The sequence below is a fragment of the Klebsiella sp. GB_Kp047 genome (assembly GCF_040065235.1).
Classification (GTDB): domain Bacteria; phylum Pseudomonadota; class Gammaproteobacteria; order Enterobacterales; family Enterobacteriaceae; genus Klebsiella; species Klebsiella quasipneumoniae.
In genome coordinates, this window is sequence record NZ_JBEAJG010000006.1 from 1 (window position 1) to 171317 (window position 171317).

151 protein-coding genes and 2 pseudogenes are annotated in these 171317 nt (G+C 57.4%); 51 read left to right on the forward strand and 102 right to left on the reverse strand.

Annotation, left to right across the window (positions count from 1 at the left end):
* Positions 1 to 101: 101 nt before the first annotated feature.
* A complete protein-coding gene (locus tag ABLV76_RS04380) occupies positions 102 to 1028 on the reverse strand; it encodes a LysR family transcriptional regulator (RefSeq protein ID WP_004202013.1) in 927 nt (308 codons plus the stop codon).
* Positions 1029 to 1116: 88 nt separating this feature from the next.
* Between ABLV76_RS04380 and ABLV76_RS04385 the strand changes: the two genes are divergently transcribed.
* Positions 1117 to 2115 (forward strand): bile acid:sodium symporter family protein, encoded by a 999-nt coding sequence (locus tag ABLV76_RS04385; protein WP_004202009.1) that lies wholly within the window; start codon positions 1117 to 1119, stop codon positions 2113 to 2115.
* On the opposite strand, the gene ABLV76_RS04390 is transcribed toward ABLV76_RS04385, so the two are convergent.
* From ABLV76_RS04390 to zipA, 3 genes are all read right to left on the reverse strand, one after another.
* Positions 2112 to 2330, reverse strand: coding sequence for a DUF3820 family protein (locus tag ABLV76_RS04390; RefSeq protein ID WP_004202007.1), 219 nt, complete (start codon positions 2328 to 2330; stop codon positions 2112 to 2114). The two genes, ABLV76_RS04385 and ABLV76_RS04390, sit on opposite strands and share 4 nt — an antisense overlap.
* 1 nt (position 2331) lies before the next feature.
* Positions 2332 to 4347, reverse strand: coding sequence for an NAD-dependent DNA ligase LigA (ligA, locus tag ABLV76_RS04395; RefSeq protein WP_348878197.1), 2016 nt, complete (start codon positions 4345 to 4347; stop codon positions 2332 to 2334).
* Between the two features lie 69 nt (positions 4348 to 4416).
* The gene (zipA, locus tag ABLV76_RS04400; RefSeq protein ID WP_004202003.1) at positions 4417 to 5478 is read right to left on the reverse strand and encodes a cell division protein ZipA; all 1062 of its coding nucleotides are present in this window, start codon (positions 5476 to 5478) and stop codon (positions 4417 to 4419) included.
* 230 nt (positions 5479 to 5708) lie between these two features.
* On the opposite strand from zipA, the gene cysZ reads away from it, so the two are divergent.
* The 5 genes from cysZ to crr all read left to right on the forward strand — a co-directional run bounded on the left by cysZ (position 5709) and on the right by crr (position 10580).
* Entirely contained in the window at positions 5709 to 6470 is a 762-nt protein-coding gene (cysZ, locus tag ABLV76_RS04405) for a sulfate transporter CysZ (RefSeq protein WP_119620845.1), read from the forward strand.
* 176 nt (positions 6471 to 6646) lie between these two features.
* The gene (cysK, locus tag ABLV76_RS04410) at positions 6647 to 7618 is read left to right on the forward strand and encodes a cysteine synthase A (protein WP_004202001.1); all 972 of its coding nucleotides are present in this window, start codon (positions 6647 to 6649) and stop codon (positions 7616 to 7618) included.
* A gap of 380 nt (positions 7619 to 7998) precedes the next feature.
* Complete coding sequence (ptsH, locus tag ABLV76_RS04415; protein WP_002913505.1) at positions 7999 to 8256, forward strand: phosphocarrier protein Hpr; 258 nt, start codon at positions 7999 to 8001, stop codon at positions 8254 to 8256.
* A 44-nt stretch (positions 8257 to 8300) separates the two neighbouring features.
* Positions 8301 to 10028: a phosphoenolpyruvate-protein phosphotransferase PtsI gene (gene ptsI / locus ABLV76_RS04420; RefSeq protein ID WP_004201998.1), complete on the forward strand. Its 1728-nt coding sequence runs from the start codon at positions 8301 to 8303 to the stop codon at positions 10026 to 10028.
* Between the two features lie 42 nt (positions 10029 to 10070).
* On the forward strand, positions 10071 to 10580 hold the full coding sequence (gene crr / locus ABLV76_RS04425; RefSeq protein ID WP_000522253.1) for a PTS glucose transporter subunit IIA: 510 nt from the start codon (positions 10071 to 10073) through the stop codon (positions 10578 to 10580).
* 40 nt (positions 10581 to 10620) lie between these two features.
* Here the strand turns inward: crr and ABLV76_RS04430 are convergent, their stop codons facing one another.
* Together ABLV76_RS04430 and pdxK are read right to left on the reverse strand one after the other, a co-directional pair.
* The gene (locus tag ABLV76_RS04430) at positions 10621 to 10860 is read right to left on the reverse strand and encodes a hypothetical protein (RefSeq protein ID WP_017900460.1); all 240 of its coding nucleotides are present in this window, start codon (positions 10858 to 10860) and stop codon (positions 10621 to 10623) included.
* Entirely contained in the window at positions 10857 to 11723 is an 867-nt protein-coding gene (gene pdxK, locus ABLV76_RS04435; protein WP_004201995.1) for a pyridoxine/pyridoxal/pyridoxamine kinase, read from the reverse strand. The genes ABLV76_RS04430 and pdxK overlap by 4 nt, the downstream gene beginning before the upstream one ends.
* An 82-nt stretch (positions 11724 to 11805) precedes the next feature.
* Between pdxK and ptsJ the strand changes: the two genes are divergently transcribed.
* Together ptsJ and ABLV76_RS04445 are read left to right on the forward strand one after the other, a co-directional pair.
* Positions 11806 to 13104: a transcriptional regulator PtsJ gene (ptsJ, locus tag ABLV76_RS04440; RefSeq protein WP_160124982.1), complete on the forward strand. Its 1299-nt coding sequence runs from the start codon at positions 11806 to 11808 to the stop codon at positions 13102 to 13104.
* Between the two features lie 163 nt (positions 13105 to 13267).
* The gene (locus tag ABLV76_RS04445) at positions 13268 to 13663 is read left to right on the forward strand and encodes a nuclear transport factor 2 family protein (protein ID WP_004201993.1); all 396 of its coding nucleotides are present in this window, start codon (positions 13268 to 13270) and stop codon (positions 13661 to 13663) included.
* On the opposite strand, the gene cysM is transcribed toward ABLV76_RS04445, so the two are convergent.
* The 5 genes from cysM to cysP all read right to left on the reverse strand — a co-directional run bounded on the left by cysM (position 13660) and on the right by cysP (position 18498).
* Positions 13660 to 14571: a cysteine synthase CysM gene (cysM, locus tag ABLV76_RS04450; protein ID WP_004201992.1), complete on the reverse strand. Its 912-nt coding sequence runs from the start codon at positions 14569 to 14571 to the stop codon at positions 13660 to 13662. The two genes, ABLV76_RS04445 and cysM, sit on opposite strands and share 4 nt — an antisense overlap.
* Before the next feature lie 118 nt (positions 14572 to 14689).
* Positions 14690 to 15784, reverse strand: a complete 1095-nt coding sequence (gene cysA / locus ABLV76_RS04455; protein WP_004201991.1) for a sulfate/thiosulfate ABC transporter ATP-binding protein CysA — start codon at positions 15782 to 15784, stop codon at positions 14690 to 14692.
* Entirely contained in the window at positions 15774 to 16649 is an 876-nt protein-coding gene (gene cysW / locus ABLV76_RS04460) for a sulfate/thiosulfate ABC transporter permease CysW (RefSeq protein ID WP_004201990.1), read from the reverse strand. Before cysW ends, cysA begins: the two co-directional genes overlap by 11 nt.
* On the reverse strand, positions 16649 to 17482 hold the full coding sequence (cysT, locus tag ABLV76_RS04465) for a sulfate/thiosulfate ABC transporter permease CysT (RefSeq protein ID WP_002913626.1): 834 nt from the start codon (positions 17480 to 17482) through the stop codon (positions 16649 to 16651). The genes cysW and cysT overlap by 1 nt, the downstream gene beginning before the upstream one ends.
* Complete coding sequence (cysP, locus tag ABLV76_RS04470; RefSeq protein ID WP_160124984.1) at positions 17482 to 18498, reverse strand: thiosulfate/sulfate ABC transporter substrate-binding protein CysP; 1017 nt, start codon at positions 18496 to 18498, stop codon at positions 17482 to 17484. The genes cysT and cysP overlap by 1 nt, the downstream gene beginning before the upstream one ends.
* A 200-nt stretch (positions 18499 to 18698) precedes the next feature.
* Here cysP and ABLV76_RS04475 point away from each other — a divergent pair, with 200 nt between their 5' ends.
* Positions 18699 to 19061 carry a DUF559 domain-containing protein gene (locus tag ABLV76_RS04475; RefSeq protein WP_072071552.1) on the forward strand — a complete coding sequence of 121 codons (363 nt, stop codon included), beginning with the start codon at positions 18699 to 18701 and terminating at the stop codon, positions 19059 to 19061.
* Between the two features lie 161 nt (positions 19062 to 19222).
* Here ABLV76_RS04475 and ABLV76_RS04480 read toward each other — a convergent pair whose 3' ends face one another.
* The 4 genes from ABLV76_RS04480 to ABLV76_RS04495 all read right to left on the reverse strand — a co-directional run bounded on the left by ABLV76_RS04480 (position 19223) and on the right by ABLV76_RS04495 (position 21715).
* Positions 19223 to 20122: a Dyp-type peroxidase gene (locus ABLV76_RS04480; protein WP_160124985.1), complete on the reverse strand. Its 900-nt coding sequence runs from the start codon at positions 20120 to 20122 to the stop codon at positions 19223 to 19225.
* A 94-nt stretch (positions 20123 to 20216) separates the two neighbouring features.
* Positions 20217 to 20792: an RpoE-regulated lipoprotein gene (locus tag ABLV76_RS04485; RefSeq protein ID WP_017900454.1), complete on the reverse strand. Its 576-nt coding sequence runs from the start codon at positions 20790 to 20792 to the stop codon at positions 20217 to 20219.
* 61 nt (positions 20793 to 20853) lie between these two features.
* Entirely contained in the window at positions 20854 to 21303 is a 450-nt protein-coding gene (locus tag ABLV76_RS04490) for a DUF2919 domain-containing protein (protein ID WP_114506368.1), read from the reverse strand.
* A complete protein-coding gene (locus tag ABLV76_RS04495; RefSeq protein WP_002913637.1) occupies positions 21290 to 21715 on the reverse strand; it encodes a GNAT family acetyltransferase in 426 nt (141 codons plus the stop codon). Before ABLV76_RS04495 ends, ABLV76_RS04490 begins: the two co-directional genes overlap by 14 nt.
* Positions 21716 to 21926: 211 nt before the next feature.
* On the opposite strand from ABLV76_RS04495, the gene amiA reads away from it, so the two are divergent.
* Together amiA and hemF are read left to right on the forward strand one after the other, a co-directional pair.
* Complete coding sequence (gene amiA / locus ABLV76_RS04500; RefSeq protein WP_004201984.1) at positions 21927 to 22799, forward strand: N-acetylmuramoyl-L-alanine amidase AmiA; 873 nt, start codon at positions 21927 to 21929, stop codon at positions 22797 to 22799.
* The gene (gene hemF / locus ABLV76_RS04505) at positions 22799 to 23698 is read left to right on the forward strand and encodes an oxygen-dependent coproporphyrinogen oxidase (protein ID WP_023318852.1); all 900 of its coding nucleotides are present in this window, start codon (positions 22799 to 22801) and stop codon (positions 23696 to 23698) included. Before amiA ends, hemF begins: the two co-directional genes overlap by 1 nt.
* Before the next feature lie 53 nt (positions 23699 to 23751).
* On the opposite strand, the gene maeB is transcribed toward hemF, so the two are convergent.
* On the reverse strand, positions 23752 to 26031 hold the full coding sequence (maeB, locus tag ABLV76_RS04510) for an NADP-dependent oxaloacetate-decarboxylating malate dehydrogenase (RefSeq protein WP_004201966.1): 2280 nt from the start codon (positions 26029 to 26031) through the stop codon (positions 23752 to 23754).
* Between the two features lie 294 nt (positions 26032 to 26325).
* Here maeB and tal point away from each other — a divergent pair, with 294 nt between their 5' ends.
* Positions 26326 to 27282: a transaldolase gene (tal, locus tag ABLV76_RS04515; protein ID WP_004201965.1), complete on the forward strand. Its 957-nt coding sequence runs from the start codon at positions 26326 to 26328 to the stop codon at positions 27280 to 27282.
* Between the two features lie 16 nt (positions 27283 to 27298).
* Positions 27299 to 29293 carry a transketolase gene (gene tkt, locus ABLV76_RS04520; protein WP_017900451.1) on the forward strand — a complete coding sequence of 665 codons (1995 nt, stop codon included), beginning with the start codon at positions 27299 to 27301 and terminating at the stop codon, positions 29291 to 29293.
* Here tkt and ABLV76_RS04525 read toward each other — a convergent pair.
* The 3 genes from ABLV76_RS04525 to aegA form a co-directional block, all read right to left on the reverse strand.
* A complete protein-coding gene (locus ABLV76_RS04525) occupies positions 29283 to 30329 on the reverse strand; it encodes a DUF1176 domain-containing protein (RefSeq protein WP_004201962.1) in 1047 nt (348 codons plus the stop codon). The two genes, tkt and ABLV76_RS04525, sit on opposite strands and share 11 nt — an antisense overlap.
* 63 nt (positions 30330 to 30392) lie before the next feature.
* The gene (nudK, locus tag ABLV76_RS04530) at positions 30393 to 30989 is read right to left on the reverse strand and encodes a GDP-mannose pyrophosphatase NudK (protein WP_002913754.1); all 597 of its coding nucleotides are present in this window, start codon (positions 30987 to 30989) and stop codon (positions 30393 to 30395) included.
* A 58-nt stretch (positions 30990 to 31047) separates the two neighbouring features.
* Positions 31048 to 33030: a formate-dependent uric acid utilization protein AegA gene (aegA, locus tag ABLV76_RS04535; RefSeq protein WP_004201961.1), complete on the reverse strand. Its 1983-nt coding sequence runs from the start codon at positions 33028 to 33030 to the stop codon at positions 31048 to 31050.
* A gap of 376 nt (positions 33031 to 33406) precedes the next feature.
* Here aegA and acrD point away from each other — a divergent pair, with 376 nt between their 5' ends.
* On the forward strand, positions 33407 to 36520 hold the full coding sequence (gene acrD / locus ABLV76_RS04540) for a multidrug efflux RND transporter permease AcrD (protein WP_017900450.1): 3114 nt from the start codon (positions 33407 to 33409) through the stop codon (positions 36518 to 36520).
* A 127-nt stretch (positions 36521 to 36647) separates the two neighbouring features.
* On the opposite strand, the gene ypfM is transcribed toward acrD, so the two are convergent.
* Positions 36648 to 36707: a protein YpfM gene (gene ypfM / locus ABLV76_RS04545; protein WP_100181659.1), complete on the reverse strand. Its 60-nt coding sequence runs from the start codon at positions 36705 to 36707 to the stop codon at positions 36648 to 36650.
* Positions 36708 to 37073: 366 nt separating this feature from the next.
* Between ypfM and ABLV76_RS04550 the strand changes: the two genes are divergently transcribed.
* From ABLV76_RS04550 to ABLV76_RS04560, 3 genes are read left to right on the forward strand one after another with little or no spacing between them, the layout of a single operon-like run.
* Positions 37074 to 37427 carry an ArsC family reductase gene (locus ABLV76_RS04550; protein WP_023290610.1) on the forward strand — a complete coding sequence of 118 codons (354 nt, stop codon included), beginning with the start codon at positions 37074 to 37076 and terminating at the stop codon, positions 37425 to 37427.
* A 3-nt stretch (positions 37428 to 37430) separates the two neighbouring features.
* The gene (gene dapE, locus ABLV76_RS04555) at positions 37431 to 38558 is read left to right on the forward strand and encodes a succinyl-diaminopimelate desuccinylase (RefSeq protein WP_004201953.1); all 1128 of its coding nucleotides are present in this window, start codon (positions 37431 to 37433) and stop codon (positions 38556 to 38558) included.
* 26 nt (positions 38559 to 38584) lie between these two features.
* Entirely contained in the window at positions 38585 to 38788 is a 204-nt protein-coding gene (locus tag ABLV76_RS04560; protein ID WP_002913768.1) for a YpfN family protein, read from the forward strand.
* Between the two features lie 48 nt (positions 38789 to 38836).
* Here ABLV76_RS04560 and ypfH read toward each other — a convergent pair whose 3' ends face one another.
* From ypfH to dapA, 6 genes are all read right to left on the reverse strand, one after another.
* Positions 38837 to 39532, reverse strand: coding sequence for an esterase (ypfH, locus tag ABLV76_RS04565; RefSeq protein ID WP_004201952.1), 696 nt, complete (start codon positions 39530 to 39532; stop codon positions 38837 to 38839).
* A gap of 76 nt (positions 39533 to 39608) precedes the next feature.
* Positions 39609 to 41612: a GNAT family N-acetyltransferase gene (locus ABLV76_RS04570; protein WP_348878198.1), complete on the reverse strand. Its 2004-nt coding sequence runs from the start codon at positions 41610 to 41612 to the stop codon at positions 39609 to 39611.
* Between the two features lie 9 nt (positions 41613 to 41621).
* Positions 41622 to 42497: a neutral zinc metallopeptidase gene (locus ABLV76_RS04575; protein WP_004201945.1), complete on the reverse strand. Its 876-nt coding sequence runs from the start codon at positions 42495 to 42497 to the stop codon at positions 41622 to 41624.
* A 119-nt stretch (positions 42498 to 42616) separates the two neighbouring features.
* Positions 42617 to 43330, reverse strand: coding sequence for a phosphoribosylaminoimidazolesuccinocarboxamide synthase (gene purC / locus ABLV76_RS04580; RefSeq protein ID WP_002913801.1), 714 nt, complete (start codon positions 43328 to 43330; stop codon positions 42617 to 42619).
* A 228-nt stretch (positions 43331 to 43558) separates the two neighbouring features.
* Complete coding sequence (gene bamC / locus ABLV76_RS04585; RefSeq protein WP_004201942.1) at positions 43559 to 44593, reverse strand: outer membrane protein assembly factor BamC; 1035 nt, start codon at positions 44591 to 44593, stop codon at positions 43559 to 43561.
* A gap of 16 nt (positions 44594 to 44609) precedes the next feature.
* On the reverse strand, positions 44610 to 45488 hold the full coding sequence (gene dapA, locus ABLV76_RS04590) for a 4-hydroxy-tetrahydrodipicolinate synthase (RefSeq protein WP_017900447.1): 879 nt from the start codon (positions 45486 to 45488) through the stop codon (positions 44610 to 44612).
* A 153-nt stretch (positions 45489 to 45641) separates the two neighbouring features.
* On the opposite strand from dapA, the gene ABLV76_RS04595 reads away from it, so the two are divergent.
* Both ABLV76_RS04595 and bcp read left to right on the forward strand, forming a co-directional pair.
* The gene (locus tag ABLV76_RS04595) at positions 45642 to 46208 is read left to right on the forward strand and encodes a glycine cleavage system transcriptional repressor (protein WP_002913804.1); all 567 of its coding nucleotides are present in this window, start codon (positions 45642 to 45644) and stop codon (positions 46206 to 46208) included.
* A 3-nt stretch (positions 46209 to 46211) separates the two neighbouring features.
* Positions 46212 to 46682 carry a thioredoxin-dependent thiol peroxidase gene (gene bcp / locus ABLV76_RS04600; RefSeq protein WP_004201935.1) on the forward strand — a complete coding sequence of 157 codons (471 nt, stop codon included), beginning with the start codon at positions 46212 to 46214 and terminating at the stop codon, positions 46680 to 46682.
* A gap of 60 nt (positions 46683 to 46742) precedes the next feature.
* Here bcp and ABLV76_RS04605 read toward each other — a convergent pair whose 3' ends face one another.
* Together ABLV76_RS04605 and ABLV76_RS04610 are read right to left on the reverse strand one after the other, a co-directional pair.
* Positions 46743 to 47807, reverse strand: a complete 1065-nt coding sequence (locus tag ABLV76_RS04605) for an AI-2E family transporter (RefSeq protein ID WP_004201933.1) — start codon at positions 47805 to 47807, stop codon at positions 46743 to 46745.
* A 54-nt stretch (positions 47808 to 47861) separates the two neighbouring features.
* Positions 47862 to 47978, reverse strand: a complete 117-nt coding sequence (locus ABLV76_RS04610; RefSeq protein WP_032425793.1) for a hypothetical protein — start codon at positions 47976 to 47978, stop codon at positions 47862 to 47864.
* A 51-nt stretch (positions 47979 to 48029) separates the two neighbouring features.
* Between ABLV76_RS04610 and bepA the strand changes: the two genes are divergently transcribed.
* From bepA to ABLV76_RS04625, 3 genes are all read left to right on the forward strand, one after another.
* Complete coding sequence (gene bepA / locus ABLV76_RS04615; protein ID WP_004201932.1) at positions 48030 to 49493, forward strand: beta-barrel assembly-enhancing protease; 1464 nt, start codon at positions 48030 to 48032, stop codon at positions 49491 to 49493.
* Positions 49494 to 49502: 9 nt separating this feature from the next.
* Entirely contained in the window at positions 49503 to 49862 is a 360-nt protein-coding gene (gene arsC, locus ABLV76_RS04620; protein ID WP_064150931.1) for an arsenate reductase (glutaredoxin), read from the forward strand.
* Between the two features lie 126 nt (positions 49863 to 49988).
* Complete coding sequence (locus ABLV76_RS04625) at positions 49989 to 50900, forward strand: Rpn family recombination-promoting nuclease/putative transposase (RefSeq protein WP_226549425.1); 912 nt, start codon at positions 49989 to 49991, stop codon at positions 50898 to 50900.
* On the opposite strand, the gene ABLV76_RS04630 is transcribed toward ABLV76_RS04625, so the two are convergent.
* From ABLV76_RS04630 to bglK, 5 genes are all read right to left on the reverse strand, one after another.
* On the reverse strand, positions 50897 to 51598 hold the full coding sequence (locus tag ABLV76_RS04630; protein ID WP_020947395.1) for a DnaA inactivator Hda: 702 nt from the start codon (positions 51596 to 51598) through the stop codon (positions 50897 to 50899). The genes ABLV76_RS04625 and ABLV76_RS04630 overlap by 4 nt on opposite strands.
* Positions 51599 to 51696: 98 nt before the next feature.
* Complete coding sequence (uraA, locus tag ABLV76_RS04635; RefSeq protein ID WP_017900445.1) at positions 51697 to 52983, reverse strand: uracil permease; 1287 nt, start codon at positions 52981 to 52983, stop codon at positions 51697 to 51699.
* Between the two features lie 86 nt (positions 52984 to 53069).
* Entirely contained in the window at positions 53070 to 53696 is a 627-nt protein-coding gene (gene upp, locus ABLV76_RS04640; RefSeq protein WP_004201927.1) for a uracil phosphoribosyltransferase, read from the reverse strand.
* Positions 53697 to 53922: 226 nt separating this feature from the next.
* Entirely contained in the window at positions 53923 to 55353 is a 1431-nt protein-coding gene (locus ABLV76_RS04645; protein WP_043520157.1) for a 6-phospho-beta-glucosidase, read from the reverse strand.
* A gap of 9 nt (positions 55354 to 55362) precedes the next feature.
* Positions 55363 to 56256, reverse strand: a complete 894-nt coding sequence (gene bglK / locus ABLV76_RS04650; protein ID WP_064187546.1) for a beta-glucoside kinase BglK — start codon at positions 56254 to 56256, stop codon at positions 55363 to 55365.
* Positions 56257 to 56519: 263 nt separating this feature from the next.
* On the opposite strand from bglK, the gene purM reads away from it, so the two are divergent.
* Positions 56520 to 57557: a phosphoribosylformylglycinamidine cyclo-ligase gene (gene purM / locus ABLV76_RS04655; RefSeq protein WP_004201922.1), complete on the forward strand. Its 1038-nt coding sequence runs from the start codon at positions 56520 to 56522 to the stop codon at positions 57555 to 57557.
* The gene (gene purN, locus ABLV76_RS04660; protein WP_109938247.1) at positions 57554 to 58195 is read left to right on the forward strand and encodes a phosphoribosylglycinamide formyltransferase; all 642 of its coding nucleotides are present in this window, start codon (positions 57554 to 57556) and stop codon (positions 58193 to 58195) included. The genes purM and purN overlap by 4 nt, the downstream gene beginning before the upstream one ends.
* A 50-nt stretch (positions 58196 to 58245) precedes the next feature.
* On the opposite strand, the gene ABLV76_RS04665 is transcribed toward purN, so the two are convergent.
* The gene (locus tag ABLV76_RS04665) at positions 58246 to 59586 is read right to left on the reverse strand and encodes a glycosyl hydrolase family 28 protein (protein WP_004201919.1); all 1341 of its coding nucleotides are present in this window, start codon (positions 59584 to 59586) and stop codon (positions 58246 to 58248) included.
* Positions 59587 to 60006: 420 nt separating this feature from the next.
* Here ABLV76_RS04665 and ABLV76_RS04670 point away from each other — a divergent pair, with 420 nt between their 5' ends.
* Together ABLV76_RS04670 and ABLV76_RS04675 are read left to right on the forward strand one after the other, a co-directional pair.
* Positions 60007 to 61455 (forward strand): MFS transporter, encoded by a 1449-nt coding sequence (locus tag ABLV76_RS04670; RefSeq protein WP_049116073.1) that lies wholly within the window; start codon positions 60007 to 60009, stop codon positions 61453 to 61455.
* Positions 61430 to 62527 carry a glycoside hydrolase family 88 protein gene (locus ABLV76_RS04675; RefSeq protein WP_023318864.1) on the forward strand — a complete coding sequence of 366 codons (1098 nt, stop codon included), beginning with the start codon at positions 61430 to 61432 and terminating at the stop codon, positions 62525 to 62527. The genes ABLV76_RS04670 and ABLV76_RS04675 overlap by 26 nt, the downstream gene beginning before the upstream one ends.
* 5 nt (positions 62528 to 62532) lie before the next feature.
* Here the strand turns inward: ABLV76_RS04675 and ABLV76_RS04680 are convergent, their stop codons facing one another.
* Positions 62533 to 64200, reverse strand: a complete 1668-nt coding sequence (locus tag ABLV76_RS04680; RefSeq protein ID WP_087771356.1) for a hypothetical protein — start codon at positions 64198 to 64200, stop codon at positions 62533 to 62535.
* A gap of 177 nt (positions 64201 to 64377) precedes the next feature.
* Between ABLV76_RS04680 and ppk1 the strand changes: the two genes are divergently transcribed.
* Entirely contained in the window at positions 64378 to 66438 is a 2061-nt protein-coding gene (ppk1, locus tag ABLV76_RS04685; protein ID WP_002913838.1) for a polyphosphate kinase 1, read from the forward strand.
* A gap of 3 nt (positions 66439 to 66441) precedes the next feature.
* Positions 66442 to 67974, forward strand: coding sequence for an exopolyphosphatase (ppx, locus tag ABLV76_RS04690; RefSeq protein ID WP_004201914.1), 1533 nt, complete (start codon positions 66442 to 66444; stop codon positions 67972 to 67974).
* A 55-nt stretch (positions 67975 to 68029) separates the two neighbouring features.
* Here the strand turns inward: ppx and ABLV76_RS04695 are convergent, their stop codons facing one another.
* The gene (locus ABLV76_RS04695) at positions 68030 to 70258 is read right to left on the reverse strand and encodes an EAL domain-containing protein (RefSeq protein WP_348878199.1); all 2229 of its coding nucleotides are present in this window, start codon (positions 70256 to 70258) and stop codon (positions 68030 to 68032) included.
* 370 nt (positions 70259 to 70628) lie between these two features.
* Between ABLV76_RS04695 and ABLV76_RS04700 the strand changes: the two genes are divergently transcribed.
* Positions 70629 to 70802, forward strand: coding sequence for a YfgG family protein (locus ABLV76_RS04700; RefSeq protein ID WP_017900441.1), 174 nt, complete (start codon positions 70629 to 70631; stop codon positions 70800 to 70802).
* 97 nt (positions 70803 to 70899) lie between these two features.
* On the opposite strand, the pseudogene ABLV76_RS04705 reads toward ABLV76_RS04700, so the two are convergent.
* A pseudogene (locus ABLV76_RS04705) lies at positions 70900 to 71812 on the reverse strand (LysR family transcriptional regulator).
* A 73-nt stretch (positions 71813 to 71885) separates the two neighbouring features.
* Between ABLV76_RS04705 and ABLV76_RS04710 the strand changes: the two are divergent.
* Positions 71886 to 73106, forward strand: coding sequence for an MFS transporter (locus tag ABLV76_RS04710; protein ID WP_114508346.1), 1221 nt, complete (start codon positions 71886 to 71888; stop codon positions 73104 to 73106).
* Positions 73107 to 73422: 316 nt separating this feature from the next.
* Here the strand turns inward: ABLV76_RS04710 and ABLV76_RS04715 are convergent, their stop codons facing one another.
* The 11 genes from ABLV76_RS04715 to ABLV76_RS04765 all read right to left on the reverse strand — a co-directional run bounded on the left by ABLV76_RS04715 (position 73423) and on the right by ABLV76_RS04765 (position 86992).
* On the reverse strand, positions 73423 to 76872 hold the full coding sequence (locus tag ABLV76_RS04715) for a P-loop NTPase fold protein (protein ID WP_348878200.1): 3450 nt from the start codon (positions 76870 to 76872) through the stop codon (positions 73423 to 73425).
* Between the two features lie 569 nt (positions 76873 to 77441).
* Positions 77442 to 79172, reverse strand: coding sequence for a hypothetical protein (locus ABLV76_RS04720; protein WP_135683418.1), 1731 nt, complete (start codon positions 79170 to 79172; stop codon positions 77442 to 77444).
* Positions 79169 to 80995 carry a hypothetical protein gene (locus tag ABLV76_RS04725; RefSeq protein ID WP_348878201.1) on the reverse strand — a complete coding sequence of 609 codons (1827 nt, stop codon included), beginning with the start codon at positions 80993 to 80995 and terminating at the stop codon, positions 79169 to 79171. Before ABLV76_RS04725 ends, ABLV76_RS04720 begins: the two co-directional genes overlap by 4 nt.
* A gap of 202 nt (positions 80996 to 81197) precedes the next feature.
* Positions 81198 to 81746 carry a HigA family addiction module antitoxin gene (locus tag ABLV76_RS04730; RefSeq protein WP_227667262.1) on the reverse strand — a complete coding sequence of 183 codons (549 nt, stop codon included), beginning with the start codon at positions 81744 to 81746 and terminating at the stop codon, positions 81198 to 81200.
* Positions 81700 to 83046 carry a P-type conjugative transfer protein TrbL gene (gene trbL, locus ABLV76_RS04735; protein ID WP_135683419.1) on the reverse strand — a complete coding sequence of 449 codons (1347 nt, stop codon included), beginning with the start codon at positions 83044 to 83046 and terminating at the stop codon, positions 81700 to 81702. Before trbL ends, ABLV76_RS04730 begins: the two co-directional genes overlap by 47 nt.
* A 2-nt stretch (positions 83047 to 83048) precedes the next feature.
* Positions 83049 to 83222, reverse strand: a complete 174-nt coding sequence (locus tag ABLV76_RS04740) for a hypothetical protein (RefSeq protein WP_182014541.1) — start codon at positions 83220 to 83222, stop codon at positions 83049 to 83051.
* An 11-nt stretch (positions 83223 to 83233) separates the two neighbouring features.
* Entirely contained in the window at positions 83234 to 84028 is a 795-nt protein-coding gene (trbJ, locus tag ABLV76_RS04745) for a P-type conjugative transfer protein TrbJ (protein ID WP_135683420.1), read from the reverse strand.
* 81 nt (positions 84029 to 84109) lie between these two features.
* A complete protein-coding gene (traJ, locus tag ABLV76_RS04750) occupies positions 84110 to 84463 on the reverse strand; it encodes a conjugal transfer transcriptional regulator TraJ (protein ID WP_001588179.1) in 354 nt (117 codons plus the stop codon).
* Between the two features lie 687 nt (positions 84464 to 85150).
* Positions 85151 to 85912 (reverse strand): ABC transporter ATPase, encoded by a 762-nt coding sequence (locus tag ABLV76_RS04755; RefSeq protein ID WP_135683421.1) that lies wholly within the window; start codon positions 85910 to 85912, stop codon positions 85151 to 85153.
* Positions 85899 to 86756 carry a helicase RepA family protein gene (locus tag ABLV76_RS04760; RefSeq protein WP_135683422.1) on the reverse strand — a complete coding sequence of 286 codons (858 nt, stop codon included), beginning with the start codon at positions 86754 to 86756 and terminating at the stop codon, positions 85899 to 85901. Before ABLV76_RS04760 ends, ABLV76_RS04755 begins: the two co-directional genes overlap by 14 nt.
* Before the next feature lie 5 nt (positions 86757 to 86761).
* Positions 86762 to 86992, reverse strand: coding sequence for an AlpA family phage regulatory protein (locus tag ABLV76_RS04765; protein ID WP_023308174.1), 231 nt, complete (start codon positions 86990 to 86992; stop codon positions 86762 to 86764).
* Positions 86993 to 87078: 86 nt separating this feature from the next.
* Between ABLV76_RS04765 and ABLV76_RS04770 the strand changes: the two genes are divergently transcribed.
* Positions 87079 to 88041, forward strand: coding sequence for a LuxR family transcriptional regulator (locus ABLV76_RS04770; protein WP_348878202.1), 963 nt, complete (start codon positions 87079 to 87081; stop codon positions 88039 to 88041).
* A 233-nt stretch (positions 88042 to 88274) separates the two neighbouring features.
* On the opposite strand, the gene ABLV76_RS04775 is transcribed toward ABLV76_RS04770, so the two are convergent.
* From ABLV76_RS04775 to guaB, 4 genes are all read right to left on the reverse strand, one after another.
* Entirely contained in the window at positions 88275 to 89657 is a 1383-nt protein-coding gene (locus ABLV76_RS04775; RefSeq protein WP_135683423.1) for a Shedu immune nuclease family protein, read from the reverse strand.
* Between the two features lie 146 nt (positions 89658 to 89803).
* Positions 89804 to 90997 (reverse strand): site-specific integrase, encoded by a 1194-nt coding sequence (locus tag ABLV76_RS04780; protein ID WP_117029194.1) that lies wholly within the window; start codon positions 90995 to 90997, stop codon positions 89804 to 89806.
* 307 nt (positions 90998 to 91304) lie between these two features.
* Entirely contained in the window at positions 91305 to 92882 is a 1578-nt protein-coding gene (guaA, locus tag ABLV76_RS04785) for a glutamine-hydrolyzing GMP synthase (RefSeq protein ID WP_004201905.1), read from the reverse strand.
* 67 nt (positions 92883 to 92949) lie between these two features.
* The gene (guaB, locus tag ABLV76_RS04790) at positions 92950 to 94416 is read right to left on the reverse strand and encodes an IMP dehydrogenase (RefSeq protein ID WP_004151980.1); all 1467 of its coding nucleotides are present in this window, start codon (positions 94414 to 94416) and stop codon (positions 92950 to 92952) included.
* 158 nt (positions 94417 to 94574) lie between these two features.
* Between guaB and xseA the strand changes: the two genes are divergently transcribed.
* Entirely contained in the window at positions 94575 to 95966 is a 1392-nt protein-coding gene (gene xseA / locus ABLV76_RS04795) for an exodeoxyribonuclease VII large subunit (protein WP_135683425.1), read from the forward strand.
* Here the strand turns inward: xseA and ABLV76_RS04800 are convergent.
* The 12 genes and pseudogenes from ABLV76_RS04800 to ABLV76_RS04855 all read right to left on the reverse strand — a co-directional run bounded on the left by ABLV76_RS04800 (position 95950) and on the right by ABLV76_RS04855 (position 113251).
* Positions 95950 to 96168 carry a zinc ribbon domain-containing protein gene (locus ABLV76_RS04800; protein ID WP_004201901.1) on the reverse strand — a complete coding sequence of 73 codons (219 nt, stop codon included), beginning with the start codon at positions 96166 to 96168 and terminating at the stop codon, positions 95950 to 95952. The two genes, xseA and ABLV76_RS04800, sit on opposite strands and share 17 nt — an antisense overlap.
* Before the next feature lie 49 nt (positions 96169 to 96217).
* Positions 96218 to 96394 (reverse strand): annotated as a pseudogene (locus ABLV76_RS04805) (oxidoreductase); the annotation flags it as partial.
* 246 nt (positions 96395 to 96640) lie between these two features.
* Positions 96641 to 98119 (reverse strand): ribosome biogenesis GTPase Der, encoded by a 1479-nt coding sequence (der, locus tag ABLV76_RS04810; RefSeq protein ID WP_004144309.1) that lies wholly within the window; start codon positions 98117 to 98119, stop codon positions 96641 to 96643.
* Between the two features lie 113 nt (positions 98120 to 98232).
* Positions 98233 to 99411: an outer membrane protein assembly factor BamB gene (gene bamB / locus ABLV76_RS04815; protein WP_004201895.1), complete on the reverse strand. Its 1179-nt coding sequence runs from the start codon at positions 99409 to 99411 to the stop codon at positions 98233 to 98235.
* Between the two features lie 10 nt (positions 99412 to 99421).
* Positions 99422 to 100042: a YfgM family protein gene (locus tag ABLV76_RS04820; RefSeq protein ID WP_004201892.1), complete on the reverse strand. Its 621-nt coding sequence runs from the start codon at positions 100040 to 100042 to the stop codon at positions 99422 to 99424.
* Positions 100043 to 100076: 34 nt separating this feature from the next.
* Entirely contained in the window at positions 100077 to 101351 is a 1275-nt protein-coding gene (hisS, locus tag ABLV76_RS04825) for a histidine--tRNA ligase (RefSeq protein ID WP_004201891.1), read from the reverse strand.
* Positions 101352 to 101442: 91 nt separating this feature from the next.
* Positions 101443 to 102564 (reverse strand): flavodoxin-dependent (E)-4-hydroxy-3-methylbut-2-enyl-diphosphate synthase, encoded by a 1122-nt coding sequence (ispG, locus tag ABLV76_RS04830; RefSeq protein ID WP_094334416.1) that lies wholly within the window; start codon positions 102562 to 102564, stop codon positions 101443 to 101445.
* A gap of 26 nt (positions 102565 to 102590) precedes the next feature.
* Positions 102591 to 103583 (reverse strand): cytoskeleton protein RodZ, encoded by a 993-nt coding sequence (rodZ, locus tag ABLV76_RS04835; RefSeq protein ID WP_004201889.1) that lies wholly within the window; start codon positions 103581 to 103583, stop codon positions 102591 to 102593.
* A 276-nt stretch (positions 103584 to 103859) separates the two neighbouring features.
* On the reverse strand, positions 103860 to 105026 hold the full coding sequence (locus ABLV76_RS04840; protein WP_002913894.1) for a bifunctional tRNA (adenosine(37)-C2)-methyltransferase TrmG/ribosomal RNA large subunit methyltransferase RlmN: 1167 nt from the start codon (positions 105024 to 105026) through the stop codon (positions 103860 to 103862).
* Positions 105027 to 105384: 358 nt separating this feature from the next.
* Positions 105385 to 105816 (reverse strand): nucleoside-diphosphate kinase, encoded by a 432-nt coding sequence (gene ndk / locus ABLV76_RS04845; RefSeq protein WP_004144312.1) that lies wholly within the window; start codon positions 105814 to 105816, stop codon positions 105385 to 105387.
* Between the two features lie 160 nt (positions 105817 to 105976).
* Entirely contained in the window at positions 105977 to 108301 is a 2325-nt protein-coding gene (gene pbpC / locus ABLV76_RS04850) for a peptidoglycan glycosyltransferase PbpC (RefSeq protein ID WP_080847649.1), read from the reverse strand.
* Positions 108302 to 113251 carry an alpha-2-macroglobulin gene (locus ABLV76_RS04855; RefSeq protein ID WP_348878203.1) on the reverse strand — a complete coding sequence of 1650 codons (4950 nt, stop codon included), beginning with the start codon at positions 113249 to 113251 and terminating at the stop codon, positions 108302 to 108304. It abuts the gene before it with no gap.
* A gap of 206 nt (positions 113252 to 113457) precedes the next feature.
* Here ABLV76_RS04855 and sseA point away from each other — a divergent pair, with 206 nt between their 5' ends.
* From sseA to ABLV76_RS04870, 3 genes are all read left to right on the forward strand, one after another.
* On the forward strand, positions 113458 to 114315 hold the full coding sequence (sseA, locus tag ABLV76_RS04860; protein ID WP_004201882.1) for a 3-mercaptopyruvate sulfurtransferase: 858 nt from the start codon (positions 113458 to 113460) through the stop codon (positions 114313 to 114315).
* Positions 114316 to 114479: 164 nt separating this feature from the next.
* Entirely contained in the window at positions 114480 to 115130 is a 651-nt protein-coding gene (locus tag ABLV76_RS04865; protein WP_348878208.1) for a DUF5066 family protein, read from the forward strand.
* Between the two features lie 101 nt (positions 115131 to 115231).
* The gene (locus ABLV76_RS04870; RefSeq protein ID WP_348878204.1) at positions 115232 to 116074 is read left to right on the forward strand and encodes a hypothetical protein; all 843 of its coding nucleotides are present in this window, start codon (positions 115232 to 115234) and stop codon (positions 116072 to 116074) included.
* Positions 116075 to 116140: 66 nt separating this feature from the next.
* On the opposite strand, the gene sseB is transcribed toward ABLV76_RS04870, so the two are convergent.
* The 11 genes from sseB to trmJ all read right to left on the reverse strand — a co-directional run bounded on the left by sseB (position 116141) and on the right by trmJ (position 125028).
* Entirely contained in the window at positions 116141 to 116917 is a 777-nt protein-coding gene (sseB, locus tag ABLV76_RS04875) for an enhanced serine sensitivity protein SseB (RefSeq protein ID WP_004201877.1), read from the reverse strand.
* Between the two features lie 96 nt (positions 116918 to 117013).
* On the reverse strand, positions 117014 to 118300 hold the full coding sequence (pepB, locus tag ABLV76_RS04880) for an aminopeptidase PepB (protein ID WP_004201874.1): 1287 nt from the start codon (positions 118298 to 118300) through the stop codon (positions 117014 to 117016).
* Between the two features lie 107 nt (positions 118301 to 118407).
* A complete protein-coding gene (gene iscX, locus ABLV76_RS04885; RefSeq protein ID WP_002913954.1) occupies positions 118408 to 118608 on the reverse strand; it encodes a Fe-S cluster assembly protein IscX in 201 nt (66 codons plus the stop codon).
* 1 nt (position 118609) lies between these two features.
* Positions 118610 to 118945 carry an ISC system 2Fe-2S type ferredoxin gene (gene fdx, locus ABLV76_RS04890; protein ID WP_004201872.1) on the reverse strand — a complete coding sequence of 112 codons (336 nt, stop codon included), beginning with the start codon at positions 118943 to 118945 and terminating at the stop codon, positions 118610 to 118612.
* 1 nt (position 118946) lies between these two features.
* Positions 118947 to 120797, reverse strand: a complete 1851-nt coding sequence (gene hscA / locus ABLV76_RS04895; protein WP_004201870.1) for a Fe-S protein assembly chaperone HscA — start codon at positions 120795 to 120797, stop codon at positions 118947 to 118949.
* Positions 120798 to 120812: 15 nt separating this feature from the next.
* The gene (gene hscB, locus ABLV76_RS04900) at positions 120813 to 121328 is read right to left on the reverse strand and encodes a co-chaperone HscB (protein WP_004201868.1); all 516 of its coding nucleotides are present in this window, start codon (positions 121326 to 121328) and stop codon (positions 120813 to 120815) included.
* Positions 121329 to 121402: 74 nt separating this feature from the next.
* Positions 121403 to 121726 carry an iron-sulfur cluster assembly protein IscA gene (gene iscA / locus ABLV76_RS04905; RefSeq protein ID WP_002913979.1) on the reverse strand — a complete coding sequence of 108 codons (324 nt, stop codon included), beginning with the start codon at positions 121724 to 121726 and terminating at the stop codon, positions 121403 to 121405.
* A 17-nt stretch (positions 121727 to 121743) separates the two neighbouring features.
* Positions 121744 to 122130 carry a Fe-S cluster assembly scaffold IscU gene (iscU, locus tag ABLV76_RS04910; RefSeq protein ID WP_002913991.1) on the reverse strand — a complete coding sequence of 129 codons (387 nt, stop codon included), beginning with the start codon at positions 122128 to 122130 and terminating at the stop codon, positions 121744 to 121746.
* 26 nt (positions 122131 to 122156) lie between these two features.
* Positions 122157 to 123371: a cysteine desulfurase gene (gene iscS, locus ABLV76_RS04915; RefSeq protein WP_017900428.1), complete on the reverse strand. Its 1215-nt coding sequence runs from the start codon at positions 123369 to 123371 to the stop codon at positions 122157 to 122159.
* 178 nt (positions 123372 to 123549) lie between these two features.
* Positions 123550 to 124041, reverse strand: coding sequence for a Fe-S cluster assembly transcriptional regulator IscR (gene iscR, locus ABLV76_RS04920; protein WP_002913993.1), 492 nt, complete (start codon positions 124039 to 124041; stop codon positions 123550 to 123552).
* A gap of 252 nt (positions 124042 to 124293) precedes the next feature.
* Positions 124294 to 125028 carry a tRNA (cytosine(32)/uridine(32)-2'-O)-methyltransferase TrmJ gene (gene trmJ, locus ABLV76_RS04925; RefSeq protein ID WP_017900427.1) on the reverse strand — a complete coding sequence of 245 codons (735 nt, stop codon included), beginning with the start codon at positions 125026 to 125028 and terminating at the stop codon, positions 124294 to 124296.
* 120 nt (positions 125029 to 125148) lie between these two features.
* Between trmJ and suhB the strand changes: the two genes are divergently transcribed.
* A complete protein-coding gene (gene suhB, locus ABLV76_RS04930; protein ID WP_002913995.1) occupies positions 125149 to 125952 on the forward strand; it encodes an inositol-1-monophosphatase in 804 nt (267 codons plus the stop codon).
* A 46-nt stretch (positions 125953 to 125998) separates the two neighbouring features.
* On the opposite strand, the gene ABLV76_RS04935 is transcribed toward suhB, so the two are convergent.
* From ABLV76_RS04935 to ABLV76_RS04945, 3 genes are all read right to left on the reverse strand, one after another.
* Positions 125999 to 126835 carry a hypothetical protein gene (locus ABLV76_RS04935; RefSeq protein ID WP_348878205.1) on the reverse strand — a complete coding sequence of 279 codons (837 nt, stop codon included), beginning with the start codon at positions 126833 to 126835 and terminating at the stop codon, positions 125999 to 126001.
* A 99-nt stretch (positions 126836 to 126934) separates the two neighbouring features.
* Positions 126935 to 127915, reverse strand: coding sequence for a nickel/cobalt transporter (locus tag ABLV76_RS04940; RefSeq protein WP_004201862.1), 981 nt, complete (start codon positions 127913 to 127915; stop codon positions 126935 to 126937).
* The gene (locus ABLV76_RS04945) at positions 127906 to 128544 is read right to left on the reverse strand and encodes a DUF1007 family protein (RefSeq protein ID WP_004201860.1); all 639 of its coding nucleotides are present in this window, start codon (positions 128542 to 128544) and stop codon (positions 127906 to 127908) included. Before ABLV76_RS04945 ends, ABLV76_RS04940 begins: the two co-directional genes overlap by 10 nt.
* Positions 128545 to 128668: 124 nt before the next feature.
* Between ABLV76_RS04945 and csiE the strand changes: the two genes are divergently transcribed.
* Positions 128669 to 129946, forward strand: a complete 1278-nt coding sequence (gene csiE, locus ABLV76_RS04950) for a stationary phase inducible protein CsiE (protein WP_017900424.1) — start codon at positions 128669 to 128671, stop codon at positions 129944 to 129946.
* Here csiE and ABLV76_RS04955 read toward each other — a convergent pair.
* The gene (locus ABLV76_RS04955) at positions 129943 to 131079 is read right to left on the reverse strand and encodes a 3-phenylpropionate MFS transporter (protein WP_017900423.1); all 1137 of its coding nucleotides are present in this window, start codon (positions 131077 to 131079) and stop codon (positions 129943 to 129945) included. The two genes, csiE and ABLV76_RS04955, sit on opposite strands and share 4 nt — an antisense overlap.
* 300 nt (positions 131080 to 131379) lie before the next feature.
* Between ABLV76_RS04955 and ABLV76_RS04960 the strand changes: the two genes are divergently transcribed.
* Complete coding sequence (locus tag ABLV76_RS04960) at positions 131380 to 131802, forward strand: DoxX family protein (RefSeq protein WP_048326434.1); 423 nt, start codon at positions 131380 to 131382, stop codon at positions 131800 to 131802.
* Positions 131803 to 131857: 55 nt separating this feature from the next.
* On the opposite strand, the gene glyA is transcribed toward ABLV76_RS04960, so the two are convergent.
* Positions 131858 to 133111 (reverse strand): serine hydroxymethyltransferase, encoded by a 1254-nt coding sequence (glyA, locus tag ABLV76_RS04965; protein ID WP_002914027.1) that lies wholly within the window; start codon positions 133109 to 133111, stop codon positions 131858 to 131860.
* Between the two features lie 325 nt (positions 133112 to 133436).
* On the opposite strand from glyA, the gene hmpA reads away from it, so the two are divergent.
* Positions 133437 to 134627: an NO-inducible flavohemoprotein gene (gene hmpA / locus ABLV76_RS04970; RefSeq protein WP_348878206.1), complete on the forward strand. Its 1191-nt coding sequence runs from the start codon at positions 133437 to 133439 to the stop codon at positions 134625 to 134627.
* 74 nt (positions 134628 to 134701) lie between these two features.
* Here the strand turns inward: hmpA and glnB are convergent, their stop codons facing one another.
* The 5 genes from glnB to purL all read right to left on the reverse strand — a co-directional run bounded on the left by glnB (position 134702) and on the right by purL (position 143046).
* A complete protein-coding gene (gene glnB, locus ABLV76_RS04975; RefSeq protein WP_002914032.1) occupies positions 134702 to 135040 on the reverse strand; it encodes a nitrogen regulatory protein P-II in 339 nt (112 codons plus the stop codon).
* A gap of 65 nt (positions 135041 to 135105) precedes the next feature.
* A complete protein-coding gene (glrR, locus tag ABLV76_RS04980) occupies positions 135106 to 136443 on the reverse strand; it encodes a two-component system response regulator GlrR (RefSeq protein ID WP_004201849.1) in 1338 nt (445 codons plus the stop codon).
* The gene (qseG, locus tag ABLV76_RS04985; RefSeq protein ID WP_048295292.1) at positions 136430 to 137116 is read right to left on the reverse strand and encodes a two-component system QseEF-associated lipoprotein QseG; all 687 of its coding nucleotides are present in this window, start codon (positions 137114 to 137116) and stop codon (positions 136430 to 136432) included. The genes glrR and qseG overlap by 14 nt, the downstream gene beginning before the upstream one ends.
* 29 nt (positions 137117 to 137145) lie before the next feature.
* Complete coding sequence (locus ABLV76_RS04990) at positions 137146 to 138567, reverse strand: HAMP domain-containing sensor histidine kinase (protein WP_004201845.1); 1422 nt, start codon at positions 138565 to 138567, stop codon at positions 137146 to 137148.
* Positions 138568 to 139158: 591 nt separating this feature from the next.
* Positions 139159 to 143046 carry a phosphoribosylformylglycinamidine synthase gene (gene purL, locus ABLV76_RS04995; protein ID WP_114508352.1) on the reverse strand — a complete coding sequence of 1296 codons (3888 nt, stop codon included), beginning with the start codon at positions 143044 to 143046 and terminating at the stop codon, positions 139159 to 139161.
* Between the two features lie 174 nt (positions 143047 to 143220).
* Here purL and mltF point away from each other — a divergent pair, with 174 nt between their 5' ends.
* The gene (gene mltF, locus ABLV76_RS05000) at positions 143221 to 144837 is read left to right on the forward strand and encodes a membrane-bound lytic murein transglycosylase MltF (protein ID WP_004201842.1); all 1617 of its coding nucleotides are present in this window, start codon (positions 143221 to 143223) and stop codon (positions 144835 to 144837) included.
* Here mltF and tadA read toward each other — a convergent pair.
* Both tadA and yfhb read right to left on the reverse strand, forming a co-directional pair.
* Positions 144834 to 145343, reverse strand: a complete 510-nt coding sequence (tadA, locus tag ABLV76_RS05005) for a tRNA adenosine(34) deaminase TadA (RefSeq protein ID WP_023318886.1) — start codon at positions 145341 to 145343, stop codon at positions 144834 to 144836. The genes mltF and tadA overlap by 4 nt on opposite strands.
* A gap of 62 nt (positions 145344 to 145405) precedes the next feature.
* A complete protein-coding gene (yfhb, locus tag ABLV76_RS05010; RefSeq protein WP_017900418.1) occupies positions 145406 to 146041 on the reverse strand; it encodes a phosphatidylglycerophosphatase C in 636 nt (211 codons plus the stop codon).
* A 211-nt stretch (positions 146042 to 146252) separates the two neighbouring features.
* On the opposite strand from yfhb, the gene ABLV76_RS05015 reads away from it, so the two are divergent.
* Positions 146253 to 147101, forward strand: coding sequence for a MurR/RpiR family transcriptional regulator (locus ABLV76_RS05015; protein ID WP_048325378.1), 849 nt, complete (start codon positions 146253 to 146255; stop codon positions 147099 to 147101).
* A gap of 56 nt (positions 147102 to 147157) precedes the next feature.
* Positions 147158 to 147418, forward strand: a complete 261-nt coding sequence (locus ABLV76_RS05020) for a YfhL family 4Fe-4S dicluster ferredoxin (protein ID WP_004144350.1) — start codon at positions 147158 to 147160, stop codon at positions 147416 to 147418.
* Between the two features lie 12 nt (positions 147419 to 147430).
* Here the strand turns inward: ABLV76_RS05020 and acpS are convergent, their stop codons facing one another.
* From acpS to rpoE, 11 genes are all read right to left on the reverse strand, one after another.
* Positions 147431 to 147811 carry a holo-ACP synthase gene (gene acpS / locus ABLV76_RS05025; RefSeq protein ID WP_004201835.1) on the reverse strand — a complete coding sequence of 127 codons (381 nt, stop codon included), beginning with the start codon at positions 147809 to 147811 and terminating at the stop codon, positions 147431 to 147433.
* Entirely contained in the window at positions 147811 to 148542 is a 732-nt protein-coding gene (pdxJ, locus tag ABLV76_RS05030; protein ID WP_017900416.1) for a pyridoxine 5'-phosphate synthase, read from the reverse strand. Before pdxJ ends, acpS begins: the two co-directional genes overlap by 1 nt.
* Before the next feature lie 11 nt (positions 148543 to 148553).
* On the reverse strand, positions 148554 to 149291 hold the full coding sequence (gene recO, locus ABLV76_RS05035) for a DNA repair protein RecO (RefSeq protein WP_004201833.1): 738 nt from the start codon (positions 149289 to 149291) through the stop codon (positions 148554 to 148556).
* Positions 149292 to 149302: 11 nt separating this feature from the next.
* Positions 149303 to 150208: a GTPase Era gene (era, locus tag ABLV76_RS05040; RefSeq protein ID WP_017900415.1), complete on the reverse strand. Its 906-nt coding sequence runs from the start codon at positions 150206 to 150208 to the stop codon at positions 149303 to 149305.
* Positions 150205 to 150885, reverse strand: coding sequence for a ribonuclease III (rnc, locus tag ABLV76_RS05045; RefSeq protein WP_002914065.1), 681 nt, complete (start codon positions 150883 to 150885; stop codon positions 150205 to 150207). The genes era and rnc overlap by 4 nt, the downstream gene beginning before the upstream one ends.
* A 249-nt stretch (positions 150886 to 151134) precedes the next feature.
* The gene (gene lepB / locus ABLV76_RS05050) at positions 151135 to 152109 is read right to left on the reverse strand and encodes a signal peptidase I (protein ID WP_004201827.1); all 975 of its coding nucleotides are present in this window, start codon (positions 152107 to 152109) and stop codon (positions 151135 to 151137) included.
* 15 nt (positions 152110 to 152124) lie between these two features.
* Positions 152125 to 153924, reverse strand: coding sequence for a translation elongation factor 4 (gene lepA, locus ABLV76_RS05055; RefSeq protein WP_004201823.1), 1800 nt, complete (start codon positions 153922 to 153924; stop codon positions 152125 to 152127).
* A gap of 185 nt (positions 153925 to 154109) precedes the next feature.
* Positions 154110 to 154589 (reverse strand): SoxR-reducing system protein RseC, encoded by a 480-nt coding sequence (rseC, locus tag ABLV76_RS05060; protein ID WP_004201822.1) that lies wholly within the window; start codon positions 154587 to 154589, stop codon positions 154110 to 154112.
* Positions 154586 to 155542 (reverse strand): sigma-E factor regulatory protein RseB, encoded by a 957-nt coding sequence (gene rseB, locus ABLV76_RS05065; protein WP_004201821.1) that lies wholly within the window; start codon positions 155540 to 155542, stop codon positions 154586 to 154588. The genes rseC and rseB overlap by 4 nt, the downstream gene beginning before the upstream one ends.
* Positions 155542 to 156192, reverse strand: coding sequence for an anti-sigma-E factor RseA (gene rseA / locus ABLV76_RS05070; RefSeq protein ID WP_004201820.1), 651 nt, complete (start codon positions 156190 to 156192; stop codon positions 155542 to 155544). Before rseA ends, rseB begins: the two co-directional genes overlap by 1 nt.
* Before the next feature lie 32 nt (positions 156193 to 156224).
* Positions 156225 to 156800 (reverse strand): RNA polymerase sigma factor RpoE, encoded by a 576-nt coding sequence (rpoE, locus tag ABLV76_RS05075; RefSeq protein ID WP_002914074.1) that lies wholly within the window; start codon positions 156798 to 156800, stop codon positions 156225 to 156227.
* Positions 156801 to 157220: 420 nt separating this feature from the next.
* Between rpoE and nadB the strand changes: the two genes are divergently transcribed.
* Positions 157221 to 158840, forward strand: coding sequence for an L-aspartate oxidase (gene nadB, locus ABLV76_RS05080; protein WP_348878207.1), 1620 nt, complete (start codon positions 157221 to 157223; stop codon positions 158838 to 158840).
* Here the strand turns inward: nadB and ABLV76_RS05085 are convergent.
* Positions 158825 to 159562, reverse strand: a complete 738-nt coding sequence (locus ABLV76_RS05085; protein ID WP_053810078.1) for a tRNA1(Val) (adenine(37)-N6)-methyltransferase — start codon at positions 159560 to 159562, stop codon at positions 158825 to 158827. The genes nadB and ABLV76_RS05085 overlap by 16 nt on opposite strands.
* A 131-nt stretch (positions 159563 to 159693) precedes the next feature.
* On the opposite strand from ABLV76_RS05085, the gene srmB reads away from it, so the two are divergent.
* The gene (gene srmB / locus ABLV76_RS05090) at positions 159694 to 161025 is read left to right on the forward strand and encodes an ATP-dependent RNA helicase SrmB (RefSeq protein ID WP_004201817.1); all 1332 of its coding nucleotides are present in this window, start codon (positions 159694 to 159696) and stop codon (positions 161023 to 161025) included.
* A 45-nt stretch (positions 161026 to 161070) separates the two neighbouring features.
* Here srmB and grcA read toward each other — a convergent pair whose 3' ends face one another.
* Positions 161071 to 161454 carry an autonomous glycyl radical cofactor GrcA gene (grcA, locus tag ABLV76_RS05095; RefSeq protein WP_002914084.1) on the reverse strand — a complete coding sequence of 128 codons (384 nt, stop codon included), beginning with the start codon at positions 161452 to 161454 and terminating at the stop codon, positions 161071 to 161073.
* Positions 161455 to 161765: 311 nt separating this feature from the next.
* Between grcA and ung the strand changes: the two genes are divergently transcribed.
* On the forward strand, positions 161766 to 162455 hold the full coding sequence (ung, locus tag ABLV76_RS05100) for a uracil-DNA glycosylase (protein ID WP_004201816.1): 690 nt from the start codon (positions 161766 to 161768) through the stop codon (positions 162453 to 162455).
* Positions 162456 to 162510: 55 nt separating this feature from the next.
* On the opposite strand, the gene ABLV76_RS05105 is transcribed toward ung, so the two are convergent.
* A complete protein-coding gene (locus ABLV76_RS05105; RefSeq protein ID WP_004201815.1) occupies positions 162511 to 163581 on the reverse strand; it encodes a tRNA/rRNA methyltransferase in 1071 nt (356 codons plus the stop codon).
* A 203-nt stretch (positions 163582 to 163784) separates the two neighbouring features.
* Here ABLV76_RS05105 and trxC point away from each other — a divergent pair, with 203 nt between their 5' ends.
* The 5 genes from trxC to ABLV76_RS05130 all read left to right on the forward strand — a co-directional run bounded on the left by trxC (position 163785) and on the right by ABLV76_RS05130 (position 169505).
* The gene (gene trxC, locus ABLV76_RS05110; protein WP_002914091.1) at positions 163785 to 164210 is read left to right on the forward strand and encodes a thioredoxin TrxC; all 426 of its coding nucleotides are present in this window, start codon (positions 163785 to 163787) and stop codon (positions 164208 to 164210) included.
* A 69-nt stretch (positions 164211 to 164279) separates the two neighbouring features.
* A complete protein-coding gene (gene tapT, locus ABLV76_RS05115) occupies positions 164280 to 164978 on the forward strand; it encodes a tRNA-uridine aminocarboxypropyltransferase (protein ID WP_032456473.1) in 699 nt (232 codons plus the stop codon).
* 34 nt (positions 164979 to 165012) lie between these two features.
* Complete coding sequence (gene pat / locus ABLV76_RS05120; RefSeq protein ID WP_100051107.1) at positions 165013 to 167664, forward strand: protein lysine acetyltransferase; 2652 nt, start codon at positions 165013 to 165015, stop codon at positions 167662 to 167664.
* A gap of 120 nt (positions 167665 to 167784) precedes the next feature.
* A complete protein-coding gene (gene pssA / locus ABLV76_RS05125; protein WP_004201812.1) occupies positions 167785 to 169140 on the forward strand; it encodes a CDP-diacylglycerol--serine O-phosphatidyltransferase in 1356 nt (451 codons plus the stop codon).
* Between the two features lie 41 nt (positions 169141 to 169181).
* Entirely contained in the window at positions 169182 to 169505 is a 324-nt protein-coding gene (locus ABLV76_RS05130) for a YfiM family lipoprotein (RefSeq protein WP_004201811.1), read from the forward strand.
* Between the two features lie 3 nt (positions 169506 to 169508).
* Here ABLV76_RS05130 and ABLV76_RS05135 read toward each other — a convergent pair whose 3' ends face one another.
* Positions 169509 to 170807 (reverse strand): MFS transporter, encoded by a 1299-nt coding sequence (locus ABLV76_RS05135; RefSeq protein WP_004201810.1) that lies wholly within the window; start codon positions 170805 to 170807, stop codon positions 169509 to 169511.
* A gap of 203 nt (positions 170808 to 171010) precedes the next feature.
* Between ABLV76_RS05135 and ABLV76_RS05140 the strand changes: the two genes are divergently transcribed.
* The gene (locus ABLV76_RS05140) at positions 171011 to 171142 is read left to right on the forward strand and encodes a hypothetical protein (protein WP_254911806.1); all 132 of its coding nucleotides are present in this window, start codon (positions 171011 to 171013) and stop codon (positions 171140 to 171142) included.
* The last annotated feature ends 175 nt before the right edge of the window (positions 171143 to 171317 follow it).

Genomic DNA, 171317 nt, shown 5'->3' on the forward strand with positions numbered 1-171317 from the left:
CTGCACGACCCACCAATGTAAAAAGGCGCCCTAAAGGCGCCTTTTTGCTATGCGTGGAACACAGCCCCGGCCACGAGCTTCCCCGTGGCGATAAAACGCAATCAACGCTGATACAGCGGATCTTCAACCCTGGCGGCGGTGAGATTGCCCCCTTCTTCTCGCACGATTTCCCATAACGCCTGGGCGGCGGTCGACAGCGAGCGGTTTTTCCGGCATGCCAGCATCAGCTGCCGCTCCATTACCGGGGTCAGTCGCTTCACCGCCAGATGGCTTCCCTGCGGTAACGGCAGCGCCAGCGCCGGCAGTACGCTGATGCCAATTCCCGATTCCACCATCGGAAACAACGTTGCCGGATGGCCAATCTCCTGCACAATGTTCGCCCGGACAGCCAGCCTGCTGAGCGCCGCATCAATCAGCGGACGGCTGCCGGAAGCATAGTCCTGCAGGATCAGTCTCTCATTCTGTAGCGCCTGCCACGGCACTTCAGTCAGGCTGGCAAAAGGATGATCCTCCCGGCAGAGCAGCAAAAAAGGTTCCGCCAGGACCACCTCGCACTGCAGATCGGCCGCCGGGCCCGGATCAATCACGATGCCAAAATCCACTTCTCCCTGGCGAATACTCTCCAGGACCCACTGCTGGGGCCGGTCGTGCAGCACAAAATCGATATCAGGATAACGTCGATTACTGTGAGCAATACACTGCGGAATAAGGTGGGCGGAAATCGTCTGGCTGGCGGCGACCTTAACGGTGCCACTCAGCTGCTGGCCTACCCGACCGGCATCGCGCAGCGTCACCGCAAGCTCATCGAGCAAACGCTCCAGCCTGCCTGCCAGCTGCTGACCCGCCTCGGTGAGGACCACCTCCCGGGTGGTACGGTCAAGAAGACGGACTCCGGTCTGATGCTCCAGCTCCTTGACGCTGTGGCTGACGGCCGACTGGCTTAAGCCAATCATCTCCCCCGCCCGGCTAAAGCTCCTGGCGCGGGCAACGGTAACGAATACTTTTAACTGACGCAGAGAGTAATTCATCTTTTTAATTCATGAATAGATGCAATAAATCAATTTTATTTCTCAAATCAAAAAAAGCACAATAGCGCATCTCTTTTCAGGAGCGTTTATGAAACTTTTCCGCATTCTCGATCCGTTTACGGCAACCCTGGTCACCGTTGTCCTGTTAGCCTCATTCTTCCCGGCCCGTGGCGCTTTCGTCCCCTTCTTTGAACATCTCACCACCGCCGCCATCGCCCTGCTGTTCTTTATGCATGGCGCCAAACTCTCCCGGGAGGCAATTATCGCCGGCGGCAGCCACTGGCGTTTGCATCTGTGGGTGATGTGCAGCACCTTTATCCTCTTCCCGGTGCTGGGGGTTCTGTTTGCCTGGTGGGCGCCGGTGAAGGTCGATCCGATGCTCTACAGCGGCTTTATTTATTTGTGCATTCTGCCGGCCACCGTGCAATCCGCCATCGCCTTCACCTCGCTGGCCGGAGGCAACGTCGCGGCGGCGGTCTGCTCAGCTTCGGCCTCCAGCCTGTTGGGCATCTTTGTTTCACCACTGCTGGTGGGGGTCCTGATGAACCTTCACGGCGCAGGCGGTAGCCTCGAGCAGGTCGGAAAGATCATGCTGCAGCTGCTGTTGCCTTTCGTGCTCGGCCATTTATCGCGGCCGTGGATCGGCAACTGGGTGGCGAAGCATAAGAAGTGGATTGGTAAGACCGACCAGACCTCGATTCTGCTGGTGGTCTACTCCGCCTTTAGCGAGGCGGTGGTGAACGGGATCTGGCATAAAGTGGGCCTGGGATCGCTGCTGTTTATCGTGGTAGTCAGCCTGGTGCTGCTGGCCATCGTCATCGCGGTCAACGTGTTCGTCGCCCGCCGCTGCGGCTTTAACAAAGCTGATGAAATTACCATCGTCTTCTGCGGTTCGAAAAAGAGCCTGGCCAACGGCATCCCGATGGCCAATATTCTCTTCCCGACCTCCATCCTCGGCATCATGGTGCTGCCGCTGATGATCTTCCATCAAATCCAGCTGATGGTCTGCGCGGTGCTGGCGCGGCGCTATAAACGGCAAACCGATGCGCGTCTCGCTCAGGAAAAAACTAACGCCGCCAAAGCCTAACGCGCTTTCTTCAGGGGCTGGACCAGATCGCTCAGCCCCTCGCTTTTAATCAGCAGGGTCAGCGCCATCAGCTCGCCGAGATGGCCGGCAGGGAATTGATCCTTGCGCGCGAACCACAATAAATACTCTTCCGGGACATCGATTAAACGACGCCCCTTGTATTTACCGAACGGCATCTCGGTATTGGCGATCTCGACCAGCTGCGCTTTATCCACGTTATTCTCCCAACAGGCGCATCATTTCGGCTTCGTCAATCACCTCGATGCCGAGCTCCTGCGCTTTCGCCAGCTTAGAACCCGCCGCTTCGCCTGCAATCACCAGATCGGTTTTCTTCGACACGCTGCCCGCCACCTTCGCCCCCAGCGCCACCAGACGCGCTTTGGCATCATCCCGCGACAACTGACTGAGGCTGCCGGTCAGGACGACGGTTTTGCCTGCAAACGGGCTGTCAATCTCTTCCGCCTTCACCACCACCGGCGCCGGCCAGTGAACCCCTTCCGCCAGCAGCTGCGCGATGACATCGCGGTTGCTCTCTTCGGCAAAGAAGTTGAAAGTATGGGTGGCGACGACGATGCCGACATCAGGGACCTTCTGCAGCTCCTCAATGGAAGCCTGCTCCAGGGCTTCGAGGGTGCCAAAATGCGCCGCCAGGCCTGCCGCCGTGGCTTCTCCTACCTCGCGAATGCCCAAGGCGTAGAGGAAACGCGCGAAGGTTGTCTCTTTGGCTTTCTCGAGAGCGTTGACCACGTTTTGCGCGGACTTCGGCCCCATCCTATCCAGCCCGGTCAGTTTCCCTGCGGTCAGCCGGAACAGATCCGCCGGGGTATGGACGTACTCTTTCTCCACCAGCTGGTCGATGATCTTATCGCCCATACCGTCAACGTCCAGCGCGCGACGGGAGACAAAGTGCTTGAGCGACTCTTTGCGCTGCGCGCCGCAGATCAGGCCGCCGGTACAGCGGGCTACCGCCTCGCCTTCCACTCGCTCAACGTCGGACTGACAGACCGGGCAGTGGGTCGGGAATTCAACATCCCGGGCATCTGCCGGACGTTCGGAAAGCACCACGTTGACCACCTGCGGGATCACATCGCCTGCCCGGCGAATCACCACCTTGTCGCCGATTTTCAAGCCTAAGCGTTCAATCTCATCGGCGTTATGCAAAGTGGCATTACTCACCAGCACGCCGGCGACATGGACCGGCTCCAGGCGCGCCACCGGCGTAATCGCCCCGGTGCGGCCCACCTGGAACTCCACGTCCCGGACGAAAGTCATCTGCTCCTGGGCCGGGAACTTAAAGGCCACGGCCCAGCGCGGCGCGCGGGCGACGAAACCCAGCTGTTCCTGCAGCGCCAGCGAATCGACTTTGATCACCACGCCATCAATGTCAAAGCCCAGATGGGGACGATCTTCTTCGACTTTACGATAGTAAGTGAGCACTTCCTCGGGGGTATGGCAAAGAGTGACGCGATCGCTCACCGGTAATCCCCATGCTTTGAACTGCTGTAAACGGGCCGAGTGGCTGGCCGGCAGCTCACCGCCCTCCAGCACCCCAACGCCGTAGCAGAAGAAAGTAAGCGGTCGCTTCGCGGTGATGCGCGGGTCCAGCTGGCGCAACGAGCCCGCCGCCGCATTGCGCGGGTTAGCAAACACTTTTCCGCCGGTGCGGCGAGCTTCTTCATTGATTTTTTCGAACCCGGCCTGCGGGAGGAACACTTCCCCGCGCACCTCCAGGCGTGCGGGGATATTATCGCCATGCAGCCTGAGCGGGATGGTGCGGATGGTTCGCACGTTAGAGGTAATATTCTCGCCGGTGGTGCCGTCGCCGCGGGTCGCCGCCTGCACCAGCACGCCGTTTTCGTAGAGAATGCTCACCGCGAGACCGTCGAGCTTCAGCTCGCAGCAGTAGATGAGCGGGTCAGTGCTTTTCAGGCGATCCAGCACCCGCTTGTTGAAGGCCAGAAAGCTCTCTTCGTCAAACACGTTGTCCAGCGACAGCATCGGCACTTCATGGCGGATCTGGCTGAAGGCGGTCAGTGGCGCCGCCCCCACGCGCTGAGTCGGCGAATCCGGGGTAATCAGCTCCGGATGCTGGCTCTCCAGCTCGCGCAGCTCGCGCATCAGCCGGTCATACTCCGCATCGGGCACTTCCGGCGCGTCCATAACGTGGTACAGGTATTCATGATGGCGAAGCGTGGTTCGCAGTTCAGTCAGTTGTTGTTCGATCGGTTCCATATCACACCATCAATGATAAAAAACCCCCGACAGGCGGGGGTTGAGAAGGAGTTGAGATAACGCGGGACGTCAGGCGTTCGCGTCTTTCACTTCGCGAATACGATCCTGGTATTCACGCAGTTTTTGCGGCGTCATCATGCGACGCTGATCGTCAAGCACCACGCCGCCCACTTCATCGGCGATATACTGCGCAGACTGCAGCATCAGCTTGAAGTTCTGCAGTTCATCACCGTAGGAAGGGACCTGCATAAAGATAGTCACCCCAGGGGTCATCATATCCGCCATGCTGTCCGGATTGAAGGTCCCCGGCTTCACCATGTTGGCCAGGCTGAACAGCACCGGGCCGCTGCCGTCCGGGCTCAGATGGCGGTGGAAAATATTCATTTCACCAAACTTGAAGCCGGCCTGCTGGATGCTATTGATAAGCACCTCGCCGTTAAGCTGCGCGCCATGGTGCGCGGCGACGTTCATCACGATGACCGTCTCTTTACGCTCTTTCGGCTGCGGCGCTGCAGGCTGCTGCGGCTCTGTCGGCTGCGGTTCAGCCACCGCGGGCTGCGGCGCGGCAACAGGCTGTGGCGCAGGCTGCTGCGGAGCGGCCGGCTGCGGCTGGGCGACGGTCGGGGTCACCGGCTGCGGCGCGACAGGCTGTTGCACAACAGGCTGCGGCTGGTGTTGCGGTTGCACGGGCGGCTGCGCGGGTTGCGGCTGTTGCCAGCCCGGCTGCGGAGCGGCATGCGGCGCAGACGGTTGTCCCTGCGGTTGTACCGGGGCCTGGCGCGGCGGCGGCGCCTGACGAACCGGTTCCTCAGGACGCACAGGCTGCTGCATCTGGCGCTCGTAAGGCGGCTGGTACTGGTGCTGCGGCGCCTGACGAGGGGCTTCATGCTCCCCATGCGCGCCGTGCGGAGCGTGAGTCACCGGATGAACGCGGACTTCACCTACGCCTTCAACATTATCATCAAAGTCGTCGTTTTCCGACTCATCGTCGCGCGACTTCATACGTTTCAGTGGGCGATCGCGAAACATCGAAGAACGTTCTTTACGGCTGGTCCAGAAACCATGTACCAGTAAAGCGATTATGGCGATCGCGCCAACAATGATTAATATCAGACGCAAATCCTGCATCATTATATTCTCTGTTGTTCTAACACCTTGCCACCACGGCAAACATTTACTCACTAAGAGTATTTGCCGATTACCTCAAGTGCAAGTGCGTCGGTCGCTTTCACCACATAAAGATGAACTAAATCGTGCTTTTTGCTGTTTTTTCGAACATTTCCTAACTGGTTATTGTCTGACGACCCGATAAAATAAGCGAGCATTCACACTGGATGTTAAAAAAGGAGCAATGCCTGGCTATGGTTTCATCATCCGCACCGACCCCGCGTAGCGGCGTACACTATTTTTCGCAGGGCTGGAAACTCATCGGGCTGCCGGGCATACGTCGTTATGTCTTCCTGCCTTTACTGGTTAACGTGCTGCTGATGGGCGGTGCTTTTTGGTGGCTGTTTACCCGTCTCGACAGCTGGATCCCTTCGCTGATGAGCCATGTACCTGACTGGCTGCAGTGGCTGAACTACCTGCTGTGGCCGGTGGTGGTGCTGTCGATCCTGCTGGTGTTTGGCTACTTCTTTTCTACTATTGCCAACTGGATTGCCGCCCCGTTCAGCGGCCTGCTGGCGGAACAGCTGGAAGCGCGTCTGACTGGCGCCACCCCGCCGGACGTCGGCGTCTTTGGCATCATGAAGGATATTCCACGCATCATGAAGCGTGAGTGGCAGAAGCTGGCATGGTACCTGCCCCGCGCCATCGTGCTGTTGCTGCTCTACTTTATACCCGGCGTTGGCCAGACGGTGGCTCCGGTACTCTGGTACCTGTTCAGCGCATGGATGCTGGCGATTCAATACTGCGATTACCCCTTCGATAACCACAAGGTTCCCTTCAGGACCATGCGCGAAGCGCTGCGCAGCCGCAAGGTGATGAATATGCAGTTTGGCGCGCTCACCAGCCTGTTCACCATGATCCCGGTGTTAAACCTGGTGATCCTCCCGGTGGCTATCTGCGGCGCCACCGCCATGTGGGTCGATTGCTATCGCGACAGACACGCCAGCTGGAAGTAGTCGTCACACCTCCCCCGGGGAGCGGCGAGCGCCGCTCCTTATATCTCCGCTTATTCCTTCTTGCTCATCATTATTTCCCTTACGCATATAGATATGCTAAATCCTTACTTCCGCATATTCTTTAAGCGGGTATGCTGATGCCGTACCCCCAAATTTCATACAGTTAAGGACGGGCCATGAGTAAGATTTTTGAAGACAACTCCCTGACTATCGGTCATACGCCGCTGGTACGACTGAACCGAATTGGTAACGGTCGTATCCTGGCAAAGGTAGAATCTCGTAACCCGAGCTTTAGCGTAAAATGCCGTATCGGCGCCAATATGATCTGGGATGCTGAAAAGCGCGGCGTGCTGAAACCTGGCGTGGAACTGGTCGAACCGACCAGCGGCAACACCGGTATCGCCCTCGCCTACGTGGCGGCGGCACGCGGCTACAAGCTAACGCTAACCATGCCGGAAACCATGAGCATTGAGCGTCGTAAGCTTCTGAAAGCGCTGGGCGCCAACCTGGTGCTGACCGAAGGCGCCAAAGGCATGAAAGGCGCCATTCAGAAAGCGGAAGAGATTGTCGCCAGCAACCCGGAAAAATTCCTGCTGCTGCAGCAGTTCAGCAACCCGGCTAACCCGGAAATCCACGAAAAGACCACCGGTCCGGAAATCTGGGAAGACACCGACGGTCAGGTGGATGTCTTCATCTCCGGCGTCGGTACCGGCGGTACGCTGACCGGCGTCAGCCGCTACATTAAAAACACCAAGGGCAAAAAAGATCTGATCACCGTCGCGGTTGAACCGACCGATTCGCCGGTCATTTCCCAGGCGCTGGCGGGTGAAGAGCTCAAGCCGGGCCCGCACAAAATTCAGGGCATCGGCGCCGGCTTCATTCCTGGCAACCTGGATCTGAAGCTGGTGGACAAAGTAATCGGCATCACCAATGATGAAGCGATCTCCACCGCACGCCGCCTGATGGAAGAAGAAGGCATCCTGGCGGGTATCTCTTCCGGGGCCGCCGTTGCCGCGGCGCTGAAGCTGCAGGAAGATGAGGCCTTTACCAATAAGAATATTGTGGTTATCCTGCCTTCCTCGGGTGAGCGTTATTTAAGCACCGCGCTGTTTGCCGATCTCTTCACCGAGAAAGAACTGCAACAGTAGTGCCAGCTTGTAAATAATGTGTAAAAAAGCACCTTTTCAGGTGCTTTTTTGTGGCATACGTCAAAGTTTTACCCCTCCTGGCATTGATTCACCTCGTAGGGTCTGGTATTTAACCAGCACATTTATTTTGATGCGCGAAATTATTCAGAAGAGGATTTCCGCCAGCTGAATCGATTTTATGATTTGGTTCAAGTCTTCCTTTCGCGGCATAATGTTTAATGACGTGCTAGACGTCAATGGCCCGCAGGTCTTCGCAGCGCCAGGCGCTGCCGACGCCAAGGCCGGAAACGTAACGCCGGCGCTAACAATACAGGCTAAAGTCGAGTCGTTAGACTAGACTTTAGGTCCACAACACTAAACCTATAAGTTGGGGAAATATAATGTTCCAGCAAGAAGTTACCATTACCGCTCCGAACGGTCTGCACACCCGCCCTGCTGCTCAGTTTGTTAAAGAAGCTAAAGGCTTCACTTCTGAGATCACTGTAACCTCCAACGGCAAAAGCGCCAGCGCCAAAAGCCTGTTCAAACTGCAGACTCTGGGCCTGACCCAGGGCACCGTAGTGACCCTCTCCGCGGAAGGCGAAGATGAGCAGAAAGCTGTTGAGCATCTGGTTAAACTGATGGCTGAACTCGAGTAAGTTCACGGGTTCTTTTTCATATCAGTCACAAGTAAGGTAGGGTTATGATTTCAGGCATTTTAGCATCCCCGGGTATCGCCTTCGGCAAAGCACTGCTGCTGAAGGAAGATGAAATTGTCATCGACCGGAAGAAAATTTCTGCCGATAAGGTTGATCAGGAAGTCGAACGTTTCCTGAGCGGCCGCGCCAAGGCCTCCGCCCAGCTGGAGGTCATCAAAACCAAAGCTGGTGAAACTTTCGGTGAAGAAAAAGAAGCCATCTTCGAAGGGCATATTATGCTGCTGGAAGATGAGGAGCTTGAGCAGGAAATCATAGCCCTGATTAAAGATAAGCACATGACTGCCGACGCGGCAGCCAATGAAGTTATCGACGGTCAGGCCACTGCCCTGGAAGAGCTGGACGATGAATACCTGAAAGAACGTGCGGCTGACGTACGTGATATCGGTAAGCGCCTGCTGCGCAACATCCTTGGTCTGGCTATCATCGATCTGAGCGCGATTCAGGATGAAGTCATCCTCGTCGCCGCCGATCTGACCCCGTCTGAAACCGCACAGCTGAACCTGAAAAAAGTGCTGGGTTTCATCACCGACGCGGGCGGCCGTACCTCCCACACCTCCATCATGGCGCGTTCCCTGGAACTGCCGGCCATCGTGGGCACCGGCAGCATCACGGCGCAGGTGAAAAACGGCGACTATCTGATTCTCGACGCGGTGAACAACCAGGTTCTGATCAACCCGTCTAACGAGCAAATTGAAGCGCTGCGTAATCTGCAGGCTCAGGTTGCGGAAGAAAAAGCCGAACTGGCGAAACTGAAAGATCTGCCGGCGATTACTCTCGACGGCCATCAGGTTGAAGTTTGCGCCAACATCGGTACCGTTCGCGACGTCGAAGGTGCTGAGCGCAACGGCGCCGAAGGCGTAGGCCTGTATCGTACTGAATTCCTGTTCATGGATCGCGACGCGCTGCCAACCGAAGAAGAGCAGTTTGCGGCTTATAAAGCGGTGGCTGAAGCCTGTGGCTCTCAGGCCGTTATCGTGCGTACCATGGACATCGGCGGCGACAAAGAGCTGCCGTACATGAACTTCCCGAAAGAAGAGAACCCGTTCCTCGGCTGGCGTGCCGTGCGTATCGCCATGGATCGTAAAGAGATCCTCCGCGATCAGGTTCGCGCCATCCTGCGTGCCTCCGCTTTCGGTAAGCTGCGCATTATGTTCCCGATGATCATCTCTGTTGAAGAAGTGCGTGCGCTGAAGAAAGAGATCGAAATCTACAAACAGGAACTGCGTGACGAAGGTAAAGCATTTGACGAATCCATTGAGATCGGCGTGATGGTGGAAACACCGGCTGCGGCGACCATTGCTCGTCATCTGGCCAAAGAAGTTGATTTCTTTAGTATCGGCACCAATGATTTAACGCAATATACTCTGGCAGTTGACCGTGGTAATGATATGATTTCACATCTTTACCAGCCGATGTCACCGTCTGTACTGAATCTGATTAAGCAAGTTATTGATGCTTCTCACGCTGAAGGTAAATGGACTGGCATGTGCGGTGAGCTTGCGGGCGATGAACGTGCTACACTTCTGTTGCTGGGTATGGGGCTGGACGAATTCTCTATGAGCGCCATTTCCATCCCGCGCATCAAGAAGATTATTCGTAACACGAACTTCGAAGATGCGAAAGTATTAGCAGAGCAGGCTCTTGCTCAACCGACAACGGACGAGTTAATGACGCTGGTTAACAAGTTCATTGAAGAAAAAACAATCTGCTAATCCACGAGATGCGCGGCCCAAATTACTGCTTAGGAGAAGATCATGGGTTTGTTTGATAAATTGAAATCTCTGGTTTCTGATGACAAGAAAGACACCGGAACTATTGAGATTGTTGCTCCCCTCTCCGGTGAGATCGTCAACATTGAAGACGTGCCGGATGTGGTTTTTGCGGAAAAAATTGTGGGCGATGGGATTGCCATCAAACCGACCGGCAACAAAATGGTCGCGCCGGTAGACGGTACCATTGGTAAAATTTTCGAAACCAACCATGCGTTCTCTATTGAATCTGATAGCGGCATCGAGCTGTTCGTTCACTTCGGTATTGATACCGTTGAACTGAAAGGCGAAGGCTTCAAGCGTATCGCTGAAGAAGGCCAGCGCGTGAAAGTCGGCGACCCGGTTATCGAATTCGATCTGCCGCTGCTGGAAGAGAAAGCCAAGTCTACCCTGACTCCGGTGGTTATCTCCAACATGGACGAGATCAAAGAGCTGATCAAACTGTCCGGTAGCGTGACCGTGGGTGAAACCCCGGTAATCCGCATTAAGAAGTAATGATTGCTGCATAGAAATGGCGCCGAAAGGCGCCATTTTTTTATATCGCGTGGGTCACCGGCTGATAGCATTTTTCGCGAGATAAGAGACGCAATCCTTCCGGGGTGCTCTCCAGAATGCGCCGCTCGCCGTCAGAGACCAGCAGTTCGCACTGATATCCTCCGGCCAGGCCGAACAGCGACCGCGCCACGCAGGCATCCTCCAGCGCCGCCTCCCCTGTGGTATCAAAATGACCAACAATGCGTCCCTGCTGACGGATCACTAACCGATAGCTTTTCATCTCTGTTGCTCCAGCGGCGGCAGGATCAGTTCGTCACACCCCTGCGCGGCAGTCCAGTTCATCACCTCCAGCACGCGCTGGGCGGCTGCTTCCGTCGCTGCCCCCAGCGCCAGGCCCGAAAGCAACCCGCTCACCAGCTCAGCGCAAAACAGATCGCCGGTACCCTTCAAGTCCGTCTCCACCCGCGGGTGAACCACCACCTGCACTGCATCGGCCGTCACCACCAGCACATTGATTGTCGAAGCGGCCTCTCCTGGCGCGCTGGTGATCACCACCCACTTGAGACTGTCCGACAGCAGGCTTCGCGCCGCGGCGACCGCCTCCTGCTGATTGCGACAGCGCCGGCCGCTCAGCGTCTCCAGCTCAAACAGATTAGGGGTGATCCCTTGCGCCAGCGGCAGCAGGTGCTGACGATAGGCGTCCGGGATCTCGGCCTTGACGTAGATGCCGCTGTCGACATCGCCAATCACCGGATCCACCAGAATACAGAGATCGGGATGGCGGTCGCGGACCCGCGTTAGCCACTGCGCCAGGCGTTCAATTTGCACGGCGTTGCCCATATAGCCGGTGGTCACCGCACGCAGTTCGCGCAACGCGTCGCGCTCCTCAAGCGCCTGCAGGTACCCGACAAACCACTCCTCCGGGATAATGCCGCCATAGAACGTCTCATAATGGGGCGTATTGCTGAACAGCACCGTCGGCACCGCCAGCACGCGCAAACCGTGCTGTTTAATCGCCGGTACCGCGATGCTGTTGCCGACGCTGCCGTAAACTACCTGCGACTGCACGGCGACGATATCGACTTCCGACGCCCGGCTTTTGTCGTGAAAGAGCACTGATTGTATGTCATCTTGCTGGCCCATCTTTTCTCCCCCCGCTGGACAGCGGGTCACGCTCTGATTATGATTCGTCCTATGCTAAATTTCATTTTGTCATAGGTCAATAATGTTTGCCGGAAAAACCGCCAGCGATATCTTCGATCATATCCGCCATCTGGTGCAGAGCGGTGGCTTGCAGCCCGGAGAAGTTCTGCCGCCGGTACGCGAGCTCGCCAGCCAGCTGGCGGTGAATCGCAATACCGTCGCCGCCGCCTATAAACGGCTGGTGACATCTGGTCTGGCCGTGAGCCAGGGACGAAACGGCACGGCCATCAAAGCACGGGATCCGCTGCCGGCGCTGGAGGGCGGTGACCCCACGACGCCGCTGAACGATCTCTCCAGCGGCAATCCGGACCCCGCCAGACTGCCTGATTTAGCACGCTATCTGGGCCAAATTGCCCGCACGCCCCACCTGTATGGCGATGCCCCCATCGAGCCGCAGCTTGGCGAATGGGCTGAGGCATGGTTTGCCGGGGAGATAACCGTTCCCTTTGCCCTGAACCTCGCCAGCGGGGCGATTGACGCGCTGGAGCGTCTGCTCTGCGCCTTGCTGCTCCCCGGCGACGGCGTGGTGGTTGAAGATCCTTGTTTTCTTAGCAGCATCAATATGGTGCGTTACGCTGGCTTTACCCCCTGCCCGGTGGCGGTGGATGCCGAGGGGATGGATCCTGTCGGGCTGGAGGAGGCGTTACGCAACGGCGCGCGGGCGGTGATCTTAACCCCGCGCGCGCACAATCCTACCGGCTGTAGCCTGACGGAAACCCGGGCGCATGCCCTGCGGGAGGTGCTGGTCCGTTATCCGCAGGTGCTGGCGATCGTCGATGACCATTTTGCCCTGCTGTCGGCTACGCCCTGGTTTTCTCCTCTGCCCGCGAGCACCCAGCGCTGGGCGGTGGTGCGTTCGATGTCAAAAACCCTCGGGCCAGACCTGCGGCTGGCCTTTATCGCCAGCGATATCGACACCTCCTCGGCGCTGCGCCTGCGGCTTAACGCCGGCAGCCAGTGGGTCAGTCATCTGCTGCAGGATCTGACGCTGGCCTGTCTCACCGATGAGGCGTTTATCGCCTCGATGACGGAAACCCGCCGTCACTATCGCCAGCAGAATGAGAAACTGGCGGCAGCGCTGGCCCGGCACGGCTACAGCCATGCTACGCCTGGCGACGGCCTTAATTTCTGGCTGCCGCTGCCAACGGCGAGCCAGCCCTACGCCTTACGCCTGGCCCGCGCCGGCTGGCTGGTCCGCGAGGGGGGGGTGTTTGGCATTCGTACGCCCTCCCACGGGCTACGCCTGTCGCTGGGCCGCCTGAATGACAATGAGATTGCCCGCCTGGCGGCCGATATAGCCCAGGTCTTAGACGCTCCCTGACGCAGGCAGTGCGTCGAACGCATCGGGGAGTGGTAGCTACTGCCGACAAGTTACTGTAAAAATAAACGAAAACAGGCGTAGTCTTACCTGCATGCCCGGATCGTCGAAACGGATGAAACGCTCACGGTGGCGGACACATCGCTCACAATAAGGAGCACCAGAGATGCATCACATTGACCTGACCCTAAAAGCAGTCATCGAAGCCTGCGACCGCGCTATCTCGCAGGAAGATTACGATACCCTGATGGGCTATTACGCGGAAGACGCCGCGCTGGTCGTCAAACCGGGCATGGTGGTCAGAGGGAAAGAGAATATCCGCAAAGCGTTTATCGCCATTGCCGACTATTTCCAGCACCGGCTGATAGTGACCCAGGGGAAAATGGAGGTCATTGAGGGCGGCGGCAATGCGCTGGTGATTATGGAGACCCGGCTGGATATCCCGACGGCACAGGGAATAACACAGGTTACGCGACGCGCAACCTATGTCTTTCAGAAGCAGGGGGAGCGCTGGTTGTGCACGGTCGATAACTCCTACGGCACCGACCTGCTCGATGATTAAATACCCGCTCCCTGGCTAAAGTGTTCCTCGCCGAACACGCCGGTGGAGAGGTAGCGATCGCCGCGATCGCAGACGATCGCCACCACCACCGCTCCTGGATTTTCGCGGGCGATACGTAACGCCCCGGCTACCGCGCCGCCAGAGCTGACGCCGCAGAAAATGCCTTCCCGCACCGCCAGCTGACGCATGGTGTTCTCGGCATCCTGCTGATGAATATCCAGCACCGCATCCACCAGCGAAGCGTTAAAGATCCCCGGCATATACTCTGCCGGCCAGCGGCGGATCCCGGGAATACTGCTGCCCTCCTCCGGCTGCAGGCCGACGATGGTCACCGGTTTACTCTGTTCGCGCAGAAATCGTGACACGCCGGTAATGGTGCCGGTGGTCCCCATACTGGAGACAAAGTGGGTGATACGCCCTGCGGTCTGCTGCCAGATTTCCGGCCCGGTGGTGGTGTAGTGGGCGTAGGGGTTGTCCGGGTTGTTAAACTGATCGAGCAGTTTGCCCTCCCCGCGCTGAGCCATCTCGAGGGCCAGGTCGCGAGCCCCCTCCATCCCCTGCTCTTTGGTGACCAGGATCAGCTCGGCGCCGTAGGCGCGCATCGCGGCCCGGCGCTCCTGGCTCATGTTGTCGGGCATCAGCAGCTTCATCCGGTAGCCTTTCAGCGCGGCGATCATCGCCAGCGCGATACCGGTGTTGCCGCTGGTCGCTTCGATCAGCACGTCGCCGGGCTGAATTTCGCCGCGCTTTTCCGCTTCGACGATCATCGACAGCGCAGCGCGATCTTTCACCGAACCGGCCGGATTATTGCCTTCGAGTTTGACCCAGATTTCGCTGCCGTTGTCCGGTCCGAGACGCTGAAGTTTGACCAGAGGGGTATTGCCGATGGTGTGTTCGAGTGTATTCACGATGTTTACTCAATAAAAAAGCCGGGCGGCGCTTCGCTTACCCGGCCTACCAGACGCGTGATAATTTCAGACCGGGTAAGCACAACCTCACCCGGCAAAAGCACATGGATTTAAGCTATCAGGCCGACTGCGCCAGAGCAAGCTCGCCGCGTGGCTCGATACGCTCGGTACCGTTGTACAGGCGCGCGTTTTGCAGCCCGACGAACAGCCGTTCGCCGCGGGACGGCGCCTCATCGCCCGTTAACACCACGCTCAGCGGTTCGTCATACCACCCCAGAGGCTGGACGACTAATTGGGTGTAGTGTCCTTTCGGACTGGCCTCCAGGACCTGCACCGGCAGCGGCGAATCCAGGCTGGTTCGGCGGCTGATGTCCACTTCCCACGGACGCAGGAACAGATCCACCGGCCCCTGGTATGCCGGGGTATAGCCTAACGGCCAGCGGTGGGCGCCAACGTGGAACTGTCCGCCGCGGATAACCCCCTGCAGACGATTCACTTCCCCCATGAACTCCAGCACGAAGCGGGTGGACGGCTCACGCCACACGCGTTCAGGCGCATCGGCCTGTTCGATGTTGCCCTGGCTCATCACCACCACCCGGTCGGCAACTTCCATCGCCTCTTCCTGATCGTGGGTGACGAACACGCTGGTAAATTTTAGCTCTTCATGCAGCTGACGCAGCCAGCGGCGCAGCTCTTTACGCACCTGCGCATCCAGCGCGCCGAAAGGTTCATCCAGCAGCAGAATTTGCGGCTCTACCGCCAGGGCGCGCGCCAGCGCCACGCGCTGCTTCTGACCACCGGACAGCTGCGCCGGATAGCGATCCGCCAGGTGAGCCAGCTGCACCATCTCCAGCAGTTTGGTCACTTTGGCTTTAATCGCCGCCGCATTGGGTCGTTCACGGCGCGGCAGCACGGTCAGGCCAAAAGCGATGTTATCGAACACCGTCATATGGCGGAACAGCGCATAGTGCTGGAAGACGAAGCCCACTTTACGGTCGCGGGCGTGCATCCGGCTGACGTCGGTGCCGTGGAAGCGGATATGACCGCTGGTCTGATGCTCCAGCCCGGCGATAATCCGCAGCAGGGTAGTTTTCCCGGAGCCGGAAGGCCCCAGCAGCGCGACCATTTGTCCGGAAGGGATATCCAGCGAGATATCATTCAGCACCTGGGTGCGACCAAACGATTTCTTAATATTGGCAATCTCAATGCTCATGATTTCCCTCCTGTTGCGCGCGTTTTTCCTGATTGGCCAGACGCCATTGCAACATACTCTTTAAAAACAGGGTCAGAATAGCCATTAACGTCAGCAGGGCCGCGGCGGTAAACGAGCCGACGGTGTTGTAATCCTGCTCCAGTAATTCAATTTGCAGCGGCAGCGACAGCGTTTCTCCGCGGATCGAACCGGAGACCACCGACACCGCGCCGAATTCGCCGATGGCGCGGGCGTTGGTCAACACCACGCCGTACAGCAGCGCCCAGCGAATATTGGGCAACGTCACCCGGCGGAACATCTGCCATCCGGAAGCCCCCAGCAATACCGCCGCCTCATCTTCATGGCTGCCCTGACTCATCATCACCGGCACCAGCTCACGCACCACAAACGGACAGGTGACAAAGATCGTCGCCAGCACCATGCCCGGCCAGGCGAACATGATTTGCAGATTATGTGCATCAAGCCAGCCGCCCAGCGGACCGTTAGAGCCGTAGAACAGCAGATAAACCAGACCCGCGACCACTGGCGAGACGGCGAACGGGATATCCAGCATCGTCAACAGCAGCTGGCGTCCCGGGAACGTAAAGCGTGTGACCAGCCAGGCCAGCAAGGTCCCGAACACCAGATTCACCGGCACGGTAATCAAGGCGATCATCACCGTCAGCCAGATGGCGTGCAGCATGTCCGGGTTCGCCAGGTTTTCCAGTACCGGCATTAACCCTTTGCTGAAGGCCTGAATGAAGATGTAGAGCATCGGCACCACAAGGATGAAGGCGGAAACCAGCATCCCGACGCCAATCAGAAACCATTTGCCCCAGTTGATGCGGGGCGCGTCGTAGCGTTTCAATTGAGTAACTTCCGCCATTAGTGACCTACCACGCGTCGACCAAAGCGACTCTGCAGGGTATTGATGGAAAACAACAGCAGCAGCGAGGCGGCCAGGATCACTGAGGCGATGGCGCTCGCCGCCGGATAGTCAAACTCCTGCAGACGAATAAAGATCATCAGCGACGTCACTTCCGTCTTCCACGCGATGTTGCCGGCGATAAAAATCACCGCGCCGAATTCGCCGAGGCTGCGGGTAAACGACAGAGCGATGCCCGCCAGCAGCGCCGGCGACAGCTCCGGCAGGACCACCTTGCGGAAACTCTGCCAGCGCGTGGCGCCCAGCGTTTCCGCTGCCTCTTCATATTCCGGTCCCAGCTCTTCCAGCACCGGCTGCACGGTACGCACCACGAACGGGATGCTGGTGAAAGCCATCGCCACGGCGATACCGAGCCAGGTATAGGTCACTTTAATATCGAACTTCGCCAGCCATTCCCCGTAAATGCCGTTTACCGAAAACAGCGAGGCCAGGGTCAGGCCGGCTACCGCCGTCGGCAGCGCAAACGGCAGGTCCATTAAGGCATCCAGCAGCGTGCGGCCAGGAAAACGATAGCGGGTAAGGATCCACGCCATCAGCAGACCGAAGACGCCGTTAAAAATCGAGGCCACGAACGCCGACAGCAGGGTCACCTTATAGGCCGCCACCACCTGCGGGTTGGTGATCACATCCCAGTACTGCGCCCAGCTCATCTGCGCCAGCTGCATCACCAGCGCGCTGAGCGGTAATAACAGAATCAGACAGACAAACAGCAGGCTGGTGCCGAGGCTCAGGGTAAAGCCCGGCAGCACGCGCTTGGACGACACAGCAAACATTACTTACGCCCCGCCGCCAGCAGTTTGTCCAGTTCGCCGCCGCTGGCGAAGTGGGTTTTCATCACCTCAGGCCAGGAGCCAAACTTGTCCTCCACGCGGAACAGTTCGGTCTGCGGGAATTTATCCTTCAGCGAATCCATCACTTTCGGGTTGTTTACCCGATAGTAGTAGTCGGTAATGATGGTCTGCGCCTGCGGGCTGTAGAGCCAGTTCAGATAGGCTTTCGCCGCCTTTTCCGTGCCGTTGGCTTTGACGTTTTTATCCACCCAGGCCACCGGGAACTCCGCCAGAATGTTGGTTTTCGGGATCACCACTTCAAATCCCTGCGCCTCATACTGCTTGCGAATATTGTTCACTTCCGACTCGAAACTGATCAGCACATCGCCCAGGCCGCGCTCGGCGAAGGTAGTGGTCGCCCCGCGTCCGCCGGTGTCGAAGACTTCGACGTTCTTCAGGAACTGGGTCATAAACTGTTCGGTTTTGGCTTTATCGCCACCGTCGGCTTTATCCGCCGCGCCCCAGGCCGCCAGGTAGGTGTACCGCGCGTTGCCCGAGGTTTTCGGGTTCGGGAAGATCAGCTTAACGTCAGAGCGGACCAGGTCGTTCCAGTCATGAATGTTTTTCGGGTTGCCTTTGCGCACCAGGAAGCCCATCGTCGAATAGAACGGCGAGCTGTTGTTTGGCAGGCGGCTTTGCCAGTCGGCCGGGATCAGGTTGCCTTTGTCATGCAGGATCTGCACGTCCGTCACCTGGTTGTAGGTCACCACGTCCGCCTTCAGGCCCTGCAGGATCGCCAGCGCCTGCTTGGAAGAACCGGCGTGCGACTGCTTGATGGTCAGCTTGTCTCCACCATTGTCCCTCGCCCACTGCTGCTCAAAAGGCGGGTTAAGGGCGGCAAACAGCTCGCGGGAGACATCATAGGAGCTGTTCAGCAGCTCCGTCGCCTGCGCCTGCGCCACCAGCAGCAGGGAAGCCGCCAGCGCCAGATATCCTTTTTTCAGTGATTTAACGGCCATTGCGCACCCTTATCAAAAATGATCATTTACTGATGATCATCATATTTATAACGGGTACGAAAGGAGTAACGGTTTTATATACCGTTTGGCGATTTGGAAGTCGAAAAGGGAATAAGCACCTGGCAAAGCTTAGCTGAAAGCGGCTCGCAGGTTAGACGTGTCATTGTGACAAACGGCAGCCAGGCGCGCACTGTGTTTATATGAAAAACACACAGATATTTGCTCGTCAGCTCAGACGTAGCTTAACGCCAACAGAACGTCGACTATGGTACTTACTGCGCAACCGCCGTTTTGCTTGCTATAAGTTTCGCCGCCAGCATCCCGTTGGCCCCTATATTCTCGATTTTGCCTGCTGCGCAACACGGCTGGCGATTGAACTTGACGGCGGTCAACACGATCAGAGACGCGTCTACGATGTTCGCCGTACCCGCTGGCTACAGAGTCAGGGATGGCGGGTTTTACGCTTCTGGAATAATGAGTTTGAAGAGTATGAAGAGGCGGTGATGGAGAGGATACTTGAAGCGCTTGAGTCGCCAATGCCCTCACCCCGCCCCTCTCCCTGAGGGAGAGGGAGAAAGAGAGTCCGCACGCAGATTCCATAACCGCACCGAACGGTTCCCTCTCCCTCAACGAGAGGGAGAAAGAGAGTCCACACGCAGATTCCATAACCGCACCGTACCGTCCCCTCTCCCCTTTGGGGAGAGGGTTAGGGTGAGGGGACAAATTACAGCGCCTGAATACGCTCCAGGGAGGGCGCGAAGTAATAGCCGCCGGTCACTGGTTTGGTGAAGCGCAGCATCGCGTCGCGTTTGCCGTCGGTATCGCCGAACATGCTCAGCAGCTGCTGCTCGATGTTGTACAGACGCGCGCAGTAAGCGCAAAAATAGAGGCCATGGGTACCGCTGGCGGTGCCATACGGCAGGCTCTGGCGAACAATTTTCAGCCCTTTGCCATCTTCTTTTAAGTCAACGCGGCTCAGGTGCGACGTGACCGGACGTTCGTCGCCATCGATCTCTTCATTGGCTTCCTTGGTGCGGCCGATCATCATCTCCTGATCCGGCACGCTCATGCGGTTCAGCTGTTTGAGATTATGCTCCCAGCGCTGGACGAACACGTAGCTGCCGCCCGCGTCCACGCCGTCTTTGATCACCGCCACTTCACGACGGGTTTCTTCCCCCGCCGGGTTTTCGGTGCCGTCGACGAAGCCGCTGAGGTCACGCTCTTCCACCCAGCGGAAGCCGTGGATCTCTTCTTTCACCTCGATAGCGTCGCTAAAGGCGGCCAGCGCGGCCTGCGCTACCGAGAAGTTCACTTCATGGCGGGCGGATAAAATATGAATCAGCAGGTCATACTGGGTGGACGGCGCCAGCCCTTTGCCGTAGACCGGAAAATCTTTTAACTCTTCCGCCCCTTCGCCGCCGCTCAGCTGACGCCAGACGTTATTGCCGAACGCCACCACGGCACCGAGTTTGGCGTCAGGGAATTTAGCCTGAAAGGTGGCCACTTTATCGACAAAAATTTTGCTCGCTTCGCGCAGGGCGTTAACGTCCCCTTTGACATTGGCTTCAATCCAAATCGCCGCGCGGCAATGTTCCGGCAAAATGCCGCTCTGAACCTGAGACATCGCTCCTCCTGAAATGATGCAACCACAACGCTGTCGCGTTGCTAACGCGCCATTGTAACCGTTTTTCAGGGCCGTCGTGTCTCTTCAGATCAATTTAGCGACGCCAGATAATTTTGCTGACCTTCCAGTTTTTCAGCGTATCATCGGAGGGCATCAGTTCGTCCGGGCCGCTCCAGTGGCCGGTGAAGGCGTAACTGATATGCTGGCTCCCCTCGGCCTGACACTCGACGACCGCCCCGTTGTCATTGCTGCCTTTCTGGCAGTTGCCGAAGGCTTTGCTGTACAGATCGCTGAACGGTGTGCCGATTTTCACGCCGCTGGCGGTTTTGATTTCGGCATCACGCACGTCAATCCGGCTGATGGCGCCGTTGTCGCCATTGATGGTCAGCGCCACACTGTTGTCTTTCAGCGCTTCAAAGTAGTGGACGATATTGCCCTTATCGGTCTTCATTCCGCTGCGCAAACGATAGTCGCCCCCCAGGGCATCGCTAATGGCCTGTTCGTTGAGCGGCGTGGACGCCGTCAGTTTACCCACCCCCTGCTCGGTCACCTCGGTGGAAGAACCAAACCAGTTCCACGGATAGGCCGCCGACCAGTTGACCGCGCTCATCGTTGAGCAGCCGGTGAGCGCCAGCGGAAGCGCGCAGAGCATTACACGTAGCGATTTCATTTCACAATCCTTTCTGAGTCATTCAACGCATGTTGGAGTTCACGATCGGCAAAAAGTGCCATTAAAAGCTAGTCTGGCGAAAACAGGCGCCGAGGCGACGGCTGGTTGCCAGCCACCACAGGGCATAGCCATCCGCGACCAGAAGCGCAATGGTCAGCGATGAGGGCGATTCGCCGCTCAGCCATAGCATCGGCTGCCAGAACAACAGCAGCACTTGCGATAGCACCAGCAGCCAGCGCATCGCCCGCCACAGGCGCGGCAGGCGCTGACGATAGCCGCTAAGCAGAAAGGCCAGCACCGCCGGCACGCCGGGAAGTAAACCGAGCCAGAAGCGGTCGTGATCGGGATAGAACAGATTCAGAATCGCGTCGCCCTGCTGGCGCGACGCGCCGGCCATCAAGAACAGCACCCACGTGCGGGCCTGTAACAACAGTACGCACCAGAAAAGAAAAGGCAGGCGCAGACGGCCATGGGCATCAAAATCGGCGGGGATAAACTCAGTATTCTTCATCTTCAATCAGGCGTTTGCCCAGGGTCAGAACGTCGGCGTACTCATAGCCCAGCCGCTCATACATCCCCTGCACCACGTCGTTGTCCTCGCGGACCATAATATTGATTTTCGGGCAGCCGCGAGCAATCAGCTTTTTCTCCAGACGGTTGAGCAACGCGTTCGCGATACCCCGGCCGCGATATTCCGGATGGACCCCCAGATAGTAGGCCGACCCGCGATGGCCGTCATATCCGCCCATCACCGTACCGACGACTTCGCCGTTCACTTCCGCCACCAGGAACAGGCTGACATCGTGATTCAGCTTGCGCTCAATATCCATCTCCGGATCGTTCCAGGGACGCAGCAGATCGCAACGCTCCCACAGCGTCACAACCTCTTCGAAATCCTGCTGGCGAAAAACGCGAATCTCCATGGTATTCCCCACCATTGACGGTTAAAAACAGTGATTATGGCGCGAATATGACTGATAGCCAATATCAGGCGAAATCAGCGACAAAAAATGGCATAATATGACTTTGTCATGTATTGAAATGAAAAGTAAAACAATTCTTATTTTGAATGGTCGTAACGGCAAACGCGATACGATATAACATTGGACATCACTTGTTTACAATTCAGGCCGAATGAGCACTTTTAAACCCTTAAAAATACTTGCTTCGCGCCGTCAGGTGCTGAAAGCCGGGCTGGCTGCCATGACGCTGAGCGGCGTCACTGCACAGGTCAGCGCAAAAGAGCAGCCACTGAAAACATCAAATGGACACAGCAAACCCGCCGCCAAAAAGGCCGGCGCCCGCCGCATTGTGATGCTCGACCCGGGCCACGGCGGCATCGACACCGGGGCTATCGGCCATAATGGCTCGAAAGAGAAGCATGTGGTGCTGGCGATCGCTAAGAACGTGCGCAGCATCTTGCGCAGCAACGGCATTGACGCCCGCTTGACCCGCACCGGCGATACCTTTATCCCGCTGTATGACCGCGTGGAGATTGCCCATCAGCACGGCGCCGATCTGTTTATGTCGATCCACGCCGACGGCTTCACCAACCCGAGCGCCGCCGGCGCCTCGGTGTTCGCCCTGTCAAACCGCGGGGCGAGTAGCGCCATGGCGAAATACCTCTCCGATCGCGAAAACCGCGCCGACGAGGTCGCCGGTAAGAAAGCGACGGATAAAGACCATCTGCTGCAGCAGGTGCTGTTCGATCTGGTGCAGACCGACACCATTAAAAACAGCCTGACGCTGGGCTCGCATATCCTCAAAAAGATCAAGCCGGTGCATAAGCTACACAGCCGCAATACCGAACAGGCGGCGTTCGTGGTGCTGAAGTCGCCGTCCATACCGTCCGTGCTGGTGGAAACCTCGTTCATTACTAACCCGAACGAGGAGAAACTGCTCGGCACCACCGCCTTCCGGCAGAAAATCGCCACCGCGATTGCCAACGGCATTATCAGCTATTTCCACTGGTTCGATAACCAGAAAGCCCATTCGAAGAGACGTTAATGAAACCCGATGCCGCGCAGGTTAAAACTTTTCTGCTCCAGCTGCAGGACAGCCTCTGTCAGCAGCTGAGCGCCGTAGATGGCGCGCCGTTTATTGAAGACGCCTGGCAGCGGGAAGGCGGCGGCGGCGGACGCAGCCGGGTGCTGCGCGAGGGCAATGTGTTCGAACAGGCCGGGGTCAACTTCTCCCACGTCCATGGCGACGCCATGCCTGCCTCCGCCACGGCCCACCGCCCGGAGCTGGCCGGACGCAGCTTTGAAGCCATGGGCGTCTCGCTGGTGGTTCATCCGCTGAACCCCTATGTGCCCACCAGCCATGCCAACGTGCGGTTCTTTATTGCCGAGAAGCCCGGCGCCGACCCGGTGTGGTGGTTCGGCGGCGGCTTTGATTTAACCCCTTACTATGGCTTTGAAGAGGATGCCGTCCACTGGCATCGTACCGCCCGCGATCTGTGTCTGCCGTTCGGCGAGGAAGTCTATCCGCGCTATAAAAAATGGTGCGATGAGTACTTCTATCTCAAGCACCGCCAGGAGCAGCGCGGCATCGGCGGTCTGTTCTTTGACGACCTGAACACCCCGGATTTTGACCACTGCTTCGCCTTTATGCAGGCGGTCGGGAACGGCTATGCTGACGCCTATTTACCCATCGTCGAACGCCGGAAAGCCACGCCGTACGGCGAGCGCGAGCGCCACTTTCAGCTCTATCGCCGCGGCCGCTACGTCGAGTTCAATCTGGTCTGGGACCGCGGCACCCTGTTCGGTCTGCAGACCGGCGGTAGGACGGAATCGATTCTGATGTCGATGCCGCCGCTGGTACGCTGGGAATATGATTACCAGCCGGAGGCCGGCAGCCCCGAAGCGGCGCTGAGCGAGTTTATTAAAGTGAAAGCTTGGATCTAAACGAAGCCAATTCAGACCAAAAGCCCCGGAGTACCGGGGCTTTTTTATGACGTTTACAGCGGTTCGGTTTGCGCTTCGACAACCGCCAGCGCCACCATATTCACGATGCGACGCACGGAGGCGATCGGCGTCAGAATATGCACCGGCTTCGCGACTCCCATCAGCACCGGCCCGACGGTTACCCCTTCCGAACTGGAGACGCGCAGCAGGTTATAGCTGATCCGGGCGGCTTCCATATTCGGCATCACCAGAATATTGGCCGACCCTTTCAGCGGGCTGTCCGGCATGCGATCGTTGCGGATGCTTTCCACCAGCGCGGCGTCGCCATGCATTTCACCATCGATCATCAGCTCCGGGGCGCGGGCCTTCACCAGCTCCAGGGTTTTACGCATCTTGCTGGCTGACGGGCAGTCGGCAGAGCCAAAGTTGGAGTGCGACAGCAACGCCACCCGCGGCTCAATACCAAAGCGACGCACGCTTTCCGCCGCCATCAGGGTGATCTCCGCCAGCTCTTCCGGCGAGGGATCGTGATTGACATAGGTATCGGCGATAAAGGTGTTACCGCTCGGCAGCAGCAGCGCATTCATCGCCCCGGCGGTGCTGACGCCGTCGCGATAGCCGAACAGCGGCTGCACCACGCGGTAGTGGTCATGATATTCGCCGATAGTCCCGCAGATCATCGCATCCGCTTCGCCACGGTGAACCATGATGGCGCCAATCACTGTGGTGTTGCTAATCACCGCCCGCTGCGCCTGCTCCTGGGTAATGCCGCGGCGCTTCATCAGCTGATAGTACTCGCTCCAGTACTCTTTAAACCGCGGGTCGGATTCATTATTGACGATCTCGAAGTCAACGCCGGCCTTGATCTGCAGGCCCAGCTTCTGGATGCGCATTTCAATCACGCTTGGGCGGCCCACCAGAATCGGTTTGGCCAGCCCCAGCGACACCAGCTCCTGGGTGGCGTGCAGCACCCGGGTCTCCTCCCCTTCCGCCAGCACCACACGCTTCGGCTCTTTGCGCGCCTGAGAGAAGATAGGCTTCATAAACAGGTTGGTCTTATAGACGAACTCGCTCAGCTTCTCGATATAGGCGTCAAAATCAGCGATCGGGCGCGTCGCCACGCCGGAGTCCATCGCCGCCTTCGCCACCGCGGGGGCGATCTTGACGATCAGCCGCGGGTCGAACGGTTTCGGAATGATGTAGTCCGGGCCAAAGCTTAAATCCTGATCGCCGTAGGCGGAGGCCACCACTTCGCTCTGCTCAGCGTGGGCCAGCTCGGCAATGGCATGCACCGCCGCCAGCTTCATCTCTTCGTTGATCGCCGTCGCGCCGACGTCCAGCGCGCCGCGGAAGATGAACGGGAAGCAGAGCACGTTGTTGACCTGGTTAGGATAGTCGGAGCGGCCGGTGCAGATGATGGCATCATCGCGGACCTGCTTCGCCAGCGGCGGCAGAATTTCCGGCTCCGGATTGGCCAGGGCGAGGATCAGCGGCGCGCGCGCCATCTTCTTCACCATCTCCGGGGTCAGCACTTTCGGACCGGAGCAGCCGAGGAAAATGTCCGCGCCGTCGATCACGTCATCGAGGGTGCGTTTGCCGTCGTCTTCCACTGCATAGGCCGCTTTGGTTTCCGCCATGTTCGGCTCACGATCCTTATAGATAACGCCTTTCGAATCGCAGACCACGATGTTGTGCTTTTGCATCCCCAGCGCCACCAGCAGGTTCATGCAGGCAATTGCCGCCGCCCCGGCGCCGGAGACCACCATCCGCACGTCGGACAGATTCTTCTCAACGACGCGCAGGCCGTTGAGGATCGCCGCGGTGCTGATGATCGCCGTGCCGTGCTGATCGTCGTGGAAAACCGGAATATTCATCCGCTCGCGCAGCTGCTGCTCAATGTAGAAACACTCAGGCGCTTTAATATCTTCGAGGTTGATACCGCCGAAGGTCGGCTCGAGGGCGGCGACGACGTTAATGAATTTATCCGGGTCCAGCTCATCGACTTCGATATCAAACACATCGATGCCGGCGAATTTCTTAAACAGGACGCCTTTGCCCTCCATCACCGGCTTGCCGGCCAGCGCGCCGATGTTACCGAGTCCCAGCACCGCGGTGCCGTTGGAGACCACCGCCACCAGGTTGCCGCGGGCGGTATATTTGTAGGCCGCCAGCGGATCTTTTTCAATTTCCAGACAGGGGGCCGCGACGCCCGGCGAGTAGGCCAGCGCCAGATCGCGCTGGGTGGCGAGAGGTTTGGTCGGCGAGACCTGGATTTTTCCGGGAACCGGAAATTCGTGGAAGTCGAGGGCGCTCTGTTTTAACTGCTCATCCATTTTATATTCCTTTCTTTCACGTATCGTTCGTAGGGAAAAAGCGTGATGACCATCCTGTCGTTCACCTTTCAGTGGCAGACAGTATCCCTCCTGGCGGGGCGATAAACTTTGAACACCGCCAAACTCTGGCCATCGCTATGATCTGGTTGTTATCAATTTATAGCGGTTATGTTACCCGGATTCGCCGCCAATAATAGCCCCGTCTGCTATGCTTTTTGGTTATGTACCTCATCAATATTTATACCGCATACCGGCAAGCACTCATGTAACACCTTGTTCCAGGAGGACTTATCTATGAATCAGCTAGACAGTATCAAGCAGTTCACCACCGTGGTCGCCGACAGCGGCGACATCGAATCCATCCGCCACTACCATCCGGAAGATGCCACCACTAACCCCTCCCTGCTGCTGAAGGCCGCCGGCCTGGCGTCCTATAGCGGACTCATTGACGACGCGATCGCCTGGGCGAAAAAGCAAGGAGGCGGCCGTGAAGCGCAGGTGACTCACGCCTGCGATAAGCTGGCGGTCAATTTTGGCGCGGAGATCCTCAAAAGCATTCCTGGCCGGGTCTCCACCGAGGTGGACGCCCGGCTCTCCTTCAACCGGGAGAAGAGCATCGAGAAAGCGCGCCATCTGGTGGCGCTGTATCAGGAGATGGGCATTGATAAGTCGCGGATCCTGATCAAGCTGGCCTCCACCTGGGAGGGGATCCGCGCCGCCGAGACCCTGGAAAAAGAGGGGATCCACTGCAACCTGACGCTGCTGTTTTCCTTCGCCCAGGCCCGGGCCTGCGCCGAGGCCGGGGTCTATCTGATCTCCCCTTTCGTCGGACGTATTTATGACTGGTATCAGGCGCGCAAACCGCTGGATCCTTACGTGGTTGAGGAAGATCCCGGGGTGAAATCCGTGCGCAATATCTATGACTACTTCAAACAGCATAAATACAACACCATCGTGATGGGCGCCAGCTTCCGCCGCACCGAGCAGATCCTCGCCCTGGTCGGCTGCGACCGGCTGACCATCGCCCCGCCCCTGTTAAAAGAGCTGCAGGCCAGCGACGCCCCGGTGGTGCGCAAACTGATCCCTGCCAGCCAGATCCTGCCGCGCCCGGTGCCGCTCAGCGAGGCGGAGTTCCGCTGGGAACATAATCAGGATCCGATGGCGGTCGAAAAGCTGGCGGAGGGTATCCGCCTGTTCGCCGTCGATCAACGCAAACTGGAAGATCTGCTTGCCGCCAAACTGTCACTTTAGTCTCACGGAGAAAACTATGTCCCGAAGAGAGCTTGCCAACGCCATCCGCGCCCTGAGCATGGACGCGGTGCAGAAAGCCAATTCCGGCCACCCCGGTGCGCCAATGGGGATGGCAGACATTGCCGAAGTGCTGTGGAACGATTTTCTCAAGCACAATCCGCAGAACCCTGGCTGGGTGGACCGCGACCGTTTTATTCTGTCCAACGGCCACGCGTCGATGCTGCTCTACAGTCTGCTGCACCTGTCCGGCTACGATCTGCCGCTGTCAGAGCTGAAGCAGTTCCGCCAGCTGCACTCTAAAACGCCGGGTCACCCGGAGCATGGCTATACCCCCGGGGTGGAGACCACCACCGGCCCGCTGGGCCAGGGGCTGGCGAACGCCGTCGGTATGGCCATCGCCGAACGCACCCTGGCGGCGCAGTTTAACCGCCCCGGTCATGAGATTATCGACCATCACACCTGGGTTTTCATGGGCGATGGTTGTCTGATGGAGGGGATCTCCCATGAGGCCTGTTCGCTGGCAGGCACGCTCGGACTGGGCAAGCTGATCGGTTTTTACGACCACAACGGCATCTCCATCGACGGCAAAACCGACGGCTGGTTTACCGATGATACGGCAGAACGTTTCCGCGCCTACCACTGGCACGTGATCGGCGACATTGACGGCCACGATCCGCAGGCCATCAAACAGGCCATTACGGAAGCGCAGGCGGTGAAAGATAAGCCGTCGCTGATCATTTGTCGGACCATCATCGGCTTCGGTTCGCCCAACAAAGCCGGCTCAGAGGAGTCGCACGGCGCGGCGCTGGGTGAAAAAGAGGTGGCCCTGGCCCGCCAGCAGCTGGGCTGGAAACATCCCCCCTTTGAGATCCCGAAAGAGATCTATCAGGGCTGGGATGCGCGTCCACGCGGCGAAAAAGCCGAGCACGACTGGAACGAGAAATTCGCCGCCTACCGGCAGCAGTTCCCGGAGCTGGCCGCTGAGCTGACCCGCCGCATGGATGGCGCCCTGCCGGAGGATTTTGCCGCGACCGCCCGCGACTACGTGGCGAAGCTGCAGGCCGAGCCGGCGAAGATCGCCAGCCGGAAAGCCTCGCAGAACGCGCTGAACGCGTATGGCCCGCACCTCCCGGAGCTGCTGGGCGGTTCGGCGGATCTGGCGCCGAGTAACCTGACCATATGGTCTGGCTCGACATCGATTAAAGAGGATGCCGCGGGCAACTATATTCACTACGGCGTGCGCGAATTCGGCATGACCGCGGTGGCCAACGGCATCGCCCTACACGGGGGATTCATCCCCTATACCTCGACCTTCCTGATGTTTGTGGAATACGCCCGCAACGCCGCGCGCATGGCGGCGCTGATGAAGGCCCGGCAGATCATGGTCTATACCCATGACTCCATCGGTCTGGGGGAAGACGGTCCGACCCACCAGGCGGTGGAACAGCTGGCCAGTCTGCGGCTGACGCCCAACTTCAGCACCTGGCGCCCATGCGACCAGGTGGAGACCGCTGTCGCCTGGCAGGCGGCCATCGCGCGTCAGGGCGGACCGACGGCGCTGATCCTGTCGCGACAAAACCTGGCGCAGATGCCGCGCACCCCGCAACAGGTGCAGGATATCGCCCGGGGCGGCTACGTGCTGAAGGATGCCGGAGGCAAACCCGACCTGATCCTCATCGCCACCGGCTCGGAAGTGGAGATCACCGTCCTGGCGGCGGAAAAATTGTTGGCCAACGGGGTGAATGTGCGAGTGGTTTCGCTCCCCTCCACCGATGTATTTGACGCTCAGGACGAGGCCTGGCGCGAGTCGGTGCTGCCGTCGGACGTCAGCTCCCGGGTGGCAGTCGAGGCCGGGATAGCGGACTACTGGTATAAATATGTCGGCTTAAAAGGCAAGATTGTCGGCATGACCGGCTACGGTGAATCCGCCCCGGCGGAGCAGCTGTTCCCGTTCTTTGGCTTTACGGTCGACCATATCGTCGCCACCGCCGAACAGGTGCTTAACGGGTGATCCACAACGTGGGCCAGGCGTCTGGCCCCTGCCAGTTGTCGCACGTCGGCTGCTGCGCGTAGCGGGAGAGGCTGAACCGCTGGCCGTCAAAACGCCAGCGGGTCTGGATCCCGCAATCGCCAGACGCGCGCCCCTTGTCCAGGGTCACCAGCTCATGGCGGCGGTCATCATAGCTGGCGTTAATTAGCTCTATCTCCCGCGGCGCCTCGCCCGGCGGCTGAAATGGCAGCGTTAGCCGCACCTGGCGGGCGACATACGGGCGCTGGCGGGAGACCAGCCAGGCCAGCCAGACGGTGTTGTACGCCCCGGATTCGCAGCTGGTCATTAGCAGCACTTTGTCATCCGTCAGGGCAGTGACGCGAATTTCGCGGCGGAACGGATCGAGGGAGCAGTTACTGTTGCTCATCCGCTCATTGCCATAGTCCATCAGATCGTTGAGCTCATCACGCCCCAGCGGCGACTGCGCCATGTCTGCGCTCGCCACCGCGCGCAGCGCCGGCGCCGGCGGTACGCTGAGCGGCGGCTCCTCCCCTTTGCCAACCCAGGCCGTTTCGCTGCCCACCCGCTTTTGCCGGGCGTCGATAAAAAACAGGGCCGCTTTCAGCCCCTGCAGGGAGATAGTCTGCAGGCCGTTGGCCAACGAGAGGGTTTTTCCCTCCTGTACCCGCTGGAGGAACGCATCGATCGTCACGCTGTCGTCAGTTTTAATGAGTTTATCTTCAATGCGCCAGCGCTTGTCGGTCAGGGACAGCGGTTTACCATCCAGCAGCAGGCGCGGCGCTATCGGCGCGAGCGTCGCCACCGGATTGCCGGTGCCGCCCAGTTCGATACGCAGGCTGGCATCAGTAGCCGCCCCGGCGCTGCGGCTGAGGGTCATCACCAGACCATAATGCAGCCCCACGTTGCGGGTGACGCAGAAGTTTTGGTTATTACAGGTGACCTGCCAGTCGTTGAAGCGCTGCTGCGCCGGTGCCGACCATGCCTGTGAGCAAGGCAGCACCGCCAGAAAGAGGAAAAAAATGATGCGAAAAAGCATGAACCGCCCGACCCCAGATAAACCCAACCACGGCGCCTATCCTGGACAACGGCAGCCGCTGACTCAATCGGATTTGTCAGAGTTCCCCGACATCAGGCCAGAGGTTTGCAAATACTGCAGCAGAATGACCGCTTTCCCGTCGCGGATCTCCCCGTCAGCGACCATCTGCAGCGCCTGGCTAAAGGGCAGCTCCAGCACCTCGATGGCTTCGTCATCCACCCCGCCGCCGCTGGTCGTTCGCTGCGCGTCGCTGTACTCAGCGATAAAGAAATGCACCACTTCGGTGACGCCCCCTGGCGACATAAACAGCTCAAACAGCTTTCGCACCTCGCCCACTTCATAGCCGGTCTCTTCCACTGCCTCTTTACGAATGCAGGCCTCCGGCTCGTCGTTGTCCAGCAGCCCGGCGCAGGTTTCAATCAGCATGCCGTCATGATTGCCATTGACCCAGGTGGCGACCCGAAACTGACGCACCAGGACCACCGTCTGCTTATGGCGGTTATAGAGCAGCACGGTGGCGCCATTGCCGCGATCGTAGACCTCGCGCTTGTGGCGCACCACGCTGCCGTCCGCCCGCGTCAGCTCATAGGTCATGTTGCGTAGTACGAACCAGTTCTCAGAGAGGATTTTATCTTTAATGACGTGAATATTGAGTGACATACCGACCCCACAGCGTAAAAGGACGCCCTCATACTACGCTGCGGAGCCGGATTTGTCGTCAGTGAAGCGGCGTCGTTTTCAGCCCCAGGTAGTCAAGGATCCCCTGCGCCGCGTGACGGCCTTCCGCCATCGCCGTCACCACCAGGTCGGCGCCGCGCACGGCATCGCCGCCGGCAAAAATCTTCTCCTGGCTGGTCTGATAACGGTAACGGCTCTCCACTCCGGCTTTAATACGCCCCTGGCTGTCCAGTGCCACCCCCGCAGCTTCCAGCCAGGGCATGCGGTGCGGGTGGAAGCCAAAGGCCATGATCACCGCATCTGCCGGCATAACAAACTCGCTGCCGGGGATCGGCGTCGGGCGGCGTCTTCCCCCGGCGTCCGGAGCACCCAGCTCGGTGCGCAAAAAGCGAACCCCGTTCACCCGCCCGTTCTCGTCCAGCTCAAGCGTCACCGGCTGGACGTTAAACTCAAAAAGCGCTCCCTCTTCGCGGGCGTTTTTGACCTCTTTTTTCGAGCCCGGCATGTTGGCTTCATCCCGCCGATAGGCGCAGGTCACCTGGCGGGCGCCATGGCGCAGCGCGGTACGCACGCAGTCCATTGCCGTATCGCCGCCCCCCAGCACCACTACGTTCAGCCCGGCGGTGTTGACATAAGGCTCCTGCGCCGATTCCGCCAGCCCCATCACCTGTTTGGTGTTGGCGATAAGAAACGGCAGCGCATCGTAGACCCCGGGGGCCTCTTCATTCGGCAGGCCGGCCTTCATGGAGCGATAGGTTCCGGCGCCGACGAACACCGCGTCATACTCGGCCAGCAGCGTCGCCAGAGGGATATCTTTCCCCACCTCGCAGTTGAGCTCAAAGCGGACGCCCATCTCGCTGAAAATCGCCCGCCGCCGGGTCAGCAGCGACTTATCCAGCTTGAACGCCGGAATGCCGAAGGTCAGCAGACCGCCGATCTCCGGATGACGGTCAAAGACCACCGGCTGCACGCCGTGGCGCACCAGCACATCGGCGCAGGCCAGACCGGCCGGCCCGGCGCCGATAATCGCCACCCGTTTACCGTTCAGCTTAATCTGCGAGAGGTCCGGACGCCAGCCACTGGCCAGCGCCTGGTCGGATATAAATCGCTCAATATTGCCGATGGTGACCGCACCGCTTTCCTCGCGCAGGGTGCAGGCGCCCTCACACAGCCGGTCCTGGGGGCAGACGCGGCCGGTGATCTCCGGCAGACAGTTGGTCTGATGGGACAGGGCGACCGCGGCGGCGATATCCCCTGCCTTCACCAACTCGACCCACTGCGGAATAGTGTTATGTAGCGGGCAGGTCCATTCACAGATGCTGTGTTCTCCACATTTCAGGCAGCGGGCGGCCTGCTGCCGGGCCTGGGTCGGGCTGAACGGCTGATAGATCTCCTCAAAGTGGTTCTTGCGCACCTCCGCCGGCAGCTTATCCGGCTCTCCGCGCGGCGGCGTCATCGCCATCTGCCTGACCTTCTCGCCGGCGTCGGGCTGTCTGGCGGGGGCCGCGCCGCGCTGCCACGGCTGCGCCTCCTGGCAGGCCGAACGCAGACGCCGCTGCCTGGCCATCGTGGTCAATGTCTCATCGTCGGCGAGGGTCAGCGCCTGCGCCGGACAGTTTTCCACACAGGCCGGTCCCGCCTCGCGGCCCGCGCACAGATCGCATTTCTGCGCGCTGGCTTTCACCTGGCCTGCGGCCTGCGGCGTCACCACCACCTCCATCACCCCGAACGGGCAGGCCACCATGCAGGATTTACAGCCAATGCATTTCTCCTGACAGACCTGAACGCTGTCGCCAGTCTGGGCGATGGCGCCGTTGGGGCAGCTGCGGAGGCAGGGGGCGTCTTCGCAGTGGCGGCAGGTGATGGCGTTACGCTGCCCCTCTGCTTTAATCACGGTGATACGTGGCAAAAAGCGCTGCGGGGTCAGCGCATGTTGCTCCTCGTTATGCGCCATTACGCAGGCCACTTCGCAGGCCTGGCAACCGATACATTTTCGGCTATCGCTCAATATAAAGTGGTTCATGGCTTCCTTTTGTCTTATTGGTGAATAACCCCTTAATGCACATGCCTATTTATTACCCGACAAGACGAGGCCGGAACAATGTTCATTTGCCCAGGATACCCTTTTTCTGGAAAGAATCCGTTTTGGATCAATTTTTTTGACTTATATGAAATCAGGTTTCACACCGGCAAGGGATAATGCGTCCCCGGGTGCGGCGGGCGAAGCGGTGTGGCCGACCTGGCGGCACGAAAGGTCGATGTTTCTTTACGATACGGCAAAAGCAACATGATAAATTACACTATCTCCTTAATTTCTCCACGATTGCCGGAGGCGCTGGCGCTAAAGTGGCACAGGCTGTGCAATAACAAGAACATGTGCATATGAGGTTTTCATTCTGATGGCGAATTTCTTTATCGATCGCCCCATTTTTGCGTGGGTGCTGGCAATCCTGTTATGCCTGACGGGCACCCTTGCCATTTTGTCGCTGCCAGTTGAACAGTATCCCGATCTGGCCCCGCCGAATGTACGGGTTACAGCCAACTATCCTGGCGCCTCCGCACAAACCCTGGAGAATACCGTCACCCAGGTTATCGAACAGAATATGACCGGCCTCGATAACCTGATGTATATGTCATCCCAGAGCAGCGCCACCGGCCAGGCGACCATCACCCTCAGTTTTACCGCCGGTACCGACCCGGACGAAGCGGTACAGCAGGTGCAAAACCAGCTGCAGTCGGCGATGCGTAAACTGCCGCAGGCGGTGCAAAACCAGGGGGTTACGGTACGCAAGACCGGCGATACCAATATCCTGACCCTCGCCTTCGTCTCCACCGACGGCAGTATGGATAAACAGGATATCGCCGACTACGTCGCCAGTAACATTCAGGACCCGCTCAGTCGCGTCAACGGCGTGGGGGATATCGACGCCTACGGCTCGCAATACTCAATGCGCATCTGGCTCGATCCGGCAAAGCTCAATAGCTTCCAGCTGACCACCAAGGATGTTACCGACGCTATTAGTTCGCAGAACGCCCAGATTGCCGTCGGCCAGCTCGGCGGCACGCCTTCCGTGGATAAGCAGGCGCTGAACGCCACCATCAACGCGCAATCTCTGCTGCAAACCCCGGAACAGTTCCGCAATATCACCCTGCGCGTCAATCAGGATGGCTCAGAGGTGACCCTCGGCGATGTCGCTACCGTGGAGATGGGGGCGGAGAAGTATGACTATCTTAGCCGCTACAATCGCCAGGCCGCCTCTGGCCTGGGAATTAAGCTCGCCTCCGGCGCCAACGAAATGGCCACCGCGGAGCGCGTGATCGCTCGCCTCAATGAGCTCTCGCAGTATTTCCCGCACGGGCTGGAATATAAAGTCGCCTACGAGACCACCTCCTTCGTGAAGGCTTCTATTACCGACGTGGTGAAAACCCTGCTGGAGGCGATCCTGCTGGTTTTCCTCGTGATGTATCTTTTCCTGCAGAACTTCCGCGCCACTCTGATCCCGACCATCGCCGTACCGGTGGTGCTGATGGGCACCTTCGCGGTGCTCTATGCCTGTGGTTACAGCATCAACACCCTGACGATGTTCGCGATGGTGCTGGCGATCGGCCTGCTGGTGGATGACGCCATCGTGGTGGTGGAGAACGTTGAGCGCATCATGAGCGAGGAAGGACTGTCGCCGCGGGAAGCCACCCGCAAATCGATGGGACAAATTCAGGGCGCGCTGGTGGGGATCGCGATGGTGCTGTCGGCGGTGTTTGTGCCGATGGCCTTCTTCGGCGGCACCACCGGCGCTATCTATCGCCAGTTCTCTATTACGATTGTCGCGGCGATGGTCCTCTCGGTGCTGGTGGCCATGATCCTCACCCCGGCCCTTTGCGCTACCCTGCTCAAGCCGATTAAACCAGGTGAATCCCATGAGCGAAAAGGCTTCTTCGGCTGGTTCAACCGCACCTTTAACCGCAGCGCCAGCCGCTATGAAACTTTCGTCGGCAAGATCCTTCACCGCTCGCTGCGCTGGATGCTGATCTACATCGTCCTGCTCGGCGGGATGGTGTTCTTGTTCCTGCATCTGCCCACTTCGTTCCTGCCGCTGGAGGATCGGGGGATGTTCACCACCTCGGTACAGTTGCCGAGCGGCAGCACCCAACAGCAGACGCTGAAAGTGGTACAGAAAGCGGAAGATTACTTCCTCAATAACGAGAAGCAGAACGTCGAGTCAGTGTTTGCTACCGTTGGCTCCGGCCCCGGCGGCAACGGGCAGAACGTAGCCCGCATGTTTGTGCGCCTCAAAGACTGGGACCAGCGCGATCCGCAAACCGGCTCCTCCTTTGCCATTATTGAACGCGCCACCAAAGCGTTTAATCAGATCAACGAAGCCCGGGTCATCGCCAGCAGCCCGCCGGCAATCAGCGGCCTCGGCAGTTCGGCAGGCTTCGACATGGAGCTGGAAGATCACGCCGGTAAGGGGCACGATGCGCTGATGGCGGCGCGCGATACGCTGCTTGAGCTGGCGGCTAAAAACCCGCTGTTGACCCGCGTCCGGCATAACGGGCTCGACGACAGCCCGCAGCTGCAGGTCGATATCGATCAGCGTAAAGCTCAGGCGCTGGGCGTCTCCATTGATGACATCAACGATACGCTGCAAACCGCCTGGGGGTCGAGCTACGTCAACGACTTTATGGATCGCGGGAGGGTGAAGAAAGTCTACGTCCAGGCGGCGGCGAAATATCGGATGCTGCCTGACGATATCAATCTCTGGTACGTCCGCAACAGCAGCGGCACGATGGTGCCGTTCTCGGCCTTCGCCACCTCGCACTGGGAGACCGGTTCGCCGCGCCTGGAGCGCTACAATGGCTACTCGGCGGTGGAGATCGTCGGTGAAGCGGCGCCGGGCATCAGTACCGGTACCGCGATGGACATGATGGAGAAGCTGGCCGCGCAGCTGCCGACCGGCTTTGGCCTCGAATGGACCGCCATGTCCTATCAGGAACGCCTCTCCGGCGCTCAGGCGCCGGCCCTGTACGCGATTTCCCTGCTGGTGGTGTTCCTGTGCCTGGCGGCGCTGTACGAGAGCTGGTCGGTGCCGTTCTCGGTGATGCTGGTGGTTCCGCTCGGGGTGATTGGCGCTCTGCTGGCGACCTGGATGCGCGGCCTGGAGAATGACGTTTATTTTCAGGTGGGCCTGTTGACGGTGATCGGCCTGTCGGCGAAAAACGCCATTCTGATCGTCGAGTTCGCCAATGAGCTTAACGAGAAAGGCCAGGATCTGCTCAGCGCCACGCTGTCGGCCTGCCGTCAGCGCCTGCGCCCTATCCTGATGACCTCGCTGGCGTTTATCTTCGGCGTGCTGCCGATGGCCACCAGCACCGGCGCCGGTTCCGGCAGCCAGCATGCGGTCGGCACCGGGGTGATGGGCGGGATGATCTCCGCCACCGTGCTGGCCATCTTTTTCGTACCGCTGTTCTTTGTGCTGGTGCGTCGCCGCTTTCCGCTGAAGGAGCGTCCGCAATAAACCCTCGGACGTGGGCGGCGAGCCGTAATAACAGAAAAGGCGACCTGGATGGTCGCCTTCTTTATGTGTTCAGAACTATGACGCGCTTATTTACGTCGCGTTATTCCCCTGCTCACATTGCGGAAATTTATTTACGAAGCATGCCTTCAATAAAATCTTTCCAGTTCCCCAGTTCATGTTCAATCATAATAGCCTCTCTTATTATTATGGTCGATTCTATATAACTTCATTGCTGATGGGAAGTTGTGCTCCCCTATTGCTCTGATTGTCTTGTGGACCGCTGACAGAGATAAAACCTCTGGTTGCCGCCACTATGCCGTCTCGTATGTAAAAATTATGTGATGCAGAGCACCATCAAGCAACATTTTCGTAATATTGTTAATGCCCTCACATCATGCCCGCGGCTGGGCGAATTTTAATCACCCTAACGCATTGCATGAATTGCCTGGTAAAAAGTTATATTTATTCATCTGAATCACGTATTATTTCAATAAGGCTTATATATTCGGAAATATCTGAGTTAACCGCTTAATTGAATGTTAAAGGTTTATCTATGCTCACCATGTACGGAATTAAAAACTGCGATACCATTAAAAAAGCCCGCCGCTGGCTGGAAGCACATCAGATTGACTATCGCTTCCATGACTACCGCGCCGATGGCCTCGACCGCGCGCAACTGGATACCTTTATTGCCGAACTGGGCTGGCAGGCGCTGCTGAACACCCGCGGCACCACCTGGCGCAAACTGGACGAATCGCTGCGCAACAGCATCGATAATGCCGATGCCGCCGCCGCATTGATGCTGGAAATGCCGGCGATCATCAAACGCCCATTGCTCTGCGCGCCCGGTCGTCCTATGCTGCTGGGTTTTAGTGAAGCAAGTTATCAGCAGTTTAACGAGGTATAGTCTATGTCTTGCCCGGTCATTGAGCTGGCTCAGCAGCTTATTCGCCGCCCTTCCCTTAGCCCCGATGATGCGGGATGCCAGGCGTTAATGATTGAACGCCTGCGTGCGATCGGCTTTACCGTTGAACCGATGGATTTCGGCGATACGCAGAACTTCTGGGCCTGGCGCGGCCACGGCGAGACGCTGGCCTTCGCCGGCCACACCGACGTGGTCCCGGCAGGCGACGCCGACCGCTGGATCAACCCCCCGTTCGAACCCACCATCCGCGACGGGATGCTGTTTGGCCGCGGGGCGGCGGATATGAAAGGCTCGCTGGCGGCGATGGTGGTTGCCGCAGAGCGTTTTGTCGCGCAGTACCCGAACCACCGGGGCCGACTGGCGTTTTTGATCACCTCTGATGAAGAGGCCAGCGCGAAAAACGGCACCGTCAAAGTGGTGGAGACGCTGATGGCGCGTAACGAGCGTCTGGACTACTGTCTGGTCGGCGAACCCTCCAGTACCGAAGTGGTCGGCGATGTGGTGAAAAACGGCCGCCGCGGCTCGCTGACCTGCAACCTGACCATTCACGGCGTACAGGGCCATGTCGCCTATCCGCACCTTGCCGATAACCCCGTCCATCGCGCCGCGCCGATGCTGGCGGAGCTGGTCAATATCGAGTGGGATAAAGGCAATGAATACTTCCCGCCGACCAGCATGCAGATTGCCAACGTGCAGTCCGGTACCGGCAGCAACAACGTGATCCCTGGCGATATGTTCGTCCAGTTCAACTTCCGCTTCAGTACGGAACTGACTGACGAGACGATCAAAGCCCGGGTGGTCGCCCTGCTGGAAAAATACCAGCTGCGTTACAGCGTGGAGTGGTGGCTCTCCGGACAGCCGTTCCTTACCGGACGGGGCAAGCTGGTGGATGCGGTCGTCAATGCCATTGAGCACTATAATGAGATCAAACCGCAGCTGTTAACCAACGGCGGCACCTCAGACGGACGGTTTATCGCGCGCATGGGGGCGCAGGTGGTTGAGCTGGGCCCCGTGAACGCCACGATTCACAAAATTAATGAATGTGTGAACGCCGCCGACCTGCAGCTGCTGGCGCGGATGTATCAACGCGTAATGGAACAGCTGGTCGCCTGACGTACTGACGTAAAGAGGAAGCGCGCATGGAATGGCTTATTAAACACTGGTGGATTCTGGTGCTGGTCTTTTTGGTGGGGGTAATTATCAACGTGATTAAAGATCTAAACCGCGTTGACCACAAAAAATTCCTCAACAACAAACCCGATCTGCCGCCGCACCGTGATTTTAACGATAAATGGGACGATGACGACGACTGGCCGAAGCACGACCAGTCGAAGAAACCGTAAGTTTGCCGTTATCGCGGTAGCGCCCGCCTGTAACCCCGCCCGCCGGGGTTACAGCATTTCGATGATATCGTCCCCTTTCGGCGTACTGCCGCTCAGCGCCTCATCAAAATAGTGCTTCGGCACGGTGTAGCGCAGTCGCTCGATCGCGAACTGCATGCTGCGATCGTCAATGGCATGCCCCAGATCGTCCACAATATCTAAGGTCACGTCGCCCCCCGCCTGCAACAGCGCCTCCTGTGCCGACACCGCCCACGCCAGATCGATAACCCGATCGTCACCACCGTGGATCAGGTGAATGGTGGTGGCCGTCGTTGCGGTAACCGGCAGCGTCGCATAGCGGCCATTAAAGGCGATCACCCGCGAAGCCAGATCCGGCGCTGCTTTGATGCTCTCCAGCGACATGATCGCCCCCTGAGAGAAGCCGATCAGCGCGGTGGCCAGTGGGCTGATGCCGCTCTTTTCCTGCCAGTAGCGCACAATTTCAATAAAGGTCGGCATAATGGCGTCGATACGCTGCTGACGATTTTCTTCCGTCACTCCCTGCACCGAAAACCACTGCCGACCGTCAGGACCGCAAGGCTCCACCCCGCCAATGCTCACGATCAGCGCATCAGGAAACTGCGGCGCGAACCAGCTGCCAATTTGCCCCATGGAGACCGGGTTATCCCCCACGCCATGAAACAGCAGCAACAGCTGTTGCGCAGGCGTCGCAGGGCTTTGAACAATAAAATGATCGTGTTTCATGGCTGTCTCCTTAGTGTATGCGGGCAGTGTACGCCGCTCGCCAGATATGACCATGCCATTTAACTGAATGAGTTAGTTAAAAAAATTGCAGGTTCGCCACCTGCTGATGCAGCGCCTCGGCGCGCGCTGCATCGAGGAAGCGCAAGGCGTCAGCGGCCTCCTGACGCCATCTCGCCAGCAGGGCTTTACGCCCTGTTAGCTGCAGCGCGGCGCAGAGTTCGGCCTCTTCTTCCCCCTGCAGACGCCCGCGCAGGGCCGGCAACGGGATGTCGACCTGCAACAGCAGGCGATTGAGGCAACCCAGCGCCGCGGCCAGCGGGCGATGGGCGAAGGCAAAGCTCGCCGCTTCCAGCCAGTCCTCATCACTAAGCATAGCCCCTGAAACGGCCGGCAGCGGCGCGGACGCTTGCCGCCACGGGCGCAGCCAGTATTCATCACGCTGTAGCCGCTGTGCCTCCCGTTGCGCGAGCTGATGCCCCGCTGCAGTCAGCGGGAACAGAGCCATCGCGGTATAGCACCCGCTGCTGGCCTCGCGATGGGTGCCCAGCCGCACGAGAATAAACCCACAGCGTTGCCAGAAGCGCCACAGCTCAGGGGTATAGCCAAAGCTGACGGAGAGATAATCATAACCTGCGGCATCGGCGGCGATATCGGCAATCATCTGTTGCCCCAGCCCTTCGCGCTGGCGGGCGGGGTGGACGGCGATCCGACTGACCCGCAGCCCGCGCAGCGTCGCCGCCAGGGGACTGCCGCCATGCGCCGCCAGCGACTGGGCGACCAGGTTCCCCCGCGGCCGGCGAAAACCCGCCCACACCGCCCGGCTGAGTTCGGGAGAAAGTCCCCCTTCGGCCACCAGCCACAGGGCGCCCGCCACCGCACCGCCGGCGCGAGCGCAGCGGAAAGCCTGGCCTGGAGCGTCCATCATGCGCCGCAGATCGAGAGGAGAAGTGCGGTAATGCGCCCCGGATAACAGCTGGTACATCGCTTCCGGCAGCGCCGGCTGCGTTTGCCAGCTGGACTGATTGACCGCCTCCAGGACTACCTCCCCCGTCGGCGCGTCGCGAAATGCCTCATCGCTGAAGATCAGCAGCTGGCTGATGGCCGACTCCAGCGGGCAGCCTGCGGCCCAGCGGATCGGCGCGCTCAGGCTGAACAATTGCAGATAGGGCAGGCTGGCGCAAAATTTCAGCAGGAACCCGCGACCGGTGCCCTCATAACCCTGCACCGTCGTGGTAAGTAGCGTGCGGGGAAAACGACTAACCAGCTGCCGGAGAAGCGGAGCCGGTATAGCCGCGGCCTCATCGACAATCAGCCAGGACGCCTTTTCCTTCGACGACAGCAACGCATCAGGAGCCATAAAGCGAAACGCCTCGCCGGCAAAGCTCGCCAGCACGTCGACGGCGCTGCGGGTCGGGGCGGTAACAATGGCCTCGCCCGCGAGCTGGCGCAGCAGCATGCCCGCGAGGGCGGATTTGCCTCGCCCTCGTTCAGCCGTCACTGCTGCGATACCAGGCGGTAGACGCAATAATTGCCCAAGGATCGCCGCCTGTTCGGCCAGCGGGTGACCATCGGCGGGATGCCAGTCAGGGCGCCGGACGGCCAGCGGGAGCCGCGGCGAGTCCGACTGCCGCCAGAGCAGCACCTCGGGGTCGGCGATAAACTGCCGACAGCAGCGGAGAACAAAGTTGGGGGTAGAGATCGGGTCGGGCGTATCGCTCCAGCGCAGGGAGTCCTCATCCACCCGGGACGGCCAGTCGGCGAAAAAGGGCGTCAGCAGCACCAGCCAGCTTCCCGCCCGCAGCGTACCGCTCAGGGCCGCCAGGGCGGCCACATCAAACCCGCGCCGGGCATCGAAAAAGGCGTGCATCACTTCCCGCCCCAGCAGCGTCTTCAGGGCGCCAGGCGCCACGCCGGGCGCAGAAACCGGCTCGGAGCCCACCCACAGGCCATCGCCGCCGAGCCGCTCCCGCAGCGCCTGCGCCTGCTGCAGCGTCCAGGCCTCGTCGCCGCTGAGCACCAGCAGGCGGCGAATCCCCTCCCGCGCCATCTGCGCGGTGAGGTCAAGCAGCGCGTCCATCATCAGGGGCGATTACAGCGCGCTGCCGAAGGTGTTGCACTGCGCCGGGTCGCCGCTGTCGAAACCGCGTTTGAACCAGGTGTAGCGCTGTTTTGACGTTCCGTGGGTAAAGCTGTCCGGTACCACCCGCCCCTGGCTCTGCTGCTGCAGACGGTCGTCGCCGATGGCCTCGGCGGCGTTTAACGCCTCCTGCAGATCGCCGGTTTCCAGAATATCCTGCTGCTGCATATTATGCCCCCAGACGCCGGCGAAGCAGTCTGCCTGTAGCTCCATCTTAACCGACAGCCGGTTGGCTTCGGCCTCGGTGGCATGCTGCTGTTGCTGGCGAACCTTCGGCTCAATGCCCAGCAGTTTTTGTACGTGATGACCCACTTCATGGGCAATGACGTACCCCTGGGCAAAGTCGCCATCGGCGCCCAGTTTATTTTTCATCTCATCGTAGAATGACAGGTCGATATAGACCGTACTGTCGGCAGGACAGTAGAACGGCCCCATCACCGACTGGCCGGTACCGCAGCCGGTACGGGTCGCGCCGCGGTAGAGCACCAGCTTTGGCTGAGGGTACTGGCGGCCCATCTTTTCAAAAATCGGTCCCCAGGTATCTTCGGTGGTGGCCAGAATGACGGAAGTAAACTTCGCCGCTTCATCGTCTTTCGGACTGATGGAGCGCTGCGTGGAGGTCTGCTGCTGCGGCATCGGTTCGCCGGTCAACATGCCGGTCAAATCCACGCCGTAGTAGCCCGCCACCAGCACAATAATCAGCAGTACAATGCCGCCCTTCCCGCTCGGCAGACGGAAGCCGCCGCCCCCGCCGCCGCCAAACGGCGAGCCTGATTGTCCACGTCGATCTTCAACATTGTCGCTTTCGCGACGCCCTTGCCAGCGCATAAGCACCTCATTCCCTGTTATGTATCAATAGCAGAGATCGTAGGCGGTTCAGCACAGGATTACCACAGGAAACAGCAACAGACGCCAGAAGATGAGGCCATCTTCTGGCGGCGGGCGGGTTAGTCGAGCTTAACGCCCAGGCGGTGAGCCACTTCTTCGTAGGCTTCGATCAGGCCGCCAAGGCTCTGGCGGAAGCGGTCTTTGTCCATTTTATCGAGGGTGTTTTTGTCCCACAGGCGGCTGCCGTCCGGCGAAAACTCATCGCCCAGGACCACTTCGCCTTTGAACAGACCAAACTCCAGCTTAAAGTCCACCAGAATCAGACCGGCGTCATCGAACAGCTTTTTCAGCACGTCGTTGGCTTTGTAGGTCAGCTCGCGCATCCGCGCCAGATTCTCTTTGCTCACCCAGCCGAAGGTTTCGCAATAGGAGTCGTTGACCATCGGATCGTGCATGGCATCGTTTTTCAGGAACAGATCGAACAGCGGCGGATTCAGCTCGATTCCTTCTTCAATGCCTAAACGTTTTACCAGCGAGCCTGCCGCACGGTTACGCACCACGCACTCCACCGGCACCATATCCAGTTTTTTTACCAGGCATTCGGTATCGGAGAGCAGCGCTTCCATCTGGGTAGGGATGCCCGCTTCTGCCAGTTTGCTCATAATGAAGTGGTTGAACTTGTTATTCACCATGCCTTTACGATCGAACTGCTCGATGCGCGCGCCATCACCTGCTGACGTATCGTTACGGAATTCCAGTACCAGCAGGTCCGGATTATCGGTGCTGTATACTGTCTTCGCCTTACCACGATACAACTCAGCTTGCTTTTTCATCTTTCACTACTCCAGTGATATTGAGCCTAAAAATACGTTTCCACCTATACACAAAATCATTCAAAGTGCATCGAGGCGGCAACTGAGCGAATCCCCAGGAGCTTACAAAAGTAAGTGACTGGGGTGAACGAAGGCGGCCAACAAAGAGGCAATTTGAAGGATGATGTGCATACGCACACGTTTGCGTCACTATATATTAAAAGGGCCGGATTGCTCCAGCCCTTTCGTTTACTTGTTAAATGCGGCCTGGAATACGGCTACCAGGGCGTCATTTTGCGACTGCGTCAGGGTGTGGCCTTTCGGGTCGATGAACTGCAGGCTACTGCGGTTATCGAGGTCGCCGACCTGAAGTTTGTAGTCACCGGAGGCCAGCTGCGGGTCGCGTGCGCCCAGCTCCTGCCAGCTGCTGTCAGACAGCGGCTTGTAGGTCAGCGCCATGCTGCCCTGAGAGCGCGTGCTGTCGGTCACTTTCATCCCCACTTTCTCGAGGGCGCCAGGCAGACGCTGCCACACCATGTTAAACGGCGCGCGAACAACGAGCATCGGCAGACCCGTATCGTCGGCAGCGCTCTGCACGTCGAAGGTGGCGCCCGCGCTGCGCTGGGCGGCGTTCTGGGCGCTGGTGGCGTTCATGTCCAGGCCTTCCGAAATGACGTTCAGCATGGCGGTGCTGTAGCGCTGCAGTGACGCCGGATCGGCAACCGGTTTACCCGCCTGCTCCAGATTCACCAGCTTGACCACCACCGCTTGCTGATAGCCCTGCGGTTTGACGGAGATTTGATAACGACCGCGATACTGCTGATCTTCATCAAGACGGTTCCACTCAACCCAGTCGGTGTTCAGCGTCTGGCTCGCATCATCGCGCTTGGCGATAACGTAGTTCTTCGACTGAAGAATGCTGGTAACCTGCGCCCACAGCGAACCGCTGCGGCCGTTCTCGACCATCAGCGTCGCGGTATCGCCGTTGAACTGGGTGCGGGCGCCGCTAACCAATGCCAGCGGCTGCGCCGGCGGGCGAATGTCCAGCGCCTTGCCAACCGCGCCGGTGCTGTTGGCCACCGGAATGTTGTAATCACCCACCTGAATCGGCAGGATCATCCCCGCCGGCGCGTGAAGTTCGCTCAACGGTGACGCCTGTAAATAGGCCTCATCACCGCTCACCTGACGCTTATAGCGCGAGTCGGAACTACAGGCCGCGAGGAGTAGAACCAGCGAAACACCCGCAACCTTCGCCAGGCGCGACTTCTGTACTGAGTAAGCCATCAAATCTCCCTAAACTTTACAGCAAACCGGCATGCTTCAGCGCGGCGGTAACGGCTTCACGACCCTGGTCGGTGATAGGCGTCATCGGCAAGCGCAGCGTATCGGTCGCCACAAGACCCAACGCCTTGCATCCCCATTTCACCGGGATAGGATTGGGTTCGACAAATAATTTTGTATGCAATGGCATCAGACGCTGGTTAATCGCCCGGGCTTCGGCAAATTGACCCGCCAGCGCCAGACGGCACATGTCGGCCATTTCGCGCGCCGCCACGTTGGCGGTGACGGAAATCACGCCCACGCCGCCGAGCTGCATGAAGTCCATACCGGTCGCATCGTCACCGCTCAGCAGAATAAAGTCGTCTGAAACCAGCTCTTTGATCTGGTGAACGCGACTTAAGTTCCCTGTAGCTTCCTTAATACCGACAATATTTTTAATTTCCGCCAGACGGCCAACGGTTTCCGGCAGCATATCGCAACCGGTACGGGACGGCACATTATACAGAATTTGCGGCAGGTCAGTATGTTCGGCGATAGCTTTAAAGTGCTGGAACAGGCCTTCCTGGGTAGGACGGTTATAATAAGGAGTGACCGTCAGGCAGCCGACAACGCCGCTGTCGTTAAAACGCTTGGTCAGGCTAATCGCCTCTGCGGTTGCATTGGCTCCCGTTCCAGCGATCACCGGGATACGCCCGTCAGCCAGTTCCAGCGTCATCATCACCACGTCGCCGTGCTCTTCATGGCTCAGCGTTGCGGATTCACCGGTAGTCCCTACCGAAACGATCGCCGAGGTTCCGTTGGCGACATGGTAATCAATCAGTTTTTTCAGGCTTGTCCGGCAGACATTACCGTTTTCATCCATCGGCGTGACAAGCGCTACAATACTTCCCGTGAACATGGGCCATCCTCAGAGCAGAAGTGCGACAAGATTCTCAATGTTACGTTTGGAGCTGCAATAAAAGCAAGAGACCCGACGCCATCAGGGATGTTGTATGGCGGTTTTTTTTATGCTTTCCTAATGTTACCTCACCTTTTTAAAGGAAGAACAGGTTTGACAGCCTCATTACAACACTATCTGGTTATTACCGCCCTGGGGGCTGACCGTCCCGGCATCGTGAATACGATCACTCGCCACGTCAGCAGCTGCGGTTGTAATATCGAAGACAGCCGGCTGGCCATGCTCGGTGATGAGTTTACGTTTATCATGCTGCTTTCCGGGTCGTGGAATGCGATTAACCTGATCGAATCAACCCTGCCGCTGAAAGGCGCGGAGCTGGAGCTGTTGATCGTGATGAAACGCACCACCGCGCGCCCCCCGCAGGCCATGCCAAACACCGTCTGGGTCCAGGTTGAGGTGCCGGACTCACCGCATATCATCGAGCGCTTCACTGCCCTGTGCGATACATGGAATATGAATATCGCGGAACTGGTTTCCCGCACGCAGCCGGGAGACGGTGATTCCGCGCAGCTTTTTATTCAGATAACTGCCCACAGTCCTGCGACGCAAAATGCAGCAAATATCGAACAAGCGTTCAAAGCCCTATGTACAGAACTCAACGCACAAGGCAGTATTAACATCGTTAATTATTCACAGCATGATGAACAGGATGGAGTTTAACCCATGACCCCACTGAAAGCCGGTGATCTTGCACCGAAATTTAGCTTACCGGACCAGGACGGCGAGGAAGTAAATTTAACCGACTTCCAGGGACAGCGTGTCCTGGTTTATTTTTACCCGAAGGCCATGACCCCGGGCTGCACCGTCCAGGCGTGCGGCTTGCGCGACAACATGGACGACCTGAAGAAAGCCGGTGTGGAAGTGCTGGGCATCAGCACCGATAAACCGGAAAAGCTCTCCCGCTTCGCCGAAAAAGAGCTGCTGAACTTTACGCTGCTGTCTGATGAAAACCATCAGGTTTGCGAGCAGTTTGGCGTCTGGGGCGAAAAATCCTTTATGGGGAAAACCTACGACGGGATCCACCGTATCAGCTTCCTCGTCGATGCCGATGGCAAAATCGAACACGTCTTTGATGACTTCAAAACCAGCAATCACCACGACGTGGTGCTGAACTGGCTGAAAGAAAACGCCTGATGCAAAGCAAGACGCCGGGTGAGAGAACCTCGCCCGGCGTCTTTTTTTATCCTCAATGCCTTAGTCGTCGTCGACCACCAGGCCATCCGGCCAGGCATGCACCACCGCTTTAATCAACGTGGCCAGCGGAATGGCGAAGAAGACGCCCCAGAACCCCCACAAACCGCCAAAGATCACCACCGACAGGATAATCACCAGCGGGTGCAGATTCACCGCTTCCGAGAACAGCACCGGGACCAGCAGATTGCCGTCAAGCCCCTGAATAATCAGATAGACCGCGAACAGACTCCAGAACTCGGTGCCCGCGCCAAACTGAAACAGCGCCACCCCCACCACCGGAATGGTCACCACAAATGCGCCGATATAGGGGATCAGCACCGAGAAGCCCACCAGCACCGCCAACAGCAGCGAGTAGTTGAGGCCGAAAAGGATGAAGCCTATCCAGGTGGCGACGCTGACGACAATCATCTCCAGCACCTTACCGCGAATGTAGTTGGTGATTTGCTGGTTCATCTCCTTCCATACCTGCCCGGCCAGGCCGCGGTTGCGCGGCAGCACGCGGCGTACCGCGTTGAGCATCTGCTCTTTATCCTTCAGCAGGAAGAAGACCATCAGCGGCACCAGCACCAGATACACCGCCAGCGTAAGCAGCCCCACCAGCGAGGCGAGAGAATACTTGACCACCGAGTCGCCCACCGTCAGCATCCGGGTGCGCATATTTTCCGCCATCGCATCGATGATGCCGGCATCCATTAACGCCGGATAGCGCCGCGGCAGCGTGGCGGCAAAATCAGAGAGCTTGTTGAGCATGCCCGGCATATCGCGGATAAGGTAGATCCCCTGCTGCCAGGCCACCGGCAGCACCACGAAGGCCAGCAACAGCAGGATGCCCACAAAGAGGATCAGCACCAGCGAGGTCGCCCAGGTGCGCGACAGACCGATGCGCTCCAGGCGCACGGTCGGCCACTCCAGCAAATAGGCCAGCACGATAGCCACCAGTAACGGGGCCAGCAGGCCGCTGAAAAAGAACATGATGCCGAAACCGGCAAGCAAAATAACCAGCAGCGCTATCGCCTCAGGGTCGCTGAATCGACGGCGGTACCACTGCATTAACATCTCGAGCATAAAACCTTCCCTGAAGCGCAAAGCGGCGACAAACGGAGGAATTGTATCGAAATGTCACAAAAAAGACTTCGCTTTTTGATGCGCAGCAGACAAACCCGTCTCCGCCGTGAAGAACCTATTTTCAATGTGTCTAACGCCAGCTAAACTCGCTGGGATGCGGCCAGGGAACATTGCGTCGCACAATCGGTCAAACTGGCACACCCACATTACAGGACAGAGGTTATGTTCAGGCAGTTGAAGAAAACGCTGGTGGCGACCGTGATCGCGTCGCTGACGCTGGGTTCGTTAGGCCCTGCTTTTGCTGACTCCGCAGATACCCTGCCGGACATGGGGACCTCCGCAGGAAGCACGCTGTCGATTGGTCAGGAAATGCAGATGGGGGATTACTACGTCCGCCAGCTGCGCGGCAGCGCGCCGCTGATCAACGACCCTCTGCTGGTGCAATACATCAACGGGCTGGGCATGCGTCTGGTCTCGCATGCGAATTCGGTGCGCACCCCGTTCCACTTCTATTTGATTAATAACGACCAAATCAACGCCTTCGCCTTCTTCGGCGGCAATGTGGTCCTCCACTCGGCCCTGTTCCGCTATTCCGATAATGAGAGCGAACTGGCCTCTGTCATGGCGCACGAAATTTCCCACGTTACGCAGCGGCATCTTGCCCGCGCAATGGAAGATCAGAAGCGCAATGCGCCGCTGACCTGGGTCGGCGCGCTGGGTTCAATTCTGCTGGCGATGGCCAGCCCGCAGGCCGGGATGGCGGCGCTGACCGGGACGCTGGCCGGCACCCAACAGGGCATGATCAGCTTCACCCGTCAGAACGAAGAAGAGGCCGACCGGATCGGTATTCAGGTTCTGCAACGCTCAGGATTCGACCCGCAGGCCATGCCGATGTTTATGGGTAAACTGCTTGATGAGTCGCGTTACTCAACGCGGCCGCCGGAAATGCTGCTCACCCACCCCCTGCCGGAAAGCCGGCTTGCCGATGCCCGTAACCGCGCCAACCAGATGCGCCCGGTTGTCGTACAGTCCTCAGCGGACTTCTATCTGGCGAAGGCGCGTACTCTCGGAATGTACACCAACGGCGACAATAAGCTAGGCACCGATCTGCTCAACGCCTGGGATAAAGGCAATATCCGCCAGCAGCATGCCGCGCAGTATGGCCGCGCCCTGCTGGCGATGGAAAGCAACAACTTTGACCAGGCGCGCAAAACGCTGCAGCCGCTGCTCAGCGCCGATCCGCAAAATCCCTGGTATCTCGATCTGGCCACCGATATCGACCTCGGGCAGAAGAAAACCGGCGACGCCATCAACCGTCTTAAAAACGCTCGTGAACTGCGCACCAATCCGGTGCTGCAGTTGAACCTGGCCAACGCCCTCCTGCAGGGCGGACAGCCCGGGGAAGCGGCGACCATCCTGAATCGTTATACCTTTACCTATAAAGAGGATGGCAACGGCTGGGACCTGCTGGCTCAGGCGGAAGGCGCCCTGGGCAATCGCGACCAGGAGCTGGCGGCGCGGGCAGAAAGCATGGCGCTGGTCGGCCAGCTGGAACAGGCGATTTCCCTGCTCAGCAGCGCCAGCTCGCAAGTGAAACTCGGTAGTCTGCAGCAGGCCCGCTACGATGCCCGCATCGACCAGCTACGTGAGCTACAGGCCCGCTTCCGCCCCTACCAAAAAATGTAAGGAGACCCCATGACCGACGCGGTAAAAATTTACCATAACCCACGCTGCTCGAAGAGCCGCGAAACGCTGAGCCTGTTGAAGAGCCACGGCATCGATCCTGAGGTGGTGCTTTATCTTGAGACGCCACCGGATGCCGGGACGCTGCGTCAACTGCTGCAGCTGCTGGATATGGAGAGCCCCCGCGAGCTCATGCGCCAGAAAGAGGATCTGTATAAATCGCTCAATCTTGCCGACCCGGCGCTCAGCGACGCGGCGCTGATACAGGCGATGGTCGCCAATCCTAAGCTTATCGAACGCCCCATTGTCGTTAGCCGCGGCCAGGCGCGTATTGGCCGACCGCCGGAGCAGGTCCTCGAGATCGTAAGCTAACCCACCCGCGCCGCGCTATCGCGGCGCTTTTTTACGTAGCCGATTCCAGATCTTCCACGCCAATCCCTCCCGCCCGCCTTGCAGTGCTACTGTTCATCTATCGCTCAATCCACTGGACGGATGAACATGAAAAAACCAACCTCAACGCCTCATGATGCCGTATTTAAGAGCTATCTCTCCCATCCTGATACCGCCCGCGATTTTCTGCGGCTGTACCTGCCCGAGACGCTGCTTAAGGTGTGCGATCTGCGTACGCTGCATCTCGAGTCCGGGCATTTTGTCGAAGACGATCTGCGTCCCTTTTACGCCGACATTCTGTATTCCCTGAAAACCACGGCGGGAGACGGCTATATTTATGCGCTTATCGAACACCAGAGCACGCCCGATCGGCATATGGCCTTTCGTCTGATGCGCTACGCCATCGCCGCCATGCAGCGCCACCTTGATGCCGGCCACGATCGGCTGCCGCTGGTGATCCCTGTTCTCTTCTACCACGGTCTGGTGAGCCCCTACCCGTTCTCGCTGCGCTGGCTCGATGAATTCGTCGCTCCGGAGCTGGCCGGCCACCTTTATCACGGGGCGTTTCCGCTGGCGGACATTACCGTCATTCCGGATGACGACATTGCCACCCATCAGCGCATGGCGACGCTGGAGTTACTGCAAAAACATATTCGACAACGCGATCTGGTGCAGCTCCTCGACAAGCTGAGCGAATTATTATTGACTGGTCTGGCGACGGAATCGCAGGTACAAGCCCTGATGCACTATCTGGTGCAGGCAGGCAACGCGCGAGAGCCGATCAAGTTCATTCGCGAGCTGGCGTTACGTACGCCGCAGCACAAGGAGACGTTGATGACAATTGCGGAATATCTGGAACAACAGGGCCTGGAGCGGGGCCTGGCGCAGGGCCGTCAGGAAGGCCGGAAGGAAGAGGCGCAGCGTATCGCCGCCGCTATGCTACACAGTGGCCTGGCGCGCGATCTGGTCGCCCGGTTGACCGGGCTGACGGAGGAGGAACTGACTCCGCAGGCGGACTAGAGTTTAAGGATCTCTTTCACGAAGGGGATCGTCAGCTTGCGCTGAGCGGTAATCGAGGCATGATCCAGCTGATCGAGGGTCATAAACAGCGAGCGCATTTCGCGATCCAGCCGCTTCAGCAGGAAGCGGCAAACGTCCTCCGGCATCTCGAAGCCGCGCAGTCTGGCGCGCAGCTGCAGGGCCTGCAGCTTGTCTTCATCCGACAGCGGCTGCAGCTTATAGATCTGCCCCCAGTCAAGCCGCGAGGCGAGATCCGGCAGACCAAGATTCAGTTGCCGCGGCGGCCGGTCCCCGGTGATCAGCAGACGGGTTTTACCTGATTCCAGGATCCGGTTGTAGAGATTAAAGATGGCCATTTCCCAGGGCTCATCCCCGGCGACGCACTCGATGTTATCGATGCAGACCAGCGCCAGCTGTTCCATCCCCTCCAGCACCTCCGGCACAAACCAGGTGCGTTTATCCAGCGGCACGTAGCCCACGGCATCCCCGCGCTGGGAAAGCTCGGCGCAGGCGGCATGTAACAGGTGGCTGCGACCCGCCCCTTCACGTGACCAGATATAAATATACCCGCTGTGTTCCTGGCGCAGTACGTTCTGGAGGGCAGCAAGTAGGGAAGGATTATCACCCGGCCAGAAACTCGCGAAGGTTTCGTCGTCAGGAAGATACAGTGGCAAAGAGAGCTGTGCCGGTGCGTTCAGATGGACCTCAACATAGGCTTACAGAAAAACGCGAAGAGTTTATCACAGATTTAGGTCCGGAGAGAACCGGGCGGGATCGCCGCCCGGTCAGACGATCGTTATTTAACCTCTTCGCTATCCGCGGCGTCGAGAACCACCTCTTCCGGACGCAGGACGCTGATAAGCTTGAAAATCAGGCTGAGTGCGATACCGACGATGGTGGCCAGCGCCATCCCTTTCAGCTCAGCGGCACCGATGTGCACTTTGGCACCGCTGACGCCGATGATCAGGATCACGGAGGTGAGAATCAGATTCTGCGCCTTGCTGTAATCCACCTTCGATTCAATCAGTACGCGGATCCCTGAGGCGCCGATTACCCCGTACAGCAGCAGCGACACGCCGCCCATCACCGGCACCGGGATGATCTGGATCGCCGCCGCCAGTTTGCCGACGCAGGAGAGCAGAATCGCAATGATCGCCGCGCCACCGATAACCCAGGTACTGTAGACGCGGGTAATCGCCATCACGCCGATATTTTCCCCGTAGGTGGTGTTAGGCGTCGAGCCGAAGAAGCCGGAAACGATCGTCGACAGGCCATTGGCAAACATCGAACGATGCAGGCCCGGGTCGCGGATCAGATCGCGTTTGACGATATTAGCCGTCACCACCAGGTGACCGACGTGCTCGGCAATCACCACCAGCGCAGCGGGCAGAATGGTGAAGATGGCGAACCATTCAAAACGCGGCGTGTAGAAGGTTGGCAGCGCGAACCAGTGCGCTTCGGCGATCGGGGTGGTATCGACCACGCCCATCACAAACGACAGCGCATAGCCCACCAGAACGCCAATCAGGATCGGGATAATCGCCAGGAAGCCGCGGAACAAGACCGAACCAAACACCGTCACCGCCAGGGTCACCATCGAGATAATAATGGTTTTACTGTCCGGCGACTGGCCGTCGGCCGGCAGCAGCCCGGCCATGTTGGCCGCCACGCCCGCTAGCTCCAGACCGATAACCGCCACGATGGCCCCCATCGCCGCCGGGGGGAACATCACATCCAGCCAGCCGGTACCGGCTTTTTTGACAATAAAGGAGACGAGGCAGAACAGCACGCCGCACATAATGAAACCGCCCAGCGCCACTTCATAGCCCAGCGGCAGCAGGAGCAGCACCGGAGAGATAAAGGCGAAACTCGATCCCAGATACGCCGGGATTTTGCCTTTACAGATAAAGAGGTACAGCAGCGTACCAATACCGTTGAACAGCAGCACGGTGGCCGGGTTGATGTGGAACAGGATTGGCACCAGCACCGTTGCGCCAAACATGGCAAACAGGTGCTGCAAACTAAGCGGGATAGTCTGTAAAAGCGGCGGTCTTTCACTCACCCCGATAGCACGGCGCGTCATAGTGTTTTCCTCTGAGATGGTTAGTTATGTGTGTTTTATTCAAAAAAAAGCCGACTCTCAAAGTCGGCTTATTTATCGTTATGCGATTATTTCGTACCAAAGATCTTGTCGCCGGCATCGCCGAGACCGGGAATGATGTACCCGTGCTCGTTCAGTCCCTTATCGACAGAGGCGGTGTACAGCTCAACGTCCGGGTGCGCTTTCTCCAGCGCGGCAATTCCTTCCGGTGCCGCCACTAGTACCAGCACCTTGATGCTGGTGCAGCCGGCGTTTTTCAGCAGATCGATAGTGGCGATCATCGACCCACCGGTGGCCAGCATCGGGTCAACCACCAGCGCCATACGCTCATCGATGTTGGACACCAGCTTCTGGAAGTAAGGTACCGGCTCGAGGGTCTCTTCATTGCGATAAATACCCACCACGCTGATACGCGCGCTCGGCACGTGCTCAAGTACCCCTTCCATCATGCCGAGGCCTGCGCGCAGGATTGGCACGACGGTAATTTTCTTGCCCTTGATCTGCTCAACTTCCACCGGGCCGTTCCAGCCTTCGATGGTCACTTTCTCGGTCGCCAGATCGGCGGTGGCTTCATAAGTCAGTAAGCTGCCCACTTCAGAGGCGAGTTCACGGAAGCGTTTGGTGCTGATGTCGTGCTCGCGCATCAGGCCCAGCTTGTGTTTGACGAGTGGGTGTTTGACTTCCACAATCTTCATTCTCTTTCTCCTCTGAGGGGCAGCCACAAAAAAAATCGCGGGATTATACCGCTTTTTTCGGATTAGGCCATACCCATCTTGCTTGACGTATATCAAGCAAAGTGATTTAGAGACAAAAAAACCGGAGGCGAGGCTCCGGTTTTAGCGCGGGGTTCTGCCGGGCGGCGCTAACGCTTACCCGGACCGCAAACCCCGCAGGCCCGATAAGCGCAGCGCCACGGGGGAATTATAGCTGCTCCCCGTTGCTGGCAATCACCTTCTTATACCAGTCGAACGACTTCTTCTTACTGCGCTCCATCGTGCCGTTGCCTTCATTATCTTTATCCACGTAGATAAAGCCGTAGCGTTTTTTCATCTCCCCCGTTCCGGCGGAAACCAGATCGATACAGCCCCACGGGGTATAACCCATCAGATCGACGCCATCCTCGACCACCGCCTTTTTCATCTCCGCTATATGCGCGGAGAGATAATCGATACGGTACTGGTCATCCACGCTGCCGTCCGCTTCACGAACATCGATCGCGCCAAAACCGTTTTCGACAATAAACAGCGGTAGCTGATAGTGATCCCAGAACCAGTTCAGAGAATAGCGCAGGCCGACCGGGTCAATCTGCCAGCCCCAGTCCGACTTTTTCACGTACGGGTTGGAGACCAGGCTGGTGGTTTCATCATAATCGAGCAAGGGGTTGTCTTCGGTGGCTTTGGTGGCGAAGGACATATAGTAGCTAAAGCCGATGTAGTCGACACAGCCTTCGGTTAACGCCTGACGATCGGCTTCGGTGATGTCCAGGCTAAAGCCGCGGCGGGCAAAATAGTTGAGCAGATGCTGCGGATAGCGGCCGCGCACGTGGACATCGGTGAACCAGTACCGACGGTGCATGGCGTTCATCGCCATCATCATATCGTCCGGCGCGCAGGTCAGCGGATAGATAGGGCACATGGCGATCATGCAGCCTATCTGCAGAGCAGGGTTGATCTCGCGCGCCGCTTTCACCGCCAGGGCGCTGGCCACCAGCTCATAATGTGCGGCCTGGTACATTACCGGTTCCCGATCTTCACCCGGTAAATACTTCAGACCGGAGTTGGTGAAAGGGGCAAAGTCCTCATGGTAGTTAGCCTGGTTGTTGATCTCGTTGAAGGTCATCCAGTACTTCACTTTATGCTGATAGCGGGTGAAGACGACCCTGGCGAAGCGCACGAAAAAGTCGATCAGCTTGCGGTTACGCCAGCCGCCGTACTCGGTGACCAGGTGATAGGGCATTTCAAAATGCGACAGCGTAATGACCGGTTCAATACCGTGTTTCAGACATTCGTCGAACAGATCGTCATAAAACTGCAGGCCAGCCTCGTTCGGCTCCTGTTCATCGCCCTGCGGGAAAATACGCGTCCAGGCAATCGAGGTGCGGAAACATTTGAAGCCCATTTCGGCAAACAGCGCCAGGTCCTGCGGGTAGCGATGATAAAAATCGATCGCCTCATGGTTCGGGTAGTTTTTTCCCGCCACCACGCCGTCGGTGATTTCCCGCGGCACGCCGTGGGCGCCGGCGGTCATCACATCCGCCACGCTGACCCCCTTGCCCCCCTCCTGCCAGCCGCCCTCTAACTGATGCGCCGCCACCGCGCCGCCCCACAGAAAACCTTCTTTAAATCCGGACATAGTCTCTCCCTAAGGTCGATCGTCGCCAGGCGAACGATAGTGCTGATTGAAATGGTAAACCGCGCCAATCAGGCCGGCATCGTTGCCGTGACTGACGGTATCGAGATAGTCGGCAATGCCGAACCAGGCCAGATGCTGGCGCAGCAGCGTCAGAAATCCAGGACGTTCCACAACGCCGCCGCCGATAAAAATGGTCTGCGGATCGAAGATATTGACGAGGTTATAAAGGCCATGGCCCAGGCCATTGAAGAACTCGGCGACCAGACGCTGGCAAACCGGGTCGCCGGCGTCATAGCGGTCAAAAATCATTTCGCCAGTGACGCTATCCAGCGGCGCGCCAATATGTTCTGCATAGCGATAGCGCAGCACCCGCAGGGTGCAGTTTTCATTCATCGAGTAGCGACGGGGATCGCGTCCGCCGGGACGATCGGTAAGCATATAGCCGAACTCGCCGGCGCGAAAACGCGCCCCGTGGATCAGCTGATGTTGGCAAAAAATCGCTCCACCGATGCCAGTGCCGATAGTGAGCACCAGAAAATTGGCCATCTCCGCCGCTTTACCCTGCCAGCGCTCGGCAAGCAGCACACAGTTGGCGTCGTTTTCCACCGAGACCGGCAGCCCGGTTTGCGTCTCGAGCCATGATTTCATGGCGAAGTTATCAAAGCGACGGATAGCGCCGCCCATGGTGATAAATCCGCTGTGCGGATCGACATAGCCCGGCGCGCTGATGGCAATGCCTTCGCATGACGGGTGGGCCGCCAGCCACGACAGCATGGTCTGTAAGATATGATCGCCATCGCTGTCATTGATTGACTGCTTCGCGGTTTCCAGCAGCCTTCCGTCGCGGGTCATGACGCCCATCTTTAACGCGGTGCCACCGATATCAAATGCCGCAATCTTCATTCATCCCTCCCCTGTCGAACATAAATCACCGGTAATCCATACGGCGATCAATCACAGAAACCGGTTTCAGTAATATGATGGGGATTACCTGACACTGAGGCAAGCACAAGGCTGTACCCGGTTTCATTTTCGTGAGCAGTATCAAATTTGACCATCCGCCAACGGTTTTAAGCCGACTGTAAAGCAGGCTCGCAAACGTTTGCTTTCCCTGTTAGAATTGCGCCGATTTTTCTTGCTTACCGCAAACGCGTGGAGACTTCGCAGTGACCGACAAAACCTCTCTCAGCTATAAAGATGCCGGCGTGGATATTGATGCAGGCAACGCTCTCGTCGACCGTATTAAGGGCGTGGTGAAGAAAACCCGTCGCCCGGAAGTGATGGGTGGACTGGGCGGATTCGGCGCGCTGTGCGCACTGCCGCAGAAATACCGCGAGCCGGTACTGGTCTCCGGCACCGACGGCGTCGGTACCAAGCTGCGTCTGGCAATGGATCTGAAGCGTCACGACACCATCGGCATCGACCTGGTCGCCATGTGCGTGAACGACCTGGTGGTTCAGGGCGCTGAACCGCTGTTTTTCCTTGATTACTACGCCACCGGTAAACTGGACGTCGATACCGCAGCCAGCGTCATCAACGGCATCGCCGAAGGCTGCCTGCAGTCCGGTTGCGCGCTGGTGGGCGGTGAGACCGCAGAGATGCCGGGGATGTACCACGGCGAAGATTACGACGTGGCGGGTTTTTGCGTCGGGGTGGTGGAAAAATCAGAAATCATCGACGGCAGCAAAGTCGCTGACGGCGATGTGCTGGTGGCGCTGGCCTCCAGCGGCCCGCACTCTAACGGCTATTCGCTGGTGCGTAAGATTATTGAAGTTAGCGGCGTTGACCCACAGACCACCGACCTTGACGGCAAACCGCTGGCCGACCATTTGCTGGCGCCGACCCGCATCTATGTGAAATCGGTTCTCGACCTGATTGCCAGCGTTGACGTCCACGCCATCGCCCATCTGACCGGCGGCGGCTTCTGGGAAAACATCCCGCGCGTACTGCCGGACAACACCCAGGCGGTGATTGATGAGTCTTCCTGGCAGTGGCCGTCCGTTTTCAACTGGCTGCAAACCGCCGGTAACGTCAGCCAGCATGAGATGTACCGTACCTTTAACTGCGGCGTGGGGATGGTTATCGCCCTGCCGGCAGCAGAAGCAGACAAGGCCATTGCCCTGCTGAACGAGAAAGGTGAAAACGCGTGGAAAATCGGGTATATCAAAGCCTCCGATTCCGAACAGCGTGTGGTCATTGCATGAAAAACATTGTGGTGCTGATTTCCGGTAGCGGCAGTAATTTGCAGGCGATCATCGACGCCTGTGGCCGGAAACAGATAAACGGCACCCTGCGTGCGGTATTCAGTAACAAGGCCGATGCGTTCGGCCTTGAGCGCGCGCGCGCGGCCGGGATCCCGGCCCACGCGCTGGCGCAAAGTCAGTTTGCCGACCGGGAAGCGTTCGATCGTCAGCTGATGCATGAAATTGACGCCTACGCCCCGGATCTGGTGGTGCTGGCGGGCTATATGCGTATCCTTAGCCCGGCCTTTGTCAGCCACTATCAGGGACGACTGCTGAACATCCACCCTTCGTTACTGCCGAAGTATCCTGGCCTGCATACCCATCGCCAGGTGCTGGAAAACGGTGACGAGGAGCATGGGACCTCGGTGCACTTCGTCACCGATGAGCTGGATGGCGGTCCGGTTATCCTGCAGGCCAAAGTGCCGGTCTTTGCTGGCGACAGCGAGGAAGAGGTCACGTCGCGGGTACAGACCCAGGAACATGCCATTTATCCGCTGGTGATCAGCTGGTTCGTCGAGGGGCGTCTGCGCATGGTGGGCAACCACGCCTGGCTGGATGAACGACAGCTTCCCCCCCAGGGCTATGCCGCTGAAGAATAAGCACGTCTCGCCCCGGTCATTGCCGGGGCTACTTTCTCACTTCTCCCCGGTTATTTATCTGTGTTTTCCAGGCAAAGTGCGTTGTGGTTCCACCCCGCAGGCAATGGCGTCGGCCGCTGGTAATCAAACTCACGTAGCGTCAGGTCAGTCACGCCGTTGGCATACATCACCGGCAGCCCTCCCGGGTAAGGCTCAACCCCCCAGGCACGGCCGCTGTGCGGATTCAGACACCAGGCATTATCCATGCCCATGCCGGTTGGCGACTGCGGGTTACACGGCGGACGCACATCATAAAGCCCCTGCTCCGCCTGTGGATTAAGCTTCTGGTGGAGCTGGATGCCGTCAAAAAGAATGCGCTGGATCAGGCCCGCTGGTTCACTATGCAAATTAATCGCCCCTTCACACTCCCCGACCAGACCGCGAAACTGGATCCGAGTGATGGCGCCGGGGGCGATAGCCGGATCGCGATGGCGTGCGGAAAGAAAAACCGGATCCGCCTCCCCCCAATGACAGGCTGGCGCGCTCACGCAAGCAAACGCTATGTTGCTGAAGATCATCCGCCGCAGCTGGCCGCCGTCGCGGGATAGCAAGCCGATCCCGCGATTGGAATCAAAGATGGTGCAGTTGCTGACCAGCACATCTTCAATATCCTGCCAGGTTTCCGTACCGACTTTTAAGGCGCAGCTTTTCGACCGCAGCGTACAGTTCACGATCGTAACCTGACGCAGCGGACGCTGAATATGCGCAGGCTTGGCCGTGGTTTTCAGACAGATAGCGTCATCGGCGGCGCTGAAATAGCAGTTGGCGATATGCACCTGCTGGCAGCTGTCGATATCCAGCGCGTCGGTATTGGCCATCGTCAAATCGTTATCCACGGTAATCCCGTTAATCGTCACGCCGATACACGAGACCAGATGTATGGTCCACATCGGCGCATGGCGCACGGTAATATTTTCCAGTCGCACGCCGCGGCAGTTCTCCAGCAAAATGATGCGCGGCCGCCGCTCGACGGGCTGGCGGTACCCCATGGCATCGACATCCCGGGAAAACCAGCCGTCGGCGCTACCGTAGATTTCACCGCCGCCACAGATACTCACATTTTGCGCATCGAGAGCATAAAGAAAGGCCCGGTGGGAGCACTCTGCCTGGCTCAGCGCGACCGCTTGGGTAAAATCATCGCCGTTTTCGCTGACGATCAGCTTGGCGCCCGGCGACAGCCACAGGCAGGTATTTGACCCTATCCGCAAGCCGCCGAGCGCGTACCTGCCGTGATCGACCACCAGCGTACCTCCTCCGGCCTCCGCCAGCTCGTCCAGCGCCTGTTGAAAGAGAGCGGTATCGGGAGTGACGCCATCCGCGTGGGGATGGCGCTGAGAAAGATGAATATTCATAGCGTATCCTGAAAATCAAACAGGCAGCTATCACACCATCTCCTGCCCGACCAGCGTAGGGGAGAAACTGCCCGCGGGGCAATATCTGCGCAGCATTTCACATTCACCAGGTCCGTCCGGGATAAAATGTGATGGATAACGCAAATCCTGCGCGGCCAACCGCGAAAAGCGTACTCTCCGCACAGTTCCCGCCCGCGGCCATCGCGTCAGCCGTGAGCCATATCACGGGATTTATTTCATTTCATCGCCATTTGGCAGGCTGCTCGCAGAACGGCGCAAAATCCCCGTATCCGGCATTTTCGCCCCCGCCCCCCCTCTTTTACTGTGCAACCTCGCTTTCCTTACCAAAGAGATACGCTTATGACGAGGACAGTAACCCCAACGCGAGAAGTCAAAACCCGCAATATCCTCTGCTGGGGGATGGGTGATATTTTCGGTAGCGGCGCGATGACCATTACCGGCCTGTGGCTGCTCTACTTCTATATTGAGGTCGCCGGGCTCTCCCCCGCCGCCGCCGCCTCCATTTTCGCCATCGCCAAAATCTGGGATGGGATCACCGATCCGGTGATGGGCTACATCACTGACAACATCCGCACCCGCTGGGGACGCCGGCGGATTTTCTTTATTCTCGGCGCGCCGATGTCGCTCTGTTTCGCCCTGATGTGGGTGAGCGGTTTCGGTTACGCCTGGTACCTCGGCACTTATTTACTTTTCAGCACCGTGTTTACGCTACTGATGGTGCCTTACGATACACTGCCGGCAGAAATGACCTCGCGCTACGATCTGCGCTCTAAGATGTCGGGCGCGAGGATGCTGTTCGCGCAGGCGACGGCCTTTCTCGCCGCGCTGATCCCCGGGCAAATCATGGCTCACGTCGCCGACCAATCGCAGGCATTTCTCTATATCGGCATCGTCTTCGCCCTGCTCTTCGCCCTGCCGTGGATTTTTGTCTGGCGCGGCACCTGGGAGCGCGACGCTCTTCCGCCACCGCAGGCCCGCCAGGGGTTGCTTAAAACCCTGGGGTCGTTATACCGGGAGATGGCTTCAACGTTTCATCTGCGCACTTTCCGCATTCATATCATGATGTACGTCGGCGGCGCGGTGGCGTTGGATATTTTCGGCTCGCTGTTTATGCATTACATGACCTATGTATTGCGCGTCGGGACCCCCCTGGCATCGCAGGCGATGAGCCTGATGACGCTGTTTCAGTTCTTCGCCATCCCGTTCTTCACCTGGCTGTGCATTCGCGTTGGCAACGGCAATGCCTATAAGCTGGCCATTGCGCTGATCCTCTGCGCTTTGCTGTGGTTCAGCCAGCTTAGCGCCGGCTTTAGCCATCTCTCCTGGCTGCTGCTCGGCGGTGCGGTGGTAATGGGCGTCGCCCGCGGGGGAACCTATCTCATTCCGTGGAACGTCTATAACTTTCTGCCGGATGTCGATGAGGCCTATACCGGCGTGCGCCGCGAGGGAATTTACGCCGGCGTGATGATGCTGACGCGCAAGTTCTCCCAGGCGCTGGCGCTGTTTATCGTCGGACTGGCGCTGGAGGCGTTTGGCTTCACCAAGGGCGCTGAAGCGCAGAACGCCGCCGCCCTTAACGGCATCTGGTGGGTTTTCCTGGTGGGCCCCGGCCTGCTGGCGATCCTGGCCATGTATGGCGCATTTCGTTTCCGCTTAAGCCAGCCGCGCCATCAAATTCTGATTAACGAGCTGGAGCGCCTGCGCGCTGGCGGCCATCCGCAGGATGCCAGCCCGCAGACGCGAGAAACTATTGAACTACTAACCGGTCATCCGCACCGCAATGCCCGCTGGCAACACGCCGTCTTACCGCAAGGGAGTGATTATGTCGCAGAAAAGCAACCGTCCTGAACTCCTTCAGCGTATTGAAGCGCTGATCGATAACCTAACCGCCATTAACGATAAGAGCGGCCAGTATCTGCAGCGGCTGGCCGATGGCCGGGTCATTGATACGAAAGGCTGGGAGGGCTGGGAATGGACGCACGGCATCGGTCTGTTTGGACTGTTTCGCTATCAGCAGTTGACCGGTTCCCCCCGCGCCCGTCAGCTGATTGACGACTGGTTCAGCGCCCGCTTCGCCGAGGGAACGCCGGAGAAAAACATCAATACGGCTTGTCCGTTCTTAACGCTGGCGCTGCGCTACCAGCAGGCGCCGCGCAGCGACTGGCGCGCCTACCTCGACTGCTGGGGCGAAGCCATCTATCGCCAGATGCCACGCACCGATGAAGGCTGTCTGCAGCATGTCACCTATGAGAGCGCGCATCAGCAACAAATCTGGGACGATACGCTGATGATGGCGGTATTGCCTCTGGCCATACTGGGCAAAATGTTTGATAAACCGCGCTGGGTGGAAGAGGCCATCTACCAGTTTTTACAGCATCTGCACTATCTCAGCGACCGCCAGAGCGGCCTGTGGTATCACGGCTGGCATTTCGCCGGCCGACACCACTTCGCCGGCGCTCTGTGGGCCCGAGGCAACAGCTGGATAACCCTGGCGATCCCGGAGCTGCTGGAGATGCTCGATCTCGACGAGCATGATGCTGTTTACCGGCAATTGCAAAATACCCTGCAGATACAGGTCGCCGCGCTTGCCCGCTGCCAGAGTGACAACGGTTTGTGGCCAACGCTGCTCAACGACCCCGACAGCTATCTGGAAGCCTCGGCGACCGCCGGGTTTGCCGCCGGCATCTTCAAAGCGATACGCCTCGGCTATCTGGAAGCGGATTATCTGCCGGTGGCCGAGCGCGCGTGCGAGGGAATTATCGACCATATTTCACCACAGGGTGAACTGTTGCAGGTGTCGTTCGGCACCGCGATGGGCCACGACCTTGATCACTATCGTCACATCCCGCTCACCGCCATGCCCTATGGCCAGGCGATGGCGATGCTGTGCCTGGTGGAAGCCCTGCATCGCACGCTGTAAAAGCGTTACCTGAGCGCCGTCAGTTCGGTGCTCAGGCTATCCGCCAGGCTACGCACCCGTCCGGGATCGAACATGACGTAGAACGCCGGCGAGGCGTCGCTCATCTGCTGGCAGAGCGTTTCCATCTCAGACGCGCAACGGTACAGCGCCTGCACATTGATATGGCAGATCTCCCGCATGCTCCAGCTGTTCTCCACCTCGCGGGCGAAATGCAGCGTAAAAAAGGCCTTTTGCGCATGGGTAAACAGCTGGCAATAGAGCGCCAGCCCCTGCCACTCTTCACGCCACTGCCGCTCCAGCGCGGCAGGAAACTCCGCCGTGTGGGCAAACGCCAACGCCTCTTCCCCCAGGCGCTGCGCGCCGCTGGCCACCTCATCCTTTTCCTGCGCGATTTGCGTCAGATTGCTCATCGACTTCTGCGGGTCGTCGCGGGTGAAATGAATATCCTGCGCCGACCCCGGCAGCCAGTGGCTACGCGCCAGCTGACCGTACAGGCTCCACACCGCCTGCCCGTAGCTTTCCGGCAGCTGGCTGTGGCGATGGAAGACGTGGTCGCGCACGTAGATCGCCTGGTAGAGCGTTTGCGCTCCCTGCTCGAGAAGCTGCCGGAACTGCTGCGCCACGTCGTCAGGCGGACACCAGCCGTAGCGCTGCGCCAGCCACTGGTCGAGCAACTGCTGCTGGTTTTTCGCCATCCCGTCCCCCAGCAGCTGGCTGCAGGCGAACAGGTTGCATTCGCTTAAGGTATCGGGGATCCAGTGGTTATCAATACTTTCCCAGCTGGCTTTACAGATAGCGCCGGTGATACGCGGATTCCGGCTTTGGCACCACAGCAGCCGCCCCTGCAGTTCATCGATACGCAGAAACGGCATAACTCCCCAACCAACTTCCTCCCCGGCCAGATCGATATCAACCCACACATCCCGCGTCTGCACCGCCAGCAGCGCCGGGTTATTGGGAAAGGCTGGCCAAAAGCGTTCCGGGGTCAGTTTAATCGATACCGATACCGTCGGCGGCAGCGGTTCAATAGCGTCCAGCACGGTACTGAGATCGTCGTTGCTTGCCGGGAAGACGCGTATTACCAGATGTTTGTTTTGCGCCGCGACGGCCTGGCTCAAGGCGCCAAAACAGCGGCGATACAGCACGAAGCTCTGCGCCGGCTGGCGCCCTTCCCCCGCCTCGCGACGCTGCCTATCCCACTGCGGGCGGGAGATCGGCAACAAGCCGTCAGTGCTGGAAAGGGCGATAATCAAGCCGCTGAGCGCCGGTACGCCCTCGCAGACGGCGCGGACTTTGTCGGTCAACCAACGGCTCCAGAAATCCACATCAAAACGCACACCGCCCGGGTTATCCAGCAGTTCCGGATGCGCTAACAACAGCTCCGTCGGGAAACTGAGCTCTTTCGCCTGCAGATAAAAGCGCAGCCCCAGTTCCCGACAGCGCAGCGCCAGGCGGTTGAGATAGATACAGCGCGCTCGCTGCTGGCTCGACAACCGGTCGTTATAGTCAAACGGCGTGTAGCCCTGCGGCGATACCAGCTTGCCGAACAGCTCCGCCTGGCCGATCACCACGGTATTAAAACCATGTTTTATGGCATATTCCATTAAGCGACAAGCTGACGGCCAGTGCCAGATATCCTGATTATTGAGCTCCAGCGCCCGCGTTTCCCACATCGTTTCGCCCCCCATTTACTCATGATTGAACATAACGTAAGCAAACAAACGCGTCCGCTTTTTCCCGACATCAGGTTGAAAGAAAACTGTCATATTGCTTTGACATAGTTGGACATTCAATGGCAATGCTCGCCATAATGAAACAAGCGACATCAATGATCCGGAGTGTGAGTTGTAATGGGCCAGGAAAAGCTATACATCGAAAAAGAACTCAGCTGGTTATCTTTTAACGAACGCGTGCTGCAGGAAGCGGCGGACAAAAGTAACCCGCTGATTGAGCGCATGCGCTTCTTAGGGATCTACTCCAACAACCTTGATGAGTTTTACAAAGTGCGCTTCGCTGAGCTTAAGCGCCGGATTATTATCAGTGAAGAACAAGGCAGTACCGCCCATTCTCGCCACCTGTTAGGCAAAATCCAGGCCCGCGTTCTGAAGGCCGATCAGGAATTCGATAGTCTGTATAACGAACTGCTGCTGGAGATGGCGCGCAACCAGATCTTCCTGATCAACGAGCGCCAGCTGTCCGTCAATCAGCAGGCCTGGCTGCGCAACTACTTTAAACAGTATTTGCGGCAGCATATCTCGCCGATCCTGATTAACCGCGAAACGGACCTCGTGCAGTTCCTGAAAGATGATTACACCTATCTGGCGGTGGAGATTATCCGCGGGGAGAACATCAACTATGCCCTGCTGGAAATTCCGTCGGATAAGGTCCCGCGCTTCGTAAACCTGCCGCCGGAAGCGCCTCGCCGCCGTAAACCAATGATCCTGCTGGATAACATTCTGCGCTATTGCCTGGACGACATCTTTAAAGGCTTCTTTGATTACGATGCGCTGAACGCCTACTCGATGAAAATGACCCGTGACGCCGAGTACGATCTGGTGCATGAGATGGAGTCGAGCCTGATGGAGCTGATGTCCTCCAGCCTGAAACAGCGCCTGACCGCCGAGCCGGTTCGCTTCGTCTACCAGCGCGATATGCCGGACGCGATGGTCGAAATGCTGCGCGATAAGCTCTCCATCTCCAACTATGACTCAATGCTGCCGGGCGGGCGCTATCACAACTTCAAAGACTTTATCGGCTTCCCGAACGTGGGTAAGGCCAATCTGGTCAATAAACCTATGCCGCGCCTGCGTCATCTGTGGTTTGATAAATTCCGCAACGGCTTCGACGCCATTCGCGAACGCGATGTGCTGCTCTACTACCCCTATCATACTTTTGAGCATGTGCTGGAGCTGCTGCGTCAGGCCTCGTTCGACCCCAGCGTACTGGCGATCAAAATCAACATCTACCGCGTGGCCAAGGATTCGCGCATCATCGACGCGATGATCCACGCCGCCCACAACGGTAAAAAAGTCACCGTAGTGGTGGAGCTGCAGGCGCGTTTTGACGAAGAGGCCAACATTCACTGGGCGAAACGCCTGACGGAAGCGGGCGTCCACGTTATCTTCTCCGCGCCGGGCCTGAAAATCCACGCCAAGCTGTTCCTGATCTCGCGTAAAGAAGGCGATGAGGTCGTGCGCTACGCCCACATCGGCACCGGTAACTTCAACGAGAAGACCGCGCGGATCTATACCGACTATTCGCTGTTAACCGCCGATGCGCGCATTACCAATGAAGTTCGCCGGGTGTTTAACTTTATTGAAAACCCCTACCGCCCGGTCAGCTTCGATTACCTGCTGGTGTCGCCGCAGAACTCGCGTCGTCTGCTGTATGAGATGATCGACCGCGAGATCGCCAATGCGCAGAACGGGCAACCGTCCGGTATTACCCTGAAGCTGAACAACCTGGTGGATAAAGGACTGGTAGACAGACTGTATGCCGCCTCCAGCTCCGGCGTGCCGGTCAACCTGTTAATCCGCGGCATGTGCTCGCTGATCCCCGGTCTGGAAGGCATCAGCGAAAATATTCGCGTCATCAGCATTGTGGACCGCTTCCTCGAGCATGACCGGGTCTATTGTTTTGAAAACGGTGGCGATAAGCAGGTCTGGCTCTCCTCTGCCGACTGGATGACGCGTAATATCGATTATCGCATCGAAGTTGCCGCCCCGCTGCTCGACCCGCGCCTGAAACAGCGGGTGCTGGATATTTTTGATATCTTGTTCAACGATACGGTAAAAGCGCGCTATCTTGATAAAGAACTGAGTAATCGCTATGTGCCGCGCGGCAATCGCCGTAAAGTGCGCGCTCAGATGGCGATTTACGATTATCTCAAATCACTCGAACAACCCGACTAACCTATGCCAATAAACGAAAAAACCCCTCGGCCGCAGGAGTTCGCTGCGGTTGACCTTGGTTCGAACAGTTTTCATATGGTGATCGCCCGTGTCGTCGACGGCGCCATGCAGATCATCGGACGCCTGAAACAGCGCGTACATCTGGCCGATGGCCTCGATGAAAACTCGGTGTTGAGCGAAGAAGCCATGACCCGCGGGCTGAACTGCCTGTCGCTGTTTGCCGAACGCCTGCAGGGGTTCTCCCCTTCCAGCGTCTGCATCGTCGGGACGCATACGCTGCGCCAGGCGACCAATGCGGCAGAGTTTCTTAAACGCGCGGAAAAAGTGATCCCCTACCCGATCGAGATCATCTCCGGTAATGAAGAAGCGCGCCTGATTTTTATGGGCGTGGAGCACACGCAGCCGGAGCGCGGCCGTAAGCTGGTGATTGATATCGGCGGCGGTTCGACCGAGCTGGTCATCGGTGAAGATTTTGAGCCCCGGCTGGTGGAAAGCCGTCGCATGGGCTGCGTGAGTTTCTCCCAGGCCTACTTCCCCGGCGGGACCATCAATAAAGAAAATTTCCAGCGCGCTCGCCTGGCGGCGGTGCAAAAACTGGAAACCCTGGCCTGGCAGTTCCGTATTCAGGGCTGGACCGTGGCGCTGGGCGCCTCCGGTACCATTAAGGCCGCCCAGGAAGTGCTGGTGGCTATGGGCGAGAAGGACGGGTTTATTACGCCGGAGCGCCTCGAAATGCTGGTCAGTGAACTGCTGAAGCATAAAAACTTCGACGCGCTCAGCCTGCCCGGCCTCTCGGAAGATCGTAAAGCGGTCTTTGCCCCGGGTCTGGCCATTCTGTGCGGCGTATTTGACGCGCTAGCCATTAAAGAGCTTCGTCTGTCTGATGGCGCGCTGCGTGAAGGCGTGCTGTACGAAATGGAAGGCCGCTTCCGCCACCAGGATATTCGTAGCCGTACGGCGCAGAGTCTGGCGAATCAGTACAACATCGATCGCGAACAGGCGCGCCGGGTGCTGGAAACCACCACCCTTATGCTGGAGCAGTGGCAGGAGCAGAATCCCAAGCTGGCCAATCCGCACCTGGCGGCGCTGTTGAAGTGGGCGGTGATGCTCCATGAGGTGGGCCTGAATATTAACCACAGCGGCATGCACCGCCACTCGGCCTATATTCTGCAGAACAGCGACCTGCCGGGCTTCAACCAGGAGCAGCAGATGCTGATGGCCACCCTGGTGCGCTATCATCGCAAAGCGATAAAACTCGACGATCTGCCGCGCTTTACGCTGTTCAGGAAAAAGCAGTTTCTGCCGCTGATCCAGCTGCTGCGCCTCGGCGTGCTGCTGAACAACCAGCGTCAGGCCACCACCACGCCGCCGACGCTACGGCTGCAGACGGAAGCTCACCACTGGACGCTGACCTTCCCGCACAACTGGTTTAGCCAGAATGCGCTGGTGCTGCTGGATCTGGAAAAAGAGCAGCAGTACTGGGAAGGTGTGCCGGAGTGGCTGCTGAAAATTGCGGAAGAAGAGCCAGACGCCTGATCGCCTCTATGGATATCATGCGAGCCGGGCCATCGCGCCCGGCTTTTTTACGGCTTCAGGCGCTCATCCCCTCCGCCAGCTGCGTCAGAGGCACCGGGACGCCAATATCATAGCCCTGCATATAATCGATCCCCAGCGCGATGACCGCCTGGCGTATCTCCGGCGATTCAACATATTCGGCCACCACCTGCATGTTCTTCATCCGCGCCAGACGACAGATTGAATCCACCACCTGGTAATCAAGACTGCTGGCGAGCAGATTGCGAATAAAGCTGCCGTCGATTTTAAGAATATCGACGTTCATCGTTTTTAACCGCGCATAGCTGGCGTAGCCGGTACCAAAATCATCGATCGCCACCCGGCAGCCCAGCGCCCGCAGACGCTCTAATGTCTGGCAAACCAGCTCGGGGTTGCTGAGCGCATAGTTTTCGGTCAGCTCGAAAATAATCTGCCATGGCTCAATGTTGTAGGCCTGCAGCAGGTTTTCGACCTCCTCGGGAAACTGACTGCGGCTCAACGAGACCGGAGAGAGGTTGATCGCCAGCCGCAGACCGGGCAGCGCCCGCCGGTTGGCATCCATAAAGGCCAGGGTATGCTCAATGACCCACTGATCCACGCGCGTGGACAGCCCAAACTCGTGCGCCACCGGCAGGAACTCGTTGGGCCCCGTCAGTTCGCCCGACTCGCCTTTCATCCTCAACAACACTTCATGGTAATTGTCGCCGCGAATGCCCTGGATAGGCTGCGCCATCAGGACAAAATAGTCTTGCTCCAGCGCCTTGAGGATGCGGTTCATCATCGCCACTTTGTCTTTCAGATCCTGCTGGACATGCCCGGCGCCGCGGCGCTGCAAATTCTCCGGATGGCCACTGGCCAGCGACATGTCGGCAATCGTGTTCAGCTCGCCAAGCAGCAAATACAGATGCTTCACCGGCGAGCGGACGTTGCAATAGCTCATGCCGATCCGCGGCTGCAGGGGGACCCCGTCCCAGTGAAAACGGAACTGTCGCAAGGAGCGCTCAATTAAGTGAATGCGCGCCTGGTGCCCTTCGCTGTTGAGACGAAACACTAAATCGTGACCGGCAAGATGATATACCGCTTCGTTCGGCTCCAGCAGCGCACGCAGGTGATTCGCCAGCATTTGCTTATACTGAATACGCAACAGCACCCCGTAGTGGCGGCCCAGCAGTTCAAGCTCAGGAATACGCAAAAAACAGAGCGTCGACCAGCTCGCGCCGTTCAGCGCCCGGCTCAGCGCCCGCAGATTCGGCATATGTACTACCGGGTCGAGGAAGGCCATCTGTCGGATGCGGGCGTAGATCAGCCGCTGCTGTGTTGCCAGCATCGCCGTATAGGCGACAATAAACGAGAACACCAGATAGCTTGACGAGGTGATCGCCAGCTGAGTGTTATAACTTGGATAAATAGGTAAATAACGGTAATGAAAATGGATCACGGCGATCAGTACCGGCGTCCATATCAGCGAGATAAAGCGATAGCCAAAACGCATCGCCCCCCACAGCATCACCGGCATCAATAAGGATAATGTATAATTTGTACTAAATATGGTGCTGGTATCATTAAGCGGCATCAATAATAGCCCCAGCAACAGGGTTAATATCGCCGCCCAACTGATAATTTCAATTTTCTTTATTTTTGGATCAATTTGTAAGCGAACCTGAGAAATATACCCGCGCAAATAAAAAGGGTTACGAATTACCCGCAGCAGTAAATAACATAACGGTACGCCGGTCAGGCACCCCACCATCAGCGCCTGAAAGGTGATTAACGACCGTAAACTAAACGGCGAGACGCCGGCCATATCCGTTGTGCGCGGATGTAGCCCCAGATACTCGGCGATCTGCGACAAAATCAGAAAAATGACCGAAGGGAGCAGCATTTGCCAGAACAGACGATGCGGCATCAGCCTGACGTTACCGTGCGATACCTGCTGCCGTTGGGGAACAAAGATGCGATATCCGCCCCAGCAGAGCACGCAGGGGATCAGAAAATGGAACAGTACGCCAACGGCCTGCTCCGGCGTCATGCCCCGGGCCAGCGTTAGCAGCAGACCAACGATAATACCAGGGATCGCCGCCCAGCCGAAAAACATCATCAGGCTGAGCACCAGCGCCAGGGGAAGATAATAAAGATAAACCATGTGCCCATTCAGCATGGTATATGTATTCATCCCTCTGGCAAGGGGTAATAATAACACAGGCAGGAGAAGCGGTAAGGCCCACCATTTGTCGCGATATTGTTGATAGTATTTTAATAAATTCATAGGTGCTCTACAGAGAGCCTCTGCTCCTGCGAGGCATATTCAGGCAGGCATCCAACCACCCCATGCTGACCGCATAAGTAATAACGATACGGTAACGTCCGCTGATTTTAGTGGTGAAGAGAATGAGGCTGTTGATGTAAATCAACAAATGCTGACACCAACATTAATAAAACTTATTTTTTCAGCTTTTCGCGGCTAATAAAGAGAGCATGTAAATACGAGTATTATCTTATATAACATTAATTAATGTTTTCACTGCCGCACTTTTACATCTGCATCAATTGACCCCACCACGTTCCTGTGCCTTAATACCCCCATCGCCCATCTTCGGGTATACTTCAAGGAACCTTTTGTGAGTCAGGCACCCAGTATGCGTAAACGACATCGATTTAACCGTCGCATGACCCGTATCGTACTGCTTATCAGCTTTCTCTTCTTCTTTGGACGCTTTGTCTACTCCTCCATCGGCGCCTGGTATCATCACCAGGATAAAAAAGCGTCGCAGGAGTCAACGCTCACCGTCGAGCCCTCCGCCCGCGAGTAACCCGTTGATCCTGATGCCGGATACGCCTCTATCCGCAGGCAGAGACGCCCGTTTCCAAGGCACTATCCCTGACGAGGCATGTTTTGCCGCTGACGATTTATAAGCGCACGGCCTGCAGCAGACGCAGCATTTCCGCCATTCCTTTGGTAATCACTTTATCCTGACGCATGACAACCGCCAGCTGACGGTACAGCGACGGGGCCAGAGAATGTACCGTTAAGCCATAGCGATCCTCCGCCTGCTCTACCGCCATGCGGGGCACAATACTGTAGCCCAGCCCGGCCCGCACCATGCGTTTGATCGCCTCGATGCTCCCCAGCTGCATCACCGGCGTGACCGCCAGGCCCGCCGAACGGAACCAGCGGTCAATCAGATCCCGCGTGCCGCTGCCCGCCTCGAAGGCAATGAGCGGCAGCGCCTGCAGCTCCTCAGGGGTACACACCGCCGGGATCCCCGCCTCGTGGCTGGGATGGATGACCACGAACTCCTCGTCCACCACGGCGGTCACCGCCAGACTGCGTCCCTGAACGGGCAGCGTGACCAGCCCAAGATCGAGCCGGTTTTCCTCCACCGCCCGGACGACATCCAGCGTGTTGCCGGTGGTCACCCCCACCGTCAGCAGTGGGTGCTGCTGACGAAGATGCTGCAGCAGCGGCGGAAGAAGATGAATGCAGGCCGTCGCGCCGGTCCCCAGAGTCAGTGAGCCATTAACTTCCTGACTAAATGCACTGACCGACTGCACCGCGCTATTCACCGCCCGATCGATCTGCTCGCTGTGGGCCAGCAGCGCCATTCCCGCCGCCGTCGCCTTGATCCCGCGCCCGGTGCGCTCCAGCAGTCGGGTCTGTAAAAATTGCTCCAGCTGACGCACCTGCAGGCTGACGGCAGGCTGGGAGATCCCCAGCGCGTCGGCGGCGGCTGAGAAGCTGCCGCGCTGTACGACCAGCCGGAAGGTCGCCAGGTTTCCCAGGTTCAGTGTTGTCATGCAAAGTTTCTCTTATACCGCGCATAAGGTGGCCGCTCTGCCAGAACAATAGCCTGCCGGGTATGCTCAGGACAACTCTCTTAACGGAATGAAAAACCATGGGAACACCGGCTATTCCCCGACGCCTAGCCTTCACCGCGGGCGCTCAGCAACTGATCAACTGGGGTATCTCTTTTTATATGCCCGGCACCTTTGCCGGAGCTATCGCCGCCGACAAGGGATGGAGCTCGCCGCAGATCTATCTTGGCCTGACGCTTGCGATGCTGATCATGGCCGCGGTCTCCCCGCTGGTCGCCGGGTTGCTGGCTCGCTTTGGCGGACGACTGGTGGTCACCAGCGGAACCTTACTGATAGCCGCCAGTTGCGCGATGATGGCCTGGAGCCCTTCGCTGGTCGGCTGGTACGGCGCCTGGCTGCTGACCGGCGTCGGCATGCGGCTGTCGTTGTATGATGCCCTGTTCGCCGCGGTAGTGAACCTTTACGGCCAGCAGGCGCGGAAAACCATCTCTCAAATCACCCTCGTCGGCGGTCTGGCCTCTGCCCTCTTCTGGCCGCTGGGGGAGACTTTACTCTCCGTGATGTCCTGGCAGGATGCCCTGCGGGTCTATGCGCTGTTTGGCCTGCTGAGCGCATGGCTGAGTTATCAGCTGCCTCGTCAGCGGCTCGGCTCATCGACGAAAGCGAAAGCCCCAACAGCGGATGGCGATCGGCGTAACGGCATACGTTATGCGATCTTTATTGCGCTGATCACCTTCATCTCCACCGGCACCTCCACCCATCTGCCGGAGTTTATCAGCCACTTTGGCCTGCCGGTTGCCATCGGAATGCTGTGGGGATTTGGCCAGACCGGCGCCCGGCTGGGGGAAGTGCTGGCCGGTCGACGCATCACCCCGCTCGCGCTGACGCGTTTTACCGCGCTCGCCATGCCGCTCTGTTTTCTCCTTGGTGTCAGCAGCACGGCGTATGCCGGGTGCGCAGCCGGGTTTGTGCTCGGCTATGGCGCGATAAATGGGCTGGTGACGATTGTGAAAGCGACGCTGCCGCTGGCGCTGTTTAGCGCAGAAAGCTATGCCAGCCGCACGGGTCTCCTGCTGATCCCCGGGCAACTGATGGCGGCGGCCGCCCCCTTTACCTATGCATGGCTGAACCATCGGCTGGGTATCGTGGGTGGAATGTGGATTTCCACCGGGTTAACGCTGATCGTTGCCGGACTGGCGCTGGCGATGGCGCGCTCGGTGGGTAAAACAGAGCCGGACAAGCGTCCAGCCCTCTGCCCGGGGGCAAAACGTGGGCCGGCTGAACATCTGCCGGAACCATAACCGGGTACATTCACCGGGGACACAGGAACCCCCCCAGTGATGGATAGCGGTGAGGGATGACGGGATTGAGGCTGGGCATAAATTAAAAAACCCTCTGTAACAACAGAGGGTTTCATTTTATTCAACTAACGCCGGGGATTATTCCCACTCGATTATCAATATCCAACCTAAGAACATGAATTAATGATAATTTTAACCCCTTCGCGTCAGGCCATACCATGCGCGATACCATACTCAGATGATCAATCTCTCACCGGGCAACAGCGGACATATTTCTTGATTTGTCACGCACGTCGCCTCACAGTGAGCGTCTTAATCAGACTATAGAGCGCGTCTCGAACGTAAAACGGCTAACTAGCGGGATCCAGTTCGTCAGCAAGGTGGCATCCTTCGGGAATCCGGCCTCCATGAAGATGTACTTGATTCGCTCCATCAGCCGCTTGCGGGCGTCCGCAGTGGCAGTACGTATGAAGGCCTCCTCCGGGGAATTACGCTGCCCCTGCTCGGCCATAAGGTCAGCGAACCAAGCCGTCGCCGTCGAGGCATCACAGATCTGTATGGCTAGTAAAAGCAACGGAATCTGGAACTGGCCTGGCTCTGTCTCAGTGCCCTCAAACGCCTGCAGCTGGGCACCTCCGACGCTCGCCTTCAGCACGCGATAGACATTGACCAAGCGCTTAGCAGCTCGTGGGGAGGGGATCAACGGGTAAAGGCTCGCGGCGAAAGATTCCTCCCAGCTATGAATGACCAGTGCGCGCTCCTCGACCGCTGCTGATTCTGGTGCCAGTGCCGACTGCGGTGCGGTCACGTTTGCGTCAGAAGTGAGCGTGGATCCAATCGCGGCGGATGCGGGAGTAGACGGCTTCACGTCTACCGGACCGGACGGGGTAAGTAGCTGCGTCACAGGCATGCGCTGGCCGCCCGCTGTGAGCTCTCTCACTAGCTTGCCGTAGCCCTCCGCACTCATCGGACGTAGCGAATACGGAATCTGGAAAATCTTTTCGAGATAGTGCTGGGGGCTAGCAGCTGCCTCAGGCGCTTCGGTGAACGCCGCGCCGAGTTCTTTGTAGTGCATGGAGAGTGAATTAGTAAGCCAACGCGAATCGACGCCGACCACGACGACGAATAGCGGGTACGCGAGCAGCAGGTGCACGGCCTGCAGTACGTTGACAACCTGCGAGGCCGGGCAGCGGTCCAAATCGTCGATGTACAGGACGATGCGTTCAACTTTGCGCCCGCCATCAGCCGCCGTTCCGTGCTCCCGAATCCGCTCCGAAAGCGCTTCGAAATCTTGACGCACGAGGGACACGAGGCCCAAGTGTTTGCGATAATCTGCCGAATCGTGGCGGTCGGCAATGAAGCGGGCTAGATCGCGGCTTTCCTCCAGTTCGCGCAGGCGTTCTTCGGTGGCGGCCACGCGTGCAGCAGCGTCGGCCACGCGGCGTCGCGCATCCTGCTCCTTCACCTTTAATACCTCGACGTTGGCCGCGAGTGCCAGTTCGGCATCCGCAGGCTTCTTCCGGATCTTCTCAAGTTCCGCGTCAGCCTTTTTCCTTGCTTCCATGACGGGTTCCAAGATTACGTTAACCTCTTTCATGCCGCGTCGGACGATCTCAATGCCCGCGGTCGCGAACGTCGCGATGCCCGCGAACATGGTTCCGAGCGTCGTGAACAGCTTGTTGTCGGGCGAGAGCCAGTTATAGAAAGCATAACCAGCGGCGGGCACCGCCAGCGCCGCGACGAACAACGCCAGATACAGCGGACTGCGTCCCTTGGCCGACAACACCGTGAGCAATGCAACGGTTTGGCTTGATAGCTTGCCTGCGTCCGCCACAGCGTGCTTGAAATCATCAACTCGGTCGAGCACTACAGGCAGCCCTAGTTGTTCAAATGCCTGTTCGGCCTGTTTTTTCAGAGTGCTGTCCTCGAGCAAGTCGATCAAGTAGGTCGGGTTGAACTTCGCGAGCTTCTGTTCCTCGGCCAGTCTCTTCTTGCGCAGCTCGTCAAGCCGGGCTTCCTCTTCCTTCAACTGCTCGCTGGCGCGTCTCTCTTCCGCACGAACCTCTTCTGTAACCGCCTTAGCACTTGCAAGTTCGGCGATCAGCTGGGCCTGCTGACGTTCAGTAGGCGTGCCTCCGAAAATGTGGATGGCAAGCTTTTCGAAAATAGCGCTGACCAGGCTGGCCCACAAATTGGTCTCGGCGTAATGCCACGCATTGAAAGTGATTTGAACGACACTAGAACAATACGGTGACGCGCCCTGCTGCTGCGGACGTTGAGCGAGCGTCTTCACTGTCTTGCGCATCTGCGACATGAAAAAGCTCTTACCGGAGCCCCATTCACCGAACAGACCTATCGCGAGCGGGGGCGTTACATCTCGCGCCATCATGATCGCGGCGAGCGTTTGCACCTCGGTCTGTATACCCAGCTGGTCGTGCTGTTCATCGATCGTATCGGCAGCGAAGCCTGGAAGATGGTAGGGTTTCTCTGCCATGGCGGATACCGAGTCCATGCCTTCCAGCAAGCGTTGCGCTACTGCGCGAACTTGGGGGTTTCTGGAACGCTCGTTCAGGATAGCAAGGGAGCGTGTCGCATCGAGCGTTGTGAGGAACCATGAGAAATTGCGCACGACCGAGTGGTTTGCATCGTATGCAGCTTCGATGATTCGATCAACGACTACATCGATTCCGGGCGTTTCGGCAAGTAGTGGTGCCGCGAGGGCAGCAGCCCTGGGGGTGGCTAGCGCACAGAATACATCGTACATCGGCACTTCCGCCCGGTTGTGGTCAGCCGCGAGTAAGCAGACATCACTGATGACTTCGGGAACGTGGACAATCCGCAAGGCACGCAGCACACCGCGAGTTATCCAATGATCATCATTGCGCAACGCAGCTCTAAAAAGTGGCGACACTTTGGGAGAATTCGGATTCAACATCGCAACACCAGCAAAACTGACGCTAGTGGTCGGATCCACTGCAGCCTTTTCAGCAAGGGCGGGGAGATACGACGCATTCGCTTGTTGCGCTGCCGCAAGACTCCAGAATCTTGCGAATTCTGCTGGCTCGGCATCCGGCATTATGTCACGCAGGGCGATATCGCGCGTCTGCGGACTCTCGGGATCACATTGGATTAGGGCCACACGCAGCCAGCTGCGTGCTTCAGCATCCGAGTCGGAAGGCGACTCATTTGGAGACAATAATCTTGGCCCGTTGGATCCACGACGCGCCAGCTCTTTCCGTAACCCGGCCGAGATCGGCTCGCGCTTGCTCTTGGCTCGATCAATAAGCCTATTGAGCGCCACCTGTCTGCGATTGTCGGGGCCGGAGATCAGCACGCCGATCTCCGTATTGATGTCCGGATCATACTGGTCCGACACCTCGAGTATCGATGGCAAAAGCTTTTCAAGCGGCTCTAGATCTCCCATTCGCAAGTCGAGCCATTTAAAATTAATAAACAACCCCTGCGCCATGTTGTGGTCACCGGGACTGGCATCGCCGATGAGGACAGGGAAAACGGGTTTGTTCAATTTTAGCGCCCGCTCGACAAGCCGTAGGTGGTTCTTACCCCAGCCCTCGCTACCGAGAAATGCAATCACTGTTGCGGCATCGTCTAGGTTTCCGGTGTCGTCGACAGGCTCCCCATACTGCGTATCGCGCGCAAAGAAATGTGTCTGCACCCTATGGTTGGTGAGCCATTGTGCGACTGGTTCTACAATTGCCTTCTCTCGCTCGTTATAAGCGAGAAAGGCATCGATAGCTCGATGCATATTCGGTCCGCCAAAAATTTGAAACTTAATGCTAAACGACGCAGAAAAGAAAATACATGCAGTAAGTTAGCTTTTCCGCACTGTGGAACAGCCCGAGGCGACGGGTCGTCCGCAACATGTTGAGATACGCGCCCACTGTACTACGCGCTTTGTGCACTTTTATCCCATCATCATGCGTTATACGGACAGCGTGCGCATTCAGATAGATTTACCATACGCTGGTAGAAATCCTGACCTATGTTCTGAGTGCAGACGAATGGTGACGCACTAAATTCAATTAACCCCAAGGCAAACATCTTAGATTGCTCAATCATGTAAAAAAGCTCGCCGAAGCGAGATTTTTTAAACCACAAAGCAGAGCTTCCAGCAGCAGGCCTCACTCCTACTCCATTGCAAATAAACCATTAAAAACCATTTAATTCAATAAAATAAAAACAAACAAATTGGGAGTATCATGATCAGAATCCGCCATTATGTGCTGCGGAATCAACTACCTTCACCACTGATTTTGTTGGAACTGACTTGCGACGAAGCTGTCCATATCCAAGGGTACTATCATCTTGCGACTTCTATATCTCAGCATCCGGTGTTGCTTGATCGGAAGCGGTGCTGTCTGGTGGTGCACTCTTCTGACCTTGCCATATATGAGGTGGTACAGGCATGCGATAGTGGCGGCAGGCCATAAGAAAAATTGGCGTCAGGTGATTTCGAACGGCACTTATTCGCTCATCCAGCGGATGCTCTTTCATCACACGGTTCAATAGGCTAAAAACTGCATCTAGCGAATCGTTGAGTGGCAAGCCAGGCACCGACAATCCGTGGTCCCGATCCCCCCCCCAGAAAACGTCATCCGTTCGTCCGTCTGGAATCCAAATTTGGTGAGTCATGTGTGGAGCGTGCTCTAACAACGTGCGGCGCAAATGCTCTGCTCGCTCCTGATCGCCTATCATAGCCAGCCAAGCAAGCACGAAGGTGTAAAGAATCCCCGCACGCGTATGCTCTTCGAAGTATGCATCGCTGCGGTCCCTCGGATGGGAGAGGACATCACGATATTCTGTCGTCGGAGTCGGATAATGACACCGAGCACTCAACCCATAACAGAGATGGTCGGACATGCTGCGGATATAGTCAGCGACATTAGATAGGCGGCCACGCAAAGTTGCGAGACGCATAAAAAGAGCTAGTTCGATCGTGAAATCGTCACGAACGGGAACGGCAAGCGCCGGATTCGCATTCAGCATACCAATCGCTATGTTGAGCACCTTGTCCGCCCTTTCATTCATTGCTTGTGCGAATGACTCCTCCTGCCCGCCACCCATAGCGTCCAGCCAAAGCCCATGAAGTGACAATCTCCCTAATATCTCGAATAGCGAGATGTTAATATCTACTGCGTTGCGTGAATTTACGGCCATTGAAAGCGCATAGAGCTTATCGGCGAAAGGGCCAATCTTCTCGACAAGTAGAAGGTGAGCGATGATAAAGTGCAGCTTCAAAACTTGATCAAAATGAGCTAGCCGCTCGTGTTGCGTCGTTCCCTTACGCAGACGGGCCATATCACAGTAAGGCCAACTACGTAGAAGTACTAGTTCTGATGCTCGATATGCGGCCTCAAGATTATCTGCATCGCGAGCCCAGACAAAAAGTATCCAAAGGCACAGGTAGGCCTTGCGTAGCTGACGCGTACGCTCTGTCTGATTCTTCGTCTCAGTGAAAATGACATTGAGTAAGTGACGGAAATGCCGATAAGCGACCTCGGGCTGATCAAGCATCGCTAGCGCTTTATGAAATAGCCCTCGATTCTCGCTCTCAATTAACTCAGCACGCAACATACCGCTTAGGATCAGATCTGAGAGACGATCCCCGTTCCATTCGGCAAAGTGAATGTTGGCTTTCTCGTTCACTCGACAGTAACCGCTCCACTGGGCCCGGACATCCTCACGCATCTCGCCGCCCATGCAAACGCATATAATGATGGGCAGATCCGCAAAATGGGGCGGGATGCGGTTCGGGATATAGTCATCCAAAACCTCATTCAGCGACGGACGCACGGCCTGCTGGCCGGTATCCCAATGCTCTCGTGTTAAATCCCCGGACTTGATCGTGAATAGGAACAGACTCCGAGTACCATCACGATCACGATCAGGGCCGACTGCCGCTACGTCGACACCAGCTTGCCTTGTGCCACGACGAGGACGAGTTAAAACTTCGAAACCATTCTCAGCCAAAAGATCAGGAAGAATAGCGTCAAGTTCGTCACGCTCGCGTAGCGAGCGCAGATAGTGCATAACGACGAGTTTCATCTCTTTCCTCGCTGCTCAAGCTTGAAGTGGAGGAGCATATGCTCAAGTCCAACTGGGTCAACAATATCGAGTATGGGGTACTCTGATGAGATCGAAAATGAATGCATCGCAGTCTCGGTGAGATGTGTGCCCCCCTGTCCGGTGTGGATCGGCGTCAATGACGATCTGCCATACAGGATGTATTGTTTGGGGAAGATGTCCTCAAAAACAGATTTCCGGCGCCCTTGCTCAATGCCCCGTTCCATCTGCTCGTGCCATTGGATATGTGCCGTCTCACGCTGCATTTCACTAGGGTGCAACTCGACTAAACGCTCAATACCTTCCATCGCATCCTGAAATGCTAACTTTCGTGTGAGTAATCCAGCAAGGTCCGGAATGCTTTCGGCGTAACACTCAAGGTAGTCCTTCAACTTGCCCCCATAGCTCACGAGCAAGGGGTGATAGATCAGATCGAGGACATCATTTTTGATATCTGACGACCCGTCGCGAAGCACTGCTAACGGTATGACCGCTGCAACCACTGGATCAATGAAGAACCACCCGACGGCCTTGCGACAAAGGTATAGTTGCTCCGATGGCTCCACTGGAAGGGATGACGCGGAGATTGAGAAGGGAGGATCGTCATTCCCGACACCGCAAACTTCGCTAGCCACGCATTTGTGGGTATGCATGCTCCCGTTCAGTAGCCAGTACACAACAGCGTTCCCCAATACCTCAGAGCCGGCATTTTGCAACGCGTGGTAGGTGCCCTCGAACGCGTCTAACGTAATCCGACCTCCTGAGCGTTCAAATAACTCAGTAAGCAGACAAATCACTTTTTCAGCATGCCCATCACTCACGAGTTGATATGCTGCATGGCTGAGATGTGAAATCGTTCCTACATTATCTGAGTCAACATCCGCAGCGGCATCAAGGCATAGATTTATAGCATTTTCTGTGAGACCAACCCGGTGAAGCCACAACAGGTCCACTGCCAAGTGGATCGAGAAGGGACTCCTCGTCTGAAGGATCCGGTCAAGTTGTTCATCAAAACCGACCGGTGCAACTATTTTTCGCTGTGCAGCAGCCCGATAGCCCGCTTCCAAGGACCTGAGTGCGATGTCTTCATCATCGCTGGACGCTGCCTGGAGCAGGATGTCGAGCACCTCACCGTAGCGTTCACCAAGTTCCATGGCCCCCAAAGCCGAGAGGGCTGCAAGCTTAGCCTCCCGCTCCTGAGCCTGCGCAAAGATGATGCCTTTTTCTATTTCGGCGTTCATTACGAGAACCGTGAATAGTTGACGCAGAGCTAAGTTATCGCCAGCATGCACCGCTTCGTAGACCTTGGAAGATCTGATTGGATTCTTTTTCGTCCATTCCCCAAATGCAGTACTCGGGGCCCCTGCCGCCAGATCATTACCACCTGCATCAAGCAGACGCGTGATAAAATCAAGGAGAACATCCTGATCTAGGTTCAAATGGGGTATCAGATCGCATAGAAAATGCTGGACAAGGAAGAAACGTGGTCCCTTCAACTCCGACAGCGCTTCTTCGATATGAAGGTCAATCGGTGGCGCATCAGTAGCGTTCAATATAGTTGCAAGCGTCTCGATCAATGCAGAATGGCTCTCATCCAAGCGCCGATACCCTCCGTCCGCAACTGTCTGAACTAAGCCGCGAGTGCGGAGCTGCGTAGCCAGTTTTACTTTATCTATCGGTATCTCCTTTGTTGCCATTAGTATGCCTTTTGAATTCGTTATTCCGGAAGCTTTTGCAAAATTCTTAAAGTTGATGAAATTGACGGGCACACCCCAGCCTATTACCAATAACAAAAAAAATTCCATTAAATTCAATTCATTGCTGATTTATCTCTAATGAGCACCATCAAAATGCCATATCCTCCAAACTACTTGAAATAGCATTTTTTGTACTTGATCCCGCTCCCACTGTGACACGGTTCATTTCACGCAAGATTCATTCGTCTACTTTCATGACACCTGAGGGGCTGCAGATATAATGGCATATGAGTTATTATTTCTGTCGTCGTTAATTCGAATCTTGCAATATCTGCAGATTGTTCCAAAAATCCTCATCAGTACCAAATATGTCAGCAAGAACGCGGGCTTCATCACCGCTAAGACGACGCATACCGCAGATAATATCTTTAACATCTTGTCGAGAAATACCCATAGCTTCCGCTAATTCATCACCAGACATGTTCAGCGGTTTTAAAAATTCCTCTGTCAGAATTTCTCCCACTGTCACAGGCCCGGCGGTATCTGCTTTTGTGTAGTATGCAAGAATCTCTGAACGCCCCTGCTCATATGTCAGCTCACCTAAAATAATACGTGCTTTAACGGACTCGTAGAGCGGCGTGCCAGTGGGGTCCTTTCCTTCAAGCCTCAGGGAAGCCTCTGCTTTGCGGAAGCCCTCAATGCGTAACCGTGAATCGGGAGTCCTGGACATAGTTTTTCCTTTGAGTTGCAGAAGTAAAGTTCGCTCAGTGAAAGCGTCAGCTCGCGCTCCCCCGTAAACTGACGCGTTTGATTCAAGATTTATTATTGCCGGATAAGTTATCTCCGGCAAAATCATCATGTTCGCGGTTATCCCGACGAGTAGCCGTTTGTTTACGTATCTGAGTCGCCAACTCTCCTCCAAAAGTCTGTTGGGCTCGGGAAGAATTACTACTTCGCTTCATTCTCTGGTACTCAGCAGCTCCGTTAGACATACTGCTTCCCATATGGCTTGCCATGCGGCCAGCACGCGAGAAGGATGCAGCAAAACCTTCGCTTCCCCCACTGGAGCTACCTTTACCGGATGGTTGCTCTCGCGACGTGTCTACAGAACCGGTATCTTCACCACCACCAATTACGCCCCCGGAACCCGCCTCTTCGGCCATGGCAGCTTCTGCAGACTCGAACGCTGCCTTTAATGCAGAGGCTCCGCCCCTGACCTGAGCTGATGCCCCCATTGCCATTGCTCCAGCACCGCTGATGGCAGTAGCGGCAGCGCCGGTAATCATACCCGCCCCAAACCCACCAATCCCTTGTAAAGAAGCCCCTCCAACAACACCTGATAACAACAGTGGTAGCTTATTCGTTAATACTAATAGGATAATTGACGCCAGAAGCAAAACGATAAGACTATTAAGATCAGGAACATCATCTTTAATAAGAGAAAAATATTGATCTATAAATGATTGTCCAATCCCAATAATTAATGTCATCGTGAATAATTGAATGCCAATCGATAAAACAGTTCGTAAGTAATTAACTGCTATATCAGAGGTCCATCTCGAACCACCAAATCCAAGCAAAATAACTCCTGCAAAACATAATACCCATGCAGAAACCAATATGATTAGCATATTTATCGCTATAAGGGACATCACTACCAAAACGATTATCGCGACTGTTATCATAATGGTGGAGATCATTGGCGACCAAACTGATGCGGCTGAACTGACTTTTGTTAATATCGCAAACGCCATATCAACTATGCTTGAGGGTGAAATACCAGTACTTATTCCTAAAGCGTTTGCTGCAAGTTGTCTCATTGAGTTAATTATTGATTGCGATATGGCTGGGCCGTTGATTAAAAGATAATAAAAAAAACCAATGACAGCCAAAAAGCGAACTATTTCTGCAAGTACGCCTGTCAATCCTTCCCCTTGCATCGCCATCATTCCAAATGTCCAAACCATACTTATTAATGCCAGTGCCCAGAAGAGCCAATTTGCATAGTCTGCAATTACTGTTGTCCATGTACTGGCTACTTGTTGAAACTTATCTAATAAAGAATCAAGTAACCCGCTACTATCTAATTGACCAGCATAGGCATTTACAGAAAAGAAAACTATGACACCTAAAAAAGTGAGCTTGCTTAGTATTTTCATAATTACCATTCTCGTTTGGGGCTTGGGTTGTTATTACTACGTAGAGCACATTTGTCGTATTTATGTTCATCAAATTTATTATTTGGCGTTGATAAACAATCTTTATCATTTTTATCGCAAGAACATAGGGCCAATAAACTGATTAAAATAAATACAATCAGAGGATTATGTTTCATTATGCTTTTCCTCACCAAATTCGCTTCGGGCTTGGTGTGTTCTGTCCAGCTAATACTTTCTCATCAGCAGCTATTTGTTGAGCTTCTTTATCGGCTTGAGCCTGCGCCAGTGTTGCCGCAGCGTTTTGTTGAGCTACCAGAAGCGAGCGGATCTGCAGCAACTGGTTCGTTTGAGCACTGGCAAGCTGGTTAGCGGCCTGAATAGCCTCCATTTGCCCTTGTGCGCCGCTTGCCTGAGTTTGTAATTCAGCAAGATTATCAGCATCGCTCTGCAGGGTGTTCTGCTGTTCGTCAATTACCTTAAATACTGCGTCATTGGCCTTTTTCCGCGCCCCAGAGCTGTTCTGTTCAGCTTCACGCAGTGCACTAATTTCAGACGCGGTACATTCAACATTGCTGTTAAAGCAAGGTGATGTCCTGTAGTAGTTAACATCCTGATATCGTTTCAGGTACGCATCGAGACTCCCGGCCTGATTCTTGTAGTAATTAAGGGTATCCTGCACCTGCAACAATTTATTAATTGTTGAATTTGCCTGGTCCCAGATATAGGCCGCAGGAGCTACGGTGTTCTGCAGCATGTTTTCATACTGCTGCAGCTGCGTCTGGTACTGCTGGATTTGTTTAGTCACAGCCTGAACGTTGTTAACTGCGCTGATTGTGGTCTGAACCACATTAGTGCCATCAATAACGGGAATCCCGGCCTTCACCGGTAATGCCATGACGGACGCCACGAAAGGAACTATTAAAGCTTTTTTAGCGGCTAAAATCCCTCTTTGTAATGAAACCACTCGGAACATTAAATTCATTTTCTCACCTCTTTTTCATCAGTTCAGTAATATTTAACACACTTTCTGTTAACAGACGCAGGTATATAGGAAACCACACATTTATTTATCCAAGATTTTATCCATAATGTTCCTTAGTTCTTGCCGAGTTGATTCTATTTTCGCAAGCAAGGTTCTTATCAGTGTGGGTGAAAAATCAACTGTTCGAGGATCATTTGCGAGCCATAATTTAAGTAATCCGCCAAGTCTTCCAAGATCAGCATTTACTCGGCTAAGTTCATTAACCTGTTTTATATCTACGATAGAATCAACCTGATAACCCATTGCAACTCTACGGACAAAACAGGCAACACTTAATCCAGATGCTTCTGCATTTTCTTGGATGAGAATTTTTTCTTCGGGTAAACAATAAACTTTTATTGGCGTACTATTTTTTCTAGTCTGAGTAACTTTCATATAGCTCTCCATACAGGCGGTAGCCTGTCAGCCTCGCAGAGCAGGACGCCCTTGAGCCGCGATGCGGCGAACAGGAAGCGGTAAAGTTGGAACACCGTAGCGGTGGGCCTACTTTACATGTCCTGCCCTGCAGTTGCCGTTGTATATCTGTGCACGACAATGTGTATTTCAGTGTACAGGATGTGTTTTCTTAGCGTATTAATATAGGATTACTCGTGTAAAGATCTGCAGCAAATGTGTTTTTTGCAAGGAAACTATATTTCTCCCTTTTGAAAATGACCTTTAGTATTTATAAATAGGCGTCCACCAACTGTATTTATGTTTCGATATATTGTAAGAAGTCTTTTATTTTCTCATGCACTTTTTTACTTACCTTGTCAGAGCATGTGCATTGCAGATTTTAGCGGCTAAAATCTGCCTCCCTATGCCTAAAGCTAGGGGCGTACCTCATATGTCATAAAATCTACCTCAAGTGTCAATATACCAAACGTGTAAGTAATCTCTTCTTCTGGCGTACAACCATCGGCCTTTGGCCGATTGTAGATTTGAAAGCGCCTGCTCAGGCAGGTGATTTCAAAGCCTAGATATACTGATTGATCCTGAATAACCTGCAAAGGAGTTAAAAAATCAGGCCTCTGTAGCACACTGGCGGGCCGTTACAGCACATCGCCGGGCCGTAACGACACGCTACCGGGCCGTTGTAGCTCGTTTTATCCTAGAATTTTGTATCTCAATGCCAATCGCTAGAAATTGTTTGCTATCTTCTTTTAATCTCCGCCGATAGTTACGTAATGTCATATTATTAGTACCTTCACCACTGACAGCTAAAATTAATGTATCAATATGCCAGCCGCCTTTAGGATCGTGCTTATGTGTTAATATATGACGTGCAACTGCTTGGCTAATACCATGCTGGAGACGAGCAATAGGACCAGGATCATGATGAAAATGCAAATCTAGCTTCAACAACATTACCAATGCAACACCCAAACGTACTCTCCATAGGTTACGTTCACCACCAGTTAGAGGATTACGCCTAGTCATTGGTGAGGGTACGACATGGTCAATTAAACCGCCTAGAATGCAATAACCGTTTTTTTCTAAATCTGGTGTTACTATTTCAACAGTTGCCACACGTAGATCAACGAGTAGTTTTTTAATTCGATCATAACTGTATTGTGCATCGGATAGAGTTCGGCGTACTTTCGCTGGATCTACTAATAACTCGATTCCTCCATCAGAAATTTCTCGACGTTTCTCGGCCACATAGAGCATTGTTTCCACAATATCCGCATGACGTTGTCCTAGTCTTCCGGTAACTCGACAACGACCAAAACTAGTCTCCATCCACTGCCCCTTCAGCGCCAAGGGACGTTGACTTGGTTGGTACAGAATGACTCTAGACTGCAGAGCTGTACTAGTAGGTGTAACTTTATTACCAGTTATCATTTTCTGCACCACTCAATGAAGACATACATTCTTTTGCTATTTGTTTTTTATTCTTCGATTTGAGTTGCGTTATCCTTAATACTCCCCCCTCATGTCTCTGTAACCAACGATCTGGCGTACGTTCTCCATAATTTGCTTTATTAATTCCAAATCTAACAAATTGACCTCGAACATCATCAGAAATACCATGCGTCTTCGCTTCTAAGGCGGTCATGCCCGCCAGATAAGATTGCCACCGTATATTATCAACCAGGACGCTACTACCCCTGCTTGCTTGCTGTATATCACCAACACCCATCGTGGCAGCGCCTTTGTTTGAATGGTGTAGAAATATAATCGAACATCCTGTATCAGCAGCAATACCTTCTAACTTTCCAATGACTTTGGACATTGCTGCGCTATTATTCTCATCCTCCTGGTGGAAACGGCGAAGAGTATCCAAAATTATTAAACGTCTACCTTTTGAAACTTCATTGATCAAGTTGCTCCAATCCGGCAAGAAAATATTTGGACACTTCCCTACCAAAGGTTCGACCAGTAGCTTATCAGCTACAATCTGCTGCTGACGTGCTGTTAGATATTTTCCCAAAGCATATAAACGATGGTGAACGATGGTTTCAGAGTCCTCCACAGGTAAATATGCCACCAACCCAGTCGGATATTCACCAAAGTTTAAAAGATCTACACCACAAGTAATCTGCACAGCCAATTGTAATGCCAGCATTGACTTTCCAACGCCTCCCGGAGAAACAATCGCTCCGATAGTACCAATAGCCAAATTAGGCAAGACGTAATCAATTGGTTGCGGCTTAGCTTCAAATGCTTCAATTATGTTCAATGACATTGCTGTTACCTACCTAAAACAACACCGGGTCTGGCCGCTTTAAACATTGCTGATTTACGATCCGCAATCCACTGTTCTACTTCGGATAACTGCCATGCAACATTTCGGCTAGTAAGTGCTATACGGCGAGGAAACTCGCCTCGCTGTTCAAGGTTATAAATAGTTCGGGCTGACAATGGGATCATTTCCAGAAGTGTTTTTCTGTTAATGAGCGTGCTATGTGCCTTTGTTTGCATCTGCCTTCCTCCTGTTTCCAATCAGGCCTATACAATGCCAAGCATTACCACTTGCTAAAACCTATTCATTGGCTAAAATGGTTGACATGAAAATTACTATTTGGGAAGGCTGTGACCTCACAGTTGCAGCTGCAATTAAATTATTTGTAGAGCATAGTTCTCCGTACTCCATATTTTCACGGAGGTATCCAATACTGCGTCTCATACAGGAAGTTATTGATCCAGCAGTAACTGCTTATGTAAATTCCCTGCCACCAAGTCATAAAGACTACATTTCTGGAGCAAATCTAGGTTTTAGTGAAGTACTTAAAAAAGTGGGTTTAAACGTCGTAGTACAGGCACAAAGACTTCTTTTGCGTAATTTCGTTCTGACTTTAGATCAACAAACTTCTCTTGATAAATGCTTTACCGCTACGATTGAGTCTCTTATTGAATTAGTCAGTGAGTGCGCATCCAAGCGGCCGAAGAAATCCTCTCCTGCAAAAGGAGTAACTATAAATTCACAGCGTAAACTCGGTTTTTGCGAGTTCTGCGATAACCAGACTGAATACTCTCACTTTATTAGTGAAATATCAGAATATGCTGCTAGCGATATTGAGTTTACCGATCATGAAAAATTGGTCCTTAGCCATCGATATTGCTCGAACCATAGGCCTAGACTGACCGATAGTCAATGGAATCCCAAGTACAGACAAGGAAAGCGTTCTTCCGAACAGTTTAATAAAGAACTAATAAGGCTGAGACGGCAATGCGCTAAACCATGCAAGACTAACGCCAATTCCGGAGATATGTTAATTGATTACTACTTTTCTCATTGGATGCTTAGTCAAACTTTTACCCCAGCAGATATTTCAGAAATCCGTAATATTGCACGACGTATGACTGATTCTAAGCTCTCTGATATTAAGAAAAAGATCCTCGCTTTAAAACATCAGGGACTTAATCAATCTGAAATTGCAGATATTCTCACAAAGATTCATCGCATACCTATGACACGCCAAGCAGTATCCAAGGCTTTAGTATCTGTTCGTGAAGAATTTTATATTTAAAATTCCTAATGGATTAATTTATACTCAAAAAACAATCTCAAGTAGAAATATATTTTTGAATTTACTTTCAACCAATACAAAGGCGGCCGATAACTTATTTATCACATCCATCTAATTAACATTGCATCGAATTACATTCAATTTATTTTAATAAAAACTCCAAAAAAAACACCATACACGAGTAACCAACAATCGTAATCGATGAATATTCATCATCGAATGGGATATAATTTTTAACTTGGAGAAAGCGCCTTTCTTATTTCAATTAAGCGTTGAAGAAGCTCATCAAAAGTAATGACCACGACTTCAGAAAATGCGTTCCGAACCAATTCAAATGATTTCTTATGCTCATTTTCAGTGGGTGATGCGCCAGCTATAATTATACAGCGTATAGCAAAGCCATGGATATTATTCAGATTAGCATCCATTTTCAGGACAGGAAGTGTCATCTGTAGTTTAAATCGCTGATCGAGTAATTGAGTAAGTGCTCCACTCAACTCTCCGGAAGCAGCATAGACATCACCACCTCGATAGGGTTTCTTACTCAAAAGCTCCGTTTCAGGTCTTTTAATTTCTACCAGAGCAAGGTTACCCGAGGCAGCTGACGCATAAACAAAATCGGTATATTTTCCCTCGCGCCCATTCAACTTTTTTCCTCCAGCATATGCTTGTCCTTGGACCAAAAAAACTGGAATAGCAAAGGCAAGGCTCAGAATAAATGGATTGTCCATAAAAAAGTTTTGCCATTTACTTTCAGTAAGCTTACAACCAAGCATTTCACTGTAACGAGCTATCAGCTGGTCGAGAGTGACAAGCTCAATATCACTTCTCAGTGCTAGCAAAGAGCGAGATTCAGTTTTAGCTAAGGCCTTAACATTATCTTTCACCAGTTGAACAACGGCACGTCTATCTTGAGGCCCTAGTGCTGTATTATCACGTCCACCATTTGTTTTCTCAGCGATAGTACCTGACCGTAACTTCTTTATTAATGCAGGATATTGCTCGGGATCTGCCGCATGTAAAATGGATTGATAAGTTTGGAATTTTTTTTCACTTCTCGCATCTCTCTGGTATCGGGAAGTAATGGAGTTGAGTTCCCTTCGAAGACGATTAAAACGTTTAATGCCAAGCAAGAAAAATGGTGGGTCTATGATAGCCTTATCACCCCCCTGTATAATCAGAACACTTACATCATCTCTGCTTGTTACAGCATCACAAATGTGCCGATATTCCCAGAGAAGGCCTAAGCCAAATCGATAATCTTTTGCAAAACCATCGGGTAGCTGTTCCAGAAGGCCGACTACGTCATCCTCTGATTCGGGTAAAGGATAAGGCTCAACTATAGATCGGGTGATAACAATGCGTTCAAGTCTGTCATATTTTGGAGAGAGGTACTCATCAGTGTCCTGGCGAACATTAATCGGCCAAATTGTCATTTTATCAGGGCAGATGTTCATTAACAGAGCAATCAGAGAATCAGAGGAGAATTGTTCTGGAGGTACATCTGTAAAAAAAACATCAACCCCCTCTTCCGACTCAGCAGACTGAATAATTAGAAAAGGGCCACCATCTTCACGGTCGCGCTGATTATATGCAGAGGGTCGCAGAGAGGCCAAATCAAACTCCTTAGTTGTATAGAAGGTTACGAATTAATCAGGCAACAATAGTCGTAGGTAATCTGTTGCTCAACAGCAAATTTTAGCGGCTAAAATCATCTTCTGATGTCAGATTAGGCAACCTCCCACATTTAACCAATTGATTTTTAATTAGTTAGCACCCATTCATCAATCATATTCGCCCAATCTTGCAGCATCTCTGATCTCTGCTCGCGGTACTCGGCCTTGTTGTAAACAGCCCGTACCCCTTTCTGTTCATGTGCAAGACACTTCTCAATCCAGTCAGTATTGTACCCGGCCTCATGTAGTAAGGTACTGGCTGTACGCCGTAAGTCATGGGGACCAAACTTATGCAACAACTCCCCTTCTTTCTGAGCCAGGCGATACGTCAGTGTCAACACCCGGTTTAAAGTAGCGCTACTCATTGGCGCATCGGAATCGTACCGCGAAGGAAGGATAAAATCAGAGCTACCGGAAAAGGTTTTGAGAGCAATCATAATATCCATTGCCTGTCTGGAAAGAAAAACCAAATGTGGATTACGTCGTTTCATCCTCTCCTTTGGTATCGTCCATAATGCCTCACTAAAATTGATCTCGTTCCAGGTTGCGTTAGTAAGCTCACTTTTACGTACCATCGTTAACAGCAAAAGTTTAACCGCTGCTCTGATTGATGGCGTCGTTCCTACCCGTTCCATGTAACGATACATCAGACCAATTTCAACTGGCGTCAATGCCCTCTCACGAGGCTCAAATTTCGCTATGCTTGCAGGCCGTACCAGATCAGCGGGATTCTCAACCTTCTGACCGCGCTCAATAGCCCAGCGATAGACTTGCAATACAATCTCTCTGGCGTGCACAGCTGTCGCCGGTGCCCCTCTCTCGACAATGTTATCGGTTAATGCGCGTAAGTCTTCATGTGTAATCTCGGTCAATTTCTGCTGCGCAAATTTTGACTTCAACTCCCTTTGATATACCGAACGCCGCATATCACGCGTCGATTCAGCCATTTGATAGCCGCGTAACCATTTTTCAGCCCATGCACCAAAAGTCTCCGCATCTTTGATACGCGCTTTATCTCTAGCTTTTTCCCTCGCTGGCGATCTTCCACCGGCAACCATTTTTTTAGCTTCATTGAGCCGTTCACGCGCTTCTGCAAGCGTGATCCCTCCCACACCATAGCGGCCAAAAGTAACGGTCTCCTGTCTTCCGTTTATTGAATAGTTATAACGAAATGAGATCGTTCCAGCCGGAGTGACCGCAACATACAGACCATCACGGTCATTAACTTTATAGAGTTTCTCCTTCGGCTTAAGGTGACGCAGCCTGGTGTCAGTCAACATGGTTTATTGTTTTCCTTTATCAAAAAATACCATGTTGTAAAAAATTCAGAAAAGTTATTTAACTATCTGTTTTTAATCGCGTTATAAAAAACAAATACCATAACTCAACCGAAATTTATCACATGGTACTTTTTCAAACCTGAATTCATAACCAGAGAGTACCATCAAAAATTCCATTGAAAAAACCGTGCTTCCCGTTGCTAACAGCTGCCAGAAAGTGCCAGACACAAAAACAAAAAAGCCCGCAGTTACGCGGGCTTAGAGGTACTTTACTGCTTATACGTGCAGGCTGTTGCCAGACGCTAAATCATTCCCACTCGATCGTTGCTGGCGGCTTACCGCTGATGTCATACACCACGCGGGAGATACCGTTCACTTCATTGATAATGCGGTTAGAGACGCGGCCGAGGAAATCATACGGCAGGTGCGCCCAGTGCGCGGTCATGAAGTCGATGGTTTCCACCGCACGCAGGGAAACCACCCAGTCGTATTTACGGCCATCGCCCATCACGCCGACGGAGCGAACCGGCAGGAATACAGTGAACGCCTGGCTCACTTTGTTGTACAGGTCAGCTTTGTGCAGCTCTTCGATGAAGATAGCGTCCGCGCGACGCAGCAGGTCGCAGTACTCTTTCTTCACTTCGCCCAGCACGCGCACGCCGAGGCCCGGGCCCGGGAACGGATGACGGTAGAGCATATCGTACGGCAGACCCAGCTCCAGACCGATCTTGCGCACTTCGTCTTTGAACAGCTCACGCAGCGGCTCAACCAGCCCCATCTTCATCTCTTTCGGCAGGCCGCCCACGTTGTGGTGAGATTTGATGACGTGCGCTTTACCGGTGGCGGAAGCGGCAGATTCGATAACGTCAGGATAGATGGTGCCCTGCGCCAGCCATTTGACGTCGTCCAGCTTCAGCGCTTCTTCGTCGAACACTTCCACGAAGACGCGGCCGATGATCTTACGTTTCGCTTCCGGATCGCTTTCACCTGCCAGCGCGTCGAGGAAGCGCTGCTCGCCTTCCACGTGAACGATGTTCAGGCCAAAGTGGTCGCCAAACATCTCCATCACCTGCTGGGCTTCGTTCAGACGCAGGAGACCGTTATCCACGAATACGCAGGTCAGGTTTTTGCCGATGGCGCGGTGCAGCAGCATCGCGGTCACCGAAGAGTCCACGCCGCCGGAGAGGCCGAGGATTACTTTGTCATCGCCAACCTGCTGGCGAATACGCTCAACGGCGTCGTCGATGATTTTCGCCGGGGTCCACAGCGCTTCGCACTGGCAGATGTCGCGCACGAAGCGCTCCAGCATACGCATACCCTGACGGGTGTGGGTCACTTCCGGGTGGAACTGCACGCCATAGAAGCGTTTTTCTTCGTTGGCCATAATGGCGAAAGGGCAGTTGTCGGTGCTGGCGACGGTGACGAAGTCAGACGGGATGGCGGTGACTTTGTCGCCGTGGCTCATCCACACGTCCAGCAACGGTTTGCCGTCCGCGGTCAGGGAGTCTTCGATACCGCGCACCAGCGCGCTGTCGTTAACCACTTCAACCTGCGCGTAGCCAAACTCACGCTCGTTAGAGCCTTCGACATGGCCGCCCAACTGCATCGCCATGGTCTGCATGCCGTAGCAGACGCCAAATACCGGCACGCCGGCTTCAAACACATACTGCGGCGCGCGCGGGCTGTTCTCTTCGGTGGTGCTTTCCGGGCCGCCGGAAAGAATGATGCCGCTTGGATTAAATTCGCGGATCTGTGCTTCCGTGACATCCCATGCCCACAGCTCACAGTAGACGCCCAGTTCACGCACGCGACGCGCCACCAGCTGAGTATACTGTGACCCGAAGTCGAGAATGAGAATGCGATGTTTATGAATGTTTTCCGTCATTGACGCTAATTCCGAGGCAAGTGAAACAGAGTAAATAAATCGCCCGACGCAAGGTCGGGCGAAGAAATCAGGAGCCCAGGCGGTAGTTCGGGGACTCTTTGGTGATGGTCACGTCGTGAACGTGGCTTTCCTGGATGCCCGCACCGCTGATGCGTACGAATTCAGCTTTGGTACGCAGCAGGTCAATGGTACCACAGCCGGTCAGACCCATACAGGAGCGCAGGCCGCCCATCTGCTGGTGAATGATCTCTTTCAGGCGGCCTTTATAGGCCACGCGGCCTTCGATACCTTCCGGCACCAGTTTGTCAGCGGCGTTATCGCTCTGGAAGTAGCGGTCAGAGGAGCCTTTCGACATCGCGCCGAGGGAACCCATCCCGCGATAGGATTTGTAAGAGCGCCCCTGATAGAGTTCGATTTCGCCCGGGGATTCTTCGGTACCGGCCAGCATGGAGCCGACCATCACTGCCGCCGCACCGGCCGCGATCGCTTTGGCGATGTCGCCGGAGAAACGGATACCGCCGTCGGCGATAACCGGAATTCCGGTGCCTTCCAGCGCTTCCACCGCGTCGGAAACGGCGGTGATCTGCGGTACGCCTACGCCGGTCACGATACGGGTAGTACAGATGGAGCCCGGGCCGATGCCTACTTTCACCGCACTGCAGCCGGCTTCTGCCAGCGCGCGCGCGCCTGCGCCAGTGGCGACGTTGCCGCCGATGATCTGCAGGTCTGGGTATTTCGCACGTGTTTCACGAATACGTTGCAGAACGCCTTCGGAGTGGCCGTGAGAGGAGTCAATCAGCAGGACGTCAACGCCCGCTGCCACCAGCGCGTCAACGCGCTCTTCGTTGCCCGCGCCGGCACCAACCGCAGCGCCTACGCGCAGACGACCCTGTTCATCTTTACAGGCGTTCGGTTTACGTTCCGCTTTCTGGAAGTCTTTTACGGTGATCATCCCGCGCAGGTGGAAGCTCTCATCCACAACCAGCGCTTTCTCAACGCGTTTTTCGTGCATCTTAGCGAAGACCACTTCACGGCTTTCGCCTTCACGCACGGTGACCAGACGCTCTTTCGGGGTCATATAGACGCTGACCGGCTGGTTCAGATCGGTAACGAAACGCACGTCGCGGCCGGTGATGATGCCGACCAGCTCGTTCTCTTCGGTAACCACCGGGTAGCCGGCGAAGCCGTTACGCTCGGTCAGCTCTTTCACTTCACGCAGGGTGGTGGTCGGCAGAACGGTTTGCGGGTCGGTGACCACGCCGGACTCATGTTTCTTCACGCGGCGAACTTCTTCCGCCTGGCGCTCGATGGACATGTTTTTGTGAATAAAGCCGATGCCGCCTTCCTGTGCCAGGGCAATAGCCAGACGCGCTTCCGTTACGGTATCCATGGCTGCGGAGAGCATAGGAATATTCAGACGAATGGTTTTCGTCAGCTGAGTGCTGAGATCGGCTGTATTCGGCAGAACGGTAGAATGAGCGGGAACGAGGAGGACGTCGTCAAACGTCAGGGCTTCTTTAGCGATACGTAGCATGGGCAATATCTCGACCAGGGTGGATAAATATTGCCGTGGCATTATACAGAGCGTAACCGATTGCATCTACCCTTTTTTGCAAATAATACTTGCCATCCCCTCTGAGCGCGTTACTATCGACTGAATAACCTGCTGATTTAAAGTTTGATCTTGCTCACATGTTACCCTCTCAATCCCCCGCAATTTTTACCGTAAGCCGCCTCAATCAGACGGTGCGTCTGCTGCTTGAGCGCGAAATGGGCCAGGTTTGGATCAGCGGCGAGATCTCTAACTTCAGCCAGCCTTCTTCCGGCCACTGGTACTTCACCTTAAAAGACGATAACGCCCAGGTGCGCTGCGCGATGTTCCGCAACAGCAACCGCCGGGTCACGTTCCGCCCGCAGCACGGGCAGCAGGTGCTGGTTCGCGCCAACATCACCCTGTATGAGCCGCGCGGCGACTACCAGATTATCGTTGAAAGCATGCAGCCCGCCGGCGAAGGGTTGCTGCAGCAGAAGTATGAGCAGCTGAAAACGCAGTTAACCGCGGAAGGGCTGTTCGATCAAAAACATAAGCAGGCGCTCCCCTCCCCCGCCCGCTGCGTCGGGGTCATCACCTCGAAAACCGGTGCCGCGTTGCACGATATTCTCCATGTCCTCAGGCGCCGTGACCCCGGGCTGCCGGTGATCGTCTACCCGACCGCGGTCCAGGGTGACGATGCTCCCGGGCAGATTGTGCGCGCCATCGCGCTGGCGAACGCGCGCCGGGAGTGTGACGTGCTGATTGTCGGACGCGGCGGCGGTTCGCTGGAGGATCTGTGGAGTTTTAACGATGAGCGGGTGGCGCGAGCTATCTTCGCCAGCCAGATCCCTATCGTCAGCGCCGTTGGCCATGAAACCGACGTCACTATCGCTGATTTTGTTGCCGACCTGCGCGCGCCGACCCCTTCTGCCGCCGCAGAGATCGTCAGCCGCAATCAGCAGGAGCTGCTGCGCCAGCTGCAGGCCGGGCAGCAGCGGCTGGAGATGGCAATGGACTATTTCCTCGCCAGTCGCCAGCGCCGATTTACCCAGTTGTTCCATCGTCTGCAGCAGCAGCACCCGCAGCTGCGGCTGGCCCGCCAGCAGACCGCTCTGGAACGCCTGCGCCAGCGGATGCGCATCGCCGTGGAATCGCAGTTGAAACGCGCCGATCAGCGGCAAAAGCGTACTGTTCAGCGCCTGAATCACTACAACCCGCAGCCGCGCATCCACCGGGCGCAATCGCGCCTCCAGCAGCTGGAATACCGGCTGGCGGAAACGATGCGTGGCCGCCTCAGCGAGCGACGTGAACGGTTTGGTCACGCGGTGACCCATCTGGAGGCGGTGAGTCCCTTAGCCACCCTGGCGCGCGGCTATAGCGTCACTTCGGTGAGCGACGGCACGGTACTGAAGCAGACAAAACAGGTCAAAACCGGCGATCTGCTCACCACCCGCCTGAAAGACGGCTGGGTCGAAAGCGAAGTGAGGCAGATTGCGCCGGTGAAAAAAACGCGGGCCAGAAAGCCATCGCCGCCTAAACCAGAGGAATAAACTCCACCCGTTTTTTCGAGATCAGGCCATGCCCGTGCTGGCAAAAGTAATCCACCGCGCCGCACGCTTTCAGCACCTCCAGCGGCTGGTGGCATTCCGGGCAGCGCGCCTCAAGGGCAAATACCCTTTCGCACTGAGCGCAATGCGCGCTGCTGCCTTTGACATCTAACGGCGCGTGGCACAGAGGGCAATCAAGTTCCATAACCATTCCTTTCAACGTTTATCTGCATCTATTTTACCATGTTCCGGGTTTAATGAGGGCCGCGTAATTGCTGCTGTAACCTGAGCAGCCACTCCACTTCCTCAAGCCGACGCCGCGTCAGCCCGGCCACGCTTTCGGGCGCCCGGGTAAACACATTCTCCGCGCCAAGGATCTGCTCATCGAGACAGTGCGCATAGATCGCTCCGGGCCGGGTCCAGCGCTGGATCCCCGGCAGCGCTCTGCTGCTATCCAGATCATAGCCCTGGCAGCTATCAATACGGTATCCCAGGCGGCGCAGCGCCGGTAAAAAGGCAGTTTCCACCACCGCGCCAAGGCCGATAAAACCAATCTGCATAACAAGTCCACTTTTGAGCCGGTCTGTTCCCGGCGAAGTATCGCGGGATTATGGCGGAAAGTTTTGACTTTTACCGGCGCGGCGGCCACAAAAAACCCGCCGAAGCGGGTTTAATGATTATTTGCTTTTCTTGATGTGCTTGATCAGGCGCTTACGTTTACGCATCTGGTTCGGCGTCAGGGTGTTGCGCTTGTTGGCGAACGGGTTTTCCCCTTCCTTGAACTGGATACGGATTGGCGTGCCCATCACGTCCAGGGATTTACGGAAATAGTTCATCAGGTAGCGCTTGTAGGAATCCGGCAGATCCTTCACCTGGTTACCGTGGATCACCACGATAGGCGGGTTGTAGCCCCCGGCGTGAGCATATTTCAGCTTCACGCGTCGGCCACGAACCAGCGGTGGCTGATGATCTTCCGCCGCCATGTTCATGATCCGGGTCAGCATCGCGGTGCTTACGCGGCGGGTAGCGCTATCGTAGGCTTCACGTACCGATTCAAACAGGTTGCCGACGCCGCTGCCGTGCAGGGCGGAGATGAAGTGCACCCGGGCAAAGTCGATAAAGCCCAGACGATAGTCGAGGGTCTCTTTCACCTGCTCCTTCACTTCCTGGCTCAGACCGTCCCATTTGTTGACGACGATCACCAGGGAGCGACCGCTGTTGAGGATAAAGCCCAGCAGCGACAGATCCTGATCGGAGATGCCTTCACGGGCATCAATCACCAGCAGCACGACGTTGGCGTCTTCAATCGCCTGCAGGGTCTTGATGACCGAGAATTTCTCCACCACGTCAGTAATTTTGCCGCGCTTGCGCACCCCGGCGGTATCGATGAGCACGTATTCGCGCTCGTCACGCTGCATCGGGATGTAAATGCTGTCGCGGGTAGTGCCCGGCATATCGTAAACTACCACGCGATCTTCGCCGAGGATGCGGTTGGTGAGCGTCGATTTACCGACGTTGGGACGTCCGACAATCGCCAGTTTGATCGGCAGATCCTGAGGATTGAAGTCATCTTCAGGCTCTTCTTCCGCTTCACCGTTCTGCTCAGCTTCGAATTTTGCCCAGTATTCGGCGTCTTCATCCACCTCTTCCTGCGGATTAACCTCATCTACCCATGGCAGCAGGGCCTGCTCCAGCAGGCTGGTCACGCCGCGGCCGTGCGAAGCGGCAATAGGATAAATATCGCCCAGGCCAAGCGACCAGAAGTCCGCCATCGCCTGGTCGACGTCGATGCCGTCGGTTTTGTTAGCCACCAGGAAGGTGGGCTTTTCACGAGAGCGCAGGTGTTTAGCGATCGCGATGTCCGCCGGCATCAGGCCCGCGCGCGCATCGACCATAAACAGCACTACATCGGCCTCTTCGATTGCCAGCAGCGACTGCTCCGCCATCCGGGTTTCCACGCCCTCTTCCGTACCATCAATACCACCGGTATCGATACAGATGAATTCGCGGCCTTCGACTTCGGCCCGACCGTACTTACGGTCACGAGTCAGCCCCGGGAAATCCGCAACCAGCGCATCACGAGTGCGCGTCAGGCGGTTAAAGAGCGTGGATTTTCCAACGTTAGGGCGCCCGACAAGCGCGACCACAGGTATCATGTTAAATGCCTCATACAATCACTAAGCAACATCGTCATAACGACGTTTTTAAAAAAGTCAAAACGGCCCCTGTCTGCCAGGGGCCGTTTCTTAATCACTCACGACAGCGGTAATTAACGCGTAATCGCGTACAGCGTACCGTCTTTCGCCTGGATCAGCAGTCGACCATCGGCCACAACCGGGTCGGTCAGGAAGCCGGAGCTGTCCACTTTCTGCTGCGCCACAAAATGGCCATCTTCCGGGTTCACCCAGTGCATATAGCCTTCGCTATCGCCGACCACCAGATTGCCATTATACAACACCGGCGCGGTCAGCAAACGGTGCAGCAGATCGCTTTGTGTCCACAGGGTCACGCCGCCATCGGTAGTCAGCGCCAGCAGGCGGTCATTCTGGTCAACCAGATAGATACGGTTGCCATCGACGATGAAATCATTCACCGAACCCAGCTCGCGTTTCCACATAATCTGGCCGCTACGCAGATCCAGCGCGGTCAGGTTACCGTTATAAGCCAGCGCATAGACAACGCCGTTGACGATAATCGGCGTGGTGTCGACGTCGCTCAGACGGTCGATTTCCGTCGGCCCGGTGGCCGTGGAAATACGCTGCTGCCAAATCATCTGCCCCTGCTGCATCAATACCGCGCTGACGCGGCCATTGTCGCCGCCCACGATCGCCGCGCCGTAGGCGGTGGCCGGAGCGGATTCGCCGCGCAGGGAGAGCGCAGGCATATCCAGGTTCACCGTCCATTTCACGGCGCCATCGGTCTCATTCAGCGCCTGCAGCTGGCCGTTACTGGTGTGGACCAGCACCATGCCATCGCTCACCACCGGGCGCGACAGCGCTTCGCCGGCGACGCGGGTTTGCCAGGCCACGGTACCATCGCTGGTATTCAGCGCATACAGCTGCGCTTTTTCACTGCCGATATAAACATGGCCGCCCGAGACGGTCACACCGCCGGAAAGCAGCGCCGGGGTACGCGAGAACCAGCCATCTTTCTCCGCCAGATTCACCGACCATACCTCTTTACCGTCGTCGGCATTCAGCGCTTTGACGGTGCCTTTACGGTCAGCGGCATAAACCACGCCGTCGGCGAAGGCCGGATGAAGGTTAGAGTAAAATTCGCCGATACCATCGCCAACCGAGGTGCTCCAGGACGTGGACGGCGTAAACTGGTTTTCTACCGTCGGCAGCGGTGACATTTTCACCACATCTTCTTCGCTATTAAACAGCGAACACCCGCTCAGCAAGGTAACGGAAAGCAGCCCTGGCAACAGTAATTTACGCAATTGCATCGAGTCCCTCTCAGATGGACAAATTATTCATTTTCATACGCATCATTTCGCTGAGCGCAGGAGAAGCATCGCTTTTCACGCCAGCTTCCCACGCCGCACGGGCCCCTTGCTTATCGCCTTTGCTCAACAGAATTTCGCCGCGCAAATCAGCCACAATAGCGGTCCAGCCTTCACCTTTAATGCTGTCGAGGGTTTTCAGCGCCGCATCAGCCTGCTTCATCTGCAGTTGAACGCGGGCAAGACGCATACTGATAACCGATTTCAGATTATCATCAGACGCGGCAGCCAGCCCCTGCTGAAGCTGCTTTTCGGCGTTCGGCAGATCGTTCTGTTCAACAAAATGCTGTGCCAGCTCGAGAGAAGCGAAGGCGCCGTAGGTATTTTTATTGTCAGCCGCGAACTTCTCCGCCCCTGACAGCACTTCTGGCGTATTTGATTTCAGCGCGGAAGTCGCCTGTTCGTAAGCCAGCGACGCGTCTCTGGCGGTATCCTGCTGATGGGAGGTCCAGTAGCGCCAGCCAACCAGCGCGCCAATCCCTAAAATCACCCCGACCGCCAGCGCTTTGCCGTTTTCGGCAAAGAAGCGCTTCAGCGCATCGACCTGATCGTTCTCGTTGTTAAAAGTTTCCACGCAGTCCTTCTCCTGACTAATAATTCCCGGGAGATTAACCCAGAAGTGTGCGCAAATGCGCGGCAACGCTCTCCTGCGTTACGGTAGTTTGCTCACCTGAGCGTAAATCCTTCACTACCACGTTTCCGTCAGCGATCTCTGACTCACCCAGCACCAGCGCGACGCGTGCGCCCCACTTATCAGCGCGGGCGAACTGCTTCTTAAAGTTGCCGCCGCCGTGGTTGGTCATCAGTTTCACGCCCGGTAGCGCATCGCGAACCTGCTCAGCCAGACGCATGGCGGCGGACTGAGTATCGGTTCCGGAGGCTACCAGGTATATATCGACAACAGGATCGGCTTTAAATTCCGGATTCACTGCCTGGACCAGTAAAACAAGACGTTCCAGACCCATGGCGAAGCCCACGCCCGGGGTGGCACGACCGCCAAGCTGCTCAACCAGACCGTCGTAACGGCCGCCGGCGCAGACGGTGCCCTGGGAACCGAGACTGGTGGTCACCCACTCAAACACGGTGCGGTTATAGTAGTCGAGACCGCGCACCAGGCGCTGGTTGACGGTATAGCGGATCCCGGCATCGTCAAGCAACGCGCACAGGCCGGCAAAGTGGGCTTTCGACTCTTCGTCGAGATAATCGCCGAGCGCCGGCGCGTCGTTCAGCAGCGCCTGCACGTCCGGGTTTTTGGAGTCCAGCACCCGCAGCGGGTTGGTATACATCCGGCGTTTGCTGTCTTCATCAAGCTTATCGGTAAACTGCTCGAGATAAGCCACCAGCGCGTCGCGGTAGTTGGCGCGGGCTTCCAGCGAACCGATGGAGTTCAGCTCAAGGCTGACGTGATCGGAGATGCCCAGCTCACGCCACCAGCGCGCGGTCAGCATGATCAGCTCCGCATCGATGTCCGGCCCCTGCAGGCCGAAAACTTCGGCGCCGATCTGATGGAACTGGCGGTAACGGCCTTTCTGCGGACGCTCGTGGCGGAACATCGGCCCGACGTACCACAGGCGCTGTTCTTGATTGTACAGCAGACCATGTTCGATGCCGGCTCGTACGCAGCCCGCCGTCCCTTCCGGACGCAGCGTCAGGCTGTCGCCGTTGCGGTCCTCAAAGGTGTACATCTCTTTTTCAACCACGTCGGTCACTTCGCCGATCGCGCGTTTGAATAACGGGGTCTGCTCTACAATCGGCAAACGGATTTCGCTGTAACCGTAGCTACCGAGCACCTGCTTCAGTGAGCCTTCAATGCGCTGCCAGAGAGCGGTTTCGCCCGGCAGATAATCGTTCATGCCACGGATGGCTTGAATGTTCTTTGCCACGTTTATTCTCTTTATATATACAAAAATGAACCCCGGCGCCTCGCGCCCGCAGGTTCAATCATACACGGGAAGCGTATCGCTTCCCAACACGTTATTTTGCTTCAAGCTGTTGAACGTCAATCCGACGGGCTTCATCGAGCATCGAGGCTTTGGCGCGGATCCGCGCTTCAAGCTGGTCGATCATGTCGTTGTTGTCCAGGCGATCTTTACGCACGCCGTCTTCATACAGGCCGCTTTTCTTGTTGCCGCCGGTCACCCCGAGGGTGGAAACCAGCGCTTCGCCCGGGCCGTTCACCACGCAGCCGATGATCGAAACATCCATCGGGGTGATGATATCTTCCAGACGTTGCTCCAGGGCGTTCACCGTGCCGATAACGTCAAACTCCTGACGCGAACAGGTCGGGCAGGCGATGAAGTTAATACCACGGGAACGGATACGCAGCGATTTGAGGATATCGAAGCCAACCTTGATCTCCTCCACTGGATCCGCCGCCAGCGAGACGCGCAGCGTATCGCCGATCCCTTCGGACAACAGCAGCCCAAGACCGATCGCCGATTTCACCGCGCCGCTGCGCGCACCGCCCGCTTCGGTGATCCCGAGGTGCAGCGGCTGATCGATCTGTTTCGCCAGCAGGCGATAAGACTCTACCGCCAGGAAGACGTCAGAGGCTTTAACGCTGACTTTAAACTGATCGAAGTTAAGGCGATCGAGATGATCAACGTGGCGCATAGCGGATTCGAGCAGCGCCTGCGGCGTCGGCTCGCCATATTTTTCCTGCAGATCTTTTTCCAGCGAGCCGGCGTTGACGCCAATGCGGATCGGGATGTTTTTATCGCGTGCGCAATCTACGACCATGCGGATGCGCTCTTCGTTGCCGATGTTGCCTGGGTTGATACGCAGGCAGTCGACGCCATATTCTGCGACTTTCAGCGCAATACGGTAGTCAAAGTGGATATCGGCGACCAGCGGGACGTTGACCTGCTGTTTGATCAGTTTGAACGCCTCGGCGGCGTCCATCGTCGGAACAGAAACGCGGACAATATCCGCGCCTACGCGCTCTAACGCTTTGATTTGATTTACGGTCGCAGCCACATCAGTGGTGCGCGTATTGGTCATTGACTGAACGGCGATGGGAGCCCCATCGCCAATTGGCACATTACCAACGTAAATACGTTTAGATTGTCTACGTTGAATCGGAGCCTGGTTATGCATGAAAAATCTCCCGCGTTACCCGTCTGTTACTGCGCCGGTGATGATTCGGCATTAAGGGTCAGACGCGCAACCTGGTTAGTTCTGATAAAACGACTTAAATCGACAGGCTTGCCCAGATACTGGATCTCTACCGCAGCCGGGGCGCCAATTTTCAGCTTATACGGCGCCTGACCGCTCAGGTTCAGGTTTCCGCCTTTACGCTGCAGGCCGCTGAACAATTTTTTGCCGGTGGCATCGCTCACTTCCAGCCAGCAGTCGGCGGAAAAGTTCATCACCAGATCCTGCGCCGATGCCGCCGGGTTCGTCACGTTCGCCTGATCGGTCGGCAATGGCGTGGCTGGGGTAGCCGGCGCCGTCGGGGCAGCGCCTGCGGTATCGACATTGGCCTGGGAAGGCGCGACAACGGCGTTATTGTCCGCTGGCGTCTGAGCCGGTGCGCTGGTGGTCGGGGCGCTGGCGGTATCGGTTGGCGCGCTGTTCGCAGCGCTATCGGCGGTCGGGGCTGCCGGGGCGCTGGTATCCAGCGGCACGCTCTGGCTACTGGTGTCGCCGCTGTTCAGCTCAGCGGAAGACTGATCGGCCATGGTGGAGATCTCTTCCTGCTGCGCCTTATGGTCTTGCCACCACCAGGCGCCGCTCAGGCCGATAACCACAAACAGCACCAGCCAGGTGAAGCTCATCAGCCAGCCGTCGCGTTTTTTGCGACGTTTACCTAAAGAGAAGCTCTGCATTGGCGCGACTTTCGCCGCACGGATGGGCGCTTGCTTGGCCATCATCGGCAGCAGCTCGTCTTCTGGAATATGTACGAGGCGAGCATAGGAGCGGATGTAACCGCGCAGGAAGGTGGAAGCGAGGTCGGCAGGCGCCTTATCGTCTTCAATATCACGAACCGTGGACACCTTCAGGCATAAGCGTTCTGCCACCGCTTGCTGGCTAAGTCCGAGTTGTTCGCGGGCGTGACGCAGACGCGCGCCCGTGGTGTTTGCTTCTTGATGATCTTGAGTGGCTTCAGTATTCATTCGCTACAACTACTGGTACGTGAAATTTAAAGTTCAGCGCGGGAAAAAGCCGGCGCCGCGAGACATCTGTGGTACGTCAGCCTCACAGTATAGGACTGTCAGCCGCGCGATCACAGAGACGAATCAAAATTGAATGCTAAGCGGTTGTTGTGCCGCTACATACTGCCTCAAAGTCGACAAAAACGCACCGTAATTATTAACCGAATCAGCGTATTTCGCCTGGCTATAGGTCATAAATATGGCCCGTGCCGCCTGCGCTGCACGGGCCATCATTTGTCAGACCGCTTTTACGTCAATCGCTTCGCCCTGCATCCGCTTACGCAGCGTGCGCTTGGTACGGTCGATAACATCGCCCGCCAGCTGACCGCAGGCGGCGTCGATATCGTCGCCGCGCGTTTTACGCACGATGGTCGTAAAGCCGTACTCCATCAGGACTTTGGAGAAACGGTCGATGCGGCTGTTGGAGCTGCGGCCATACGGCGCGCCCGGGAACGGGTTCCATGGGATCAGGTTGATCTTACACGGCGTATCTTTCAGCAACGCCGCCAGTTCGTGGGCGTGCTCGGTGCCGTCGTTGACATGATCCAGCATCACGTACTCGATGGTCACCCGGCCCTGGTTGGCGTTGGACTTCGAAATATAGCCGCGCACCGAGTTGAGGAAGGTCTCGATGTTGTACTTTTTGTTGATCGGGACGATTTCGTCACGAATGGTATCGTTCGGCGCGTGCAGGGAGATCGCCAGCGCGACGTCGATCATATCGCCGAGTTTATCCAGCGCCGGCACCACGCCGGAAGTCGACAGGGTGACGCGACGTTTGGAGAGGCCAAAGCCGAAATCGTCGAGCATGATTTCCATCGCCGGAACGACGTTGTTGAGGTTCAGCAGCGGCTCGCCCATGCCCATCATCACCACGTTGGTGATCGGACGTACGCCGGTGGTCTTCACCGCGCCGACGATTTTCGCCGCGCGCCAGACCTGGCCGATAATTTCGGAAACCCGCAGGTTGCGGTTAAAGCCCTGCTGGGCGGTGGAGCAGAATTTACACTCCAGCGCGCAGCCTACCTGGGAGGAGACGCACAGGGTGGCGCGGTCTTCTTCCGGGATATAGACGGTCTCGACGCGCTGATCGCCAACGGCAATCGCCCATTTGATGGTCCCGTCGGTTGAGCGTTGTTCTTCAACTACTTCCGGGGCGCGGATCTCCGCCACTTCTTTCAGTTTACTGCGCAGGACTTTGTTGATGTCAGTCATCTCATCAAAGTCGTCGCAGCAGTAGTGATACATCCATTTCATCACCTGATCGGCGCGGAAAGGCTTCTCGCCCATGTTTTTGAAAAACTCGCGCATCTGCTGACGGTTTAAATCCAGCAGGTTGATTTTGGCATCTTTGTTCGGCACCGTCAGAGCGGCGGTATCAGGCGTGACAATTTGTTCAGACATAATGTTTTCCGGCCTCGTTATTACACGTTATGGCCCCAGGTGGGTTGAAAAAGAAACGCCCCGGAGAGCGACAGCTCGTCCAGGGGCGCTATATTCTACAAATTCTGGCGCATCATTGCCACGTTTGCACAAAGCAATGATAAAAAATCTGTAACTGACTGCTCAATCCTCTAAGGCTTTTCGATTGTCGCAAGGCGGCAAGCAAGTGACAAATTCGTCGGGAACGAATTTGACCAGCCGTAGGCTGGCCTCCGGTGAGAGGCAGGAGCCTCTCATTAATCCCCGGGAGCATAGATAACTATGTGACCGGGGTGAACGCGCGCAGCCAACGCCGCGACGGTCGAAAAGACGACGAGGATTAGCGAGTGCGCGGGCAAACCTCGCCTTCAGCAAAGAAGAACGCGATTTCGCGAGCAGCGGATTCTACAGAGTCGGAACCGTGGGTGCCGTTCTCGGTGAAGCTGTCAGCGTAGTCAGCGCGCAGGGTACCCGCCAGCGCGTTTGCCGGGTTGGTCGCGCCCAGCAGGTCACGGTGACGCTGAACCGCGTTTTCGCCTTCCAGGACGGAAACCACGATCGGGCCGGAGGTCATGAACTCAACCAGACCGTCGAAGAACGGGCGACCTTCGTGCTCAGCATAGAAACCACGAGCCTGCTCAACGGTCAGGTGCAGCATTTTAGTGCCGACGATTTTGAACCCTGCAGCTTCAAAGCGGGAAAAGATGCTGCCAATAACGTTTTTTGCCACCGCGTTTGGTTTGATGATGGAAAAAGTACGTTCAATAGCCATGATTACCTCTAATTAAATGTTCTGTTGTTGCACATACGATCGTATGGCCTGGCGCGCATTATAATGAGCATCCCCGCCCCTGCCTACGGATGAAGGTAACATTTTGTTAAAATAAGATGAGTATTGAAAATACAAACCGCCAACAACAAATTTACCCTGGTTATTGCAGGGTGAAACGCGCGGCCGCCGTTTGCCCTGCCTCATCCATCACCACCAGCTGCCACTCGCCGGGCTTATCCAGGGTTAGCGTGGTTCTCGCGCCGGCGGCATCTATCGGCTGGCCGTTGATAAACCACCAGCGCCGACCTTCCCCACCGCTGGTTTGCAGGGGCAACATCACCCGCGCCTCGCCCGGCAGACGTTTAATCACCGCCCCCTCGCGGACCCCGGAGAGCACCAGCGGTGCGACATCCTGAGTTTGCAGCGGCGGACATGCCCTTGATGCCGGCCCCAGACGCGCGGCGCGACGCTCACCCGGCGGTAGCCAGGGCTCCAGCGGCAGCGGCCAAACCTCAACCACCGTTTCGCGCGCCCCGGGACAATCCGCCGCCACCCGTTCGCCGTGTTCATTACGCCACACCGGGAAGCGGATCCCGCGCACGCCCTCCTGCCCCGGCAGCAGCAGGGTCGGCGGCTGGCTGTCTTCCAGCAGCCAGCTGGCCAGGCGACGACGGCAGTTGCTGTCGCCCGCCGGCAGCGCCTGGCCGCCGGGCCAGCAGAGCGTCCCGCGGCTGACCGTTGCCGGGCGCGGATCGACCGGCAGGCCGCCGCGGCTCATCGCCGGGCGGGCGAGCAGCAGATTATTGACCTGATTGAGCAACGGCACCGCGCTGGCGAAACCAAACTGCCCCACCACCGGCGTACCGTCCGGACGACCGGTCCAGATACCTATCAGATAACGCGCATTGAGACCCACCGCCCATGCATCGCGATACCCGTAGCTGGTGCCGGTCTTCCAGGCCAGCGGCGCCACTTGCGGGAGTGAGGCATCGGGAACCGGTTGCGCTTCGCCGGCCAGGATGCGCCGGACGATCCACGCCGCCCCCGGGGATAGCAGCGCCCTTTCCACCAGCGGGTCTCCGGGCTTCATGCGCAGCCGCGCCGCCTTCCCGTGGCGGGCAAAGGCGCTGTATGCCGCGACGATATCTTCCAGCCTCGCCCCGGCGCCGCCGAGGATCAACGACAGATTTGGCTCGGCGCCGGCGGGCAGCATCAGGGGCAACCCGGCATTGCGCAAATTCGCCGCGAAACGTTTGGGCCCGTAGGCTTCAAGCACCTGGACCGCCGGCAGATTCAGGGAGCGCACCAGCGCCTCGCTGGCGCTCACCGGGCCGTGAAAGCCGCTGTCAAAGTTACCGGGGCGATAATCGCTAAAGCGCCGCGGCACATCCTGCAATAACGACGACGGATGAATCAGCCCCTCATCCATCGCCAGCGCATAAATGAAGGGTTTCAACACCGACCCCGGCGAACGGACCGCCGACGCCATATCAATGTGGCCAAAGCGGCTGTCGTCCGTAATATCCGCCGAACCCACCCAGCCGCGGACTTTCATATCCGTGTGATCGACCACGACCATCGCCAGCGAACTGCGCGGCGGCAGGCGCGATTTCCAGTTCAGCGCCAGATCCTCAAGCTGCCGCTGGAGTCCGGCATCGAGGGTCGTCACCACCTTTTCATCACCACTGCTCGCCAGCGCCCGACGGGCGAAGAGCGGCGCCAGCTGCGGCATCTGGCGCGGAAACAGCCACACCGGCTCCTCCATCGCCTCCTTTACCGCCTGCTCCGGCCAAACGCCCTGACTGACCATACGCGCAAGCACTTTATCGCGCGCCGCCTGGGCCCGCTGCGGCCAGCGGTCCGGACGTAAACGGCTGGGCGCCTGGGGCAGCACCGCCAGCAGCGCCGCCTCGCCGTAGCTAAGCCTGGCAGGCGGCTTCCCGAGATAGGCCCAGCTGGCCGCGCCGATACCCTGCAGGGTGCCGCCAAACGGCGCGCGGTTCAAATAGAGGGTCAGAATGTCGCTTTTTGACAGATGCCACTCCAGCTGCAGCGCACGCCACAGCTGGCGCAGCTTGCCGCCGAAAGTGCGGGGGTGGGGATCGAGCAGGCGCGCCACCTGCATGGTAAGCGTGCTGCCGCCGGAAATGACCCGCCCGGAGGTGAGATCCTGCCAGGCGGCGCGCACTACAGCGAAGGGATTGACCCCCGGATGGCGCCAGAACCAGCGGTCTTCATACTGGATGAGCGCCTGAAGATAACGCGGCGACACGTCGGCGAGAGTGACCGGATATCGCCAGACGCCCTGCGCGTCGGCAAACCGCCACAGCGGCGTCCCGTCCTCCGCCACCACCACGCGGGCGGGCGTAACGTCCCGCAGCGGCAGCGGCCACAGGCGATCGGCCGCCAGCACCGCCAGCCACAGCAGAAAAATAAACGCCGCCAGCGCGCGCCAGCAGCGTTTTACCCGAGGCAATACGCGCATTTACGGCGTCACGGTGAGCGGGCCGCTGGCCGCTCCGGTCGCCCGCCACTGCGGCACATACATCGATTCCACCTGCGGCTGCGGGACCTGATAAGTGCCCGGCGTCACCGCTCGCGCCAGATAGACCAGCGTCACCGGCTGACCTTCATTGACCGCGACTGCGGCGACGAAGCGGTCATCGCGGAACTCGATATGCTGAATATCCGCCTGCTGCATCTGGTTAAGCAGGTTTTGCACCGCTTCGCCATTCTCCTGCAGGCTGGCGCTGCTGTTGGCCAAATTCTGGTTTTCCAGCTCCAGACCGGCTGGCAACAGATCAACCACCAGCGCGTCAGGCACGTTGCGTCTGGCGGTCACCTCCAGCTTGACGAGTACCAGTTCGCCGCTGCGCAGTGCTGACAGCGATTTCTGCTGCCCCTGGGTATCGAAAATAGTTCGTTCAATCCCCAGGACGTTACCGCCCGGCTGCGGCGCGCTTTGCGGATAGCCGCTGCTGTCGAGGCGCAGCCACAGCGGCTGACTGCCGGTGTTGCTCACCTGCAGTGCCGCCAGCCGATCGCCGTCGAGGTTGCGGGTTTGCGCTTTGTCGCCGGTCAGCGGCTCCGCCTGCAGCGAGGTTTGCGCCTGCCAGCTGCCCGGCAGGTCGGCCAGCGTCCGTCCGGCAAGGAACAGGGCGTTGGTTTCCTGGGTCGACAGCCAGCGCTGGCCATAGGCCTCTTCCGACAGCGTGCTCAAAAGCTGATTTTGCACCTCCGGCAGCAGCTTATTCTCTTCCAGCAGCGCCAGCTTCAGGGCGTCATCGCGAAGCGGGCTACCGTAATCGCCCAGCCAGCGATTCTCATCCTGACGCGGGGTGGCAACCGCCAGCTTCAGCGCGGCGTCGCCGCGCGACGCATCGCCCATGGTTTTCAGCGCGATGCCGAGCTGCAACAGCGGCAAGCCGGAACGCGCCTGGTCGTGACGGCTCCAGATTTCACGCAAGGCGCCGAGGGGGGCTTTTTGCTGACGCGCCAGCACCAGCGCGGCATAGGCCTGAGCGGCAAAGCGGCTGGCCTGGGCGTCGTCGCTGTAGCGCACGGTCATCAGCCCCGGCTCCTGCAGGTAGCGCAGCAGGCGTTCATTGCCTTTATTGATAGCGTTGACCGGCACGCTGTAACCCTGCTCGCCGGCGCGAACGAGGAAATCCATGGCGTAAGCGGTCAGCCAGTACTCTTCCGGCCCCTCTTTATCCCATAGCGCAAAGCCGCCGTTTTCCAGCTGCATCTGCAGCAGGCGCGAGATGCCGACATCGATTGCCGCGCGGCGTTTTTCGTCGCTATCGCCACTGATGCCCAGCGCCTTTAGCTGCGCCGCGCTGGTATACAGGGACGGGAACAGACCGCTGGCGGTCTGCTCAAGGCAGCCGTAAGGATAGGCTTTCAGATCGCGGATATAGCGCGCGAGATTCAGCGGCGGCTTGCCGCTGAGCAGCAGCTGGCCCTGCAGCGTCTGCGGGGCGAAACCTGCCGATTGTGCCGCTGGCGCCTGCCAGCTTTCGCCGGGCTGCAGCACGGCGCCGCTGTTGACGGTCTGCGCCGGGAACGCCGGACGAACGCCGATTTTCCACTGTTTCTGCAGCGGGGCGAAGGTTTCCCCCGGCAGGCTCAGGCCGCTGATCGTGGCGTTCACCTGGCCATCGCCGAAGCCCGCCAGCGCGCTCACCGGCACAAACAACGTGCTGCGTGCCCCCGGCGCCAGCTGCACCGGCGGCAGTTGACCCTCGGTCAAGGACACCAGCCCGCTGGCGGCAAGATGCACCTGCAGGGTTTGCGGTTTATCGGTCAGGTTGCTGAGATCCAGCGCCAGACGCGTAGTGTCGCCGCTGGCGAGGAAGCGCGGAGTGTTCAGCTCGGCGATGACCGGGGCGGCCACCACCACTTTATCTTCGCTGCTGCCAAAGTCATCCGCCGTCCAGGCCTGAGCCATCACCCGCAGTTCGCCGTTAAAATCACCGATCGGCAGCGTCACCGTCCCTTCGCCCTGATCGTTCAGCACCAGCGGCTGCGCTTGTTGGGCGATGATGGTCACATGATTAACCGGCGGTTTACCGCCACGTTTTAACTCGTCGCCATCGCCGCCGAAGCGCAGGCTGGCCACACGTCCCTGTCCTTCAATGACCTGGCCGTAAATATCATAGATATCCGCCCCATAACGTTTCTGGCCAAAGAAGGCGTTCCACGGATCCGGGGTGGCGTAATCGGTAATATTCAGCACCCCGCTATCGACCGCCGAGAGCAGAACGTTCACCTGTTTCGGCGCCTCGCCCTCTTTGACGCTGGCTTTCACTTTCACCGTCAGCGGCTGGTTGGGGCGCATTTTATCCGGGGCCTCCAGCGCCAGCGTCAGGCGACGGTTTTCATCGCCCAGCGGCAGATGCAGCAGGCCCACCGCGCGTTTCGGCGTCGCCGAGCGGGATTTATCGCCAGGACGAACCACCAGCGTGCTGAGGTAGAGGTCGTGGCGATTCCAGGCTTTATCCACCGGGATCGACAGGTCCATCCCCTCGGCAGGTACGTCAATCTCCTGCCACCACAGCGGCCCTTCGCTGGATTCCACCATCGCGTAGCCTTTACCCGCCGCCGGAGCAGCAATGTGCAGCCTGATGGTGTCACCCGGCTTATAGCTCGGTTTATCCAGCTTCATGGTGACCCGGTCCGGGCGCGCTGCGCCGGTGCCTTCGCTGTTATCCTGCCAGCTGTAGCCCGCCCAGAAGCGCACGCTGCTGACGACATCGTCCGGTCCTTTCACCTCCAGGCGATAGGAGCCCCACTCTACCGGAAAGCTCACTTTACCGATCTGGCCGGCCTGCAAATTCAGCGACTCCTCGCCCTCCTGCAGATCTTTTTGATCGAACTGCGACTGCCAGCCTTCGCTGTCGGACCAGTTCCAGTAATAATCGCGGCGCTCGCGGATCAGCCGTACCTGCAGGCCGGAAACGGCTTTTTTCTCGCCTTTGGCGTCGGCATAGACGATATCAAACGCGGCGTTGCTGTTTTCATCCACCACCGGCTGCTTCACCGTAGTGTCAGTGCGGTAGTCGTAAACGTCCTTCAGGGTAAATTGCGGGCGGATCCCCGGCAGCGCCTCGGCAGGCCAGATCGGCTGCATAACCGTACGGGTGACCGGACGCCCGCCGGACTCCAGCAGGCTCGCCTGCAACACCACCTGCAGCGGCGAATGGCTATCCTGCCACTGGCTTGAGGTGGTCACTTCACCATGGCCGTTTTCATCCAGCGTCAGCTGGACTTCATCAAGGCTGCGGGAGAGATTTTCTTCCGCGATATCGCCGAACTGGAAGCCCGGCAGAGCGGCGACGGCGTCGCGCAGCGGGCGCAGGAACAGTTTGCCCTGCAGCTGGTTGCCGCTGGCCGGCGCGCCGTAGAGATAAGCGCCGCTGACGCCAAAGGCGACATCGGCATTCGGCGCGACAGGCGCCGCCTGCGGCGTCAGCTTCAGCGCCATGCGTTCCGGCATGAAGTCTTCGACGTGGAAATCCCATTCGCGGGGCTGATTGTCGCCGGTGCTGGCGCGAATGTGCCACATGCCGGTGGCCGCGCCGCTGTCGAGCGGATAAGTAAACTGGTACAGGCCGTTAACCGGCTTGCTCATCACCGAGCGGATCACCTGGCCATCCGGCTGGACCACCTCCAGCTTCACCGGCTGTTCCGCCAGCGGCTTGCCGTCGCTATCGCGCAACAGCGCATTAAGGATCACCGTTTCGCCCGGACGATAGAGATCCCGTGGGCCAAACATAAAGAACTGTTTACTGAAGCCAGGCGCGCCGGCAATGGAGAACTCCGCCAGATCCAACGCCGGCAGTTTGAGGTCAAGGAGCGTGGTCTGCCCCTCTTTGCGCGCCAGCAGCAGCGCGGCTTCTTTATCGGTTTGCAGGGTGACGTGGCCCTGGCTATCGCTTTTCGCTTGCGCCAGGGTCTGCCCTTTGGCGTTGAGCAGCTGGACGTCGATACCAGACTGGGCGGCGCCGTTTTCCAGGCTCTGGGTAAAGACGTCCAGCCGGTTGTGGTAACGATGCGCCGACACGCCGATGTCGCTAAGGGTAAACAGCGTCGCCGCGTTGCTGTAGCTATAATGACCCGCCGGGTTCATGACCGCCACGTAGACGCCAGGCTGCTGGAGCGGCTTGATGTCGCTCAGCGGCAGCAGCAGCTTTTCGCGGGTATTGCGCGCCGGATTGAGGTCAAAGCGGCCGCTGTATACCAGATCGGCCATCTTCAGCAGCTCGTCGGATTCCCAGTTGCTTAATGAATTGCGGTATTCCCACTGACTGACGAAGGACGAGAGCGATTCCGGCTTAATGCGGAAGAAGTTCACGTCGACGTTATCGACGTTCAGCGCCATCACCGGCAGCCCGGCGATCACGTTGCCCGGCAGCAGCGAGCCGCGGCTGGCAAACCCAACGCTTGGCGCGATATCACGGGTGGTCAGAGTCTTCTCGAAGGGTTTATCGAGCGTCGCCTTGTTCAGGGCGACCAGCGTCGGGTCGACCGAGACAATCAGCTCGCGCTTTGGCTCCAGGTGACGCAGACGCAGCTCTTTGAGGTTCGGCGCCAGCTCCCAGGCGCCATCTACCTTACCGCTCTTCTTATCCACCAGGTGTACGATGAGGGAGAAATCCTGGTCCGGCTGCAGCGGCACGGAAAAGGTCAGCACCAGGGTCGCGGCGCCATCCAGCTGCACCTCCGAGGCGTCGAGCAGCGTCAGCGCTTTGCCCTGACTTTTTTCCGCCAGCGCCGCCAGCTGGGCGCTGTCTGGTTTTGCCGCCGCGCCAGGGCCGCTATCGGCGGCCGGCGTCGGGGCCGTAGCCTGCGGTGCACCGCTGTCATCACACCCGGTTAATGAAAATGCGGTAAGGAGCGCCAGTGACAGCGCCGCTAAACGAAATGGTTTCATCCTTCTAACCCCTCGGCCGGTGGGCCTGATGCAAATTATCACTTTTTATTATGCGTTAAGGCGGCGCTTCTCAACAGTGATGACGCGGGTTTCTGCCGATTAATCAGAAAAGTGCCGTGACGTCGTCCCCACTCTGGCGTCCTTAACTTGTCAGCACCCGATAAAACGCCGACAATTCAGTCATGAATAGTAAAACGGAGGCACCTATGTCCACCTCGTTTTTTGTCGCCGCCGACTGGCTGGCGGAACATATTGATGACCCGGAGATCCAGATTATCGACGCCCGCATGGCGCCCGCCGGACAGGAGGCCCTGCGCGATATGGCCGCGGAGTACCGCGCCGGCCATGTGCCGAACGCGCTGTTTTTCGATATCGAGGCGCTGTCCGATCACACCAGCCCGCTGCCGCATATGATGCCGCGCGCCGAGGCGTTTGCCGTCGCCATGCGCGAACTGGGCGTCTGCAGCGATAAGCACCTCGTGGTTTATGACGAAGGCAATCTGTTTTCCGCGCCTCGCGCCTGGTGGATGCTGCGCGCCTTTGGCGTGGAGAAGGTGTCGATTCTGGCCGGTGGACTGGAGGGCTGGCGCCGCGACGAACTGCCGCTGGAACAAGGGGTGCCGGAGGTGGCCGAAGGGGAATTCGACGTGCGCTTCGATCCTCAGCAAATTAAGCGCCTGACCGACGTGCTGCTGGTCAGCCATGAAGGGTCGGCGCAGATTGTCGATGCGCGTCCGGCGGCCCGGTTTAACGGCCAGGCTGACGAACCGCGCCCGGGCCTGCGGCGCGGGCATATCCCCGGCGCGCTTAACGTGCCGTGGACGGATCTGGTGATTAACGGCGAGCTGAAGACCGTCGACGAGCTGAACGACATCTTTTTGCGTCAGGGCGTCGATTTTGACCGGCCCATTATCGCCAGCTGCGGCTCCGGCGTGACGGCGGCGGTGGTGGTGCTGGCGCTCACCACGCTTGGCGTGAACGGCGTCTGCCTGTACGACGGCTCATGGAGCGAATGGGGGGCGCGCAGCGATCTGCCGATTGAACCGGCTCCTGCCGCTCAGTAAACGCCGCATGGCCGCGGGCGCCCCGTTCCGCGGCCACTAAATAATTTCTGATTTTCCCCGCCTCTTTCTCCTGCCAGCCGCTAAACCGGTTACTCTGTGCTGCCGCAGGGCTTGCGCCTGCCGGGTTCGCTTTACTGCCGCCCACTATATAAGGAAATTGAATGATGGCTTTTTCATTACCGGATCTCATGGATGTCGTACACAAGCACAACCGCAATCCCACCCCAAAACCGATGCCCGTAGAGGAAGTGGATCGCCTGCGAGTACGGAAATACCGCGATCCGCAAAATAGCGAAACCGTGGCGCTTCCGGAAAGTTTGAAAGCGCTGCTGGCTTACGATTGCCAGCTGACAAGCCCCCACGGTCAACGGGTGCTGGAATCGGTTCTGGACGCCATTGATGAACATGGCGTCCTGCTTTCCGACTCGCTGGATGAAGATGCTTATTATATGAATGGCCTTGATATGATCGGGCTGGATATTGAAGAGCTGATGCCCGTCTGGAACGACGATCCGCGTCTTCCTGCCCTGATTCGCCTCTGCCATCCCGGAGATCAGCAGGTATTTATCTATGTCACCGAGCGTGATGAACAGGGTGAATATCCTGTCGTCCGCTTCGAGGGTAAAGAGAGTGACCTTTGGCTGGCAGAATCGTCACTGATTGAATATCTGCAGGAGATTTTTGCCGGTGGAGAGGAGAGCCACGACGAATGGCAGCATCAGCAAGCCCTCAACCAGGCACGCGATGGCGCCTTGCTGGAGCTGGAATATCTTCATGAGGATCTTTACGCCAGGCTCGAAGGTTGCCCTGACTAATTCACCATCTCCCACCGAAAGCGCGCTTAACGGGCGCCGTCGGGGCCAGCTCCAGGAGGGAGCGCTTAATCCCTAACCTGATGTCACCACAAGGAGTGAAAATGGCATTAGTCTCCAACCCACATTCTGCTTATTCCCCGCGCCTTCCCTGGCTGGGAGGCATCGCTGGCCTGCTGGTCGGCGGCGCGATCCTCTATTTTTGGCCGCAATGGAACCGAACATGGTTAAGCCTGGTTCCTGCGCCCGTTTCCGTCTATACCCGCTTTCTCGGCGTCACTTTGGCAGACGTCCCGCTGATCACCTATGGTCATCAGGCGCTGCTGGGTTTTCTGATGGTGCTGCTCGCGCCCGGTTATGGTAAATCGACGCTTGCCGCATGGATGATGCACAACCCGGCGTCAAGCCGCCGCTGGCCCGGCGAGGTACTCCGTGCCTGGGTGACGAAATTTGGCCTGCTGGTCATGGTCTTTTGCAATCTGTTCTTTTTGTCCCGGGTCGGATCCGGGACCCTGGCGTTATATATTTTTATTCTCCAGCACATCAGCGTTACCGCGGCGGTGACGTCAGGAGGGCTGCTGCTGCGTGACGCCCGACGTCTGGCCCGCACATTCGATGCTCAGCTGGCGGATCTGCGCCTTCTGATGCTCCTCACCCTCGGATTCCAGACGATTTTGCCGGCGCAGATCGCGCTGATGAGCGCCCGGAGCGTGAATACGCCGCTGGGCTGGTATATTGTCAGCGCGCAGATGGTGGGAGTGTTACTGGCGTTTATGCTGGTCGCCGGGCTGGTAGCAGCGCTACGCTATCTGCTGGGAGAGGAAAGGTGCCGGGCCTGGCGCGGGGATATGGCGCTCTTCAACGGCATCGTCACGCTGTGCGTGGCGGGATTTCTGCTCTATCACATGGTGTCAGCCTATCCGCGAATCGTTGCCGCCCTGCATTAATCTTTACCAACCCGCTTTGGCATCGAGCTGAAAGTATAGCGAAACCGGGGGCTGCCGCCCCCGCTGTCAGATAATGCGGTTTTGTTTGAAATCGCGCAGGAAGCTGCCCCAGCGCTTTTCATAGAACGGCGTGATATGGGCAATCATAAAGTGGCTGATGCCCTTCTCGCCGTCTACCACCTGGCAAATATCGATCGGCTCATCGCCGGGCAGGGTATCGGTGGCCACGCTGCCGGTGGTCTGAATAATGGACTCGATATCCCCTTCCGCTTCAATGCCGATAAGCAGATTAGCAGGCGCGTCGGCGTGCTCTTTGATCGAGCACAGGAACGCCCGCTTGACGGTTTTCAGCGTTTTGAACAGCGTGGTCAGCGAATCCACCATCTGCGCCGGCGGCTCGGCGACTTCAGACAGCAGCAGCGCTTCGCCCCCCTCCAGCACCGTCTGGGTGCTGAGCGGGCTGCCCTCTTCCCCGAGCAGATGGCTGATTTCCCGCGGGGTGAATTCTTTACCGCTCGGCAGCTTCGGGTTGAGGAACAGCGATTCGCCGAGAGTCATCGCCATCAGCGTGCGGGCCGGCATCATCACGAAAGCCTGTTCGTCTTCCACCGCCTGCTGCAGGGCCTCCAGCGAAGTGAAGAACGGAATGACCGACGTGCCGTCATCTTTTTCCCAGTGCTGCAGATCCAGCGCGCTATCTTCAACAATCTGCTCGCCATCGGCTGCGCTGCCCGGTACCCAGACGGTGGCCTCAAGCAGCGCGCTGAAAAATGCCGGACGATGAGCGGGCTCGGTAGCCGCTTTTTCCAGCAGGGTTTCTAATTCGTTTTTGGTTTCGGACATAGTTTGGCTACTTCAAAAATCGCCCGGCGGCGCGACGTCCGCACGGGCCTGCGGATTTTCCAGGCCGGGTAAGCGTAGCGCTACCCGGCAAGGCCATTACTCAGCCGTCAGCAGATTGGCGATAGTACGTACGCCAAGCCCCGTCGCGCCCGCCGACCACTGCTCAACGGCCGATTTGCGGTAGGTTGCCGAACAGTCGATATGCAGCCAGCCCTGGTGGTAGTTTTCCACGAAGTGGGACAGGAAGCCCGCCGCGGTGCTGGCGCCGGCCGGATAGGCGGCGCTGCCGGTATTGTTCAGTTCCGCGAAGTTAGACGGCAGCTGATTACGGTGGAATTCGGCCAGCGGCAGACGCCAGAACGCTTCATTTTCCGCCTGGGCGCTCGCCAGCAGGCGATTCGCCAGCGCATCGTCAAAGCTGAACAGCGCGTGGTAGTCGTTGCCGAGGGCGGTTTTCGCCGCGCCGGTCAGGGTGGCGGCATCGACGATCAGCTCAGGCTTCTGCGCCGAAGCGTCAATCAGGCCATCCGCCAGCACCAGACGACCTTCGGCGTCGGTGTTCATCACTTCGACGGTTTTGCCGTTGCGATAATGAATAATATCGCCCAGTTTGAAAGCGTTGCCGCTGATCAGGTTGTCGGCGCAGCACAGATAGAGCTTCACGCGCTTATTCAGCCCGCGGGTAATGGCGAAAGCCAGAGCGCCGGTGACAGTCGCCGCGCCGCCCATATCAGACTTCATTGAATCCATAAAGGCGCTCTGTTTGATGCTGTAGCCGCCGGAATCAAAGGTGATGCCTTTACCTACCAGACAGGCGTATACCGGGGCTTCTTTATCGCCGGTCGGGTTATAGTCCAGCGCCAGCAGAACCGGCGGACGCTCGGAGCCGCGGCCGACGGTGTGCAGGCCGAGATAGCCCTGCTCACGCAGATCTTCGCCTTTGGTGATGCGATAGCTCATCTTTTCGCCCGCCACGCTGCACAGCAGGTCGACGGCGCGCTGCGCCAGCTGTTCCGGGCCCAGCTCTTCCGCCGGCGCATTGATGGTGTCGCGCACCCAGTCAATAATGGTCAGACGGTTATCCAGCTCGCTTTTCTGCACATCGTCCAGGGTCGGCCATTCAACTTTTCGGGTGCCTTTCGGGCCTTTATAGCCCGCCCAGAACGCCCACGCGCGGTCGGTGTTCCAGCCTTCGCCGCTTAACGCGACATGCTTGATGCCCATGCCGTCAATTTTACGCGCCGCGCGCTGAATCAAGCCCAGGTCGTCTTTACCGTTGAGATGCAGGGCAATGCCATCATTATTAATGCTGTAAGACGCCTTCTCTCCCCAGCGCGCATCGGCTGGCTGAGTGGAAAGCGTAATCTTCATGGCTTCGGTCATTATCATTATCCTTCTTAGCAAACGGGCCACCGTATGGCAGCCCGTAACGTTCTCTCGCTCGATGATTCATCCGACTTTATACCGCCGCATAAATCATGACGCGAAAATTATTCGGCTTCGTCTAACCAGACTAACAGAATCGCCTCGAGAATTTTTTCATTGGATGCGTTCGGATCATCATCAAACTCTTCCAGATCGCAAATCCACTGATGCATGTCGGTAAAGCGAACGGTTTTTGGGTCGAGGTCAGGGTAAGCGTCATACAGCGCTTCGCCGATTTCACGACTGTCGGTCCATTTCAGTGCCATATTAGTGCTCGCGTGCGTGGTTGATGGTGTAACGCGGGATCTCAACGACCAGATCTTCGTCGGTGACGCGCGCCTGGCAGCTCAGGCGGCTGTCAGGCTCCAGTCCCCAGGCTTTATCCAGCATATCGTCTTCATCTTCGGTACTTTCCGCCAGCGAGTCAAAGCCTTCACGCACGATGCAGTGGCAGGTGGTGCAGGCACAGGATTTTTCGCAAGCGTGTTCAATCTCGATGCCGCTACGCAGCGCCGCATCCAGAATAGTCTCACCGGTCTCAGCTTCCACAACGATGCCATCCGGACACAGGTCCTGGTGGGGCAGAAATACAATTTTTGGCATTTTAAACCTCGTCCACGGATTGGCCTTTCAGCGCGATACGGACCGACTGATCCATACGGCGGGCGGCGAATTCCTGGGTTTGTGTGTCGATATTTTTAATCGCTTCTTTAATGGCGTCGGCGTCGTCGCCTGCCGCGGCGGCGCGTACCTGCTCCGCAGCAGCATCGATAGCCTGACGCTCCGCGGCGCTTAACAGCGCGGCGTCGGCGGCCAGCGCGCTTGTCAGGCTTTCCAGGACGCGTGCGGCTTCTACTTTCTGTTCAGCCAGCATGCGCGCCTGAATATCCTGTTCGGCGTAGCTCATCGAATCTTTAATCATGGTGGCGATTTCGCCATCGGTCAGACCGTAAGACGGTTTCACCTGAATAGAGGCTTCCACGCCGGTCGATTTTTCCATCGCCGTGACGCTCAGCAGGCCATCGGCATCCACCTGGAAGGTGACGCGAATATGCGCCCCGCCCGCCGGCAGCGCCGGGATACCGCGCAGCGCAAAGCGCGCCAGCGAACGGCAATCCTGCACCAGCTCACGCTCGCCCTGCATCACATGAATGGACATCGCCGTCTGGCCATCTTTGAAGGTGGTGAACTCCTGGGCGCGGGCCACCGGAATGGTGGTATTACGCGGGATCACTTTCTCCACCAGACCGCCCATGGTTTCCAGCCCTAACGACAGCGGGATAACGTCGAGCAGCAGCAGTTCGCTGTCCGGCTTGTTGCCGACCAGAATATCGGCCTGGATCGCCGCGCCAATGGCGACGACTTTGTCCGGGTCAATGGCGGTCAGCGGGGTGCGGCCGAAGAATTCGCCTACGCGCTCACGCACCAGCGGCACGCGGGTCGAACCGCCGACCATCACCACTTCCAGCACCTCTTGCGCCTCAACGCCAGCGTCTTTCAACGCCCGGCGGCAGGCCATTAACGTGCGTTTTACCAGCGGGGCGATCAGATCGTTAAACTGGCTGCGGGTAATATCGCCCTGCCAGCCGCCGACCTCAACGTGCGCCACCTCGGCATCGCTAAGGGCAATTTTCGCCGCGATGGCGGCATCCAGCAGCTCACGCTGCAGGCGGTTGTCGCTACGGTCGCTGAAGCCTGCCTGCTCGCGCAGGTAGTCCGCCAGCAGATGATCGAAGTCATCGCCGCCGAGAGCGGAATCGCCGCCGGTAGCCAGCACTTCAAACACCCCGCGGCTTAAGCGCAGAATAGAGATATCGAAGGTGCCGCCGCCGAGATCGTAGACCGCAATCACCCCTTCCTGGCCGGAATCAAGGCCATAGGCGATAGCCGCCGCGGTCGGTTCATTAAGCAGGCGCAGCACGTGCAGACCCGCCAGACGCGCCGCGTCTTTGGTCCCCTGACGCTGGGCGTCATCAAAATAAGCGGGAACGGTGATCACCACGCCGTCGAGCTCGCCGGCCAGCGCTTCAGTGGCCCGGGCAGCCAGCGCTTTCAGAATATCGGCGGAGACGCGAATCGGGTTCAGCAGGCCGCCGGCGGTCTGGATCATCGGCAGGCCGTTTTCACTGGCCTGCAGCTGATACGGCAGATGCGGATAGCGATGTTGGATATCGGCGAGGGAGCGCCCCATCATCCGTTTCACGGAGCTGATGGTGTTGGCGGGATCCTGGGCGGCGTTCAGCCGGGCGTCATAGCCGACGGTCAGCCCCGATGCGTGGTAGTTCACCACCGACGGCAGCAGATAGCGGCCTTGATGATCGGGCAGAGTCTCGGCCTGGCCGCTACGCACGGTAGCCACCAGAGAATTGGTGGTGCCCAGGTCGATACCGGCCGCCAGACGACGCTGGTGCGGCGCGGCGCTCAGGCCGGGCTCACTAATTTGTAATAAGGCCATAATTGCTTCCGAAAATTAAAAATCGAGCAGTTTTTCTTCGAGTTCTTCAGCACTGCTGCGCAGTTTATCGAGGAAACGGAGCTTACGCACCGTGTCCGCCGCCGCCTCCCAGCTCTCATTATGCAATTGGTCAACCATCAGCTGATGGCGGGTATCAAACAGCGCTTTCACTCGTTTGATAAAGCTTTCCAGCCGCGCTTCGTCTTTCGCCTGGCCGATCTCATCCAACTCTTCGCGCAGTTCCAGCTGTTCCATCAGGAACGCGGTATCGCGAACGGTATGCTGCTCGCTGGCCAGATCGAAGCCATGCAGCGAGAGGAGGTATTCTGCGCGGGTCAGGGGATGGCGCAGCGTCTGCCAGGCCTGGTTAATGGTGGCGGAATACTGAACCGCCGCAAGCTGCTCCGCAGCGGGCGCGCTGGCAAATTTATCCGGATGGTACTGGCGCTGCAGATCCTGATACCGGACAGCCAGTTGTTCAAGCGAGAGGGTATAGCTGGCTGGTAACCCGAAGAGGGTGAAATAGTCCATAGTAACCTCAGGGTCATGCATCTAAACGAAAACCCCACGCGCGGCGTGACCGCGGTGGGGTTGGGGTGTACCGATTATACGTTAAAGCTTTCGCCGCAGCCGCACTCATCTTTGACGTTCGGGTTGGTGAACTTAAACCCTTCGTTAAGGCCTTCTTTGACGAAGTCCAGCTGCGTGCCGTCGAGGAATTGCAGACTTTTGCCGTCGATCACGACCTTCACGCCTTTGTCTTCAAACACGGTGTCTTCAGCCGCCGGCTCGTCAACAAACTCCAGTACATAGGCCATACCTGAGCAGCCGGAGGTTCTCACGCCCAGGCGCAGGCCAAACCCTTTTCCGCGGTTTGCCAGGAAGGCATTGACTCGCGCTGCTGCACTGTCGCTAAGAGTAATCGACATAACAAAACCTCAACTAATTATTTTGCTTCACGTTTGCTTTTGTAATCCGCAATCGCGGCTTTAATCGCGTCTTCCGCCAGAATAGAGCAGTGAATTTTCACCGGCGGCAGTTCCAGTTCATCGGCGATATCGGTGTTCTTGATCGCCTGCGCTTCGTCCAGGGATTTACCCTTCACCCACTCGGTGACCAGGGAGCTGGAAGCGATAGCAGAACCACAGCCGTAGGTCTTGAAGCGCGCGTCTTCAATGATACCTTCATTGTTGACTTTAATCTGCAACTTCATCACGTCGCCGCAGGCCGGCGCGCCGACCATGCCGCTGCCGACGTTCTCGTCGCTGTTGTCAAAAGAGCCGACGTTGCGCGGGTTCTCGTAATGATCGATAACTTTTTCGCTGTATGCCATGATGAATTCTCCTTATTGGTGCCGAATTAGTGATGTGACCATTCAATACTGTTCAGATCCACGCCCTGTTTGAACATTTCCCACAGTGGAGAAAGCTCGCGCAGACGGCCAATGGATTTACGAATCAGGTTGATGGCGTAGTCAATCTCTTCTTCGGTAGTGAAACGACCTAAAGAGAAACGAATAGAACTGTGCGCCAGTTCATCAGTCATGCCTAACGCGCGCAGCACGTAGGATGGCTCAAGGCTCGCGGAAGTACAGGCTGAACCGGAGGAAACCGCCAGGTCTTTCAGCGCCATAATCAGCGACTCGCCTTCAACATAGTTGAAGCTGACGTTAAGAATGTTCGGCGCGCCCTGCTCAAGGTCGCCGTTGAGGTACACTTCTTCCATATCCTTCACGCCGTTCCACAGACGGTTGCGCAGCGTGCGCAGACGCGCCATCTCGCTTTCCATCTCTTCTTTGGCGATACGGTAAGCTTCACCCATGCCGACGATCTGGTGAACAGGCAGAGTACCGGAACGCATACCGCGCTCGTGGCCGCCGCCGTGGATTTGCGCTTCGATACGAATGCGCGGCTTACGACGCACGTACAGCGCGCCGATGCCTTTCGGACCGTAGATTTTGTGACCGGAGAAGGACATCAGGTCCACTTTCAGCTGGCTGAGATCGATAGGCAGCTTGCCCACGCTCTGGGTGGCGTCTACGTGGTAAATGATACCGCGGGCGCGACACATCTCGCCGATGGTAGCGATATCCTGCACCACGCCGATTTCGTTATTCACATGCATGATGGAAACCAGGATGGTGTCGTCACGCATCGCCGCTTCCAGCTCTTTCAGATCGATAATCCCGTTGCTCTGCGGCGCCAGGTAGGTCACTTCGAAGCCTTCGCGCTCCAGCTGACGGCAGGTATCCAGAACCGCTTTATGCTCGGTTTTGCTGGTGATGATGTGCTTGCCTTTTTTCTGATAAAAGTTGGCAGCACCCTTGATCGCCAGGTTGTCGGATTCAGTCGCACCAGAGGTAAAGACGATTTCGCGCGGGTCGGCACCGACCAGCTCGGCAATCTGATTGCGGGCGATATCAACCGCCTCTTCAGCCTGCCAGCCAAAACGGTGGGAACGAGAGGCCGGGTTACCAAAGGTCCCGTCCATGGTCAGGAACTGCATCATTTTCTCGGCAACACGCGGGTCCACCGGCGTGGTTGCGGAGTAATCGAGGTAAATCGGTAATTTCATTGCTCTTAAACTCCGTACATCACTCAATGCAAGGAATCAGGCAACCGGCTTGATGTACGACCGAGTACACGGAATGTCGGAGCATCCCGGCCTGATTCTGAAAGCTCTTTATAATCGTTGTCCCGCCGTTTCGCGCTGCCTCGCCCTGTCAGCCGCAGCCCGAAACGGGACGGGTCACTCAGGCGCGCAGTTTAACGTCGATCGCGTCCTGGGTGCGCGCATTGCGCTGGGTTTCGTGCTGATGCTGACGACCGGAAACATCGAGGATCTCCTGGTTATTCACCAGTTCTCCGAGGGTGATATTGTTCAGGAAGCCGGTCAGACGCTCGCTCAGATCGCGCCACAGCGCGTGAGTCAGGCATTTATCGCCGCCCTGACAGCCGCCCTTGCCCTGGCAACGGGTGGCGTCAACGGATTCGTCCACGGCGCTGATGACTTCGCCGACGGCGATACTGCCGGCATCTTTACCTAACAGATAACCACCGCCTGGGCCACGAACGCTGGAAACCAGGCCATTTTTACGCAGGCGAGAGAACAGCTGTTCCAGATAGGAAAGCGAAATTCCCTGACGCTCTGAAATATCTGCCAACGGCACCGGGCCCGTTTCAGAGTTGAGCGCAACGTCAAGCATCGCGGTCACGGCATAACGCCCTTTAGATGTCAGTCTCATGTCTTACTTAACCTCAAACTCGCCCCTGGCCGGGCTTTTTATTAATATGGGTATTGCATAGCAGGGCCAAGTCTGACATTCCCGAGTAATTTGGTCAACTATTTACTTGACTGTTTTAGTCAGGTATTTGGCTTTCCGTGCCGTTATTAATTTCGAGCCGCTCCCGGGGTCGGCCAAAGGCCTCGCCCGGGCTACAACAGAGATGTAGATTCGTAGGCCGGATAAGCGAAGCGCCATCCGGCGTTAACGCTCTTACTTACCTTTATTCTGCTGCTCAATAGACGCCAGCATGCCGCGCAGGATGTTCAGCTCCTGGCTTTCCGGACGTGCGCGGGTGAACAGACGACGCAGCTTGTTCATCACCTGCCCCGGATGATTCGGGCGGATAAAGCCCGTCGCCAGCAGCGTCTGCTCAAGATGGTCGTAGAATCGCTCCAGATCGTCCACCAGCGGGTACGGCGCCTCTTCATGTTCAACCGCCGGCTGCGCTTGCTCCTGCGCCGCCAGCCAGGCCATCCGCACTTCATAGGCGATAACCTGCACCGCCATCGCCAGGTTCAGCGAGCTGTACTCCGGGTTGGCGGCGATGGCCACATGGTAGTGACACTTCTGCAGTTCATCGTTAGTCAGGCCAACGCGCTCGCGGCCAAACACCAGCGCCACCGGCGCATGCTGGCCTTCGGCGATGCTTTTCAGACCGCATTCGCGCGGGTCGAGCATCGGCCACGGCAGCGTGCGGGAGCGCGCGCTGGTGCCAACCACCAGGCTACAGCCCGCCAGCGCTTCATCAAGGGTATCGACGATCTGCGCGTTGCCAATGACGTCGCTGGCGCCCGCGGCCAGCGCAATGGCCTGGGAATCAGGCTTCACCAGCGGATTGACCAGCCACAGGTTGGTTAAGCCCATGGTTTTCATCGCGCGGGCAACGGAGCCCATATTGCCGGTGTGGGAAGTTTCTACCAGTACGATTCGAATATTTTGCAGCATTATGGTTCTTCGGCTAAAGATTATTCGGGCATGCTACCATAAAACGGAGACATAAGCAGATTTCGCTGTTATTATATGCGCCGTTTTTTCCCGTTCTTTAACATCCAGTGAGAGAGACCGATGCATCCGATGCTGAACATCGCCGTGCGCGCCGCGCGCAAGGCGGGTAATTTAATTGCCAAACACTACGAAACGCCAGACACCGTAGAAACCAGCCAGAAAGGCAGCAATGATTTTGTGACCAACGTCGATAAAGCCGCCGAAGCGATTATTATCGAAACCATTCGCAAATCTTACCCGCAGCACACCATTATCACCGAAGAAAGCGGTGAACACGCTGGTGAAGAGCAGGATGTTCAATGGGTTATCGATCCACTGGATGGCACCACCAACTTCGTTAAACGTCTGCCGCACTTCTCTGTTTCCATCGCCGTACGCATCAAAGGCCGTACTGAAGTCGCGGTGGTTTACGATCCGATGCGTAACGAACTGTTCACCGCGACCCGCGGCCAGGGCGCGCAGCTGAACGGCTACCGTCTGCGCGGCAGCAACGCTCGCGACCTCGACGGCACCATCATCGCGACCGGCTTCCCGTTCAAGGCGAAGCAGCACGCCACCACTTACATGAATATTCTCGGCAACATGTTCACCGAATGCGCCGATTTCCGCCGTACCGGCTCCGCCGCACTGGATCTGGCCTACGTTGCCGCCGGCCGCGTTGACGGTTACTTTGAAATCGCCCTGAAACCATGGGATTTCGCCGCAGGCGAGCTGATCGCTCGTGAAGCAGGCGCTATCGTGTGCGACTTCACCGGCGGTCATAACTATATGCTGACGGGCAACATCGTTGCCGGTAACCCGCGCGTGGTAAAAGCGATGCTGGCGAACATGCGCGAGCAGCTGAGCGATGCGCTGAAGCGTTAATCTCTTACTGATGTCAAAAAGGAAGCCGCGGCTTCCTTTTTTTATGTCATGACAGCATCCTCAGGATCTGGCGAATCACCGCATTACCGCCAATACAGAGCACCGTCAGGCCGCTAAATAAAGCCAGCGGTCCGCGCCAGCGCAGGCAGCCCTGCGGCCCCAGCCAGCACCGGAAACACAGCGCTATTCCTACCGTCGCCAGGCGAGCGAGCAGCACGCCCACCATCGCCGGAACCAGCAGCAGCCATCCCCACAGCGGCAGCTCATACTGCTGCGCACTGAGTAAAATCCATACCAGCTGAAACGGCAGATAAAAACTCAGGGCAACGATCAGCGGAATGCGAATATTGCCTGCCGGTGCGGCAACGCCTTTAACGCCGCGCCAGCCGTCGCGCAGCAGTATTGCTGCCAGCACCAGCGTGGCCAGATAGCAAACGTCGTTACAGATGCCCGCAATCTGCATTAGCCTGTCGCTGCTTAGCTTACTCATAAACGCGAAACGCCAGAAAATGATCACCAGAAAACCCAACTGCAACGCCCAACTGCGCAGGATCCAGTCGACCATCTCCCGCGGCGAGGGTTGGTTATGCACAGCCCAGGCGACGATGGGCAGTTTACTGTGTCCGGGATGGCAAAAGGCCAGCACGAAGCCTGACAGCGTCAGGGTGGCGTAGGCCACCAGCGGGATATCCGCGACACTCGTCACCCCGAATCGCATAACATACGGCATGGCGTGGTAGACGCGCACCAGATCGGACGGCCACCAGCTGGCCGGGGCTGGAAACCAGAAGACGATCGCCAGGCCCGCCAGCAGCCCGGCGGCGCCGGCGCAGCCATAATAGAACCGCCCGTTCTGCGCGGGAGAAACGATATTTGCGGCCATAGCGACTCCTTGTCATCCGCCGAAAAGCGGAAAACTAGAGCATCGCCGCGTCAGCGGCAAGCGCCGGCGCCCACTTTCGGATTTGCGCCCGACGCCTGGCTAAAACGGACGGATCCCGCCGCCGGCCGGGACGGCGCTGAACCACATCACGCCTGCCGCCGCGAGCAAAATGACGCCGCCGGCCAGCGCCAGCGTCAGCCAGCCTACCTGGCGCCACAGCGGCGGTGCCTGATGCTGACCCAGCTTCACCGCCAGCTGGCGAAAACTGTGCACCAGCAGCGCCAGCGCCGTGATAGTCAATGAGGTCCCTGCCGCCATCGCCAGCGCCGCCGCCATCCCCCAGCTGAACACCCCGATCACTTTGCTGAACAGCAGGACCATGATCGCCCCCGAGCAGGGACGCATGCCCATCGACAGGACAATCACGGTGCGAGCCCGCCAGTCGTCGCCGGCCTGCAGCTGCTCCGGGGCCGGGAGATGCTGATGCCCGCAGCCGCAGTGTTCGTTATGAACATGATGCGGGGTGAACGCGGTAAACGTTGGCCGGCTCAGCAGCAGACGCAGCTTTTTCAGCGCCCGCCAGCAGAGCAGCAGACCTAACGCGCCCACCAGCAAATAGCTGCCCTTCTCCAGCCAGAAACTGCTGAGATGCAGCTGGCGCGCTGGCAGCTGCAGTAGCGCCAGCACCACCACCACCAGCGCGATAGCCACCAGCCCCTGCAACAAAGAGGCGGCCAGCGTCAGGTTAATACTCGATTTCAGCTTTGAGGGATGGGTGGCAAGCCAGGTCGTAATGACAATTTTGCCGTGGCCGGGCCCTAAGGCATGCAGCACCCCGTAAACGAAGCTGAATCCAAGCAGCGACAGCCCCGCCGCAGCCGGGTTCTCCGCCACAGCCTGCAGCAGGCGGCTGAGCTCCAGATTGAGCGCGCGCTGCCAGACCGCGCTCTGCATCAGCACCTGCGGCCAGGCCAGCCACAGCCAGATGCCGCCCGTTACGCTCACGGCCAGCAGCAGCGCCAGCGGCCACAGCGCTTTCCAGCGCGAAGTTCGCGCGCGGGGGGTAAAAATTACTGACATGTCAGCGTCACCTTCTGGGCAAAATAGCTGCCCAGCGCCATATCCTCAGGCGGCGCATCCGCTTTATCCAGCGACTGGGCGTATGAGAGCATTTTGTCATTCGGTTTTGGCGTCATCACCGTTGCCTTACAGACGGCCTGCAGCGCGGCGGGCAGGGAAAAATCGCTATCTTTGTCATAAAACATATCGACATAGTAGGTCGGATCGAAAGTGGAAAAGGTAAATGTCTGCCCGGCAACGGGTTGCGGCGTCGCCAGCGGCAGGGTAAAGGTCAGTACCGCCTGCAGGCCGTCGCGCTCAAGGCCGTAGCCGTCGGGGCGATTGTCAAATTTCACCCGCTGGCCGTTGTGCCACAGCTCGCTGAAATAGTGCTGGCCGAGCACATTGGCCATCACCTCCGCCGCCAGCTTTTTCCATACTTCGCTGCCCGGTTTAGCGTTTCCGGCGTCGTAAAGCAGATCCGATGAGGTTATTTCATCCATTGTCCAGCGCATTTTAAAGGCGCTCAGCAGGCCGTCTTTGACCACCGGCTCGCTCTGCAAACTGATGAAGCTATGCGGATGCGCAGCGGCTGTCCATGATAAAACCATGAAAAACGCCGCGCTGGTGCATTGTTTCACTCTGTTCATCTGTTCCTCACGTGAAAAATTCTGTGAACTTCGCCAGCAATCCTGAGCTAAAGCGGGCGCACTTCCCTGCCCCGGCCGCCGTCATTGTCTATCCTTAGCGGAAACCCTAACTGGAACTTACCAGATGATGACCGTCATTGAACCACCATCTGCGCTTTCCAGTCCACAGCGCCGTAGCCAGGTGCTCCTGATGTTTTATCTGCCCGGACAGTCGGTAACGACTGAACGGCTTGGCAGAATCAACCTCGTTGATGAGACCACGGCCCGGCAGGATATCGAGGAGACCGGACGCGAAATTCAGCGTTACCACCGCCTGACCCTTCGGTCACAGGTGGACGGCAGCTATCGGATTGAAGGCGCCGCGCTCGACCAACGTTTATGCCTGCTGCATGCGCTGCGGCGGGGGCTGCGCCTGTGCCCGCAGTTCGTTAACCATCATTTTACCCCGGCGCTGAAAACGCAGCTTAAACAGGAAGGCATCGCCCGTACCTTGTACGATGATACCAACCTGCAGGCGCTGGTGAACCGTTGCGCGCGAGCGCTCAATCGCCAGTTCGACTGCCGGGACGTCCAGTTTCTGCGCCTGTACCTGCAGTACTGCCTGCTTGAGCATCACCGGGGCTATTCACCCGACTTCAATGATGAACAGCAACGCTGGGCGCAGACCGCCGCCGAGTTCACTCTGGCGCAGGAGATTGTCCGCCACTGGCAGCGCCGGGTCGGCGCTCCGCCGCATGTCGGAGAGCCTTTTTTCCTCTCGCTGCTGTTTATGATGCTCAAAACCCCCGATCCGCTTCGCGATGGTCACCCGCAGGATCGACGCCTGCGGCTGGCTATTTCCGGCCTGATCCACCGCTTCCAGATGCTCGCCGGCAGGTCGTTCAGTGACGAGCAGGGGCTGAGCGACCAGCTTTATATTCACTTGTCGCAGGCATTGATCCGCAGCGTGTTTGCCATCGGCATCGACAGCACGCTCACGGAGGAAGTGAGCCGGCTCTATCCTCGTTTACTACGCACCACCCAGGCGGCATTGAGCGAATTCGAGGAGGCCTGGCACGTCCGTTTTAATGAGGAAGAGACCAGCTTAATCGCGGTGATCTTTGGCGCCTGGCTGATGCAGAAAAGCGACCTGCACGAGAAGCAGGTTCTGCTGCTGACCGATGATAATCCGGATATGGAAGCGGCCCTGGAGCAGCAGCTGCGCGAACTGACGCTGCTGCCGCTGAATATCAAATACCAGAGCGTAGAGCGCTTTCAGAAGGAAGGCGCGCCCAAAGGGGTGACGCTTATCGTCACTCCCTATGCGACGGCGCTGCCGCTGTTTTCACCGCCGCTGATCCACGCGGAGAACTGCTTCACCGAACGCCAGCAGCAGCATATCTGCGCGATGCTCGAAGACTAGGCCGCCACCGTTTTTGGCCGAATAGCCAACGCCGGGATGGTCAGCAGCGCCATTACCCAGAACACGCCCTGGTGCAGGTGCTGGTAGAGGAAGCCGGCGAAGACGGTCATGATGGCGATACTCCCGCCCATCGCCACCGCGGAGTAGACGGCCTGCAGGCGGATCACTTCGCTGCCCTGGCGGGCGGCGATATAGCGCATCGCCGCCAGATGACACACCGTAAAGGTCCCGCAGTGAAGGATCTGCGCGAGGATAAGCCCCGGCAGCGCTGTGGTCCAGCCCATCAGCGTCCAGCGAACCAGCCCGCACAGGGCAGAGAGCAGCAGCAGATCCCGCGCGCTGAAGCGGCGGAACACCTTTTTACTCAGCGCGAAGATCACCACTTCCGCCACCACACCTAACGACCACAGATAACCGACCGCCGAGGCCGAATAGCCGGCCTGCTGCCAGTAGATGGCGCTAAAGCCATAGTAGGCGGCGTGCGCCCCCTGCAGCAGACAAACGCAGGCGAGAAAGCGCCAGCTTTGGCGCACCAGCGTCAGCCAGGCCGCCATTCCGGCCCCCTGCTGCTGGCGCGACGCCCCCTGAGGCATCACCGACGGCTTAAGCAACATGCCGAGCAGCATCGAGGCGACGCCCAGGCTTAGCATCAGCAGGATCGCCCGGTAATCGAACAGGCTCACCAGCTTACCGGTCAGCGCCGAACCAATCACAAAGGCAATAGAGCCCCATAGCCGCACCCGGCCATAGTCCATGGTGATCTGCTTTTGCCAGGTATTGGCCAGAGCATCCGTCAGCGGCACCAGCGGCGAAAAGAACAGGTTGAAGCCCACAATGATCGCCAGCAGCCATGCTACGTGGCTGCCGGCCCAGAAGGCCAGCGCGAAGAGCAAGGTTAACAGCGCCAGCACGCGCAGCGCGGCGATCAGCCGGGAGGGATCGCTCACCCGCGGGGCGATCAGCAGACTGCCGAGAAAACGGGCCACCAGACCGGCGCCAAGCAAAATGCCGATGGTTTCCGGGGTCAGCCCGTTGCCGGCCAGCCAGACGCTCCAGAAGGGCAGAAAAATACCGTAGCTAAAAAAGTAAGTGAAATAACTGAGCGCCAGCCAGCGCGTGGAGTGCAAGACCATGATTTCCTCCCGAATGGTGGCGATAGTCTGGCGATAAACCCCATCGTGAGTAAACCTGTGTCTCACTCTCTATATGGAAGTTGAGTACATTTGTCTTTAAATCGTGACGCGCATCACGGAGCACTCCCCACTCCGTCACCGGTTGTATTAAATAAAATCCGATAACCGGGCATCAAAGTGCGACCAACGATACGGCGAAATCCTGATGAAACGAAGCGCGACATTATTATTTTCCTGCTATGGCGGCTGGCAACTTTGTGTATTACGTTTAAATCACACGTCTCTCATAACGAGCTGATTATGAACACACTCCGCTATTTTGATTTTGGCGCATCCCGCTCTCTGCTACTGCTCATCGCCCGCATCGCCGTGGTGGTTCTGTTTCTACTTTTTGGCTACCCCAAACTGCTGGGCTTTAGCGGTACGGTGCAATACATGGCCGCCTCCGGCGCGCCGATGCCGACCCTGGCGGCGATTATCGCCGTCATTATGGAAGTGCCTGCCGCGATTTTAATTGTGCTGGGCTTTTTCACCCGCCCGCTGGCGGTCATCTTTATCTTCTACACCCTCGGCACGGCGGTGATTGGCCATCACTACTGGGATATGACTGGCGATGCGGTATTGCCGAACATGATTAACTTCTGGAAAAACGTCAGCATCGCCGGCGCCTTCCTGCTGCTAGCGGTAACCGGCCCCGGGGCGATCTCCCTCGACCGCCGCTAATCTGCAGATGCAAAAAAGGCCGCATAAGCGGCCTTTTTGATGTCAACGCTAACGCTTACGCATATACCGGGAAGCGGGCGCAGATATCCAGCACTTTACCTTTCACGCGCTCAATGACCGCGTCGTCATTGATATTGTCCAGCACGTCACACATCCAGCCAGCCAGCTCTTTGACTTCCGCTTCTTTAAAGCCGCGACGAGTCACAGCCGGAGAACCGATGCGGATACCGGAGGTCACGAACGGGCTCTTCGGATCGTTCGGCACGCTGTTTTTGTTGACGGTGATGTTGGCGCGGCCCAGGGCGGCGTCAGCTTCTTTACCGGTCAGGTTTTTATCCACCAGGTCCAGCAGGAACAGATGGTTCTCAGTACCGCCAGACACCACTTTGTAGCCGCGGTTCAGGAACACTTCCACCATTGCTTTGGCGTTTTTCGCAACCTGCTGCTGGTAAACTTTAAACTCTGGCTCCATCGCTTCTTTCAGCGCCACCGCTTTCGCCGCGATAACGTGCATCAGCGGGCCGCCCTGCGCGCTTGGGAATACCGCAGAGTTCAGCTTCTTATACAGCTCTTCGCTACCGCCTTTCGCCAGGATCAGGCCGCCGCGCGGACCCGCCAGGGTTTTGTGGGTGGTGGTGGTCACGACGTGAGCATGCGGAACCGGGTTCGGGTATACGCCAGCGGCAATCAGGCCTGCCACGTGCGCCATATCGACGAACAGGTAAGCGCCGATGCTGTCGGCGATTTCACGCATTTTTGCCCAGTCAACGATACCGGAGTAAGCGGAGAAACCACCGATGATCATCTTCGGTTTGTGTTCCTGAGCCTGCTTCGCCATGTCGTCGTAGTCAATTTTGCCGGACTCATCAATACCGTAAGGGATGATGTTGTACAGTTTGCCGGAGAAGTTAACCGGGGAGCCGTGAGTCAGGTGGCCGCCCTGCGCCAGGTTCATACCGAGCACGGTGTCGCCCGGCTGCAGCAGCGCGGTGTAGACGGCAAAGTTAGCCTGGGAGCCGGAGTGCGGCTGGACGTTAGCATAGTCAGCGCCGAACAGCTCTTTCGCGCGGTCGATAGCCAGTTGCTCAACCACGTCGACGTATTCGCAGCCGCCGTAGTAACGCTTGCCCGGATATCCTTCAGCGTATTTGTTGGTCAGCTGAGAGCCCTGCGCCTGCATTACGCGCGGGCTGGTGTAGTTTTCGGAGGCGATCAGTTCGATGTGCTCTTCCTGACGTACTTTTTCCTGCTCCATAGCCTGCCACAGTTCGGCATCATAATCGGCAATGTTCATTTCACGCTTTAACATCCGCATCTCCTGACTCAGCTAACAATAAAATTTCGGCCTAAAAAGGCGGTCCGATTGGACAACGGCCCACAGTATAACCGAATCATTCTGTGATAACAGGTCTTGACAAAGGATTTTACGCAAACGTTTGGCTCCGCATGACACAAGGCTTTGAGCAATAACGCCTCTCTCAGTATCAACGGATTTCTTTTCAGGATTGTGATGCAAATTCTTCATGTTGTAACTGCAACGGCGGAAAGTGTTAAAGAACCATTTACAACGCAGGGTTATTTCCTTAAGATGCATTTAAAATACATCATTAAGATAACCCCCAAGGAAGCACACTATGCTCGACGCTCAAACCATCGCTACGGTCAAAGCCACCATCCCTCTGCTGGTAGAGACTGGACCAAAGTTAACCGCCCATTTCTACGATCGGATGTTCGCGCATAACCCGGAGCTCAAAGAGATCTTCAATATGAGCAACCAGCGCAACGGCGACCAGCGTGAAGCGCTGTTCAACGCCATTGCCGCCTACGCCAGCAATATCGATAACCTGCCTGCCCTGCTGCCGGCGGTGGAAAAGATCGCCCAGAAACACACCAGCTTCCAGATCAAACCGGAGCAGTACAATATTGTTGGCAGTCATCTGCTGGCGACCCTCGATGAAATGTTCTGTCCGGGCCAGGAAGTGCTCGATGCCTGGGGTAAAGCCTACGGGGTGCTGGCGAACGTCTTTATCGGCCGCGAAGCCGAGATCTATCAGCAAAACGCCAGTAAAACCGGCGGCTGGGAAGGGACCCGCGCGTTCCGCATCGTCAGGAAAACTCCGCGCAGCCAGCTTATCACCAGCTTTGAGCTCGAGCCGGTCGACGGCCAGCCGGTCGCCGATTACCAGCCTGGCCAGTATCTGGCCATCTGGCTGAAGCCGGAAGGCTTCGAATATCAGGAAATTCGCCAGTACTCCCTGACCCGCAAAGCGGACGGCAAGGGCTACCGCATCGCGGTTAAACGCGAGGAAGGCGGCCAGGTTTCCAGCTGGCTGCATAACCATGCCAGCGAAGGCGATGTGGTCTATCTGGCCGCCCCGGCGGGAGATTTCTTCCTTAATGTTGAGCCGCAGACACCGGTCACCCTGATCTCCGGCGGCGTTGGGCAAACGCCGATGCTGGCGATGCTGGATGCGCTGGCGAAGAGCCATCATCAGGGTCAGGTGAACTGGTTCCATGCGGCGGAAAATGGCGAGGTCCACGCCTTTGCCGATGAAGTGCAGGCGCTCGGCGCGGCGCTGCCGGCGTTTACCGCTCACGTCTGGTATCGCAACCCGAGCGAGGCTGACCGTCAGGCAGTACGTTTTGATAGCGAAGGTTTGATGGATTTAGCGGCGGTGGCGGAAACTATTCGCGACCCGCAGATGCAGTATTATCTCTGCGGCCCGGTAGCGTTTATGCAGTTTGCAGCGAAGCAGCTGGTAGAATTAGGGGTCAATAAAGACCACATTCATTACGAATGCTTCGGCCCGCATAAGGTGCTGTAAGCCCCGACGCCGCGGGGATTTGTAGGCCGGGTAAGCGCAGCGCCACCCGGCAATACTACAGCGAGCGGCGAGCGTTAAATCGCCGCGTCGTCTTCTTCGCCGGTACGGATACGAATGACCCGCGCCACGTCGAAGACAAAGATCTTGCCGTCACCGATTTTACCGGTCTGCGCGGTACGGATGATGGTATCCACACAGGTATCGACGATATCGTCGGTCACCACGATTTCAATTTTCACTTTCGGCAGAAAATCCACCATATATTCCGCGCCGCGGTAGAGTTCGGTGTGCCCTTTCTGGCGGCCAAAGCCTTTCACTTCCGTTACCGTCATCCCGGTGATGCCGACTTCGGCCAGCGCTTCACGCACGTCATCCAGTTTGAAAGGTTTAATAATCGCATCAATCTTTTTCATGGTGTTCCTGTCTTAGTCGCGTAACCGGTTGCTTACCGTATCATATCTTGCGCTATGTTGCGGAGCTACTCTTTAAAGTCATTGGCGTCGAGCTCATGGCGCGACAGCAGCTTATAGAATTCGGTGCGGTTGCGTCCAGCCATCCGCGCGGCGTGGGTGACGTTGCCCCTGGTAATCTGCAGCAGCTTGCGCAGGTAGTTCAGCTCAAACTGATTGCGCGCTTCCACGAAGGTCGGCAGCGCCGTGTTCTCGCCTTCCAGCGCCTGTTCCACCAGCGCATCGCCGATCACCGGCGACGAGGTCAGGGCCACGCACTGCTCAATCACGTTCACCAGCTGGCGCACATTGCCCGGCCATTTGGCGGCCATCAGCCGCTTCATTGCATCGCTGGAAAATGCCCGCACGAACGGCTTATGGCGATCGGCGGACTGACGCAGCAGATGGTTGGCCAACAGCGGAATATCTTCCGTGCGTTCGGAGAGCGGCGGGATCTTCAGGTTAACCACATTGAGGCGATAAAACAGATCTTCGCGAAACTCGCCGCGGGCCATCGCCTTCGGCAGGTCGCGGTGGGTGGCGGAGATGATCCGCACGTTGATCTCGATATCGCGGTTGCTGCCGAGCGGGCGAACCTTACGCTCCTGCAGGACGCGGAGCAGCTTCACCTGCAGGGCGACAGGCATATCGCCGATCTCGTCGAGAAACAGCGTGCCGCCTTCGGCGGCCTGGAATAACCCTTCGCGGTTGCTGACCGCGCCGGTAAAGGCGCCCCGCGCATGGCCGAACAGTTCGGACTCGAGCAGCTGTTCCGGCAGCGCGCCGCAGTTAATCGCCACGAAAGGCTTGTCATGACGCGGGCTGGCGTTGTGGATCGCCTGGGCGACTATCTCCTTACCGGTCCCGCTCTGGCCGTTAATCAGCACGCTGACGTCGGACTGCGCCACCATCCCGGCCTGCTCGAGCAGGCGCAGCATCAGCGGGCTGCGGGTGACAATCGCCTGGCGCCACGCTTCGTCGGTGGCTGGCGATCGCTGCTCCAGCGCCTCATCAATGGCTTTATACAAGGCGTCTTTATCAACTGGCTTGGTCAGGAAGCTGAAGACGCCCTGCTGGGTGGCCGCCACCGCGTCGGGGATCGAGCCATGGGCGGTGAGAATGATCACCGGCATGCCGGGCTGCCCCTTCTGGATCTCACTGAACAGCTGCAGGCCGTCCATTTCATCCATCCGCAGATCGCTAATCACCAGATCCACTTTCTCACGTCCCAGCACGCGCAGCGCTTCCGGTCCGCTCTCGGCGGTGACCACGCTATAGCCTTCGCTGACCAGACGCATGCCGAGCAGCTTCAGCAGCCCCGGATCGTCATCCACCAGCAGCAAACGCGCCGGTTTACGGATCGTCATGGATCACCTCCGGTACTTTTTCGCTGCCGAAATTGCCGCCCGGCTTGCGGCTGGAGAGCTGGCGTTCAATATCCGTCAGATTCTCCAGCTTACGGGTGGTCAGCTCCAGCTGCTGGCGCAGCGACTGCTCCTGCTGGCGCAACGTCTCCAGCTCGCTATCGCTGGACTGCTGAAGCTTCGCGTAGCGGGCTCGTTCCTCCACCAGCTGCAGCTGACGGGTCTGCCCGTCGCGCCAGAGCTGATACAGCGGGCGGACCTGAACGGCAATTTGCGGGCTGAAGGTGTCGAGACGCGTCACCAGCTCGCGGCGCTCGTCAGGGGTAATTTTGGCATCGGCAAGCAGAATGCCGCGGCGGAACGCGTCCTGCCAGCTGTCGTCGGTATGGCGTTTCGCCTCCGCTCGCGCCTGCACCGGCGCGAGACGATCGGCGCAGTCAATGCCCCGCAGCCAGTAGAGGGGGTTTTTGTCGCTGGCATCGCTGCTGTGCGCCCAGATATCAGCGCAGTCCACGGCGACAAAATCGGCCACCTGGTGCTGCGCCTGCCCGGGGGCGGCGGCACCTTCCGCACTATGCGGCGAGAAGCCGGCGGAACACCCCGCCAGCGTCAGACAAGCAATGCCTGAGAGCAGCCATCCGCTAAGGGAACGGCGCCAGGCCAGGAATTGGGACATAGTTCCCCGATATCGATTCATTAGTTGGATTATTCCGGCGCTGAGGGAAGCGTAATGCGAAAACAGACCTGCCCGGCGGGGGCGTCAACCAGACTGAGTTCCCCTTGCATCTGACGGACACAGTCGCGGGCGATGCTTAACCCCAGCCCACTGCCTTTAACGGCCCCCTTACGCTGGTGACTTCCCTGGTAAAAAGGCTCAAAAATCATATTCTTTTCCGCGGCCGGGATCGGTTCGCCGCTGTTGGCGACATCAATACGCACCTGCTCTCCGTGCCGGTAGCTATGGATACGAATGTTACCGGATTCAGCGCCATAGTGCACCGCATTGGAGTAGAGATTATCCATTACGCTTATCAATAACGCAGGCTCCGCCAGACAATGCCGCGCCCGCAGCGCCAGCTCGGTATGCATCAGTTTAGCCCGCGCAGGCAAACTGTGCGCCGCCACGACGTTTTCCACCAGCTCCACCAGGTCCACTGCTTCCCGGGCTACCGGGCCGTCGGCCTGTTTGCGGTTGTAGTCCAGCAGCTGTTCAATCAGCTTTTGCAGGTTGCGGCTGCTGCTGTCGAGGATCTCGACGATCTCCTGCTGCTCCGGCGTCAGCGGTCCGGCGACCCGGTCGGCCAACAGCTCGGTGCCTTCACGCATACTGGCCAGCGGGGTTTTAAGCTCATGCGACAGATGGCGAAGAAACTGATGCCGCTGCGACTCCAGCCATGCCAGGCGCTCGCTGAGCCAGATGATGCGCTTGCCCACCGAGCGCAGCTCGCGCGGGCCAGTAAACAATGCCGCGTCGTCCAGCGACTTCCCTGCGCCCAGCTGATTGATCATTCTTTCGATACCTTTCACCGGGCCGATGATCATGCGGGTGAAAAGCAGCACCAGCGCCAGGCTCAGCAGAAACAGCACCAGCGCCTGCCAGCCGAAAAACTGGCCGCGCTCGGCAATCTCCTGCTGCAGCTGCTGGCCGCGGGAATAGACCACCGCCCGGGTCGCCTGGACCATGTCGCTGTTATTACTGGCGAAAACTTCCAGTCTGGCGGCTGCCTCGGCGTCAGGGCCGCTGTTGTTACACTGCAGCTGCGCCAGATCGCTGACATCCTGGCGCAGCGCCTGCCAGAGCTTTTCGTCCGGCAACACGCCGGCGTGCGCGTCCAGCATCTGGCTGTAGCGCTGCCGCTGGTTTTGATAGACGCGCGCCAGCGTTGGATCGTCCAGCACGCAGTACTGGCGATAGCTGCGTTCCATCTCCAGCGCGGCATTGATCATCGCCTCGCTGCGGCGGGCATCGACCAGCGTCGTACGGTTGATATGCGCCGCCTGGGCGCTGAGGGCATTGAGGCTCTGCCAGGCCTGCCAGGCCAGCACCAGTAACGGCAGCAGGATCAGCACAAAGGAGAGCGTCACCAGCTGACGCAGCGAACGGGGAAAAAGAGAGAGTCGCTTCAAAGGTGTGGTCTCAATCATTAGCTCTGGTCGATGCTAACTGAGGAGCGCGCCGGAGAAAAGCGATACCCGTCGCCACGGCGCCCCAGAAACAACAAAGCCAGGCGCAAGGCCTGGCTTTGTTCAGGAATGAGGCGGTGCCTTACTCGACGTTTCGCCCGATGTCTGATAAAGCCAGGCTGTTATCAGGAGTTGGACGGCAGGCACCTGTTTGTGCGTCATTCGAAGTTTATGTAGCGCGTCCCGAAGGGGCTGACATAAGAAGGTGAATGAGCCACTGGTTATTATTATGCATGAACTATGCCACCTTTCCAAACATTTTATTAACACATTGATATATATGGCTTTAACCATAAAAGCCAGCCACCCCAGCGCAGTACACTTTTTATCCATGATGTCGCCGATTAGCGACACTAAATATGCCCCAGGTTACTCATCATTTAAATCAATAACTTAAGTGTCGCCTTTTGACGACACCGCAATATGCCAGTTGTCGGTGATTCCCGACACCCTGGCGTGCCGACCGTCACAGATAAAAAAAGCCCCCTGCCTGAGCAGGGGGCTGATACGTTCGCGTGGCACGCTTCGGGAAGATTAACCCAGCTGTTTACGCGCGTTGCGGAAGATACGCATCCACGGGCTGTCTTCGCCCCAGTTTTCCGGGTGCCAGGAGTTGCTTACGGTGCGGAAGACGCGTTCCGGGTGCGGCATCATGATGGTCGCGCGCCCGCTTTCGCTGGTCACGGCGGTGATACCGTTCGGGGAACCGTTCGGGTTCGCCGGATAGGTTTCGGTCACTTTGCCGAAGTTATCCACGAAGCGCAGCGCCACCAGACCTTTGCTCTCCAGCTGGGCCAGATGCGCGCTGTCGCGCACTTCCACCTGCCCTTCGCCGTGGGAGACCGCAATCGGCATCTGTGAGCCAACCATGCCTTGCAGCAGCAGAGACGGGCTTTGCGTCACTTCCACCAGGCTGAAGCGCGCTTCAAAGCGGTCAGACTGGTTGCGCACAAAGCGCGGCCACAGGTCGCTGCCCGGGATCAGCTCGCGCAGGTTGGACATCATCTGACAGCCGTTGCACACGCCGAGCGCCAGGGTCTGCGGACGATGGAAGAAGGTCGCGAACTCATCGCGCACGCGCTCGTTGAACAGAATCGACTTCGCCCAGCCTTCGCCTGCCCCCAGCACGTCGCCGTAGGAGAAGCCGCCGCAGGCCACCAGGGCATGGAAATCGCCCAGACCGGTGCGGCCCGCCAGCAGGTCGCTCATATGCACGTCGATGGCGTCAAAGCCGGCGCGATGGAAGGCTGCCGCCATTTCAACGTGAGAGTTCACCCCCTGCTCGCGCAGGACGGCCACTTTCGGACGCGCGCCGGTGGCAATGTACGGCGCGGCGACGTCGTCATTAATATCAAACGAGAGCTTCACATTAAGGCCCGGATCGGCGTCGTTGGCTTTCGCCTCGTGCTCCTGATCGGCGCAGGCCGGGTTGTCGCGCAGACGCTGCATCTGCCAGGTGGTTTCCGCCCACCACATGCGCAGGGTGGTGCGGCTTTCGCTAAACACCGTCTGACCGCTGGCGGTCAGCACGAAGCGATCGCCCTCGACCGCTTTGCCGAGGTAATGCACGCAGTCCGCCAGGCCGTTAACCGCCAGAATGGCTTCCACCGCCTCACGGTCTGCGGCGCGGACCTGAATCACCGCCCCCAGCTCTTCGTTGAACAGCGCCGCCAGACGGTCATCGCCCAGCGCGGCGATATCCGCTTCCAGTCCACAGTGGCCGGTAAAGGCCATTTCCGCCAGGGTGACCAGCAGGCCGCCGTCGGAGCGGTCGTGGTAGGCCAGCAATTTACGCTGCGCCACCAGGGCCTGCATCGCATCCCAGAAGCCTTTCAGTTGCGCGACATCGCGCACGTCAGCCGGCTTGTCGCCGAGCTGGCGATAGACCTGCGCCAGCGCCGTCGCGCCCAGCGCGTTGTGCCCTTTACCGAGGTCGATCAACAGCAGGGCGTTATCTTCCGTCGAGAGCTGCGGCGTGACGGTATGACGAACATCTTCGACACGGGCGAAGGCGGAGATCACCAGCGACAGCGGAGAGGTCATCTCACGCTGCTCGCTGCCTTCCTGCCAGCGGGTTTTCATCGACATTGAGTCTTTGCCGACCGGAATGGTCAGGCCCAGCGCCGGGCACAGCTCTTCGCCCACCGCTTTCACCGCCTCATACAGGCCAGCGTCTTCGCCCGGGTGGCCGGCAGCGGCCATCCAGTTAGCCGACAGCTTCACGCGGTTCAGCTCGCCAATCTGCGTGGCGGCGATGTTGGTCAGCGCTTCGCCAACCGCCAGACGGCCGGAGGCGGCGAAGTCCAGCAGAGCAACCGGGGCGCGCTCGCCCATCGCCATCGCTTCGCCGTAGTAGCTGTCGAGGCTGGCGGTGGTTACCGCGCAGTTGGCCACCGGGATCTGCCACGGGCCGACCATCTGGTCGCGAGCGACCATGCCGGTCACGGTGCGATCGCCGATGGTCACGAGGAAGGTTTTCTCGGCCACCGTCGGCAGGTGCAGTACGCGGTTAACCGCGTCGGCGATGGTGATCGGTTGGCGATCCAGCGCGCTGCCCTGGGCTTTCAGAGTCTGCACGTCGCGGGTCATTTTCGGCGTTTTACCAAGCAGGACGTCCAGCGGCAGATCGATCGGCTGATCGTTAAAGTGGCTGTCGCTCAGGCTCAGGTGCTGCTCGGCGGTGGCTTCGCCGATAACCGCATAAGGCGCGCGCTCGCGGCGGCACAGCTCGTCGAACAGCGGCAGTTGCTCCGGGGCGACCGCCAGGACATAACGTTCCTGCGATTCGTTACACCAGATCTCCAGCGGGCTCATGCCTGGCTCATCGCTCAGGATATCGCGCAGCTGGAATTTACCGCCGCGGCCGCCGTCGCTAACCAGCTCCGGCATGGCGTTGGAGAGACCGCCGGCGCCGACGTCGTGGATAAACAGGATCGGGTTGGCGTCGCCCAGCTGCCAGCAGCGGTCGATCACCTCCTGACAGCGACGCTCCATTTCCGGGTTGTCACGCTGGACGGAGGCGAAATCGAGGTCGGCATCGGACTGACCGGAGGCCATGGAAGACGCCGCGCCGCCGCCGAGGCCGATGTTCATCGCCGGGCCGCCCAGCACGATCAGCTTCGCGCCGACGGTAATCTCGCCCTTCTGCACGTGCTCGCCGCGGATGTTGCCGATACCGCCGGCCAGCATGATCGGTTTGTGGTAGCCGCGCAGCTCTTCGCCGTTATGGCTGGTGACTTTCTCTTCATAGGTGCGGAAGTAGCCGTTCAGCGCCGGACGACCAAATTCGTTGTTAAACGCCGCGCCGCCCAGCGGGCCTTCGGTCATGATGTCCAGGGCGGTGACGATGCGATCCGGTTTCCCGAAATCTTCTTCCCACGGCTGTTCGAAGCCCGGGATGCGCAGGTTGGAAACCGAGAAGCCCACCAGACCCGCTTTCGGCTTCGCGCCGCGGCCGGTGGCGCCTTCATCGCGGATCTCGCCGCCGGAGCCGGTTGCCGCGCCCGGCCATGGGGAGATGGCCGTCGGGTGGTTATGGGTTTCCACCTTCATCAGAATGTGCGCCGGCTCCTGATGGAAGTCGTAGCGCCCGGTCTGGTGGTCGGCAAAATAGCGCCCCACTTCAGACCCTTCCATCACCGCGGCGTTGTCTTTATAGGCCGACAGGACGTAGTCCGGCGTTTTTTCGAAGGTGTTTTTGATCATTTTGAACAGCGACTTCGGCTGCTGTTCGCCGTCGATGATCCAGTCGGCGTTGAAAATCTTGTGGCGACAGTGCTCTGAGTTCGCCTGGGCGAACATGTACAGCTCGATGTCGTTCGGATTGCGTCCCAGACGGGTAAACGCGTCCTGCAGGTAGTCAATTTCGTCATCTGCCAGCGCCAGACCCAAACGGAGGTTGGCGTCAATCAGCGCCTGACGCCCTTCGCCCAGCAGGTCAACGCTGGTCACCGGCGTCGGCTGATGGTGAGCGAACAGCTTTTCGCCCGCTTCCAGCGCGTCGAAGACGCTCTCCATCATGCGGTCGTGCAGTTCCGCCGCCACCGCGGTCCACTGCGCTTCGCTCAGGGTCGAGGCTTCAACATAATACGCCACGCCGCGCTCCAGACGCACAACCTGAGCCAGGCCGCAGTTATGGGCGATATCGGTAGCTTTAGAAGACCAGGGAGAGATGGTGCCAGGGCGAGGGGTCACGAGCAGTAATTTACCGGTCGGGGTATGGCTGTTTAAGCTCGGGCCATATTTAAGCAGTCGCGCCAGGCGCTCGCGATCGTCAGCGCTCAGCGGGGCGTTCAGATCGGCAAAATGAATATACTCGGCGTATATGGCGCTTACCGGAAGGTTGGCCGCCTGAAATCGTGCCAGCAGTTTATTAATACGGAATGCCGACAGTGCAGGTGAACCACGCAAAATTTCCATCATAAGTCTCTCGTCTTCGAAGCTTTCAGGGTGAGCCAGGGGGGAAACGGGCGTCATTATAGTGAATCCTGCGCCCCGACGAAACCGTTTGCGTAGAAATAAAATCATTGATGCTGTTTATCAATAAATGTGACGCCTATCGCGAATAAGTTGCCAACTGGCGCATTCTTAAGCAGAATGCCGCTCATTCGACGACAACCTTGCGTTTTTTCCGGACATCGCCTGCTGAGGAACCTGAAGCTGCAGAAGATTAACGCGCTGAAAAAATTAAAGATTAATTATCTGCTGATCGGCATTGTCACCCTTTTGCTGGCGGCTGCCCTGTGGCCGTCGATCCCCTGGTCCGGTAAACCCGAGAACCGGGTGGCGGGTATTATTGCTCGCGGCGAGCTGCGCATCAGCACCATCAACTCGCCGATGACCTTTGCCACCATGAACAATAAAACGTTCGGCCTGGACTACGAACTGGCGAAGCAGTTTGCCGACTACCTCGGCGTGACGCTTAAGATAACCGTCCGGCAGAACATCAGCCAGCTGTTTGACGACCTCGACGACGGTCAGGCCGATATGCTGGCTGCCGGGCTGGTCTATAACCAGGAGCGGGTGAAAAACTATCAGGCCGGCCCCACCTACTATTCTGTTTCGCAACAGCTGGTCTACCGCGTCGGCAATACCCGGCCGCGCACCCTCGCGGCGCTGACCGCCGAGCAGCTCGCCATCGCTCCGGGCCACGTGGCGATCAACGACCTGCAGACCTTAAAAGCCGAGAAATACCCGGATCTTGCCTGGCGCGTGGACGAAAAACGCGGCACCACGGCGCTGATGCAGGCGGTGATTGACGGCAAACTCGATTACACCATCGCCGACTCGGTGGCCGTCAGCCTGTTTCAGCGCGTCCATCCGGAGCTGGCGGTAGCCCTCGATATCACCGACGAACAGCCGGTCACCTGGTTCAGCGCCCGGGACGATGATAATTCCCTGTCGGCGGCGATGCTTGATTTCTTCAACAACATCAATGAAGACGGCACCCTGGCGCGCCTGGAGGAGAAGTACCTCGGCCACGGCAACGATTTTGATTACGTCGATACCCGCACCTTCCTGCGCGCGGTGGAAAACATTCTTCCGGAGGTGCAGCCGCTGTTTGAAAAGTACGCCCGCGAGATCGACTGGCGCCTGCTGGCCGCGATTGCCTGGCAGGAATCCCACTGGGATCCGCAGGCCACCTCCCCCACCGGCGTGCGCGGCATGATGATGCTCACGCGCAATACGGCGCAAAGTCTGGGGCTGACTGACCGGACCGATGCGGCGCAGAGTATCGACGGCGGCATGCGCTATCTACAGGATATGATGGATAAAGTGCCGGATTCGATCCCGAAAGATGAACGCATCTGGTTTGCGCTGGCCGCTTACAATATGGGCTATGCCCATATGCTGGACGCCATGGCGCTCACCCGCAAACAGAAAGGCAATCCTAACAGCTGGGCGGACGTTAAGCTGCGTTTACCGCTGCTGAGCCAGAAACCCTATTACAGCAAACTAAAATACGGCTATGCCCGCGGCCATGAGGCCTACGCCTATGTGGAAAACATCCGCAAATATCAGATAAGCCTTGTCGGCTATTTGTCAGAGAAGGAGCGCCAGCAGCAGCAAACGCTGGCCCTGGCGGAAGATTACCCGGCCGTGCTCCCCAATGAGCTCGAACAGCCGCAGGAGACCACCCTGCCCTTTTTCAAGTTTCGCGCCGATAAACAGATGGATAATGCCCGGATGAAACTCCCGGGCCACCTGTATTAACTTTCCCCGTTCTGCTCCCGGGCTTTCTTCAGCGCTTTTTTCTCTTCCCGCCGCCAGCGGAAGAAGTCGCTCAGCATGGCAGAGCAGGACTCCGCCAGCACGCCTTCGCTAATCTCAACCCGATGGTTCATTCCCGGGTGGTGCAGAACATCCATCAGCGAGCCGGCGGCGCCGGTCTTGGCATCCCTGGCGCCAAACACCAGGCGGGCGATACGGCTGTGCACCATCGCCCCCGCGCACATCACGCAGGGCTCGAGGGTCACGTATAGCGTGGCATCGATCAGGCGGTAGTTTTGCAGCACCAGTCCGCCCTGGCGTAAGGCCATAATTTCCGCATGGGCGGTAGGGTCGTGACGGCCTATCGGCCGGTTCCAGCCCTCACCAATGACCTGATTGTTATGCACCAGCACCGCGCCCACCGGTACCTCACCCTCTTCCCAGGCGCGCTTCGCCAGCGTCAGGGCATGACGCATCCAGTATTCATCATTGAGTTCGAGGTCAGACACAGCGGCCACTCCAGCAGAAAAAGCGGGGCGCATTATACATGGGAGCTATCAATTACACACTATTACTCCAGCTGCTGCAGCTCTCCCTGCGGAGTGACCCGCCAGCGATGCTGGCAAAAGCCGAGCAACGGGTTATCCTGCTCGCTGTCGCTATAGCCGCTATACAGCTGCAGCGGTGCGCCAATCTTTTTCTCCAGCTGCACCACCTTTTCATGGCCCAGGCAGCGCAGGGTCAATACCCAGCCGCCCCAGCGGCGCGCGGTGCGGCTGGCTATCAGATTCACCCGCGGCAGCCAGAGGGTATCGCGATAGACCTGTTCCACCAGCGACTGCGGCGAGCCGGTGATCAACCAGACGTCGGCATCGGTACTGGTCAGGTAGGCCGTCAGCCGCGCATGAACCACGGGAAACGCTGTCACATGATGACGAAACCAGCCGACAAACTCCGCTTCCAGCCGCTTCAGTACCGCCTCGCGACGGCCAAAGGTTGACGCCCATAGCAGGAGGCTCATCGGCCAGCGCGCCGCCCGCCCGCACACCGCCAGCCCGGCAAGGATCGCCGGCCCCATCGCCACCACCAGCAGCAGGTTCAGCGGCAGATGGCGCAGCAGGTAGCGCAGAAAACTGCCGAACATATCCTGTTGATGCAAGGTTCCGTCCAGATCGAAAAACACCACTCTCCGTTCACTGTGCTGCAAACTGCCCCCTTCTCTCAGGATTCGCTTCTCGTTAGGGTAAGCTTAACAGTCTTATGCCATGAAGAGGGAAAACATCCCTGCCGTTAAGGAAGAATTAAATTAGCAGGCGAAGGAAAAATTGTGGCTTATGAATTTTTAATTCGTGGTATACCCCTTATAATCGAATAAAAATTCTTTCAGTCACGAGCCGGACGGCTCCAGCGGAGCTCCAATGAACTGTTTAACGCGTATTCGTCAGCGCTATCCCACCCTGGCGGCGAGCGACAAAAAGTTGGCCGATTTTATTCTGAGCCAACCCGATGACACCCGGCACCTCAGCTCGCAGCAGCTGGCGGCGGAAGCCGGGGTGAGTCAGTCCAGCGTGGTTAAATTTGCCCAAAAACTGGGGTTCAAAGGCTTCCCGGCGCTGAAGCTGGCGCTGAGTGAAGCGCTGGCCAGCAGCCCGGATCCGCACTCCGTCCCGGTACATAACCACATTCGCGGTGACGACCCGCTGCGTCTGGTGGGCGAGAAACTCATTAAAGACAATGTCGCCGCTATGCATGCCTCGCTGGACGTCAACACTGAAGAGACGCTGCGGGAAGCCGTCACGCTGCTGCGCAACGCCCGGCGGGTGATCGTCACCGGGATTGGCGCGTCCGGCCTGGTGGCGCGTAACTTTAGCTGGAAGCTGATGAAGATCGGCGTTAATGCTGTTTCGGAGCAGGATATGCACGCCCTGCTGGCGACGGTGCAGGCCATGTCCAGCGACGATCTGCTGCTGGCGATCTCTTACTCCGGCGAGCGTCGGGAGATCAATATGGCGGCCGGTGAAGCGCTGCGCGTGGGCTCCAGGATCCTGGCGATCACCGGCTTTAGCCCTAACGCCCTGCAGCAGCAGGCGACCCACTGCCTGTACACCATCGCCGAAGAGCAGGCGACGCGCAGCGCGGCCATCTCTTCTACCAGCGCGCAAATGATGCTCACCGACCTGCTGTTTATGGGGCTGGTGCAGCAGGATCTGGAGCGGGCGCCGGAGCGCATTCGCCATAGCGAAGCGCTGGTGAAAAAGCTGGTCTGAGCAGAAAATGGGCGTATAATGCCCGCCCTGTTTGTGTTGTTTCTGAGATTTTCCTGATGGCGCTGTTAATTACCAAAAAATGCATCAACTGCGATATGTGCGAGCCGGAGTGCCCCAATGAGGCCATTTCGATGGGTGACAGCATTTATGAAATTAACAGCGACCGCTGCACCGAATGCGTGGGCCATTACGATACGCCCACCTGCCAGAAGGTGTGCCCGATCCCGAATACTATTCTGAAAGATCCGGCACACGTCGAGAGTGAAGAACAGCTGTGGGATAAATTCGTCCTGATGCACCACGCGGATAAAATTTAACCGCCGTCGCGCTTAGCTTTCGACAATCACCGTGGCGCAGGCGTAATGGCGCTCATCGGCGAGCGTGACATGAATATGGCTCACCCCCAACCGTTCCGCCAGCCGTTGCGCCTCACCCCATAGCCGCAGCTTCGGCTTGCCCAGCTCATCGTTGTAAACTTCGAACTGATTAAAGGCCAGCCCGTTGCGGATCCCGGTCCCCAGCGCTTTCGCCGCCGCTTCCTTGACCGCAAAGCGTTTCGCCAGGAAACGCACCGGCTGCTGATGCTGCTCCCAGATACTCCATTCATGGTCGCTCAGCACCCGGCGGGCAAGGCGATCGCCGCTGCGGGCGATCACCGCTTCGATGCGGGCGATCTCGACGATGTCGGTACCCAGCCCGAGAATGGCCATTAGCCGCGCGCTTCCAGCATCAGACGCTTCATTTCCGCGACCGCCTCTTTCAGGCCGCTCATCACCGCGCGGCCAATAATCGCGTGGCCGATATTCAGCTCATGCATTTCCGGCAGCGCGGCAATCGCTTTCACGTTGTGATAGGTCAGACCGTGACCCGCATTAACCTTCAGGCCGAGGCTGGCGGCGTAGGCGGCCGCTTTGGCAATGCGTTCCAGCTCCTTCGCCTGCTCGGCGTCGGTTTTAGCATCGGCATAGCAGCCGGTATGGATTTCGATATATGGCGCGCCAACGTCCGCTGCCGCTTTAATTTGTGCTTCATCCGCATCGATAAACAGGGAGACCAGGATGCCGGCATCCGCCAGGCGTTGACAGGCATCACGCATCTTGTCGCGCTGGCCGGCGACGTCCAGCCCGCCTTCGGTGGTCACTTCCTGGCGCTTCTCCGGCACCAGGCAGCAGAAATGCGGTTTGGTTTCGCAGGCGATCGTCAGCATCTCTTCGGTGACCGCCATTTCAAGATTCATGCGGGTGTGCAGCGTCTGGCGCAGGATACGCACATCGCGATCGGTGATATGGCGGCGGTCTTCGCGCAGATGCACGGTAATGCCGTCGGCGCCGGCCTGTTCGGCAATGAAAGCCGCCTGAACCGGATCCGGGTAGGCGGTGCCGCGGGCGTTACGCAAGGTCGCGATATGGTCAATATTGACCCCTAACAGTAATTCAGCCATGACAATCCTCGTTAATCATTCTTCGTATTATCCGCTCGCGCCTTTCGCGCGGGCATAAACTGGCGAAACAATTCCCGGCTCTTGAGCGGTTTGCCGCCGAGATAGGGCTTCAGGGCGATACGGGTAAAGCGCTTCGCGGCGCGCAGCGTATCAACATCAGGAAACTCGCGACTCGCCAACGCTTTCAAATGGTGCCCGGTAAACGTGTTGTTATCAATCACCAGGCTGGCAATAAAGCCTTTTTCTTCGCGATAGCGGTAGGTCATGGTGTCGTCCACCGGCTCGCCGCTCCCGGCGCAGTGGAGAAAATCCACGCCATAGCCCAGGTGCCCGAGCAGCGCCAGCTCAAAGCGCCGCAGCGCCGGCTCCGGCGAGCCGCTGGCCCCGGCGAGCGCCTGAATGCAGTGCAAATAGTCAAAAAAGAGTTCGGAGAAGCGCGTTTCGTGCTCCAGCACACGGGAGATAAGCTCGTTAACGTAAAGACCGCTGTAGAGGGTGATGCCGCTGAGCGGCAGCGCCAGCGAGACAGCTTCCGCGCTGCGCAGGGTTTTGACTTCGCCGCGGCCGCCGAAGCGAACCAGCAAGGGGGTAAAGGGCTGTAAAGCGCCTTTAAGATTCGAGCGTTTGGAGCGTGCGCCCTTGGCAACCAGGCGCACGCGACCGGATTCTTCCGTGAAGACGTCCAGCATCAGGCTGGTTTCGCTCCACGGTCGGCTATGCAGGACAAAGGCGCGCTGCCATCCATCCACGTTGCGTTAACTCAGAGGTCGTCAACATAACCGAGACTGCGCAGGGCGCGCTCGTCATCGGCCCAGCCGGATTTCACTTTAACCCACAGCTCGAGGTGCACCGGCGCTTCAAACATCTCCTGCATGTCCTTACGCGCTTCGATACCGATGGTTTTGATTTTGGCGCCTTTGTTGCCAATCACCATCTTCTTCTGCCCTTCACGCTCGACGAGGATCAGGCCGTTGATGTCGTAACCGCCGCGCTCGTTGGTCACAAAACGTTCGATTTCCACGGTGACGGAGTACGGCAGCTCAGCGCCAAGGAAACGCATCAGTTTTTCACGGATGATTTCGGAGGCCATAAAGCGCTGGGAACGATCGGTAATATAATCTTCCGGGAAGTGATGGATCGCTTCCGGCAGATGCTTACGCACGATCGCCGCGATGGTGTCGACGTTGGTCCCCGTTTCCGCCGACATCGGCACGATATCAAGGAAGTTCATCTGGCTGGCGAGGAACTGCAGGTGCGGTAACAGATCCGCTTTTTCCTGCACGTTATCCACTTTGTTGACCGCGAGGATCACCGGCGCTTTCGCGTCGCGCAGCTTGTTGAGCACCATCTCGTCGTCCTGCGTCCAGCGGGTGCCTTCCACCACGAAGATGACCAGTTCAACATCGCCAATCGAGCTGCTGGCCGCTTTGTTCATCAGGCGGTTAATGGCGCGCTTCTCTTCCATATGCAGGCCCGGAGTATCGACGTAAATCGCCTGATACGGCCCTTCGGTATGGATGCCGACGATGCGGTGACGGGTGGTCTGCGCTTTACGGGAGGTGATCGAGATCTTCTGCCCAAGCAGCTTATTCAACAGCGTGGATTTGCCAACGTTTGGACGACCCACGATGGCGACAAACCCACAATAACTTTTTTCTTCGCTCATTCCAGCTCCAGCTTTTTCAGCGCCTGTTCGGCGGCAGCCTGCTCCGCCTTACGACGGCTGGAACCTGTGCCAACCACCGGTTCACTCAGGCCACTGACCTGGCAGTGGATAGTAAATTCCTGATCGTGCGCTTCGCCGCGCACCTGGACCACCAGGTAGGACGGCAGCGGCAGATGACGACCCTGCAGATACTCCTGCAGACGCGTCTTCGGATCCTTTTGCTTATCGCCCGGGCTGATTTCGTCCAGACGAGTCTGGTACCAGGAGAGAATTAAGCGTTCAACGTTCTGAATATCGCTGTCGAGGAAAACCCCGCCAATTAACGCTTCAACGGTGTCCGCGAGAATCGATTCGCGACGGAAACCGCCGCTTTTCAGTTCGCCCGGCCCGAGGCGCAAGCATTCGCCCAGCTCAAACTCGCGGGCGATTTCCGCCAGCGTGTTGCCGCGCACCAGCGTCGCGCGCATACGGCTCATGTCGCCTTCATCCACGCGAGGAAAGCGATGATACAGCGCGTTAGCGATCACGAAACTTAAAATGGAGTCGCCTAAAAATTCCAGGCGCTCATTATGTTTGCTGCTGGCACTGCGGTGAGTTAATGCCTGTTGCAACAGCTCCTGATGATGAAAAGTGTAGCCCAGCTTTCGTTGAAGCCGATTAATTACGATGGGGTTCATGCGTTACCAATAAATGAATGCGTCAAAGATGCAGCACACGAAACCGACCTGAGCATACGCTTCAAACAGGAAGTTGAAACAGACCAATACGCTTTCGTGTGCAGTGTCACCCGGCAGAGCGACAACCAAAAACTTCGGGGGGATATTCTATACGCAACGACACGGGATGTCGTTAGTTTGAATGGATTTAAATACTAAATAATTCACGCCGCTGCGATAACAGCAGCGGCGTGAATTCAGCAGATGAAATTAATGAATTCCACCAATGCGCGATAACCGCACACCGGTCGGCCATTCACCTTCCTGCTTTTCAAAACTCATCCAGATAGCGGTGGCTTTTCCGACCAGGTTTGCTTCCGGCACAAAGCCCCAGTAACGGCTGTCGGCGCTGTTATCCCGGTTGTCGCCCATCATGAAGTACTGACCCGGCGGCACAATCCAGGTGGCCAGCGGCAGACCGCTCTGATGGTAATACATGCCAGCCTGATCCTGAGCAATCGGCACCATCAGAATACGATGCGTGACGTCGCCCAGCGTCTCCTGACGCTCGGTGAGGCGAATGCCGTCGGCTTTGGTTTCGCCCTTCGGCAGCTGCCAGAAACCGCTGCTCGCCTCGCCGCCGTTGCTGCGGGAGAAGGTCTGAACGAAATCGCTCGGCTCCACGTTGGAGTAAGTCACCGGCAGCGCGTTGCCGCAGGCCTGTCCGGAGCTACAGCCCGGCTGAATAGTGACCTGCTTGGCAATCGGATCGTAGGTGACCTTATCCCCCGGTAGCCCCACCGCGCGCTTGATGTAGTCCAGGCGCGGGTCTTCCGGATATTTAAACACCACGATGTCGCCGCGCTTCGGATGACCCGTCTCGATCAGCGTTTTCTGGTAGATAGGATCTTTAATGCCGTAGGCAAATTTCTCCACCAGGATGAAATCGCCAATCAGCAGAGTCGGCATCATCGAACCGGATGGGATCTGGAACGGCTCATAAATGAATGAACGTACCACCAGAACGATCGCCAGCACCGGGAAAACCGATGCGCCGGTTTCCAGCCAGCCCGGTTTCGGGCCGACTTTCTTCAACGTCTTTTTGTCCAGCTGCTCGCCGGTCGCTGCCTGAGCAGCGGCCTGACGCTCACGACGTTTCGGTGCAAAAATGAACTTGTCCAGGCACCATAAAACGCCCGTCACCAGGGTTGCAATCACCAGGATCAGGGCAAACATGTTCGCCATGCCAACTCCTTAGGGTTATTTGCCGTCTTTACCAACGTGCAGAATGGCGAGGAACGCTTCCTGCGGCAGTTCAACGTTACCGACCTGCTTCATACGCTTCTTACCTTCTTTCTGCTTCTGCAGCAGCTTTTTCTTACGGCTGACGTCACCGCCGTAGCATTTCGCCAGCACGTTTTTACGCAGCTGTTTCACGGTAGAGCGCGCGATGATGTGGTTGCCGATGGCCGCCTGAATCGCGATGTCGAACTGCTGACGCGGAATAAGATCTTTCATCTTTTCCACCAGCTCGCGGCCGCGATACGGCGCGTTATCGTTGTGGGTGATCAGCGCCAGCGCATCGACGCGCTCGCCGTTGATCAGCACATCGACGCGTACCATGTTCGACGCCTGGAAGCGTTTGAAGTTGTAGTCCAGCGACGCATAGCCGCGGGAGGTAGACTTCAGACGGTCGAAGAAGTCGAGCACCACTTCCGCCATCGGGATTTCGTAGGTCAGCGCCACCTGTTTACCGTGGTAAACCATGTTGGTCTGCACACCACGTTTCTCCACACACAGAGTGATCACGTTGCCGAGGAACTCCTGCGGCAGCAGCATGTGACACTCGGCGATCGGCTCGCGCAGCTCCTGAATATTATTCAGCGGCGGCAGCTTGGACGGGCTGTCGACGTAGATAACTTCTTTGGAGGTGGTCTCCACTTCGTAAACTACCGTCGGCGCGGTGGTGATCAGGTCGAGATCGTATTCACGCTCCAGACGCTCCTGAATGATCTCCATGTGCAGCAGGCCGAGGAAGCCGCAGCGGAAGCCGAAGCCCAGCGCGGTAGAACTTTCCGGCTCGTAGAACAGAGAGGCGTCGTTGAGGCTCAGTTTGCCCAGCGCGTCGCGGAAAGCTTCATAATCATCGGAGCTCACCGGGAACAGGCCGGCATACACCTGCGGTTTCACCTTCTTAAAGCCAGGCAGCGCTTTGTCTGCCGGGTTGCGGGCGGCGGTCAGGGTATCGCCCACCGGCGCGCCGAGGATGTCTTTGATCGCGCAGACCAGCCAGCCAACCTCGCCGCATTTCAGCTCGGTACGGTCAACCTGTTTCGGGGTAAAGATGCCCAGACGGTCGGCGTTATAGACCTGGCCGGTGCTCATGACCTTGATCTTATCGCCCTTGCGCATGGTGCCGTTTTTAATCCGCACCAGCGACACCACGCCGAGGTAGTTATCGAACCAGGAGTCGATAATCAGCGCCTGCAGCGGCGCGTCCGGATCGCCTTCCGGCGGCGGAATATCGCGCACCAGACGCTCCAGCACGTCGGTCACGCCGACGCCGGTTTTCGCCGAGCAGCGCACCGCATCATGGGCATCGATCCCGACGATATCTTCAATCTCGTCCGCTACGCGCTCAGGGTCGGCCGCAGGCAGGTCGATCTTGTTGAGTACCGGAACGACCTCCAGGTCCATCTCCATGGCGGTGTAGCAGTTGGCCAGGGTCTGGGCTTCTACGCCCTGCCCGGCGTCAACCACCAGCAGCGCGCCTTCGCACGCGGCGAGGGAACGGGAGACTTCATAGGAGAAGTCCACGTGGCCCGGGGTGTCGATAAAGTTCAGCTGATAGGTCTCACCGTCGTTGGCCTTATAGTCCAGGGTGACGCTCTGCGCCTTGATAGTGATCCCGCGTTCGCGCTCAAGATCCATGGAGTCCAGAACCTGGGCTTCCATTTCACGATCAGAAAGGCCACCGCAAATCTGGATGATACGGTCAGACAGCGTCGACTTACCGTGGTCGATGTGAGCGATGATCGAAAAGTTACGTATATTCTTCATATTTAGAGTTAATTATGCCTTACGAGTATCATGAGGCCGCTGTACTGTGCCTGACGTTTTTTAATCCGAAAACGCCGCATTCTACACTACATCCTTGAAACCAGGAAATGCTGTTAGATCCAGCATAACCGCAGAAATTGTGGCGTTGTAACAGGAAGGGTAAATAAAGATAAGGGCCAGTGAAATCACTGACCCATGTCGGAGGAAGGCGTTTCGATACGCACCAGATCCGGCGGCAACGCGACGCTCAGGATCACCGGCTGCCACGACTGGCGCGCTGCCAGCTGCGGCGACAGACCGCGCGCCACCAGGAACCCGCCGACGCCGCCCAGCAGCGCGCCGCAAAGTGACGCGATATCGCTGGCAAACAGCACCTGGAAAATCGACGCCATCACAAACAGCCCCACCAGCGGCGCCATGTAGACCAACAGCGCCGAACCCAGCAGACTGCTCTCGGCGATCCCCAGCTCCACTTTTTGCCCCGCCGTCAACGGCTGCTCGCAGGGCACGCTGATGGTATGGCTGGTCTGCGGCCCCAGCTTGTTTAATACCCGGCTGCCGCAGCCGGCGCGGGAGGCGCAACTGCTGCAGGAGGCTTTAACGTCGCAGTGCACCTGCGCCACGCCGTTATGCCAGGAAACCACGGTGGCCCACTCTTTGATCATTGTACTGCCTTGAATTTAATGCTGTCTGAGATACGCTTCGCCGTCTGCGGCGGCAGTTCGCCCACCACGGTGATCTCCGCGTTATCGCGTACCGTCGTGCTGACGGTGCGTCGGCCGGTGCGCAACAGCTGGTCGCTGCTGGCCGCGGTGGCGCGGTTGATATTGATCGAGAAGCTGAACAAGCCGTCGGAATAGAGACGTGATTCTACCGGACCATCAAAGGTGGGTAGACGACGCTGGCTGCTGGAAACCTCAGTCATGCCCTGAGGGAGCCACGTCGGCGCCCAGTTGAAGTTGGCTTTGTCGCCCCCTTCAGGCACCGACAGCTGCGGCGGCAAATTCGCTTTTGCCAGCGTCTCCATGCTGGCGCTAACGTTATCACCAACGTTGAAAGAGACGACCCGGAACTGCTCCAGTGTTTCACCGTCGCGGTCGAGTAAATCAACGCGCAGCGGCAGCTTAGTCTCAGCGTCCAGCCAGGCGATAAAGCTATAGCGCGTGCCGTCGCGAGCCACGACGCGGATCACGTCGCAGAGGCGGTCGGCGATACGGGTACGGCCCACGGAGATAAAATCATAGGCTGCGCTGAGACGTTTGAAATCGCTGTAAACCAGCGACGGCAGCGAATCGACGATATAGTCGCCGTTCAGGGTGAACGGATCGAGGCCGGGTTCAAAATAGCTGATTTCCGTACCGCGCAGGACCACTTCCCGGCGCGGACCGTCCAGCTGCAGAAGCTGCGCCAGCGGTTGATTGTTCAGTCGCGCGTGACGATAGCGCAGCGACTCAACGCCTTGTTTGCTGATGCTGACGAACGAGAGCTCATAGTTGAGGGACTGGCTGGCCAGGTTCATCTGCTGCAACAACGCCCCGGACGATGTATCAGCCGAGGCGTTGACAGAGAACAACAGACTGCCTGCCATGAGCGACATGGCACACCAAAGTTGCTTCATTACTGCGATTGCGTTCCTAAAGTTTGATAACCCGGCACCTGGACTGCGGCCTGCTGAGTCTGGGCCTGGCCAAACTGAAGCTGCTCAGCGTGCAGGCGGCGCTGCAGTTCGTAGTCCTGCAGCATGGCGTTAATCCGCCGGCGCTGTTCCTGGACCTGAGCCTGCTGGCCGCTACCTGCTGATGCGTCAGCCGGTACGCCAAGACTTACCGGGCTCGCTTTGCCCATCATTGGCAGCGTATTGAACACCGGCGCCTCTGGCTGCTGAGCGGCATCAGACTGCCCATTATAGTGCTGGACGCCGACGATAACCGCAAGCGATACGCAGGCGGCAACGCCCATCTGGGTTAGTGAGCTGGCCCACGGACGCACTTTGTTCCAGAACGGCATCTGCCGCCACTGGTGTGGTGCGGGCTGAGATTCAGGAATAAGCGGCGCCGTCTGACGAACGGGCTCATTTTCAATGGCGGCCATCACCCGGGCGGAGATATCAAATTGCAGCACCTCTGCGGTATCGCCACGCAGCGTATCGCGGATAAGGTGGTAACTCTCCCAGGTTTTTTGCATCTCAGAAGAACGACTCAGCTCGTTGAGCAGTTCGTTATCCAGCGTTTCACCATCCATTAAAGCCGAAAGTTTTTCTTTCTGCATGCCTGATACCCTTTTCCAGTATTCCGCTATCGTCAACGCCTGATAAGCGGTTGAACTTTATTATCAATAGCTTCTCGCGCCCGGAAGATACGCGAACGCACCGTCCCAACCGGACAATCCATGATAGCGGCTATCTCTTCATAGCTCAGGCCATCCAGCTCCCGTAACGTAATTGCCATGCGTAAATCTTCCGGGAGCGATTCAATGGTACGAAAAACTATTTGTCTCAGTTCTTCTGACAACATTAAGTTCTCAGGGTTCGAAATTTCTTTCAACGCTCCGCCGCTTTCGAAGTTTTCCGCCTCGTTGGCGTCAACATCGCTGGACGGCGGACGGCGTCCCTGAGCAACCAGATAATTCTTCGCCGTATTGACGGCGATACGGTATAACCAGGTGTAAAAAGCGCTATCTCCCCGGAAAGAGTCCAGCGCACGCCATGCCTTAACGAACGATTCCTGAACGACGTCAGCGATATCGCCCGGCGGTACATAGCGGGAAACCAGGCTCGCGACCTTATGCTGATAGCGCACTACCAGCAAATTAAACGCTTTCTGATCTCCTTTCTGGACCCGTTCAACAAGGACCTGATCCGTTAACTGCTCGCTCATCCGAGGTAATGTCTCCCCAAACCCAATTCCCATGCGTCTTCAAAACACCACCCAAAATCTGCATTATGAGCAAGCTGACTGTTGGAGTGTATGAAAACAATAAAGTTCCGTTACGCTTTTTGTTTTTTGTCTGGCAACGGCGGCAGATCGTTATCAATCATTATATGCCCTGGTTGCTAAACGATAGGTTAGTCAATAAGAAAAAGCGCAGGCCCGTCTGAAGGGTATCGTAACACGGCGTTTATTTCACTATAAAATCCAATGCTATCAACCTGCCACGCGTCTCATTTTCGCCGTGCTCCAGACCGTTTCCGCTCGCCTGCTGTTTAGCCGTCACAACGCCCGCCAAAAAAAATGTACGATTCCTCACGAGCTGGTGCTATTGTGAGCTAAATGTGTTTAGTAAATTAAACAAAGACGATGAATACCACTCCTGACTTCTCTTGTGATGTGTTGATTATCGGCAGCGGCGCTGCCGGCCTCTCCCTTGCGCTGCGCCTGGCAGAGCACAGTTCGGTGACCGTGCTGAGTAAAGGGCCGATCAGCGAAGGTTCTACGTTCTATGCCCAGGGCGGGATTGCCGCCGTTTTCGACGAGACGGACAGTATTGAATCCCATGTCGAAGATACCCTGATTGCCGGCGCAGGGTTATGCGATCGCCATGCGGTCACCTTCGTCGCCAGCAACGCCAGACCATGCGTCCAGTGGCTTATCGATCAGGGCGTATTGTTTGATACCCAGGTCCAGGCCAATGGCGAAGAGAGCTATCATCTCACGCGCGAAGGGGGCCACAGCCATCGGCGCATTCTCCACGCCGCCGACGCTACCGGCAAAGCGGTGGAGACGACGCTGGTCGATAAAGCCCTCGCCCACCCCAATATCCGCATCCTTGAGCGCAGCAATGCCGTCGACTTGATCGTATCGGATAAGATTGGCTTGCCAGGCACGCGCCGGGTGGTCGGGGCGTGGATCTGGAACCGCAATAAAGAGCGCGTGGAAACCTGCAGCGCGAAGGCGGTGGTGCTCGCCACCGGCGGAGCCGCCAAGGTTTATCAATACACCACTAACCCCGACGTCTCTTCCGGAGACGGTATCGCGATGGCCTGGCGGGCGGGCTGCCGGGTGGCGAATCTGGAATTTAATCAGTTTCACCCCACCGCGCTGTATCATCCGCAGGCGCGCAACTTCCTGCTTACCGAAGCGCTGCGCGGCGAAGGCGCCCACCTTAAACGCCCGGACGGCACCCGCTTTATGCCGGACTTTGACGAGCGCGGCGAGCTGGCCCCACGCGATATCGTCGCCCGCGCCATCGATCATGAGATGAAGCGCCTTGGCGTGGACTGTATGTTCCTTGATATCAGCCATAAACCCGAGGCGTTTGTTCGCCAGCACTTCCCGATGATTTACGAGAAGCTGCTCGGCCTGGGAATTGATTTAACCAAAGATCCGGTACCGGTCGTCCCTGCCGCACATTACACCTGCGGCGGCGTGATGGTGGATGATAATGGCCGCACCGACGTCGATGGGTTATACGCTATCGGCGAAGTCAGCTATACCGGGCTGCACGGCGCGAACCGTATGGCCTCGAACTCGCTGCTGGAGTGCCTGGTTTACGGCTGGTCCGCCGCGGAAGAGATTGCCCGACGCCTGCCGCTGGCCCAGAAGGTTAGCACCCTGCCGGCGTGGGATGAAAGTCAGGTGGAGATCCCGGATGAACTGGTGGTTATCCAGCATAACTGGCACGAGCTGCGGCTGCTGATGTGGGATTACGTGGGGATTGTGCGCACCACCCGCAGGCTGGAGCGCGCCCTGCGGCGCATTACCATGCTGCAGCAGGAGCTGGATGAGTATTACGCCCGCTTCCGCGTCTCGAATAATCTGCTGGAGCTGCGCAATCTGGTGCAGGTGGCGGAGCTTATCGTACGCTGCGCGATGTTGCGCAAAGAGAGCCGCGGTCTGCATTACACCCTCGACTATCCGCAGCCGCTGCCGAACAGCGGCCCGTCGATACTGTCGCCCCTGGCTCACATAAAGAGATAAAAATCCTCGGTCAGAGCGGTAAAGCCTTCAGAATACTGCTGCTCTGGCCCGCGAATCGCCAGCCTGTCGCTGAAACACTCCCCCGCCGTCGGGGAGAAAGCCAGCAGCACCCGGTGCGGCGGCCGCAGCTCGGTCTCCGCCACGTCAGTGCGCAGTCGCAGGTGCCAGCCCATCGCGGTTGCCCGTTCGATAAACGCATTACCGATATCTACCGGTAGCACCACGCAAAAAAAGCCTTCTTCGGTGATATGTTCAGCGGCGCAGGTCAGCAGAGAAGCGTGATCGAGCGTAGTGGTATACCGCGCCTGCTCCCGCTGCGAGGTAGCGCAAGGCACCCCTTCCGCAAAGAAGGGCGGGTTACTGATTATCAGTTGATAGCGTCGGGTCTGCGGCGGTTGCCACTGATGAATATCGGCCTGACAGACCTCAACCCGCGCAGCCCATGGCGACGCGAGAGCATTTTCCTGCGCCTGGGCGGCAGCCTCTGCGTCCAGTTCAACCGCATCGACACATACATCATCGCCGGTACGCTGGGCGAGCATTAGCGCCAGCAGGCCGCTGCCCGCGCCAATATCCAGCACATGCTTCACCCCGGCAATCGGCGCCCAGGCGCCGAGCAAAATGCCGTCGGTACCCACCTTCATCGCGCAACGATCGTGGGCGACAAAAAACTGTTTGAAGGTAAAACCATTGCGCGGCAGCGCAAACTTCGACTGAGACATCCTCAATAACCTTGCCGACAAAAACTCCTGAACGTAAGGCTATGCACAATACCGGAGAACAGATAGCCTTACAAACAGATGAACATTACGTCAGTAACGTCTATAATCGGCGGCCCACTCAGAGGTAGAACATGACTGTAACGACTTTTTCCGAACTTGAACTCGACGAAAACCTGCTGGAGGCCCTCCAGGATAAAGGTTTCACTCGCCCGACAGCCATTCAGGCCGCCGCTATTCCGCCTGCGCTCGATGGCCGTGACATCCTCGGTTCAGCGCCGACCGGCACTGGTAAAACGGCGGCGTATCTGCTGCCAGCGTTGCAGCACCTGCTCGATTTCCCGCGTAAGAAATCCGGCCCGCCGCGTATTCTTATCCTGACGCCGACCCGCGAGCTGGCGATGCAGGTGGCTGACCACGCCCGCGAGCTGGCAAAGCATACCCATCTGGATATCGCCACCATTACCGGCGGCGTAGCCTACATGAACCACGCGGAAGTGTTCAGCGAAAACCAGGACATCGTGGTCGCCACCACTGGTCGCCTGCTGCAGTATATAAAAGAAGAGAACTTTGACTGCCGCGCCGTCGAGACCCTAATCCTCGATGAAGCCGACCGCATGCTGGACATGGGCTTTGCGCAGGATATCGAAACCATCGCCGGTGAAACCCGCTGGCGCAAGCAGACCATGCTGTTCTCCGCGACGCTCGAAGGCGATGCGATCAAAGACTTCGCCGAACGTCTTCTGGAGGAGCCGGTTGAAGTTTCCGCTAACCCGTCGACTCGCGAGCGCAAGAAAATCCATCAATGGTACTACCGCGCTGACGATATCGAACATAAAACCAAACTGCTGGTGAATCTGCTGCAACAGCCGGAAGCTACCCGCGCTATCGTCTTTGTGCGCAAGCGCGAGCGCGTGCATGAGCTGGCCAACTGGCTGCGTGAAGCCGGGATTAACACCTGCTGGCTGGAAGGCGAGATGGTGCAGGCCAAGCGTAACGAAGCCATCAAGCGTCTGACCGATGGCCGCGTAAACGTGCTGATCGCTACCGACGTCGCCGCCCGCGGTATCGATATTCCGGACGTCAGCCACGTCTTTAACTTCGATATGCCGCGCACCGCCGACATCTATCTGCACCGTATCGGTCGTACCGGGCGTGCAGGTAAGAAAGGCACCGCGATTTCGCTGGTTGAAGCGCACGACCACCTGTTGCTGGGCAAGATCGGCCGCTACGTTGAAGAACCGCTGAAAGCTCGGGTGATTGATGAATTGCGACCAAAAACCCGCGCGCCAAGCGAGAAGCTGACCGGTAAACCATCGAAGAAAGTGCTGGCGAAACGCGCCGAGAAAAAAGAGAAAGAAAAAGAAAAGCCGCGGGTGAAAAAGCGCCACCGCGATACGAAAAATATCGGTAAGCGCCGGAAACCAAGCGCAGCCGGGACGCCATCAGCGCCCAACGAAGAGTAAAAAAAACGCCGGGTTATCCCGGCGTTTTCACATCTGGCGTTAGCCTTACAGGCTTTCGGTAAAGGTACGAGCGATAACGTCGCGCTGCTGTTCCGGCGTCAGGGAGTTGAAGCGCACCGCGTAGCCAGAAACACGAATGGTCAGCTGCGGATATTTTTCCGGATGCTCAACCGCGTCCAGCAGAGTTTCACGACGCAGCACGTTAACGTTCAGGTGCTGACCGCCTTCCACGCGAACTTCTGGTTTCACGTCTACCGGGATTTCACGGTATTCGATTTCACCCAGTTTGCTGACCGCCACCACGTCATCTTCCGCAAAACCACCTTTGGCGCACAGGCAGCGCGCTTCGCCTTTTTCGCTATCCAGCAGCCAGAAAGAGTTCAGCAGGTCGTCGTTTGCCGCTTTAGTAATTTGGATACCAGTAATCATTTGATGCCTCCCAGGCAGTGTTTATTCGATTTTGGCCTCTTCGCGGCCAATTGGTAAAACCATTGTTGTATGAGTGTATATATATCAGCCGCACCCTCGGCATTCTTTGATGTAAATCAACAAAAACCACTCACTCTAAGTGGGTATGCAAGGATTTTATTGTTTTACATCAAGTTACGCCATGCACAGCTATAAATAATTTTGTAAATTTTCAATTATTTTTGCATGAAGGCCCGCGTTGAGCCGTGCCGATTTTGTTCTGTAGAAAGAAGCCGTTAAGCTATAGCAATGACCCTTTGCAGGAGAGCAAGATGACCACCCCTTTAACCTGGCATGACGTGCTGGCGGATGAAAAGCAACAACCCTATTTTCTCAATACTCTGAAGACCGTCGCCGAAGAGCGCCAGTCCGGGATCACCATCTATCCACCGCAAAAAGACGTCTTCAATGCGTTTCGCTTTACCGAACTGGGCGATGTCAAAGTCGTCATTCTCGGCCAGGACCCCTATCACGGCCCGGGGCAAGCCCACGGTCTGGCGTTCTCGGTTCGCCCGGGCGTCGCCATCCCGCCCTCGCTGCTAAATATGTACAAAGAGCTCGAGGCCACTATCCCTGGCTTTACCCGACCTACCCATGGTTACCTGGAAAGCTGGGCGCGCCAGGGAGTGCTCCTGCTGAATACGGTCCTGACCGTCCGCGCCGGGCAGGCGCACTCGCACGCCAGTCTCGGCTGGGAGACGTTTACCGATAAGGTTATCGCGTTAATCAATGAGCATTGCGAGGGGGTGGTCTTCCTACTGTGGGGCTCCCATGCACAAAAGAAAGGCGCGATTATCGATCGCCAGCGCCACTGCGTACTGAAGGCGCCGCACCCGTCACCGCTCTCTGCACATCGCGGCTTCTTTGGCAGCAACCATTTCGTGCAGACCAATCAGTGGCTGACCGAGCGCGGCGAAGCACCGATTGACTGGATGCCGGTCCTTCCCGCCGAAAGCGAGTGATCGACAGCCATAAAAAAAGCCAGCATCAGCTGGCTTTTTTATTCAGGGACAGGTATTACGCCTTGTTCTGACGCCACCACTCCGCCAGCAGAACGCCGGTCGCCACAGAGACGTTCAGGCTTTCGACATTGCCGGTACCATCGATGGCGACGCTGAGGTCCGCGCTGGAGATCGCTGCATCCGACAGGCCATCGCGCTCCTGGCCTAACACCAGCACCATTTTCTTCGGCAGCTCGGCTTTAAACAGCGGGGTACCATTATGGCTGGAGGTCGAGACAATCGCGTAGCCCGCCTGACGGAATTGATCAAGAGTATCGATGAAGCTGTCGCCGGTGATCGGCTCAACATGTTCCGCACCGCCTTCCGCCGTACGGATCGCCGCGCCGGACTCCAGCACGCCGGCATCCTGAACCACAACGCCCTTCACGCCGAAGTGCGCGCAGCTGCGCATGATCGCCCCGAGGTTGTGCGGGTTACCCACGTCTTCCAGCGCCAGAACGCAATCTTCTTCTGCGGCCTTCGCGACCCACTGGGCAACAGAGGTGCCGTGGCGTTTTTTGATCAGGAAGCAGACGCCGCCGTGGTGATCGGTCCCGGAGGCTTTCGCCAGCTCGGCTTCATCAACCACATGATAGGCTTTACGGTTAGCCGCCATCCAGCGCAGCGCCTCTTTAAAACGCGGCGTCACGCTCTGAATAAACCAGGCGCGGACAATAGCTTCCGGGCGGCTCTGGAACAGGGCCTGACAGGCGTTTTCACCATACACGCGGGTCTCTTCCGCGCGCTGGCGACGCAGCACTTCCGGATCGATAAAACTCTTCCCGCTGATCCCGCCGTGATCTTCTTTTACCGGGGTCTCATCGCCAGGGGCGCGGGAAACGGTACGCCACGGGGACGCATCGTCACGATGAAAATCATCGCGCTTGCGGTCATCGCGTTTACGATCGTCACCGCGGCTGTTTCGTTCGTCACGCGCAGGGCGGCTGCGGCCGTCAACACGAGATTTTCCTGGACGACCTCCCCCTTTCCCGGTACGTGGGTTATGGGTGCGTTTGTCAGAATCATCATCACTGCGGACATACATCACTTTGACCTTGCCGCTTTTATTTTTCAGTTCGTCGCTCATCAATTTTCTCCACCTGCGCTGCGCGAAGCGCGCAGATTACCCGATGTGTCATCGCTTCGCCATGATTTCGTTTAAAAGCCGGCCTCTATTGCACTCATCGAACAAAACGCATTGTCCTTAAATAACACTTAATCGATAATATGTAACATCACAGAAACATATCGGCCACGTGCCACGTTGCAACCCATAACCAGAGGTTAGTTATGAATACCGTTTGTGCCAGTTGTCAGGCTCTGAACCGCCTCCCGGACGATCGTAGCGCGGATGGCGCAAAGTGCGGACGCTGCGGTCACGATCTTTTTGACGGCGACGTCATCAACGCGACCGGGGCAACGCTGGATAAACTCTTAAAGGACGATCTGCCGGTCGTTGTTGATTTCTGGGCGCCATGGTGCGGTCCCTGCCGTAGCTTCGCGCCGATCTTTGAAGACGTTGCGGAAGAGCGTAGCGGGAAGATGCGCTTTGTGAAAGTTAACACCGAAGCGGAACGTGAGCTTAGCGCACGGTTTCGTATCCGCAGCATCCCGACCATTATGATGTTCAAAAATGGCGAAGTGATCGACATGCTCAATGGCGCGGTGCCAAAAGCGCCATTTGATAGCTGGCTGAACGAAGCCGGACAGCAGTAATCCTTCCGGGGCACCGCTTGTGCCCCGTTTTAGCCTCTGCGACAATAGCGCTTTTCATTAGCGACTCCCATGACTGATAACGCTGTCCTTCGCCTGCGCGCCGAACGTCTCGCGCGAGCCACCCGCCCTTTCCTTGCGCGCGGTAATCGCATCCGCCGCTGCCAGCGCTGTCTGCTGCCGCTCAAGCAGTGTCTGTGCGCCACGTTAACGCCGGCGCAGTCCACCAGCCGCTTTTGCCTGGTGATGTTTGATACGGAACCGATGAAGCCCAGCAACACCGGTCGGCTCATCGCCGATATTCTGCCGAATACCGAGGCTTATCAATGGTCGAGAACCGAGCCGCCGCAGGGGCTGCTTGACCTGGTCGCCCATCCCGATTACCAGCCGATGGTGGTGTTCCCCGCCTCCTACGCCGGGCCGGAGCGCCAGGTCCTGAGCGCGCCGCCGTCTGGCAAACCGCCGCTGTTTATCATGCTCGACGGCACCTGGACCGAAGCGCGTAAAATGTTCCGTAAGAGCCCTTATCTGGACGCGCTGCCGATAATCTCCGTCGATCTGTCCCGCATCTCAGCCTACCATCTGCGCGAGGCGCACGCCGATGGACAATATTGTACCGCGGAAGTGGCCATCGCCCTGCTGGACCTGGCGGGCGATGCGCCGGCCGCCGCAGCGCTTGGCGAACACTTCACCCGCTTCCGGACCCGTTACCTGGCAGGAAAAACCCAGCATAAGGGCAGTATCACAGCGGACCAGGTGGAAAACGTTTAAAATCATTCGGTCACTGGGATGAAAGGAGACCGGTATGAGCCAACGAGGCCTGGAAGCACTGCTGCGACCAAAGTCCATCGCCGTTATTGGCGCATCAATGAAACCGCAGCGCGCTGGCTATCTCATGATGCGCAACCTGCTAGCCGGTGGCTTCAATGGCCCGGTGCTGCCGGTGACCCCCGCCTGGAAGGCGGTGCTCGGGGTGCTGGCGTGGCCCACCATCGAGAGCCTGCCCTTTACGCCGGATCTGGCGGTACTCTGTACCAACGCGCGGCGTAATCTCGAGTTGCTTGAAGCCCTGGGGCAGAAAGGCTGCAAGACCTGCATCATTCTTTCTTCGCAGCCTGAGCAGTATCCGGCGCTGCTGGCGTGCGCCACCCGCCATCAGATGCGCCTGCTCGGCCCCAACAGTCTCGGCCTGCTGGCGCCGTGGCAAGGGTTGAACGCCAGCTTTTCGCCGGTGCCGATCCATCGCGGTAAACTGGCCTTTATCTCGCAATCGGCTGCCGTCTCCAACACCATCCTTGATTGGGCGCAACAGCGCGAGATGGGGTTTTCCTACTTTATCGCGCTGGGTGATAGTCTGGATATAGATGTCGATGACCTGCTGGACTTTCTGGCCCGCGACAGCAAAACCAGCGCCATTTTGCTCTACCTTGAGCATCTCAGCGACGCGCGCCGGTTTGTTTCCGCCGCGCGCAGCGCCTCGCGAAACAAGCCGATCCTGGTGATTAAAAGCGGCCGTAGTCCCGCGGCGCAGAAGCTGTTGCACGTCAACTCCGGGATGGATCCGGCATGGGATGCGGCCATCCAGCGTGCTGGTCTACTGCGGGTCCAGGATACCCATGAGCTCTTCTCCGCCGTAGAAACCCTGAGCCATATGCGCCCGCTGCGCGGTGAAAAACTGATGATCGTCAGCAACGGCGCGGCGCCGGCGGCGCTGGCGTTGGATGAGCTTTGGCTGCGTAACGGTAAGCTGGCGACCCTCAGCGAGGAGACGCGCGACGCCCTGCGCCAGGCGCTGCCGGGCGGCGTCGAGATCGCCAACCCACTGGATCTACGCGATGACGCCAGCAGCGAACATTATCAGCGGGCGGTGAATATTCTGCTTAACAGCCAGGACTATGACGCGCTGCTGGTGATCCACTCTCCCAGCGCCGCCGCGCCGGGCACCGAGAGCGCCCTGGCGCTGATCGACGCCCTGAAGCACCATCCGCGTGGCAAATATGTCACCGTGCTGACCAACTGGTGCGGCGAATTCTCCTCCCAGGAGGCGCGACGGCTGTTCAGCGATGCCGGCCTTCCCACCTACCGTACGCCGGAGGGGACCATCACCGCCTTTATGCATATGGTCGAGTACCGCCGTAACCAGAAACAGCTACGCGAGACCCCCGTGCTGCCGGACTCGTTAACCGCCAATACCAGCAAGGCGCATGCCCTGCTCCAGCAAGCGATCGATGACGGCGCCACCACGCTGGATACCCACGAGGTCAGCCCGGTACTCCGGGCCTACGGCATCCACACACTGCCAACCTGGATCGCCGCTGACAGCGCGGAAGCGGTGCATATTGCTGAGCAGATAGGCTATCCGGTTGCGTTGAAGCTGCGTTCCCCGGATATTCCGCATAAATCAGAAGTACAGGGGGTCATGTTGTATCTGCGTACCGCGGCAGAAGTGCAGCAGGCAGCGGATGCGATGATCGATCGCGTCAGGCTGGCCTGGCCCCGGGCGCGCATTCATGGCCTGCTGGTGCAGAGTATGGCCAATCGCGCCGGCGCCCAGGAGCTGAGAGTGGTGGTTGAGCACGATCCTCTCTTCGGCCCGTTGATTATGTTGGGCGAAGGCGGCGTGGAGTGGCGGGCCGAGGACCAGGCCGCCGTGGCGCTGCCGCCGCTGAATATGAACCTGGCGCGTTATCTGGTGATCCAGGCGATCAAAAATAAGAAGATCCGCGGCCGCAGCGCATTGCGACCGCTGGATATCGCGGGCTTAAGCCAGCTGCTGGTTCAGGTCTCGAACCTGATCGTCGACTGCCCGGAGATCCAGCGCCTGGATATTCATCCCCTGCTCGCCTCCGGCAACGAGTTTACGGCGCTGGATGTTACCCTTGGGCTTGCACCCTTCAGCGGCGACAGTGAAAGCCGTCTCGCTATTCGTCCCTATCCGCACCAGCTGGAGGAGTGGGTGGTGATGAAAAATGGCGATCGCTGTCTGTTCCGGCCGATCCTGCCGGAAGATGAACCGCAGCTGCTCGCGTTTATCGCCCAGGTCACCAAAGAAGATCTCTATTATCGCTATTTTAGTGAGATCAACGAATTTACCCATGACGACTTAGCCAATATGACCCAGATCGACTACGATCGAGAAATGGCGTTTGTCGCCGTCAGGACCACTGCGGAACAGAGCGAGATCCTTGGCGTGACGCGGGCGATCTCCGACCCTGATAATATTGATGCCGAGTTTGCTGTGCTGGTCCGTTCAGATTTGAAAGGGTTAGGCCTGGGCCGAAGGCTGCTGGAAAAGCTGATCGCCTATACGCAAAGCCATGGCCTGCAACGGCTGAATGGGATTACGATGCCGAATAACCGAGGCATGATCGGCCTCGCCAGAAAGCTGGGATTCACCGTTGATATTCAGCTGGAAGATGGGATTGTCAGTCTGTCGCTGCCCCTGAATCAGGGATAATCGCGCGACGCTGACCGCAATTGTTGACCACATTAGCGGGTAGTAATGGTATTATTGCCCGCTTACGTCGTCTGCATGGTACAGAAGACCCTTCAATAAACAGAGAAGAAACGCACTGTGATGTTGTCAAAATTTAAGCGTAATAAACATCAACAACACCTTGCCCAACTCCCTAAGCTTTCTCAGTCAGTTGATGATGTAGAGTTCTTTTACGCCCCTGCGGATTTCAGGGAAGCGTTACTGACCCGGATTGCCAACGCCACTCAGCGTATATGCATTATTGCGCTCTACCTGGAGCAAGATGATGGCGGAAAAGGAATTTTGCAGGCCCTGTATGACGCCAAGCGTCAGCGTCCGCAACTGGATGTTCGCGTCCTCGTGGACTGGCACCGCGCTCAACGTGGCCGTATCGGCGCCGCCGCCTCCAACACCAACGCCGACTGGTATTGCCGGATGGCCACTGAAAATCCGGGCGTAGAGATCCCCGTTTACGGCGTGCCGATTAACACCCGGGAGGCGCTCGGCGTTCTCCATTTCAAAGGCTTTATTATCGATGACTGCGTCCTCTACAGCGGCGCCAGCCTGAACGATGTTTATCTGCATCAGCATGATAAGTACCGCTATGATCGCTATCAGTGCATCCGAAACGGCAAAATGGCGGACGTCATGTTTGACTGGGTCGACAATAATCTGGTTCAGGGACGCGGTGTGAATCGTCTCGACAGACCGGATCGGCCAAAAAGTCCGGAAATCAAAAACGACATTCGCCAGTACCGTCAGGAGCTCCGCGACCGCAGCTACCATTTTGTCGGCACCGCCGGTGACGAAGAACTCTCCGTCACCCCGCTGGTAGGCCTGGGGAAATCCAGCCTGCTGAACAAAACTATCTTTCACCTGATGCCCTGTGCCGAGCACAAGTTAACGATCTGCACCCCCTACTTCAACCTTCCTGCCGTGCTGGTAAGAAATATCATCCAGCTGCTACGCGACGGTAAACAGGTGGAGATTATTGTCGGCGATAAAACCGCTAACGATTTCTATATTCCCGAAGATCAGCCGTTTAAAATCATCGGCGCGCTTCCTTATCTGTATGAAATCAACCTGCGGCGTTTCCTCAGCCGGCTGCAGTATTATGTGAATACCGATCAGCTGATCGTCCGCCTGTGGAAGGATGACGATAACAGCTACCACCTGAAAGGCATGTGGGTTGATGATGAGTGGATGCTGCTCACCGGCAACAACCTTAACCCGCGCGCCTGGCGACTCGATCTGGAAAATGCCATTCTGATCCACGATCCAAAGCAGCAGTTGGGGGCCATGCGGGAGAAAGAGCTGAAGCTCATCCGCACCCACACCACGGTGGTGAAACATTATCGGGATCTGCAAAGTATTGCCGACTACCCGGTGAAAGTGCGTAAACTGATCCGCCGACTACGGCGGATCCGCATCGACCGGCTGATCAGCCGTATTCTCTGACAATCAGCCCCGCCTCGACGGGGCTTTTTTCTGGAAGCACTATGCGTACGATAATCGTGATTGCTTCGCTGATGTTAACGGGCTGCAGCCACATGGCAAATGATGCATGGTCCGGTCAGGACAAAGCCCAGCATTTTCTGGCCTCGGCGATGCTGTCTGCCGCGGGCAATGAATATGCGCAACATCAGGGTTACAGCCGGGACCGCAGCGCCGCTATCGGCCTGATGTTTTCTGTCAGCCTCGGCGCCTCAAAAGAGCTTTGGGACAGCCGCCCGGCAGGGAGCGGCTGGAGCTGGAAGGATTTCGCCTGGGATGTAGCCGGCGCGACCACCGGCTACGCTGTGTGGCAACTGGCGCACCAGTAGCGGCTAAAGACGCAGGCCTTTGCCCTTGCGATGCAGCATCAGGGAGACCAGGAAGGCGATGGCCGCCATCACCGTTACGTACCAGTAAAAAGCGTGCTCTATCCCCGCCGATTTAAGCGACAGCGCGACATACTCCGCCGAGCCGCCAAACAGGGCATTCGCGACGGCATAGGAAAGCCCTACCCCAAGCGCACGAACCTGCGCCGGGAACATCTCGGCCTTCAGGATGCCGCTGATCGAGGTATAGAAACTGACAATCAGCAAGGCGCAGATCACCAGGCCGAAGGCAGCATAGGGGGAGCTCACTTTTTGCAAGGCGCTCAGGATAGGCACGGTAAATAATGTCGCCAGTACGCCAAAGCACAGCATGGAGGTACGGCGGCCTACTTTATCCGAAAAAGCGCCGAACAGCGGTTGAACCAGCATATAAACGAACAGCGCCGCAGTCATGATCACGCTGGCGGTGCTGGCCGTCATACCCGCCGTGTTGACCAGATACTTTTGCATATAGGTAGTAAAGGTATAAAAGGTCAGCGATCCGGCGGCGGTAAAGCCCAACACCATCACGAAGGCCCGGCGATTACGCCACAACCCTTTAAATGAGCCAGCCTCTTTCAGCGCCCGGGTCTCCTGCTTTGAGGTTTCGTCCAGCTGGCGACGCAGCCACAGCGCGACGATGGCCAGTACTGCCCCGAGAGCAAAAGGAATACGCCATCCCCATGCATGCAGATCTTCGTCGCTCAGCACCTGCTGGAGCGCCACGACCACTAATACCGCCAGTAGCTGTCCGCCAATTAACGTGACGTACTGGAAAGAGGCGTAGAAGCCTTTCTTTCCTTCAATCGCCACTTCACTCATATAGGTCGCGCTGGTGCCATATTCTCCCCCGACCGACAGCCCCTGGAACAGACGGGCCAACAGAAGCAACGCCGGAGCCCAGGTGCCGATGACTGCATAGCCCGGTAGGCAGGCAATTACCAGTGAACCAAAGCACATCATGCAGACCGAAATAAGCATGGACGTTTTACGTCCGCGGCGGTCGGCGATCCGACCAAACAGCCAGCCACCGATAGGACGCATCAGAAATCCGGCGGCGAATACGCCTGCCGTTTGTAAAAGTTGAGTGGTGGTATTTCCGGATGGAAAGAAGATATGGGCAAAATAGAGCGAGCAGAATGAGTAGACGTAAAAATCAAACCACTCAACCAGATTTCCCGAGGAAGCGCCAACAATTGCCCAAATACGACGACGGGTGTCAGCCTGCTCCGGCGCGGCCCGTTCGGTAATGCTACTCTCTGTCATTGTTATATTGCTCCAGCAAAGACTGCAATCTGTCTTGTCGGGCGTACCACGTCACGCAGACAAATTAGTTAGTAAACTAAATGTTATATAATTGTTATATCTTTATATGTGATTGCATTCACATTTTTTTTCGTAAGCACGGTTTTCGCGATCAACGCCAGTGCAGGAGCAAGGAAAAAGTGGATTATGGCGAAGGGATTGCCATGACGGGGTTTTATGTTGCTTTGAATGAAGATGATGAACTGGATATGGTGGGGTTGTCGCCGGAGGCGGTGCTGCGCACCCCTGGCCGGGCTACCGGGGCGTGGCTCCATGTCGGACCCGTAGCCCCGTAAAGCGCAGCGCCACCGGGGAGATATACCCCATACAGCAAAAAAACCCGCACCTTTCGGGACGGGGTTCTTGTTAAAACGCAAAAACAAAAGGCCCAGTCTTTTGACTGAGCCTTTCGTTTTATTTGATGCCTGGCAGTTCCCTACTCTCACATGGGGAGACCCCACACTACCATCG

What these genes read in the sequence shown, in the direction of transcription:
- ABLV76_RS04675 (WP_023318864.1), top strand. Translation starts at nt 61,430, where the DNA reads ATGTCGCAGAAAAGCAACCGTCCTGAACTCCTTCAGCGTATTGAAGCG.
- cysP (WP_160124984.1), bottom strand. Translation starts at nt 18,498, where the DNA reads ATGGCCGTTAAATCACTGAAAAAAGGATATCTGGCGCTGGCGGCTTCC.
- ABLV76_RS04800 (WP_004201901.1), bottom strand. Translation starts at nt 96,168, where the DNA reads ATGGAACTTGATTGCCCTCTGTGCCACGCGCCGTTAGATGTCAAAGGC.
- crr (WP_000522253.1), top strand. Translation starts at nt 10,071, where the DNA reads ATGGGTTTGTTTGATAAATTGAAATCTCTGGTTTCTGATGACAAGAAA.
- arsC (WP_064150931.1), top strand. Translation starts at nt 49,503, where the DNA reads ATGACCGACGCGGTAAAAATTTACCATAACCCACGCTGCTCGAAGAGC.
- ABLV76_RS04780 (WP_117029194.1), bottom strand. Translation starts at nt 90,997, where the DNA reads ATGTTGACTGACACCAGGCTGCGTCACCTTAAGCCGAAGGAGAAACTC.
- ABLV76_RS04730 (WP_227667262.1), bottom strand. Translation starts at nt 81,746, where the DNA reads ATGATGATTTTGCCGGAGATAACTTATCCGGCAATAATAAATCTTGAA.
- ligA (WP_348878197.1), bottom strand. Translation starts at nt 4,347, where the DNA reads ATGGAACCGATCGAACAACAACTGACTGAACTGCGAACCACGCTTCGC.
- trbL (WP_135683419.1), bottom strand. Translation starts at nt 83,046, where the DNA reads ATGAAAATACTAAGCAAGCTCACTTTTTTAGGTGTCATAGTTTTCTTT.
- ABLV76_RS04550 (WP_023290610.1), top strand. Translation starts at nt 37,074, where the DNA reads ATGCTCACCATGTACGGAATTAAAAACTGCGATACCATTAAAAAAGCC.
- ABLV76_RS04755 (WP_135683421.1), bottom strand. Translation starts at nt 85,912, where the DNA reads ATGATAACTGGTAATAAAGTTACACCTACTAGTACAGCTCTGCAGTCT.
- grcA (WP_002914084.1), bottom strand. Translation starts at nt 161,454, where the DNA reads ATGATTACTGGTATCCAAATTACTAAAGCGGCAAACGACGACCTGCTG.
- ABLV76_RS04495 (WP_002913637.1), bottom strand. Translation starts at nt 21,715, where the DNA reads ATGGAGATTCGCGTTTTTCGCCAGCAGGATTTCGAAGAGGTTGTGACG.
- guaA (WP_004201905.1), bottom strand. Translation starts at nt 92,882, where the DNA reads ATGACGGAAAACATTCATAAACATCGCATTCTCATTCTCGACTTCGGG.
- ABLV76_RS04480 (WP_160124985.1), bottom strand. Translation starts at nt 20,122, where the DNA reads ATGTCTCAGGTTCAGAGCGGCATTTTGCCGGAACATTGCCGCGCGGCG.
- maeB (WP_004201966.1), bottom strand. Translation starts at nt 26,031, where the DNA reads ATGGATGAGCAGTTAAAACAGAGCGCCCTCGACTTCCACGAATTTCCG.
- rseA (WP_004201820.1), bottom strand. Translation starts at nt 156,192, where the DNA reads ATGCAGAAAGAAAAACTTTCGGCTTTAATGGATGGTGAAACGCTGGAT.
- iscS (WP_017900428.1), bottom strand. Translation starts at nt 123,371, where the DNA reads ATGAAATTACCGATTTACCTCGATTACTCCGCAACCACGCCGGTGGAC.
- pepB (WP_004201874.1), bottom strand. Translation starts at nt 118,300, where the DNA reads ATGACCGAAGCCATGAAGATTACGCTTTCCACTCAGCCAGCCGATGCG.
- ABLV76_RS04855 (WP_348878203.1), bottom strand. Translation starts at nt 113,251, where the DNA reads ATGAAACCATTTCGTTTAGCGGCGCTGTCACTGGCGCTCCTTACCGCA.
- glyA (WP_002914027.1), bottom strand. Translation starts at nt 133,111, where the DNA reads ATGTTAAAGCGTGAAATGAACATTGCCGATTATGATGCCGAACTGTGG.
- pdxJ (WP_017900416.1), bottom strand. Translation starts at nt 148,542, where the DNA reads ATGGCTGAATTACTGTTAGGGGTCAATATTGACCATATCGCGACCTTG.
- ptsI (WP_004201998.1), top strand. Translation starts at nt 8,301, where the DNA reads ATGATTTCAGGCATTTTAGCATCCCCGGGTATCGCCTTCGGCAAAGCA.
- iscX (WP_002913954.1), bottom strand. Translation starts at nt 118,608, where the DNA reads ATGGCACTGAAATGGACCGACAGTCGTGAAATCGGCGAAGCGCTGTAT.
- tapT (WP_032456473.1), top strand. Translation starts at nt 164,280, where the DNA reads ATGACTGATAACGCTGTCCTTCGCCTGCGCGCCGAACGTCTCGCGCGA.
- qseG (WP_048295292.1), bottom strand. Translation starts at nt 137,116, where the DNA reads ATGTCCCAATTCCTGGCCTGGCGCCGTTCCCTTAGCGGATGGCTGCTC.
- bamB (WP_004201895.1), bottom strand. Translation starts at nt 99,411, where the DNA reads ATGCAATTGCGTAAATTACTGTTGCCAGGGCTGCTTTCCGTTACCTTG.
- suhB (WP_002913995.1), top strand. Translation starts at nt 125,149, where the DNA reads ATGCATCCGATGCTGAACATCGCCGTGCGCGCCGCGCGCAAGGCGGGT.
- tal (WP_004201965.1), top strand. Translation starts at nt 26,326, where the DNA reads ATGAATCAGCTAGACAGTATCAAGCAGTTCACCACCGTGGTCGCCGAC.
- rnc (WP_002914065.1), bottom strand. Translation starts at nt 150,885, where the DNA reads ATGAACCCCATCGTAATTAATCGGCTTCAACGAAAGCTGGGCTACACT.
- bcp (WP_004201935.1), top strand. Translation starts at nt 46,212, where the DNA reads ATGACCCCACTGAAAGCCGGTGATCTTGCACCGAAATTTAGCTTACCG.
- ABLV76_RS04430 (WP_017900460.1), bottom strand. Translation starts at nt 10,860, where the DNA reads ATGAAAAGCTATCGGTTAGTGATCCGTCAGCAGGGACGCATTGTTGGT.
- cysZ (WP_119620845.1), top strand. Translation starts at nt 5,709, where the DNA reads ATGGTTTCATCATCCGCACCGACCCCGCGTAGCGGCGTACACTATTTT.
- purC (WP_002913801.1), bottom strand. Translation starts at nt 43,330, where the DNA reads ATGAAAAAGCAAGCTGAGTTGTATCGTGGTAAGGCGAAGACAGTATAC.
- iscA (WP_002913979.1), bottom strand. Translation starts at nt 121,726, where the DNA reads ATGTCGATTACTCTTAGCGACAGTGCAGCAGCGCGAGTCAATGCCTTC.
- ndk (WP_004144312.1), bottom strand. Translation starts at nt 105,816, where the DNA reads ATGGCTATTGAACGTACTTTTTCCATCATCAAACCAAACGCGGTGGCA.
- ABLV76_RS04610 (WP_032425793.1), bottom strand. Translation starts at nt 47,978, where the DNA reads ATGTTCCCTGGCCGCATCCCAGCGAGTTTAGCTGGCGTTAGACACATT.
- ABLV76_RS04770 (WP_348878202.1), top strand. Translation starts at nt 87,079, where the DNA reads ATGAAAATTACTATTTGGGAAGGCTGTGACCTCACAGTTGCAGCTGCA.
- ABLV76_RS04485 (WP_017900454.1), bottom strand. Translation starts at nt 20,792, where the DNA reads ATGAAATCGCTACGTGTAATGCTCTGCGCGCTTCCGCTGGCGCTCACC.
- ABLV76_RS04720 (WP_135683418.1), bottom strand. Translation starts at nt 79,172, where the DNA reads ATGAAACTCGTCGTTATGCACTATCTGCGCTCGCTACGCGAGCGTGAC.
- xseA (WP_135683425.1), top strand. Translation starts at nt 94,575, where the DNA reads ATGTTACCCTCTCAATCCCCCGCAATTTTTACCGTAAGCCGCCTCAAT.
- amiA (WP_004201984.1), top strand. Translation starts at nt 21,927, where the DNA reads ATGAGCACTTTTAAACCCTTAAAAATACTTGCTTCGCGCCGTCAGGTG.
- hscB (WP_004201868.1), bottom strand. Translation starts at nt 121,328, where the DNA reads ATGGACTATTTCACCCTCTTCGGGTTACCAGCCAGCTATACCCTCTCG.
- iscR (WP_002913993.1), bottom strand. Translation starts at nt 124,041, where the DNA reads ATGAGACTGACATCTAAAGGGCGTTATGCCGTGACCGCGATGCTTGAC.
- acrD (WP_017900450.1), top strand. Translation starts at nt 33,407, where the DNA reads ATGGCGAATTTCTTTATCGATCGCCCCATTTTTGCGTGGGTGCTGGCA.
- ppk1 (WP_002913838.1), top strand. Translation starts at nt 64,378, where the DNA reads ATGGGCCAGGAAAAGCTATACATCGAAAAAGAACTCAGCTGGTTATCT.
- fdx (WP_004201872.1), bottom strand. Translation starts at nt 118,945, where the DNA reads ATGCCAAAAATTGTATTTCTGCCCCACCAGGACCTGTGTCCGGATGGC.
- nudK (WP_002913754.1), bottom strand. Translation starts at nt 30,989, where the DNA reads ATGTCACTCAATATTCACGTCATTAAAGATAAAATCCTCTCTGAGAAC.
- aegA (WP_004201961.1), bottom strand. Translation starts at nt 33,030, where the DNA reads ATGAACCACTTTATATTGAGCGATAGCCGAAAATGTATCGGTTGCCAG.
- ABLV76_RS05135 (WP_004201810.1), bottom strand. Translation starts at nt 170,807, where the DNA reads ATGACAGAGAGTAGCATTACCGAACGGGCCGCGCCGGAGCAGGCTGAC.
- ABLV76_RS04665 (WP_004201919.1), bottom strand. Translation starts at nt 59,586, where the DNA reads ATGAATATTCATCTTTCTCAGCGCCATCCCCACGCGGATGGCGTCACT.
- ABLV76_RS04575 (WP_004201945.1), bottom strand. Translation starts at nt 42,497, where the DNA reads ATGCGCTGGCAAGGGCGTCGCGAAAGCGACAATGTTGAAGATCGACGT.
- pat (WP_100051107.1), top strand. Translation starts at nt 165,013, where the DNA reads ATGAGCCAACGAGGCCTGGAAGCACTGCTGCGACCAAAGTCCATCGCC.
- guaB (WP_004151980.1), bottom strand. Translation starts at nt 94,416, where the DNA reads ATGCTACGTATCGCTAAAGAAGCCCTGACGTTTGACGACGTCCTCCTC.
- ABLV76_RS04945 (WP_004201860.1), bottom strand. Translation starts at nt 128,544, where the DNA reads ATGAACAGAGTGAAACAATGCACCAGCGCGGCGTTTTTCATGGTTTTA.
- ABLV76_RS04605 (WP_004201933.1), bottom strand. Translation starts at nt 47,807, where the DNA reads ATGCTCGAGATGTTAATGCAGTGGTACCGCCGTCGATTCAGCGACCCT.
- trmJ (WP_017900427.1), bottom strand. Translation starts at nt 125,028, where the DNA reads ATGCTGCAAAATATTCGAATCGTACTGGTAGAAACTTCCCACACCGGC.
- ABLV76_RS04695 (WP_348878199.1), bottom strand. Translation starts at nt 70,258, where the DNA reads ATGAATTTATTAAAATACTATCAACAATATCGCGACAAATGGTGGGCC.
- der (WP_004144309.1), bottom strand. Translation starts at nt 98,119, where the DNA reads ATGATACCTGTGGTCGCGCTTGTCGGGCGCCCTAACGTTGGAAAATCC.
- hemF (WP_023318852.1), top strand. Translation starts at nt 22,799, where the DNA reads ATGAAACCCGATGCCGCGCAGGTTAAAACTTTTCTGCTCCAGCTGCAG.
- zipA (WP_004202003.1), bottom strand. Translation starts at nt 5,478, where the DNA reads ATGATGCAGGATTTGCGTCTGATATTAATCATTGTTGGCGCGATCGCC.
- rseB (WP_004201821.1), bottom strand. Translation starts at nt 155,542, where the DNA reads ATGAAGCAACTTTGGTGTGCCATGTCGCTCATGGCAGGCAGTCTGTTG.
- rseC (WP_004201822.1), bottom strand. Translation starts at nt 154,589, where the DNA reads ATGATCAAAGAGTGGGCCACCGTGGTTTCCTGGCATAACGGCGTGGCG.
- ABLV76_RS04560 (WP_002913768.1), top strand. Translation starts at nt 38,585, where the DNA reads ATGGAATGGCTTATTAAACACTGGTGGATTCTGGTGCTGGTCTTTTTG.
- ABLV76_RS04765 (WP_023308174.1), bottom strand. Translation starts at nt 86,992, where the DNA reads ATGCAAACAAAGGCACATAGCACGCTCATTAACAGAAAAACACTTCTG.
- era (WP_017900415.1), bottom strand. Translation starts at nt 150,208, where the DNA reads ATGAGCGAAGAAAAAAGTTATTGTGGGTTTGTCGCCATCGTGGGTCGT.
- csiE (WP_017900424.1), top strand. Translation starts at nt 128,669, where the DNA reads ATGATGACCGTCATTGAACCACCATCTGCGCTTTCCAGTCCACAGCGC.
- ABLV76_RS04490 (WP_114506368.1), bottom strand. Translation starts at nt 21,303, where the DNA reads ATGAAGAATACTGAGTTTATCCCCGCCGATTTTGATGCCCATGGCCGT.
- ABLV76_RS04840 (WP_002913894.1), bottom strand. Translation starts at nt 105,026, where the DNA reads ATGTCTGAACAAATTGTCACGCCTGATACCGCCGCTCTGACGGTGCCG.
- ispG (WP_094334416.1), bottom strand. Translation starts at nt 102,564, where the DNA reads ATGCATAACCAGGCTCCGATTCAACGTAGACAATCTAAACGTATTTAC.
- ABLV76_RS04760 (WP_135683422.1), bottom strand. Translation starts at nt 86,756, where the DNA reads ATGTCATTGAACATAATTGAAGCATTTGAAGCTAAGCCGCAACCAATT.
- glrR (WP_004201849.1), bottom strand. Translation starts at nt 136,443, where the DNA reads ATGACGATCCGTAAACCGGCGCGTTTGCTGCTGGTGGATGACGATCCG.
- ABLV76_RS04870 (WP_348878204.1), top strand. Translation starts at nt 115,232, where the DNA reads ATGGCATTAGTCTCCAACCCACATTCTGCTTATTCCCCGCGCCTTCCC.
- ABLV76_RS04380 (WP_004202013.1), bottom strand. Translation starts at nt 1,028, where the DNA reads ATGAATTACTCTCTGCGTCAGTTAAAAGTATTCGTTACCGTTGCCCGC.
- ypfH (WP_004201952.1), bottom strand. Translation starts at nt 39,532, where the DNA reads ATGAAACACGATCATTTTATTGTTCAAAGCCCTGCGACGCCTGCGCAA.
- ABLV76_RS04445 (WP_004201993.1), top strand. Translation starts at nt 13,268, where the DNA reads ATGCATCACATTGACCTGACCCTAAAAGCAGTCATCGAAGCCTGCGAC.
- dapE (WP_004201953.1), top strand. Translation starts at nt 37,431, where the DNA reads ATGTCTTGCCCGGTCATTGAGCTGGCTCAGCAGCTTATTCGCCGCCCT.
- ABLV76_RS04475 (WP_072071552.1), top strand. Translation starts at nt 18,699, where the DNA reads ATGAAAAACACACAGATATTTGCTCGTCAGCTCAGACGTAGCTTAACG.
- bamC (WP_004201942.1), bottom strand. Translation starts at nt 44,593, where the DNA reads ATGGCTTACTCAGTACAGAAGTCGCGCCTGGCGAAGGTTGCGGGTGTT.
- hmpA (WP_348878206.1), top strand. Translation starts at nt 133,437, where the DNA reads ATGCTCGACGCTCAAACCATCGCTACGGTCAAAGCCACCATCCCTCTG.
- cysW (WP_004201990.1), bottom strand. Translation starts at nt 16,649, where the DNA reads ATGGCGGAAGTTACTCAATTGAAACGCTACGACGCGCCCCGCATCAAC.
- ABLV76_RS05085 (WP_053810078.1), bottom strand. Translation starts at nt 159,562, where the DNA reads ATGTCTCAGTCGAAGTTTGCGCTGCCGCGCAATGGTTTTACCTTCAAA.
- traJ (WP_001588179.1), bottom strand. Translation starts at nt 84,463, where the DNA reads ATGAAAGTTACTCAGACTAGAAAAAATAGTACGCCAATAAAAGTTTAT.
- ABLV76_RS04740 (WP_182014541.1), bottom strand. Translation starts at nt 83,222, where the DNA reads ATGAAACATAATCCTCTGATTGTATTTATTTTAATCAGTTTATTGGCC.
- dapA (WP_017900447.1), bottom strand. Translation starts at nt 45,488, where the DNA reads ATGTTCACGGGAAGTATTGTAGCGCTTGTCACGCCGATGGATGAAAAC.
- pbpC (WP_080847649.1), bottom strand. Translation starts at nt 108,301, where the DNA reads ATGCGCGTATTGCCTCGGGTAAAACGCTGCTGGCGCGCGCTGGCGGCG.
- ABLV76_RS04385 (WP_004202009.1), top strand. Translation starts at nt 1,117, where the DNA reads ATGAAACTTTTCCGCATTCTCGATCCGTTTACGGCAACCCTGGTCACC.
- purL (WP_114508352.1), bottom strand. Translation starts at nt 143,046, where the DNA reads ATGATGGAAATTTTGCGTGGTTCACCTGCACTGTCGGCATTCCGTATT.
- ABLV76_RS04960 (WP_048326434.1), top strand. Translation starts at nt 131,380, where the DNA reads ATGAACACACTCCGCTATTTTGATTTTGGCGCATCCCGCTCTCTGCTA.
- acpS (WP_004201835.1), bottom strand. Translation starts at nt 147,811, where the DNA reads ATGGCCATTCTCGGGCTGGGTACCGACATCGTCGAGATCGCCCGCATC.
- ABLV76_RS04710 (WP_114508346.1), top strand. Translation starts at nt 71,886, where the DNA reads ATGGGAACACCGGCTATTCCCCGACGCCTAGCCTTCACCGCGGGCGCT.
- srmB (WP_004201817.1), top strand. Translation starts at nt 159,694, where the DNA reads ATGACTGTAACGACTTTTTCCGAACTTGAACTCGACGAAAACCTGCTG.
- ABLV76_RS05105 (WP_004201815.1), bottom strand. Translation starts at nt 163,581, where the DNA reads ATGAGCGACGAACTGAAAAATAAAAGCGGCAAGGTCAAAGTGATGTAT.
- ABLV76_RS04645 (WP_043520157.1), bottom strand. Translation starts at nt 55,353, where the DNA reads ATGTCCGGATTTAAAGAAGGTTTTCTGTGGGGCGGCGCGGTGGCGGCG.
- ABLV76_RS04625 (WP_226549425.1), top strand. Translation starts at nt 49,989, where the DNA reads ATGAAAAAACCAACCTCAACGCCTCATGATGCCGTATTTAAGAGCTAT.
- ABLV76_RS04670 (WP_049116073.1), top strand. Translation starts at nt 60,007, where the DNA reads ATGGGTGATATTTTCGGTAGCGGCGCGATGACCATTACCGGCCTGTGG.
- ABLV76_RS04940 (WP_004201862.1), bottom strand. Translation starts at nt 127,915, where the DNA reads ATGTCAGTAATTTTTACCCCCCGCGCGCGAACTTCGCGCTGGAAAGCG.
- trxC (WP_002914091.1), top strand. Translation starts at nt 163,785, where the DNA reads ATGAATACCGTTTGTGCCAGTTGTCAGGCTCTGAACCGCCTCCCGGAC.
- ppx (WP_004201914.1), top strand. Translation starts at nt 66,442, where the DNA reads ATGCCAATAAACGAAAAAACCCCTCGGCCGCAGGAGTTCGCTGCGGTT.
- bepA (WP_004201932.1), top strand. Translation starts at nt 48,030, where the DNA reads ATGTTCAGGCAGTTGAAGAAAACGCTGGTGGCGACCGTGATCGCGTCG.
- ABLV76_RS05020 (WP_004144350.1), top strand. Translation starts at nt 147,158, where the DNA reads ATGGCGCTGTTAATTACCAAAAAATGCATCAACTGCGATATGTGCGAG.
- tkt (WP_017900451.1), top strand. Translation starts at nt 27,299, where the DNA reads ATGTCCCGAAGAGAGCTTGCCAACGCCATCCGCGCCCTGAGCATGGAC.
- ABLV76_RS05015 (WP_048325378.1), top strand. Translation starts at nt 146,253, where the DNA reads ATGAACTGTTTAACGCGTATTCGTCAGCGCTATCCCACCCTGGCGGCG.
- sseA (WP_004201882.1), top strand. Translation starts at nt 113,458, where the DNA reads ATGTCCACCTCGTTTTTTGTCGCCGCCGACTGGCTGGCGGAACATATT.
- ABLV76_RS05130 (WP_004201811.1), top strand. Translation starts at nt 169,182, where the DNA reads ATGCGTACGATAATCGTGATTGCTTCGCTGATGTTAACGGGCTGCAGC.
- rodZ (WP_004201889.1), bottom strand. Translation starts at nt 103,583, where the DNA reads ATGAATACTGAAGCCACTCAAGATCATCAAGAAGCAAACACCACGGGC.
- ptsJ (WP_160124982.1), top strand. Translation starts at nt 11,806, where the DNA reads ATGTTTGCCGGAAAAACCGCCAGCGATATCTTCGATCATATCCGCCAT.
- mltF (WP_004201842.1), top strand. Translation starts at nt 143,221, where the DNA reads ATGCCGCTCATTCGACGACAACCTTGCGTTTTTTCCGGACATCGCCTG.
- pssA (WP_004201812.1), top strand. Translation starts at nt 167,785, where the DNA reads ATGTTGTCAAAATTTAAGCGTAATAAACATCAACAACACCTTGCCCAA.
- lepA (WP_004201823.1), bottom strand. Translation starts at nt 153,924, where the DNA reads ATGAAGAATATACGTAACTTTTCGATCATCGCTCACATCGACCACGGT.
- ung (WP_004201816.1), top strand. Translation starts at nt 161,766, where the DNA reads ATGACCACCCCTTTAACCTGGCATGACGTGCTGGCGGATGAAAAGCAA.
- ptsH (WP_002913505.1), top strand. Translation starts at nt 7,999, where the DNA reads ATGTTCCAGCAAGAAGTTACCATTACCGCTCCGAACGGTCTGCACACC.
- ABLV76_RS04725 (WP_348878201.1), bottom strand. Translation starts at nt 80,995, where the DNA reads ATGGAATTTTTTTTGTTATTGGTAATAGGCTGGGGTGTGCCCGTCAAT.
- sseB (WP_004201877.1), bottom strand. Translation starts at nt 116,917, where the DNA reads ATGTCCGAAACCAAAAACGAATTAGAAACCCTGCTGGAAAAAGCGGCT.
- cysT (WP_002913626.1), bottom strand. Translation starts at nt 17,482, where the DNA reads ATGTTTGCTGTGTCGTCCAAGCGCGTGCTGCCGGGCTTTACCCTGAGC.
- uraA (WP_017900445.1), bottom strand. Translation starts at nt 52,983, where the DNA reads ATGACGCGCCGTGCTATCGGGGTGAGTGAAAGACCGCCGCTTTTACAG.
- cysK (WP_004202001.1), top strand. Translation starts at nt 6,647, where the DNA reads ATGAGTAAGATTTTTGAAGACAACTCCCTGACTATCGGTCATACGCCG.
- ABLV76_RS04680 (WP_087771356.1), bottom strand. Translation starts at nt 64,200, where the DNA reads ATGTGGGAAACGCGGGCGCTGGAGCTCAATAATCAGGATATCTGGCAC.
- bglK (WP_064187546.1), bottom strand. Translation starts at nt 56,256, where the DNA reads ATGAAGATTGCGGCATTTGATATCGGTGGCACCGCGTTAAAGATGGGC.
- ABLV76_RS04715 (WP_348878200.1), bottom strand. Translation starts at nt 76,872, where the DNA reads ATGCATCGAGCTATCGATGCCTTTCTCGCTTATAACGAGCGAGAGAAG.
- pdxK (WP_004201995.1), bottom strand. Translation starts at nt 11,723, where the DNA reads ATGGGCCAGCAAGATGACATACAATCAGTGCTCTTTCACGACAAAAGC.
- ABLV76_RS04955 (WP_017900423.1), bottom strand. Translation starts at nt 131,079, where the DNA reads ATGGTCTTGCACTCCACGCGCTGGCTGGCGCTCAGTTATTTCACTTAC.
- upp (WP_004201927.1), bottom strand. Translation starts at nt 53,696, where the DNA reads ATGAAGATTGTGGAAGTCAAACACCCACTCGTCAAACACAAGCTGGGC.
- purN (WP_109938247.1), top strand. Translation starts at nt 57,554, where the DNA reads ATGAAAAACATTGTGGTGCTGATTTCCGGTAGCGGCAGTAATTTGCAG.
- ABLV76_RS04865 (WP_348878208.1), top strand. Translation starts at nt 114,480, where the DNA reads ATGGCTTTTTCATTACCGGATCTCATGGATGTCGTACACAAGCACAAC.
- ABLV76_RS04525 (WP_004201962.1), bottom strand. Translation starts at nt 30,329, where the DNA reads ATGCTTTTTCGCATCATTTTTTTCCTCTTTCTGGCGGTGCTGCCTTGC.
- nadB (WP_348878207.1), top strand. Translation starts at nt 157,221, where the DNA reads ATGAATACCACTCCTGACTTCTCTTGTGATGTGTTGATTATCGGCAGC.
- ABLV76_RS05140 (WP_254911806.1), top strand. Translation starts at nt 171,011, where the DNA reads ATGACGGGGTTTTATGTTGCTTTGAATGAAGATGATGAACTGGATATG.
- glnB (WP_002914032.1), bottom strand. Translation starts at nt 135,040, where the DNA reads ATGAAAAAGATTGATGCGATTATTAAACCTTTCAAACTGGATGACGTG.
- hscA (WP_004201870.1), bottom strand. Translation starts at nt 120,797, where the DNA reads ATGGCCTTATTACAAATTAGTGAGCCCGGCCTGAGCGCCGCGCCGCAC.
- ABLV76_RS04935 (WP_348878205.1), bottom strand. Translation starts at nt 126,835, where the DNA reads ATGGCCGCAAATATCGTTTCTCCCGCGCAGAACGGGCGGTTCTATTAT.
- rpoE (WP_002914074.1), bottom strand. Translation starts at nt 156,800, where the DNA reads ATGAGCGAGCAGTTAACGGATCAGGTCCTTGTTGAACGGGTCCAGAAA.
- trbJ (WP_135683420.1), bottom strand. Translation starts at nt 84,028, where the DNA reads ATGAATTTAATGTTCCGAGTGGTTTCATTACAAAGAGGGATTTTAGCC.
- cysA (WP_004201991.1), bottom strand. Translation starts at nt 15,784, where the DNA reads ATGAGCATTGAGATTGCCAATATTAAGAAATCGTTTGGTCGCACCCAG.
- ABLV76_RS04700 (WP_017900441.1), top strand. Translation starts at nt 70,629, where the DNA reads ATGCGTAAACGACATCGATTTAACCGTCGCATGACCCGTATCGTACTG.
- ABLV76_RS04570 (WP_348878198.1), bottom strand. Translation starts at nt 41,612, where the DNA reads ATGATGGACGCGCTGCTTGACCTCACCGCGCAGATGGCGCGGGAGGGG.
- iscU (WP_002913991.1), bottom strand. Translation starts at nt 122,130, where the DNA reads ATGGCATACAGCGAAAAAGTTATCGATCATTACGAGAACCCGCGCAAC.
- lepB (WP_004201827.1), bottom strand. Translation starts at nt 152,109, where the DNA reads ATGGCGAACATGTTTGCCCTGATCCTGGTGATTGCAACCCTGGTGACG.